We start from the raw sequence: 226,879 nt of genomic DNA, 5'->3' as shown, positions 1-226,879 counted from the left end.
CCAGTCGGCCAGCACTTCGTGCCACAGCAGCGTGGCGAACAGGAAGCCGGGCGAGATCGATTTGCCCTCGCGCACGCGCTCGTCGGTGCGCTCCAGCGACAGCATGACGAAGCGTTCGCCCATCGGCTGTTCGAGAATGACGTCGAGTAGCGGCAGCAGGCCGTGGTGCAGGCCGTCCTCGCGCAGCTGGCGCACGCAGCGCACCGCGTGGCCGCTGGTCAGCAGCTTCAGCATTTCGTCGAACAGGCGGGCCGGCGGCACGTTTTCGAGCAGGCTGGCCATCGACCGTATCGGCTCGCGCGCGTCGGGATCGATCACCAGACCGAGCTTGGCAGCCAGCCGCACCGCGCGCAGCATGCGCACCGGGTCTTCGCGGTAGCGGCGCGGCGCATCACCGATCATGCGCAAGGTCTTCTGCTTCAGGTCGGCCACGCCGTGGTGGAAGTCGACGACGGTTTCGGTCGCCGGGTCGTAGTACAGCGCATTGACCGTGAAATCGCGGCGCGCGGCATCCTCTTCCATCGTGCCGAACACATTGTCGTGCAGGATGCGGCCGTGCTCGTCGGTCACCGCCTCGGAGTCGCCGCGGAAGGTGGTGACCTCGATCACGTCGCGGCCGAACATGACATGCACGATCTTGAAGCGGCGGCCGATCATGCGTGCGCGGCGGAACACCGCGGTCACCTGTTCCGGCGTGGCACTGGTTGCGACGTCGAAATCCTTGGGTTCGATTCCGGCGATCAGGTCGCGTACCGCGCCACCGACCACATAGGCCTGGTAGCCCTCTGCCTGCAGCGAATCGCACACCTTGCGCGCCGCCGGCAGCAGCTGTTCGCGTGCGATGCCGTGCTGTGCGCGCGGAATATGAACAGGGCCGCTGCTCGCGGCCTGCGTACGGGCGTTGTCTTCGGGGCGACGGAATATCCGGCGCAGCAACTTTCGGATCATCAGTAAGGGGACTTTCTGGCGTAACTCGGACCAGGGCGCGGCAGCGCCGGACGCGACATGTTAACGCATGCAGCGTGCGCCGGCCGCCTGTGTTGCACGGCGGGGCGCTCGCGGGCTACCATCCGCGCCCATGTCGCCCGCCCGCCCCCGTTTCCGCCTCGCCCTGATGCTCGCGCTGTTCGCAGTGTGCGCGCAGGCGCTGCTGCCTACGCTGATGCGCTGGCAGCAGTCGGCCGATCCGACCGGCATCGCGCAGATCTGTACCGCTTTCGGCATCGGATCGGCATCGGCCGCGGAACAGGGTGACGACGAAGGCGGCAAAGCCGGTCATTGCCCCTGGTGCGTTGCGCAATCGCTGCCGGTGCTGCCGACGCAAGCGGCGCATGCGGTGTTCGCGCTGCATGCCGAGCGGCAGGCGCCGCCGCCGACGCTCTCGGCCGCCGTCACCGCCGCCACGCTGCTGGCGCCTTCCCCACGCGCGCCGCCAGCGCTCGCCTGATTCCCTCGCCTTCGTCCGCGTGACAGCCTGATCGCCGTCGCGCGTTCCGTGTCGCTGTCCTGCGCCTGCGCGCGGCGCGACGCACTCCATCCGAAAGTACCGTCATGTTCCTGTCGTTCCACGCGACCGCGCCTGCGCGCACGCGTCTCAAGCGTATTCCTCTCGCCCTGGCCGCGCTGGCGGCCGCACCGGCTGTTTTCGCCGACGGCACGCTGCAGTTGCCCGCCGTACGCGTCGAGGCGCGGCGCACCGACGCCGCCACCTTGCCCAGCATCGACGAGGCGCGTGCGGCGCTCGCCCTGACGCCGGGCGGCGCAGCGGTGATCGACGCCGCCAGCTTTCGCGACGCCCGTGTATCGACACTGCAGGACGCGCTGGGTTACAGCGCCGGCGTATTCGTGCAGCCGCGCTTCGGCTCGGAGGAGTCGCGCCTGTCGATCCGCGGCTCCGGATTGCAGCGCACCTTCCACCTGCGCGGCATCAAGTTGATGCAGGACGGCGTGCCGATCAATCTGGCCGACGGTGGGGGCGATTTCCAGGTGCTGGAGCCGCTGGCCACGCGCTACATCGAAGTGTGGCGCGGCGCCAATGCGCTGCAATACGGATCGAGCACGCTGGGCGGGGCGATCAACTATGTATCGCCGACCGGCCACGACGCGCCGGCACTGACGGTGCGCGCCGAGACCGGCGCCTTCGGCTATCTGCGCAGCCAGCTGGCCGGCGGTTTCGCGGCCGGCCGCGTCGATGGCTACTTCAGTGCGACCAGCTTTGCCCAGGATGGCTTCCGCGACCATGCGCGGCAGGACACGCAGCGCGTGGTCGGCAATATCGGCATGCTGCTCGCGCCGTCGCTGGAAACACGCTTCTTCGTGCAGGCCGCGCAGAGCGATTCGGAACTGCCGGGCAACCTGACGCGCGCCCAGCTGCGCGACAACCCGCGCCAGGCGGCCGCCGGCAACATCACCGGCAACCAGAAGCGCGACATCGATCTGTGGCGCGTGTCCAATCGCACCGTCTGGCAGGCGGCCGACGGTCTGCGCTTCGAGCTGTCCGCCTACTACGCCGACAAGGACCTGTTCCACCCGATCTTCCAGGTGCTCGACCAGCGCAGCAAGGACTTCGGCGCCGAACTGCGCATGGTGTCGGACGGTACGCTGGCGGGCCGGCCGAACCGGCTGGTTGCCGGCCTGGCGAGTTCGCGCGGCGACACCGACGACGACCGCTGGGTGAACATCGGCGGCACGCGCGGCGCGCGCACCAACAAGTTCGATACGTCGGCCCGCAACCTCGAAGCCTATGTCGAGGACCAGTTCACCTTCGTGCCGGGCTGGACGGCGGTGGTCGGTACGCAGTACACGAACGCGCGCCGGCGCAGCCGCGACCTGTGCTTTACCGGCGGTCCGCTGGTCTGCGGTGGTGCCGACGAGAGCTTCAGCGGTTCCTACGAGGGCTGGAGCCCGAAGTTCGGCCTTCGCCACGATCTGTCGCCGGCGGTGCAACTGTTCGGCAACGTGTCGCGCAGCTTCGAGCCGCCGTCCTTCGGCGAACTGACCGGTGGCGCCGCGGTGATCGATTCGCTGCGCGCGCAGCGTGCGACCACGTGGGAAGTGGGTGGCCGCGGCAGCTTCGGCTGGGGTGCCGTCGATCTCGCGCTCTACCGTGCCAAGGTGACCGACGAACTGCTGGCCTATTCCTTGAATCTCGGCGGTACGCCGGTCAACACCACGCTGAACGTGCCGCGCACGCTGCACCGTGGTGTCGAGTTCGCCGCCAACGGCCAGTTCGGCGGCGGTTTCGAGTGGCGTCAGGCGCTGCTCTACAACGACTTCCGTTTCGACGATGACGCGCTGTTCGGTGACAACCGCCTGCCCGGCGTGCCGCGCACGCTGTTCCGCGGCGAACTGGGCTACCGCTTCGCCGGTGCGCCGGGCGGTCCGCTGAAGGTGGCGGTGAATGCCGAGTGGTCGCCGCAGCGCTATGCGGTGGACATGGCGAATACCGAATTCGCCGACGACTACGCCATCTTCGGCCTGCGGCTGCAGCAGCAGCTCGGCCGTCAGCTGTCCTGGTTCATCGAGGGACGCAATCTCGGTGACCGCCGTTATGCCGCCACCACCAGTGTGGTGCGCGATTTCAGTGCGCTGGCCGCCGGTGCGCGCAACGTCTACCTGCCGGGTGACGGCCGCGCCGTCTATGCCGGCATCGAATGGAGGATGTAAGGATGAAGATCAGGATCTGCGCACTGGCGCTGCTTGCCGCCCCCGTCGTCGCCAATGCGCACGTCGTGCTCGAACAGCAGGTGGCGACCGCCGGCAGCTACTACAAGGGCGTGTTCCGTGTCGGCCACGGCTGCGAAGGCTCGGCCACCACCGAAGTGACGGTGACGCTGCCCGAGCCGATGGCCAGCGTGAAGCCGATGGTGAAGCCGGGCTGGACGGTCAGCACGCGCAGCGAGAAGCTGGCGCAGCCGCTGATGAACCACGGCAAGCCGGTCACTGACGCCGTGGTCGAGGTGAGCTGGCGTGGTGGCCCGCTGGCCGACGCCCACTACGACGAGTTCGTGTTGATGATGAAGTTGCCCGACGCGGCGGGACGCCGCTGGTTCAAGGTGAAGCAGCTGTGCGAGCAGGGCGTGAACGACTGGTCGCAGATTCCCGCCGAGGGGCAGACCACGCGTGACCTGAAGATGCCGGCCGCGGTGCTCGACATCCAGCCTGCTGCGGGTCACGCACACCACTGAGGGCGCGCGGCCGCGCCCGGCCCGGTCAGGCCTTGACCGGGCGCTTCATCAGCTTGCGCTGCAGCGTCCGGCGGTGCATCTTCAGCGCGCGCGCGGTGGCGGAAATGTTGCCGTCGTGCTCCTTCAGCACACGCTGGATGTGCTCCCATTCGAGGCGTCCGACCGACAGCGGCTCGGCGTCGAGCATGTCGTCGGCAGGTGAGCTCACCACGCAATCGAAGGCCGACAGGATGGCGTCGACCTCTACCGGCTTGGCCAGATACTGAAAGGCGCCCAGCTTGATCGCATCGACCGCGGTGGCGATGCTCGCGTAACCGGTCAGCACGACGATGCGCAGTTCGGGCAGTGCGTCGAGCAGCGGCCGGACGAGGGACAGGCCGGACGTGCCATTCAGGTTCAGGTCGAGCACGACGCGGGCGGGTTTCTGCCGCGCTGCCACGGCAAGCGCAGTGGCGGGGTCGGTGCACCCATGGGCGTCCAGCCCGCGCCGGCGCAGTGCATTCACCAGCACCGCGTTGAAGGTTTCGTCATCGTCGATGACCAGTATCGATTCAGACATGAAGTCCTATGCGTGCGAGAGGCAGCCGGATGGTCGCTCGTGCGCCACCGGTCCAGGGATTGTCCAGTTCGAGTCTGCCACCCATGCGTTCCAGGCTGGCGGTGGCCAGCAGCAGGCCGATGCCGCTGCCCTGGGCGTCGTCACCGAAGGTCTGGCGTCCGGCCTTGCGCAGCACGTCCTCTGAAAAGCCCGGTCCGCTGTCGCGTAACTCGATGCGCACTTCCTCGGCATTCCAGTCGAGTGCCAGGTCGACCGGCGCACCGGCACGCAACGCGTTGTCGAGCAGGCTGACCACAGCCTGGCCCAGCGTCGGCTCGATCACGATGACCGGCGGTTCGCCGCTACCGAGCAGCGTGAAGGTGGAGTCGCAGTCACCGCGCAGGCTGCGCCATGCGGCGTGCAGACCTTCCAGCCAGGCGTCGCAGCGCATCGACTCTGCGCCTTCGCTGCGCTGGTCGCCGGCCTGCTCGGTCAGGCGCGTGATGATGCGCTTGCAGTAGGCGATCTGTTCGCGCATCAGTTTCAGGTCCGCCGCCGCGGTCGTATCCGCCGGCGCCTCGCGCTCCATCTCGCCGACCAGCACGGCCAGCGTGGCCAGCGGTGAACCGAGCTCGTGTGCAGCCCCCGCCGCCAGCGCGCCGAGTGCCAGCACGCGTTCGTCGCGATAGGTCTGTTCGCGAGCGCGCGCCAGTTCGGCGTCGCGCCGGCGCAGTGCGTCGGTCGTGCGCATCACGAACCAGGCCAGCATGGCGGCCGACACGACGAAGGTGAGCCACATGCCGGACAGGTGCAGCGCGGTCGCGCGCCGGGCATCGCCCAGTTCGAGCGGAATGAACCGCACCATCAGTACCGAGTAGAGCAGGATGGCCAGTGCGGCGATCGCCAGCACCGCGCCGCGCGACAGCAGCAGCGCCGACAGCACCACCGGAAGCAGCAGCATGAACACCAGCGGATTGGTGGCGCCGCCGCTGAAATAGAGCAGCGACGCGAAGGCGAGCAGATCTACGCAGAGCTGCAGCAGACAGGCGGTGGCATCCGGCGTGCCGGCGCTCCGGTTCAGCTGCCAGTGCATGAGGCCGTTCCACAGGCCGACCGCGGCGAGAATGGCCAGCATCGGCTCCTGCGGCAGCGGCAGGTCGAGCAGTCCGGGGGCGATGACCAGCATCGACAGCAGTGCGCCCAGCGCCCACCAGCGCGCTCTGATCAGCCCCGGAAGCAGTCGGTCGTGCGGCCGCGCTGGCGATTGTGCGGGCAGCGGTGCGGATGGCAAGGCAGTGCTGTGAGGGGGCATGCGTTCAGTCTATGGATTCGCTGCGGGCGCTTCAATCGATGCACATGCCCGCGCTGACGGCGCCTGATGCACACTCACCGTTTTCGACACGCCTTGCTCCTGGATCGCGCACCGCATGAAGCCCGCCCTGATTCGACAGTCGTTGCCGCATGTGCTGATCGTGGCGCTGCTGATCGGCATCGTGATCGTCGGCAGCCGGCGCAACTTCATGGAGGACGCCGTGCCGCGCGTGCTCGCGTCGCCGCCCTGCCGGCTGGACCACGGCCCCTGCCGCGTGGCGCTCGACCGCGGAGGGTGGCTGGAGCTGACGGTGACGCCGCGTCCGGTCCCGGCCGGTACGCCCTTCGTCGCGTCGCTGGCACTGAACGATGTGGATGTCCGCCAGGTCGAGCTCGAGTTCGAGGGCACGGACATGAATATGGGGCTGTTCAGGCAGGTACTGGCGCAACGGCTGACCGGTGGCTTCGAGGCGAGCGTCACCCTGCCCATCTGCGCCACCGGCGCGATGCGCTGGCGTACCCGCCTGGTGGTGCATACAGCGGGCGAGACGCTGATCGCGCCTTTCGACCTCACCACCGGCGAGCCGTCGCGCGCCGGTGGTTGACGGGGCGTCTGGTCAGCATCCGCTGCGACGGCGGACGGCGAGGCCGAGCAGCCCGAGACCGGACAGCAGCAGCGCATAGGTTTCGGGTTCGGGTACGGCGGCGACCGCCAGCGTGGCCGTCATGCCGTAGGTCGGGCGCATCGCATCCAGTTGCGACACGTAGTTCACGCCGCCGACGAAGATGCTGTAGTCGCCGGCACCCAGTTCGAAACTACCGGTCACGAAGCCATCGAGATCGCTGTCGGCTGCATAGCCGCGGAAGGTAAACACCGACAGCGGGTCGCCGGCGTCATTGCCGATCTTCCAGTCGTTCAATGCGCGGAATGCGCCTTCCTTCGGGGCGCCATCGAGCGACGACAGATAGGCCACGGTGGCCGCCGCACCGTCGTGGTCCGCGCCGAACGGCGCCAGGTGGGCCAGTCCCTGGTAGATCGAGAAGCCGGGCAGCAGTCCGCCCACCGAGGTGGCGGTCGCGCCCGCGTTCGCGGCAACGCTGAAGGTGACGGTAGTGGTCGTGGTCAGCGAGAAGCGGAAGGCGCGCAGCCGGTGCGAGTCGCCGAAGTCGGCGTCGAGGCCGTCGGCCCAGCCGTAATTGCCGGACACGCTCTGATTGGCGATGGTGACGCTGCCTCCGGCGGCATCGAAGCTGCCGAAATCGCGGCCTCCGTAGCCGATATGCGCCTCGGCGGCGAGTGGCAGTGCGAGGGTGAACGCGACGGCGAACGTCAGGGATTGCGGGCGGACCATGTCATGTCTCCTTTTTGTCATGAGCGCGGATGCGACTCGGTGGCGCGCATTAGAGCGAACTCGACACGCCGGCGGAATGCGGCAAATCGTCGCGCCGGCGTCCGCTGCGACTAGAAACTCAGGTTGAGCGCGACATTCAGCGATCGCGCCCGGCCGGGAACCGACATGCCCCAGGGGATGCCAGCAGTGGTCATCGAATTGCCCTGGCCGAGATAGGCGCCGCCCAGCGGCAGCAGGTAGAACTTGTTCAGCGCGTTCTCCAGCGCGAGGTCGAGGCGGCCGTTCTTCCACGCGAAGCTGCTGCGCAGGTTGAGCAGCGTATAGCCCGGGGTCTGCACCTCGTTTCTGACCCGCGACACCTCATCCTTGGCTGAAACCGAGTGCACTTCGAGGGTGTTCGTCCACCGCTGCGAGCGGTGCTCCAGCGCGATCTTCGCGTTCAGCGGCATGATGTGATAGAGCTTGTCGCCGGTGCTCAGGTTACGGCCGTCGACGTAGCTCGCCATGCCGTTCAGGTAGAGCTTGCCGATGTCTGCATGCTGTGCGATCAGTGTCGAACCGGACAGGTCGACGCCCTGCAGCATCGCCCGCTGATTCACGTACTGCAGGATGACGTAGCGATCATCAGCATTGCTGTTCAGCGCGTTGCACTGGGCGCTGAGCGCGCGTGGGCAGCGCTGCGCGTCGATGTAGTCGTCGACATAGGTGGCGTGGCCGGACAGCTTGAAGTCCCAACGCTCCTTGCCTTCGTCGTGCCAGTGCGCGCTCGCACTCGCGGTGTAGGCCACTTCGGGCTTCAGGTGAGGGTTGCCGAGGTAGGCGTTGCCGTCGCCGACGAAGTTGTTCATCAGGGCGGCCATCGGAAAGGTCGACCACGGGTAGCGTTCGTACAGGCTGGGCGAGCGCGTCTTGCGCGCGATGCCGGCCTCGTAGCTCTGCCGGGCATCGGGCGTGTAGCGGACCAACGCTGTCAGGTCGAGGTGCGTGTCGTTCCGGCTGCGGTCGCGCTGGTTGAAGCGGGCGGCGTCGGCTGCATAGAAGTTGCTGTAGCCCTGCACCCTGTCCGCGTCCGAGTGCACCAGACCGCCGCGGATGCCGAACAGGGTGAGCCAGGCCGCGTTCCATCCGGTTTCCAGTTCGGTGAATACACCGATACGATCGCGCTTGCCGTTGCGGATGTTCTGGAAATCGTCGCAGCACATGGCGCCCGGCGCGAGGCCGATCGGTGGCCACCAGTCGTCGAGCCGGTACTGCTGGAAGTCGGTACCGATGCGCAGCAGATGTTCCGGGCTCAACGGAATGCTCGCCTTCAGCAGGCCGCCCAGCGTGCTCGCGTCCGACTTCATCGGCATGAACATGCCGAAGAAGCGGTCCTGGTTCAGATCCATGTGGTGCGCCACGGTCTGCCGGAACAGGCGCGCTTCGAGTTCGCCCCAGGCGTGCTGTCCGAGGTAGCGCAGGTTGATGGTCCGGTTCACGTTCGACGGTGTGTTCTCCGCAATGACGTAATTGCCCGGATTGGCGGGATCCGGCCGGCTGAAGATCATGTCCATGCGCTGATTCGGAAAGCCCTGGTAGTCGAGCTTCTGTTCGCTGTAGGTCAGGTGAAGGACGCTGTTCGACGACCACGCGAGGCCCAGACCGACCTCCCTGTTCTTCGATCCGGCATAGCCGCTCGATGCGACCTCGCGCTCCGCGACCGGGCGCTGACCGAGCTGCTTCCAGAAGCCTTCCTTCTTGAAATCACCCGCCGTCCGGTAGTTGTCGGACTCGCTGGCGGATTCGCTGTAGCGCACGCTCAGCTGTGTGCTGGCAATCGACAGGTCCACGCTGTGGCCGCGGGCGTTGCCGTTGCTGCGGAAGAAGGTGCCGACCTTCGCTTCGGTCAGCGTTTCGTTGTCGGACGCGGCGAACTTCGGGCGCGCGGATCTGATCTGTATCGCGCCGCCGATGCTGTCGCCTCCTTCGCTGACCGGCGTGATGCCGGCGTAGACAGCGACTGTCTCGACCTTGCTCGGGTCGATCAGCGAAAGCGCCGGATTCATGTGGTTGGGGCAGGCGGACATCAGGTCCATGCCATCGACGGTGATCTTCAGACGTTCGTCGGCCAGGCCGCGAATCGACGGCAGACTGGAAATGCCGCCTGCGCCGTAGGTCGACACGCCTGGAATGCCCTCGAGCAGCCGCGCCGTGTCGCTGCTGCTCGAGCGCAGCGCATCAAGCGCGGAAGAGGGCAGCGTCGTCACACCGACCGGACTTTCGTCGCGCGCACCCTCGACCCGGATGGGGGCAAGCGGAGTCGGCGCCGGCATGGGTCCGGACTGAGCGGAGACACTGATCGGAAGCAGGGCCGGGCAGGAACCCAACAGCAGGATTGCGAGGCGCGACCGCGGTCGCGAACAGGAAGAGTTCATGTGCTGAGAAATGGCAGAAAGGCGGCGAGGTGGGCGCCTCGCCGCCTTCCGGGGGCCGGATCGTCGGTCGACGACGTCGTCAGATCGCCCGGCGACGACGCGCGATCGCGCCGATCGCGGTCAGGCCGGCCAGCATCAGGCCCCAGGTTTCGGGTTCCGGCACTGCTGCGGTGATGGTTTGCGAAAGCGGGTATCCACTCATCGTGCCTTCGGCGCCGTATCCGGCCACGCTGGTGCCGGTCATGCACACGGCACCCATCATGCCGCCGGCGGCGCAGTCGGCGTAGGCCAGCTTGTTGATCTGGGCCTGAGTCAGTGCGGCGAGCGGATCGTCGGGAATGAAGATGAGTGCGTAGGCGTTGCCCGGATTGTTTCCGGCCGACGGAAAGCCGTAGTAGACACCGCCCGCAGCGACGCCCGAGGCGGGCGACCAGCCATTGCCGCCGGCGCCGGTCCAGAAGGTGTTGGTGCTGGCGTTCCTGAACGCGGCGGCGAAGGTGCCGCCGAGCGCTGCGTCATACCACGACACCAGCTGATGATCGAGCGACAGCCAGGTCATTCCGCCACCCATCATGCCGGTCATCGATTCGCTCAACTGGCCTTGCAGGTTCGTGACCGTACGCGTCGCGGCGTCGTAGTCGAAGCTGCCGGTGAAAATGGTGTTGTTCGGCTGCGTGTCGGGTTCGTACCACGTGGTGACCACGTCGTAGCTGGTTGCCGCGTGGGCGACGGTCATGCCGGCCGACAGCGCGAGCGCGACGCCGAAATTCAGAAAGCGGTTCATGCATCTCGTCCTCGTAGATGCCTGCAGTCGAGGCGAATGCAGGCGGATTTCAGGCGACGAGGGTTGCTCAGGCATCGCGACGCGGACCTTGTGAGGCCACGTGCGTCGCCTCAGCTACGCAACGTCCGGGACGGGATTGTGCTGCATCGAAACCGTGGAATTTCAGGGTGCGACACTATGCCGCAGCGCGCCCGTCGAAACGGAACGCCGATGACTTCGGCATGAAATGAGGGGTGCGGAGATGCTCGACGGGCCGAGTACGAAACTCACCGCAGCGACCATCGTCAATCTTTTGGGGAGGGCGCGAAGAGCGCTCAGCGCAGGCCTTCGAGCAGTTCGGCGACGCGTTCGAATTCGCTCGACTTGTCGAGGAAGTGATGGGCGCCCAGCGCCAGACTGCGCGCGCGCATGGCCGCGGTGTTGCTGTTGGTCAGCACGATGGCGAGCAGGTCGGGATGATTCAGCTTCAGGTGCTGCAGCACGCCGAATCCGCTGCCCTCGCGCAACTGCAGGTCCACCACCACCGCGTCGAAGCGACCGACACGCAAGGCGGTCAGCGCGTCGGCTTCGGTATCGACCTCGCCACAGACGACGACGCCCTCACTGTCCTCAAGCAGCGTCACCAGGTGCTTGCGGATCAGCAGCGAGTCCTCGACCAGCAGCACGCGCAGTGGGCGCGGGCGGGCGAGCGGAGGAGTGGCGGACGACGGATGCGGTTGCACGGCTCTGTGCGCTTCGTAGTCGGTGGAGCGATAGGGATTGGAGTGCGTACCAAGTATCTCACCGCCTTGCGGCGCCGGATGTAGGTGCGAGCCGACAGACGTACTCATTCGATCAAACCATTCTTCAGCGCGTAGTAGGTCAGTTCCGCATTGCTCTTCAGGTTCAGCTTGGTGAGCAGACGGCTGCGGTAGGTGCTGACGCTCTTCACGCTGATGAACAGTTCGTCGGCAATTTCGGTGACCGACTTGCCGGTCGCCAGCTTGTGCAGCACCTGGAACTCGCGTTCCGACAGCTGCTGGTGCGCCGGGGCGTCGGCGTCGCCGCTCAGGCGCTGCGTCAGCAGGTCGGCAACGGTGTCGCTCACGTAGCGACGGCCACGCAGCACGGTGCGGATGGCGGTCAGGATGTCGTCCACGTCGGCATCCTTGCGGATGTAGCCGTTGGCACCGGCGCGCAGCATGTTCAGCGCGTACTGTTCTTCGGCGTAGGCACTGATGATGAGCACCGGCAGATCGGCGCGGTGCGTACGCAGCAGGCGCAGCGTGTCCATGCCGTCGCGGTCGGGCATCGAAATGTCGAGCAGCAGCACGTCGAAGTCCTGCTGACGCAACAGGGTGAGCGTTTCGGCACTGGTCGACGCTTCGGCGCCGACTTCGAGGTCGGCTTCGGCATTGATCAGCTGGCGCAGGCCGTTGCGCACGATCTGGTGGTCGTCGGCGAGAAGTACGCGTTTCTTTTGCATGATGGCGTGGTCGTCGTGGAAGGCTTTGCGGATTATCCGCCTCAGCGCTTGAACAGTCCCACCACGAAGGAGGCGATTGTCAGCGCGAGGAATACGAAGAACAGGATCTTGGCGATGCCGGCCGCGCTTGCGGCGAGGCCGCCGAAGCCGAACAATGCCGCGATCAGCGCAACGATGAAGAAGATAAGGGCATAGTGAAGCATGACAGCCTCCTTGATGAACACGAACAGGGCCGACACGGGCGGCGTTGCCAGCGTGCGTGATCGAATCCTAGGCGGGGCGGCCGATACGGGCTGTCGTCCGCGCCATGGCGGGGGCGTCGGACATGTCTGACGCGGAACGCCCGGTGAAGGCGGCAGCGCGGCATCGCGCCATCGTCGAAGGGTTGTCGCGCGCGGCGCGCAAGGCCGGTTCCGCGACCGACGGTGCGGAACGTCTGACCGACAGCCTGCTGATGCGGCTGGCGCGCTTCCGCTGGGGGGCGCTGCTGGTGGTGCTGATCGGCGTGGCTTTCGCCGCGGTGTCCGAAATCACCTTCCAGGGCATGCAGCGCGAACGCGAGGAAATCGATGCTTCGCGCCTGTCGCTGGCGGCGCTGAACAATCTGGTCTACGACAATGCGCAGGGGGTGGCCACCGAGGCACGCTACACCGAGGAGCCGTCGCCCGATCATCTGGCGCAGCATCTGGCTACGGTGCAGCGGCTCGCCGAGGCGGGCACCCACGTGCTCGGCTGGGCTGCTCGCCGGGGCATAGACGAAGAGCGCATCGCCGTCGTCAAGCGCCTGACCGCAGCGGAAGCCGAGGAGCTGAAGCGGCTGCGGGCGCTGCCGCCGGAGGCGAGCCCGGTCGAGGTGATGGATGCCTTCCTGCCGCCGGTGGTGGACCAGAACGAACTGCGCGAAGCGCTCGAACCGCTGGTGCGCACCGAGCGTGCCTACCTGGAAGAGCAGATGACGCTGCTCGGTGAGGAGATCGAACGCCAGCGCGCCGCGGCCATCGTCGTCATCGCCATCGGCGTGCTGATGCTCATCCTGCTATTGCGTGCCTATGCGATGCGCAGCCAGGCGGAAGCGCAGATCGCCGACCGCCTGAGGGCGGCGCGCGACGAGCTCGACGCGCTGGTGCGGGTGCGCACCGAAGAGCTGTCGGAGCTGGCCAGCCACCTGCAGACCGAAGCCGAGCGGCAGAAATCGGCGCTGGCGCGCGAACTGCACGACGAACTGGGATCCATCCTGACCGCCAGCCGGATGGAGGCGTCGATGCTGCTGCGCCGGGCGCGCAAGCAGGACAGTCCGGACGTCGAGTCGCTGTCGCGCGTCTGCGAAATCCTGGAGCAGGGCGTGCAGATCAAGCGGCGCGTGATCGAAGGTCTGGTGCCGACCGTGCTGACCCATCTGGGCCTGTTGCCTGCGCTCGAATCGCTGGCTGAAGAGACGCGCGCTTCAGCGCCGTTCACGGTCGACCTGGAACTGCCGGAGGCGCTGGAGCTGGATCGGGACAGGGCGATCGCGATCTACCGCGTCGCGCAGGAAGCGCTGACCAACATCAGGAAGCACGCGCAGGCGACCGAGGTGCGCATCGCGTTGACGGTCGATGGGCCGACTGTCCGGCTGGAAATCCGCGACAACGGTGTCGGCATCGCTGCCACGGCGCGCGGCAAGACCGGTTCGCACGGCCTGCTCGGCATGAAATATCGCGCCGATGCGCTGGGTGGCCGCTTCGCCATCGGTCCGGCGCCGGAGCACGGCACCTTGCTCGAATTCGCGCTGCCGCTGGCGTGAAACCGACGCACCCGGCCGGGTGCGTCAGGCGAGAACCATGTTGTCGCGGTGGATCAGTTCCGGCTCGTCGACGTAACCGAGCAGTGCCTCGATATCGGTCGACGGGCGACGCGCGATGCGCCGGGTTTCCGATGCCGAGTAGTTGATCAGCCCGCGCGCCAGTTCGCGGCCCGCACTGTCGCGGCAGGCGACGACCGCACCGCGTTCGAACTGGCCCTGCACCTCGGTCACGCCGATCGGCAGCAGGCTGCGACCCTCGCCCAGCGCCTTCACCGCACCTTCGTCCAGTATCAGCGTACCCGCCAGCTGCAGATGATCCGCCAGCCATTGCTTGCGCGCAGCCAGCGGCGTGTTGCCGGCCTTCAGGAAGGAGCCGAGTGCTTCGCCGCGCACCAGACGCAGCAGCACGTCCGGCTCGCGGCCGCTGGCGATCACCGTGTCGGCACCGCTGCGCGCGGCACGGCGTGCGGCACGCACCTTGGTGATCATGCCGCCACGCGAAATGCCGGTGCCGGCACCGCCGGCCATCGACTCGAAGCGCGGGTCGTCGGCTTCGCCTTCGCTGATCAGCGTGGCGGACGGATCCTTGCGCGGGTCGGCGGTGTAGAGGCCGCTCTGGTCGGTCAGGATGACGAGGCAGTCCGCTTCGGTCAGATTGGCGACCAGCGCACCCAGCGTGTCGTTGTCGCCGAACTTGATCTCGTCGTAGACGACGGTGTCGTTCTCGTTGATCACCGGCACCACGCCGAGCTCCATCAGCGTGGACAGGGTCGAGCGGGCATTCAGGTAGCGGGTGCGATCGGCCAGGTCTTCGTGCGTCAGCAGGATCTGTGCGCTGGCCAGACCGTACTGCGAGAAGGCGCCTTCGTAGGCCTGGGCCAGACCCATCTGGCCGACGGCGGCAGCGGCCTGCAGTTCGTGCATCGCGCTCGGCCGGGTGCTCCAGCCCAGGCGTTGCATGCCGGCCGCAATGGCGCCCGACGACACCAGCAGCACTTCGCGCCCTTCGGAGCGCAATGCGGCGATCTGGCGCGCCCATTCCTGCAGCGCGCCGAGGTCCAGTCCGGCGCCGTTATTGGTGACCAGCGCGCTGCCGACCTTGACGATCAGCCGCTTCGCATTCTCAAGGCGCGTTCTCATCGCCCGCTCCATCGCCGGCCTCGCCAGCGTCCAGATTGCGCACGTCCGGCTCCGGTTCAGGCGGCGGACGGGTCGCTTCCACGTGATCCATGATGGCGTAGCACAGACCGTCACAGCCCTGACGTGTCATCGCCGAAATGCTGAACGCACGTTCGGCGCCGAAGGCCTCGACGAAATCACGTACGCGCTGTTCGCGTTCTTCCTCGGGAATCAGGTCGATCTTGTTCAGCACCAGCCAGCGCGGCTTCTGGTACAGGGACTCATCGTAGCGACGGAGCTCCTCGACGATGGCGCGCGCGTCATGCAGCGGGTCGGCTTCCGGGTCGAAGGGGGCCAGATCGACCAGGTGCAGCAGCAGGCGGGTGCGCTGCAGATGGCGCAGGAACTGGTGACCCAGACCGGCGCCTTCAGCCGCACCTTCGATCAGGCCCGGAATGTCGGCGATGACGAAGCTGCGCGAATCATCGACCCGCACGACGCCGAGGTTGGGCGCCAGTGTGGTGAAGGGATAGTCGGCGACCTTGGGTCGTGCGGCAGACACGGCCCGGATGAAGGTGGACTTGCCCGCATTCGGCATGCCGAGCAGGCCGACATCGGCCAGCACCTTCAGTTCGAGCTTCAGTTCGCGTCGCTCGCCGGCTTCGCCGGGCGTGGTCTGGCGCGGCGCGCGGTTGGTACTCGACTTGAAATGCAGGTTGCCCAGACCGCCGCGGCCGCCCTTGGCAATCAGCGCGCGGGCGCCGTCGTGGTCGAGGTCGGCGATCACTTCGCCGGTTGCCAGATCGGTGATCGTGGTGCCGACCGGCATGCGCAGTTCGCGGTCGTCGCCACCCTTGCCGTAGCAGTCGGCGCCGCGACCGTTCTCGCCGCTTGCGGCGCGGAACATGCGCGTATAGCGGAAATCGATCAGCGTATTCAGGTTGCGGTCGGCGACTGCCCAGATGCTGCCGCCGCGGCCGCCGTCGCCGCCGTCCGGACCGCCGAACGGAATGAATTTTTCGCGGCGGAACGAGGCCGAGCCATTGCCGCCATCGCCGGCGATGACCTCTATCTTCGCTTCGTCAAAGAATTTCATTTCGCTTCACGCGTGCCTGGAGTGACTGGAATATCGAATGCTTGCTTGGTGCCGTCGCTTGCGCAGGCGGCAGAAACAAAAAGCCCTGCCTCGCGGGCAGGGCTTCGGTTCAGGCGAGCCGGAATCAGGCTGCAGCCGGAACGATGGTGACCACGCGACGGCGGTTTGCACCCTTGACGACGAACTGCACAACGCCGTCAATCTTGGCGAACAGCGTGTGGTCCTTGCCCATGCCGACGTTGTCGCCGGGGTGGAACTCGGTGCCGCGCTGACGCACGATGATGCTGCCTGCCGAAATCAGCTGACCGCCATAGCTCTTGACGCCAAGGCGTTTCGATTCTGAGTCGCGGCCGTTACGCGTACTGCCGCCGCCTTTTTTGTGTGCCATTTGATGCTCTCCTGGATACGCTCAGCCACGCTCAGCGCATTTTTCAACATTCTCAGCCGTTGATGGCTTCGATGCGCAGTTCGGTGTAGTTCTGACGATGACCTTGATGCTTCTGGTAGTGCTTGCGACGGCGCATCTTGAAAATCGTCACCTTCTTGTGGCGCCCTTGAGTGAGCACCGTTGCACGAACGCTGGCACCGGCAACCAGGGGCGCACCGATCTTGACCGATTCGCCCTCACCGACCATCAGAATCTGGTCGATCACGATTTCCGAGCCCACATCCGCAGGTATCTGTTCTACCTTGATTTTTTCGCCAGCGGCAACGCGATACTGCTTGCCACCGGTTTTTATGACCGCGTACATGTGTAACCCCAGTAAGGTTTAAGGGAATCCACAACTATATCCGAGACGCTGGCTTTTTGTCAAAGGCTGCGAAACATCAACGGCTTGACGGGTTTTCGCGCGCTGCTACCATCCGCGTTTTTCCGCGTCCGGCAGCACTTCCTTGTCTTCAATGAACCGTCTTTACAGCCTGATTGCGGACGACATGCGCGCGCTGGATGGCGTCATCCGCGAGCGCCTGCACTCGGACGTCGTGCTGGTGCGCCAGGTGGCCGAGTACATCATCGGTGCCGGCGGCAAGCGGCTGCGTCCTGCACTGGTGCTGCTGACCTCCGGCGCATGCGGCTATTCCGGGCAGCATCGTACCGAACTGGCCGCCGTGGTCGAGTTCATCCACACCGCGACGCTGCTGCACGACGACGTGGTGGATGAGTCGGAACTGCGCCGTGGCGCCAAGACCGCCAATGCGCTGTTCGGCAACGCCGCCTCGGTGCTGGTCGGCGACTTCCTCTACTCGCGCGCCTTCCAGATGATGGTGTCGGTCGGCAGCATGCGCGTGCAGGCCGTGCTGGCCGAGGCGACCAACATCATTGCCGAGGGCGAGGTGCTGCAGTTGCTGAACTGCCACGATGCCGACGTAGACGAAGACCGCTATCTGCAGGTCATCCGCTACAAGACGGCCAAGCTGTTCGAGGCGGCCAGCCGCCTCGGCGCCATGCTGGCCGGCGTCGACGCCGACATCGAAGAACGTTTCGCACGTTTCGGCATGCACTTGGGAACTGCGTTCCAGCTGGTCGATGACATCCTCGATTACTCGGGCGACGAAGGTTCGATCGGCAAGAACCTCGGCGACGATCTGGCCGAGGGCAAGCCCACGCTGCCGCTGATCCACGTGATGAAGAACGGGACGCCGGAGCAGGTTGTCGTCGTCCGGCATGCCATCGAGGAGGGTGGGCGCGACGACTGGGCCGACGTGCTGAAGGCGGTGGTGGACAGCGGCGCGCTTGAGGTCGCCCGCGTCCGCGCGAGGGAGGAAGCCGAACTGGCGCGCGCGGAACTGGCCGGACTGCAGGCGAATGAATACCTGCAGAGTCTGCTCGATCTCGCAACGTTTGCAGTCGAGAGAAAGTTCTAGTAAAGTGCGCGCCTCGTTGCTTACGGCAACGGGCACGACGAGCTGCCTCGGTAGTTTGCTGTGAGGTTCGGGGAATAGCTCAGCCTGGTAGAGCACTGCGTTCGGGACGCAGGGGCCGGAGGTTCGAATCCTCTTTCCCCGACCAAGAATCCCGCAAGAAAGCCACCTTCCGAGGTGGCTTTTTTGTTTTGGAATCAAGGGTTTGTGGGCCAGTACCCTCAACTCTCTGCGTCCCAGTGGCACATCAATTCCAGGGTAAATGTGCCACTTTTGTGCCACTCGGCCACAAAACCCGCCTGCGCGTGCGGTTCGAGGCTAAACCCGGTTTCTAGACAGAGCTCCTTCCACTTTTTTGGAGCAGCTCGCATGTCCATCATCAACCGTTCTGCCTGGGTCGTTCACGTCCCCCGAAAACCCGCGCATACGCGCGAATTCTCTTTTACGAAAACGGATGCGGCGCAGGCCTACTGTCAGCAGCTTCGCGCCGCCGGCCTGGATGCGCGCCTCACTCAGCTCGAAAACTCCTGGCAACTGCGCCTGCGCTACGCGCACAACTCCTTTGTGCAAACCTTCGATTCACGCGAGGAGGCGGAAAAGACCCAGAAAAAGATCGAGGCCGACCGCGCGCTCTCGATTTTTCGTGATTACACCGCAGCGGCCCGCATCACTGTGCGCGAGCTGATGGAGCGTTACCGAGACGAGATCGTGCCTGCACACAAGGGCGCAGAGTCCGAAACTTACCGGATCAATCGGCTTCTTCGCGACGAAGAGTTCGTCGAAAAGCCCCTCTCGGCGCTCACGACCGAAGATCTTCAGGACTTCATCACCGAGCGTCTCACCGAAGTCGCGCCCAGCACCGTCGATCGCGAGATCGATGTCATTTCGCAGATCCTCAGATATGCGAGCGACGTCTGGAAGATCGCGCCCAGCGAGAGCCCGCTGCAGGGACTGCGCCGCCCCAAGTACTTCAACGAGCGTGACCGCCGTTTGTCTGCCAACGAAGAAAGGGCACTTTTCGAGGCGATTCAGGAAGTCGATCGGGAGTATCTCGAGGCGGTCCTCATCGTCGCGCTGTGCACAGCGATGCGCCGCAGCGAAATCCTTGGGCTTACGTGGTCTAACGTCGATCTGGAAAGGCGCTCAGCGCACCTCCCCGCCACAAAAAACGGACGGTCGCGTGATGTGCCTCTTTCAGCGCGTGCGGTGGCTGTCCTCGCAGCCCTGCCTCGGGTGTCCGAGAAAGTCTTTGAGATTGGCGAGTACTCCGTAAAGAAGAACTTCGTCCTTGCCTGCAAAAGGGCCGGATTGAACGACCTGCACTTTCATGACTTGCGGCACGAAGCCATCAGCCGATTCGCCGAGTCCGGCAAGTTCGGATTGCTCGATCTGCAAGCGATCAGCGGACATCGGGACACTCGGATGCTCTTGCGTTACACGCATCTGTGCGTCCAGCAACTCGCTCACAAGATGGACGAGATCCCGACGCAGGACATCGATTATGTCCACAAGGGGCGCAGACGTCGCGCGCGGCTCCGTATCGAAGGGGCGATTCAGTCTTGGCGAATGTATGCGTTCCATGACTGTGCAGCGCCGAGCGTTATCGGGGCCGCCTGCGCGTCCGCCAGGACCACGGAAAAAAGACAGAGAGAGGAAACAAAAAGCGAGCGCTTCATGGGACGAGGTCACAGTGCAAACCTGGTCTAGCCATCCGCCTTATCTCGATTGCGAAGATCTGTGTCTCTCATCCGAAAAGATGGTTGATTTCAAGGGGTGCATGTGGTGAAGTCCGCCTGCGATTCAGACCAACGAGAATACGACCGATGAATGCCACAACAGATACAGCAAAGAACCCCTCTACTTTCGAGTGGTCTTTGGCCGCTTACTGTCTGCTTCTCATTCTTTTGAGCGTGCTTTATGCCGAGCCAGGCTCTACAGATGCGGCAAGAGTTTTTGGACAATCCCTCGTTTACGGGCTGGTAGCCGCCATCCCCTTTTCATTGGCAGCAATTCCGGGCAAGACGAACAAGAAAGTGCTGCTGGCTTTTATTGCGATCGTCGCGTCCTTTCAAGTAGGCCGCATGATCGCAGCGAACACCCAGGAGGCGAACGCTAAAGAGGCGCTGGGGCAGATAATTCCGGAGTTCGAAAAGGACGTATCTCGAGTTGAGGACGCTGCGAGAACGTTTTACGGCCCCACCCCTTCCGATTCAGCCCCTGATGCCAAGACCCCGGAAGCATCGCTTTCTAAGGTGAACCCTGGGTCCAAATCGTTGAGCAGCCGGGATGAAGCCGCTGTTCAGCTGATGCAACAAATCCAGACAGGTTTCAGATGGGTGGTCGACAGACAACTTGCCATGCAACAGAGCTATCAGGCTGACTTGGCCGCCGCGGGCTTAAATTCCTTACTCGACCCTCAAAGGCTTAAAGCAGACCCTACTGGAAACCAAGGCAAGGCCATTCTTGAAAGATCAAGGGCTGCTCTGATCAAACATCGACAAATTTTCGAAAAGTATTACGGCTCTATGATCGAGGACTTCAAGCAATTTGTGCCTGAAAATGAACACTCAAAAGGGTTCTACCGGGGCATGAGAGATTCCTTTCCAAGGGGCTTGGAGAACACCACTCGGAGCTGGGATTACGAAGAGAAAATTTTGCACGAATTTACCGCGCTTGTTGCTCTTTTCAAATCTGCCCAGGGATGGGACGTGGTGGACGGCAATCTGATGTTTCCTACGGATGCGCAGGCGGAAGAGTACAATCAACGGTTGGCGAGAATCGACAGCTACTCAAGGGAACAACAGGCTCTCATAGAAGAAGGACAGAGAGGGCTTCGTAACGCTCTCAGCACAATGAAAGACATTGTGCAGTAGAAAGAAAATCGGCCTGAAAGGAAATCCTTCCAGGCCGTGAGTATGACAATTATGCTTTGAGTTGCCTTAGCGAAGCGTCACGCCATCAGCCATTTCGATCCAGGGCGCTTCGTCCCAGGATGTGAGGCCCGGGAGCTCCTCGCCGTAGTACTGGTCACGGGAGACGGCGATGCACTCCATACGCTTGTTGTGGCGAAGCCAGAACTCAACGATGGCCGTACTTGCTACCCGGCGGGGTTCATTTGGCGATTCAACCGGTTCGAGAGCTCCTGTCTTGCCTATCGCTCCTGATTAGGGTTGTGCAGCCGTGGCTCGGGAGCGCTGCGCGGTTGGCTGATCGGCCGACTGGTCTGCTATCAAAGCGGGTTCAGGGCGCTCGCTTATATCGCAGCCGCCATCAGAGTTTTGCGGACTTGCGGGGACGACCTGGCCCGCGCCTGTTCTCTGTAGGTCGTGCAATAGAAGGTGAGCTCTTTTGCGCGAAAGCTGGCTCAAGCCGGTCGTTAACGGCGGCCCAAAAGACATCACTTCTCCAATACACGCGGCGACCGCCGAGTGAATGGGGCGGCGGCAACACGCCAGCTCGGATGTGATTCGAGATCGTTCGAAGGCTTACGCCCAGCAACTCGGCGGCTTGCTGGCGTGTAATCGGGGCGGAGTTCATGTGACGACAGGGGCGGTGGTGGCTGACTGTTTCTATAGCTCCCGGACTTATCCCCCTCGTCTCCGAGGTTTCGCTTCGGGATCTCGAGCGAAATTCCTCGGGTGGCTGGCGCCTCGAAGATTTTGGAGGTTATGAAAATAGGTTTTGATATCGGCATAAAAAAATGTGCCACTTTTGTGCCACTGTGCCACTCAACGCATGCATCGACTTGCTTTTTCTTTCCCTCTGTTGCACTCTAAGTTGCTGATTTTTCAATGGTCAGCAGATTAGGCTTTGTCTGGAAAGAGGGTGTTTTGACGTTCGGGACGCAGGGGCCGGAGGTTCGAATCCTCTTTCCCCGACCAAGAATCCCGCAAAAAAGCCACCCTTCGGGGTGGCTTTTTTGTTTTCCGGTTCAGGGCCCGGAGCGAAGTCCTCGGTCGAAAGTCCGTATGCATGCCCGGGCCTCTCCCCGAACCGGACGGCCGGCCTCGTCCTGCTGCGCCCGCTGCGGGTCGAAAAAGCCTCCCGTTCAATGTAGCCTTGGCGACCCGGAACGAAACAGCACTGCTCACCGCAATGTCGCATCCCTACACCGATCTGCCGGATACCGCCTTCTGGTCGCGAACCGCTGGCGTTGCCGGATTCGACATGATGCAGGTCCCGGCGCCGAACGACGGTTTCGTGATCCATACGACGGACAGGATCGTGTCGGCGGGCAGCTGTTTTGCGCAGCATCTGGCCCGCCAGCTGCCGACGCGGGGCTTCAACTACCTGGTGACCGAAACAGGGCCGGCGGATCGCCTGTTCGGCGTCTATCCGGCGCGTTTCGGCAACATCTATACCGTTCGGCAGCTGCTTCAGCTGTTCGAACGCGCGTACGGATTGTTCGAGCCTCGCGTGCAGGCCTGGCGCTGGTCCGGGGCCTTCGTCGACCCGTTCCGGCCCAACGTCGAGCCGCAGGGCTTTGCCACGCTCGACGCTTTGCTGGCGGACCGTGTGTCGCACCTGGCGGCGGTGCGCCGGATGTTCGAGCAGTGCGACGTATTCGTGTTCACGCTGGGAATGACCGAAGCATGGGTGTCCGATGTCGATGGCGCCGTGTTTCCGCTGGCGCCCGGCGTACATGGTGAGCCGGAAGGGGAGTCGAACTGCCGCTTCCACAATTTCTCGGTACCAGAAATGGTGGATGACCTGCGGCGTCTCGTCGGCAATCTGCGCGTGCTGAATCCATCGGTGAAACTGGTACTGAGCGTTTCGCCAGTGTCCATTGCGGCCACCTATGAGCCGCGTCATGTGCTGGTCTCCAACAGCTACACCAAGGCGGCGCTGCGCGTGGTCGCGGACATGATGACGCGAGAGGATGATCTGACCACCTATTTCCCGTCCTATGAGTGCGTTGCCGGCCATCACACGATGGGGCGCTACTATCAGTCTGACATGCGGCATGTGACCCCAGAAGGTGTGCGCGACGTGGTCGATTACTTCACCCGCTTGTACCAGGCACAGGGCCCGGCGGCCGCGAAGCCGGGGCTCACGTCGTCGGCGGCGCAGACCACCCGGTCGGAGCGTGACCAGTGGTATGAAGTGTGGTGTGACGAAGAGCAGCTGACGGCACCATGAGATTCGGCATCGTCGGTAATTGCCAGTCGCGCGGCCTGCTCGACTGCCTGGAAGCGCTGGCGCCCGATCACCTGTTCGATGCGATACAGGTCGAGCAGCTGGAGGATGGTGACGAGTCGACGCTGGCGGCCGTGATGGCTCTGGCGAACGAGGTGGATGTGCTGTTTGCGCACCTGCCGGAATATGCGGTTGCCAGTGCAGGGCCCCAGCAGGCCTTGCGGAACGCCCTGTCGCGGGCGCGCCCGCGTTCGGTGATCGCCATTCCCACCGTGGTGTTCGGCGGCTTTCATCCGGACAGCTGCGTGCTCCGCTGCAACGGCACCTATGTGCAGACTGTCGCCTCCCACTATCACTCGGCCATCATTGCCGGCGCCTACCTTTGCAAGCTGCCCGCGACGCGCGTACCCGCGCTGTTCAACCGCTTCGTCTATGCCGGACTGGGTTATGTGAGCGACTTTGCGCACCACCGGCAGGCCTTGCTCGATAACTTCTCGAGTCTGGGCTTCGATGCCGGCTACATTTTTGCCGCCCGTCGCATCTTCATGCACTGTCCGAACCACCCGGCGGTGTCCGTCCTGTTCGAGCTGGCAAAGCAGATGCTGGCCCGGGTGAATGTCGAGCCCCTGGCTGTGCCTCCGCCGGAGGACTGGCTGTTGAAGAACTCACTGCTGTGGCCGGTCTATCCCGGGTTGCCGGGATCCACGCCTGGCGAGAGTGACGAGGTGGCGCCCGCCAGTTCGCTGCACCTTACCCACGGCGAGCGAGTGATTTCCTGGGCGGAACTGATTGAAAGCAGCTACGCGTGCTACACCGACAATCGTTTGGAAAGTGCCGACTGGCTGTCGCCGGCCATCGAGCGTGCGGCACGATTCCTGAATGAGCACGTCCGCCCATGAACGATGCGCCGGCCGCTGACCGATTTGCCGGTGCGCTGTCCGTGCCCGGAGAGGGCAGGACCTTGCTGCGCGCACCCTCCGAATTCTCGACGACCTACGCATGAACATCTATCACGCCGACATCCAGATCGCCGCCGCCCGGTATCTGGGATGGATGCCGGACTGCATCGCCGTCACCGACGACGACATCACGGTATCCGGATGGGCGCTGTCGATCTGGAACGCGCCGGCGCAGCTGCGCTTCCTGATCAACGGCGCCGACTTCGATCAGGTTGATCGCGCGCTTGCGTCGCCGGACCTGCTGGCGCCGTTCGCTCACATTCCGCATGCCGTGAATTCGCGCTTCTTCTGCAGGCATCGCCGGGACGGCCGGCCGGACCTGTTTGCCGACGGCTTCATCCGCCTCAACGTGACCGGCCCGTTCGGCGAACACCGGCTGTCGTACCGCACCGCGTGGTATCTGGCCGACCCCGCGCGTGAGCCCGACATGCCGTCGCCAGCGCAGATCGAGCGCGTCATCGGCACGGACAACGCGCAGATCTTCCGTCTGGGTGGCGCGACCATCGCGAGGCACGTCGAGCAACTGCTGCTGGAGCGCTTCGACCGCCCGATCGGCTCCTTCGAGGCCATTCTCGACTGGGGGTGTGGCGCGGGCCGGCTGAGCCGCTACCTGTCGCTGCTCTCACCGGCGGTGACCGGCATCGACATCGATGCCGACAACGTCGCCTGCTGCGCCCGCACGCTGCCCGGCGCCCGCTTCATTCACATCGACCTGATGCCGCCCACGCCCTTTGCCGACGGCGCCTTCGATCTGGTGATCGGGCTGTCTGTGCTTACCCACCTCGACGAGCCGGTGCAGGACGCATGGCTGGCGGAGCTGCGTCGCATCACGCGCCCCGGCGCGCTGCTGATGCTGTCGGTTCAGGGGCTCGCACAGATGGTGTTTTTCGACACGCCGCCGACGCTGAATCTCGAAGTGCATCGCAGGGGCATCCTGGATACCGGTGCCAACGACCAGCTGCAGGCGGTGATCGACCATCCTTCGTACTACCGCAACGTGATGCATTCGCCCGACTACGTGATGACCCGCTGGTCGCGCTGGTTCGATGTGCTCGACATCATCCCCGCCATGGCCGGCACGCAGGACCTCGTGCTGCTCCGGCGACGCGCGGACTGAAAGGAAGCGGCATGCATCCGAGCGCGATGGAGAACGGCCGGCTGTTCTTCGCCACCTATTTCGAAGCGGCTGCTCCGGCGCTGATACTCGACATCGGTTCGCAGGACATCAACGGCTCCCTGCGGCAGCTGGCTCCTGCGGGCGCATGCTATGTGGGCCTCGATTTCGCCGCCGGTCGCGGGGTGGACGTGGTGCTGGACGACGCTTACCGCCTTCCGTTCGAAGACGGCGCGGCAGACGTGGTCGTGAGCAGCTCTTGCTTCGAGCATGTCGACATGTTCTGGCTCACCTTCAACGAAGTGCTCAGGGTGCTCAAACCGGGCGGGCTGTTCTACCTGAACGCGCCGTCGAACGGCGAGTTCCACCGCTATCCGGTCGACTGCTGGCGCTTCTATCCGGACGCCGGCGAGGCGCTGGTGCGCTGGGGCACGCGCTCGGGTTACCGGCCCGCCCTGCTGGAATCATTCACCGCCTACCAGCGGCTCGACATCTGGAATGATTTCGTCGCGGTATTCGTCAAGGATGCAGCCTGCGCGACGCGTTACCCGGCGCGCATGCTGGATCGCATCGAACGCTACATGAATGGTCGTCGATACGGCGTCGAGGGCATCCTGAATGTCCAGGCCGCCACCGAGGACGGCGCCCGCCTGCAGGCCCTCACCGGGCACGCCAAACCGCAGCAGTAAGGTCAGCCCACCTTGCGCAGCCACAGGCTGCCACCGGTGTTGCGCAGGCACAGCGGCATCCGTGTTTCGAAGAAGTCGCGATGGAAGTGCGACATGAAGGTGTTCATCAGCAGCACCTGGAAGCGGCTGTTGTCCTGCAGGAAGGCGCGGACGAGATAGGCCTCGTTCCAGGCGATGCCCTGGTAGATCCACTCCTTCGGATATTCGAACGGATAGAAGATGTCGTGCAGATGGATCACGACACCCGGCGCCAGCGCCGGAAAGATTTCGAACAGCAGGCGGTTGACGTCGCTGCCCACCTTGCCGACGTGCGTCGAGTCGATGAACAGCACGTCGTTCTCTTCCAGCTGCCTGAATACGTCGATATCGACTTCCTGCAGCGGGCTGGCGATGAGGGTGGACCGGGCCGCGTCGTCGGCGCTGATCAGGGCCTGCAACTGCTGCGGGAAGGGGTCGATGAAGGTGGTATGCAGTGTGCGTCCCAGAAAGTACTGGTTGGTATCGAGCGTCACGCACGAGGAGTAGCCGGAGCCGACCTCGACCAGCCGTCGTGGCGCCAGCGTGCGCAACATGCAATGCAGCATGATCGCGTCGGAGTGGCCGTAGGCCGGATTCAGGTAGTGGTAGCGCAGTCCGGGACTGGGCTGGTCGGCGAACGGGAGGGTGGAGTAAAGCAGCGCGAAGCGCTCCAGCAGGGCCCGTTGCGCAGCCTCTCGCATATCGATGCCGGGCAGTTCGCGCGGGACGGTGCCGAACAGCCGCTCTTCATTGCGCCGGATGTCCTGCGGATCCGGGTAGGGCGAATAGAAGTGCCCGGCTGGAAACAGCTCGGGGACGACCTCGGGGGGCTGCTTCATCGCGTAATTTCCGACTCGAATGGACCGACTGCGCCGCGCGGCCGTGTCAAACTCGCCGCTGACCTGCAATCGTCAGCCTGCTTCGCTGCGGCATTATTGCATGCCGGTTCGCCGCGGCATCCCACGAACACCCCGCCCTGCACAACACGCCATGTCGAACAGCCCATGCGTCCCTGATATCGACCTCGACCTTGCCGGCAGACTGGATACGGCCTGGGGTGACCCTGCCGACTGGGTCGCGCATGGCCTGCACTGGACCCATCTTCCTGCGGTCAAGGCGCGCCTGCATCGGCAGGTTACCGGCGATGCATCGATCGAACCCCTGGAGTGGTTCTTCGGCGTCGTCGGCGCCCATCAACCCTTGCCGCTTCGGCGCGTGCTCTTCCTCGGCTGCGGCCAGGGCAGGGACGAACGCCTGGTCGCCCGATCGGGCTGGGCGGACGAGATCGTGGCCATCGACCTGTCCGCGAAAGCACTCGATCTCGCGCGCGACCAGGCCAAGGCCGCCGGCGCGCGCATCCACTACGTGCAGGCGGACATGAACAACCTGCCGGTGGGGCAGAGCGGTTTCGAACCCGGCAGCTTCGACGCCGTGCTGGGCATTTCCAGCGTGCACCACTGCGCAAACCTCGAAGGTCTGTATGCGAGCGTGGCACAGCTGCTGGCACCGGCGGGCTGGCTGTTTCTCAACGAGTACGTGGGGCCCGACCGCTTCCAGTGCGCAGACTCACAACTGCGTTTCATGAACCAGCTGGTCGACATGCTGCCGCATCACCTGCGCACGACGCGCGATGGACAGCTCAAAGGCAATCTGTGGCGGCCGTCGGTCGATGAGGTGGTTGCGGTGGACCCGACCGAGGCGGTGCGCTCGTCGGAAGTGCTGCCGCTGCTCGACCGTCATTTCGACGTGGTCGAACATCGACCCTATGGCGGCACGCTGATGCGCGTGGTGCTGGCCGGTATCGCGCAGAACTTCATGAACGCAGAAGCCGAGCCCTGGCTGCACGCGCTGCTGCGCGCCGAGGACGATCTTTTCCGGTCAGGGCGCGTGCACTGGGATCTCGCGTGCGTCATCGCCCGCGCGCGGAGCGCAGCCACTGCGCCACCCAATCCGTATCGTTGATGCCGAGCGAGAACATGGCGTGCGGCGCCTCCACTGCGTGCTCGGGCGGCAGCGCCGCATAGGTCTGACGGATCAAGGGCTTTCGGTCAGACAGCACGGTGTTCTGCGGGTCGAGCCCAGTGATCACCGTCAGTCCGGTTGGCGCGGTCGGGATGGTGATGATCTGCAGATCCGGCCGCAGGCTGCGCAGACAGGGCACGATCTTCCAGCCGTCGCCGGTATAGAACCCAGTCCTGCGTTCGCGCTCGGCGGTGGCGGCGGTCAGTGGCAGCGTGTCGTGCAGCAGCACGACTGCACCGGGCGCGGCGTGGCGCTCGATCGCGATGAAGTCATCCAGTACCGTTTCGAAGCGGTGGTCACCGTCGATGAAGGCGAGGTCGAAACCGTCGGGCGTCAGCCCGCTGTCCGCCGGCAACGCGGCGAAGAAGTCGGCGCTGGTCTGCCAATACAGGCGCGCGTTGCCGTGACAGCGCAGCAAGGGGTCGCCAAGCGGCGCAGGGTCTACGCCCACCGCTCGCGTCGGGGGCAGGGCCAGTGCCAGCGTATCGCCTTTCTCGACCCCGATTTCCAGATACAGCCGCGGTGTCAGGTGCGCGTGGAACCAGGCCAGCCAGAAACGGTAGTCGGGGCCGGGCCAGCGCAGCCGCGCCAGCGCGACGTGCACGCCGGGAAGGTTGGGCTCGCGGGCCAGCGCCTCCAGCAGGCAGTCGCGTGCGGCGTCGGTCCGTCCGCGGGCCATCAGGTGACGGAAGCGCCGCAGCGTGGGCTCTTCCAGCGGATGAAGGGTGTTCATCGCGACGCCTCCGACAGCGCGTCGCGCAGCATCTGGCCGAAGCGTTCAGGGCTGTAGCGGGCGTCGCACTGATCCCACGCGGCGCGCTGCTGTCGGGCCCACAGCGCGTCGCTGCGCAGCAGGCGTGCGATGCCGCGAGCAAAGGCGTCAGCGTCACGTGCGGACTGGATGTCCATGCCCGCTGTCCATTCCAGCTGCCGCACCAGCACCGCCGAGGCTACGACCGGTACACCATTGGCGGCCGCTTCGATCACCTTGGCCGGCACGCCGCCGGCGAACCGCACCGGTGCGACGAACACACGTGCGCGGTCATACAGCGGCTCCAGACTGTCCACAGGGCCGAGCAGCTGCACCTGCTCGCTGGCGAGGTCGCTCACGCGACGCGAACGGTTGATGCCGACGACGGACAGCACCGGTGGCTGCGGCAGCAGCGCGCGCAGCCTGGGCAGGACCTCGGTGATGAACCAGACGAGGCCGTCCTCGTTCGGTGTATCCGGATGCAGCGCGCCGACGAACAGCAGCCCGCTGCGATGCTGCGGCCCCGGCGCCGTCCGGCGGGCCGAGATCGCGTGGCTCAGTATCCGCACCTGGTGGCCGGCGGCACGGAACAGCCGGGCATCGCGTTCCGATACCACCCACACCTGATCGGCCCCGCGCGCCAGCGCGAGTTCGGCGGCCAGCCGGGCCTGTGCAGCGGCCCGCGTGAGCGGGCGCCCCCTGACCGCCGCCTCCGGAATCTCGCGCAGTGCGAACAGTGCTTCGGCGTCATAGATCATGCGCATGCCGGCGAACAGTTCGGGCCGGCGCCGGAGCAGCGGCGACAGCGCCTGCAGATTGGGCGGTCGGCTCACCACCATGACGTCATATACACCGCGACGCTGTTCGAGAAAGGCTTCGAGCCCGCTCATGCCGGGGCCGAGCGCCACTTCCGTGCTCGGCGGCAGCGAGGCGTACACCTCACGCCAGTCATCCTCCTGCTGCCACAGCGGAAAGAAGGTGACCGGCCAGTCGCGCAGCGCATGCAGCATCAGGCGCGCGCGTGGCAGGCCGCCGCCCTTCACCATGTGCGGCACCTCGTTGTCGAGGATGAGCACCCGCGGGCGGCGCGGGCGATCCTCAGGCGAGCGCCAGCGGTCACCCGCCAGCGGCTGCGGCGCGGGTGCTGGCTGGTCCTTCAGCCATTCGCGATGGCAGTCCACGAAGCGCTGCCTGTTGTCGCGCATCTGCCGCGGCGCTTCGTCGCCGGTGGCGCTGCCCCATTCCAGATGTTCGACCAGCACCGCCGGCTCGTACACGACGCGGAAGCCGGCGCGCCAGGCGCGCAGGCAGAAATCCGTGTCCTCGTAGTAGGCCGGCGCGAAGCGCTCGTCGAAGCCGCCCAGCATCCGCCACAGCGGCGCGCGCACGGCCATGAACACGCCGGACACATAGTCGGTCGCCCGGCTCGCCATCGCTGCCGGACAGAAGGGGTCTTCGTCGCGGCCGATGCCCAGCGTCGAGCCGTCGCGGAAAATCACGTTGCCCGCTTCCTGCAGTCCGCCCGCGGTCAGCACGATGCGCCCGCCCAGCACACCGATCGCCGGTTCGGCGTCGAGCCGGGCGAGCGCCGCCGTCAGCGCCCCCTGCTGCAGGATGGCGTCGCTGTTGAGGAACACCAGATGACGCCCGCGCGCCAGCGCGGCCGCCTGATTGGCGGCGCGCAAGAAACCGGCGTTCTCCTCGTTGCACACGATGCGCGCGCCGCGCACGCGTTGCAGCAGCAAGGCTGTTTCGTCGTCCGACGCGTTGTCCACGATGACGGTTTCGAACAGCGCACCGCGCTGGTCGGCCAACGCCTGCAAAGTCGTACGCGTCAGTCCGGCCTGCCCGTAGAGGATCACGATCACCGACAGATCAGGCGTTACGCTCGCCGGGATCTCCGGCAGTTCGAGCACTGTGGTCTTGTCCAGCCACACCTGGAGCGCGCGGCGCGCGCGGGCGCGGACCTGTGTCTTGGGGTCGTCGTCGGGGCCATGCGTTGGAAGCGAGCCGACGGCGCGCTCGCACATCTGCTCGATCTGGCGTGCAAGCCGGCGTCCATCGAGCAGCGGCGATCCGCACAGGCGCGGGCGCAGCGTGCTGCGATGCTGCCGGAGCGCGTCGACATCGGCGGCCAGCGCGGTCGCGATGTCCACATAGGCGGCCTCGCTGTCGGCCACCCAGCTCTCCAGTCCGAGCGAGGCCAGCACGGACAGCCCCTGGCGCGCGCCGGCCCGGTCGCCCGCCCGGCTGATCACCGGTACGCCCATCCAGAGCGGTTCGAGCAGGCTCAATCCGCCGTTGCCCGGAAAGCTGTCGAGCACCACATCGACCTGCTGCAGCCATTCGAACAGTCCGGCCGGGCTGCGCGGCGGGTCGAACTCCACGCGCGCGCCGCTGATGCCCTGAGCATCCAGCACGGCCAGGATGTGGGCGCGCTGCGGCCAGTCGCTCGCGACTTCACCGATGAAACGGATGCGCGACTGTGGCGTGGCGGCAAGCACGCGGGCCCACATATCGAGGCAGCCGCGGGTCATGCGCAGTCCACGCGCGGTGACGCCGAAGGTGACCACGCCATTGCGCAGCAGCGGCGGCGGCAGCGGCGCCGGTGCATGAAGCGGCGGGTCCCAGCACCACTGGCCGCCATCGAGTCGCCACAGTGCCTCTTCGTGCAAGCCCTCGTGTGCGACCGGCACGGCGTGCGCATCGGTCAGCAGTACATCGAACAGCCCGCCGGCCGTGACCGGGCAACCGAGCCAGCCCACCTGCAGTGGCGCGACACGGCGGGCGTAGGCCTCCAGCAGTTCGAACTGGCCTTCGAACGGATGCAGCCCGCCGGCATCGATCACCACGTCGATGCGGTTCGCCGCGCACGACGCGGCCAGTCCGGCGGCCACGAGCGGCTCGCGGTGGATGTGCGGCGGCAGGTCCGGCAGCGGACGGTTGCTGAACAGGAACACCTCGCACTGCTCCGCGTCGTGATTCGCCAGCACCCGGCGCAGCAGGCTCTGGTGCAACTGCCCCGCGACGTAGGCGATGCGCAGGCGTGCGCCGTGGCGGCGCAGTGCGGGCAGGCGCGGTGCACGTCCGAGGCCCGCGCGCAGCTTGAGTGCCCGGTAAAGGTCGCGCGCGGCCCGCGCGAGATCGGCCGGCGTTGACGCGTCGAACAGCGTCGCGCCATACAACGCCGCGCTGGCGATCCACGGATCGGCCGGGCCGTCCTCGACGGCGGCAGCGAGCAGGCGGGCGACGCAGTCATGACCATGGCGCGCAACAGCCACGGTCAGCGCGTCGCGCAAGGCGGCCCGCCGTTCAGGTACCGAGGCCTGGCTGAGCGCCGCGCGCGCACCCGGTGTGGCGAGACCGATGAGGCGGGCCATCACGGCGGCTGCGCCGGCCGCGTTGCGGCGCTCGCTCGACAGGCGACGACACAGGTCCAGTGCGCGCACCGCGTCGTCCGGCTGCAGGCTGCCTTCGGTCAGCAGCCGGGCCTTCATCAACAGGGCGTTGGCATGGTCTGGTTGCGGGACCAGCACCGCGTTGACGGCCTCCAGACCGCGCTGGAAATCGCCGGCACGCAGGCAGGCTTCGGCCAGTTCGAGCAGGGGCAGCACGTCGTCCGGCTGCAATGCGCGCAGGCGCAGGAAAGCCAGCTGAGCCTGGCCCGGGCGCTGGTCAGCGAGCAGTATCCAGCCCAGTTGCCGCAGGCTGTCGCTGCGATCCGGCTGCAGCAGCAGGGCGGTTTCGATGGCGGTTTCGGCTTCGCTCAGCCGGCGCTGCCGCAGCCTCACCTCGGCCAGGGCCCGCCACGCATCGACCTGCTGCGGGTCGTGCGCGACCGCCGCCTGCGCGAGCTCGGCGGCCCGTGCCAGCTCGTCGCCGGCGGCGAACACGAAGGCCGCCTGCACCCGCGTGGCCTGATCGTCCGGGGCGAGCGCGAGCGCGCGTCGCAGGGCGTCCTTCGCCACCTGCGGTTCGCCCTGCTCAAGCGCCAGCCAGCCCAGCACGCGCAGCGCGGCCACGTTGTCCGCGTCGAGGCGCAGGGCGCGCACGAGCGCGCGCCGCGCGAGGCCGCCGCGGCGGCGCTGGCAATGCACCGCAGCCAGCAGGCGCCACAGCTCGCTCTCGCCGGGCGCTGCGCGCAGCAGAGACCACAGCAGCCGGCGCGCCTCGGCGGTCCGCTTCAGGTCGAGCAGCACCTGCACCTTCAGCGCCTGTACCGGCAAGGACCGCGACGCTTGCTGCAATGCGAGTTCCAGCAGCCACAGTGCCGCTTCCGCGCGACCCCAGCCGGACTGGATCTGCGCGCGACGCAGCAGCGCGTCCGCATTCGTCGGGTCGCGCTGCTGGACTTCGGCAAAGCACTGCTCCGCCGCCTCCAGATTTCCCGAACGGTGCTGCAGCACGCCGAGCAGGTACCAGGCGTCCGCCCGTTCCGGATGGCTTTCCGTCTGTCGGCGCGCCAGTGTGATCGCGTGGTCGCGTCGGCCCTGGTCCCACTCATGACAGACCTGTTCGCTCAGCAATTCGGCGTCAAAGGGCAGATGTTCGAGTCCGCGGGCGAGCGCCCGGCCGGCCAGATCGGGGCGCCGCAGCGCCGCGTGGCACTGCGCGAGATGGCGGTGCAGCGTGCGCTGTTCCGGCGCGCCGTGAGGAAAGGCCGCAATGGCTTCCTCGTACAGGTCGATTGCCTCGCCGTGTGCGCCCTGACGCTGCAGCAGCCATGCCGACTGCAGCAAGCGCGGCGGCTGGCGGGAAGCCTGCAGCGCCTTCCCAGCCCAGCTCGCGGCCTCGGCCACCTGATCGATGTCCTGCAGCAGCCAGGCCAGCGTGAAGGCGGCTTCGTCCAGACCGGCATCGAGCAGACAGGCGCGGCGCAGCGCGTCGATCGCTGGCGCGTTGTCACCGCGTCGCTGGTGCAGCAGGCCGACATACCAGTGCAGCGGTGCATGGTGCGGAGCGCGGGCGAGTGCCGGCATCAGCACGCGCGCGGCGGCATCCGTCTGATCGGCGTCGAGCAGGAAGTAGCCCAGCGCGGCGGCGGCCGACGGTCCTCCATCGACGGCATGCGCCTGCTGCGCGCACTGCAGCGCCGCCACCTTGTCGCCGTCGGCGAAATGCCGCCACGCCTGCCGGGTCAGTTCCGTGCCGTTCACCGCGCCGGGCTGCTCAGACGAAGGAGCCGTCGCCGCGTGCCGCGGGCCGCCGGGCCACCACCGTGAACATCGCCACCTCCCTGTTCTCGGCTGGCTGCTTCTGGCTGTGGAAACTCACCGTGCATTCGGTGAAGCCGAGCACGCCAAGCGCCGACACGAAGAACTGCGGCGTAAACAGCCACCAGGTGTGCACCTGGGGCGTGGCGGTGTTCGGCAGCAGCCAGCACGAGGGCGCATCGCCCAGCGCCGGGTCGTACAGTTCGGTGACCACCATGGTGTGCCGGACCCGTTCGGCGACGCTCTGCAGCAGATCGAAGGGGCGGCGGCAGTGCAGCAGCACCGACGCCAGTATGCCGATGTCGAAAGGGCCGAAACCGGGTGGGAGTTCATAGGGATCACCTTCGAACACCCTGACCCGCGAGTCATGCTGCCGATGCAGGTACCAGAAGGAATTGCGCACCTTCTCGATCTGTTCACCGAACATCTCGCGCCAGGCCGGCGTGTCGAAACCTTCGAGCGGCACGACGTCCCACAGATGCGACATCGGGGGCTCTACGCAGGTGACGGTCGCACCGGCCGCCTCCATGCAGAAGGACAGGAATCCGCTCGCCGGACCGATCTCCAGCACCGATTGACCGGTGACGCAGACGTCGCCCAGGTAGCCGAACGGATCGGGCCGCAGATCCCATTCGCCGGTCACTTCCGTGCCGTCGGCCAGATCACAGGAATGATAGAAGCGGCAGTCTTCGAGACGCGGCGCACGAGGCGCGACTTCGCGCATGGCGGTGGGGAGTGGTCCGGGCGTCACCGGAGAGGTGGCGCTGTCGAGGGCCGTGCCTGCGCTGTCGCCGTCGTCGATAGTCGACCGGCTTGCGTGCAGGGCCAGCAGGCTCAGCAGTTCCCCGACGACGAGCGGCGTGGACACCACGTGGGCCGCTGCCTGACGCAGCGCCGCGTCTCTGTACGACGCGCTGAGCACCGGGTCGTAAAGATGCCGCAGCGCCTGCGCCCAGTCGTTGATCGACGCTTCGGGCGCGAGCACGAAACCGCCGTCGCCGACGAGGTCGGGCAGCGCGCCGCGCGTGCTGGCCAGCACCGGCAGGCCATTGATCTGGGCCTCGATCACGGTGCGGCCGAAGGACTCTTCCCATACCGAAGGCATCAGCAGTACCCGCGTGCGGGCGAGCACCTCGCGCATTTCGCGGGTCGGGCTGCACCATTCGATATTGCCCAGCCGCCCTGCGCGCTCGAGGCAGTAGGCGCGCCAGTGCGGGTCGATGTGCCAGCTTTCGACGACGAGGAAGGGTAGTTCCGGGCAGGCCGCGGCCAGCGAGAACAGGATTTCGACGCCCTTGATCGGCGTCGGATTGACGAACAGCACCTTGTCGCCAGTCTGTCCGCTGACATAGGACTCGGGCGCCACCACCGGCGGTATGACCGCGCAGTCGATGCCGTACAGCGCGCGCCAGCGCCGTGCGGTGAAGGTCGAATTGGCGAGATACAGCAGCGACGGGTGAGGCGCGAGATGGCCTGCGAGCTGGTGTGTCTCGACGTTGTGCAGGTAGATCGCGGTAGGGCGTCCGGTCGTCAGACTGGCCAGCACCATCGGTGCCAGCGCGGTGCCGTTCTGCACGACGATGACATCGGCAGCCCAGGCGGCGGCAGCCATCGGCAGCGCCTGTTCCGGCGCGTCGGTGCGCAGTACGAGGTAACCGAGGCTTTCATCGCCGCTCGCCGGCTGTTCCTCAGCGGTCGGGTCGGCCCGCAGACGACCGCACAGCACGGCCGCATCGGCGCCCATCGCCTTGATCGCCAGGCAAAGGTCGTGCGTGGAGGTCTGCAGCCCGCCGGTGAGCTCGGGCAGATGAGCATAGTTCGAAGCAAACAGGACGCGCATGGCCCACTCGTATTGTCAGGGCGGCGGGAGCATGGTCCGGTGAGACGAACCTGTCCACCCACCAGGCCCACTACCGGGGAGGGCTATCAGGAAGCGACGGGCGTCTGGCCGACCCCGAGGATGTTGCGCAAGGTCTGTGTCGGATTGGCGGTTTCCCTGGTGTCGACGACGTTCCGCAACCTGTCGTTGGCCAGCGAATTGCCCGGGTTGGTGGTCCCGCCCGGCGTATTTCCGGTGCTGAGCAACTGGCCGCTGGGGGCCGGCGACGGATTGGGATTGACCTGGTTGACGTTGTTCGGCCGGGTTTCCAGCTGGCTCAACAGCAAGTTGAGCTGTTGCGGTGATGTACGTGACGGTGTCGAAACGCCCTGGGAACCGATGCTGCTGCCAAATCCCGGACGCGTAATGGTCTGGCTGTTGCCGCTGTTGTCGGTCGCCCGCATCTGCTGGCCGAACAGGAAGGTGCCGCTCGTACTGTTCGCCTCTGAGTTCACCACGGTGATGCCGCCGCGGATCTCCACCTTGCCGTGCGCTGTGGCGATTTCGGTCGCGGTGGTCTTGCTGATGTGTCCGCCGACCACGCGCAGCAGGCCCTGGTTCAGGCGCAGCCGGATCTGGCCCTGCCTGCTGGCCGGGTCGTAGTTGAAGGTTTCGATGACCAGCTCGGAATCGGCGCCCAGCGTGACGGCCGACTGGTCGAGGAAAAGAACGTGCAGTTGCCCGTCCGGTCCGGTGCGCAGCGTTTCGCCGGGAACCACATTATCGCCGACCATCACGGTCTTCGCGTTGGTAGTGGCGGGGGCGCTGGACGTGATGGCGGACACCACGCCCGCACGGGGCGTTGATGCGGTCTGCGCAAAGGCGGTCGGCAGCGCGGCGCTGGTCAGCGCGGCGGCGATCCACCAGTCTTTCGAAATCGGCGGGGTCATTGCATGTTCCTCGTGCAATCGTAGCGGTTCATTGTCAGGTGCAGGGCTGTGCGCGCTTCAGAAGCGATAGGCCGCTGCACCGAACAAGGAAGAATTCTTGTTGCGGAAGTTGGGCAGGTTGGCGTCGGTGTCCATGTGCTCGACCTGGATCAGCAGCGACCAGGCGGCCGACAGTGCCACGGTGTTGCCGATACCGATGCGCCACTCGGTATCCCGGCGCTTCCGGGTCGGATCGACCGACGGATCGGCGGCCTGGTAGTGGCGCTGATGTACGCCGCCCCAGATCGAGGTCGTCCAGGCGCCGCCGTTGGCGACGAAGGGGTTTGCATAGCTGAACGCATAGGTCAGCCGCCCTTCGTAGCCGTCGTAGTCGTAGTAATCGCGGTCGGTGCGATGGAAGCGCGCGCGCAGTTCGCCGCTCAGTGCCGTGCCCGGGCTCAGTTCCCGGGTCAGACGTACGCGGAACAGATTGTCCGGGCCACCGAGCAGGCCGGCGTTCGGCACGTCGATGCGCGAGGCGTAATCGAAATTGCGGTACTCGTAACCGGCGTCGATCACCGTGCGCTCGTTGATCAGATAGCCCACATCGAGCCCGGCGCCGTAGCTGTCCAGATATTTGTGGCCTTGTGCGCTGAGCGTGCCGACGATGAGGTGAGGGCGCAGGGTGAGGCCCGGCGCGCCGGTGGCGGACGGCTTGAAGCGGATGCCGCTGGTCACCTCGACCAGCGCGAGGTTGTACGGATCCGCCTGACTGGGCGACAACCGGGAGCCGGACGAAGAGCTGTACTTGATCACCTGGGCCACCAGCGAACTAACGACGGCCGCCTCGTTCTGCGTGCCGAGGTCATAGCGGTGGTCCAGACGCAGGGTCGCCTGCAGATCGGTGTCCGACTTCGGCTTGAACGGCGAGGCGACCGCCAGCGGCAGGCCGCCTGAGAGCACCGTGTCGCGGTCGGAGCGCGCCGCCGGGTTGGTCTGCGCGCGCACGCCGAACACCAGAAGACCGTCGAACTGCGACACCTGGTTGCGCTTGCTGACATCGCGCAGCAGGTTCTCCGCAACGGTCCTTTGCTCACCCGTCAGGCGGCTGTCATCGAGCGCCTGCCGCAGCAGGGCTTCCGACATGCTGTAGGACGCCAGGCGGTAATACAGCACGGCCAGTTCTACGCGCACGGCCGGGTGAGCGGCCGGATCGAGCAGCAGGCGTTCCATGGCGGCGATGCCGCCCTCGTAGTTGCCGTCCTGCACGAGCAGGCGGGCATAGTTCAAGCCGGCTTCCATGTCGGCCGGCGCACGCATGACTTGCTGGAAGGCCTCATCGACCTGCCGGTCGAGCGGCCAGTTTCCCGGGGTCTGGGCATGTGCCGAGGCACACAGAAATGCCCCTGCGGCAATGATCGCGAACGGCCGCGGCCGGAAAGCTCGGTGGTCAGTCAGACGCCTCAATTAGGGTTCCTCGGCTTTGGACAGTCGTATATATACGGCCGGAATGTAACAGAACTGTACGTCCGGGGCCGCTGAGAATCGCCCGCCGTTGCGGCGTTCGCGCCCACCCTGAATGCAGCGGCCGGCGGTTCGAATCCGGGCGACTGCGCCCCCTATTACCGATCAGAGTCCTGCAACAATGCCGCCCTGCGGTGTCGCTCTCCTGTTTTCTATGCCCGCTGCCCGGCCAAGCTGGTACGCTGCTTTTCCTCCGCATTCCGCCTGCTGTCGCCCGAGATGTCCCGCATCCTGTTTTTTGCGCTCCTGGCCTTCCTGGCCTGGCTGTGGTTCTTCAAGAAACCCGCGCGCAACAAGTCTGAAAAGAGCAAGCCCGCCGAGCCGGCGGTCGAGCGCATCGTGCAGTGCGCCGAGTGCGGTCTGCGCCTGCCCGAGGGCGAAGCACTGTTTTCCGATGCGCAGTACTTCTGCTGCCCCGAGCATCGCGATGCTCACGACAGCCGGGTCTGACGGCGCCGCCGCGCTGCCGGTGGCGCGGGTGAGTTCGCTGCGCTACTTCAATCTGTATCGCCTGCTGATCGCCTCGGTGCTGGTTGCGCTGGTGTTCGGCGTGCCGGGCGAGATCAGTTTTGCCGATTACCGCGGCGCGCTGTTCGCCAGCGCCGCGCGCGGCTACTGGGTGTTCGCCGTCTGCGTCATGCTCGGCGCCGACCGCCTGCTGCCGACCGATGACGCACGGCTGACCGCAGGCGTACTCGCCGACATCTTCTTCCTCACGCTGCTGACTTACGCGGGCGGTGGGCTCAGCACCGGTCTGCCCTTCATGCACGTGGTCGTGCTGGCGTTCGCTGCACTGGTCGGGCAGGGGCGCCTGGCGGTGTTCTACGCGGCGGTGGCCAGTCTCGCCATGCTGTTCCAGCAGGCGATGCAGTGGGTCACGCTGGGCTCCGACGCCGGTGGCTTCGTGCATGTCGGCTCGATCAGCATCGGCTTCTTCGCCACCGCGATCGCGGTGCGCCTGCTGGCGCGGCGGGTCATCGCCAACGAGTCGCTGGCGCGCGAGCGGGGTCGCGACCTGGCCGAGCAGGTGCGGGTGAACGAACGAGTGATCCGCGACATGGACGACGGCGTGCTGGTGGTCGATACGCTCGGCCACGTGCGGCAGGCCAATCCGCAGGCGCGCCGCCTGCTCGATCCGCTGATGCCGCGGCCGGTCATGCTGGCCGACTATTCGCCGGCGCTTGCCGCGGCGATGGCGGCACAGGCCGACCCCGACCGCGAACGCGTGTTCGTGCTCGATCTGCCGTCGCGCCCGGCGGCGCTGCGCGTGCGCTGCGTGCCGGCCGGCGGTGCCGGTGGGCATCTGGTGTTCATCGAAGATCTGGCGCGGCTGCGCGAACAGGCGCGGCAGATCAAGCTCGCTGCGCTCGGCCGGCTGACCGCCAGCATGGCGCACGAGATCCGCAACCCGCTGGCCGCCATCAGCCAGGCGGCCGAACTGCTGCAGGAGGAGCGGCGCGCCGAGACGCAGGCACGGCTCACCCGCATCATCGGCGACAACGCGCAGCGGCTGGACCGCATGGTCAGCGACGTGCTGGAACTGGGCCGCCGCGACCGCGCCGAGCCGGAACTGCTCGAACTGAGTGCTTACGTGCGCACCTTCGTCGATGAATTCGCGATGCGCGAGCCGGGCGTGCGTGCGCGCGTGCACATCGAAACCGGCGCGCCGGCGAGCATCTGGTTCGATCGCGGCCATCTGCACCAGGTGCTGTGGAACCTGCTCGGCAATGCGCTGCGCTTCGCCGGCCCGGACGACGGCGCGGTGCGCCTGACGGTCAGCGCGACCGAGGACGCCACCCAGCTCGACATCGTCGACAACGGCCCCGGCGTCACCGACAGCGCGCGCGCCCACCTGTTCGAACCTTTCTTCACCACGCACAGCCGCGGCACCGGGCTCGGCCTCTACATCGCGCGCGAACTCAGCGACGCCAACGGGGCCACGCTCGACTTCGTGGATAATTCGCCGGGTGCGCACTTTCGCCTGCGCGGCCTGAACAGGAGCTTGGACGAATCATGGAACGGCGGCGGACTGAGCGGGAGCTGAAGGTGCTGGTCGTCGACGACGAAGACGACCTGCGCGAACTGCTCGACATGTCGCTCGCGCGCATGGGCCTGCACGCCTCGCTCGCCGGATCGGTCGGCGAGGCGCGTGAACTGCTCGGCAAGGAACGCTTCGCGCTGTGCCTGACCGACATGCGCCTGCCCGATGGCGAAGGCATGGATTTGGTGCGTCACATCGCCGAACACCACCGCGATCTGCCGGTGGCCGTCATCACCGCCTTCGGCAGCATGGACAACGCGGTCGCCGCGCTGAAGGCGGGCGCCTTCGACTATCTCGCCAAGCCGGTGTCAATCGAACAGCTGCGCGCGCTGGTGCGTTCGGCGCTCGACCTGCCGACGCGCGGCAGCGAGGTGCGACCGGCCGGCACCGACGCGCTGGTGGGCGACGCGCCGGCCATGACCCAGGTGCGCGAAACCATCGCCAAGCTCGCGCGCAGTGGCGCACCGGTGCATATCCACGGCGAATCGGGCAGCGGCAAGGAACGCGCGGCGCGGCTGATACACGAGCTGGGTGCGCGGCGCGAAGGGCCTTTCGTCGCGGTCAATTGCGGCGCCATACCCGAGAACCTGGTCGAGTCCGAGTTCTTCGGTTACGCCAAGGGCGCCTTCACCGGCGCCGACGCCGACCGCGAAGGCTATTTCCAGGCGGCCCGCGGTGGCACGCTGTTCCTCGACGAAGTGGGCGACCTGCCGCTGGCGATGCAGGTGAAGCTGCTGCGCGCGATACAGGAGAAGTCCGTACGCCGCGTCGGTGCGCGCGCCGAAGAGGCGACCGACGTGCGCCTGATCAGCGCCACCCACCGCAATCTGCGGCAGATGGTGGACGAGGGCCGTTTCCGCCAGGATCTCTTCTACCGGCTCAACGTGCTCGAACTGCGCATGCCCAGCCTGCGTGAGTGCCGCGAATCCATCCCGCAACTGGCGCAGACCCTGCTCGAACGCATCGCCGCCGCCGACGGCAAGAAGCCCGAACTGACGCGTGCGGCGGTCGATGCGCTGTGCGCCTATCCCTTCCCCGGCAATGTGCGCGAACTGGAGAATGTGCTCGAACGCGCCTACGCGCTCAGCTCCGGTGAGCGCATCGACGCCGCCGACCTCGGCCTGATGCCGGTCGACGACGAAGTGCCTGATATGCCGGCCGGCGAACTGCCGCTGCAGGACTATCTCGACCGCATGGAGCGCGCCGCCATCGAGGACGCGCTGCGCAAGACCCGCTACAACCGTACCGCGGCGGCCCGCCTGCTCGGCGTCACCTTCCGCTCGCTGCGCTACCGGCTGCAGCGGCTGGGCATCAATGACTGAGTGCAGCGGCCACCGTCGTCAGGATGTTGGGCGCCTTGTCGTGAGCAAGCGCGCTCCCGCAAGCAGCCTGCCCCGACGTGGGAGCGAGCTTGCTCGCGATCTGCCGCTGCCCGGCCACGCCCGATGACCACCGATTTCCTTATCGACGCCGATGGCTGGTGTACCGCCGCCCGCCGCATCGAATCGCCCAATTCCGACCCGCGCCCTGAGGGCGAACCGGTGTCGCTGGTGGTGATGCACTGCATCAGCCTGCCGCCGGGCGAATTCGGCGGCCCCTATATAGAAGACCTCTTCCTGAACCGGCTCGACCCGGCGGCCCACCCGTACTTCGTCGACGTCGCGCCGTTGCGCGTGTCGGCGCATTTCGTGGTGCGGCGCAACGGCGAACTGCTGCAGTTCGTGTCGAGTACGCGCCGCGCCTGGCATGCCGGCCGTTCGAGCTGGGGCGGGCGGGAGGGCTGCAACGACTTCTCGGTCGGCATCGAGCTTGAAGGTTGCAACGTGCTGCCCTTCGAGGACGCCCAATACCGGTGCGCCGCAGCGTTGATTGATGCGCTGCGCAAACGGCATCCGGTGGTCGACGTGGTAGGTCATTCGGATATCGCGCCGGGAAGAAAGATTGATCCCGGTGCCTGCTTCGACTGGAAACGCTTGCCCGGCGTCATCCGGTCGGACTGATTCCCGCCATACCGGCGTTTGCGCCGGGTTACGCCTCGCCAGCCCTTGTCCGGTGCGATTCCCCTGCACATCGAAGGGTGATTTTCAGGCCGCCGCGATGCCGCTTAGCAGAAAAATCGCGCTTGCGGGTGCCGGATTGGCTCACTAGAATTAGTAGCTCATCGAGCTTCAACCACTACCTATAGTGGTCAGTTAGCGAAATCCCATCAAAAACCGCTTCTCCGTCGCGCTCGCGACGGCCTTACAGGGAGACGTCCGCATGCAATTGACCGCCGAACACGCCAGCACCCGTCCGCAGTCCCCCAGCCCCGACCAGATCAGCATCGACGAGCTGCCGAACACGGCGGCGCTGCACGCCGATTACAAGGTGATCCGCCGCAACGGTGCGGTGGTGAATTTCGAGCCGGCCAAGATTTCGATCGCGGTGACCAAGGCTTTCCTGGCGGTGAATGGCGGGCAGGGTGCCGCGTCGGCGCGCGTGCGCGAACAGGTGGCCGGCATCACCAGCCAGGTGGTGCAGGCGCTGGTGCGTCGCCAGCCGCACGGCGGCACCTTCCACATCGAAGACATCCAGGACCAGGTCGAACTGGCGCTGATGCGTTCGGCCGAGCACGACGTGGCCCGCGCCTACGTGCTTTACCGCGAGAAGCGCGCCGCCGAGCGCGCGCAGAAGCAGCACGCGGTCGAAGCCGCGGCCGACCAGCCGGTGCTGCACGTGGTCGACGGCAACCGTCGCATGCCGCTGGACCACGCCGCGCTGCGCGGCCTGATCGAAGCCTCGTGCGAGGCGCTGGGCGACGTGGTGTCGGTCGACGCCATCCTGAACGCCACGCTGTCGAACCTGTACGACGGCGTGCCGGTCGAGGAAGTGCGCAAGTCCGCCATCATGGCCGCCCGCTCGCTGCTCGAGCAGGACCCGGCCTACGGCTACGTCACCGCCCGCCTGCTGCTGCACACGGTGCGCGCCGAAGTGCTGGGTGAGGAAACTTCGCAGGCAGAGATGGCCACTGCCTACGCCGAATACTTCCCGCGCTACATCAAGCTGGGTATCGAAGCCGAACTGCTCGATTCCAAGCTGGCCCAGTTCGACCTCGCCAAGCTCGGCGCCGCGCTGGACCACCGCAATGACCTGCGCTTCAACTACCTCGGCCTGCAGACGCTGTACGACCGCTACTTCCTGCACATCCGCGACCGCCGCATCGAACTGCCGCAGATCTTCTTCATGCGCGTCGCCATGGGTCTGGCGCTGAACGAAATCAACCGCGAAGAGCGCGCGATCGAGTTCTACAAGCTGCTGTCCAGCTTCGACTTCATGAGCTCGACGCCGACGCTGTTCAACAGCGGCACGCTACGTCCGCAGCTGTCGTCCTGCTACCTCACCACGGTGGCTGACGATCTCGACGGCATTTTCGAGGCGATCAAGGAAAACGCGCTGCTGGCCAAGTTCGCCGGCGGTCTGGGCAACGACTGGACGCCGGTGCGCGCGCTGGGTTCGCACATCAAGGGCACCAACGGCAAGTCGCAGGGTGTGGTCCCCTTCCTGAAGGTGGTCAATGACACCGCGGTCGCGGTGAACCAGGGCGGCAAGCGCAAGGGCGCGGTGTGCGCCTATCTGGAAAGCTGGCACCTCGACATCGAGGAATTCCTCGACCTGCGCAAGAACACCGGCGACGACCGCCGCCGCACGCACGACATGAACACGGCGAACTGGATTCCCGACCTGTTCATGCGCCGCGTGATGGAAAACGGCGAATGGACGCTGTTCTCGCCGGCCGACTGCCCGGACCTGCACGACCTGTACGGCAGCGCCTTCGAGCAGGCCTACACCCGCTACGAAGAGAAGGCCGCGCGCGGCGAAATCCGCCTGTTCAAGAAGACGCAGGCCGTGGCCCTGTGGCGCAAGATGCTGTCGATGCTGTTCGAAACCGGCCACCCGTGGATCACCTTCAAGGACCCGTGCAACCTGCGTTCGCCGCAGCAGCATGTCGGCGTCGTGCATAGCTCGAACCTCTGCACCGAAATCACGCTGAACACCTCGGACACCGAAATCGCCGTGTGCAACCTCGGCTCGGTGAACCTGGTCGCCCACCTGAAGGACGACGGCAAGGGCGGCAAGGCGCTCGACCACGACAAGCTGCGCAAGACCATCCGCACCGCGATGCGCATGCTCGACAACGTCATCGACATCAACTACTACTCGGTCGGCAAGGCGCGCAACGCCAACCTGAAGCACCGCCCGGTCGGCATGGGCCTGATGGGCTTCCAGGAAGCGCTGCACGAACTGCGCACGCCGTACGCCTCCGACGCGGCGGTCGAGTTCGCCGACCGCTCGATGGAAGCGGTGGCCTACTACGCCTACTGGGCCTCGACCGAACTGGCCGAAGAGCGCGGCCGCTACTCCAGCTACAAGGGCAGCTTGTGGGACCGCGGCATCCTGCCGCACGACTCGCTGGACATCCTGGCCGAGCAGCGTGGCGGCTACCTCGAAGTCGACCGCTCGGTCACGATGGACTGGGACGCGCTGCGCAACCGCATCGCCAACTACGGCATGCGCAACTCGAACTGCCTGGCGATCGCGCCGACCGCCACCATTTCGAACATCATCGGCGTCGATGCCAGCATCGAGCCGACCTACCAGAACCTGTTCGTCAAATCGAACCTGTCGGGCGAATTCACCGTGGTGAACGAGCACCTGGTGCGTGACCTGAAGAAGCTGGGTCTGTGGGACGAAGTGATGGTTGCCGACCTGAAGTATTTCGACGGCTCGCTGTCGCGCATCGACCGCATCCCGGCCGACATCCGCGCGCTCTACGCCACCGCTTTCGAAGTCGAGCCGAAGTGGCTGGTCGAAGCCGCGTCGCGCCGCCAGAAGTGGATCGATCAGGCGCAGAGCCTGAACATCTACATGGCCGGCGCCTCCGGCAAGAAGCTGGACGAAACCTACAAGCTCGCCTGGCTGCGCGGCCTGAAGACCACCTACTACCTGCGCGCCATGGGCGCCACCCACGCCGAGAAATCCACCGGCCGCGGCGGCGAACTGAACGCGGTGCCGAGCCAGTCGGAAGAGCCGGCGCCCAAGTTCTGCGCCATCGACGATCCCACCTGCGAAGCTTGCCAATAAGCACGTCCCGCCCGTGCCTGCTTCGCAGGCGCGAGCGGGGGGATGAGGGGCTAGGGGCCAGGGGCTAGCGGAGCCAGCTCCGCGCATCGCTCCACCTGACATAAAGCAATACCCGGCGCGCAGCGCGCGCCGACTGAAGGAGAAAACAACAATGCTGAGTTTCGAAGACGACCTGCCGATGACCGCACCGCAACCCGGTCTGGCGCTGCGCACGCCCGCATCGCGTCCGTTCGAACCCGACTCGCGCGAACTGCCGATGTCGCCGCCGGCCACGCCGGCCGCCCAGGGCGACGCGCGCATGCGCCGCATCCGCGCCGAAGACAAGCGCGTCATCAACGGCGGCACCGACGTGAACCAGCTCGTGCCTTTCAAGTACAAGTGGGCCTGGGAAAAGTACCTCGCCGGCTGCGCCAACCACTGGATGCCGCAGGAAGTGAACATGCAGCGCGACATCGAACTGTGGAAGTCGCCGAACGGCCTGACCGAAGACGAGCGCCGTCTGGTCAAGCGCAACCTCGGTTTCTTCGTCACCGCCGATTCGCTGGCCGCCAACAACATCGTGCTCGGCACCTACCGCCACATCACCGCGCCCGAGTGCCGCCAGTATTTGCTGCGCCAGGCCTTTGAGGAGGCCATCCACACCCACGCCTACCAGTACATCGTCGAGTCGCTCGGCCTGGACGAAGGCGAGGTGTTCAACGCCTATCACGAAGTGCAGTCCATCCGTGACAAGGACGAGTTCCTCATCCCCTTCATCGACGTGCTGACCGACCCGGCCTTCAAGACCGGCACGCCCGAAGCCGACCAGCAACTGCTGAAGAGCCTCATCGTGTTCGCCTGCCTGATGGAAGGCCTGTTCTTCTACGTGGGCTTCGTGCAGATCCTGGCGCTGGGCCGCCAGAACAAGATGACCGGCGCCGCCGAGCAGTACCAGTACATCCTGCGCGACGAGTCCATGCACTGTAATTTCGGCATCGACCTGATCAACCAGATCAAGCTCGAAAACCCGCACCTGTGGACCCCGGAATTCCGCGAAGAGCTCAAGGCCCTGTTCCGCAAGGCCGTCGAGCTGGAGTACCGCTACGCCGAAGACACCATGCCGCGCGGCGTGCTTGGCCTCAACTCGAACATGTTCAAGGAATACCTGCGCTTCATCGCCAACCGCCGCGCGCAGCAGATCGGTCTGGACGTGCTCTACCCGGGCGCGGAAAACCCCTTCCCGTGGATGAGCGAAATGATCGACCTGAAGAAGGAACGCAACTTCTTCGAAACCCGGGTGATCGAGTATCAAACGGGTGGGGCGTTGAGTTGGGATTGATGTTTGAGTAAAGAGAAAAGCCGGCGAACGCCGGCTTTTCTATTTTGCGGATTGATCGATTCGTTCGCGCTAGCGATGCATAGACTAGGGAAACCGGGACAGCCTGCATATGTTCGAGGTAACAGGTACCGATATCAGCAATCTGGATGACGCCGATTTGCGTACCCTGGTCGCCCGGCTTGCACTGGCAGAGCTACGAAAACAGGGTTGTCCTTTGTCGGCGGTCACTGCGGGCGGCGACCAGGATGCGGCGGATGGCGGAGTCGACGTGCGCGTGCAGTGTTCCGTATCGATCGCAAGCCCTGACTTCGTGCCACTGTCCAACACCGGCTTTCAGGTGAAGAAGCCGAAGATGCCGCCGAGTGCCATTAGTAACGAAATGCGGCCGAAGCCAACGGGTGGCGGTGATAGAAAACTGCGGCAGGTCATCTGTGAGCTCGCAACGGTGTCGGGCGCATACATCATCGTCAGTTCACAGGATTCGGTTGCGGACAGGCCACTTGCCGACCGGCGGTCGGCGATGCGCGAGGCACTGCACGACCTCCCCAATGCGGCCGATCTCTATACGGACTTCTACGACCGTGATCGCCTCGCTACATGGGTCAATGAGTACCCGGGCGTCGCCGCTTGGGTCCGCAATCGCACAGGTCTTGGTTTGTCGGGCTGGAGCAGCATCGGCGGATGGACCGGAACGCACGTTACTGAAGAGACTCCTTATCTTTTCAATGACAAGGCCTGTCTGACCGATGAGCGCTCGCGTGAGCGAGAGCGATTGACTATTGCCGAGGGCATCGAGCGACTCCGTGCGGCACTTCGGACGCCAAAGCAATGCATCCGCTTGATCGGTCTATCAGGCCTTGGAAAAACCCGCTTCGTTCAGGCGTTGTTCGAGAGCGGAGTCGGTGAAGAGCCGCTCGATCCGAGCGTCGCGATTTACACTGACTATTCAGCGGAAACCATCCCGACCGCACGCGACATGGCCCGACAGCTCCTGCAGAGCGGGCAGCGGGCCATCCTTGTCGTCGACAACTGCAACCCTGCGACCCATGCGGAGCTCGCCCGCATCTGCTCGAACAGCGCTAGCAAGGTCAGCCTTCTCACCGTTGAATACGATGTTCGAGACGACGAGCCTGAGCTGACCGGTGTCTTTCGACTGCAGTCCGCTTCAACCGATCTGGTCGCGGCTTGGCTCAAGCAGTCTTTCCCGGATATGTCCCAGGTTGATCAGCGAACCATCGCTGATTTCAGCGATGGCAATTTTCGCGTTGCCCGAGCGCTGGCGGAAACGCTTGGCCGGGGAGAGACATTGGGCAAACTCAAGAGCCGCGAGCTGTTCGAGAGACTCTTCCAGCAGCGTAATCATCCCGATCAAAATCTGTTGGTCGCGGCTGAGGAGCTGTCTTTGCTCTATTCGGTCAATGGCGAGGACACCTCCGGAGAGGGCGAGCTTGCACGCATCGGCACGCTGCGTTCGGTCAGTGCATCGACTCTTTACGCTGCGCTTGCCGAGCTTCGTCGGCGCGGCATTGCTCAGGTGCGAGGCCGCTGGAGGGCTATCCTTCCGCAAGCGATCGCCAACCAACTTGCGACTTACGCGCTTCAACGGATTTCGCCACCAGACTTTGACCGGTTCAGCGCCTCGCTGACTCCGCGCATGCAGAGGTCACTCTCTCGTCGATTGGGCTATCTCCACGATAGCAGTGAGGCCCAGGCAACGGTCGCACGCTGGCTACGAAGTGACGGAGCCCTTGGTGATCTCGTGGCGCGGGGACGTGAAGGCCTCTATATCTTGACCAACATCGCTCCGATTGAGCCTGAGGCGGTTCTGGCTAAGCTGACGCAAGAACTAAATGGCCCGAACGGCGCGTCATTGATTTCGCTGACCGAGGTAACTCGATGGCAACGGATCTGCCTGATCAAAGCGCTTGGCTATGAGCTGCAGATGTTTGATGCCGCGGCATCACTGCTTGCGCGCTTCCTCGCCGCTGAGCCGGATGACTATCGTCAGAATTCGGTCCGCAGTAGATTTGGGGAGCTTTTTCAACTGTATCTGTCCGGGACCCAAGCGCTGCCCGAGCAGCGTCGCGCGTTCGTGCGGCTACTGGCAAGGTCCGGCGATGCCGACAAGCGGCGTTGTGCATCCGTCGCGCTCAATGCGCTTCTGACGACGCGTGGCTTTAGCTCCTCAAGCAACTTTGATTTCGGAGCACGTTCGCGCGACTGGGGATGGCTCCCTAAAGTCGATGAGGACGTCGGAGAGTGGTTCGACGGTGCGATCGATCTCGCCGTCGAGTTGTCTCAGGTCCTGCCGGAAGCGAGAGGCATACTGGCCAAAAATGTTCGCGGCTTGTGGGGCGTCGACGCTTGCCACGACGCCCTCGACCGTGCAGCGAGCGCCCTCGTTACGGTGAAGCCATGGATCGAAGGCTGGATCTCTTTCCGCGCTGCACTTCGCTTCGAGGGCAACGTGATGCCCGAACGGGTCCGAATGCGGCTTGAGACAATCATTGAGCGGCTCAAGCCTTTAGACCTCCTAAACCGAGCGCGTGCGATCGTATTCAACCGCGCTAGCGGTGGCTGGGATATTACGGACTGCGAGTCAGATGACGGCGATGTGATGAAGCCGTGGCGCAGGGCTGCCGAGATGGCGCGGGACGTCGGACGACAATTGGCGAATGACCGCGAAACGCGCGCCAGTTTCCTGACCGAGCTAATGACCGAGCCTCGTGCCGAGCGGGTGTTCGAGTGCGGCCTCGGCCTCGCCGAAGGCGCGAGCGACCTTGCAGCGATCTGGCGCGAGTTGGCCGGTTGCTTTGAGACGGCAGAGCCGAACGGGCGCAATGCGACCGTGCTGGGAGGGTTCATCTACGAAGCGCACCGGCGTGACAGCGATTTTGGCGAAGCCTGCCTCGAAGCCGTGACAGTAAGTCCGGCCTTGAGCCGTAACCTACCTTACCTTCAGGCGCGCATTGGGATCGACGAAAATGGAATCGCCCGCTTGAGGCGGGCGATCGGAATAGGGGCGGTCCAAGCTTCCGACTTCGCAAACATTGCTTGCGGCGTCGTTGGCAATTCACCGCCCGAAGCATTGGCTAATCTGTTGGGCGACATCGCCACTCTGCCGGGTGGGGTCGAGGTCGCGCTTGATATCCTGCACATGCGCTTACATTGCGATCGTGAGGCGGACCGGCAGCACCCCCTGTCATTGATCGTGCGTGGCCGTGAGTTGCTGTGTCGAGCTGAATTCAGCAGTAATGTCGCATTGCGCGACTATGGACTGCATGTGGTCATTCAAGTTTGTTGTGCGGGCAACGATGGCGAATCAACAGTGCGCGAAGTCTGCGCGCATATCTGCAGTGAGATGGAGGTCAGACATCTCTCGCGGCACGATTTGAGCCACGTGCTGAAGGCGCTGTTTGACACGCAGCCGGTTGCTGCCCTTGACGTCTTCCTGTTACCGGCGAAGCCTAGTGGAAGCTGTAGTCTCCGCAACGAAGACTTTGGTAACCCGATCGAGAACATGGATCCTGAGGTCCTGCGTCAATGGGCGGATCGTGAACCAGCCGTGCGGTACAAGGCGTTAAGTCATGCAATCTCGATGTTCAAGGGCAAGTCGGACGATGTAAGTAATGGCATTTCGCCACTGTTTCTTGACTTGCTCGATCATGCCCCGGACAAGCAAGCCTTCCTTGGCGATCTGTGGACGCGATTTCACCCGCGTAGTTGGAGCGGCTCACTCGCCAGCATCCTTACCGGCCGTAAGTCTGCCGTGATGGTGTTACGCGAGAGTCCGCATGAAGATGTCAGGCAATGGGTAGATACCATTTTGCCCAATCTTGATCGCTGGGTTGAACAAGAGCGGCTGCGGGATCAAGAGGCGGAAGAGAGCTTCGAGTGATGAGCCGTTAGAGGATGTTTCGTTGTCTGCCGCTTGACGGCCCTGCGACATCCGAGGTGGTTCGTGTCTATAAGGTTAAAAGGGTACAGACCAAAATTTATTCACCCGGATCTGTTCATACATCCACGCCGGGTCCATGTCTGCTCCGTTGGGCCAGGTCACGGCGCCGAGATTCAGGCGGGCCTGATCGAAAAAGGTCTTGTCCTTGAGCGCTTCGAAGATGCCGCATTCCGTGGCCGTCAGAATCGCTGAAAAATCCGCGATGCCCTGCGTGTCATCCATGAAGGTGACGGCCAAGCGGTAATCGGGCAGCACCGAAAGCGCCTTGATCCGCCAGGGCGCTGCGGGGATCACTTCAGTGGTTTGATCCGCTTCGGGCGTTGTCTGGATTGACACAGCGTCCAGTCCTCCATCAGTTCGGTGCGATGTTCCATCGCCCATTCAATGGTCAGGGCAAGTGCCCGGCGCGGCAGGCTGGCGCCTGTTACGTCAAGCGTCCGGATGTCGATCAGGGCCTCGTGTTTGGCGTAAAGCGCCTGAAACCGCGGTAGGCGTGTTCACGCCAGAGCATCGGGATAACGATACCGAAGAACTGGCTGATCGTGGGCATGGGCAGGATTATGCGCCTGAGCTTTGCAAGGTGCAGGCGGCAAATCGATTGCGGAGCGACAACAAGGTGCAAGTAGCCATTCCGCGTTGCGTGCGACTCAAGTGACTGACTGCGCAGGCGCCGTCAGCGCCATGGCAGCTCAGGTCTGCGGCTACAAATTGCGCACCCGGCGGCCCTCCCGCCGTTTCACCAGATCGCCCGCACATGCGGGTAGCTCCTGATCTTTTCGTCGGCGCTGACGAGCGGTGCGGCGAACTTGCGCGCGGTGGCGACGATGATGCGGTCGGCCGGGTCCTTGTGGAAGTCGCCCGGCAGTTGCACGCTCTTCACGGCGATTTCACTGTCCACCGGCACGATCTGTACCGCGTCGATCCGGCTCAGGGTGTCGAGCCAGGATGCGACGTCCATCGACAGCGCGACGCGCCCGCGCTCGACCAGCATGGCCAACTCCCAGGCAGACATGCTTGAAACGAGGATCTGGCCGCCGTCCATTTCGGCGTCGATTGCGGACGCTGCGGCGGCGGACAATTGCGCGCGTTCGCCGTTGGCCCACCACAGCAGCGCGTGGGTATCGAGCACGATCACCGTGCGGCATCCCAGTCGTCTTCTCCCACCGGTTCGGTCGGCCGGTCATAGCGCAGCACCGAGCCGCGCAGGATGTCCAGTGGCGAGCGCTCCCGCTGTGTGAAGCGACGTACTTCCAGCCGCGGTTCGCCGCGGTCGGTCACGATGAGGGGTTCGCCGCTGCGTTCCACGTCGCGGAAGTATTCGAGCGCGCGCGCTTTGAACTGCGATTTCGATACTTCGGTACTCATATCGAGCCTCTTCTGAGCATGGTCATGGAACCATAGTCATGGTAAGTGCGGATCGGGTTTCAAACAAGGAGGCGTGTGTCTTCTGCGCCGTCACTCAGTGCACGCCAGTCCGATGTACCACGCCGAACCGCTCCGCCTGCATGGCGCGCGTGGCCACGTCCGGTACGGGTGCTTCGCGTGTATGGGCAAGCACCATCGCTGAACTGCCTTGTTCTGCGATGAGAGCGTGAGTGATGCGGGTCAGTTGTTACCCGCATTCAGGAGGCAGCGATGACCGCTACGACCAAGCTGAAACTTCCGGACGACTTGAAAGCGCGCATCGCTGCGGTAGCGCAGCGGTCCGGCAAAAGTGCGCTCGCTCTCATGAGCGGGGCGCTGGAGCTGCAGACTGAACTGGCCGAGCGTCGCACAGCCTTCGTGGCCGATGCGCTGCTGGCGCGTCCGGATTCAGAAGGCGGAGAACCGCTGTGCAAGTTTCTGTGTGCGGAAGTGCGCGACGATGAAATCGACGAACGCCCGCGTCTTGGCGGGCAACAGTTTCTGCGCCGAGAAATAGAGTGAAAGCGGCCCGGCGTCGACGTACCAGTCGGGCAGCACGCGAACGAGTCGCCCGTGTTCGAGATACGGCAACGCATTGGGCATGCTGACCACCGCGATGCCAAGGTTCTGCTCCGCCGCTTCGAGCGCGGCCGCGGGGTCGCTCATCGTCATGCGTAGCTGCATCGTGATCGGCCGCTGTTCCATACGCCGCGGATCGGTGCTGTGAATCAGCGCCCAGGGCCGGATGCGCCCGGTCTGCGGCGAGCGGATGAAGATGCCGTCATGGGCAGCGAGCTCGTCAGGGTGCGAAACAACCGGACGCCCCGCGAGATAGCCCGCCGAGGCCACCAGCACGACGTGCGCGCGCGCAAGTTCCCGCGCCACCAGCCCTGGCGGCAATTCGAAGCCTCCGCCGATGGCTGCGTCGAAGCCCTCGGCGATCAGATCCACCGCCCTGTTATCGAAATGCCAGTCAGGCACGATGGCCGGATAGCGCCTGAGGAAATCACTCAGCAAGGGCACGATGTGCTCGCGCCCGAAAGCATTGCCCATGCTGACCTTCAGCGTTCCGGCCGGTTGCCCGTGCGCATCGGCCAGGTTGGCCATGGCGCTCTGTATGGTGGCAAGACTGCCGCTGACTTCACCCAGAAAGCGCTCGCCGGCCTCGGTCAGCTTCAGGCTGCGCGTGCTGCGGTGGAACAGCCGCACGCCGAGGCGCATTTCCAGCTTTGCAACGCTCTTGCCGACGGCCGCCGATGTCAGGCCCAGCCTTCGCGCGGCTTCCGAAAAGCTGCCGGCTTCTGCGCTGCGCACGAAGCACTCGATGCTGCTTAGACTTTCCATGAGATCGAGGCGCCGGGATCTTGATGCGCGCAACCCTTACCTGAGGGCCGGGGAGCCGACATGCTCATGACCACGAACCGGGTCGCATTCTGATTTGATCCAGATGGTTTCAAATACATAAACCGATTATAGGATTATCACGCCATAGTGTTCGGTGGATAGTGCGCTCCATGGACAGCAGATCGCTGCGCCACATCGCCCAAGGAGAACACTCATGTCACACCCCGCTCAAACCGCCCAGTCCGCTTCCCAACACCTCGCCGGAAAAGTGGCCTTCATCCAGGGCGGCTCGCGGGGCATCGGCGCCGCCATCGCCCGACGCCTCGCCCGTGACGGCGCTGACGTCGCGCTCACCTATGCCAACTCGCCGGAACGTGCAGCCGAAGTGGTGCGCGACATCGAAGCTGCCGGCGGTCGGGCCATCTCCATCAAGGCGGACAGTGCGGATGCCGAGCAGATCAAGGCCGCCGTACAGCATGCCGCCGACACCTTCGGAAAGATCGACATCCTGGTGAACAATGCCGGCGTGCTCTTGCTGGGCAACGTAGCGGAGGGCGAACTGCCTCTGGCCGACATCGATCGCACGCTGGCCGTCAACGTGCGCAGCGTGATCGTCGCGTCGCAGGCCGTCGTACGTCATATGGACAAGGGCGGGCGCATCATCAGCATCGGCAGCACCAATGCGGACCGGATGCCCTTCCAGGGTGGGTCGATCTATGCGATGAGCAAGTCCGCCCTCGTCGGGCTGACCAAGGGACTCGCACGCGACCTCGGACCGCTCGGCATCACCGTCAATAACGTCCAGCCCGGGCCGATCGACACGGACATGAATCCCGCTGACAGCGCGTTTGCGGCAGACCTCCTGGGTTTGATGGCATCCGGCCGATACGGGCAAGTCGAGGAAGTCGCGGGCTTCGTGGCCTACCTCGCCGGCCCTGAAGCGGGCTACATCACCGGTGCCAGCCTCACGATCGACGGCGGCTTTGGCGCATGAAATCCGGCGGGTGCGATGCCGCGCTGAGTGGCGGTCGCACCCGTAACGGGCGCACGCATCCGGCGGTCTTCGCACAGACATCTGCGGTTCTTCGATAGTTGTGCGGTGGTCTTTGGGCGAGAGCCGGGCATGGTGGGCTCTGCGGTGCCACGTTCTTGGGCAAGCCTCAGGGTCAGCCCCCCCGAATCTCTCGCCGATGAGGTGTTCGATCACCTGAAAGCGCGCGTGGCAGGCGCGTTCGCCCGAAAGCCTGATCTGCCGTCGATCTGAATGCCGGACGTGCCGCAAGGTATTCCCATGGTTCTGGCCTCGCGCGCCGCTCACCCCAGCCGCGCAATCCGCGCGCTCGCCGTGTCGAGGTGATTCACCAGCGCCGCGATGCAGGGCGCGAATCGTGCGCTGAATCCGCCGTCGCCTGAGACGCGCGCAAGGTAGGCGCGCGCCAGCGCTTCGGCCTGGCGCCAGGTGTCGTGGGCGACGCCGGCGTGGATGACCGCCTCCGGCACGGTGTCCGGCAGGCCGCCGCCGCTGCGCGGGGCGAAGGCCATGGGCGTCATGTCGTAGGCGGGGGCGAGCGCATAGGGGCGGCCCTGTTCGGCGACGAAGGACAGGTTGCCGCCGTGCATGTCGGTGTTGCCGATCAGCGTGCCGAAGGCCCACAGCAGGCAGGCGCCAGCGGCCGCTTCGGGGGCGATGTGGCGGTCGCGCGCCAGTCGGTGCGCGATGCCGGGCCAGCCTTCCGCGGCGGCGCCCACGAACTCGGCATCGAGCGCGGTGAGCGACAGCAGTGCGCGCCGGCCGAGCGGGCCGACGCGGTCGAAGCGTTCGACCTGCAGGAAGCGTTGTCCGCCGTGCTCGATCAAGGTGGTGAGGGCGGCCGGGATGCCGGCCTCGCGCAGCACCGAGAGCGCGAGGTGTTCGGCGCGCAGCAGATCGCGCCAGCGCTCGCTCACCGGGCTGTCTTCGACTTCGCTGAACTTCACGATCACGTGCCGGGGGCCGGCCGGCGTCATCGCGCAGGCCGTAAATTTCGGCTGTTCGCCCCCTGCCGACGAACCGGGTGCGTCGCCTTGTGCTGCTTCGGCGGCCAGACGGACATAGGTTGCTGCAAGGTCGGTGTCGGCGATGGGGGCGGGCAGGGGCTGCGACAGAAAGCGGTCGCGGGCGACCTCACCCACCAGCAGATTCCCCACCATGTCGTGACCGTGTGCCAGCAGTGCGCGCAGCGCGTGTGTGTCGCTCCAGTCGGCGAGCCGCGCCGGCAGCCCGAGCGCAGCACCGTGACGCGCAGCGTGGGCGCGGCCGAGAAAGCCCTGCGGGCGCATGTCCATCAGCCACCAGGGCAGGCTCTCGCTGTGCAGCGTTGCGCCATCGGTCTGGTGCATCACGAAACCGTCGGGCCGCACCGGCACCAGCGTGCCGAGCAGCGTGATCCGGCCTTCGCTGTCGACGCGGTGGATGGGGATGTCCGGCAGCCCGCGCACCGTGTCGCGCAGCGCGTAACGAATGGATCGCGCGGCGCCGATGCGCACGATGTCGTCGCCCAGCCCGGCCAGCGCACGGGACACCGTCGGCTGGCTGATGCCCATGCTTTCAGCCAGTTGGCGCGCGGTCAGCGGCCCGCTGCTGAGGCGAAGCCGTATCGATTCGGCGTGGGGCGACATTTTTTGAATGGATCGGTGAATAGATAAATGAATATATCACCCACTCGCGTTGAGTGCGCACCTCCGGCGCTCGCCGACAGCAACTCACTCGTCGCGCGCCCTCTCGCCTGCGCCGGATCGAAGTTCGCGGCGGTCCAGCCAGACACTGACGGAGACCGCCCTCGGCCGACGTTGCGGCGATCGACCTGAACGAGACGGGCCAACTTCTTCGAGAACCGGGTGACCGAGTAACGGACGGACGGCGCGATTCACGCTTCGATGTCGATGATCGCCGCGCTCGATGAATGCCATTGCATGAAGCGCCTGGCTCGGGCCCCGCTCATTTTTTCGCACCGGCTGCGGGCGCGGTGTTGACGGGCAGGCACAGCGCGGCGGTCAGCAGTGCCAGACTCATGTGGCACAGATAGACGGCATCGAAGTCGGCACGGTGCAGACTTGCGCCGCCCAGCAACAGCACGGTGAGGGCGACCCCCATGACCGAGCCGATCTGACGTATCGCCTGGTTGACGGCGCTGCCGACGGCGTAGTGCTCCGGCGGCAGGTGGCTGGCGGCGGCGCCTGACAGCGATGGCAGCACCATGCCCACGCCGATGCCGCTCATCACCATGCCCGGCAGCCAGTGCGTCAGATAGGCGGGCTCGGTGCCCGGCACCATGAAAAACCACAGCGCGCTGGCCGCGTAGATCAGACAACCGGCGACCAGCACCGGGCGGTGACCGTGCCGGCCGGCCAGACGACCCGACAGCGCTGCCACCGGAACTACCAGCAGCGGCCCGGGCGCCATGGCCAGGCCGGCCAGTGGAAGCGGGTAGCGCCAGATCGCGTTCATGTAGAAGAAGAAGGCGAAGAACATCATCGAGAACGCGGTGCCGAAGCTCAGCGTTGCCAGATTGACGTAGCGGTAGGTAGCGTTGCGAAACAGCCCCGGATCCACCAGCGGCGCCTCGGCCAGCCGGGCCCAGACGACAAAGCCGAGGATGCTCGTCAGCCCGACGCCGGCGGTGGCGAGCAGGTCATGACGCGACCAGTCAGGCGAGTCGGCCTGCACGATGGACAGCGCCAGCGCGCCGATGCCGTGGACCAGCAGGGCGATTCCAACCAGGTCGAGCGGTCGCCCCCGCGCCGGCTGCTTTGCTTCCGTCAGCAGCGTTGCACCGCGCCAGATGGCAAGCATGCCCAGCGGCACGTTCAGATAGAACGCCCATTGCCATCCGAGCGACGCGATCACGAAGGCGCCCAGGCTGGGGCCCACCGCCGCGGCCAGACCACCCACCGCGCCCCACAGGCTGACCGCCACGGCACGCCTGTCGGCGGGGAAGGCCGCCAGCACGAGCGAGAGCGAAGCCGGCGTCAGCAGTGCGGCGCCCAGGGCCTGGAAGACTCTTGCCGCGACCAGCCACTCCACGCTGACCGCCAGACCGCAGGCAACGGACGCCGCCAGAAACAGCGCAACACCGGCGAGAAAAACCTTTTTGCGCCCATGCCTGTCTGCCAGGCCGCCCGAAGGAATCAGCATCGCGGCATAGACGACGGTGTAGGCATTCAGCACCCAGGAGAGGTCTGCCGCCGTGGCCTGCGGAAAACCTGCCCGCAGGGCGCTGAAGGCGGCGAACAGCATGGTGCCGTCCATCGACACAAGAAACACCGCCACGCTGGCGACCCAGAACACCGGCCACGGCGAGGCGGCGCCGGCAGGCAGGGCGGGTGACGCCTCTTCGATGATCGGCGGCGAGCCCGCCACGGTCTGGCTGTCGGGGACGGTCATGGCGCGCGCATAGTCGGTTGGTGATTTCTCATGGGCGGGCTCGGTCGGTGCGGATGTTCAGGCGAGCCCGAAGGTCTTCCGCAGGCCCTTCTCGACCGGGCCGGCGGGCATGAAGCGGCGCAGCTTGGCCAGCAGAGACGCTTCGCCCTTCGGCGTATGGCGCATCTTCCATGTACCCAGCGCGGCGCCGACGATCGCGGCGGCGACGCCGTCGGGCCGGGGCGCCTTCTGGACATTGTTCTGGATGGCGCGCGAAACGATGCCGAGCTCCTCGTTGTAGTCGGGAATCCTTGAAGTGGCGTGGGGCGCGTTGACATCCAGATTGGTCCGGGTGAAGGACGGTTCGACCAGCGCGACGCGGATGCCGAACTGGCGGACCTCGTGGTCCAGCGATTCGGACAGACCTTCAACCGCATGCTTGGAGGCCGCATAGAGCGCCATGTAGGGCGCCGGCAGGAAGCCCAGCACCGAACTCACATTGACGATGCGGCCGGAGCGCTGCGTGCGCATGTGCGGCAGCACTGCCTTGGTCGTGCGCAGGAGGCCGAAGAGGTTGGTGTCGAACAGCGTCTGCGCTTCGGCGATCGATGTTTCTTCGGCCGCGCCCAGGAGGGTCACGCCCGCACTGTTGACCAGCACGTCGATGCGCGCGGCCTGCGCGATGACCGCCTGGATTCCGCGCTTGACCGAGGCTTCGTCGCGCACATCCATCTCGATCAGCGCAACGCCCGGTACCGGCTCTGCCTTGGCAAGGTTGCGCACGGTGCCGAACACCTGGCAACCCTGACTGGCCAGGCTCAGGGCGGCGGCGCGTCCGATGCCCGACGACACACCGGTAACGACGACCACTTTGGAATGCGACATGACAGTTCCTTTCTATAGGTGACTGGGTTGGAGCACGGACGGGTCAGCGCTGCGCCCCGCGGGCCTGATCCTGAACCAGATGGAATACATGGCCGGCAGGAACACCAGAGTCAGAACGGTGCCGGCGAAGGTGCCGCCGATCAGGGTGTAGGCGAGCGTTCCCCAGAACACCGACTGGGTGAGCGGGATGAAGGCCAGGATGGCGGCGAGGGCGGTCAGGATGACCGGACGCGCGCGCTGCACGGTGGCTTCCACCACCGCATCAAAGGGGGCCAGGCCCGCCTTCTCGTTGTCGTGGATCTGGCCGATCAGGATGAGCGTGTTGCGCATCAGGATGCCGGCCAGCGCAATCAGGCCGACCAGCGCGTTGATGCCGAAGGGCTGGTTGAACAGTAGCAGCGTGGGCACCACCCCGATCAGGCCCAGCGGCGCGGTGGCGAACACCATCGTCATCGCCGAGATCGAGCGGACCTGGAAGATGATGGTGATCAGCGTTAGCGCGATCATGACGGGGAAGACCGGCAGCAAGGCGCTGTTGGCCTTGGCGGATTCCTCGATGGAACCGGCCAGTTCGATCCGGTAGCCCGCCGGCAACCTGGCGATGATGGGCTGAAGATCCTGCCAGACGGCGGTGGACACATCCGGCGGCTGCAGGCCCTCGGCGATGTCGCCGCGCACGGTGATGGTCGGCGTGCGGTCGCGGCGGCGCAGGATCGGGTCTTCCATCTGAACCTCCACCGAGCCCACCTGCGACAGCGGAATCCGCTGGCCGGTCGCGCCGACCAGCGTGAAATCGCCGATCCTGGCCGGATCGAGCCGGGTGTGCCCGGCCGAGCGGGCAGCGACCTGCACCGAACGGATGTCTTCGCGCACCTCGGTAATGGGGATGCCGCTCAACAGGAACTGAAGCTGCTGCGCCACGTCGCTGGAACTGAGGCCGAGGCTCTGCAGCCGGTCCTGGTCGAGCGAGAAGCGCAGGGTGGGCACGCGCTCGCCCCAGTCGGTATTGACCGTGCGCATCTGCGGCGAGGCCTGCATCACGCCGCGCACCTCTGCGGCGATCTCGCGCAGCGTGTTGGCGTCCGGCCCCATCACTCGGAAGGCCACCGGGAAGGGCGAGGGCGGGCCGAACACCAGTTGGGTGGCCCGTACGCGCGCTTCCGGCGCCAGACCGTCGGCCACCGCCTGGCGCAGCCGGAGTTTGAGCGCCTCGCGCGCGTCCTGGTCGTCGGTGAGGACGACAATCTTCGAGAAGGACGGGTCGGGCATCTCCGGCGACATGGCCAGATAGAAGCGCGGTGCCCCTTGCCCGATGTAGGCGGTCACGATCTTCGCTTCCGGCTGCTCGGCCAGCCACGCCTCGACCTTGGCGACCGCCGCACTCGTCTGCTGGATCGCGCTGCCATAGGGCATCTGCACTTCGATCAGCACCTCCGGCCGGTCCGAGGTCGGAAAGAACTGCTTGTTGACCACGCCCATGCCCAGCACCGCGACGACGAAGACACCGATCACGCTCGCCGCCACCAGCCACTTGCGCTGGATCACCGATCCGAGCAGGCGGCGGAAGCGCTGGTAGTTCGGCGTGGCGTAGATCGCCCCGTGCCCGCCCTCGCGCGGCGTGTAGTTGGGCAGCAGCTTGACCCCGAGATAGGGCGTGAACACCACGGCGACGATCCAGGACGCGATCAGCGAAATGCCGACGACCCAGAACATGTTGCTGGTGTATTCGCCGGCGGTCGATTTGGCGAAGCCGTTCGGCATGAAGCCGATCGCCGTCACCAGCGTCCCCGACAGCATGGGCGCCGCGGTGTGGCTCCACGCGTAGGCCGCCGCGCGGATGCGGTCGTAACCTTCCTCCATCTTCACCACCATCATCTCGATGGCGATGATTGCGTCATCGACCAGCAGGCCGAGGGCGAGGATCAGCGAACCGAGCGTGATGCGGTCGAAGTTCTTGCCGGTGGCGGCCATGACGACGAAGACGGCGGCCAGCGTCAGCGGCACTGCGGCCGACACCACGATGCCGGCACGCCAGCCCATGCTGAGGAAGCCCACCAGCATCACCACGCCGAGCGCGGCAACGAACTTGAGCATGAATTCATCGACGGCCGAACTGATGTTGACGGACTGGTCCGTGACCTTGGACAGGCTGATGCCCAGCGGGAGTTCGGCGTTGATCGCGGCAGCTTCGGCCTCCAGCGCGCGGCCGAGATCGAGGCCGTTCCAGCCCTCGCGCATCACGACCTCGAGCAGCAGGGCCGGTTCACCGTTGTTGCGGATGAGGAAGCTGGCCGGGTCCTCGTAGCCGCGCTTCACCTCGGCCACGTCGCCGAGCTTGAGCGTGCGTCCGCGCGCCGCGACCGGCGTGTTGCGGATCGCCTCCAGATCGTCGATCGCGCCGTCCAGCCGGATGAAGACCTGCGGTCCCCTGGCTTCGATCGAGCCCGCGGGCGTCATGACGTTGCGCCCGTTCAGCGCGGCGAAGAGGGCTTGCGGCGAGACGCCGAGGGTCGCGAGGCGGTCGTGTGAGAACTCGACGAAGATCCGCTCGGCCTGTTCGCCGATGATGTTCACCTTGTTGACGCCCGGCACGTGCAGCAGGCGCTGGCGCAGTGTCTCGGCATCGCGCACGAGCTGTCGCTGCGCGGCGCCGCGCGCCTTCAAGGCGTAGAGCGCGAAGGTCACGTCGGCGTATTCGTCGTTCACCATCGGGCCGATGACGCCACGCGGCAGCTTGAGCGCCTCGTCGCCAAGTTTCTTGCGCGCCTGATAGAACTCCTCGGGTACGTCAGCCGGCGGTGTGCTGTCGAGCAGGTTCAGCGTGGTAAAGGCGAGGCCCGGGCGCGTGTAGGTCTCGGCCCGGTCATACCAGCGCAATTCCTGCAGGCGCTTTTCCAGCGGTTCGGCGACGAGTTCTTCCATCTCCTTTGCGGTGGCGCCGGGCCAGGCGGTGACCACGGTCATCTGCTTGATCGTGAAGGCCGGGTCTTCCGCCCGGCCCAGCGTCAGGAACGCCACCGCGCCGGCGACGAAGATCACGATCATCATGAACAGGGTGACCGAGCGCTCGCGTACGGCCAGAGCCGACAGGTTGAAGGCGCTCGGCGAATCCGCCGCCGGGTGGCGGGAAGGGGCCGCGCCTTCGGTCGAATGCGTCGGAGAGCTCATTGCAGCGCTCCGCTGGACGCCGCCACACGTGCGGCGTTTTTGCTGTCTGCCACGCGGACGTGTTCGCCTTCCTGCAGCAGGTGGGCACCCAGCACGACGATGCGATCCCCGGCGGAGACGCCGCCGGTAATGGCAGCCGTTTCGGTACCGAGGCCGGCCACCTGAACGGCACGCCAGGTGACCCGCGTACCGGGTTCCGAGCCGGGCTCACCTTCGACCACCCATACACCGGGTCCCTTGCCGGGATCGAAGAGCGCACCGATCGGCACCTGCAGCGCCGGGGCGGCGCCGTCGCGCGGGATGTGGATGGATACGGTCGAGCCCAGCGGCGCTTCCGCCAGCCGGCCCTCCAGCACGTAGCGCGCTTCGAAGGTGCGTGTAAGCGGGTTGGCGGCATCCGACAGCTGGCGCAGCCGGGCTGCACCGGTCAGCCCGCTGCCGTACAGCGTGGCGACGCCTGCCGAGCCGACCGCCGGGCGCAAGGTTTCGGGGAGATCGACCACCGCTTCGCGGCGACCGACATGGGCGAGACGGACGACCACCTGCCCGGCGCCGACGACCTGGCCCGGCTCCACCAGGGTGTCCACCACCACGCCGTCGGCGTCGGCGAGCAGGACTGCGTAGCCGGTTTCGTTGCGGGCCATGTCGGCCTGCGCCTGGGCTGCGTCCAGTTCGGCCCGGGCCGCGTCGGCGGCGGCCTTGATCTGATCGTAGGCGGAAGCGGACACCGCGCCAGTCGCGACGAGATCGCGGTATCGCGCTTCGTCTTCTGCGGTCTGGCGTGCCCGCGCCGTGGCAGCGGTGACGGCCTCGTCACGGGCGCGCGTGGCAAGCCGCAGGTCGGTGGGGTCGATGCGCATGAGCGGCTGGCCGCGCTTGACGGTCTGGCCGGTGTCGACCAGGCGCTCCACGATCTTGCCTGGAACACGGAAACCCAGATCGCTCTGCACCCGCGCCGCAACGACGCCGGTGAAGGACCGCTCAGCCTGTGCGGCGGCCTCAACTGCTCCGACCCGTACCAGGGGAATCCGGGTGCGCGGGTCGATCGAAGACGTGGCCTCGCCGCACGCCGCCAGAGCCAGAGGCAGCAGGCCGACGACGGCGAAGAAGGGAAGAGTGCGGCGCTGGAACATGGTGACCTCCGGGAACGAAGGCCTCCATCCTCCATCTAGTGACCAATATTGTCAATAGTCACTTTTCACTTCTTGCTGCCCTCAGGGTGCAAGACTGCGCAGCACCAGATTGGAGAGCTGCGTCGGTGCCTCGTCGGCCACATCCAGGTTGTACTGGAGCAGCAACGGATTCACATACGGCTGCATGACCAGATCGATCGCGTGCACGGTCTCGTCCAGCGGGGTCTTGCGCTCGAACTCTCCGCTCTCCCGACCTTCGCGGACGATCTCGGTCAGGATCTGCCGTATGCGCTCGCAGTAGGCGCGAGCGGACGGCCAGCCCTCGCCGGCGGAATGCGCAGCGATGTCGTACAGCTTGCGGTCGTTGAAGAACAGGCCCACGCCTGTCGACACCAAGGTCTTGAACATTCGTCGGAATTTCTCCGTAGGCGTGGGCGCGCCGGCCACCGCTTCCTCCACCGCAAGAATGATGGCGCTCAAGGACTGGGCGCAGATGGCCTCGCCGATGGCCTGCTTCGAGTCGAAGAACTTGTAGATGTAGGCCTTGGAAAAACCGATCGCCTTGGCCAGGTCCGAAACCGTGGTCTTTTCGTAGCCGTAGTGACTGAAGTGTTCTCCGGCCGCCGCGACGATCTGCTCTCGAACGCTGTGGTCGACGGGACCGCGCGCCTGGGGTGTGCTTGTGTCAATTTCGCTCATGGAAAAACGATACCGCGTCGATGATGGCTTGACAATAAGTGACCAAGTTGGATTATAGTCACTTCACGCATTCAACTTTCCGGGAGATCTTAATGTTCGCCTATCCCCGCTCCCTCGTCCTGCTTCTGAGCGCCGCTGTCTTGACGGGCTGCGCCGTCGGTCCTGAGTATCGACAGCCCGAGATCGCGCTCTCGCCGGTCTTTATCGGGCAGGAGGCTGTTGATCGCCGGCAGGTTCTGCATCAGGCGGACCTCACGAACTGGTGGGCCGCCTTCCATGATCCTCTGCTTGATCGCTTCGTGTCCCTGGCGCAGGAACAGAACCTGGACATCGCGCAGGCGGCGGCCCGGGTCGCCCAGTCGCGTGCCGGGCTTGGCGCAGCCAACGCCGCACTGCTGCCCTCGGGCCAGATCGCCGGTGAAGCGGCCAGGGCGTATCGCTCGGTCGAAACCCCCTTGGGGCAGATCCTGAATTCGGCGCCCGGTTTCGACCGTTACGGCAGTGCCTACGAAACCAATGTTGCCGCGAGTTGGGAGCTGGACGTGTTCGGTGGTCTGCGCCGCGGCCGGGAGGCGGCATGGGCCGAGTATCAGGCTTCGGAAGCGGGCGCGGTCGCGACGCGTCTGGCAGTGACGGCACAGACAGCCGACATCTACATCACCATCCGTGGATTGCAGGCCCGGCTCGACGTCGCTCGTCGACAGGTACGGACGCAGCAGGACTTGCTCGCAACCATCAAGCTTCTGCATGGAAAAGGGCTCGCAGCCGAACTTCAAGTGAGGCAGGCGGAAGGCGCGCTGGCCCAGGTTCAGGCCTCGGTTCCGGTGCTGGAAGCGGGTCTGGACGCCGCCATGAACGCGCTGGACCTGATGCTTGGCTCTCCTCCCGGCACGCATCGGGCGGGGTTGGCTGAAACCCGAGATATTCCGGCTGCCCCGCAGATCGTCGCCACGGGGACGCCGGCCGACCTGCTTCGCCGCCGGCCCGACCTGATCGCGGCCGAGCGTCGCCTGGCCGCGTCCAGCGCACGCATCGGCGGCGCCATCGCCGAGTACTACCCGAAACTTTCTCTGAGCGGACTGATCGGCAGCGCGACATCGGTGGCGAGCGGCAATCTGTTCACCAGCGGTGCCGGTCAGGCCGCAGGCGTGCTCGGCCTGCGCTGGCGTCTGTTCGATTTCGGCCGCATCGATGCGCAGATCGATCTGGCGAAGGGGCAGGAGGCGGAACTGCTCGCTGCGTATCGACTTGCCGCCTTGCGGGCAACCGAGGACGTGGAGAACGCGCTGTCGACCTTGGTCAGGCGCGAAGAGCAGGCGGCAGTGCTGACTCGAGGTGTGGACGCCTTCGGTCGCGCACGGGACGCCTCGTTTGCCGCGTATCAGAAGGGTGTCGTCAGCCTGATCGAAGTCCTGCAAGCCGACGAAAACCTGTTACGTGCCGCCGATGCGCGCGTTCAGGCACAAACGGAATCGGTACGCGCAGCGGTCGCTGCCTTCAAGGCACTGGGGGGCGGTTGGCAAGCACGCGAATCGGACGCGCTGGTGGTCAGGTAGCCGCGGGGGCCATAGCGCAAGGGCCTCGCTCGGGGTGGCTGCTGGGGAGCACGGGCGGGTCATGAAGCACGTCGCGATCTTCTTCACCGCCTGTGATCGAGCGGTGGCGAGGCAGTGGGTGGTGCGTTTCGGTCAGCTTCCGTCGCTCGCCGCGCGTGACCGCGACCGCACGTCCCGCGCCGTAACGCCGCGCTCGCGGCGCAGCAGTTTGCGCAGCGTCGACGGGTCGGCGTAGCCGACCTGGGCGGCCACCGATTCCAGCGAGGCGTGGCCGGTTTCGAGCAGCTGGGTGGCGCGCTCGACGCGCAGTTTCTGCACGTACTGGATGGGCGACATGCCGACCGCCGACGCGAAGTGGCGGCTCAGCGTGCGCGGCGTCATGTGCAGCGCGTCGGCCAGCATGGCGAGCGTGACCGGTTCGCCGAGGCGGCTCTGCAGCCAGCGGTCGGCGCGCTGCAGCGTCGGCGTCTGCCGTGCCAGATGTGACGCGATGGCGTACTGACTTTGCGATACGCGGTGGTCCAGCATCAGGAAGCGCGCGCAGCTGCGCGCCAGTTCGTCCGAGCCGTGGCGCGCCACCAGCGCGAGCATCAGGTCGGCCTGGGCGAGCGCGGCGCCGGCGGTGCTGATCGGGCCGTCGCTGACGACCATGCGCGCCATGTCCAGATCGACCCGCGGGTAGCGCTCGCGGAACCACGGCGCCAGCCACCAGCTGGTGGTGGCCATGCGCCCGTCGAGCAGCCCCGCCTGCGCCAGCGCGAAGGTGCTGACGCAGGACGCGGCCACTTCGGCGCCGCCTTCCAGCCAGCCGCCCACTCGTTCCGTCGCCTTCACGACCTCGCGCGTCGACAGCCATTCCTCCAGCGCTTCGCGCTGGGCGCGGTTGGCGCCCGGCAGCAGCACCAGATCCGGCGGCGGCAGGTCGGCCATGCGCACAAGCGGCCCCACTTCAAGCCCCGAGCCGCTGCGCTCCCGGCGCCGTCCGGTGCCGGTCAGTGTCACCTCGAACAGCGGTGCTCGCCCGGCCTGGAGACACAGCCTGTTGGCGGTGTTCATCACGTCCAGCGTGATGCCCAGGCTGATGTCGAGCACGCCGGGCAGGATCAGTACGGCTGTTTTCATGGTGTCCATATTAGCCCGATTGATGTCGATCAAGACACTCGATCGAGACGTCCGGAAGCCGCAGCATGAGTCCTGGGCACTGAAGGCCGCATCTGCTCGGCAACGGCGGCGAGTGCCTGCCCGACGACTACCAGGAGCCTCATGTGAATATCCCTGACGAACGCTTCCTTCCTCGCGACCGTGCCCGCCCGGCGCACACGACCGGCGGACTGGACTACCTGCACGACAGCGCGGGCGTGCCGTTCAACTACATGTACCCGCCGCCCGACGGTGAGCCGTGGGAGAACTGCAGCTACCGCACGCACACGGTCGACATTGTCGATGCCCGGCCGGCCGCGCAGCACTTCCTGCTTCACCGTCACGGCTTCGAACTGCGCGAAGTGCCGACCCGCCTCGATGACTTCACCGACGACGCGCTGATCCGCGCCCGCTACTACCCGGAAGTCGAGGCCATCGCGTGCGACGCGGCCGGCGGTGTTCGCGCGCTGTGCTTCGACCACCAGATCCGCCGCCGCAGCCGCGACGAACAGCAGCTCACCTTCGGCCGGCAGAACGCCCAGGCCTCGGCGGTCGGGCGCGTGCATAACGACTACTCGGAGGCGAGCGGTCTGCGCCGCCTCGCGCTGGTGCTGCCCGACGAGGCGGTGCGCGCGCGTATCCGGCGCTATGCGGTGGTGAATGTGTGGCGCCCGTTGATCGAGCCGGTGATCGACGCGCCGCTGGCGCTGTGTGATGCGAGGTCGGTGATGGCGCAGGATCTGGTTGCGGCGGAAATCCGCTACCCAGGCCGCAGCGGCGAAATCTACGTGCTGAAGCACTCGCCGCTGCACCGCTGGCATTACTTTCCGTGCATGACGAGGCGCGAGGTGCTGGTGTTCAAGCAATACGACTCGCAGGCGAGCGGGGTGTCGCGTTTCACACCGCACGCCGCCTTCCTCGACCCGGCCGCACCGGCCGACGCGCCGCTGCGCGCCAGCATCGAGGCGCGCTGCCTCGTGCTGTTCGACTGAGGCGCGCCATGAACGACCCGGTCATTGAATACTGGTTCGACTTCGCCAGCCCCTACAGCTATCTGAGCACGGCGCACATCGACACGCTGGCGCGGCTGCGCGGCGTGCGCGTGCTGTGGCGACCGCTGCTGCTCGGCCCGATCTTTCGCGCCGCCGGCTGGCAGGCGTCGCCCTTCCTGCAGCAGCCGGCCAAGTTCGCCTGGATGTGGACCGACCTCGCGCGACAGTGCGCGCGGCACGCGCTGCCCTGGCGCAAGCCGTCGCAGTTTCCGCGCAACGGCATGGTGCCCGCGCGCATCGCGCTCGCCCACGCGGACGCGCCGTGGATCGCGGCTTTCTGCACCCGCGTGTTCGAACTGAACTTCGTCGATGACGCGAACATCGACGACGTCGATGCGATGTGTCGCCTGCTCGCCGAGCTGGGCCAGCCGGCCGACGCCGTGATCGCGCGCGCTCAGTCGCCCGAGGTGAAGCAAGCACTGCGCGCGCAGACCGAGCAGGGCGCGCAGCGCGGGCTGTTCGGCGCGCCCAGCTTCTTCGTCGGCGACGCGCTGTACTGGGGCAACGAACAGCTCGAGGACGCACTCGATGCCGCCGCCCGCCGTTGCTGAGCACAGCGGCGTGCCGGACGGTTTCACGCCGCGCGTGTTGCGCGGCCCGTTCTTCGGCGGCCGCACGGTGTTCACCGGCGGCGCGCTCACGGATCTGTTCGCGGCACGCATTACCGCCGACGACTGCAACGGGCTGGGCATCACGCACGGCGGCGTCATCGCCACGCTGGCCGACATCTTCCTGGTCGGCTTCATCGCAGCGCAACTGCCAATGCAGGCCCGGCTGGTGACCGCCAGCCTGATGGTCGACTACCTCGGCCCGAGCCGTGCGGGTGACTGGCTGCTCGGCCGCATCCATGCGCACCGCATCGGTCGGCGCCAGTGCGTCGCGGCGGGCGAGTTCCGCGTCGGCGAGCGGACGGTTGCGCTGATCAAAGCGAGCTGCGCCCTCCTTGCTGATACCCAAACGCCGCAATGACGAATCGCTGCTTTGCTGTTACCCCCGAACCGCCTTACTACGTCGTGATCTTCTCGGCGCGGTGCACGCCGGGCGACGACGGGTCAGCACCCGGTGCGGTAGGTCCGGGATGGAAGGGAATGAACGGGCCGGTATTCGCCAGCGGAGTGGACTGACGGGAGGCCACGCCGCCGCCGCGCCCGCGCCCGTTCATACGTCACGCCTGCTTCAGCCGGCGACCGCTTCCGCCGCGCGACGCAGGGCGGCCTCTTCCTGCTCGATCCACTGCTTCAGCTTCTCGACGTGTTCCGCCTCTTCGCGTACGAACTCCTTCGCCACCTTGCGGATGTTCTCGTCGCGCGTGGTGTTGGCAATCGCGTAGTAGAACTCGTAGCCACGGCGTTCGCCCTGCAGCGCGGCCTTGAGCGCACCGAGACGCGTCAGGGCCGGATCGCCGGCCCACAGTGCGGTCTTTTCCGGGGTGGTGTTGTCGGGCCATGCGGAACTGGCCGGCAGGTTTTCCACCACCTCGTACTTCGCGCACCTGGCCTTGGCTTCTTCCAGATGCAGGCGCGAATAGCTGCCGAGCTGCGCGAACAGCGCAGCCACGTCGCTGTTGCCACAGGCGTTCATGCGCTCCGCCAGTTCTTCGAAGTGCACGGCAGCGTCTTCTTCGACCTTGACCGCATAGTTCAGGAACTGGTCGAGCGTCTGGATGCCGACACCGCCCTTGTAGATCGCGGCGGCGATCGATAGCGCCGGTCCCTTCACCGGCTTGGTCACGTCGCCTTCGAACACGACGGCGATATCTTCGTCGCGAACGAAGCACTGGCAGGCGAGCCGGTGACGCGGCGGCATGTCATTCACTTCGGCGTCCATGATTTCCTGCTTGGTGATCTTGCCGAGCTGACGCAGGATTTCCTTTTCCTTTTCGGTCAGGGCGATGCCATAGCGCACGGTCGGGCTGTAGTGCACGACCTCCACCAGGCACGAGCCGCATTCACCGTCCTGACAGTCGAACGGAATCGGGATGTTGTTGGCTTTGGCGAGGGCGAGCAGCGTGCCGCGCTCACCGGCCACCGCATAGACCGTTAGGTCGCGCGGCATCAACGGAGAAGAGAAGGTTACGTTAGCCATTTCGGGGCTCCAGGTTGTGTCCGGATCGGACCCGGTCTGATTGCAAGTTGCATGCCCCTCGAATGGCGCCTCCGTGTAATCGTCATGACATGAATGCGTGCCGAGAAGTCACTGATCCACATCATGAAATGTTGGTTTATCCGGCTTTCACGAAGGTGGATGAATGACGAAGTTGATCTGCTTCAAGGCGGTTTGAAAGTGCTGTGCTAACGCCTGCGCTGCAGGGGCGTGGCGCTTTGTGGACAGACCTGTCGGCTACGCAGTGTTTGCGACACAAGGCGCATCGCCGACGACCGCGTGCAGTTCAACTTCCGTCCTGGCCGTCGTCCTTCAGGCCGGCGACGAGGGCGTCGAACACCCGACGCACGCGCGCCGGCACCGGGCCGCGCTGCGGGCGATACACCATCACGTCCCACGGCGGCGGCGCGTCCTTCTCCAGCACCTCGACCAGTCGCCCGGCGCGCACATGGGTGCGCGCCAGATAGTCGGGCAGCTGCGCGAACGCGATGCCGGCCAGCGCAGCTTCGCATTCGGCCGCCGGGTCGTCGGTGAAGAAGGCGGGCTGCTGTGGCAGCAGCGTGCGCTCGCGGCTGAAGAACCAGTGCCACGGGCGGTTGGTGTTGCGGTTGATCAGCGCGCTGGTGGGCAGCGCGTGCAGCGCATCGACCGAGGGCGGCAGGCCGACGCGTTCGATCAGTGCCGGGCTCGCATGCACACCGAACGCCACTTTGCCGACCCGACGCATCACGATGCGCGCGTGGCTCAGCACACCCATGCGCACGCCGATGTCGATCTGTTCGTCCACGGCGTCGCTCAGTTCGTCCGACAGCCGGATGTCGATGGCAATGCCGGGGTGCTCCACCGCGAGCCGGGTCAGGATGGGCAGCACGAGCAGACGACCGAGCGCGCGCGGCGCGGTGATGCGCACGCGCCCGGCCATCGCCGTGGCCGCGCGCTTCTCCGCGGGCCGCAGCACCTCGTCGAGTTGCGACAGCGTCGCTGCGGCTTCGGCCGCCTTGGCGGTGCCGAACTCGGTGATGCGGGTTTGCCGCGTCGTGCGGAGGAACAGCGTTTCGCCGAAGTGATCTTCGAGCCGGCGGATGGCCCGGGTGACCGCCTGCGGCGACAGGCTCAGCCGGGTGGCGGCATCGCGGAAGTTCTTCGCGTCGGCGGCGGCAACGAAGATGCGCAGCGCGTCCTGCAGTGAATTCATCGTGTGCCTCGAAGTGGAATACTGAAATCCAGATCATTCCATTTATTTCCACTCTTCGCATCCCGATACTGGCTACATCACCCATTCAAAAGAGGATGCAGTCATGAAAGCCCTTCACACTTCCATCGTCACTTCCTTCGCCGTGCTGGCCGGTCTGGTCGCCGCGCCGGCCTTCGCAGCGCCGCAGGGCGCGGACATCAAGGCGCTCGCCGCCGAGTGTGCGGCACTGCCCGGCCATGCTGAACTGCGCGAGGCACTCACCCGCGCCCGGCGCGCCGACAACGGCGGCTTCGATCTCGACATGTGGGGCACCGTCGTGAGCCGCAGCGGCACGGTATGCGCGGTGGCCTTCACCGGCGAAAGCAACGCCAGCCAGTGGCCGGGCAGCCGGGCCATTTCGGCGCAGAAGGCGAATACCGCCAATGCCTTCAGCCTGCCCACGCTGGCACTGGCTACCGCCAATCTGTACAGCGCCACGCAGCCGGGCGGCAGCCTGTTCGGTCTGCAGGAAAGCAATCCGGTCAATGCCGCGCTGGCATATGCCGGACCTGCAACGGCCTGGGGGCAGGCGAACGATCCGCTGGTCGGACAGCGCATGGGCGGCGTCAATGTGTTCGGCGGCGGGCTGGCGCTGTACAGCGCGCAGGGCGAACTGCTGGGCGCGCTCGGCGTGTCGGGCGACAGCTCCTGCGCCGATCACGCCATCGCCTGGCGTACCCGTAACCTGCTGCGGCTCGACTACGTGCCGGCCGGCGTCGGCCCCGATGGCGTCGATCAGATCAGCTTCGACGGCGACTGGAAGCAGCCGCACTGCGTCAATGCCGCGACCGAAGATGCGGTGGTGAAGGCCCTGCCGCCCACCCGCCGCCGCGAAGGGTTGGCTGCGACCACGCAGGAGTGAGCGGCACGGAGGGCGCCCATCGCGGCGCCCTCTGTCCGTACCGGGTCGGCAGCGGAGCGATCTAACCTCGACGGCTCATCGCCAGCAGCCCGCTGGTCTGGTCGGTGATCGCCATTACAACGTCGCGTTGCAAGTGGCTCAGCCAGCGCTGGGGCAGGGCGCGCGCACCGCAGCGGGCGCCTGCCAGCATGCCGACCAGGGCACCGGTGGTGTCGGCGTCGTCGCCCATATTGACGGTGGCGACGAGTGCCGTTTCGAAATCGGCGTGGTTCACGAAGTGGTAAAGCACGGTCTGCACCGTATCGACGACATAGGCGGTGGCGCGGCCGGGGTAGGGCTGGAAGGCGAAAGCCGGGTTATCGCGCACCCAGTCAGCGACCCATGCGCAGCAGTCGTCGTGCGATGCGCCGTCGAGGATGCGCGCCAGCAGCCGGGCCATGCCCTGTGTGGCCGCGTCGGACTGCGGGTGGTGGTGGGTGATGCGCGCCTGCGCAAGGCTCACGCGTTCCAGCGCGACGGCGTCGTGCCGCAGCGCCAGCACGGTGGGCAGGTTGCGCATCAGCGCGCCGTTGCCGCCGTCGCGTTCGTGCGGTTCGCCGCTCAGGCTGCCATCGCCCAGGTAGCGCTGCAGGCCGCGACGACAGGTGTTGCCGCAATCCACCGGCTTGCCGCGCAGCCAGCCGACGAAGGCGTCGGCGATCACGCGCGTCATGTCGGCCATTGCCGCGTCGCCGGCCCGCGCGGCGCCGGCAAGACGCGCGCCACCGATCTTCAGCAGCGCATCGCCGAGCGCAAGACTCATCGTCGTGTCGTCGGTCACCTGGCCGCGCGCGAGCTTCAGCCAGCCGCCGCCGACGATGTCGCGATGCTCGCCGTACTGCGCGCGGATTTCGCGCGGGCGCATGAATTCGACGGTGGCGCCCAGCGCGTCGCCGATGGCCAGCCCGAGGTAGGCGCCGAGGGCGCGGTCGTACAGCGTGTCGAAGTCGTCAGTCATAGGTGGTAAGAGAGCGGATTCATTGGCAGCTTGCCTGTGTGGGGTAGTCGCCGCCCAGCGCCAGCACTTCCTGTTCGCCGTGCAGCACCGGGCCGGGCAGCAGGCCGGGCCACACCAGCAGCTTGCAGCGCGGCACCTGCAGTTCGAACACCCAGTCGCCGAAGCAGCCCGCTTCGTCGCGCGACAGCGAGAACGACGCGATGCTGTTCAGGCGCACCGTGCATTGGCTGTCCTGCAGCCGGCCGGCGACCAGCTGCTCTTCGGCGCGTGTGCTGCCGCGCCACAGGCGCACATGACTGCCCGGCTGCTGCTGCGGCAGGCCGAAGCGGTCGAGCGCCCACTGGCTGAATTCGTACAGCAGGTCGAGTTGCTGGTGGATGCAGTTGCCGTGATAGCGGCTGGCCGCCTTCTCTTCGAGATAGCTCACCCAGGCGGGCGACGGGAAGCGCTCCAGCCTTGCCTTGTGGAACATGGGCACCAGGCCGAAGCGGCTTTCCACCCAGCCTTTCAGCACGGCGCCGGCCGGGCCGTTGGCGTCGCCGCCCCAGCCCTGCAGCAGACGGCGCCAGCTGCAGCGCCAGCGTCGTGCCTCGGCGCTGTCGCGCGGCGCGTCGGCCGGCTGCAGGCCGAAGGCGATGGCGACGTAGTGCTCGAACACGTCGCGCGCTTCCGGCAGATCCGCGCAGCGATCGAGCAAGGCGAACAGGCCGCGGTGCGCCTCGCGCGTGCCGGCGATGTGCAGCGGCAAAGGGTGTTCGTTGAACAGCCGGCTGGCCAGCACCGGCGCCGGCACGCCGACCAGATTGGTGCTGTACCAGCGGTGCGGCTGGGCGTCCGCGGCCCCGCCCGCGTCAGGCGAGACTGCGGACGCATCCGGCGCGCGGGCGGGCGACGACAGGGTTCCGGGTCGTGCGCGTTCCGCCCCGGCATCATGCGGAAGGGCTGAGTCGATCGGCATCCGGCCAGTATTCGAGGCCCTTTGACCGCCCGTCAAGCACGGTGGTCAAGGATGATGCAGATCGCTGCCCGGTAAGGCCGGACGTGCCTCAGGGCGCGCTTTGCTGGCTTTCCGGATGGGCGGTGGCGGTGCTGTCGTGCGTGCGCTCCCAGTCGCCGACCGGATCGGCCGGCGTCTTCTTGCGATGTGTGAACGCATATCCGAGTGCAACAGCGAGCGAGGCGGCAATCAGCTTGATCATCGATGTTTCCTCCAGGTGCGGGGTCACCGGGCGCGGCGACCTTTCCGTTGATTGTGGGTCGGTGCGGCGGCGTTCGCTGTAGGCCGGCAGTACCGCTGCCCGTAGGACGGACGCCGCGCCATTCCGGTCCGGTGGTTCGCGAGGCGCGCCCGCTGCCGGGCGGTCGGCCATCGGACCTCGTGTATCGTCTGCCCCGACCGCGCGCTGCCCGAACGTCGCGCCGCGCCAGACCTTTCCTGCGCAACCGGAGCCGATACCCTCATGCCGAAATTCGTCGATACCTCGCCGCCCGGCGTCTGCATCTTCTGTCGCATCGTCGCCGGCGAACTGCCGGCCGCGCGCGTGTTCGAGGACGATCTGACGCTGGCTTTCATGGACCTCGGCCAGGTCAATCCGGGTCACGTGCTGGTGGCGACGAAGCGGCACGCCGCGACGCTGTTCGACATCACGCCGGAGGAGGGCGCCGCGGTGATGAACACCGCGCAGCGCGTGGCCGCCGCCATCCGCGAAACCTTCGATCCGCCGGGGCTAAACCTGCTGCAGGCCAACGGCAAGGAGGGTGAGCAGACGGTGTTCCACTTCCACATGCACGTAGTGCCGCGCCACGCCAATGACGGCGTCGGCCTGATCTGGCCGCGCAAGGAGCCGGGTGCCGAGGTACTGCGCGGCTATGCGGCGCAGCTCGCCGGAGCGCTTGCGCGCGGCTGAGGCAGGCCGACCGGACAGATCGCGGCCTCGCCGCGATCACCGCATCTCGAACAGTTCCTGATGGAAACGGTCGGGCGGCAGGCCGTGGGCGACGAAGTCCGCGCGCAGCGCCTCACCGAAGCGCTGCGGGCCGCAGAACCAGATGCTGGCCGACTGCCACTCCGGCACCCGGCTTGCGCGCCGGCCTGACCAGCCAGCCCCAGCCCACCATCCACTTGGTACCGGTCGCCCACCACCAGTGCAGGATGGCCACCACCAGCGCCGCGATGCCGAGCCACTTCTGCAGCCGATACATCCTGTCCAGCCCGCCCAGCAGCGGCTCCAGCCACTTCGACCGCAGCGCCAGCAGCATCGCCACGCTCATCACGCCGATGGCGATCACCCCGCTGTACTGCATGAACACCGAGCGGAACGAGAAATAGGTGAACGGCTCGGGCAGCAGCGTATCGGCGGCGAGCCAGAGAACGGTCGGAAGCAGCAGGGTCGCGAGGAGTGCGAGATGGATGCGTTTCATTGGGTGGCGCGGGGCATTGTTTGCGTCGCCTCGACGACCGGGTTCAGGGGTGCCGACTAGCAATTCCGCGTCGCTGGTCTGCCTCTCCTGTAACCCGAAATTAGGCTTCGTTATCCTTTGTCGAGGCCTAGGCTTTTTGCAGTGAGAAATACGGTCTCATTTGAGATTAGCGCGTCGATCCGTCTGCGCAACTCCAGTACCTCATCCATATTCACGGCCTTCGCACGTAATGCCGCCACAATCTCTTCCGCAAAAAAAGATCCCTCTAGCGTCTTGAGGTTGGTGATGACGATCTCTTTAGACACACCGGCCATATCGCGGACAAGCAGAAGCGCCTTCAGGCCCAAGATTGCTTTTTCGCGTTCCGATCCTTGTGAGTGAAGACCGTGGCTAAGCAATATGTCGGCCATTCGTAGAAAGGTCAGCTGCGCGTCCGCGAGCCGCATCTCATCACTTATAGGCGTTAGCCCAAGTCGCCCCGCTATGTAGAAGAGAGCGTCTTGTTTGCTACCAGATCCAAACGGGAGCGCGCCGCCTCGAAGCCTCAACATGAATAAAAGGGACATCAAGAAGACTGACGCGGCGGCGAGCACCGCTCCCACGAGGTCGAGCTTTGTATCCCGACCCATCGGAGGGTCTGTGGCGGCGGTGCCCAAGATCTCTCTACTTCTCAGTAGGAACTTTGGTTCAACTGCCGGCTGCGGAAGAAGAACCATCGCCGCGAGGGTGAGGTTTTCTCCCGGATGAAGGACCGGAAAGCTAACGGTTACGGACTGATCTCCTGCCTCGACAGCAGGCGCCAAACCGGACGTCTCAACCACTCTGTGGCGTTCGATACGCCCCTGGGGCAAATCAAGGCTTGCCTTGATCTCCGAAAGAGGCTTCTTCCCAGTATTCGAGATTACAACGGATAGTATCTTTCGGTAGCCATCTGGTGCCCCGAGCTCAGGTCCTGCAGCAAGTCGGTATGTCAGGCTCGCCGTGGGCTCAACGACGACGTCGTACACCTTCGGCGCAATTGAGAATGCCCCAGCAATCAGTGCCGGAAGTATGGCGAACAGCAGCGCCTTTTGTAACGTTGTCAAGTCGTACCTCCCTACTTACCCCAACCCGACGAAGCCAGAAGTTTTTTCTGGCGCAGTTTTGCGCCATACGTCCCACAGCTGCTCGGCAAACAGGTTGCACGCACACGTCGGTAAAGACCGTGTCACGCCGGTTTCGCCGATCTTGACTGACGATTTTCATGCGCTAAACGGCGACAAAAAGCCTCGACCTCGCGCGACCGCTCCTGAAGCCAAGGCGCCTGCGCCATTTCCTGTGCGAACGAGTACCTGAATCGCATTACACCATACGCATCAGGACTTTCCACGCCCGACGGGTGATGATCTCGACCAGATGTGGCGGGTTTAGCGATCAGGTCGCCGCGGCGCAGCGGGCGGGCGCTGGCGGTGTCGAGCGTGGCGTTGGTTTCGTCTCCCAATCGGCTGATGAAGTGAACGGCGGTAGTTAAGGGCTGTGCACTGTCGGCGAAGACAGCCATGAACATCACGTTGGTGCGGCGGACGGTGGCGAGGGGAGTGAAGGACGCGGCGTTGAATGTCCTGTCAGGTACGCAAGAACCATCCGTAGGGGAAACCGTAACGCCATACGTTCAGCAGTTCGCCAGAGTTGTTGACTCCGACGATGGACATGATGCGATCGAGATAGACAAGGGCTTGGTCACGTTCCTCCGATTCATGCTGCTCCAACCCGATCAGGGCACGCTTGAATTTCGCAAGGACGACTGAACGTCTCGGGTGAGGAGGCAACTCTGTGACCAACGATTGAATGATTGCATCGACTGAGGCCTGCGCACTGGCGCGGACAGCTTCAGTCGGCGCGCCCGGGTAAAAAGTGTTCTCGTCTCTAACGAACTTCCGCTCGTCCTTCAGCGCTTGGAGTTCCGCAAGAACTTCGGGCGTGATTCTCAGTGATTGGTCGGGGAAGCTCGTCGGCCAGAGAGAGAACAACGCGCCTGACAGACCCAGTACCAGGACAAGCGCCGCAATGGCAATCAAAGCAGCGAGCACTTTGACGAAAGCTGTACCCATTACCCCATGCCTATGCCGTTATCGGACGCATGGTTGCGCATTAAACCAGACGCTGCCGCACGAGCCGCACCTGACACTGGGCTTTGTTTTTCTTGTGCATCTGCCGACCATCCTGAGATTTGATGCTCGACCCGAGACGTCTCACCTGTCCGGTCGGGAAGCGGCTTCTCGATCGAACTGCTAAGCGGGGAGATCAGCAAATACGCCAATCCATTCGTTGAAGGTGACGCCGAGCGGCGCAACAGTTCCGCAATCATGATCAAGGAACCACACCTCCGAATCTGCAACCCGCGAAGGAGCTGACTGGATGCAGAAGACGTTGCCCTGACAGTCGCTTGCGAACGCGATCAGATCCGAGTCAAGCCCCAGGTCACGCCATGCCATGGTCGCTTGGACGATACCTTCAGGATCGTCGAATTCACTCACATCATTGAGATCGAGGTCTCGATCCACGATCTCGGAAAGAAGGTTGGCGGTGGTTCCGACAGGGCCGAATGATTCAAGAAACTCTCGCAATGAACGTGGCAGGAACGTAGCTAGCAGCTTTTCGGCGACGTCCAACGCTTCGGGGGTGCATGGCTCAGGCCGATAGTCCGGGTGAGTCCACCTTTCAATAAAGACCTTGCAGTGATCGGTCATTCTCGGCCGCCATAAAGGTGAGGGGCTGTCGGAGGGGCGAAGCGGCGGAGGGCAGCGAGAAGCCGGGTTTATCGGCGGTCCCTCGTGACCGGCAAATCAAGCCACACTTTGCGCTGCGTCGATGCCGCCACGAACTGGCGACAGCCTATCGCTGAGCGAAGCGCTTGGCGCGGTACTGCGCACCTGCTGGTTCTCCGGCGCGACTTCTTTCGCATACGGATAGTCCGATCGCATTACACCACAAACAGCGTACCGATCCATGCCCAGACGTTGACGATGCTGATCCGGCGTTGCCGGCTGCGTCATCCGCTGGCCGTGCGCGTGACACTAACGAGCCAAAAGCAGACGCCGTCCACGTCGTTCGTGCGAGCAACGACATGGATGGCGGTCCTCCTTACGTTTGCTTCAGCTCCTGACTCAACTGATACACCGCCATCGCATAGAAGTAGGAGCGGTTGTAGCGGGTGATGGCGTAGAAGTTGCGGAAGCCGAGCCAGTATTCGGTCTGCGCGTCCGGGGTGACGAGGTCGACCAGGGTGGCCGGTTTGGCGATCAGGTCGCCGCCGCGCAGCGGGCGGGCGCCGGCAGTGTCGAGGGTGGCGGTGTCGATCGACGGTTCGACGCCGGCGGCGACCAGCGGGGCGGCGGCTTCGTCGGTGATGCGGATGCGCTGGGCCACCGGTTCGCCGGCTTCCCAGCCGTGCGCGGCGAGGTAGGCGGCGACGCTGCCGATGGCGTCCGTCGGGCTGTTCATCAGGTCGGTGTGGCCGTCGCCGTCGAAGTCGACGGCGTAGCGGCGCCAGCTGCTGGGCAGGAACTGCGGGTAGCCCAGCGCGCCGGCGTAGGAGCCGCGGAAGTCGGTGACGTCGCGGCCTTGCTCGCGCGCGAGCAGGAACAGTTCGCCCAGTTCGCGGCGGAACAGGTCGGCGCGCGGCGGGTAGGTGAAGCCCAGTGTGGACAGCGCGCTCAGCAGTTCGAAGTCGCCGGTGTGGCGGCCATAGATCGTTTCGACGCCGATGATGGCGGCCACCACTTCGCGCGGCACGCCGAATTCCTGTTCGGCGCGTTCGAAAGTGGCGGCGTGCTCGGCCAGGAATTCGCGGCCGGCGCGGATGCGCAGCGGCTCGACGAAGCGGCTGCGGTAGCGTGTCCACGATTTCACCGCCGGGCTCGACGGCGGACGGATGAGCTGGATAACCTTGGGCAGCAGGCGCGCGCTGGCGAAGCGCGACAGCAGCTGCGCTTCGTCGAAGCCGTGCGCGGCGGCCAGTTCGGCGCAGAAGGCGCGCACGTCGTCGCGCTCGGCGAAGTTGTCGGGCGTGGTGCTGATCTGTGCCGGCAGCTGAGGTGACAGCAGCAGGGCGCCGGCGCCAGTCAGGAAGTGGCGGCGGGATGTGGAGTGAGAAGTGAAGCGGGTGGTCATGTTCGGGGCGGTGTGCGGTGGCGGCGCAGCGCGCGGGCGTGCGTCCGGAGTGCGCGCACGGCCGGCGCGTGGGCGGCACGGCCGTAGCGGGCGTCTGCATAAAGTGTACACGCTGCACGCAATTCTGCTGCCAGATCGGGGCGCAGCGCGGCGACGCGCTCGGCGTAGTCGAGCGGTCCCTCCCACGCTTCGCGGCCCAGCCCGGCCGGGCGCAGCGCACGGTCGATGCCGGCCCAGGCGCGGGCCAGTGCGTCGGCGGCGATCTGGCGGCGCAGTGCCCACAGCGTCAGCGCGATGGCTATGACGGCGCAGAGCGCGGCCATCCATGCGGTCATGTTGCGCCAGTCCGGCTGCGCCATGCCGAGGCGGGACAGCAGTTCGCGCTGCTTCTGCTGGTCGTAGGAGAGCACCCACTGGTTCCACGCGTTGTTGGCCGCTTCCCAGCGGTGACGCAGGTTGCGCAGCCAGCCGAGATCGGCGCGCGCGACGAAGGGCACCGGCTCGCCGGCCGGCAGGTCGGCCAGGCCGCGCTCGACGCGCGACGGCAGGATGGCGGCGGTCGGGTCGACGCGGCGCCAGCCTTCTCCATCCAGCCACACTTCGGCCCAGGCATGGGCGTCGGACTGACGCACGACGACGAAGCCATCGACCTCGTTGCGCTCGCCGCCCTGGTAGCCGGTCACCACGCGCGCCGGCAGCCCGGCGGCGCGCATCAGGAACACGAAGGCGCCGGCGTAGTGCTCGCAGAAACCGCGCCGGCTGTCGAACAGGAACTGGTCGATGCCGTCCTCGCCGAGCAGGGGCGGCGTCAGCGTGTAGACGAAGGCTTCGCGGCGGAACAGGCGCAGCGCGGCGTCCACTGTCTCGGCGTCGCTGCCGGCGTCCAGATGCATCTGGCGGGCCAGAGCGCGGGCGCGTGGGTTGCCGGCCGCCGGCAGACGGCGCGCCGCCTCCAGATAGGCGCTCCACTCTTCGCGGCCGGGGCGCGCCGTCGGCACCGATTCGAAGCGGTCGCGCCGGCGCGCGCGCACGACTTCGCTGCCCAGTACCTGCCAGTCGTCGGACACGCGCGCGCCCAGCGGCAGGCCGGCGACCGTTTCCAGCGCGAACAGCCAGTTCTTGCCGTGCGGCTCCAGCGTCACTTCGTAGCCGATGCGCGGGCCGTCGACCGCGTGCGGCGTGCCGTCGTTGAGGCGACGCGCGGCTTCGCCCTGGCGCCAGGTGCGGCCGTCGAAGGTGGTGAGCACCGGGCCGCGCCAGTACAGATCGCGCGCTGGCGGCGGTGCGTCGTCGAAGCGGGCGCGGAAGGCGATTTCGCCGGACAGGCTCAGCTGCGATATGTCGCCCGGCGACATGCTGTCGGACAGGCCGGAGCGCGCGCCGAAGGCGTCCAGTGGCAGCCCCCATAGCGGGCCGGGCACGCGCGGGAACAGCACGAACAGCACCAGCATGAAGGGCAGCGCCTGCGCCAGCATCCACGCCGACTGGCGCAACAGCGCGCGCACCGGCGCCGGCGGGCCGGTCAGCGCGATCAGCGCGGCGGTGATCACCCCCATCGAGCCGAACAGCACGGCCGCCACGGCCGGCGTCTGCGAATAGAGAAAGGCGGCCAGCAGCATGAAGTAGCCGAGCAGCACGACGGTGTGGCCGTCGCGCACGCTTTTGAGTTCGTGCAGCTTGAGCACCAGCAGCAGCGTAAGCAGCGCGACGCCGGGTTCGCGGCCGAACAGGCGGCCGAAGGTGAGCGTCACGCCAGCGCAGCAGGCGATCACGACCAGCGCCTTGACCACCGTGCTGGCACCGGCCCAGCCCAGCTTCCACTGCGCCAGCCGCCAGATGAACAGCAGCAGCGCCACCGCGTTGAGCCAGGCCGGCAGGTGGTCGGCGTGCGGCAGCAGCGCGCAGGCGGCGACCGCCATCAGCCAGCCGATGCGGGTGTTGGTCAGCGGTTCGGCCGGCACGGCCGCTGTCGATGGCGCGCGCGCGCGACGGAAGCTCATGCGGGCAGTCCGTGCAGGGCGAGCGCGCGCAGCACGCGTTCGCGGTGGCCGGGGCCGTTGCCGGGAGCGATGCGCGCGTCGGGCAGGACCAGGCCGTAGCGCAGGCCGGCCGCGTCGGCGTCGAGCGCCCAGCCGGTCAGCCGCGCGAGTCGGGCTTCGAGCGACAGGGCGGCTGGCAGTTGCGACAGATCGAGCCACAGTTCGCCGCCGTCCTGGCCGTCGAACTGCTTGGTCAGCAGCGGCAGGTCGGGCGCCCGCGCCCAGGCTTTCCAGGCGACGTGGCGCGGCGAGTCGGCGGCGCGGTGGTCGCGCAGGCTGGCGAATTCCTCGGTGCCGTCGCCCTGTGGCCGCAGGCCGGCGCGGCCGGCGTCGCTCGCCGGCAATGGCGGTCGGCCGGCTTCCGGCTGCACGTAGACGAGGCAGCGCTGCTGCGGCTGCGCGTAGCTCCAGGCGCGGATCAGGCCCAGCGGGTAACGGGTGCTCAGCGTGACGCGGCCCGGCGTCAGCCAGCCGCGGCGGGTGGTCGGCAGCGACAGCGTCACCGCGCAGCGGCCGTTCGCTTCGACCGCGGCGTCGACCGGCGCCGCGCCCGCCATCGCCAGTTGCAGCGCCGGGCGCGAGCGCGGCGCTTCATTGTCCAGCCACAGCGTGAATTGCGCAGGCTGGCCGGCGAACACCGGTGCCGGCGGCGTTTCGCGCAGCTGCAGCGCGAGCAGGTTGCGGAAGGTGTGCAGCAGCGCGACCTGGCCCAGACCGGCGAGCATGAACACCAGCGCGAAGCCCAGGCTCAGCGTGTAGTTGATGGCGGTCAGCAGCATGGCGATCAGTGCCACGCCCCATACCAGCCCGACGCGGGTCGGCAGCACGAAGATGCGCCGGCGGTCCAGCGTCAGCGGCAGCGCGGGCGAGCCGCCGAGCGAGGCCAGCCAGCGGCGGAGTGCGTCGCGCATCAGGCCGGCAGCGCCACCGCCTGCAGCAGCGCGCGCGCCATGTCGTCCGGGCTGCCCTGTTCGAGTGCCGGCAGGCGGTGCAGCGCGACGGCGGGCAGCACCGCCTGCACGTCTTCCGGCAGTACGTGGGCGCGGTCGAACACCCGCGCGTGGGCGCGCGCGGCGGCCAGCAGCGCAAGACCGGCGCGCGGGCTCAGGCCGAGCCGCCACATACCGCTGCTGCGGGTGTGGGCGATCAGCGCCTGCACGTAGTCGATCAGCGCGTCGGCCACGTGCAGCGCCTCGGCTTCGGCGCGCCACCGCGTCAGCGTCGCGGCGTCGGCCACCGGTGCCAGATCGGCCAGCAGGCTGCGCCGGTCGCGGCCGGTCAGCAGCGCGCGCTCGGCCGCCGGGTCTGGGTAGCCCATGGTGATGCGCATCATGAAGCGGTCGAGCTGCGATTCGGGCAGCGGGTAGGTGCCGATCTGGCTGGCCGGGTTCTGCGTCGCGATGACGAAGAAGGGCTCGGGCAGGCGGCGGGTTTCGCCCTCGACGCTGACCTGGTGCTCTTCCATCGCCTCCAGCAGCGCGCTCTGCGTGCGCGGCGTGGCGCGGTTCACCTCGTCCGCCAGCAGCACCTGCGTGAACACCGGGCCCGGGTGGAAGCGGAAGGCGCCGGTTTCGCGCTCGAATACCGACACGCCGAGGATGTCCGCCGGCAGCAGGTCGCTGGTGAACTGCACGCGACGGAAATCGAGGCCGAACAGCTGGGCCATCACGTGCGCCAGCGTGGTCTTGCCGGTGCCCGGCACGTCCTCGATCAGCAGGTGGCCGCCGGCGATCAGGCAGGTCAGCGCCAGTTCGAGCCGGCTGCGCTTGCCGAGAATGAGGGTGGAAGCGGCTTCGATGACGACGCTGGGAGCGAGGGTGGGCATGGCTTGAGCTACGTTAAGTTGTGGCGGGATGATCGGCGCGATACTGTAGAAACATGACGGCAGTACATGCCCGGCCCTGAAGCCGTGCGGTCCTGCCTGTGACACAGAGCCGGAACGGCCGGTTGCATCGATAACTGCAGGAATCCGGAGGAGAGGCGGTGACGACCGCATACATTACACACCGCGACTGTGCCCTGCATGACATGGGGCCGCACCATCCCGAATGCCCCGACCGCCTGGCTGCGATACAGGACCGCCTGATCGCCAGCGGTCTTGACGCCTACCTGCAGCACCACGACGCGCCGGCGGCCGACATCGACATGCTTGCGCGCGCGCATTCGCCGGAGTACCTGCGGCAGATCTTCGACGCGGTGCCGGGCAGCGGCATCGTCCATCTCGACCCGGATACCGCGATGTGCCCGAATTCGCTGCGCGCCGCACTGCGCGCGGCCGGCGCCGGCGTGCATGCGACCGATCTGGTGATGTCGGGCGCCGCGGTGAACGCCTTCTGCGCGGTGCGCCCGCCCGGCCATCACGCCGAGTACGCCCGCGCCATGGGTTTCTGCTTCTTCAACAACGTGGTGGTCGCGGCGCGCCACGCGCTGGAAAAGCATGGCCTGGAGCGCGTGGCCATCATCGATTTCGACGTGCATCACGGCAACGGCACCGAGAACATCGTCGCCCACGACCAGCGCATCCTGATGGTGAGCATCTTCCAGCATCCCTTCTACCCGTACTCCGGGGCGGAGCCGCTGGCCGACAACCTGTGCAACGTGCCGCTGCCGGCCGGCACCCGCGGCGACGGCTTCCGCGAGGCGGTGACGACGAAGTGGCTGCCGCGGCTGGATGCCTTCGCGCCGCAGATGATTTTCATCTCGGCCGGCTTCGACGCGCACTACGAGGACGACATGGCCTCGCTCGGACTGGTCGAGGCCGACTACGCCTGGGTCAGTACCGAATTGATGAAGGTGGCGAAGAAGCATGGCAAGGGTCGCATCGTGTCGATGCTGGAGGGCGGCTACGCGCTGTCGGCGTTGGGCCGCAGCGCGGTCGAGCACATCCGGGCGCTGGCCGAGCTTTAAGTGGCCTGGGGGCTGTTACAGACTGATCCAGTTGCGCCTGTTGGGCTTGCACCCGCGCTCCGGTAGAATGGCGCGTTTCCTGCCGAAGCCACTGTTTCGCACATGATTACCGGATCGCTCGTCGCCATCGTCACCCCCATGAACGAGGATGGCAGTCTCGACTACGCCAGCCTGCGTCGCCTGATTGATTTCCACGTCGCCGAAGGCACCGACGGCATCGTCATCGTCGGCACCACCGGCGAGTCGCCCACCGTCGATTTCGACGAGCACTGCGAACTGATCCGCTTCACGGTCGAGCACACCGCCGGCCGTATCCCGGTCATCGCCGGCACCGGCGCCAACTCGACGCGCGAGGCGATCGAACTGGCGCAGCACGCGAAGTCGGTCGGCGTCGATGCCTGCCTGACCGTCGTGCCCTACTACAACAAGCCGACGCAGGAAGGCCTGTACCGCCACTTCCGCGCCCAGGCCGAAGCGGTCGACGTGCCCTTCATCCTGTACAACGTGCCCGGCCGCACGGTGGCCGATCTGGCCAACGACACCACCATCCGCCTGTCGGAAGTCCCGAACATCGTCGGCATCAAGGACGCCACCGGCAATCTCGACCGCGCCGGCGAACTGATCAACCGCGCGCCCGAGGGCTTCGCGCTGTACAGCGGCGACGACGCGTCGACCGCCGCCTTCATCCTGATGGGCGGCCATGGCTCGATTTCGGTCACCGCCAACGTGGCGCCGCGCCTGATGCACGAAATGAATGCCGCCGCGCTGGCCGGCGACGCGGTCAAGGCGCGCGCGATCAACGCGAAGCTGATCGGCCTGCACCGTCAGCTTTTCTGTGAAGCCAACCCGATTCCGGTCAAGTGGGCCGTGCAGCAGATGGGCCTGTGCGGCCCGACGCTGCGTCTGCCGCTGACCGAATTGCAGCCGCAATTCCACGAGCAGGTCCGCGCCGCGATGAAGCAGGCCGGCGTGCTTGCCTGATCGTCCTCTGGTATCCCGTTCGATGAATCTGCTGAAGTTTTCCGCGCTGTGCGTGGCACTGGTGAGCGCGCTCACCGGCTGCTCGATGTTCGACAAGGTCATGGATTCCGGCAAGGTCGATTACAAGGCCCAGGCCAAGCGCACGCCGCGCCTCGACCTGCCGCCCGACCTGACGCTGCCTCAGCAGACCGACCGCTTCGCGGTGCCGGATGCCGGCGGCAAGGGCACGGCGACCATGTCGGCCTACAACGCCGACCGCACGAACACTGGTGGCGTGGTGCAGCCGCAGGCTTCAGCCGTGCTGCCGCAGGTCGACAAGATGCGCATCGAACGTGCCGGCAGCCAGCGCTGGCTGGTGGTCAATGCCACGCCCGACCAGCTGTGGCCGCAGGTGAAGGAGTTCTGGCAGGAAACCGGTTTCCTGATCGACATCGAACAGCCGGAAGCCGGCGTGATGGAAACGGACTGGAACGAGAACCGCGCCAAGCTCCCGAACGACATCGTCCGCAACACCATCGGCCGCCTGATCGACCAGCTCTACTCGACGCCGGAGCGCGACAAGTTCCGCACCCGTCTGGAGCCGGGCGCCGAGCCGGGCACCACCGAAATCTATGTCAGCCATCGCGGCGTGGTCGAGGTCTATACCAACGAGCGCAGCGACAACACGGTGTGGCAGCCGCGACCGGCCGATCCCGAGCTGGAAGCCGAAATGCTGCGTCGCCTGATGGTGCGTCTGGGCGCCGACAACGAGCGCGCCAAGGTGCTGCTGGCCGCCCAGCCGGTGGCCGAGCGCGCGCAACTGGTGTCGGCCGACAAGGGCAGCACGCTGCAGGTGTACGAAGGTTTCGACCGCGCCTGGCGCCGCGTCGGCCTGGCGCTGGACCGCGTCGGTTTCACCGTCGAGGACCGCGACCGTTCGCAGGGTGTGTACTTCGTGCGCTACGTCGATCCGGAAGTCGACGCCACCGGCAAGAAGGACGGCGGCATCCTGTCCAAGCTGCTGTTCTTCATGCCGGACGACAAGCCGGATCCGAAGGCGGGGCAGAGCCAGTACCGCATCCTGGTCAAGGGTGAAGGCAAGCAGAGTACGGTGCAGGTGCTCACCCGCGAAGGCGGCCTCGACGACACCCGCACCGCCAAGCGCATCCTGTCGCTGCTGCACGAGCAGCTGAAGTAAGCGGCGCGGAAACGCCGCACCCTGAAAGAACAAAAGGCGCCCTCGGGCGCCTTTTGTTTTTGTGCTTCCCGCAACGGCCGCGCCGCGGCCAAGGCCGTTCCCACAGGGGTGGCGCGCGTGATCCACCATCTGAGCGTGTGCCGGGATTCTGTGAGAGGGGTCTTCTGACCCCGACAACGGCGGTGGACAGTGTTCGGCGCTGGGTCCTTCGCCCAGTCCTGTGCCGAAGACCGTGGGAGCGAGCTTGCTCGCGATGCGGCCTTGATCCGGGCCGGTAGCCCGCCGAGGCCGCATCGCGACCAGAGGTCGCTCCCACAAAAGCACTCCCGTGCCGTGACCGAAGCCGAGTTTCTGTGGGAGGGGTCTTCTGACCTCGACAGCGGCGGTGGGCTGTGCGTGGCGCCGGATCGAGGACAGGGCGGCCTTCAGGCCCTCATCGACAGCGCTTCAGCCTGTTCGGCGACCTCAGCCAGATTGACCACTTCGCCGATGACGACGATGGCCGGGCTGCCCAGCTTGGCGTCGGCGACGGCCTGCGGCAGTTCGCGCAGCGTGGACACGACGGCGCGCTGGCTGTCGCGGGTGCCGTTCTGGATCGCACAGGCCGGGGTATCGGCGGCGAGACCGCCGGCGTGCAGCGCCTCGGCGATGGCCGCGAGCTTGCGCATGCCCATGTAGATGACCAGTGTCGTGCCGCAGCGGGCCAGTGCCGCCCAGTCGGGCTCGCGGCCCGGTTGGCCGTCCTCGCGCGCGTGGCCGGTGACGAAGGTGACGCCGCAGGCCATGTCGCGGTGGGTGACCGGCACGCCCAGCGTGGCCGGTACCGCGATGCCGGCCGACAGGCCGCTCACCACCTCGCATTCGATACCGGCCCGGCGCAGCGTCTGCATTTCTTCGCCGCCGCGGCCGAACACGAAGGGGTCGCCGCCCTTGACCCGGCCGACCGTGAAGCCGGCGCGCGCGTAGCGCAGCATCAGGCGCTCGATGAAGGCCTGCGGCGTGCTGCGACAGCCGCCACGCTTGCCGACGCGCACGATGCGGGCGTCGCTGCGGGCGTGTTCGAGCACGGCGGTGTCGGCCAGGTCGTCGACCAGCAGCACGTCGCAGCGGCCGAGCGCGCGCACGGCCTTCAGCGTCAGCAGTTCGGGGTCGCCGGGGCCGGCGCCTATCAGGTAGACCTTTCCGGTCCGGGATGCGTAAGTCGTCATGACCAGCACCTTGCAAGTCCGGTGCCAGCTCCGGATACATCGCGCCGACGCCGCGATTTGACCGCTCGCAGGCGTTGCGGCGGCCTGCCATGCCCGCGACGGGTGCATACGCGCACCGTCGCTGTGCGGCCGGTGCTACAGTCAGACTGTGTCCCAGCAAATGACGCGCCGTGCCGAACGAAACCCTGAAATCCGACCGAACTGCCGAGGCGCGCACGCGCGGCGATGCGAAGGAACGCATTTTCGCGGCGGCCGAGAAGCTCTTTACCGAGCAGGGCTATGCGGCGACCTCGATGCGCATGATCGCGTCGGCGGCGGGCGTGCCGCTGGCGTCGATCAACTACCACTTCGGGTCCAAGCGCGACCTGATGGAAAGCGTGTATCAGCGCGTGCTGGGGGCCGACGGCACGCGCTCGGGCTACCTCGCCAAGCTCGAACGCGAGGCGGTCGAGGCGCCGTTGAGCGTCACCCGCATCGTCGAAACCTTCGTCGAATCGACGCTGCGCCTGTCGCGCAAGGACACGGTGTCCGGCGCCGTGTTCAAGCAGCTGATCGGCCGCGCCTATTTTGAACCGGGCGACGATTTCATCCCCGAAGAGTACGTCCGCATCATGGACTGGTACCGCAAGGCGCTGATGCGCGCGCTGCCGGCGCTGCCTGAGGACGAACTGCTGCGCCGCATGTACTTCTTCGTCGGCATCGTCGCCTACGTGATGGCCGGGCGCGACGTGATGCATTTGCTTGGCCGCTGCTCGCCGGCCTCCCGCAACGACCCCGAAAGCCTGCTGCGTGCGCTGGTGCCTTTCATCGTCGGAGGTCTCGAAGCGCCGCCTTCGGCGTGAGGCCGCCGGTGCTTGGCGCGCGAATTGCTCGTGTGGCGTCATGAGCACACTCCTGTCCGTCCTATTCACCCGGGATCGTCGGCCTTGCTGAGCGTGCCCCTCGTCATGGTGCTGCTGGCGCTGGCCATCGCGCTGGCGCTGGTGTTCATGCGCCCGGAGCGGGCGGGCGACAGCTCGCCGGGCGACGACGCGCAGCGCGCCTTCGGCGATTGCGAGCGGCTGCTGCAACTTGTCCATTCGCTGCAGCAGCACCGCGGCATGAGTACCGCCTGGCTGGCCGGCGACGCCCTGTTCGAATCGCCGATGCGCGCCCGGCGGCGTGCCGTGCAGCACGACATCGAAGCGCTGGAGGCGACCGCACGCGCCGAGATGGTGCTGGAGGGGCCGTGCATCACGCGCTACGAACTGGCGCTGCTGGACGCGCAGTGGAAGGAGTTGAGTGGCGCGCTGGACTGCAGTCCGGCGGCGATCGGCGCCGACGACAATCTGACGCGGCACAGCCTGCTGGTGTCGCACGTGCTGGGCTGGCTGGCGGCTGTCGGCAACCGCCGTATCGCGCCGGTTACGGCGTCGTCAGGCAGCGGCCTGCTGCGCACCTGGATCAGCACGCTGCCGGCGCTCGGCGAGCAGCTCGGTCAGGCGAGGGCGGTCGGCAGTGCGGCCGCGGCCCGCGGGGTCTGTACGGCGGCCGAGCGCATGCGTCTGATGTTTCTCGCGTCGCGCGCCGAGTCGCTGATGCACCAGGCGATCGCCGACACGCCCCGTCTGCCGGGCGCGCTGCCGGCCACCGAGCGTATCGTCCGTCTGCTCGGACTGCTGCGCAGCGACCTGCTCGGCGCGACCGACCGGATGACGGCGGAGCTGTATTTCGCCGAAGCCACCGCGGCGATCGACGCCATCTATGCCTGGATGACCAGCTGCGAGGACGCGCTGCGCGGCGTGCTCGCGCAGCAGGCCGTGTCAGCCGGCTGAACTTTCCGCGACGCGCCGGCTGATGTGGGCCAGCGCCTCGTCGACCTGATCGATCAGGATCAGACACAGGTCGCCGCTTTGCAGCCGTTCGAGCGCGTGGTCGATGGCGACGAATTCGCCATTGATGTCGCACACCTCGCGCGTGCGGCTCGCGCCGACAAGGCCCTCACGCAGCAGCGCGATCACCTCGCCGTCCTTGCGTCCGCGCTGGCACTGGTCCTGGTAGAGCACCACGCTGTCGAAGGCGGCGCCGAGGATCTGCGTCTGCTTGCGGATGTCCTCGTCGCGGCGGTCGCCCGCGCCGCTGATGACCACGCTGCGGCGCTTCGCCGGCAGCGCGTCGATGGCCTGCACCAGCGCACTGATGGCGTCCGGGTTGTGGCCGTAGTCGGCAATCAGCGTCGCGCCCTTGTAATCGAACACATTGAAGCGGCCCGGTGCGGTCGCGGCATCGGATACGAAGCTGGCCAGTGCGGCGCGTATCGACGACCAGTCGAAACCGAGCGCCCAAGCCGCGCCCAATGCAGCCATCGCGTTCTCGACCTGGAAACCCAGCTTGCCGCCACGGGTCAGCGGTACCTGCGACAGCGGGATGCGCACCGCGCTGCTGCCTTCGGCGGCGACCAGCGCGCCGTCGTCCACGTAGATGACGCGGCGGCCGCGGGCGCGGTGGGTGGCGATGACCGGGTGGGTGCGGTCCTGCGCAAAGAAGGTGATCGAGCCGGGGCAGTGTTCGGCCATCGCCGCCACCACCGGGTCGGCGGCGTTCAGCACCGCCATGCCCTTGGGCGCGACGTTCTGCACGATCACCCGCTTCACCACCGCCAGGTCCTCGACGGTATTGATATAGGCGAGGCCGAGGTGGTCGCCGCTGCCGATATTGGTGACCACCGCCACCTGGCAGCGGTCGAAGCCCAGACCTTCGCGCAGCACGCCGCCGCGCGCGGTTTCGAGCACCGCGCCATCGACGTCCGGGTGGGCCAGCACGTTGCGCGCGCTCTTCGGGCCGCTGCAGTCGCCGGTATCGATGCACTCGTTGCCGACGAACACGCCGTCGGTGGTGGTCATGCCGACGCGCAGGCCGGTCTGCGCCATCAGGTGGGCGATCAGCCGCACCGTCGTCGTCTTGCCGTTGGTGCCGGCGACCGCGACCAGCGGAATGCGCGCGTCGTCGCCCGGGCCAAACATGGTCGACACGATGGCTTCGCCGACTGCCCGACCCTTGCCGAAGGAGGGCGCCAGATGCATACGCAGACCGGGGGCGGCGTTCACTTCGACGATGCCGCCGCCCTGTTCTTCCAGCGGCTTGAGCACAGTACGGCAGACGATGTCGACACCGGCGATGTCCAGCCCTATCGTGCGCGCCGCCTCGACCGCGCGCGCCGCCAGTTCCGGGTGCACGTCGTCAGTCACGTCGGTCGCGCTGCCGCCGGTCGACAGATTGGCGTTGTTGCGCAGCACGACGCGTTCGCCCAGCGCCGGCACGCTGTCCGGCGTGTGGCCCTGTACGGCCAGACGGGCCAGCGCGATGTCGTCGATGCGCATCTTGGTCAGCGAGGTGGCGTGGCCGTCGCCGCGGCGCGGGTCGGCATTCACTTCGTCCACCAGTTCGCGTACCGTGCGACTGCCGTCGCCGATCACCTGCGGCGGCTCGCGGCGGGCGGCGGCGATGACGCGGTCGCCGACCACCAGGAAGCGGTAGTCGGCGCCCGGGATGAAGCGCTCGACCATCACTTCGCGGCTGATTTCGTAGGCCGCGTTGAACGCGATCTCCATGTGCTCGCGGCTGACGATGTTCACCGTCACGCCCTTGCCCTGGTTGCCGTCGCGCGGCTTCACGACCACCGGCAGACCGACTTCGAGCGCGGCGGCCCACGCCTCGTCGACGTCGCTCACCGTGCGACCGAGCGGCACCGGCACGCCCGCGGCGTGCAGCAGCGCCTTGGTCAGTTCCTTGTCCTGGGCGATCGATTCGGCGACTGCGCTGGTACGGTCGGTTTCGGCCGCCTGGATGCGACGCTGCCGGCTGCCCCAGCCAAGCTGCACCAGCGAGCCATCGGTCAGCCGGCGGAACGGGATGCCGCGTGCGACGGCGGCTTCGACGATGGCGCCGGTGCTGGGGCCAAGGCGGATGTCTTCGTCCAGTTCGCGCAGCTGGTGCAGCGCGCCGGCGAGATCGAAACTGCCGCCCTCGGCGGCGGCGCGACAGAGCTGTTCGGCCAGTTCGAAGGCGAGGCGGCCGACCGCCTCTTCGGTGTATTCGACGACGACCTGATAGACGCCGGCGTCCACCGTCTGCATCGTGCAGCTGAAGGTGACCGGACAGCCGGCGCTGGCCTGCAGGCCGAGCGCGGCCAGTTCAAGCGCGTCGGCCATGGCCAGCGGACCGCTGCGCGCGGTCGGGCGCAGCGGGCGGATGCCGGGGAAGAGGGCGCGCAGACGCTCGGCGAAGCCGGGCATCGCGTCCAGCGAACAGTGTTCGCCGGTACACGCCACGATGGCTTCGATACAGGTGCGGCGGCTCCACAGATTGGGGCCGCGGAGTGCGCGCAGGCGGGTGATGTCCATGAAAGCGTTCGGGCGGTGTTTCAGGCCGGTACCGCGACGGGTACCGGGGGATCGAAGGTTTCGGCGCCGGTGCGCAAGGCCGCCGGCGACAGGCCGAGCGACCACGCGGCGGCCAGCGCGGCGAGCAGGTTTTCGGTCGCGTGCAGCGGTTCGCCGTCGGTCAGCGGCAGGCTGGCGAGCGGGCACAGCACTTCGGTGCGTTCGGCTTCGAGCAGGCGGATCTGGCCGTCGCGCACGATGACTGCGCGGCCGCCCGACTGCACGTGGCTGGCGACGATGCCGTTGTCGGCGTGCGTGCTGTACCAGATCACCTCGCCGTCGCACAGGTCGGCCATCTCGGCCTGCAGCGGATCGTCGGCGTTCAGCACGCCGGTGCCGCGGCGTAGTACCACGTCGATCTGGCTGCGCAGCACGTTGAACACGCGGTCCGACGAATCGATGTAGTAGTCGCCGAAATGCGCTTCCGGATCGATGCGCGTGAGTACGCCGACCTGGCAGCGGTCGTAGGCCAGACCTTCCTTCAGGATGGTTTCGAAGCTGTTCTCGATCACCGCCACTTCGGCGCCCGGATTCATCAGCACGCGCTGCGACGGCTCGAAGCGGGCGGCGTCGCCGTCTTCGAGGCGGCGGCTGTCGAGGTAGAGGCCGTCGCTGCAGGCCAGACCGACGCGCTGGCCTGAGAAGCGCATCAGGTGCGCGATCAGCCGGGCGACCGTGGTCTTGCCGCGGGTGCCGCTGACGCCGATGACCGGAATGCGGCCGTCGTCGGCGGTGGCGAACAGGTGGTCGACGATGGCGCGGCCGACCGGACGCGGCGCGCCGATCGCCGGCTTCAGGTGCATCAGCAGACCGGGACCGGCGTTCACTTCGACGATGGCGCCGCCCTGTTCGCGCAGCGGGCGGCGGATGTCCTCGACCACCAGATCGATGCCGGCGATGTCGAGGCCGACCACACGGGCGGCCAGCGCCACCAGGCGGGCGGTGTCCGGATGGACCTGGTCGGTCACGTCGTAGGCGATGTTGCCGTTGCGCTGCACCAGCACGCGGGCGCCGTCGGCCGGCACCGCGTCGGCGCTGTAGCCCTGGCGCTCCAGTTCGAAGCGCAGCTTGGCGTCGCGCTCGGGAATCAGCAGGTCGAGCGGGAATTCCTGTTCCGGCCCGCGCCGCGGATCGATGTTGATCTGGCTGTCAAGCAGCTGGCGGACCGTGGATCGCCCGTCGCCGGTGATCCAGACGGTTTCGCCGGCGACCGCCGCGACCATCTGCTTGCCGACTACCAGCAGGCGGTGTTCGTTGCCGCGGATGAAGCGTTCGACCAGCACGTACTTGCTGTAGCGGCGCGCCAGTTCGTAGGCAGTGGCGACTTCGTCGCGCGTGGTCAGTTCGGCCGACACGCCGCGGCCGTGGTTGGCGTTGGCCGGTTTGACGACCACCGGCACGCCGATGTCCTCGGCGGCTTCCCAGGCGTCGTCGGCGTCGCTGACTTCGCGGCCTTCCGGCACCGGCACGCCGCAGCCGGCGAGCAGTCGCTTGGTCAGGTCCTTGTCGCGCGAAATGCCTTCGGCGATGGCCGCGGTACGGTCGGTCTCGGCGGTCCAGATGCGGCGCAGCTTGCGGCCGTAGCCCAGCTGCACCAGGTTGCCGTCGTTCAATCGGATGGACGGGATGCGGCGGTCCTGCGCCGCTTCCACGATGCAGCCGGTGCTCGGGCCGAGGCAGTGTTCGTCGACCAGGTCGCGCAGTTCCGAAACGGCGGCCTTGACGTCGAACGGGCGGTCGTCCATCGCCGACAGCACCAGTTCGCGGGCGGCGAGGATCGCCGCACGGCTGACCGTGTGATTGCCGGAAATCACCACCACCTTGTAGACGCCGCGTTCGGACGTTTCGCGCGCCTTGCCGAAATTGCCCTTCATGCCGGCCTGGTTCTGCAGTTCCAGCGTCACGTGTTCGAGGATGTGGCCGGGCCAGGTGCCTTCGCGCAGCCGGCGGACGAAACCGCCGCGCTCTTCGTAGCTGCACGTGTGTTCGTGCAGGGCTGGCAGCCAGTCGATCAGGCGATCGACAAAGCCGGGAATGGTGTTCGAGGGGGAGTCTTCGAGTTCGCCGATGTCTATCCAGACTTCGAGCGCCGGAACATAGGTCCAGATGTTGGGGCCGCGCAGTTCGAGGGTGCGCAGGATTTCGATCGAGCGTTTACTCATCGTGCGGGGTCGGTGGTGGTCCGGAGCCCCGAGGTTGTTGAAAACATCGGCTTAACGGCGTTTTTGCGCTTTGGTTGACAGCTTTTTCATCTATTTTTGAACCTGCATCGGCGACGTGTTCCGGCCCTGGCGGCGGCGCTATACTCCGCCGCCTCGCCGGGCCCCGTGTCGTCGAGCGCGTGCTCGTTGCCGGCCCCGCTTCATGCGTTCCTTTCCGCTCTCTTGCCGCCCGAAACCGCCCCGATGACCCGCGCCACCGACGACCGCCTGCTCCCCGACGACCTGCCGCAGGCGTGGCGCAGCGGACTGGCGGCGCAACTGCAGCCGGGCGAGGCGGTGCAGGTCTGGCTGCAGACCGATCTCGACGAAACGCTTCATTTCGCAACGAATCTGCTGGCGCTGACCGACCGCCGGCTGCTGGCCTGCGCCGGTGAGCAGTGGCGCAGCTGGCCGCTGGCCGTGGGCCAGCACTTCCAGCACCACGACCACGCCGGCGTCGGCACGCTGGCGCTGCACGACAGCGAACGTCGCCTCGCCGGCTGGCGCTACACGCTGGCGCTGAACACCGAAGCGCTGCGGCTGGCCGACCAGCACGCACGACAGATCGAGCGGCTGGCCCATCCCGACCACGTGGTCGAGGACGAGGACGGCCTGTGCCCGCGCTGCAAGGCGCCGCTGCCGCCGGACGACGACGAGTGCCCGCTGTGCGAACGCAGCACGACGCGGCCGCCCTCGACCTGGGCGCTGCTGCGGCTGTGGCGCTTCGCCCGGCCCTACCGCGGACGGCTGTTCGCCGGCTTCCTGCTGACGCTGGCGTCCACCGCCGCCAACCTCGTGCCGCCTTACCTGACCATCCCGCTGATGGACAAGGTGCTCATTCCGCACCAGACCGGCACGCCGATCACGGTGGCGGCGGTGTGGCCCTACCTGGCCGGGCTGCTCGGCGCGGCGCTGGTGGGCTGGGCGCTGGGCTGGGCGCGCACCTATATATTGGCGCGCGTGTCCGAGCGCATCGGTGCCGACCTGCGCACCACCACCTTCGACCACCTGATGGGCCAGTCGCTCGAGTATTTCGGCGGCAAGCGCACCGGCGACCTGATGGCGCGCATCGGCGCCGAAACCGACCGCATCAACGTGTTCCTGTCGCTGCACCTGCTCGATTTCGCGACCGACGTGCTGATGCTGTTCATGACCGCCGTCGTGCTGTTCTCGATCAACCCTTGGCTGGCGCTGGTGACGCTGCTGCCACTGCCGGTGATCGCCTGGATGATCCACACGGTGCGCGACCGGCTGCGCACCGGCTTCGAGAAGGTGGACCGCATCTGGGGCGAGGTGACCAATGTGCTGGCCGACACCATTCCGGGCATCCGCGTGGTCAAGGCCTTCGCGCAGGAGAAGCGCGAATCGGCCCGCTTCGCCGCGGCCAACCGGCGCAACCTCGAAACCAACGACCGGGTAAACCGCGTGTGGTCCCTGTTCGGTCCGACCGTCACGCTGCTGACCGAAGTCGGCCTGCTCTTCGTCTGGGGCTTCGGCATCTGGCAGGTGGGGCGCGACCACATCACGGTGGGCGTGCTGACCGCCTTCATTGCCTACATCAGCCGCTTCTACCTGCGCCTCGATTCGATGAGCCGCATCGTGTCGGTGACGCAGAAGGCGGCCGCCGGCGCCAAGCGCATCTTCGACATCCTCGATCACGGCTCCAGCGTGCCCGAGCCGGCGCGGCCGGTGCACCTCGAACGGGTGCAGGGCCGCATCGAACTGCGCGGCGTCGCTTTCCGCTACGGCAACCGCGCCGTGCTGCGCGGCGTCGATCTCGACATCGCGCCGGGCGAGTTCATCGGCCTGGTCGGCCACAGCGGCTCCGGCAAGAGCACGCTGGTGAACCTCATCAACCGCTTCTACGACGTGTCCGGCGGCAGCATACGGATAGACGGCACCGACATCCGCGCGCTGCCGGTGGCCGAGTACCGGCGTCACATCGGCCTGGTGCTGCAGGAGCCTTTCCTGTTCTTCGGCACCATTGCCGACAACATCGCCTACGGCAAACCGGAAGCGACGCGCGCCGAAATCATCGCGGCGGCGCGGGCGGCGCACGCGCACGAATTCATCCTGCGCCTGCCGCATGGCTACGACTCGATGGTGGGCGAGCGCGGACAGACCCTCTCGGGCGGCGAGCGCCAGCGCATCTCGATTGCGCGCGCGCTGCTGATCGATCCGCGCATCCTGATCCTGGACGAAGCGACCTCGTCGGTCGATACCGCGACCGAGAAAGAAATCCAGCGCGCGCTCGACAACCTGGTCGAGGGCCGCACCACGCTGGCCATCGCCCACCGCCTGAGCACCTTGCGCAAGGCCGACCGGCTGGTCGTGCTGGACCGCGGGCAGATTGTCGAAGTCGGTCCGCACGACGCACTGATGGCGCGCGAAGGACACTACTACCGGCTCTACATGGCGCAGCAGCGGCTGGCCGAAGCCGACGCCGCGGAAGGAGCGCTGGCATGACGATTTCGCTCGAACGCGACGCACACGGCCTGCTGGTTTTCGTCGATGCGACCGGCCAGCGCCACGCCGGCGTGCAGCCGGTGCGCGCCTTCCCGCTGTCGGCGCCGGGCGAGGGTGTGGCGCTGATGTCGGCCGACGGCCACGAACTGGCCTGGCTCGATGCGCCGGACGCGCTCGACGCTGCCAGCCGCGCATTGCTCGACGAGGAACTGTCGCGCCGCGAATTCATGCCGCGCATCCGCAGCATCGCCGGCGTATCGAGCTTTTCCACGCCCTGCGACTGGGACATCGTGACCGACCGCGGCGCCACCCGCTTCACGCTGCGCAGCGAGGACGACATCCGCCGCCTGGGCGGCGCACGGCTGCTGATCACCGACAGCCACGGCATCCACTACGAAGTCGCCGACATGAAGGCGCTCGACCGGCCCAGCCGCCGCATCCTCGACCGCTTCCTCTGACCGCTTTCTCCGACGGGGCCGCAGGCATCGCCGCCGCTGCCCCGCAGGCGCAGAATCGCCTTTCCTCCCGGTCGCATGTCGTGACGCGAGGCCCTCGCTCGTCGTGAGCGTAATGAAAGTTTTTTTCATTGGAGTGGTTTAAACATACACGAATGTATGTTTATAATCGGCCCCGTATCTGCGTGGTCGGTCCACGCATCGATCAGTGCCAAGCGCGGCGCCGACTGCGCGTTACTCCGGGATAAGCGATGAAAAAGGAAACGGATTTCTTTCGGGCCGCGGGCCTGCTGGGTGCAGGTTTGCTGGCGCTTGCGCTGGCCGGCTGCGGTCAGGACAAGGGCGGCGAGCACGCCAATGGCGGCATGCCGCCGGCTGCGGTGAAGGTGCTCACGGTGACGCCGCAGGAAGTGCCGGTGCATTACGACTACGTCGGCCAGGTCGCCGGTTCGCGCGAAATCGAGGTGCGGGCGCGGGTGACCGGCATCGTCGAGAAGCGCTTGTACGAAGAAGGTCAGCGCATCAAGGAAGGGCAGGTGATGTTCCGGCTCGACGCCGCGCCCTACCGTGCCCGCGTCGCCGCCGCTGACGCCCAGCTCGACCAGGCCAAGGCGCAGCTGGCGCAGGCCGAGCGCGAATACGCGCGGGTGAAGCCGCTGGCGGATGCCGAGGCGGCCAGCCGCAAGGAAGCCGACGACGCGCAATCGACGCGCGATCTGGCGCGTGCAGCGGTCAAGGCGGCCGAGGCACAGCTGCAGCAGGCACAGATCGACCTCGGTTACACCGACGTGCGCGCGCCGCTGGGCGGCGTTGCCGGCCGCGCGCTGAAGGTCGAGGGCAGTCTCGCCGTGGCCGGGGGCGACAGCCTGCTGACGACGCTGGCGCAGACCGACCCCGCCTACGTGAATTTCGGCGTCGGCGAAGTGGAATACCTGCGCACCCGCGACGAGATCGCGCGCGGCGCGCTGAAGCTCGACCCGCAAGGCTTCCTGGTCAAGCTCAAGGGCTCGGACGGCGCCGAATTCCCGCGCAGCGGCCGGCTCGGCTTCCAGGACTACAAGGCGGACACCAGCACCGGCGCCTTCGCGCTGCGTGCCACCTTCGACAACAAGGACGGCAAGCTGTCGCCCGGCCAGTTCGTGCGCGTGCTGCTGTCGGGCGCCACCCGCCCGGACGCGATTGCGGTGCCGCAGCGCGCCGTGCTCGACAGCCCGAACGGCAAGTTCGTGTACGTGATCGCCGAAGCCGAAGGCAAGACGCTGGCGCAGCCGCGCCCGGTGAAGCTCGGCGAATGGGCGCAGCTCGGCGGTGAGCTGGGCAATGCCTGGGTGATCCGCGAGGGCCTGAAGGCGGGCGAGCGCGTCATCGTCGATGGCATGGCGCGCATCTTCGTGCCCGGCTCGCCGGTGCAGATCGATGACGGCTCCGCGCCGGCACAGCCGCCGGCAGGTGCTGCGGCACCGGCCGCGCAGTAAGGAGCCGCCATGTTTTCGCGCTTCTTCATAGACAGGCCGATCTTCGCCTTCGTCATTTCGATATTGCTGGTGCTGGCCGGTCTGGCCGCCATGCGCACGCTGCCGATCGCGCAGTACCCGGAAATCGCGCCGCCCGAAGTGATGGTGCGCGCGGTCTACCCCGGTGCGTCCGCCGAAACCATCGCGCAGACCGTGGCCGCACCGCTGGAAAGCGTCATCACCGGCGTCGAGGGCATGATGTACATGCGCTCGACCTCGACCTCGAATGGCGTGGTCGAGATCTACGCCACCTTCGAAATCGGCACCGACCCCGACAAGGCGGCGGTGAACGTGAACAACCGCGTCAAGCAGGCCGACGCGCGCCTGCCGGAAGAAGTGCGCCGGCAGGGCGTGGTGGTCGAGAAGGGCTCGTCCGCCTTCCTGGCGGTGATGGCCTTCTACTCGCCGGATGGCACGCACGAACAGCTCTACACGTCGAACTACGTGACGCTGAACGTGCTGGACAACATCAAGAAGATTCCGGGCACGACCAATGTGCAGATCTTCGGCGCCAAGGACTACGCCATGCGCATCTGGGTACGCCCGGACCGCATGACGCAGCTCGGCGTCACGGTGCCCGAGATCGCCGGTGCGCTGCGCGAACAGAACGCGCAGTTCGCCGCCGGCAAGATCGGCCAGTCGCCGACCGGCGGCGGCCAGGACATGGTCTACACCATCACCACCAAGGGCCGGCTGTCCACGGTCGAGGAATTCGAGAACATCATCCTGCGCTCGAACGCCGACGGCACCAAGCTGCGCCTGCGCGACGTCGCGCGCGTCGAACTGGGTTCCAAGGACAACGACTTCAACGGCACCTACAACGGCAAGCCGGCGGTGCTGATGGGCGTGTTCCTGCAGCCCGGCGCCAACGCGCTGGACGTGGCCAAGGAAGTGAAGGGCGCGGTGGCCGAGATGGCGACCCGCTTCCCGCCGGGCATGACCTATGCCATTCCGTACGACACCACGCGCTTCGTCGAGGTGTCGATCAAGGAAGTGGTGAAGACGCTGGGCGAGGCGATGATCCTGGTGTTCATCGTCGTGTTCGTGTTCCTGCAGAACATCCGCGCCACGCTGATTCCGGTGCTGGCGGTGCCGGTGTCGCTGCTCGGCACCTTCGCCGGCCTGCATGTGCTGGGCTACTCGATCAACACGCTGACGCTGTTCGGCATGGTGCTGGCGATCGGCATCGTGGTCGATGACGCCATCGTGGTGCTGGAGAACGTCGAACGCATCATGCACGAGCAGCGGCTGTCGGCGCGCGAGGCGGCGCTGAAGGCGATGCACGAGGTGACCGGCCCGGTCATCGCCATCGTGCTGGTGCTGACCGCGGTATTCGTGCCGATCGCCTTCCTCGGTGGCCTGACCGGCGAGCTGTATCGCCAGTTCGCGGTGACCATCTCGATCGCCGTGGTGCTGTCCGGTCTGGTCGCGCTGACGATGACGCCGGCGCTGTGCGTGGCGTTGCTGAAGAACGAGCACAAGAGCACGGCGCGCATCTTCGTCTGGTTCAACGACTGGTTCGCCCGCGTCACCCATCGCTACACCGGTGCGGTGACCTGGATGATCCGCCGCTCGGCGGTCGGCGTCGTGCTGTTCATCGGCATGGTGGTCATCACCGCCGGCCTGTGGAGCAAGACGCCCGGCTCGCTGGTGCCGGACGAGGACCAGGGCTACTACATCGCGGCCATCTTCCTGCCGGACGGCGCCACGCTGGAGCGCACTGACAAGGTGGTGGCCGAGGTGATGAAGGCCATCCAGTCCAACCCGGCCAACGAGCACGTGATGGCTTTCGCCGGCATGGACTTCATCGGCGGCGGCTTCAAGAACAGCGCGGCCACCATCTTCGTCAGCCAGAAGCACTGGGACGAGCGGAACATGAGCACGCAGCAGCTGGTGGGCGAACTGTTCGGCAAGACCGCCGGCATCAAGGAGGCGCTGGTGCTGGCCTTCAACCCGCCGGCCATCTTCGGCCTCGGCAACACCGGCGGTTTCGAGTTCTACCTGCAGAACCGCGGCGACGGCGGCACCAAGCGCCTGGTCGAGAACATGGGCGCGCTGGTTGGCGCCTCGCACCAGAGCACGGTGCTGGCTGGCGGCCTGCAGACCTTGTGGCGGCCGAACGCGCCGCAGCTCTATGTCGACGTCGACCGCGAGCGCGCGAAGTCGCTGGGCATTCCGCTGGACGACGCGTTCACCACGCTGGCCGGCACGCTGGGCACCTTCTACGTGAACGACTTCAACAAGTTCGGTCGCGTCTGGCAGGTGCTGATGTCGGCGGAGAGCCAGTACCGCCGCACGCCGGAGGACATCGGTCGTCTGTACGTGAAGAACACCGCTGGCGACATGGTGCCGGTGTCGGCCTTCGCCAAGGTCGAGTACAGCTCGGGTCCTGACACGGTGGACCGCTACAACAACCTGCCGGCGGTCAAGCTGATGGGTCAGGCCGCACCGGGCTATTCGTCCGGTCAGGCCATCGCCGAAGTCGAGCGGCTGGTGAAGAACCTGCCGGGCGACATGAGCTATGAATGGACCGGCGCCGCCTTCCAGGAGAAGCGCGTGTCGAGCGCGGCCGCGCTGGCGCTGATCATGGCCGCGGTGATGGTGTTCCTCATCCTCGCTGCCCAGTACGAGAAGTGGTCGCTGCCGTTCTCGGTGCTGCTGGCTATGCCCTTCGGCATCTTCGGTGCGCTGGCGGCGGTGTGGCTGCGCGGCATGACCAATGATGTGTACTTCCAGATCGGTCTGGTGACGCTGCTCGGCCTGTCGGCCAAGAACGCCATCCTGATCGTCGAGTACGCGGTGCTGAAGCACCAGGAAGGCTACCCGGTCGCCGCCGCGGCGATCGAGGCGGCTCGCCTGCGCCTGCGTCCCATCGTGATGACTTCGCTCGCCTTCATCCTCGGCGTGCTGCCGCTGGCCATCTCGACCGGCGCCGGTGCCGGCGCCCGGGTGTCGGTCGGTACCGGCGTCATCGGCGGCATGCTGGCCGCGACCTTCCTCGCCATCTTTTTCGTGCCGCTCTTCTACAAGCTCATCGTCGATCGCCGCCTGGCGACGCCGGAAGACGAGCTGAAGGTGCACAAGCCGGAGACGCCCCATGTCCACGCACATCATTGATCCGGCGCGCCGCACGCTGCTGTCGGTCGCGCTGGCCGCGGCCCTGCTGTCGGCCTGCGCACTGAACCCGAAGCCGACGCCGGAACTCGACCTGCCGGCGGTGACGGCGACGACGCCGGCCGAGATCGACCGCTGGTGGGAAAGCTTCCGCGACCCGGTGCTGGACGGCCTGATCGCCGAGGCGCTCGAACGCAACGACGACGTCGTGATCGCCGTGCAGCGCGTGCAATCGTCGCGCGCCGCGCTCGACCTGGTGCGCATCAACCGCTTGCCGGACGCCAGCCTGTCGCTGTCCGGCTCGCGCCAGCAGTACAGCAACGAGCGACCGCTGCCGGGGCGCCCGCGCCAGTACAACACGGTGATCGGCGGCATTTCGGCGTCCTACGAACTGGATCTGTTCGGTCGCCTGTCCGGTCAGCGCGACGTCGCGCGCCAGCAGCTGGCGTCCAGCCGCTATGCGCTCGAAGGCCTGCGTGCGTCGGTGACGGCGCAGGTTGCGCGCGCCTATTTCAGCCTGCGCGCGCTCGACGCCGACGAAGCGCTGCTGTCGCAGACGCTGGCCACGCGCGAAGCCGCTCTGGCGCTGCGCGAGAAGCAGTTCGCCGGCGGCGCCATCGGCCGCTACGATCTCGAGATCTCGCGCTCGGAACGCGCCAGCGTGGCCGCCGCACTGGCGACCACGCGCAGCAGCCGCGAACAGGCCGAAACCGCACTGGCCGTGCTGCTCGGCCGTTCGCCGCGCGAGTTGGTGGAGCGGATTCCGGACCGCGGTCTGGCGCTGTCCACGCTGGCGGTGCAGCCGGAAATCCCGGCCGGTCTCAGTTCGGATCTGCTGGCGCGACGCGCCGACGTGCGCGCGGCCGAAGCCAATCTGGCGGCCGCCAGCCTGAGCGTCGAAGTGGCGCGCACGCAGTGGTTCCCGACGATCTCGCTGACCGCCGGTCTGGGCGGCGAAAGCGCGGCGCTGGGCAACCTGCTGTCGTCGTCGGCGCGCACCTGGAACATTGGTGCGGCAATCGCGCAGCCGCTGGTCGGTCTGCTCAGCACGCGCGCCATCGTCGCGCAGTCGGAAGCCGAGCGCGCGCAGATCGCCCAGACCTACCAGCAGGCTGCGCGCCAGGCCTACGCCGACGCGCTCAGCGCACTTTCTGCCGCACGCGGCGCACGCGAGGCGATGGACGAGACGGTGACGCTGTATGACGCGACGACCAAGGCACGCGACCTCGCCGAGAAGAGCTACGAGGCGGGGCGTGCCAGCCGCATCGTGCTGCTCGATGCCGAGCGCGAAAAGCTGTCGGCCGAGCGCCAGCTCATCGCTACCCGGCTCGACCGCGTGACGGCACTGGTGAACACCTACCAGGCGCTGGGCGGTGGCTGGTCCGGCCGCATCGAGACCGGCGGCGACGACGAGAAGCTGGAGAACGCGCCGACCGCGTCACGCTGAAGACTTCCTCTCCTCCTCCGAGGACTTTGAGCGCGGGCCTGTCCCGCGCTTTTTTTTGCCAAAGCGGCCAGCGCCTCCTGCCGGTCTGGCTGACTGCGCCTCAGGCCGCCATTACGGTCGGCACCGAGGGTTCGCTGGCCATCTCCACCGCCGCCAGGAACTCCGCACCCCAGCGCACGATGTCGTTGTGCTGGACGATGGCGAACAGTTCGCGCAGCCGTGACTCGGCCTCGGCGCGGTGGATGTTCAGCGCGTACAGGCATTTGTCGCGCAGGTCGTTGCGGTCGTGCGGATTGGTCAGTACCGCGCCGTGCAGTTCGGCCGCGGCGCCGGCGAATTCCGACAGCACCAGCACGCCGCCACCCTGCATCAGGCCCTGGGTGGCGACGTACTCCTTGGATACGAGATTGAGTCCGTCGCGCAGCGGCGTGATCCACATGACGTCGGCGATCGCGTAGTAGGCCACCAGTTCGGCGAAGGGGATGGGCCGGAAGAAGAACTGCACCGGTGTCCAGCCGACGCGCGAGAAGCGGCCGTTGATGCGGCCGACCGCCTGTTCGATCTGCGTCTGCAGCGTGTCGTAGATGGTCATTTCGCTCGCTGCGGGCACGCATACTGCGATCAGCGTCACCTTCTGCCGCAGTTCCTCGTTCTGCTCGAGCAGCTGCTCGAAGGCGAGCAGCTTTTCCAGCGTGCCCTTGGTGTAGTCCAGCCGCTCGACCGACAGGATGACGCGCTGCCCCGACATCTCGCGGCGCAGACGGTCCATCAGGCGCGCGCTCTGCGTGTCGGCAAGAATGCGGCCGATGCGTCCGACGTCGAGGCCCACCGGATGGGCGCCGACGCCTATGCGCCGGCCATGCACCTCGATTGCCGTCGTCATCTCGTCGAGCCCGACCGCGCAGCCGTAGGTGAGGAAGCGCGGCGCGCAGTTCTTCGTTTCGAGCACGCGCAGCGGCGCCACGCCGCGTGCGACGTCGACGAAGTTCTCCGCCTGACGCGGAATGTGGAAGCCGATGTAGTCGCACTGCAGCAGGCTGCCGACGATGTCGCGCCGCCAGGGCATCACGTTGAACACGTCGGCCGACGGGAAATAGGTGTGATGGAAGAAGGCGATCTTCAGGTCGGGCCGCAGCTCGCGCAGCGCCGCCGGCACCATCCACAGGTTGTAGTCGTGCAGCCACACCGTCGCGCCGTGGGCTGCCTCGGCCGCGGTGCGCTCGGCGAACAGCCGGTTCACCTTCAGGAACACCTGCCAGTCGTCCTCGCGGAACTGCGCGCGTTCCCAGAAGGTGTGCAGGGTCGGCCAGAAGGCCTCCTTCGAGAAGCGCTTGTAGAAGATGTCCACGTCCTGCGTCGACAGTTCGACGCGGGCGCAGCGCAGACCGGGGTACTGCGCGCGATCGACCGTGGTGTGTGTCTCGAAACGGGCCTCGCCGGCATGCGCGCTCGACCAGGCGATCCACGAGCCCTGGCGGCCGTCGGCGAAGAAGCTCAGCAGGGTGGGGATGATGCCGTTCGGCGAGCGGTGCGGCTGGCGCAGGATGGTGCCGTCGTCGTCGATCACTTCCTCGTAGGGCAGGCGGTGATAGACGATGACCAGTTCGGACTTGCCGCAGGGGGCGGTGGTGTCGCTGCCGGGCGGCAGCAGCAGCGCGCGGTCGACGAAGCGGAAGAAGTCGAGTGCTTCGAGGATGCCGGCGCAGCCGACGCGGCGCGAATGCAGCACGCGCGTGCGGTCGGCGGTGGCGGCCAGCAGCGCCGCTTCCGATTCGCCGACGCAGACGCCGCGGAAGCCCTGTTCGAACATTGACAGGTCGTTCAGCGTATCGCCCGCCACCAGCACCTGGTTCATGTCGATACCGAGGTCATGCACCAGGCGGCGCAGCGTGCTGCCCTTGTTCACGCCGCGCGGCAGGAAATCGAGGTAGCGGTCGGCGGAGTACAGCAGGTCGCAGTTCTGCTCCTTGGCGATGCGGTACAGCTCGTCGGTCACCGCGTCGCTGTCGCAGAAATAGGAGCAGCGTCGCTGCTGCGGCACTTCCTGTCGCTGCAGGCCGGGAATGCCCTGCAGCGCTTCGCTCACCGCGCGCTCGCCTGGCCACAGCGCATCGATGTCGGCCTGCAGCGGCTGCACAGCCTGTCGGGTGCGTCCATCGACCACGGTGGCGCCGACGTCGGCAATGACGTAGTGCGGCACGGGGATGGCTGCATCGGACAGGATGGGCAGCACGGCTTCGAGACCGCGGCCGGTGACGAACACCAGCGTGATGTCCGGATCGTTGCTGATCAGTTGATAGAGCTGCTGGCGCGCGTCGGTGTCGCCGGCGAGAAAGGTGCCGTCCAGATCGGTGGCAATGAGCATGTCGTACTCCCTGTTGCAAGGTTGAAGGTCGGGTGAAGGTCAGCGGGTCTCCGTGGTCGGTGTTTCGGTGTCGGGGCGGGCGGTACCCGCCAGTTCGAAGGCGGTCGATGTCGTGCGCACCATGGGCAGGAAGCGCGTCTGCAGCGCGATCTGCGCCGGCACCCGGCGCAGCAGCGACGAGGTGAGCAAGGCGAGCACGCCCTGGGTCAGCGCGAACCACATCGGCAGCGCGTCAGGACCGAGAGCGGCCATCGCCAGACCCGCGGCCAGCGGGCCGAGTGCGGCGCCTATGCCGTGCACCAGCAGCAGTCCGCTGCTGCCAGCCAGCACTTCGTGCGGATCGAGCCGGTCGATCAGGCGCGCCATCGCCATCGGGTAGAGCGCGAAGGCGAAGCCGCCGTAGAGCAGGCCGGCGGTGGCCGTCGCGTCGGCGCCGAAGGGCAGCGCGAACATCGGCAGCAGCGCCAGCAGTGCCGCGGCGAAGGCCACCAGCGTGATCACGCGGCCGCGGTCATGGCGGTCGGACAGCAGGCCCAGCGGCCACTGGAACAGCGCACCGCCGACGATGGTTGCGCTCATGAAGGCGGCCACACCGGACGTACCCAGCCCGCTGCGGTCGGCCCATACCGCGCCCAGACCCCAGAAGGCGCCCATCGCGAGACCGGAGGCGAAGGCGGCGTCGAAGGCGATCGGTGCCTTGCGGTACAGGCTACGCAGCGCCGGCGCCGCCGCATTGTCGATCTGCGGCTGGCTCAGTCGTGTCGCCGCCACCGGCATCACCGCCGCGCACACCAGCAGCGCGGCCAGCACGAACAGCGTATGCGTGGCGGCGTCGCCGACGTGCAGCAGTTGCTGGGCCAGCGCCAGCGCGCCCAGATTCACGCCCATATAGGTGGCGAACACGCGCGCCCGTTGCGCCGGCGCGGCCTGGCTGTTGAGCCAGCTTTCGACGATGGCGTACAGCCCGACCATGGCAATGCCGGTGATCAGGCGCACCGGCGCCCATACCCAGGGCGACACCCACATTTCGTGCAGCAACACGCTGCAGGCCACCGCCGAGGTGAAGAAGGCGAATGCGCGCACGTGGCCGACGCGGCGGATCAATGCGGGTGCGACGCGGGTGCCGATCAGGAAACCGGCGAAGAACAGCGATCCGAGCAGCCCCATGAAGGGACTGCCGTATCCTTCTATGCCGCCGCGCACGGCGAGCAGCGTGGTGAGCAGGCCGCTGCCGAGCAGCAGCAGGGCGACGCCGCCGAGCAGGGCGGCGAGCGGTGCAAGATGGACGAACAAGGCTTCGACTCCGCTTGTATGGAGGGGAAGCGACCGGACGCTGGGTGATGCGGGGCGGCGGGCGACGGTGCCCGCCTGTCACGAAAGGCCGCGCTGAAGAAGTACTGGCACTGGCTGCTTGGGAGCCCACGAGGATAGCCGCGGGGCGATCGCAGGTCTGTAGGAACTCGCCGACCGGTCGCACGCTCCACTCACCCGCAGTCGCAGCTTTGCCGTCGCCGTTTACACTGCATTCACCTGCCGGCGGCTCAGGCAGCGTTTCGATTAACAGGCACCCACAATAATGATCGGGTCTCGACCGTCGGTCGTACCCAACAACGCCCTTCCATCCCGATGACCACACACGGACACGATGCCGCTCCGGCCACGCGCAAGCCGCGCTGGCCCTGGATCATGATGCTGCTTCTGCTGGCCGGCCTGACCGCCGGCTGGTTCTACGCCAACGAACGCACCAAGCCGGCCGACGGCGAGGGCGGACCCCCCGGTATGCGGGCCGGTGGCCCGCCGGGCGGTCCTCCGGGTGGTGCACGCCGCTTCGGTGGTGAGACGCGGGTCGGCAGCGCCCAGGCGCAGCGCACCGATCTGCCGGTGCATCTGGCGGCGCTGGGCACGGTGACGCCGATCGAAAGCGTGGTGGTGCGCAGCCGGGTCGAGGGCGAACTGCAGTCGCTGCATTTCACCGAAGGTCAGCGGGTGAAGAAGGGTGACCTGCTGGCGCAGATCGATCCGCGCGCATTCCAGGTCGAACTGGCGCAGGGCGAAGCGGCGAAGGCGCGCAATGCGGCGCTGCTGGCCAACGCGAAGGAAGATCTGGCGCGCTACGAAACACTGCTGGCGCAGGATTCAATCGCGGCCCAGCAGGTGACCAACCAGCGCTCGCTGGTGCGCCAGTACGAAGCGGCCGTGCTGGCCGACGACGCCACCATCGCCAGCGCCCGGCTGTCGCTGCAGTACGCGCGCATCACCGCGCCGATCAGCGGCCGCGTCGGCCTGCGCCTCGCTACGCCGGGCAATATCGTGCGCAGCTCCGACGCCGATGGCCTGCTCACCATCACGCAGGACGCGCCGATCTCGGTCGTGTTCGCGCTGCCCGAGCCGCAGCTGGTCGCGGTGCGTAACGCCATCGCGCGCGGTGGCCTGCCGGTCGAGGCGCGCGACCGCGACAACCGCACCGTGCTGGCTACCGGCACGCTGCGCATCCTGGACAACCAGATCGACGTTGCCACCGGCACGGTAAAGGCCAAGGCGATGTTCGATAACCGCGACGGCGCACTGTTTCCGAACCAGTTCGTCAACGTGAAGCTGCGCGTCGACACCATCGCCGACGCCATTGTGGTGCCGGTGTCGGCGATCCAGCGCGGCGCCAGCGGTACCTTCGTCTATGTCGTCGACGCGGAGATGAAGGCGGTCATGCGGCCAGTGAAGACCGGCGTGCTCGAAGGCGAACTGCAGCAGGTGACAGAAGGCCTGCAGCCGGGTGAGCGCGTGGTGACCGACGGCGTGGACCGTCTGCGCGAGGGTGACAAGGTGAAGCTCGACGACACCCCGTCCACGCCGCGCGCCGGCAATGGCGGCGCACCGGGCCGACGCGGCCCGCCGCCAGCGCAGTGAAGCGGCATCGATGAATCCGTCCCGCCTGTTCATCCTGCGGCCGGTGGCCACCTCGCTGCTGATGGTGGCGCTGCTGGTCGCCGGCTTTCTTGCCTACCGCCTGCTGCCGGTGTCGGCGCTGCCCCAGGTCGACTATCCGACCATGCAGGTGGTCACCTTCTATCCGGGCGCCAGTCCGGAACTGACCACCTCGCTGATCACCGCGCCGCTGGAGCGCCAGTTCGGCCAGATGCCCGGCCTGGTGCAGATGAATTCGCTCAGTTCGGCCGGCGCTTCGGTGGTGACGCTGCGCTTCGGTCTCGATATCTCGCTCGACACCGCGCAGCAGGAAGTGCAGGCGGCGATCAACGCCGCGAGCACGCTGTTGCCCAACGAACTGCCGGCGCCGCCGATCTACAGCAAGGTGAATCCGGCCGACGCGCCGGTCATGACGCTGGCGGTCAGTTCGAAGGCGGTGCCGCTGCACCTGCTCGAAGAGGCGGTGAGCAACCGGCTGGCGCAGAAGATTTCGCAGCAGTCGGGCGTCGGCCTGGTCAGCATTTCCGGCGGCCAGCGGCGCGCCGTGCGGGTGCGCGTCAATCCGTCGGCGGTCGCTTCCTACGGCCTGAGCCTCGAACAGCTGCGCGCCGCGGTGGTGGCCACCAGTTCCAACCAGGCCAAGGGCAGTTTCGACGGCCCGACCCGCGCCACCACGCTGGACGCCAACGACCAGCTGCGCTCGGCCGACGAATACCGGCGCAGCGTGATCGCGTGGAAGAACGGCGCGCCGATCCGGCTGCAGGATGTGGCCGAGGTGGTCGACGGGCCGGAGAACCGGCTGCTCGCCGCCTGGGCCAACGAAACGCCGTCGCTCATCCTGAACATCCAGCGCCAGCCCGGTGCCAACGTGATCGACGTGGTCAGCCGCATCAATGCGCTGCTGCCCGAGCTGCAGGCTTCGCTGCCGGACGCGGTCGACGTGCAGGTGCTGACCGACCGCACCGAATCGATACGCACCTCGGTGCGCGACGTGCAGATCGAACTGGTGATGGCGGTGCTGCTGGTGGTCGCCGTCATCTTCGTGTTCCTGCGCAACGCGCGCGCCACCGTCATTCCGGCGATTGCGGTTCCGCTGTCGCTGATCGGCAGCTTCGCCATCATGTATCTCGCCGGCTTCTCGGTGAACAACCTGACGCTGATGGCGATGGTGATCGCCGCCGGCTTCGTCGTCGATGACGCCATCGTGATGACCGAGAACATCGCCCGTCACCTTGAGATGGGCAAGGGCGCGATGCAGGCCGCGCTCGACGGCGCGAAGGAGATCGGCTTCACCATCATTTCGCTGACCGTGTCGCTGGTGGCAGTGCTGATCCCGCTGCTGTTCATGCAGGATGTGGTCGGCCGGCTGTTCCGCGAATTCGCGCTGACGCTCACCATCGCCATCCTGCTGTCGGCCGTGGTGTCGCTGACGCTGACGCCGATGATGGCCGGGCGGCTGCTGAAGGCCGAGGGCGAACACGCGCACGAGGGCTGGTACGCCCGCCTGCTGGCCGGCTATTCACGCACGCTGCGCTGGGTGCTCGACCACCAGCCGCTCACGCTGGTCGCGGCGATCGCCACCTTCGTGCTGACTGCGCTGCTCTACCTGGCGGTGCCCAAGGGCTTCTTCCCGGTGCAGGACACCGGGCTGATACAGGGCATGTCGGAAGCCGAACCGACCATTTCCTTCGCCGCGATGAGCGCGCGCCAGCAGGCGCTGGCCGAGGTCATCCTGCGCGACCCGGATGTCGACAGCGTCAGTTCCTTCATCGGTGTTGATGGCCAGAACCCGACGCTGAACACTGGCCGCATGCAGATCAGGTTGAAGCCGCTGGCCGAGCGCAGCGACCGCGCGCCGGAGATTGCGCGCCGACTCGAAGCGGCGGCGCGCGAGGTGCCGGGCGTCGCGCTTTACCTGCAGCCGGTGCAGGACCTGACGATAGAGGACCGCGTCAGCCGTGCGCAGTATCCCTTCGTCGTGCAGGCCACCAATCACGAAGATCTGCTGGAGTGGGTGCCCAGGCTGGCGGCGGCGCTGCAGCAGTCGGACCGGCTCACCCAGGTCACCACCGATCTGGCCACCGGCGGCCTGCAGGCCTACGTCGACATCGATCGCGCCGCCGCTGCCCGTGTCGGCGTCACCGTCGCCGACATCGACGCGGCGCTGTACAACGCCTTCGGCCAGCGCCTGATCTCGACCATCTTCACTCAGTCCAGCCAGTACCGCGTGGTGCTCGACGTGCAGCCTCAGTTCCAGATCGGCCCGGAGGCCATTTCACAGCTGCACGTGATGTCGGCCGACGGACTGCAGGTGCCACTGGGCACGCTGGTGCGCGTCGAAGAGCGTCCGACGCGGCTGGCCATGGGCCGCCAGGGCCAGTTCCCCGCCGCCACGCTGTCGTTCAACCTGCCGGATGGCGTGTCGCTCGGCGAGGCGGTGGACGCGGTCGAATCGGTGCGCGCGCAGCTGGGCATGCCGGCGACGATGACGCTGAGGTGGGAAGGCGCGGCCGAGGCCTTCCGCGCCTCGCTCAGCGACACACTGTGGCTCATCCTGGCGGCGGTGGTGACCATGTACATCGTGCTCGGCGTGCTGTACGAGAGCTACGTCCATCCGCTGACCATCCTGAGCACGCTGCCGTCGGCCGCCATCGGCGCGCTGCTGGCGCTGCTGCTGGCCGGTCACGCGCTCGACATGATCGCGGTGATCGGCATCATCCTGCTGATCGGCATCGTCAAGAAGAACGCCATCATGATGATCGACTTCGCGCTCGAAGCCGAACGCAACGAAGGCATGGCGCCGCGCGATGCGATCTTCCAGGCCTGCCTGCTGCGCCTGCGCCCCATCCTGATGACCACCGCTGCGGCCTTGCTCGGCGCGCTGCCGCTGGTGTTCGGCGGCGGCATGGGTTCCGAGCTGCGCTTTCCGCTGGGCCTCACCATGGTGGGCGGCCTGCTGGTGAGCCAGGTGCTGACGCTGTACACGACGCCGGTCATCTACCTGGCTTTCGGCCGGCTGTTCAAGTTGCGCCACACGGCTATCGACGCGACGGAGGGCGGTCGCGCATGAGCGCCTGGGCACTGCCCATCCGCCGTCCGGTCGGCACCGTGCTGCTGACCGCGGCGATTGCGCTGGCTGGCGCGCTGGCCTTCCGGCTGCTGCCGGTGTCGGCGCTGCCGCAGGTCGACTTCCCGACCATATCGGTCAGCGCCGCGCTGCCCGGAGCCAGCCCCGAGGTGATGGCGGCGACCGTGGCGACGCCGCTGGAGCGCACGCTGGGCCGCATCGCTGGCGTCACCGAGATGACGTCCAGCAGTTCGCAGGGCAATACGCGGGTGACGCTGCAGTTCGACCTCGACCGCGACGTCGAGGGCGCGGCGCGCGACGTGCAGGCGGCGATCAACGCCGCGCGCGCCAGCCTGCCGACCAGCCTGCCGTCCAACCCCAGCTATCGCAAGGTGAATCCGGCCGACGCGCCCATCATGATCCTGGCGATCACGTCGGATACGGTGCCCATTCCGCGGCTGTACGACGTGGCCTCGACGGTGCTGGCGCAGAAGCTGGCGCAGATTCCGGGGGTGGGCGAAGTGACCGTCGGCGGCGGCGCGCTGCCGGCCATCCGCGTGCAGGTCAATCCGGAAGCGCTGCACCAGAGCGGCCTGACGCTGGCCGACGTGCGCAACCGCATCACCGAATCGAACGTGAACCGGCCCAAGGGCTTCGTCGAGAACGGCGAGCGCTACTGGCAGATCGAGGCGAACGACCAGGCGCGCCGCGCCGAGGACTACGTGCCGCTCATCCTGCGCCACACCTCGGGCGCGGTGCTGCGTCTGGGCGACGTGGCACGGGTCGAGGATTCGGTGCAGGACGTGCGCAACCTCGGCCTGACCAACGGCAAGCCGACGGTGCTGCTGGTGCTGACCAAGCGGCCGGGCAGCAACGTGATCGAAACGGTCGAGCGGGTGCGCGAACTGCTGCCCGAGCTGGGTGCCAGCCTGCCGGCGGCGGCGCGCATGGAAGTGGCGATGGACAGTTCCGTCACCATACGCAGCGCTTTGCACGAGGTGGAGATCGCGCTGGTCATTTCGATCGCGCTGGTCATCCTGGTGGTGTTCCTGTTCCTGCGCAACGCGCGGGCGACGCTGATTCCGGCGGTCGTGGTGCCGGTGTCGCTGGCCGGCAGTTTCGCCGTCATGTACCTGCTCGGCTTCAGCCTGAACAATCTGTCGCTGATGGCGCTGACCATCGCCACTGGTTTCGTTGTCGACGACGCGGTGGTGGTGATCGAGAACATCGCCCGCCACATCGAGCGCGGGCTCAAACCCTTCGAGGCGGCGGTGGCCGGCGTGCGCGAAGTCGGCTTCACCGTGGTGGCGATCAGCCTGTCGCTGGTCGCGGTGTTCATCCCCATCCTGCTGATGGGTGGCGTGGTCGGCCGGCTGTTCCGAGAGTTCGCGCTGACGATGTCGGTCGCGGTGCTGGTGTCCATGGTGGTTTCGCTGACCGCGGCGCCGATGCTGGCGGCGCGCCTGCTGCGGCACAGACCGGTCGAGCAGGAAGCGCGCTGGCAGCGCGCCCTCGGCCGCGTATTCGACGATCTGCAGATCGCCTACGCGCACAGCCTGGACTGGGCGCTGCGCCACACGCGCATCGTCATGCTCATCTTCCTCGGCGCCATCGCGCTTAACTTCTGGCTGTTTTCCATCGTGCCCAAGGGCTTCTTCCCGAACCAGGACACCGGCCGGCTGTTCGGCAGCCTGCGCGCCGACCAGAGCACGTCCTACCAGGCGATGACGAAAAAGATGGCGCAGGCGGTAGATGCGATCAGGAGCGACCCGGCGGTGGACAACGTGAGCGCCTTCACCGGCGGCGGCCGCGGCGGTGGCGCCAACAACGCGAGCTTCTTCGTCAATCTGAAGCCGCTGAAGGAGCGCGGTGCGTCGGCCGAGCAGGTGATCGGCCGGCTGCGTGGCAAGCTGGCGCGCATCGAAGGCGTGCAGCTCTTCCTGGTGGCGGCGCAGGACCTGCGCGTCGGCGGCCTGCGCTCGTCCTCGCAGTACCAGTTCACGCTGACCGCCGACAGCCTGCGCGCGCTGCGCGAGTGGGTGCCCAAGGTGCGTGATGCGATGCGCGATCTGCCACAGCTGGTCGATGTCGGCACCGACCAGGAAGACCGCGCCTCGCAGACGCGGTTGGTCTATGACCGCGACACGCTGGCCCGTCTCGGCCTGACGCCGGGCATCGTCAATCAGGAGCTCTACGACGGCTTCGGCCAGCGTCAGGTGAGCACGCTGTACGAACCGCTGAACCAGTACAAGGTGGTGCTCGAAGTCGCACCCGAACGCGCGCAGGATCTGTCGGCGCTGGATTCGGTGCGCGTCGCCACCGCCGACGGCGGGCTGGCGCCGCTGGACAGTTTCGCGCGGGTCGAGCAGGGCGTCATGCCGCTGTCCATCGCCCACCTCGACGGTCGCGTGTCCACCACCGTGTCCTTCGGCACCGCCGAAGGCGTCACGCTGGCGCAGGCGATGGACGCGGTGCGCGCGGCGATGGCCGACATCGGCGTGCCGGCCAGCATCAACGCCGGCTTCCAGGGCTCGGCGCGCGCCTTCCAGCAGTCGCTGGACAACCAGCCGCTGCTGATACTGGGCGCCATCGTCGCGGTCTATCTGGTGCTGGGCATCCTGTACGAAAGCCTGATCCACCCGCTCACCATCCTGTCCACGCTGCCGTCGGCCGGCATCGGCGCCATCCTCGCGCTGATGGCCTTCAACATCGAGTTCGGTCTGATCGCGGTGATCGGCGTGCTGCTACTGATTGGCATCGTCAAGAAGAACGCCATCATGATGATCGACTTCGCGCTCGACGCCGAACGCACGCGTGGCCTGGAGCCGCGGGCGGCGATCCGCGAGGCCTGCCTGCTGCGCCTGCGCCCCATCCTGATGACCACACTGGCCGCCATGGTCGGTGCGCTGCCGCTGGCCATCGGCTTCGGCGAAGGTTCGGAACTGCGCCAGCCGCTGGGCATCGCGGTGGTCGGCGGCCTGGTGGTGAGCCAGCTGCTGACGCTGTACACGACGCCGGTCACCTATCTCTATCTCGAACGCTTCAGCCGCTTCTGCGGCCGCCTCATCGCGCGCACGCCGCGCCCGGTCTCGCCATGAACAAGATACTGCCGCTTCTTCTGGCCGCGCTGTTCGCCGGCTGCACCACGATAGGCCCGGACCACCAGCGGCCGGCCTTCGACCTGCCGCAGGACTACCGCGCCGCCGACGGCTGGAAGCCGGCCGAGCCGGCCGACCACCTGCCGCGCGGCGACTGGTGGCGGGCCTATGGCGACCCGGTGCTCGATGACCTGATCGCCCGCGCCGACCGCGCCAACCAGGACCTGCGCGTGGCGCTCGGCAACTACCGTCAGGCACGCGCCGCCGCGCAGCAGGCGCGGGCCGGCTTCCTGCCGGAGGTCGGGCTCAGCGCCTCGGCGCAGCGCAGCCGCAGCGCGGCGATTCAGGGGCGCTCGGCCAACCAGTCGAACACCACTCAGCTTGGCCTCGACGCCAGCTGGGAAGCCGACCTGTGGGGCCGCATCGGCCGCGAGGTCGAAGCCGCCGGCGCCGAACTGCAGGGCAGCGCCGCCGATCTCGCGTCGGTGCGCCTGTCGCTGCAGGCCGAACTGGTGCAGAACTACTTCCAGCTGCGTGCCGCCGACAGCCAGCGCGCGCTGTATGCGCGCACCGTCGCCGCTTACGAGAAGGCGCTGGAAGTGGCGCGCAACCGTGTTGCCGCCGGTGTCGCCACGCGCGGCGACGAAGCGAGCGCGCTGGCCCAGCTGCGCGCCGCGCAGGCGCAGGCGGTCGATCTCGACCTGACGCGCACCCAGCTCGCCAACGCGATCGCGGTGCTGGTCGGCGAGGCGGCGTCCAGCTTCTCGCTGGCCGAAGCGGACTGGCAGGGCGCGCCGCCGGAAACTCCGGTCGGCCTGCCGTCGACCCTGCTCGAACGCCGGCCCGACATCGCCGCCGCCGAGCGCCGCGTCGCCGCCGCCAATGCGCGCATCGGCGTCGCGCAGGCGGCGTGGTTTCCGTCGCTGACGCTGAACGCCTCGACCGGCTACGCCGGCAACAACTTCGCGCAGTGGTTCAACGCGTCCAATCTGGTGTGGTCCTTCGGCCTGTCGCTGGCGCAGGCGGTGTACGACGGCGGCCGGCGCGACGCGCAGATCGAATCCGCCCGCGGTGCGCACGAAGTGACCGTGGCCCAGTACCGGCAGACCGTGCTTGGTGCGCTGCAGGAGGTCGAGGACAACCTGTCGGCGCTGCGCCTGCTCGCGGACGAAGCCGCACTGCGCGAACAGGCGCTCGCCGCTGCGCGCGAAGCCGAGACGCTGGCGCTGAACCGCTATCGCGCCGGCACCGCCAGCTACACCGAAGTCGTCACCGCCCAGACGGCGGCGCTGGACAACGAACGCAGCCTGATGCAGCTGCGCGGCCGGCAGTTTTCGGCCAGCGCGCTGCTGAACAAGGCGGTGGGGGGCGGGTGGGAGCCTTCAGCCGTCGTCGGCATTGCGGGCGACCAGCCGTCCGCAAACAGCCGCTGAGCCTCCGCCAGGCCCGGCTTGCGGGCGGTCGCCGGCCTGCTTTCGCCACCGACGAAACAGGTGCATGCTGAGGCGCATGTCCGGGCTGTCACCGGAACAGGTTCACGCGACGTCGCAGATGAAAGTGAAATGCATAGCGTGTGCGCATAGAATCCGGAAATTGCCTTTCGGGAGAATGCGTTGCTGTCTCACCCTCTCGCCTTTTCCTTGCGTCTTGCACTCGTTTCGGGTGGCGTACTGCTTTGCGGCGCGCCGGCGCTTGCCGCCGATTTCGCCTACGAGGTGCGCCCGGGCGACAACCCCTGGAATCTGACCCAGCGCTACCTGAAGGATATTTCCTACTGGCCGCGCATCCAGCAATACAACCGGATCAGCGAGCCGCGCCGGATGGTGCCGGGCAGCCGGCTGCTGATTCCCGAACAGTGGCTGCGCCTGCAGACGCGCGAAGTGCGCATCGATGCGGTGCGCGGCGACGTGACCATCGCCGTTGCCGACGGCCGCACCCGCCCGGCTCAGGCCGGCGACAAACTGGAGCCGGGTTCGCGGCTGGTGACCGGCGAGGCGGGCAGCGTGGCGCTGGCCTTCGCCGACGGCAGCCGCGTCCAGCTGCGTCCGCGCAGCGAACTGGGCGTGCAGCGGTCGGCCGATTTCGCCGCTGGCGCGGGGTCCTGGGTCCGGCTGGAACTGCTGCGCGGTTCGGTCGACAGTCTGGTGGCGCCGCGCAGCGGGCCGGCCGGTCGCTTCGAAATCCAGACGCCGGCGGCGGTGGCCGCGGTGCGCGGCACGCAGTTCCGCGTCCATGCCGACGCCGTCAGTGCGCGCAGCGAAGTGCTCGAAGGCCGGGTCGCTTTCGGTAACGAGGCCGGCAGCCAGGCGCTCGACGCCGGGCAGGGTGCGTCGGCGCAGGCCGGCCGGGCGGTGACGCCGCCGCGCGCGCTGCTGCCGGCGCCCGTTGGGCAGCCGCTGTTCGCCGACCGCCTGCCGATCAATCTGCCGTTCCCGCCAGTCGACGCCGCCCGTGCCTACCGTGTGCAGGTGACGGCCGACGGCCGTTTCGACACCGTCGTGTCCGACCGCACCGGCGATCGTCCGGCTGTCGTCGCGGCGGATCTTCCAGACGGTGACTACCATGTGCGCGTGCGCGGCATCGACGCCGACGGCTTCGAGGGGCGCGATGGCGAGTGGACGCTCAAAGTGGATGCACGGCCCGAGCCACCGGTGCTGGTCGAACCGGTACCCGAGGCACGGGTCAGCGACGAAAGGCCGCAGTTGCGCTGGAGTCGCGCCCGCCCCGACGAAAGCTGGCGCCTGCAGATCGCCGACAATCCGCGTTTCGACGCGCCGCGCATTGATCGCAGCGATCTGAGCGAACCGCTCTATCGCCCGGACGATGCGCTGCCGCCGGGCATCTATCACTGGCGCATCGCCAGCCGGAACCCGGACGAGGGTGTCGGTCCGTTCAGCGACGCGCAGACCTTCCGCCGGCCGCCGCCCGGCCCGGCGATGGAGCCGCCGCAGGCCGGGCCGGACGGGTTGGCCCTGCGCTGGCGCGACGCTGGCGAAGGCATGCGTTACCAGATCCAGATCGCCCGCAGCGAGGACTTCGCCGCGCCCGCCGTCGATGCGCAGACTGACAGCCCGTCCTGGCTCTTGCGTGACGCGCAGCCCGGCACCTGGTACTTGCGCGTGCGCAGCCTCGCGGCCGACGGCTTCGAGGGCGACTGGGCGCCGACACAGGCGATCACGGTGCCGGAGCCTGAGCCGGCCTTCCGCGTCTGGTGGCTGTTGCCGCTGCTGCTGCTGATCTGAGCCCACCGATCATGACCGTGCTCCGCGTACCCCGCCCCGAACCCGAAGGCGTTTTCGCATGAGCACGGTACGTCGGCTGCTCTCGGCACTGGGCGACCGCTACCGCCTGCCCTGGCTGCTCTCGCTGCTGGTGATCGCTGCGCTGTACGCGAAGACGCCGCTGTCGGTAGCCCGGCTCGACCTGCTGCTGCATGACTTGCTGAGCGTCGAGTTGCTGGCAGGGCCGCCGAGCGGCGGCAGCGTCGACACCCAGGCGCCCATCGTGATTGCGATCGACGACGCCAGCCTGGCGGCGCGCGGACCCTGGCCGTGGCCGCGCGAACGCCATGCCGAACTGGTGGACCGGCTGTCGAGCGCCGGCGTGTCCGGCATCGGCTACGCGGTCATGTTCGCCGAGCCGTCTGCCGACGATCGGGGCGATGCGGCGCTGATCGACGCGGTGCAGCGTGCCGGTAACGTCGTGCTGCCGGTGGCGCCGGTGGCGTCGGCCGGTGGCGGTGTCGGCACGCTGCAGCCCTGGCCGGCGCTGGCCGATGCGGCGGCACGGCTGGCGCACGTCGATGTCGAGGTCGACGCCGACGCGCTGTCGCGCCGGCTTTACCTCGAAGCGGGGGCGGGCAGTCCGCAATGGCCGGCGCTGGCCTGGGCGCTGATCGACGTATCGCGCAAGTCGCGGCCGCTGTCCGGCATCGGTGGTCGGCGTGGCGCGGCGGAACCGGCGGCGGGGTCGTGGGTGCGCGATCACGAGGTCATCGTGCTGCCCGGTGGCGCCTGGCCGGTTGCCCACCTGTCGGCCACCGACGTGCTGGCCGGCGCGGTATCGCCCAATCTGCTGCGCGGGCGCAGCGTGCTGGTTGGCGTCACCTATACCGGTTCGGGCAGTGCGCTGGCCACGCCGGCATCGGCACTGGCGGCGCCGATGCCGGCCGTCGACTTTCATGCGCGCGCCTACTCGGCGCTGCGCAACGACCGCTACTCGACCCAGCTCGCATCGGTATGGAGCCTGCCCGCGGCGTTGTGCGTACTCGCCATGCTGTGGCTGCGCCGCCCGCATGCACGGTTGCGCGACATGGTGCTGGTGGCTGGCGCGCTGACCGTGCCGCTGCTCATCAGCGTCGTGCTGCTCGCGGTCGCGCGGATATGGCTGGCGCCGGCCGCGGTGATGATAGGCCTGACTGCCGGCGCGCTGGTATGGGTGTCTATCCGCACCGTCGATCTGGCGCAGCGCCTGAAGCAGGCCAACGCGCGGGCACACGCGACGCTGTATGCGATTTCCGACGCCGTGCTGCAGTTCGACGGTGCGCTGCGGCTGCGCTACCTGAATCGCAAGGCGGAGGAGCTGTGCGCCTGTCGGCTGGCCGAGGTGCGCGATCGGGGCATAGAGGGGCTGCCCGCCATCGAGGGCGCGCTGCGCGACCTGCTGCAGGATCTTTTGCGCCGTTGTCGCGACGAGGCGCGGGCGCAGGTGATGCCCGGCCACGTGTTGATGCCGGCCGGGCGCTTCGGCCCGGCGCGGGCGCTGCGCCCGGGCGCCAGCCCGCTGTTCGGCATGACGGGGCGGGTCGATGGCGTGGTGCTGGTGCTGAACGACGTCAGCGATACCGTGGCAGCGGCCGACAAGCTGGCACATCAGGCGACGCACGACGCGTTGACCGGCCTGCCCAACCGCGTGCTGCTGCGCGACCGCCTGCGGCAGGCGCTGGCGCAGCGCGACGCCGGCATGGTGGCGGTGCTGTTCGTCGATCTCGACCGTTTCAAGCGCATCAACGACAGCCTTGGCCACCAGCAGGGCGACAAGGTGCTCACCACGCTGGCCAGCCGCCTGCGCACCGTCTGCCGCGTCGGCGACACGGTGGCGCGCTGGGGCGGCGACGAATTCATGATCATCCTGCAGGGGCTGGCCGACCGCGACGCGGTGGCGCGGGTGGCCGCCAAGGTGATGCAGGCGGTCGGTCAGACCATCACGCTGGACGACGTCGACTTCCGCTTCTCGTGCAGCATCGGCATCGCCATCGCGCACGAAGACAGCGACGACGCCGACGTGCTGTTCGCGATGGCCGATACCGCGATGTACCGCAGCAAGTCGCAGTCCGGTGCGGCCATCCACTTCTACGCGCACGACATGAGCGCCGGCACGCGCGACTGGATCGAACTGGAATCAGACCTGCGCCATGGCCTCGACGAGGGGCGCTTCGAAGTGCATTACCAGCCGCAGTACGAGCTGGCGAGCGGCAGGCTGGCCGCCTTCGAGGCGCTGCTGCGCTTCCGTCGCCGCGATGGACAGCTGCTGTCGCCCGGTGACTTCATCGCGGTGGCCGAGGAGTCTGGCCTGATCGAGGGCATAGGCGAGTGGGTGCTGCTGCAGGTGACGCAGCAGATCGCCGACTGGTCGAAGCAGGGGCTGGCGGTGGTGCCGGTGGCGGTCAATGTGTCGGCGCGCCAGTGCCTCGGGCGCTCGCTGGTCCGGCGGGTCGAGAATGCGTTGCGCCAGTCGCGCATCGCACCGTCGCTGCTGCGGCTGGAACTGACCGAAAGCACCGCGATGGGCGACGTCGACCACGTCGCCACCTTGCTGGCAGACATCCGCGCACTGGGCGTGCACCTGTCGGTGGACGACTTCGGCACCGGCTATTCGTCGCTGTCCTATCTGAAGCGCTTCCCGATCGACGAACTGAAGGTGGACCGTTCCTTCGTGCGCGATCTGGTGGGCGATGCCGACGACGCGGCCATCGTGCGCGCGACCATCGCGCTGGCGCACGGCTTGGGCATGCGCGTCGTGGCCGAAGGCGTCGAGAACGTCGAACAGCTGAACATGCTGGCCGCCCAGCAGTGCGATCTGGTGCAGGGCTATCTGTTCTCGCAGCCGGTACCCGCCGACCTGGTGGTCAGCGAGGGCTTGCTCGGCGCCCCCGAGGGGCAGGGGCGCACGCTGCGGCTGATCCGCTCCTGAGGCGCGGATCAGCGAGCGCCGTTCAGGCGGACGGCTTCTTGCTGCGCGAGGCCGCTGGTTTGGCAGCGCTTTTTGCGGCGGGCTTGGCGGCCGGTTTTGCTGCGGGTTTAGCCGCCGCCTTCGGTGCAGCCGTCTTCGCAGCGGTCTTCGGTGCTGCTGCCTTCGGGGCGCTTGCCGGTTTGGCGGCCGGAGCCGCAGCAGCTGCCGCTGCGGCGGCAGCGGGTGCCTTGGCGGCCTGGCTGGCAGCGGTGCCGAACTGCTGGAAGGCGGTGCGCGCGACCGTGCTGATCTGTTCGAAGGCCTGACGTGCCTTGTCCATCGCGTCCTGCATGGTGCCCATCGACTGCTGGCTGCTGATCGGCATGCCCGCCAGCATCTTGCGCAGGCTGTCCATCAGGTCGGAGCCGCCGCTGTTCAACTGTTCCCCGACCAGGCGGCCGAATTCAGCCTGGGTTTCGGCGGTGATTTCAGCGATCTGCCGCGCGCAGCCGAGCATCTTCTCGGTGGTGTTGCGCGCCAGCTTGGCGCGCAGTTCGACCTGTGCAGCCGGCTCGCGCGTTTCCGTCACGGCGCGCGCGTTGTTGACGCTTTCCTCGAACAGAGCGCGGGCGGTATCCACCTGCAACTGCATGATGCGCTGCGAATTGTCCATCGACAGCTGCGCCAGACGCATGGCCGCCTCGATGTTCTTCTTCTGCAGTTCCGACATCTGTTCAGTTTTGTTCATCGCGAGACTCCTCGGTGGGGGAAACAGGATTGTGCCGCCAGAGATCGGACAGTGCCATGACACGGTCGGCAAAAATGGCGGGATGCATGGTGCGCAGCGCCGGTGACAGGCGGGGCGTGAAGTCCATGTGGGCGAGCACGTCGCGCGCCGGGTCGACGCCGGGCGCGACCTCGATCAGTTCGATGCCCTCGTCGGCCAGCCGGAACACGGCGCGCTCGGTCACGTAGAGCACCTGCTGCCCGCGCCGGCGCGCTTCGCGGCCGCTGAAGGTACGGTGCTCCACCGCCTGCACGAACTTGCGGCTGTTGCCCTCGGCGGCGATGACGAGCGCGCCGTCGCGCACCGCGATGTCGGCAGCGCCGGCGGTGAAGCTGCCGACGAATACCAGCCGGCGCGCGTTCTGTGAAATGTTGATGAAGCCGCCGGCGCCGGCCAGCCGGTGACCGAAGCGCGATACGTTCACATTGCCTTCGGCGTCGGTCTGCGCCATGCCGAGGAAGGCGACATCCAACCCGCCGCCATCGTAGAAATCGAACTGGTAGGGCTGGTCGATCACCGCCTGGGTGTTCACCGCGGCGCCGAAGTCGAGGCCGCCGGCCGGTATGCCGCCGATCACGCCGGGCTCGGCGGTCAGCGTGACGGCGTCGATCAGGCCCTCTTCGGCCACCACCGAAGCGACGCCTTCCGGCATGCCGATGCCCAGATTGACCACATTGCCCGGCTGCAGCTCGAAGGCGGCGCGGCGGGCGATCACCTTGCGGATGTCCAGCGCCATCGCCGGCAGCGCGTCGGCCGCCAGCCGCGCCTCGCCGGAATAGGCCGGGTTGTAGGCGGTGGCGAAGGTCTGGTGGTGGTGGTCCGGCGGCGACACGACGACGCAATCGACCAGCACGCCCGGCACCTTGACCTGGCGCGGGTTCAGTTCGCCGCGTCCGACGGTGCGCTCGACCTGCACGATGACCAGACCGCCGCTGTTGTGCGCCGCCATCGCCACCGCCAGCGCCTCCTGCGTCAGCGCCTCGCGTTCCATCGTCACGTTGCCATCCGGGTCGGCGGTGGTGCCGCGCACGAGGGCGACGTGGATCGGGAAGGCCTTGTAGAAGAGGAAATCGTCGCCGTCGATCTGCATGCGCCGCACCAGATCGGTGGTGGTGGCCGCGTTGATCTTGCCGCCGCCGTGCAGCGGATCGACGAAGGTGTCCAGCCCGACTCGCGTGAGCTGGCCCGGCCGGTGCGCGGCGATGTCGCGGAACAACTGCGAGATCACGCCCTGCGGCAGGTTCCAGGCCTCGATCTGATTCGTCACCGCCAGCGCCTGCAGCCGCGGCACCAGGCCCCAATGGCCGCCGATCACGCGCTTCACCAGCCCGGCGTGACCGAAGTGGTTGAGACCGCGATGCTTGCCATCGCCCTGGCCGGCGGCGTAGACCAGGGTGAGGTCGCGCGGCGCGCCGCTGTCAATGAAGCGCTGTTCGACCGCGATGGCGAGGTGTTCGGCGAAGCCGATGCCGACGAAGCCGGTGGTGGCCAGCGTGGCGCCGTCCGGGATGCGCGCCACGGCTTCGGCTGCGCTCATGATCTTGCTGCGGGTGTGCGGCATGTGGGACGACTCGGGCATCGGAAGCTTGTGGCGTGCGATGACGTCACTTTACCGGACGTCGAGGCCGTATTTGACCCGCATCAAGCGTTTGCCGGTTGAAAAGCGGATCGTTCGCCCCAGATAGCGTCCAGACAAAGTTCACGGAGGCGTTCATGCGTTTCGACAAGCTCACCACCAAGTTCCAGCAGGCGCTGGCCGATGCCCAGAGTCTGGCGGTCGGCCGCGACCATCAGTACATCGAGCCCGCCCACCTGATGCTGGCGCTGCTCAACCAGGACGACGGCGCCACTGCGTCGCTGCTGCAACGCGCCGGCGTCAATGTCGCGCCGCTCAAGAAGGCAGTCGAGGACGCGCTGTCGCGCATCGCCACCGTCGAGGGCCACGGCGGCGAGGTGCAGATCGGTCGCGATCTGACCAATCTGCTCAATGTCGCCGACCGCGAGGCGCAGAAGCGCGGCGACCAGTTCATCGCTTCCGAGATGTTCCTGCTCGCCGCCACCGCCGACAAGGGCGACCTGGGCCGGCTGCTGAAGCAGGCCGGGCTGGAGCGCGCCGCGCTGGAAAAGGCGGTGGAACAGGTGCGCGGCGGTTCGTCGGTCGGTTCGGCCGAAGCCGAGGGCGCGCGTGAGGCGCTGAAGAAGTACTGCATCGACCTGACCGAGCGCGCCGCCGCCGGCAAGCTCGATCCGGTGATCGGTCGCGACGACGAAATCCGTCGCGCCATCCAGATCCTGCAGCGGCGCACCAAGAACAACCCGGTGCTGATCGGCGAACCGGGCGTCGGCAAGACTGCCATCGTCGAAGGGCTGGCGCAGCGCATCGTCAATGACGAGGTGCCGGAAACGCTGAAGGGCAAGCGCGTGCTTGTGCTCGACATGGCCGGCCTGCTGGCCGGTGCCAAGTACCGCGGCGAATTCGAGGAGCGGCTGAAGAGCGTGCTGAACGAGGTGGCCAAGGACGAAGGCCGCATCATCCTGTTCATCGACGAAATCCACACCATGGTCGGTGCCGGCAAGGCCGAGGGCGCGATCGACGCCGGCAATATGCTGAAGCCGGCGCTCGCCCGCGGCGAACTGCACTGCATCGGCGCCACCACGCTGGACGAATACCGCAAGTACATCGAGAAGGACGCCGCGCTGGAGCGCCGCTTCCAGAAGGTGCTGGTGGACGAGCCTTCGGTGGAGGCGACCATCGCCATCCTGCGCGGCCTGCAGGAGAAGTACGAACTGCACCACGGCGTCGACATCACCGACCCGGCCATCGTCGCCGCGGCCGAGTTGAGCCACCGCTACATCACCGATCGCTTCCTGCCGGACAAGGCGATCGACCTGATCGACGAGGCGGCCGCGCGTATCAAGATGGAAATCGACTCCAAGCCGGAGTCGATGGACAAGCTCGACCGCCGGCTCATCCAGTTGAAGATCGAGCGCGAGGCGGTGAAGAAGGAGAAGGACGAGGCGTCGATCCGCCGGCTCGGCCTGATCGAGGAAGAGATCGCCAAGCTGCAGAAGGAATACTCCGACCTCGAAGAAATCTGGAAGGCCGAGAAGGCGCAGGTTGTCGGCAGCGCGCACATCAAGGAAGAGATCGAGAAGGTGCGCGTGCAGATGGCCGACCTGCAGAGGAAGGGCCAGTTCGACAAGCTGGCCGAGCTGCAGTACGGCAAGCTGCCGCAGCTCGAAGCCCAGCTCAAGCAGGCCGAGAAAGGCAGCGGCGACGTGAAGCCGCAGAACAAGTTGCTGCGCACCGAAGTCGGCGCCGAGGAAATCGCCGAGGTGGTGTCGCGCGCGACCGGCATTCCGGTCAGCAAGATGATGCAGGGCGAGCGCGACAAGCTGCTGAAGATGGAAGACCGTCTGCACCAGCGCGTGATCGGTCAGGACGAGGCGGTGCGTCTGGTGTCCGACGCGATCCGTCGCTCGCGCGCCGGTCTCAGCGACGAGAACCGCCCCTACGGCAGCTTCCTCTTCCTCGGCCCGACCGGTGTCGGCAAGACCGAACTGTGCAAGACGCTGGCCGAATTCCTGTTCGATTCGGAAGAGCACCTGATCCGCATCGACATGAGTGAATTCATGGAGAAGCACTCGGTGAGCCGCCTGATCGGCGCCCCCCCGGGCTATGTCGGTTACGACGAAGGCGGCTATCTGACCGAGGCGGTGCGGCGCAAGCCCTACAGCGTCATCCTGTTCGACGAGGTCGAGAAGGCGCACCCGGACGTGTTCAACGTGCTGCTGCAGGTGCTGGACGACGGTCGCATGACCGACGGCCAGGGCCGCACGGTGGATTTCAAGAACACGGTCATCGTGATGACCTCCAACCTCGGCAGCCAGATGATCCAGCAGATGGCCGGCTCCGATTACGGCGTGGTGAAGCTGGCGGTGATGAGCGAGGTGAAGACCTTCTTCCGGCCGGAATTCATCAACCGGATCGACGAGGTGGTGGTGTTCCACGCGTTGGACGAACGCAATATCCAGAGCATCGCGAAGATACAGCTCGCCTATCTGGAAAAGCGTCTGGCCAAGCTGGACATGGGCCTGCAGGTGTCGGACGCGGCGCTGGCCGAACTCGGCAAGGCGGGCTTCGACCCGGTGTTCGGCGCACGGCCGCTGAAGCGCGCGATCCAGGAGCACATCGAGAACCCGCTGTCGAAGAAGATCCTCGACGGCAGCTTCGGGCCGAAGGACGTGATCGTGGTCGATGCCGACGCGGCGGGTCACTTCAGCTTCCACAAACCGAGCTGAGCGTGGGCGCTTGATGTATCCATGGGAGGGGCCTGCGGCCGCTCCCATGGAACCCAAGCGATATTCGCGGCGCAGGCGGCCGGGACAGCGGGAAGCGTATGCGGCGATAATCCGCTGTTACTTCCTGCAAGCCCTCACCCGTGACCACCGCTGTATCTCCCCGCCTGCTGCTCGCGCCGATGGAAGGCCTGCTCGACGCGCGGCTGCGCGCAGTCGTGACGCGGGCGGCGCACTACGACTGGTGCGTGACCGAGTTCGTGCGCGTCACCGACAGCGTGCTGCCGCCACGCAGTTACCAGCGGGTGGCGCCCGAACTGAAAACCGGCTCGCGCACCGCCAGCGGGGTGCCGGTGCGGGTGCAGTTGCTCGGTTCGGATCCGGCGCGGCTGGCCGACAACGCTGACCAGTTGGCGCGGCTGAATCCGGCGGGCATCGACCTCAACTTCGGCTGTCCGGCGCCCACCGTGAACCGCCATCGCGGCGGCGCGGTGCTGCTGGACGAGCCCGAACTGCTGTACGACATTGTCAGCGCGGTTGGTCGAGCCGTGGCCGGGCGCGTGCCTTTCACCGCGAAGATGCGCCTGGGCGTGCGCGACACCTCGCGCGCCATCGAGGCGGCGCAGGCGCTGGCCGAGGGCGGCGCGGAAATGATCGTCGTGCATGCGCGCACCAAGGTCGACGGCTACAAACCGCCGGCGCACTGGCCGTGGATCGCCCGCATCGCCGAGGCGGTGCGCGTGCCGGTGGTCGCCAACGGCGAAATCTGGTCGGTGGATGACTACCTGCGCTGCCGCAGCGAAAGCGGGCTGGCCGACGTGATGATGGGTCGCGGCGCGGTGGCCGATCCGCTGCTGGTCGAGCGCATCCGTGCCCGGCTGCGCGGCGACGAAGCCATCGACCCGGCGCTGGACTGGCCGCGCATCGCACCGCTGCTCGGTGACTACTGGCAGCGCGTGCTCGGCCATGTCGAGGCGCGTCACGCGGCGGGGCGGCTCAAGCAGTGGCTGAACCTGCTGCGCCGCGTCTACCCGCAGGCCGAACTGCTGTACCAGGCGATGCGCCCGGTACGCGACAACGTGCGCATCGGCGAACTGCTGGCGGCGCTGCCGCTTCAGGCCGGCACGTCGTCGGCCGGCGTGAGCGCCTCCGATGGCTGGGCCGCCGCGGCGGCCTGAACCCGCGTCAGGTACTCCGACAGCACCCGCTGTTCGATACGCAGCCGCTCTTCGACCCGGCACGGAAAGGCCGCCACCAGCTGCGCGCCCTTGTCGCTCGCCAGATCGATGAACACGCGCGGGCGCGCCGAGGGCAGGCGGCTCCAGTGCGCCGCCTCGAGGTCGAGCAGGCCGCGTTCGGCTTCATCGATCCACGGTGCGCACACTTCCAGCGCCGCCGCTTCGAGCAGCGCGCGCCTGTCCAGACAGGCGACCGGGTCGCCGACGAATACGCGCAGCGTCGTCAGCATGAAGTGTTCGTGCGGGGTGACCCGCAGCGTGCTGGTGATGACGGCACTGTGCTGCAGCAGCACGCGGCTGCCGTTGATCAAGTCGGCGTCGCCGCTGGCGTCGAGCAAGGTGCTGAGAAAGCGGATGTCGGCGACCCGGCCGCGCACGCTGCCGACTTCGACGAAATCGCCGACCTGGTAGGTGCGCGTCAGGAAAAGCACCGTACCGCCCATCGCCGAGATCAGGATGTCCTTGGATACGATGAGCGAAGCACCCGCTACAGCGGCCAGCGGCAGCGAGGACTGGTCGCCGCCCAGTGTCCAGGTCAGGCCGAGCAGCGCCAGGCAGACCAGCAGCGCGATATTGCGGATCGTGATCCACGCTTGTTTGCGCTGCGACGGGTCTTCGAAGCGCGCCGCGGCGACACGGCGGGCGGTGCGGGTGATAAGCACGGCCAGCGCGACAATGACCAGCGATACCAGCAGTTTGGTGAGCAGCGAGGGGTCGTACATCAGCGGAATCCGGACAGGCAGACCCGCCATTATCGCTGCGGCAGCAGAGCCGCAGCGTGCCGCTCACATCGAGTAACGCAGCGTGAACCAGACGCCGCGCGGCGCGCCCGGCGCGATGAAGTTTGTGCTGAGCCAGTCGCCCGAGTTGTGGTTGTAGCCATCGGGACCGATGGCTCCGAGGATGGAGGGCGAGAAGGGATTGCGGCCAAGGCGGCCGGCGGTGAAGTACTCGGTATCGAACAGGTTGTTGATCAGCAGGCCGGCGGTCAGCCCTTTGCCCAGCTTGTAGCTGGTCATGAAGTTGAACACGGCATAGCCGGGGACAGAGCCCGGGTTGCGCGTCGGTTGCCGTGTCGCACTGACGGTACCGGTCGAGGTCGTATAGAGCACCGTCCGGGCAACCCCCTGCCGGTGCTCGTTGTTCTCGTTGCCACGGACGTAACTGTCTGAGTGTGCGACGACGCTGAAGCCTATGGTCCAGTCGTCGGTCAGATCGTAGCTCACGCTCGCGTTGAGATTGTGCAGCGCGACGCCGGGCATGCGGCTGCCCGGACGCACGCGGATCACCTGGCCAATGCCATTTAGGTTGAAGGCGCTGCTGTTATCTTGGTTCATCATCAGGAAGTCGTCTTCGAAGGTCGCGTCAGTCATCGAGTAGTTGATACTGAATCCGAAGCGTTCCTTGCGCCCGGAAAGACCCGTTTCGACGCCGCGCCGCCGGGTGTTACCTATGGTGTCGAAGAAGCCCTGACCATTGCCGCGGGCGACGAAGTAGATGTCGTCCTTGAGGTCCGTCTGATAGAGCGCAACGTTCCATTGCGCGTTCTCACCCGCTGCGCCGCGCAGGCCGACCTCGTAGGACGTTGACCGGATCTGCGGGAGGAACGGGTCACCGGACAGCGTGGTGGGCAATGAGCAGGAGCGGTTCTCGAAGATGCTTTTCGGCCAGTAGTGCGCCGGATTGTTCGGGTCGCTGCCGACGAACACCGGCGTCTTGTCGAAGGCGCAGCCCAGTTCGATCACGCTGGGCGTGCGAGCGCCGCGCGACACGTTGCCATAGACGTTCAGCGTTTCGCGTGCCTGCCAGCTCATGCCGATGGACGGGTTGAACGACCGGTAGGTGAACTTTTCAGTCTCGGCCGGCTGCAGCTGTTTCGGATGCTTGATGCGCACCGGGACGTAGTTGCGCGGCGTGCTGCAGTCCTCGTCCGAGGTGCAGGTGTCGAATTCGTCCGGATTCGAACGCACGTCGCCGATCTGGAAGGCGCCGAAACCGTAGCGGGTGGCGATGACGTTCTTGCCGTCGGTATGGTTGTAGCGACCGGACGCGGTGATGTGCAGGGTATCGACCGGGCTCCAGGTTTCGCTGAAGTACAGGCTCTTTGTGGTGCTCGTGCCGCCGAAATCGTTGTTTGAAATCGGAGCGTCGGCGTCGCCGAACTGGGGGTGTGCCAGATCGGGTGCCAGGAAGGCGTGGCGGTCTGCCGTCAGGAAGCCCAGTTGTTGCGTATTGAGATAGGTGGCGCGCGCTGCGTCAATCGACGCGCCCACCATCACCTTGTGGTGATCGAGACTCCAGTTCAGCTGCATTGAACCGCCACTTACGATCTGGTCGATGCGGTTGTCGGTGATGACAGCCGTGGGCGTTCCTTCGACCCAGCCCGGCTGGCCGAGTGCAAAACCGTCGATCAGCCGCGGCCAGCGATTCGGATCGCTTTCATCGATGACGTTGTAAGGGCCAGGGAAGTCCACGGCCTGGTTCGGATCGCTGCGACAGGTGTCGTTGTTGACCGGTGCAAGGTAGAGCACGAAATTCTGGTAGATGTCGCCGTTGATTTCTTCGCTGTAGAAAGCCTCACCTCCGAGGAAAAGCAGGTTCTGGCCCGGGAAGCCATTGGACGCGCCAAGCGGGCCGTTGGGCGAAAACGTGTAGACGCCCACGTCGTAGGCACTTTCCAGGGCACCATCTCCATCGAAATCGATCAGTCCGCCGCTGGGTTCAGTCTTCGGTACATAGCCGCGATTGTAGAAAAACACCTCGAACGCGTTCTTGCTGGAGTCCATGTATTCCTTCAGCGCCGTCACGAAGAACTCGGGCAGCGGCAGGTTCTTCTGTGCCGCGTACTTTCCATCAAGATCGACCACGCCATTGTTGTTCAACCACTCATTGAAGATGTCGGAGGTGTAGATGTTCTCGCCCGCCGTACGGTTGATCGGTATGACGATGTAGTCCGGAACACCGTGCTGGTTCGTGCTCCGCATCAGGCAGGTGTGGCCTTCACCGGCGGCAGGCAGGCGTTTCGCAGCGCGCAGTTCGTCGTAGTCGGTGAATACGTCGGCGCCGATCTGATGACGGCGGCTGTTGCGGCGATAGGCCTGCCCGGTGACGGAAAAGCTGTCGCTGACCTGGAAGGCGCCGGACAGCTGGAACTGGGTCAGCGTGTTGGTCGTAGTGTCTGGCGAGCTGTAGATACTGCTGCGGTCCTGCGCATACATCTCGGTGGGCAGCAGACCGTTGCCCACCAGTTCGGTGCGTACGAGCAGGGTGCTCAGGTTCAGGTCCAGCCGCTCGCCCCGCCAGCTCGCCTTGCCGAAAGCCTGGTTTACCTTGCTCGGCGAATCGGTGCGCCAGCCATCCTCGACGAAGAAGTTGCCCGCGCCGAACAGCGCGACGCTGCCATTGTTCCAGCCGCCTTCGACCTGGAGCTGGTTGCGGCCGTAGGAGCCGGACAACAGCTCGGCGTCGAAGCCCGCGTGATTGAAGCCGTCCTTGGTTTTCACGGTGAAGGCGCCGCCCAGGGTGTTCAGTCCGAAGATCGGATTGGAGCCCGGAAAGACATCGACACCTGCGAGCGCATTCATCGGAATCATGTCCCAGTTCACGACGTCGCCGAACGGCTCGTTCACGCGTATGCCGTCGAAGAACACGGACAGTCCCTGCGGCGTGCCGATCTGCGGACCGGCGGTGAAGCCGCGGTACTGCACGTCCATCTGGAACGGATTGCCCTGATAGTCGTTAACGGTGACTGACTGCAGCTTGCGGTTGAGCAGGTCGCTCATGCTGAGCGAATGGGCCTGACGGATCTCCTCGGCGGTGATGCTCTGCACATTCCCCGGAATCTCCTCCCGCGTCAGGCCCAGCCCGGGCAGCGGGCCGATCTCGTGAAAGCGCTTGGCGCGCACCTTGATCTCTTCGAGCAGCACGGGTGCCGAATCGCTGCCCAGTGCCGGCAGCGCGTCGCTCTTCGCCGGCCTCGGTGCCGCCCGGTCGAGGAAGTAGCCGCCGCGGCCGTCACTGACGACTTCCAGGCCGCTGCCCTCGAGCAGGATGCGGAAGCCTTCCGTCAGACTGTGCTGCCCTTTGAGCGGCCGGCTGTCCAGCCCCTCCGTGAGCTTGGGGTCGAACGACAGCGTGATGCCGCTCTGACCGGCGAAGCGCGACAGCGCGCGCCCGAGCGGGCCGGCCGGCAGGTCGTAGCCGCGGATCTGCGTATTGGCGGCGGTCTGGGCGCGCGCGTCGGGTGCGGAATTTAGCGCGCTCACCATCAGGCCGAGTGCGACGGCCGTCCGCGTCCTTCTGTTCCGGGTCATGCTGCCTCTCCTCGATGACGCTCTCCTGCAGGACAGGTCAATCGAGCACAGCAAAAGGTGACAGCCCGGACGAAATCTCTCAGCCTGCCGCTTGGATGAGACCCCAATAGCGGGTGCGCCAGACGATGCGCAGCGGACGCGTGCGCTGCAGGCTGTCGAGGATGCGGTCGGGGTCGTCGAGCTGGAAGGCGCCGGAAATCGCCATGTCGGCGACGGCCGGATCGCAGCGCAGCACCCCGCTGCGGTAACGCGACAGGAGGTCGATGAATTGCCGCAGCGGCATGTGGTCGGCGTACAGAGTGCCCTCCAGCCAGGCGAGGGCGTTGTCGTCCAGCGGTCGCGGTGGCGACGCCCTGTCGTGCCCGAAGAAGGTCTCGCTGCCGCTCTCGATGATCAGTGCGTGGCCCGGCGCATCCGCCGGCCGGACCTCGACCGCACCCTCGCTGACGCCGAGATAGGTGGTCTGCGCGTCCCGTCGCACCGTAAAACGCGTGCCCAATGCGCGCATCCGCCCATGTTCGACGTCGACGACGAGGGGGCGGTGGCTGCTGTCCGGGGCGGTTTCGACATGGATCTCTCCTCTCTGCAGCAGGAGGCGTCTTTCCCGTGTGTCGAAACGGACGTCGACCGCGCTGTCGGTGTTCAGATGCAGGGTGCTGCCGTCCGCCAGTGCGACTGTGCGGCGTTCTCCGACGGCGGTGCGGTGGTCTGCCAGCCACCCTTCCCACGGCAGGAACTGCCAGGACAGCGTGGCCACCGACCCGGATGCGAGAGCGACCGAGAGCGCTTTCAGCACCATGCGGCGGTCGTCACCGAGCACATGCATGCCGAGCTTCGGTGGGATGCCGCTCAATGCGCGCTGGAGTTTTTCGGCACGCTGCCAAGCCGCCGCGTGCAGGGCGCTGCGCGCACGCCAACTGTCCAGGGCCTGCTGTTCTTCGGGGCTCAGCGGACCTTCCTGCATGCGCAGCAGCCACTCGGCGGCTTCGCGCAGCACCGCGCCATCCGGCCGCTCGATTGGAGTAGGGTAGGGCGCCATCGCATCAATCGATGTGTTCGAGGCAGTGGATCATCGCCTGGGCCATGTAGCGCTTGATGGTGCGTTCGCTGCTGCCGAAGCGGGCGGCAATGTCGGCATAGGTCAGGCCCTCGAGTTGCGACAGCAGGAAGGCCTCGCGTACGCGGCCGGGTAGACGCGCCAGCAGGTCGTCGATCTGCTGCAGCGTCTGCAGTAGCACAGTCCGTTCCTCAGGGCTGATGGCAAAGGCTTCGGGCAAGTGAGCCAGCGCTTCGACATAGGCCTTCTCGAGCGACTGACGGCGCCGGAGGTTGATGAGGATGCGACGGGCAATGGTGGCCAGGTAAGCGCGCGGCTCGACGATGCGCTCCAGCGGATGTGACGGCGTAGTTGTCCATACGCTGACGAAGGTGTCCTGGGCGAGGTCGGCGGCATCGATGCGCGAGTTCATGCGACGTGCCAGCCAGCCTATCAGCCAGGGCTGGTGATCCAGATAGAAGGACGTGAACCCGGTGTCGTCGGCAGTCTTCTGCATGGCAAGGCGGGGGGCAGTGTCGGAAAGCGCCTGACGAACCCGGTCTCACCGTGCCGTCAGGCAGTTGCTGGCGGCCAAATGTCCCGGTTGTGGGCCTGTGCGAAAAGGGACATCTTCCCGACCCTATGCCCGACCACGCCAGCCCGGCTGCGCGCCGGGCGATCCGCCCATGGTCCGCCTATTGCCGCCGACCGAGGTGATCGACCATGTTGATGAGGGTGCGCATCTGCGGCGCTTCCCGCGTCGCGTAGCCGTAGAGGTCGCCCGGCGCGGTGTAGCCCCACCAGTCCCAGCAGCCCATCGGGTTGCCGACGCTGTCCCACAGTCCGCGCTCGAACGGTTCGATCGCGCCGACGCGCGGGAACAGCAGCACCAGCTTCAACGGACCGGCCCAGCGCACGTAGCCGGCGCCCTCGGTGAAGGCGCGGTAGGACGCGTCACTCATGCCTTGCTTGCAGCCGTGCAGTGCGACGTGGATCTGGCAGCTTTCGCTGCCGCAGCGCTGGGGCACATAGACGCGTGCCTCCTCCGCGAGGCCCAGCGCGCGACGCCGGGTCTGCGCATCGCCCGGGCCGGCCGGTACGAAGTCGGCCTGCTTGAGCACGTACCAGCGGCCGTTGCCGGCATTCGGCCGCGCGTCGGGCTGACGATGCAGATGGCGCAGCAGCTCGCCGGCGGCATCGAAATCGCAGCCGCTGACAAAGTCCTCGTCACGGGTGTCGCAGCTGCCCTGGGCCGGGTCGCTGGTCGGCATGGTGTGTGGCGTCGAGCGCGGCTCGCCCCGTTTTGGCGCGGCACCGAAGGCGCGGAAGTAGGTGTGCTGGGCGGCTGATGCCTTGGCGCCGACCACCCGATCATCCTGGCCGCGGTACTCCCATATCTGCTGCGAGGCGATGCCGTCGATCGGGTCGATCCGCCGCTGTCGCGCCAGCTTGCGCGTATCGCTCACCAGATCGTCCACGTCGATGTCGCGTTCGCCGGAACTGAACAGTGACAGCCCGAACAAGGGGCCGAACAGCTCGCGCAGCCGGTCGCGGCCGAGCACCAGGCAGTCATTGGTGGCCCGCGTAACGAAGCCCTGGGCGCACAGATAGGGCGGCCCCGACACGATGCCGATGCCGCGTACCCGCGACGAATGCGCTACGCCCAGCTGGACCGCCATGGCGGCGCCGGACGACAGGCCGGACACCGTGAAGTCGGTACGTTCGATCCGCTCGAGCACCGGCGGCGCCTCGCCGAACGCGATGCGAGGAACAAGAACAGCGACGGCCAGCGTGAGGAGGACGAGGCGGCGCAGACCGGGCAGGAGCATGAGGGTCGTCCGGGAATGTCGATGACGATTCAGTATGCGCACGCGCATGCTGCAATGCAACAGCGCGGCTGCGGCCGCAGAACGAAGTCAGGACGAACGGTAACGGCGATACTGTCCGCGCCCGGCGCGCTTGGCGTCGTACATCGCCTCGTCGGCGCAGTCGATCAGGGCGGCCGAGTTGTCGGCGTCGTCCGGGTAGAGCGCGATGCCGATACTGGCCCCAATGTGCAGCGTGTGGCCACTCACCTCGAACGCGCTGCCGAGCGCACCGACAATGCGTGCAGCAAGCTGGGTGCAGGGCTGCGGCTCGTTGTCCAGCAGCGGCATCAGCACGACGAATTCGTCGCCGCCCAGACGCGCAACGGTGTCCTCGCCGCGCAGCTCATGCTGCAGCCGGTCGGCCACCTGTTTCAGCAGCAGGTCGCCGACGGCATGCCCGTGTTCGTCGTTAACCTCCTTGAAGCGATCGAGATCGACGAACAGCAGGCCGACGCGCGCCATGCGCCGCTGCGCCTGCTTGAGCGCTTGCGCCAGACGTTCGAGCAGCAGCGCGCGGTTGGGCAGACCGGTCAGCGCGTCGTGACTGGCGCGACGCATCAATGCTTCGTCGGCCAGTCGTTTCTCGGTGACATCGACGAAGAAGCCGGCCAGACAGCGGCGGTCATCGATATCGATCAGGTTGTGCGTGATGTCGGCATGGAAGAGCACGCCGTCCTTGCGGCGCATCAGCGCGCCTTCGAGACGACCGCTCTCGATGCCGGCGCAGCGCGCGAACTGCTCCACGTTGGCGGGATACAGTTCCGGAGGCTGCAGATCGCGCCACTCAAGCGTGCGCATCTCGTCTCTTGAGTAGCCCAGCATGGCGCACAGCGCTGGATTGGCGTCGACACAGCGACGGGTTGCCACGTCGACGATCAGGATGCCCTCGGCCGAGGTGGCGAACAGGATTTCCGAGCGACGCAGCGACTCGCGCAGCCGACGCGCCGCCTCCGCGGCACGCAGCACGAAACGGATGCGATGCGGCAGCAGGGTCCAGCTGATCGGCTTTGTCAGGAAGTCGCTCGCGCCGACTGCGAAGGCGCGTTGCACCGATGCGGCATCGTCACTCGCCGTCATGATGATGATGGGGCAGGTGTCCTCGCCGCCCAGTTCGCGCATGCGGGCGCAGGTTTCGTAGCCGTCGGCACCCGGCATGTGCACGTCCAGCAGTGCCAGATCGGGTGGCGCCTGGCGGAATGCCTCGATCGCGGCGAGGCCGTCGGCCACGGCGTGCATCCTCATGCCGCGCGTGGACAGCACCTTGTTCACCATCAGCGGAATGATGGGATCGTCGTCGGCAACAAGGATGAGCGGCGACTCGTCGTCCGTCCTCTCGAGGTCAATGTCGGGGTTGTGTTGCTCGCCGTGCATTCCGGGCGCTCTCCGATATCTGTTCCAGGGTCTGGAATAAGCCCGCACTCTGACCGGGCTGCACGCGCGTGCGGCGCGTCGGCGGCTGGCTTCATCGCCGCCGGCATAATCCGCTACAGGGTGGATATTCGGCCGGAAGGCCGGACGGCGCAACCGCGCGAGCGCTCCGGATGATGCGAAGTGCACATCGGAAAGGGTTCCGGGCGGCCGTCCCGGACGGGTAGCGCGAGGGAAGACGTCTGACGCCGGTCGCGGAGAAGAACCCCGTCAACGCGTCCCGATCACGCTGCGATCAGGCAGGAAAAAGGGCCCGGTGTGCCGTTACCCGAAAATTGACCGTCGGATAAGGCATAAGTTGTCCTCTTTTCAAGCAGTTACGGCCCGATCCTTACATCGAGAAAAGCATATCTTGGCCTATCGGTAGAAAATAAAGCAAAACGTGACCAAAATATTTATCATGTAAAAACAATATGTTAGGCTGATCTAGGTGCGACCACTTCTAGTAACCAAGTGGCCGCTTGGGTTCAGGTGCGTCGAGAATGGAATCGGAGACGAGCACAAGCGGGTCCAGCCAATCAGCCTTGGCGCGCACCCAAGCCAGCCAATCCTCGAGTTCTCCGGTGATCTGCCCAAATGCTCTCGCACGCTGTTCCGCGACCTCAGCATACGCACGCAACCTCGCTGCCTGCTCCCAATTCGACACCTGTGTCTCGAGTTGCTCAAAGCGCCGTATCTCATTGGCACGGCGCGTAGTCAGAAATTCGTATTGGTCTACCGCGCGACGATGCGCCGCCTTCCGGCGCTCTTCTTCCTGCTCTTTGGCGTGGGTCTCCTGTGCCAGAGTCACAATGCCGCCGGCTACTTCACCCAAACGCCGTTCGAGCTGCGTTTTTGGCGTGTCTTTCCATGACTTGGACGGCCAGCGACCAACCTGGATGGTCAAGATCCCGGTTGGTCTGAAGTCATACCGCGGGATTTGCGGATAGCTCATCGAGCTGTCTAGTCGGGAGCGATTCCAGTATCGCTTCTGCGCCCGCTCTTCGGCCGGCGTGACCACGTGCTGAGTTCTCGGCACGTGTTCAGTCAAAGAAAACTCCATCGTCGTGCCTGTTTCAAGCCACTTGATCCGGGTTACACGATTCTCCACATCGATTTCAAATGCGAATCCGTGCTTGACCAGTACTTTGACCAGCGAATCTGTAATGGCAAGTGCCCGGTCGAGCGCCCCTTTCGTCACCGACAGATTCAGCACTTCATTCGGGGCGGAACGCAGCGGAGAGCTTTCTGTCCAGCCGTGGCGTTTGCGCAGCCGCCGGGATGCGGCAAGGACGAGAGGATGTGGGGCCGACGCGGCCTCAGGTAGAGGCACGAGGGCAGTCTCTTTGCGCACCCGTGTGGCCCTTTTGCGGGTTGCCTCTCTTCCGGCCAGTTGTTCCGTCGGCAGCTTGACCAGCCTGGTTGGCACTGACCAAGGTACTTTCAGTTCGGGAAGCGGCACCCGTCGCATGATTCTTCCGGCTTTGACCTTGGCCCAATAACCCCGGCTGGGAAGCGGAATCGCGAGTGACCTGCATATTTTCGCGAGTCCGACATCAGAGAGGCCGTAGCGTGGGGCAACCACCACCACGGGCTCGGTCCATACTTCGTTGTAGAGCGTCTCCCGGTCAACCGACTTCTCGGTCTTCTGCATCACCGTTTCCAGTCATATTTGGTTGCGGCCAGCAAGGCACACCTGAATCGCTCCAGTTTTCTAGACACCCACTTGCCTCAGAATTAGGCTTCACGGAGGTGTCGATGGAAACGAAGTAGTCGGTAGGTTCCTGCAGGCAAAGGGGGCGTCGCGTTTGTCGCCGGAACTAGGCATATGCGCCCGTGACGTTGTGCGAGAGCAATTCGGACAAGAGCTGCAGTCCTGTGGAAGTACGGAGAAACTCCAATGCCAGTCTGCCGCCGAGCGCAGGCTGAGGTGCCATGAGCCAGTTGCCTGTCCAAGTTGCTGCATCAAAGTTCGAAGGATCGCCGCACTCTTCCACCATCTTTTGTACCTGGCCAACTATGCGCTGAAGGCCCAGCACACGTTCGCCCTGATCCGCGGGCAGAGCGTCCCTGTTCTTAGCTTTGCGGCGGAGCGTCGATGGAGGCACGCCCAGAGCACGTGACAGGTTAACAATAGGCAAGCCGAGCAAGGCAGCCAGTTCTTCGAGTTCCATGGCGGGAACCCCTCGGCGAATGGCGGCTTCACGCTCTCCCAAACTCGCCGAATTCAGCTCCTGAAAACGCCGGATCGCCTGCTGTCTGGTCATCGAACCTGACGTACTGCGCGCCATCATGTTTTCTCCCAACAAAACACTTCTCGCCGTACCCGGGCTGCTTCCAACCGACCTGCCGTACCTTGAGCGAAGCCCTCTTCGCGCCGTCCGCCGTTGCTCCGCATCGTCGATCTCACTGACATAGACGCGCGAGCTTATCTCGCAACTCATCTTGCGCAGATGCCGCGCCAAGCCCAAGTAGCGAGTCGGTAAGGACCAAGTTTGAGCGTTGCTCATCCGACCAGCCATGACTATCGTCATCGATTGCCAACCAACGCTCGTGCCGGTGTCGAACGACGCTCAGCTGAATCTGCTCATACCTCGTAAGCCTTTCCCATCCGCGCGGCGCGGTCTGATGCCATGTGGCGCCGACAACCCGGCGCTGTAGTGACTCTGGCAAGTACGCTCCAGCGACTTCGAATCCAAGAATCCGTACCCAACTGGTGGAAAGAACGATCTGCAGCGAGGGATAAGGCGCAATAAGCTCGTCAAGGACTTCCGACCACTCAAACAAACTGAAACCGTCCATACGCAGAACGATGCGCTCGCCGACTCGAAAGACTTCGTCGGGGTGTAGTACTCCGTCAAAGTCAAGAAACAGCGTAGGGAGCTTTGGTTCTCGCTGCCTAATACTAGTGACCACTGTTATGCACTCCCCATTCGCCATTTCGATGGAGAGTATGCGTCAGGGCCAAGGCCGCGTGGCGGACGGTGGAGGATTGCGGCTTGATGGAGTGCCGGTGCAGCGCGCGTCTGTTGGGGTCGACCAAACGGAGGCTACCGGCCGAAATCGTGGCCCGAGGGAGCAAAGCAGGTCGGCGAGCTCGTCGGCTGAATCCAATTCACCCTACAACGCCGGCGTCGAGTGACATTACATACCTGATAACGTCGTCAACACGTCCTTTCGCCACAAGACGCTCAGCAGTCTCTTGACCGAATGGCACCAAAGGCTCATTGCGGAACCAGAAGACCGTCCGCTCGATGTCGCCGTTCAGGTCGCTGGCAGCGTGCAACACACGCAGGGTGCCACGTATGAAGCACTGCGCGCCCTCCCAAGCTGACACCGGACCTGCGGCGCTGCCAGGAACTTTGGCCAAGTCGGCGAGCAACTCGGTATCAATGCCCAGGATCTCGCAGAATCGAGTCGAAGACAGCACCGCCGAGCCTGCCTCCCTGTCTCGTAGGTAGTCCAGGAGGTCTTCGAAGTCGCGGATCGATGCGAATGCGTTATTTGCCATATGGTGCATCGTAGCTCCCCTGACACGAAAAGCTTGATTGGCAGAATCCTAGCGCGCCTCCATTTCCCTCGGACGGATTTTACAGTCGGTTTGCACTGGCCGCGAATCTAGGCAAGAGTCGTGAATCAAGCCGGCTTGTCGGCCCTGGAGAGGGCGAGAGGCAGGCGTTATTCTTCGCTAAGTGAAGCAGTCTCTATACTCCGTGTTCCCGGCTGAAGAACCGGCGGGCATTGCCACTTAGAAACGCCTGCCTGGCCGCGTCGTCATCCAGGCCGTCGAGTGCCCGTTCTACCGCGCCGAGATAGTCCTTCCAGCCCGGTACCTGGCTGAGCATGAGCCAGTCAGTGCCGAACATGAGCTTGTCGGCCATGCGGCAGGGAGCGGGCGACTTCGCCGACAGCAGCGCTACCAGCCGCTCGGCGGCCGCACCACCCTGCAGCAGTCCGTCCCAGTATCCGGTGTCGCCATACAGGTCGAGCGTGCCATCGCACTGCTCGGCCAGATCGACGAAGTCGCGCGCCCATGCGATGCCCGTTTCGCCCGCAAAATGGCCGGCGTTCACGCGCAACGAAGCAGACCGCGAGGCGCCGGGTCTTGCGGCCAGCGCGTCACGCAAGCTCTTCCAGCCGTCGGGGCCGGGAAGATCGTCGTGCGCGGCGTCGCGGCCCATGGAGCGATTGGCATGCGCCATCACCGGAATGCCTTCGTCCACGCAGGTTTCGAAGAATCTCAGCAGATTCCGGTCGAGTTCCTGCAGATCGGGCCGGCGCTCGGTCGAATCGAGCGGCCCGGCGGCGTTGCCGTAAGGCAGAAAGCCCATCGGTGGGTAGAGCTTGGCGCCGACGAAGCCGTGATGCTTCACGGCGGTGCGCACCAGCGCAAGCGATGCACCGTCCTCCTTGATATCCACCCAGGGGTTGTAGGGCGCCAGCGGCTGCATGAAGCCGCCCGACAGGCGGCTCAGCTCCGCGTGCAGAATGATCTGGTCGTGCACATGCGTCGACACGTCCGGGCAGTCCAGCCAGTAATTGAAATCGACCAGCGCCGCATAGCAACCCGCAAGCTGCACCCCACCGTTGTGTGCGCCATATACCCGCATATAGGCACTCAGGTTCTGGTAACGGGGCGAGGTCATGAAGCCGGCAAACTCGATCACGCTGCGCAGTGACAAAGCGCGCATGCGTGCCCTCGCCTCCACCCGGTCGTCGAGCGCACCTGGATCTGTGGGCTCGGGCGACTCCCGGATCACCCGGGTGAGCGTTGCTTCGCTGAAGCGGTCGATACCCACGCCTGTCCTTCGCCCGCTGCGTTCCGCCTCGCGCGCCAGCGAATCGAACAGCGCGATGGCCTCCGGCGCGCGACGTCTGGTTTCGCGATAGAGTGCCTTGCCCACTTCTTCTGCGCGGTCAGATGCCTCCGCATCCAGCCGTGCGGTGGCCTCAGCGGGCGCCATGCCGGCGAAGCGCAGCCTCATTTCCTGCAGGTCGCGCCACTCCTCGGCCGCCGATGGCGCCATGTCCTGCGCGGCTGCCTCGATAGCCGGTGCCAGCACTGCCAGCAGCAACTGGATGTAGCTGGGCATGTCGTGCCCGACCGACTTCTGCAGGAATGCGCGCACCGGTACGTCCCGCGCATTGAAAAAATGCGCATGAACGTCGAGACAGGGCAGGACCGTTGTGCGGGCTCTGGCCAGCTCAGGCCGCAGCAGGAAGGGCACGTTATCCCGTGTCGAGGCGCGCCCGGTGAGGTCGGGCAAGGTCCGCGCCGCCGGCCCGCAGCAGCCGGCCAGCGCCAACGCCGTTGTGCTGCCCAGTGCTTTCAATGCTTGTCGACGCGAAGTGTTCATGCTGTCCGTCGCCTCAATTCTCGTCGTTTCGGCTGCCGTCGACCTGCATAGATCAGCCGGCCCAAACTTAATCGCAGGGCCGTGCGCGGATCAGTGATTCCCGAATTAAGCTGCGCGCAGCGTCGCGAAACGCGTGCAGCGCGTGCCATGTCACGGGGTCGTTATTGAAAGGCTGGACGATGCGCTCGACCCTGTCCACCGCATCGCGGCACGCGTCGGAGTTGCCGGATTCCTGACTCAGCGAATAGGCGAGTATCCCCCATGCGGCCGCCCACTCATAATGCAGGCTGTGCCACTTCAGCGGATCGTGGGCAAAGGGCTGGACAATCCGCTCGACCGTATTCACCGCATCGCGGCAGACGTTAAGCTTGGCGGGTCCCTGGCACAGCGCATAGGCGAGGTGTCGCCAGGCAGCGGCACGTTTCTGATGCAGTTCGTGCCACTTGAGCGGATCGTGGGCAAAGGGCTGGACAATCCGCTCGACCGTATTCACCGCATCGCGGCAGGCGTCGGATTTACCAGGTTCCTGGCCCAGCGAATGGACGAGATATCCCCAGGCGGCTGCCCAGTCAGCGTGAATGCTGTGCCACTTGAGCGGATCGTTAGTGAACGGCTGGACGATGCGCTCGACTGTATCCACCGCATCGCGGCAGGCGTCGAACTTACCGGGTTCCTGGCACAGCGCATGGGCGAGGCATCCCCAAGTGGCTGCCCGTACCTGATGCAGGCTGTGCCAATTGAGCGGGTCGTCAGTGAAGGGCTGGACGATGCGCTCCACCGTATTCACGGCATCGCGGCAGGCGTCGGACTTACCGGGTTCCTGGCACAGCGCATGGGCGAGATCTCGCCAGGCTTTGGCCCACTCCAACTGCAGGCGATTCCACTTGAGCGGATCGTGAGCGAAGGGCTGGACCATGCGCTCGACCTTATTCACCGCATTGCGGCAGGCTTCGGACTCTCCCGATTTATTGCTCAGCGCACGGGCGAGTTCTCGCCAAGCGGACGCCCATTTGTGATGCAGGCTGTGCCACTTAAGCGGATCGTGGGCAAAGGGCTGGACGATGCGCTCGACCTTATTCACAGCATCGCGGCAGGCGTCATGCCTGCCCGGTTCGCCGGCCAGCGCATGAGCGAAATATCGCCAGGCGGTCGCCCACGCCTCATGCAGGCCGTGCCACTTGAGCGGATCGTGAGCGAAGGGCTGTACGATGCGCTCGACCGTTTCTACGGCGTGGCGGCAGGCGTTGGACTGATCTGCTTCCTGTGACAGCGCATAGGCGAGCTGTCGCCAGGCTTCCGCCCACTCGTAATGCAGGCGGTGCCACTTGAGCGGATCGTGAGCGAAGGGCCGGACGATGCGCTCGACCGTTTCTACGGCGTGGCGGCAGGCGTCGGACTGACCGGGTTCGTTGCATAGCGCATAGGCGAGGTGTTGCCAGGCTCCCGCCCACTGCGCATGCAGGCGGTGCCACTTGAGCGGATCGTGAGCGAAGGGCTGGACGATGCGCTCGACCGTTTCTACGGCGTGGCGGCAGGCGTTGGACTGATCTGCTTCCTGTGACAGCGCATAGGCGAGCTGTCGCCAGGCTTCCGCCCACTCGTAATGCAGGCGGTGCCACTTGAGCGGATCGTGAGCGAAGGGCTGGACGATGCGCTCGATTTGCCGAACCTCATCCTTCAGCACATCGATCGAGCACTTCGCACCGCTATAGGAAACTTGTCGTCGGATATCCGCATTGAGCACCATGACCGACCAGAGCTCAATTTCGCTCCCGCTCCAGGCCGGTGGCGCAGGCAAGACCGGGTAGTGCACTGCGGGCGCAGTGTCTGTGATCGGCGTCGCCTCATCTTGCACCTCGAGCAGTGCTGCCCAGCAGTGCAAGGTGCCGTCGTTGCATCCTACTCCGGGTTCGCTTGCCAAAGCGCGCGCAAGGCTGCGCCGGACCTGCCGGCCACGAAAGTTGCGCAGCGAGGGGTAGAACGTCCGGAGCAGTTGATCCGAATTGTCGCGGCGCGCGAGTATCTGTGCCAGCGCATCCGCCCAACGGGTGATCCAGGCGGCAGGTGAGTCATCATTCACGTCAGGCGAGAACTCGACCCAGCGCGCCAACCACTCCACTTCGTGCTCAACTGCGTGGTCCGACGCCAGCAGCCTGCGGGTGCCGATGCCGAAGCGCAATTCGCCCAGCGACGAGGGATCAGCACCCGCGACGGAATGTTCAAGTCTTTCGAGCGTCTGCAGCGCCGTGTCCAGTTGCGCGTCGGCAAGGCCGGCAAGGGCCTGTGCGGCACGGGGCAGCATGTCCGGCATGTGATCGAGCGCGGCGCTTGCGTAGGCCTGCCAGCGGACGAACGCCCAGTCGGGATCGTCTGCGCGACGACTATCTACCCAGCTGGTGCGCTCTTCGCCCAGCCATTTGGCGCGGACGAGCCACTTCAGGGTTTGACCTGGGGCGGTCTGCAGCGCTGCCGCCACGATCGTTTCCATGAATGCGCCCGGGTTGTCGCGGAAATCCGTGTCTCGAACCAGTTGCGCGTAGTACTTGCCGAGCGGGCGCGGACTGACCGGGGCGATCCGATGATTGTCGTTCCAGTCGCCGAAGCGTGGAAGATCCCGCGAAATCTGCAGAGTGAACTTCGTGTTGGCTTCCGTCGTCGCCAGACCGCCAGCCAAGGTTGCCGCGGCCACCGCATACGGCAGCTTGTCGTGGAAGTCGTGGTGGGAGTCGTACAACTCCTTCACTCGGTGCCAGATGAGCCGAAACACGCGCGTACCGTCTGTCGATTGGGCGTCGCTGAAGTGCTCGAACAGCTTGCGCTCTGCCTCCGTAGGTTCGGTCTCCAGCAGGTCGGCGACGCTGCGCGAAGGATTGCGGTCCAACCACAACACCGCGAGGGCGAGCAGCAGAGGCGCGCCGTCGTACGCATCGATCAGGCGCTGGAGGTCTTCCCGCTTGTAGAGGGCGCGAATATCGGTACTGCGCGTTTTTTCAAGCAGCATGCGGCCAACTAGTCCACGCGAAGGCACCGGCCGCCAGAATTCGGCAGAGGCCTGGCGGAACTGCGCTTGGTCGAAACGGGCTTCGGGCAGCCTGAACAAGGTGAAGGGCTTTCGGTGCGCCACCTTCTGGCCGTAGCACCAATCCGTTACGAGCGGCGGCGCCGGCGGCGACACCGGCAGATCGGCCGGAATGAACTGATCGACAACGATCAGGCGAACCGGGAAGGCGAAGTGGTTGCGCGTGGACACAAGGGCATCGACCACCTTGCCGCACACCCCATGCCCGGGATCGTCCAGCACCAGCAGCGAGGGGGCGCGCGGCCTCCAGTTTTTCAAGGCGCTGAGGGCCGCGATGTCGCTTCGCAGCATGCCGGCGTCCCAAGGGTCGCTTGTTTCGGCTCGTCCCGGATTGACGCGATGCCACCAATAGCGCAGTGCAGCCCGCAGGCGCCGTACTCTCTCCGGAAAGCCGCATCCGTCGGGCGGATCGCCCAGCGTGCCTCGTTGCGACAGTGCACGCGCCAACTCCCGCACGAGTTGCGACTTGCCACAACCGTTTGGCCCCAGCAGCGCGGCGACGGCAAAGGGCTCGAACGGAGCATTTTCCGGATCTAGGCCATGATCGGGCTCGGACAGCAGCCAGTGCAACGGCAGCGCCTGCAAGCGACTATCGTCTCTTGTCCAGGCGAGCAGTTCGTCGTAGATGCGTTTTGCCTCGGGCGACGGCACCCATGTCAGAATTCCGGTCGCGCGGCGTATCGGCTCCATGACCTGCAGGTCAAAGGGCGCGAACAACCAGGCATCGATCCTGCGGGCAAGCTTCCGGTGGATCAGAAGCCCAAGCGGCAGGGTCGCCGCGATCAACCCGCCAGGGCTATTCAAGCGTTCCGGCAGAACTGTCTCGAAAAGCTTGATGCCACGCACGGCACCGTATGCATCGGCCAGCCAGCCACCATCGCTCTGAAACAGACCGAGCACGAGGTTCAGGTCATAAACGACGAGCGCAGCGGGAAGGAAGGCGATCAGCAGCCGTCGCACGAAAGCGAGCAGGGTGTTGTCGCCGTAGTAGCGGAAAGGCGGGCGATCGGTCATTTCGGTTATGGCTTTCGTCGCAGGTACGCCTTGGTATCGCGTTGGAATCTTACGGGATGCGCTATGCGTGATTCGGCTGGACCGAGAAATCCATTTCTTCAGTGGTCTTTTGCAGCGACTCCGCGGCGACCTTCCGTCTGTTCGCCGGCAACTCGTTCAACACGAGCAGCGTGCTGCGGCGAGAGCGCCGCTTGGCTCCGTGCTCGGTTGGAAGTTCAATCCTCTGCCTGCACCGGCGGCGCATCGCGCCGCATCTTTTCCAGCGATTCGTGCATGCCTTGCAGCTCAGCCAGAACCTCGCTTGCATCCTCGATGCCGATCAGCCGGAAGGACGGTGGAAAAGTTTGCCCTATCGAGGTCTGACGAGTGTCGTCGGCGTCGTGCAGGGCCATGACCGTACCGCTGCCCGAGAGAAGCAGGGCAATGGTCAGAAAAGGGGCCAGGTTGTGCGAGCGGCGCCAGCGGCGCAGTAGGCTGAACGAAGGCGACAGCAGCGCGAGGCCCAGGCCGAGCGACCAGAGCGAGATGGTCGCAGCGTCATTCAGGTTGAGAGGAGGAAGACCAAGAGCAAAACTGGCCATCGAATAGCCGGCTTCGCCGCCGACGATCAGCACAAAAACCGCGCTCAGGCGTATCAGGGTGGCACTTGCGTCGAAGGCGCGTCCGATGAGCTTGTCGATGCACAACGCCACAAGCAGCAGGATGCCGATCAGCGCGCCTGTCACCACCAGGTTCGACAGGATCTTGTCGAACGGACGCGGCCCGTGTGCATTCATCCAGATTTCGAGGAAGACGGCAGACAGGATCGCGAGCATGGCCAATGGCGCGCGCAGAAAGTGCCCACGTCCGATGGACGATTCCGGCCTGGCCGTCGCTGGCCCGATCGATTCAAGCAGCAGGCGGAGGCGGCCAAGCTCCAGCGCCACCCCGGGCCTGATCTCGAGCTCACTGCACATGGGTTGGTTTTCCCCCGCGCGCAGCATGGCGGTATTGCCCCTCAGCCAAAGCCGCCCGTCTTTCGCGCGCCTCAGTGTGCCAGACCAGTCGGATAGCGCCGGATCGTCCAGAGCGATGTCGCAGTCGGGGCTACCGCCCAAAGTAACTGGCAGTGTGTCGATGCCGACGCGCCGCAGCGGAGCATCCGGCCTTTGGGAGTCAGTGAGAACGAGCGACAGCATGGGTTTCCGCCTTGTTCATGCCCTTGATCAGCCGCTCGGTCATGGTCATGCCGTGCTGCCAGCTCACGCCTTCAACATCGAATGCGACGATGAGGGCTTTGTCATCGTCGTCCTGCGTGACTGCGGTAATGGTGAAGTTGTACCGGTCCGTAGTATTGCGCATCGGTGATGCACACCAGATCAGACGAAGCGGGAACGCAGACTCCGCGCCCTTGAGCGTGCGGTCTTCGCAGCGCTGTCCGACAACCTTGCGAGTGTCGTACCAGCCACGTGCCTCGCGGACTTCGGTGCGTACGATCGACGCAAGATGCATCGGATGCAGGCGTATGGCAGCCAGGTAGGTGGCGCTGATGCCAACCCGCGTGAGAGCGCGTCCGTCGAGTTCTTCGATGCCGGCCACGAAACGGCATCCAATCCCCCGCCGGTCGTAACGGCTGTCCGGCTTGATGTCCTTTGCCCGTGCGCTGCAGATCCAGTTGTCGCTGGATGGCACGTGGAAGTGATACGTACCCAGTTGCACCGGCTTCCACGGCGGGGTGATCTGCGCCGAGAAGGCGTCGAGGTGGTCCTTGACGCGGTGGGCCACGACCGCGCGCAGATCCGTCTGCCCGGCGCCGGCCGGCGCTGCGAGCGCTTCGCGGTATATGCGGTTGACCCCTTCGATGCCGCTCAGGAATCCGATCGCTTCGCTGAACAGAACCTTCGATACATTCACGCCGACCAGAGCGCCATCAGCGCTCACGGTGGGGCCACCACTCATTCCCGGATTGAGCGCGCCACCGTAACGCAGTCGGCCGCGTCCGGAACCAGCGGACGGGCCGCCGTAGGAGCCCGCGGTCATGTACATGCCGAGTCCGAGAGGGTCGCCGAAGGCGTAAAGCGTGTCGCCAGGGCGAGGCAGGCGAACGTCGCCCTCGGGCAGTCTGAGGTGTGAGCGGCCTTTGAGATCAGTCGCGATGATCGCAACGTCGTTGATCAGATCCACCGCCAGCACCGAGGCTGTGCCTTCTTCACCGTCCATGGTGCGATAGCGCAGCAGGCGCTCCGCCGGTTGTTCGACAGTGTCCTTCACGACGTGGAACGCGGTGACCGCCCGGCCATCGGCGTCAACGAGGAAGGCACTGCCCTGTGACAGGGCTTTGTCGTTTCCGGGCGCGTGTGTGCGCAAGGACAGCAGCGCCGGCGCGACCGCCTCGAATGCGCGCGTCGGCGTCGCCTCGACGACACCGGGCCTAACGACCAATACGAAGACCACCGCAACGAAAAAGTCGCGATAGCTACGAATTTGTTGAGGCCGTTTGCTCATACAGTTCACTCCCATTGCGGGGTTGAATCGTCCCAGGTTCTCTTGATGATCTCGGTGTTCAAGAATGCAACGCTGTTCGAACTCTACCCGGAATGGATGGTCGGTTGATTCGTGACGGCTCCTTGGGGTGTGGAAAATTTGGATGTAGCTGAATACGTCTTAGCCGGCGTAGGCACTCATCAGAGCACTCGACAGAGCAGTCGAGAGGACTTCTGGATACTCTCGATCTGGACATCGTTTTGCACCCTGAACGATTGGAGCCCATCACTGCCGAACTGGCGCGACGTGCTCAATCCCTGGTCCGCGGTGTCTCGGTAGAGGTCGGCATCCCATTGCCGCCAGACGACGAACAGGTCCGATCCGTTGACGAATCGTTTCGCTCGCGGGTCAAACGTCGCCTTCGCGAGAACATGAGGCGATTTGAAGACTCGACACGCGGTTCGCCCCCTTTCTGAAACCGTGTTTCTAACAGGAGGGCGTTTGTTCCTCCGCCACATCGGGGCAGATGGCTCGAGGCGCTTTCGTTGGCACTTCGGCCGAGCGATCGCCCTAAGGCGGGGGCGTGTCTCTGGAATTCGATATTTTCAGAAGTGCCGCCGGGGTGTGAAAGCTGCTCTCGAAAATCCAGGCGATTCGTTCTCCCTCCACGTTAGGGCTGCAGTAAGCAGATCTTCCATCGACTGTGGACTTCGGGGCTAGCTGCGACCATTGGCTCGACCTGCCATAGCAAATTGCGGGTTGTCAGAAACTACTTTATATTTCTGACAAAGGAGTCTTGACCATGAGTCGTCTTGCTGAGCACATCGTGTCTGCTGCCCAGGCGATGCCCGAGGGCGGTTTGCTGTCGCCCAAGGAGTTCCTGCATCTGGGGTCGCGGGCTGCAATCGACAAAACCTTGTCCCGCTTGGCTCAGGAAGGAAGATTGCTCCGCGTCAGTCGTGGCGCCTATGTCGCGCCTCATCGGGGACGATTTGGCCCCCGTCCGCCGTCTACCGAATCACTAGTGCAAGCCATTGAGGCTCGTAGCGGCGAAATTGTGGTGGCTCATGGTGCTGCTGAAGCCAATGTGCTGGGTCTGACTACGCAGGTTCCGACCCGTGAGGTTTTTCTAACATCCGGCGCATCCCGCACCCTGCATCTGGGTGGCCGGCGCGTGGAGCTAAAGCACGGTAACCGCTGGCAACTTTTGTTGGGCAAGCGCCCTGCGGGCAAAGTGATTCGTGCGCTGTCATGGCTGGGGCCGGAAGCCGCACCGGCGGCATTGAAGCAACTTCGCTCTAAATTGTCCGAGTCCGAATGGGAGGCCGTGCTTGGCGCGCGGGCCGCATTGCCGAGCTGGATGGCTAAAGTGGTCAGCGAGGCAATCGCACATGGCTGAGTCCTGGTTTTCGCTCAGTCGGGACGATCAGGTTGAAACCTTGGAGTTCGCTGCCGCCCGTACCGGGCGGCCTGCACACCTGCTCGAAAAGGACATCTGGGTGGTCTGGGTGCTTTCTGCCATCTACGAGTCCGACTTGGCCAGTAAACTCACTTTCAAGGGCGGCACCTCGCTGTCAAAGGTCTATCGCATCATTGACCGGTTCTCCGAGGACGTGGACCTTACCTATGACATCCGCGAACTGGCCGCCGACCTGTTGAAACAAGGCAACCCTATACCTGATTCGGCCAGCCAAGAGAAAAAGATCAGCAGCGCGGTTCGCCACCGCCTGCCGGACTGGATCGAAGCGACGGTCATGCCGGTCATCGCGGCGGCCTTGCAGAAATCTGGGCTGGGCGCGAGCTTGGCGCTGGCCGGCAAAGATAAGGACAAGCTGATCCTGGCCTATCCGGCGGTCAGAACGGGAACCGGATATTCAGCGCCCACGATTCTGCTGGAGTTCGGTGCCCGCGCCACGGGCGAGCCGCACCATGTGCAGTCGGTGGCTTGCGATATTGCGCCAGAAATCGAGGAGGTCGCTTTCCCTGTTGCCCAGCCCTTGGTGATGGCGGCAGAGCGCACTTTCTGGGAAAAGGCCACCGCTGCTCATGTGTATTGTCTGCAGGGGCGTTTGCGCGGTGAGCGCTATTCACGTCACTGGTACGACTTGGTGGCTATCGCAAAAACGCCATACTTTGCTGCAGCTTGCGCAGACCAGGCGCTGGCTCAGGCCGTTGCAGAACACAAATCGGTGTTCTTCATTGAGAAAGATGCGACCGGCAACAAGATCGATTACTTCGCCGCTGTCCGTGGTCAGTTGCAACTGATTCCGGCAGGTGAATCGCTCGTGGCGCTCGAAAAGGATTACGCCGCGATGCTGGAGGATGGTCTGCTGCCGCTGAATCAGCTGAGCTTTGCAGACATCATCGAACAGTGCCGCATCATCCAGGACGAGGCCAATCGGCGGGCCATGCTTGGGTGGCCCCGCAAGGAACTGGAATAGCTGGCCACACAGGCAAGAAACTCGAACAGAGCTACTGACTGCAGGAGGGAAGACGACAGACGGTGCCGTTCCAACGGGAGTCGTGCCAAGCAACGCGTGCAGTTAGATGAAACATGGGCTATTAGTACTCGCTCCGGCGCAAGACGCTGTTGCCCGGTTCGCAGCCCAGAAACTGTTTCAACAGATCGAGCAGAACGCAGGGCAACTCAACTGGCTTTGAGCCATGGCCGTTTGCCCACTTTGGTAGCTAATCCGGAATCGAACCCGCGTCCGCTTGGCGGTTCAAACGGAGGGCTCGGCGGCTGCGTCATTTTCGGCGGCGGGGTCGGTGAGCCTGCGAATCGTCACGGCGCAGCGTTGTTCAATCAAGGTATTGATTTGCTCCACCACGGCATTGCCAGCAAAACTGTGTCCGGGGTCAGACTGGAGCTTGCGCGCCGTGGCTGGCAGTAACTTTGCCAATTCCAGAATTCGCCGTTTGGCCTGAGCCTTGGTAAAGCCTATGCCTTGGGCGAACTGCTCCCAGTGACGCGCCTGGACTTCGCTGAACTTGTACTTGCTGCCGATTTTCATTGCCATCTTCTGCGTCAGTGTTGGATACACCGCCGTCGAGAGCGTGTCGTAAAGCGATGCCAGAACGGGCGCTTTGCCTGAGTAAAGCAGCGAGAAATTCTTAGCGTGCGCATCATGATTGCCAATCAGCGCATTGAAGATCACATAGTCGAGCAGTCGCAAGACCTGCGGCGCACTGGGGCGCGTGGCACTGCGCACCAGATCAAAACACTGCGCCAGATCCGGACCACCTTCATTCTGGTACTTCATTTCGGGCACCACGCCCAGTGCCTGGCAAAAGTCCTCTTGATGAAGCCGTTGCCGGTGCCCCTGGGCATCGATCAGTCGGTCGTAGCGCTCAACCAGCAGAAACGAGCGATTCAACACCCAGTGAACTTTTGATTTTGCGGGCTTGAGCTGCATGGCCTCAGCCAGTGCCATGCAAAATCCTTCGTTGATCACACTGTCTTCAACGGCGTGGATGGCCGGTTTCAGGATGTGCGAGCTAGGCGTGCCGTTGAGGGGCAGCCCGATGCGCGCACCATCGAAAACCACTGGCAACTTGTCCTGGGCGCCGGCCAAGGAAAGCCGCAAGCCGTCTTTGCCTGCGAGCATTGGACGACGCGGCAGTTCATCCAGGATGGCCACGACTTCCTCATCGCTCAGCCATTGAACGTCATCTCCGCGGCTCGGCACAGGCAAAGCCTGACCCGGCTCAAGGAACGTCACTGCTCCGGCACATTCGCCGCCGATGTGCTCCAGCAGCGCAAAGTCGTTTTGGCCAGACACCTGAAACTGCTGCGCAATCAGGCGGCGCATCTGCCCTTCGGGCAGTAGACCCGCAAAGAACGGGCGCGTTTTGCGATCGTCAAATGGCTCTGCTTGCAGAGGGAGCGAGGTGGACAAGGCAACGGTGTCTTTGTGTGACAGCCAACCGGGGGCGTAGCAAAAGTTTAGCCGCCCATCTACCAGCGCCAACGTGCCGACACGATCTGCGAAAAGCCAGACTTCCAGCTCATGTTGTGCCATGGCCGTCATCCTCTCGTTGATCGTCGGACGCAACTGACGACAATCCGCTCAAATGGATTTCACCGCCCAAGGCATCAATGACCCGCAGCACGTTTTCCAGTCGCAAGGTGGGCTTGCCTGCTTCAAGGTCGACAATGAAGCGCACACCCACCCCAGCCGCCAGTGCCAGCTGGGGCTGGGTCAGCCCGAGCTGCTTGCGAGCGGCGCGCAGTGCATCGCCGAGTTGTTGAGGTGATCGAATGGATGTCATGGCTTGCAATGTTTCCCGATCGGGAAATTATCAGCCGCAACCGGACTAAGTGCAAGCGACATTTCCCGATCGGGAATGTTCTGTGTGGTTATTGCAAGAGCCGGCCTTTTATTTCCCGATCGGGAAACAAAAATCTGCTCTCAATTTCAAATTGACACCCATTCACATCCAATGTGGATATTTTCAGAAGTGCTACCGGGGTGTGAAAGCTGCTCTCGAAAATCCAGGCGATTCGCTCTCCCTCCACGCTAGGGCTGCAGTAACCCGCGTCCGTTGTCACAAGTGGCACAAGAGGATTGGCCTCGTTCTGGACCAGTGTGACTGAACCCGGATTCACGCGCATCGCAAGATGCGCCTCTGAGCCTCTCTCTCCACAAGCTATCCCCGCCGCACCGGCGCTTGCTTGATCTGACTCTGCAGGGCTGTCCATTTGGGCAGCCCTGTTTCATTGGCCCAAGATGAATTCTTCCGCGTTGCAGAGAGCTATGCTCTGGACTGGTTGAAGACACGGACAGCTCTTTCAGCAAGGATCCGGCCATGAGCAGCCCAACACAAGAAGACCCTGATCGCGGCGCCTCCGATAGGCCAGTTCCACCGGTCAAGCCTTCTCCTGCAGAGGAGGGCGACAGATTGGTGATGGCTTGGGCTCGCGATATCCGCTCCCAAGAGTTGCGGTACATAGGCGAGCTCAGCCCGGCCCAGAACGGAAAGGGCTCAGGGTGCGAGTGCCTCAGTTGCGGACTCCCCTTGGTCGCGGTGAATGCAGGCAAGCATGTTTTCAAGCGACGGCCACATTTTCGTCATCCAGAAGGGGCGGTAAAGGACTCCTGTGAAGTGCTGGCCGCGCGTGCCCTCGTACTGGATCGGTTCAGGAATGAAGGACTGCTTACTCTGCCCGGGCGAGGCAGGGGGCAGCGGATTTCCGGCCTGAGCGGGCAGACCTACGATGCCTGGGTCGAATTTCCGCCTGAGCGAGTAAAGACACACCGGTTCGACATTGTCGATCGCGCTCACGCGATCCTCACTCTGGATGACGGCCGGAGATTGAGGGTCCGGCTGACTGGACGGGTACGGGTTTCTGAAGACGTTGGATTCAATGACCCCTCGGACATCCCAACGCTTGAGATCCTCATCGATGACCCCGAGATTGCAGCCCTTCCACCGGAAGAGTTGCGCAAGCGAATTCAACTTCTCATCGGGGCAGGTGTCTGGTGCTCGCATTGGCAAGACGCGTCTCTTCTGGAGAAAGCCACTCAAGCCGCGATTGACCAGGCGAATGCTCATGTGGACTGGGTGCCGGATGGCTTAGAGATCCCTGATGCGCTCAGCCCGCTGCTCAAGCGCGAAAGCCTTCTCCATCTCAAGGCCAAGGAGATCCTGGAGCGGGCTCGGCGTATCAATCTGCCTGAGCTCAGGGTAGATGTCGCTAAGAGAGGCAGATCGGGAAAAACGGAAAGCCGGAGCTTCTCGGTTCCCGGTCAGATACTCGAGCTCTCTTCTGTACAGCTCGAACGCCCCATGGGAAGAATTCGCCCTGATGTCGTGGCTTTCACAGTTGAAGCTCCTCTGTGGCCAGCGGGGCCCGTGCTGATTGAAATTACAGTCACACACGGCATTTCTGATGAGCGACTTGCCCGCATCCAGGCTCAAGATCTGCCTGCTCTAGAGATCGACCTGTCCGTCCTTGGCGGCGTCGTAACGCAAACCCAGTTTGAAGAGCTGCTTGTCGAAGGCTTGACCGGCAAGCGTTGGCTTCACCACCCCCAGATTGAGGTCGAACGCTCCCGTCTTGAGATTGAAGTCAATGAGGCGCTGGCCAAGGCAGACTCCGCGGCAGAATCTCGAAGCATCTCTTCGCAAGCAGGGGAGAGCCCATTCGGCGTTTCGCTTGCCGTCTGGCTTAACCGATACTTGGATGCGATCCTCGCGCATGCGGACGCATTCCTCCATTATGGTCGATCAGGTGCGCCCACCAAAGAAGCGCTGGATGATCTTGCGCGTTGTGCAGAAGGCCTTGCTTTGCACGGGCACTCCTATGCAATGGAACTGGGCAGGCCCAATTGGACACTGGTTGGCCTTGTTGAAGTCATCCTGACAATCAAGCTCGATCGAGCGATCGCCCGTGAAGACGCGTCCACTTGGGACGTGGTCCAGGATCTTCTTCAAGAGGACAGGGCTGGTGCTCGTTGGCAGACCCTGTACCTGATGGCGCTCAAGGTCTTCAGGCCCAACTTGACCCCGGAACAGCAGGCCTGGGTTGATCAACGAAGAGCCCAGGTCTGGGCCAGCATCAAAGCCGGTGAAGGACGTTTCGACAGACCTTGGAAATTTGATCCCTTGCTTGCTGAGCTTTTTCCGGAGTTGGCCCCTCTTTTGAGCCTGCGATCTGCAGGGCAAGAAGGCCCCGTACCCAGGGTGCAAGCTTCAACAACGAAGCGGCATCCTGGAGGCCAGCCAGATCTGCTGACTGACTCCTTTTCCCCACCGCCCCTTGAAAATACTTGGCTGACTGGAAAGGCTCTTGAGGAGTGGAAGCGCAAGAACCCAGATGGAGTGAAGAACTGGGAGTACGCCAAGCAGCATATCACGCCAGATATCTGAATTGCATTGCACTTTTCGTCGCGTGCTTTCCAATTGGTGTGAGAGTAAATGGTTCTTGGGTAAAGAGAAATAATGCTAATTATTCGAGCAAAAATCGCCTAAAAATTGAGAGGTTCGGATCGTCGTCCGGTTAGGAGGCAAACTTACCCCTGTCGGAATGATAAATCCATGGTTCATGGCTTTGGAGTAATGTCCTTCTCCTTTGTGTGCTCAACTGAGCCCATGCCGCAGCATTCCCTGCACTTGACTTTGTCCCGCACGCTACCTGAGCCGCGACACTCGGGGCAACATGAATTTTCTTCAAAACCGTGGGGCAAGGAATCTATCATCCCTATACCCCCACAGCGCTCACAAGTTAAATCACCGACTTGGCCGTTGCCCTTGCATGTCCAACATGTTTTTACCCCCGGATTATTGTCGTCAACTACTCCAAGGCCATCGCATCTTGCACAGATTTTGTATTTACCATCGATATTTCCTTTGCCGTTGCACGTATCGCAAATCCGGCTGGTTTTCGATATCTCAAAAATCCGAATAAGGTAGCCTTTTCCCTCGCAGTTTTTGCATAAATACTCCAGTGTGATGGGGGTCCTGCCGTCGCCATTACATTCGGGACATATTTTTTCATCTTCGAAGGTAGGGGATATCCAGCCTCTGCCCTCACAGCATGAACATGCTTTTTCGGTTTTTTGGGATAGGGTTCTACGCCCTGCACAATTTTCACAGGATAATTTTCTTATTTCGCGAAAGGTCGTCAAATTATCACCCTTATGGCATGGTATTGTGGTTTTCTTGGTTCGGCCAGCAAGGTCTCCGGAATCTAAGAGCTACATTCCGTAATGTGGATGCAAGGGCATGCTAGCGCCCCAACTTGCCCGTCACGCTTCCTCACTGGAGGGCCGACTTAACCCTCCTCGGGCCTCAGCGAAACCCTTGGAGATTTAAGGAGAGTATCGATGAAGTTTGTCAGCAACGCCGGATCTGATCGGGTTTTAGACCTGATCCGCCCGTGGCTCAAGCCTGCACATCGGATGGACATGGTGTCCCCGTCCTTTTCGCTGTATGCCTTCTCCGAGGTCTTGACCGAGCTACCTCACCTGTCCAATGCCCGACTGGTGGTGCCGCCGACCTCCACAGCCCCTACCAGGGGTACGGAGCAAGAGCAACTGGGCTTGTTGGGGACGGCTGCCGACCGGGCTTCTCGAAACAAGTTGCAAGCTCCTTGGTTGGCGAAAAAGTTGGTGGCCTGGCTTGAAAGCAAGGCTGATGTTCGCCATGCCAGCGGCCCCATTCCTCAGGGCACATTGGTTCTGAGGGATGGCAAAGGCTCAGCACAACAGGCTGCGCTCGGCTCGTTTTCCTTCAGTAGTGAAGGCTTGGGCGTCACCCCGGGCAACCCGCTCAGCCTGATTCAGGCGTCCGAAAGCCCTGCTGAGGCGCAAATGCTCAGTCAGTGGTTCGACATGCAATGGGCCACGCTGAAGGAACACCCTCAAGCCAAGGCCGACCTGATCGCAGCGGTCAAGAGCCTCTCTGTCCATCGAGACGCCACCAGCGTGTATGCGTTGATGCTGCAGCACCTGTTTGCCTCCAGTGGCGACGGTCTTGACGAGGAGCGCATCGTCAAATCGGCCACGGGTATCCGCAACACGGTGGTTTGGAAGAAGCTGTACAAGTTCCAGCGTGACGGTGTTGTGGGGGCCATCGACAAGTTGGAACGGTTTGGCGGCTGCATCATCGCCGACAGCGTGGGCTTGGGTAAGACGTTCGAGGCACTGGCGATCATCAAGTACCACGAGCTACGCAACGACCGCGTGTTGGTGCTTTGCCCGAAGCGTCTGCGTGACAACTGGACGCTCTACAAGGCCAACGACCGGCGCAATGTCTTGGCCCCGGATCGACTGAACTATGACGTGCTCAACCACACGGATCTGTCACGTGACGGCGGCCATTCCGGAGACATTGACCTGTCTCACATCAACTGGGGCAACTACGACCTGGTGGTGATCGACGAGTCGCACAACTTCCGCAACAAGAAGTCACCCCGCCAAGGCAACGAAACCCGTTACGACCGGCTGATGCGAAAGATCATCCGTGAGGGTGTGAAGACCAGGGTGCTGATGCTGTCTGCCACCCCAGTCAACAACCGTTTGGCTGACTTGCGAAACCAGATCGCTTTCGTGACTGAAGGGGACGATACCGCGCTGTTTGAACATGGTATTGCCAGCATAGACAGCACCACGCGGCGAGCGCAGAAAGCCTTCAACCGCTGGCTTGAGCTACCCAGCGAAGAAAAGACACCATCGCTGCTGGTGGAGATGCTTGGCTTTGACTACTTCGCCTTGCTCGATCACCTCACCATCGCCCGCTCACGCCGTCACATTGAAAAGTACTACGGCACGAGTGAGACAGGTCGCTTCCCTGACCGACTGCCCCCGATCAACATCAAGGCGGATGTGGACCGGGCGGGAGAGTTTCGCTCGATCCGCGAAATCAACCTGGAGATCAAACGGCTCAACCTCGCTGCCTACGCGCCACTGCGCTACGTACTGCCTCACAAACAGGCTGCATACGATGCCAAGTACAGCACTCAAATTCGTGGCGGCGAGAGCTTCTTCCGCCAGGTGGACCGCGAAGAAAGCTTGATTCATCTGCTGCGCGTCAATGTTCTCAAGCGCATGGAAAGTGCGGTGTCGTCGTTTGCATTGACTGTGCGTCGCCAGCTTAAGGACGTCGAAACGACCCTGGCACAGATCGAAGCGCACAGCGAGGAAATCGAAGAACTCGACATTGCAGACGTGGACATTGACGACCCAGCCTTTGAGACCCTGCTGGTCGGGCGCAAGGTCAAGGTGCTGCTGGGCGATGTTGATTTGCTGCGTTGGAAACAAGACCTGATCGAGGATCGCAACCGCCTTGCCACGTTGTACGCGGCAGCAGAGCAAGTCAGCATTGCGCGAGACGACAAGCTGCTGAAATTGCGCGACCAAGTCGCCAGCAAGTGCAAGAACCCGATCAACAGCGGAAACCGCAAGGTCATGGTGTTCACGGCTTTTGCCGACACCGCCACCTACCTGTACGAGCAACTGGCCGGATGGGCCAAGGCAGAGTTGGGCCTTGAAACAGCACTGGTCACCGGGTCTGGCCGTAACCAAACCACGCTTCCCAGCTTGCGGCGTGATTTGACCAGCATCCTGACTGCCTTCTCCCCCCGCTCAAAAGAACGCCCCGAGGAGTTAGCTGGCGAAGGTGAAATCGACCTGTTGATCGCCACCGACTGCATCAGCGAGGGCCAGAACCTGCAAGACTGCGACTGGCTCATCAACTACGACATCCACTGGAACCCGGTTCGCATCATTCAGCGGTTTGGCCGCATCGACCGAATCGGCTCCACCAACAGCCGCATTCAACTGGTCAACTTCTGGCCCAACATGGAGCTGGAGGAATACATCAACCTGGAACAGCGCGTCAGCGGTCGCATGGTCCTGTTGGACATATCCGCCACGGGCGAAGAAAACATCATCGAGCAGCAGTCCGGCAACCAGATGAACGATCTGGAATACCGCCGCAACCAGTTGCTAAAGCTGCAGGAAACCGTCATCGACATGGAAGACCTGTCCAGTGGCGTTGCCATCACAGACCTCACGCTGACCGACTCTCGTATTGACCTGGCCGAGTTCGTCAAAGCGCACCCAGGCAAGCTGGAATCCCTGCCGCTGGGCTGTTTCGCCGTGACGACCAGCATCAATGCCGAAGTTCCCCCAGGAATCATTTTTTGCCTTCGCGCAGAAGATGCGGCTGCTGAGAAGGCCATTGACCCCAGCTACCCCTTGGCCCCCCACTACTTGGTCCACGTGGGCGAAGATGGCTCGGTGCTGTTGCCTTACACACAAGCCAAGCGCGTCCTAGACCGACTCAAGCGCCTGAGCCTTGGCCGGGACCTGCCTGACGCATCCGCGTGCGCCCAGTTCGACCGTGCCACCAAGCAAGGCGAAGACATGCGCCACGCACAAAAGCTGTTGTCCGCGGCAGTGTCGTCCATCGTCGGCAAGTCGGAAGAACGGGCCATTGCCAGTTTGTTCTCACCAGGCGGCACCCATGCCATGAAGGGCGAGTTTGCTGGCTCGAATGACTTTGAAGTGCTGGCCTATCTGGTGGTGCTGCCCAACCACGCTGAAGGGCCTGCTGCATGAGTCAAGCCATGCTGGGCTTAACTGCCGATCAAGTCGTGTCAGCCATGGGCTTGCCAGATGCGGCCATAGTGAATCAGCGCGTTCCCAAAAAAATGCTGCTTGAAAACGGAGTGCCCACGGCAGCAGACCGCAAGTTGATTCAGGACCACATTGAACAGGTGACGTGGGTCGCCGCTCTGAAGCCAGCTAACGCTGGGGTGCCCGACTTTCAAGATGAACAGCGCACCTACCTGGAGGTGGCTGTCCTAACTGTCGCCATGCGTGACTTGGGCGGACTGACCGCAAACTCAACCAAAGTGAAGCGCATCAGCGAACTGCTCCACCGCGCCATTCCGTACCCCCTCGTGGTGGTGCTGAGCGAAGGCGAGCACCTGTTCATGTCAATGTGCCACATCCGCTGGGCGCAGAAAGAAGCAGACAAAACTGTGCTCGATGGGGAGCCCTTGTTCGCCACACTCACGGCTGATGAGTTCTGCTCCGCCTTTCTGGAGGCGTTGGCGATGAGCCAACAGCCACGCACCCATTTGTGCACGCTGTACCAGGGCTGGATGGACACGCTGTCAGCATGGCAAGCCGCCAAAGTATCTGGGCGGTTTGCGCTGAGCCAATCGACCGCCCATGCCGCTGAGCGGCGTGCTGCACTGCAGCGATGCCGGGAACTGGATGCCCGGATTGCCAGCTTGCGATCAGCCGCCAGCAAAGAGAAACAACTAGCCCGCCAAGTGGCGGCGAACCTAGAAATCAAGGCTTTGATAGCCGAACGCCAGCAAGCCGCCAACATTCTTTAAGGGAAATAGACATGAAGAATCAAAAACAAACCATTCGCAAGATTGTCGGCTTCTTGAATAACTCAGATGAAGACGGCGGCTTCTGGCTACCTAACATTCAACGTCCTTTTGTTTGGGGCGAAGAACAAATCTGTCGTCTGTTCGATTCGATTTTGCGCGAGTACCCCATCAGCACCCTGCTTGTGTGGAAGACCACCAGCGGTATTCGTCGCCGCAAGTTTATTGACAACTGGTCCAACACCCTCAAGTTGAGCAGCTTCTACGTTCCGGAAGACACCAAGAAGAAATGTTTGGTTCTTGATGGTCAGCAACGCTTGCAGAGCCTGTACATCGGCCTTTGCGGTAGCTTTTCCGGAAGAGAACTGCACTTTGATGTAATGAGCGGTACTGCGGCCTTGCCGGACGACATCAAATACCGATTCGAGTTTCGACAGAGCGCGGCCACTGGCTTTCCATGGGTCAAATTCAAAGACATGGTTTTCACGACGCGCAAGAAGCGTGAGTTGATTCAAGACATGGAAGCCAAAGCTGGCCGAGCCTTCACCAACGAAGAGAAGGACAAGATCGAAGGCAATCTTGATCTGGTGGATCGAACCTTCAAGATGGATGAATCCATCACCTATCAGGAACTCGACAGCATCGACAACCCAGACCTGTACACCGAGGACGATGTGGTGGAAGTCTTCATTCGCGCCAACTCCGGTGGCACCAAGTTGGAGAAGTCGGACCTGCTGTTCTCATTGCTCAACGCCACCTGGGATGTGGCTGACAACCGCATGGAAGAACTGTTAGATGAACTGAATCGACACGGCTTCTCATTCGACCGGGACTTCGTTCTCAAGACCTGTTTGGTTTTGCTAAACCAAGGGGCACAATACGAAGTGTCCAAGTTCCGCAAACCAGGAGTGCGTGAAGCAATCGAAGAAAAGTGGGACGAATTGAGTGCATCCATCAAGGCAGTGGCGGACTTTGTTAGAAGCAAGACGTACATCCAGTGCGACAAAGCCTTGCCTTCCTATTTGGCCTTGATCCCACTGATCTACATTCGTCACCACTACCCGATGGCCTGGACCACCGCCAAGCAAGTCGATACGTTTTTGGTGCGCTCCCTTCTAGCAGGTGCCTTCAGTGGACAGTCTGACCGGGTCATTGATGCTCTTGTCAAACGTTTCAAAGAGATCGAACGCTTTGACGCGGATGAGGGCTTTGCTGTGATTCGCTCTCAAAACCGCAGTCTTGAAATAACCAAAGATCGGTTCTTCGAGATGGGCTATGGCTCAAAGACCATCCATCTGATCCTTAACCTTTGGTATCCCGCATTCAGCCACACACCTGCCTACGACAACAACCTGCCGCAGGTGGACCATGTGTTTCCGCAGAGCCGGTTGCGGGCGGTGAAGATCAACAGCCTTGAAACTGGACGCCCGGTTATGAAGTACCGCGATGACGCCCGCAACCAGTTGGCGAATTGCATGCTACTGACCCGAGCAGAGAACGGATCTGGTGGGAAGAGCGACACCGAGCCCGCAGACTGGTTCAAAGACAAAGACGACGACTACCTGAACCTCCACCTCATCCCCAAGGACAAGAGCCTGTGGAGCATGGACCGGTTTGAAGACTTCATTGCTGAGCGTAAGAAATTGATCGCAGCCAAATTTTCCTGGTTGATCGTTTAAGCCGCACGAAGCCAGAACCCATTACGAGGCACCTCAATGACTCTCCAAAAGATCGAAGCGCATTCGCCAGAGGCACAAAGCGCAGACCTCATCGCCGACAACATTGCCAAGCTGCGTGCCATGTTTCCCGAATTGCTGACGGAAAGTGGTACCCGTGCCACCGTCAATGTGGATGTACTTAAGCAATTGGTGGGGGATGCCACCGCCTATGACGGAGATGAGAAATACGGGCTGAACTGGCACGGCAAGCGCAAAGCGCGTCAGATTGCTCTGACGCCGAGCACTGGAACTCTACGTCCCTGCCCCGAAGAAAGTGTCGATTGGGATTCCGCGAAGAACCTAATGATCGAGGGCGACAACCTGGAGGTGCTCAAACTGCTGCAGAAGAGCTACGCAGGGAAGGTGAAACTGATCTATATTGACCCGCCGTATAACACAGGCAAGGACTTTGTTTACCCTGACAACTTTCAGGACAACATCAGAAACTATCTGGAACTTACGGGCCAGACCGAAGGTGGGGCCAAGATTACCACCAATACCGATGCCAGTGGTCGTTTTCACACCGATTGGCTAAATATGATGTATCCAAGGTTGAGGTTGGCAAGGAATCTTCTGTCTGATGATGGGGTGATCTTTGTTTCTATTGACGATAGTGAATCAGCCAACCTTAAATTTCTTCTTTCTGAAATATTTGGCGAAGAGAACTATATAGACACAATAGCGGTGGAAATGTCCACCACGTCAGGCCCGAAGACTGTTAATGCACAGCAAGGAACTATTGTAAAAAACGTCGAATTCGTTCATATCTTTAGAAAATCAGCGGCGTTTGACTTGGGGCCACATACGCCATTACTCGATGGGATCGAGAACTATGATATCCATTACTCCGTATGGCTGAATGATGATGGAACACTTGGGTCGCTGGCGGATGCACTTCTCTCTAATAGAGCGGTAGCCGATGATATTCAGAAATATGGGTTTCTAGATCGGGGTAGATTCAGTGTAAATAACCTGAGTAAGCTACTTTTGTTGTCCGAGGCTGCGAAATCTTTTGTTGAGGCTAATCTTAATAGAATTGCTCGTGTAGACCGTCCTCCAGTTTCTGCTGCCGGTCGATCTACCATCGTTGGTCAATGGGAAGCTTTTGAAGTCGATCACCGAACCTATTTTTTGACAACACTCAGCAATGGGACGTTGCAGGCGTTAATGCCATTGGCACTGAACTACAGGGAATCTGATGACTATAAGCCGCGCTTCGGTCGAACCGTAATCAGGGGCGATCTTTGGAAGGGTTTTCATCAGGATATGGGAAATGTTGCCAAAGAAGGTGATGTGGCTTATTCAAACGGGAAAAAACCTGTTCGACTGATTAAACAATTAATAAAATGGGCAAATATTGCTACTGATGGTATTGTGCTGGATTTTTTTGCCGGTAGTGGGACCACCGCACATGCAGTAATGCAATTAAGTGCGGAAAATAATAAAAATCTTCGCTATGTGATGGTGCAGCTTCCCGAGCCTCTCGACCCCAACAATAGCGAGCAAAAGGTATCGTCTGATCTTTGCGATAAGTTGAATAAACCGCGGAATATCGCAGAAATAACTAAAGAGCGACTGCGCCGGGCTTCGGCAGAAGTTAAGACCGATAATCCGCTTTTTTTTACTGGAGACAATGGCTTCCGCGTTTTCAAACTAGATACCTCTAACATCCGCGCCTGGAACCCTAACGCCGCCGACCTAAAAGCATCACTGTTCGATCACCTCGACCACTTGGAAGCTGGCCGCAGCAGCGACGACATCCTCTACGAGATCCTGATCAAGCTCGGGCTCGACCTTTGCGTACCGATCGAAACACGCGAAATAGCTGGCAAGCAAGTCAACAGCGTCGGCGCTGGTGTGCTGATGGCCTGTCTGGACGAAAGTATCAAGGCCTCTGAAGCCGAGGCTCTGGCCTTGGGTATGCTCGCCTGGCGCGAGGAGCAAGGCACCGTGGGCGATACCACAGCCGTCTTCCGAGACAGCGCATTCGAGAATGACATTGCCAAGAGCAACCTGGCGGCGATCCTGAACCAGCATGGCATCAAGCAGGTACGGAGCCTGTGATGAAACTGCATTTTGAATCCGACCTGCCGTACCAGATCGAGGCCATCGAGGCGGTGTGTGACCTTTTCCGTGGTCAGGAGGTCTGCCGCTCGGTTTTCACGGTCACCGCGCAGGCATTGGCGGCTGGCGCACAGCAGAGCTTTGAGGGCAAGCACTTCACCGAAAGCGGTGGTATTGGCAATGCGCTGCAACTGGTGGTGGACGAGGAGCTGTATGCCAACTTGCAGGCGGTGCAGCTTCGCAATGGCTTGCCTCCGTCTCAGCCCTTGTCAGCTGCGCAACCGCTCGACTTTACCGTGGAGATGGAAACAGGGACGGGCAAGACCTATGTGTACTTGCGAACCGTGTTCGAGTTGAACCAGCGGTATGGCTTCACCAAGTTCGTGGTCGTGGTGCCTTCGGTTGCCATCAAAGAGGGTGTGAACAAAACGCTTCAGATCACCCGCGATCACTTTGAAACGCTGTACCCAGGCGCCAAGGGCTACGAGTTTTTCCAGTACGACTCGGACAAACTCGGCCAGGTGCGTAACTTTGCGACCAGCCCGAACATCCAAATCATGGTCATCACGGTCGGTGCTATCAACAAGTTCGGTGATGAGACTGCTGCATTGGCTGAGGAGTCTGACGAGGCCAAGCGCCGGGAGAAGTCCAAGAACAAGATGTACCGCGCCAGTGAGAAAACGGGTGGCGAGCGCCCCATCGACCTGATTCGCGGCACTCAGCCCATCTTGATCGTGGATGAGCCACAAAGTGTGGATGGTGGCATCGACGGCAAAGGCAAGAAGGCCCTGGCGCACATGTCACCACTTTGTACGCTGCGCTATTCCGCCACGCACGTTGACAAGCACAACATGGTGTACCGACTCGACGCCGTGGATGCCTATGAGCAAAGGCTGGTGAAGCAGATCGAGGTGGCAGCAGCCACGGTGAAAGGGGGTAACAACAAGCCCTACGTGAAGCTGCTTGCGGTGAGCAACAAGCGCGGTGTCATCACGGCCAGCATCGAGGTAGATCGTGAGAACGCGGCTGGTGCTGTCAGGCGGGATGTCATCTCTGTGCAAGACGGGTTCGACCTGGAGCAAGAAACCGGTCGCCCGCTGTATGCCGACATTCGTATTGGTGAGATCCGCACGGCCAAGGGCGATCAGTTCCTGGAACTGAAAGTGCCCGGCAGCGAGGTGTACCTGCGGGTGGGTGAAGCATGGGGTGACGTGGACGCCAGTGCCGTGCAACGCGAGATGATCCGCCGCACGATCAAAGAGCACCTGGACAAGGAGAAACGCCTACGCCCGCTCGGGGTCAAGGTGCTCAGCCTGTTCTTCATTGACGAGGTAGCGAAATACCGCCAGTACGACGATCAAGGCAACCCGGTGAAGGGGGAGTACGCCTTGATGTTCGAGGAAGAGTACAAACGCTGGGCGCGTCATCCGGACTACCAAAGCCTGTTTGCAGAGGTGGACCTGAGCATGGCCGCCCACGACGTGCACAACGGCTACTTCTCTATCGACAAGAAGAAGATTGGCGGCAAGACGGTTGAGGTGGTCAAAGACACCAGCGGCAGCACGGCCGCCGATGACGACACCTACAACCTGATCATGCGCGACAAAGAAAAGCTGCTGAGCTTTGAGTCGCCGCTGAAGTTCATCTTCTCCCACTCGGCCCTGAAGGAGGGTTGGGACAACCCCAACGTCTTCCAGATCTGCAACTTCTCGACCCGTGAAACCGAGCGTTGGCGTAGGCAAACCATTGGCCGAGGCTTGCGCCTGTGTGTGAACCAGAAGGGTGAGCGACTGCGCGGCTTTGAGGTCAATACGTTGACGGTGATTGCTACCGAAAGCTATGAACAGTTCGCCGAGAACCTGCAGAAGGACATTGAGAAAGACACCGGCATTCAGTTTGGCGTTGTGCAAGACCATGAATTCGCAGGCATTGCGGTCGTGCGATCTGCCGGTGACGTGCAACCGCTGGGCTTTGAGGCATCCAAGGCCCTGTGGGCTCACCTGAAGGCCGAGGGCTACATCAATGACAAGGGCAAGGTTCAGGACACCCTGAAAACGGCCCTGAAGGAGGGCACCCTGTCACTGCCAGGTGAGTTCGAGGCTCAACGTCAGCAAGTCGTCGCGGTGTTGAAGAAGCTGTCAGGCAAGCTCGAAATCAAGAACGCCGATGACCGTAAACACATTGCAGTGCGTAAGTCGGTGCTAGTCAGCCCTGAGTTCCGTGCCTTGTGGGATCGAATCAAACACAAAACCACATACCGGGTGCAGTTTGACAACGAGAAGCTGATTGAGAGTTGCATCGAAGCCTTGAACGATGCTCCCCCCGTAGCAAAAACCCGGCTGCAGTGGAAGAAGGCGGGCATAGCGATTGGCAAGGCGGGCGTTGATGCTTCCTTGATCTCCGTGTCTGATTCGATCACTTTGAACGAGGGTGACATTGAACTGCCCGACGTTCTGACGGAGCTGCAGGATCGAACGCACCTCACTCGCAAAACGATTGCTCGCATCCTGACCGAAAGCCACCGGCTGAACGAATTCAAGCGCAACCCGCAACAGTTCATCGAGTTGGCAGCCGATGCCATCAACCGCTGCAAGCGACTCGCGTTGGTTGATGGCATCAAGTACCAACGCCTAGGCGATGAGCATTTCTATGCCCAAGAGCTTTTCGAGACCGAAGAGCTGACCGGCTACCTGAAGAACCTGGTGCAAAACACCACGAAATCGGTTTACGAGCACGTGGTGTACGACTCCTCGGTTGAGCGTGACTTCGCCGAGGCGTTGGAGCGGAATGAGGCCATCAAGGTCTATGCCAAGCTACCCGGCTGGTTCAAGGTGCCTACCCCATTGGGAGCCTACAACCCTGATTGGGCCGTGCTGGTGGAGCGCGACGGTCAGGAGAGGCTGTACTTTGTAGTAGAGACCAAGAGCAGCCTGTTCGATGACGACTTGCGTGACGCCGAAAGCGCCCGGATCAAGTGCGGCGCGGCGCACTTCGAGGCGCTGGCGGTCGGTGAAAATCCGGCTATTTACGGCAAGTTCAAGGACGTTGATGGGCTGCTGAGCGTCGAGAGAATCCTAAATCCATGAACGTTTTGGACGCTGATTTTGCAGCGGAGGTATTGATCCGAGCACTTCCATTTTTTGGGCCGCCGCCCTTAACCAAGGAATAGAGTTGCCATTAGCCATGCGACTGAAGTAACTTTCTTCGTGCCTGCACCGTACGAGTGACTCGGTTGTGGGAAAGCGTAAGCACAGCTGAAGGGCTTCGCAGCCTAGATCCTGCGGCCGAGAGGTCAGGCTCTCTCCATTTTGTGAACAGACAAACTGGAGAAAGTCTTGCCAAACAAAGAGTTTGCTGCAAATTTTGCACTTCTAGCGAATAGCAATCTTCCAGAGAGTCGCTTTTCACTTCGGCTTCATGTCGGCCGCTCTTGGCAGGATCAAGACGCCTTTTTCCATCGCCACCAGACAAGCGAGCAGGAAGGCGGCCGAAAAACGCCTCCGGTTGACCTTCCGGTTGATCTGGTCGGGCAATTCATCAAGCCCGAGCGCTTCCAGCCGTCGGGACAATTCCTTGTAGTCGATCTTCTTCTCGCGCATCTCGCTCTTCAGCAGATCGAACGCGAGGTCTTCCCAGCGTGCGTGCGGGTTATCGCTCGCGGCTGCGCGGGCGGGCTTCTGCGGCATCAAAGGTTTCCCAGGCGGTTACGAAAAAGGGCGGACGCGACGACTGAGCGCTCTCAATGCGCTGAAATCGGTCGTATACGACCGAATCGCCATTTTCAGCCAAATCCGGTTCCTAGACGTGGACATCTAGAACTGATTTGACGACGCGATGCTGGATACCACACACCTCACAGAACTGTTCGACCGTCTCGGCACGCCCGATGCGGGGCGAAAACTTGTCCTCAAAGCGCGCATCGAGGCACCGGTACGACCGGTCAAATCCCGGGGCGGCAACGTCATCACCGTGCTTGCAAGCCGCAAAATGGGTTGCGAGATCAGCACGGAGAGCCGGCATATCGAGTTTGCCGCAGCCGTGGACCACGAATTCGATGCGCGCGTCCTTGAGTACTACGCTCAGCCCTGCGAACTGCGTCTTGAACTGTTCGATCCGGCCTTAGGCGACCTCCGCACTATCCGGCATTACCCGGACTTCCTTGTGCTCCGCGAAGACGGAATCACGCTTGAAGAGTGGAAGTCGGTCCAAAAACTGACCCGCCTTGCGGAAAAGCAGCCGTATCGGTACGAGCGAGACGCCGACGGACGCTGGTTAGCCCCTCAGATCGAGCGCGCATTGGCGGAGCTCGGAATCACTTACCGCATATACAGCGAAGAGGCCATTCCCCGCCGGCGTGTCGAGAATCTTCTCCATCTTGCGGATTACTGTCACCCGGCCGCAGAACCCTGTTTGCAGAGCGACGTCGAGCGGCTGACCGCCGTTCTTGCTGAACACGGCAGCTGTACCCTCGATTTCCTGATGGCGGCCCCCCAAGCGTTTTCAGCCGATGTAATGCTCAAGGCGATCCCTGATCACCTGGTTGTCGCTGATCTGGATAGGGACTTGTTGTCGGACACGCGGCGTGCGCGACTGTACCGTGACGAGACATTGCGCGATTTCATGGCGGGTGAGACGCATGTCGGTGCCGTGCCAGGACAAGAGCGTTTTGTCTTCGAGATCGCAGAGGGCGCGCGTTTCTCCTACGGGTCGCAGGAACTTACCATCTCGCTGGTGGGCGAAAAGGACGTGGTCTGCACCCGGCAAGCGGGGGCGACGGTCAATCTTAGCCGGGTCTGGATCGAGGCTGCTCTTGAGCGAGGTTCGATTACCGCTGTAGCCGGTACGAATCCGCTCGCGCTGGATCTCGCACGCCATACCAAAGAGGATCTCGATATCGCCTTGCAACGCAAAGCGATCTTGGAGTCCGAGACCTCAGTTAAGGGCGCAAGCGATCGCACTCAGAGGCGCTGGCGCGCGCGTGAGCATGCTGCTCAGGCAAACGGAGCCCATGAAGTGCTGGCGCTGGTACCCCGTACGTATGCCCGCGGTAATCGATCTCCCCGCCTGATCGAGCGGCAAGAAGAAGTCATGCAAGAGGTCATTGCGGACAAATGGCGAAGCAGTGAGGCCATCAATTTCAAAGCGTGCTATCGCTGGCTCGTCCTCGCGTGTGAAGAAGCCGGGGTTAAAACGCCTTCCTATCCAACCTTCATAGCGCGCATAAAGCAAGCGGAGACTTCGGGCGACCTGCGTATTCGCCACGGCAAGCGCATGGCCTATCAGCAGGGTGAATTTGTCGAGGTGCTTTATGCCGATACTCCCGCACATGGCAGTCGCCCCTTCCAGTACGTCCATATCGATCACACACAACTTGATATCGAACTGGTTTCGAGTAGATCGGGCAAACCGTTGGGGCGCCCGTGGCTGTCCCTGGCGGTCGATGCGTGGTCGCGTCGGATTGTTGCGCTGCATCTGACCTTTGATCCTCCGTCGTACCACTCGGTCATGATGGTGATACGCGACATGGTGCGGCGCTTCGGGCGCTTGCCCGAATTCGTCGTTGTCGACAACGGGCGAGATTTCATGTCAGCCGCGTTCGAAAGCTTTCTGCAGGTGATGGGCGTACATCTGCGCTTTCGGCCCGCCGGGCAGCCTCGACATGGGGCAGTGCTCGAGCGGCTCTTCGGGCGAGTGCACAGCGAATACGTCCACAACTTGGCGGGAAATACGAAGGCGACCAAGAACGTACGTATGGTCACCGGAAAGCACCTGCCCGTGAACTTTGCTGAATGGACTCTGGAGGCCATGTATTTCGGCCTCGAATACTGGGCGACCGAGTATTACGATCAAGAGCCACACGTTGCGCTGGACTGCAGCCCGCGCGAGGCGTTTCAGCGTGGGCTGCGGGAGAACGGCGCCCGCCCGCAACGGCTGATTCAGTTCAATCGGGATTTCTTGATTGCAACCTGCCCACCGGTCGACCGGCAGGGCGTTCGACTCGTGAATCGCCAGCGCGGCGTCAAGGTGTCTGGGTTGTTTTACTGGTGCCAAGAGTTCCGGGACCCGCGAGTTGCCGGGCGGAATCTTCCGGTGCGCTACGACCCTTGGGATGCCTCCTCCGTGTATGTCCGGCTGAAGGACCGCTGGGTGCAGGCTACCTGTCGCGTCCTCATTGGTTTGGGGCAACTGACCGACCTTGAGCGCCGGTCACTCACCGAGGAATACACCCGCAGGAGCGGCACGTCTCTTGATGATGAGGGCAGTGCGCAGCGTATTCGCGAGTTCATGCAGGTCTTAACGCCCGAAGGGGCGTTAGCCATTGCCTTGGAGCGCCAGCAAGAAAACAAGCACCTCTTCAACGCTTTGCAGCTGGGCTGCATCACCCCGGTTGCTCCTGTTCAGCAACGCCGCCTCTCTCAGGACATTCCACAGGCTGACACACCGTCGGCAGGTATCAGGTCATCTAAAGCCACACCGTCCGCTCGCCCGCCAGAGGCCGATGCGCCGGACGACCTCCCCGACTTCGATACCTTTTGAGGCGCACCATGACCAATCAACCAAACACTTCCGTCAGTACCGTACCCGTCTCCGCACAAAGCCTGCTTTCGCTGTGCATCAAGCACACCCGGATTGCGCAGGTCATGAGCGAACTTGACACACTGATCTACCCAGGCAGCCAGGACAGCATTCTTCTGGTCTGTGGCCCGACGGGCGTCGGTAAGAGCACCCTCGCGCGCCAGTTTGTTCAGGCCGCGCTGATGGACGCCTCGGCGCAGATGGAAGCCAACGCTGGCGTCATCCCCGCTGTATATGTGCAGGCACCCGCTTCAGGCGAGAGCGACTTTTCATGGACTTCGTTCTACCAGCGCATCCTCGACCAACTCGCAGGTGACCTCGACCTCCCGAAGGTCGCTTTTGGTGTGGATGCGAATAGTGGACGCGCGGTGTGGCCTAAGGGAGCCTCCCGCAACACTTTGGCGGCATTGCGTACGGCAGTGGAACGAGGTCTGCGCGAGCGAGGCACCCGCTTCCTCGTCATTGACGAAGCGGCCCATATCATTCGCCAGACCCGTCGCAACCGACTGGAAATCCAACTCGATACGCTCAAATCACTCGCCAACGAGTGTGGTACCCAGATGGTGCTGATTGGCTCTTACGATCTTTACCAACTGGTTTCGCTCTCGGGGCAGCTTGCTCGTCGCACACATGTGCTGCATTTCGAACGCTACCGTCAGGATCTGGATCCTGATCTGCGAGCATTTCGCGCCTGCGTGCTGAAGTTCCAAGCTGCTTTGCCCGAGCTGTGGGGTGACCAGTTGCTGCCGCACGCTGAGGTGCTTCAGGAAAACACTTTGGGTTGCGTGGGTACGCTGAGTGCGGTGCTGATGCGCGCAGCCATGCTGGCCCAAAAAGCCGGCGGCTGGTCGGTGGATGCATTGCAGCGAGCGCTGCTCACCGATGCCCAGCGGCAGCGGATTTTGGAGGAGATCCTGGAGGGGGAGGCTGCGATCAACGCGGGTTTGACGCGCCACACACTCAAAGTGCCGGCTTCGCGCGCCCGGGTGCAGAGACGGGGTGCAGCATGAATCGCGTCGTGCGCAATCCGCGCTCTGTCCTGCATGCGCTAGAACCGCGAGGCTGGAATACGCCTGACGTAGAGAGCCTGCTCAGCTATTTCTGCCGACTGGCGTTGTCCCACAGCGTTTCGGTGACGTCGCTCTCTCGTATCGTGGTCAAGCAAATGGGTAGCGAGTTGCGAGAGGGGTTCGACTGGCACGAGCGCAACCTCTGTGGCTTGGGCGAAGCGGCGGAGACATGGGCGGGGGCATTGGCGGCCCTCACGAGTGTCGGCCATCTTGACCGCTTGACATTGCTGCCATGGCGACAGGTCATCGCCCAGCGCGGACTGGCAGCCAAAGGCGGGCGGTGGTGTCCCGATTGCCTGGAGGAGGATAGGAGGAGCGGCGCCTCTCCGTACTTCCGTTTGGCCTGGGACATCGCAGCTGTGACGACATGTCACAAGCACCACACTTCGCTCGTGGATGTCTGTCCTGACTGCGGCCGCCCTGGCACCCGTCACCGGGCGACTTATGTGGTGCCGGGCTGGTGCACCCATTGCGGAGCTTTCCTAGGCCGCAGCGCTCTCCAGGCTCAAGCAGTCGTGTCGCCTGAGGCCATTTGGACGGCTCGCCAGGTTGGCCTGCTGCTGAGCGCTCAGTGCGACTTGTCGATGCAGCCGACGCGGGAAGGGCTGCGCGCAGTAATTGGCGAACTGGTCGCCCGTCTCGATCATGGACGGAGTGCCGCTTTCGCTCGCCGCATCGGGCTTGGGAAGGGTACGGTGCATCACTGGGTACAAGTTGGCGGTGTCCCCACGCTGGAGGCCAGTCTTCGCATCGCGCTTCACGTTGGGTTGCCGTTACCGAAACTGCTGGCAGGAGACCTCGGAGGGTGGTTGGTACCTTTCGCGATTGCTCAAAGAGAACTCGATCTGGGATCAGTCGGGATCAGAAGGGCACCCCGAGAGCTGAACTGGGAGAGCATGCGGGCAGAACTGACGCGATTTGCTGCCTTACCCGTGCCGATCAGCGTCGCACAGGCCGCGCAGCGCCTGAACGTGGATCGGCGTCATCTCTACCTGCAGGCGAACAAGGAGGCGCGGATATTGGGTGAGCGCTGGAAACGCTATGTGCGCAGCCGCGGGGAAGAGGTGCAGGCTCGGGCACGCCCATATATCGAGGCGGCGTGTCGAGCGCTGATTGAGGAGGGTAGGGCGATTACCTTGCGGGAACTGGAGGCGCGCGTACCGCACGACATCCTGTCTTCAGTCGAACATCTGTTCGATATGCTCCAGAACATCAAACAGGAACTCGACGCGAACTGACGCGCAAATTTCGAACAGAAAAAGCCGGCCATGAGCCGGCTTTTCTTCGTCCGGACATAAGCCCTCTTCCAGCCGGGCTGGTTCCAGTTCAGATGCTTAATCGCCTACCACAAAAAGCCGAAAAAGCAAAATGTGGCCTATCGAGAAATTAAGCATAAAGTGACCAAGTGGCCACTTTATGCTTAACGGCACAACCCGGAACGAGATCCGAGCCCTGATATGGTGGTGGAGGCGGCGGGAATCGAACCCGCGTCCGCAAGCCCTACACAGACAGTTCTACATACTTAGCCTGGCCATTTGATCTAACCCGTCACCCGCCGACCCGGCAGGCTGATGAAAGGCGATCCGCTTGATTTTCGTGATGCACCACGCGGCGGAGTGCACCCTTACTTTAGCTGTTAATGGCGCTGCGACCGGTTGCCCGGCCCGACCCGCTAATCAGTCGGTGCAGCGTCCGGCCTTAAGCGGCCAGAGCGTAAGATTCGTCGTTGGCGACTATCTAATTTTCGGTTGGATTTACGAGGTACTCCGACCCTCGGTATGCCCTGCGCTGCTTCGCGACCCACGTCGAGACCAGGTCGCCCCCAGTGAGCGGTAGATGGTACCACCTCGACCGATTACAAGAGGGGCAGAAGTTCGAGCGGATGATGGATGGTGTGGTCGGCACCCCACTCGCTGTGGTGGCGGGCGCAGCCCAGATAGCCGAAGGCTGCCGTCACCGAGCGCATGCCGGCGGCGCGCGCCGCCTGGATGTCGCGTTCGTCGTCACCGACATAGATGCAGTCCCCGGCCTCGACGCCCAGTTCGTTCGCTGCGAGGCGCAAACCTGCCGGATCGGGTTTGGGCACCGGCACGCTGTCGCCGCTGACAATGCTCGCGGCACGCTCGTGCAGGCCAAGTTCGCGCATCAGCGGCACGGTGAAGCGGGCAGCCTTGTTGGTCACCACGCCCCACGGGATGTCGGCCTGCTCTAACCGGGTCAGTACTTCGCCCATGCCGTCGAACAGCCGGGTATGGACGCAGATCGCGGACGCGTAGAGCGTCAGGAATCGGTCGGCCAGTTCTGCGTAGCCAGCATCATCCGGGGTCACGCCGAAACCTGCGCCGATCAGGCCGCGGGCACCCGCGGAAGTGTGCGGGCGCAGAGTGTCTGCAGGAAGCTCGGGCAGACCGCGTTCGATGCGCAGGCGGTTCAGTGCGCCGCCGAGATCGGGCGCAGTGTCGGCCAGCGTGCCGTCCAGATCGAACAGCACGCCGCGTGTGCGCGGCTCATTCATCGCGTACACACCGCATCAGGTAATTGACCGCAGTGTCCTTGCCGAGCGAGTAGACCTTGGTGAACGGGTTGTAGCTCATGCCCATCAGTTCAGCTTCGCGCAGGCCGGCGTCGCGCGCGTCGCGCGCCAGTTCCGACGGCTTGATCATCTTTTCGTACTCATGGGTGCCGCGTGGCAGCAGGCGCAGCACGTACTCGGCGCCGATCACCGCGAACAGCCACGATTTGGGATTGCGGTTCAGCGTCGAGAAGAACACCGTGCCACCCGGCCGAACGAGGCTCGCGCAGGCGCGCACGATGCTGGCAGGATCGGGCACGTGCTCCAGCATTTCCATGCAGGTCACCACGTCGTACTGCCCGGCGCGCGCGCGGGCATGGTCCTCGGCAGATTCGAGCAGGTATTCGACACGATTCCCGCTTTCCAGCAGGTGCAGGCGCGCGACTGACAGCGCCTTCTCGCCGAGATCGATCCCGGTCACGCTGGCCCCCCGCACTGCCATGCTCTCGGCGAGGATGCCGCCGCCGCAGCCGACGTCGAGTACACGCTTGCCGGTGAGGCCGACACAGCGGTCTATCCAGTCCAGCCGCAAGGGATTGATGTCGTGCAGCGGCTTGAACTCGGATTCCGGATCCCACCAACGGTGGGCGAGCTCCGAAAATTTCTCGAGTTCGAGCGGATCGGCGTTCTGATGTGTCGTCATGAGCGAAAGGACAGTCTGGCGTGCGCGAGGTTTCACCACCGGGGTAGCGATAGTAATGCCGCTATCCGGTTGGCGACGGGCGAAAAAAAGCCCTGCACGAATGCAGGGCTTTTGACGAGATCGGGAACCCGATTACTTCTGGGTACCGATGATCTCGATTTCAACGCGACGATCCGGCTGCAGGCAGTCCACCAGCTTCTTGTTGCTGCGGTGTTCCTTGCCCATCTTCATGCAGCTGTCGCCGGTCACCGGCTGGGCTTCGCCCTTGCCTTCGGTGTAGACGCGGTTGGCTTCAACGCCCTTGCTCACCAGGTAGTCCTTGACGGCAGCAGCGCGCTTTTCCGACAGGGTCTGGTTGTACTTGTCCTTGCCGATGCGGTCGGCGTGGCCAACGGCGATGATGACTTCCAGGTCGATCGAGCTCAGCTTGCTGACGGCGTCGTCGATCTTGGACTTGCCTTCCGGACGCAGCGTGGCCTTGTCGAAATCGAACAGGGCGTCAGCCGACAGGGTCACCTTCTGGGCGGCGGGCTTCGGAGCCGGAGCGGGGGCCGGAGCCGGCTCGGCAGCCTTCGGCGCCGGGGCGGCGGCAGGAGCCGGCTTCTCGCAGACGTCCTTCGGCAGCAGATCCTTGTCGCAGGCGCAACCAACTTCCGGGATCGAGGCAGCGTAGGCCGGCGTCCAGTAACCGGTTCTCCAGCACAGGCCGTTGGCGCTGCGGGCGACGACGCCACGCGAGTCGATCACGTAGGGAATGTGGGCCTTCATTGCCGGGTCGACCTTGATGTCTTCCATGGCCGACACGTTGGAGGCGAAACCGGCCGTGGCGGCCAGCAGGGCGATGAGCAGCGGTTTTTGCGTCAGTTGTTTGAGCATGATCCCCTCTTATAAAACTTGAAGCGGTTGTCAACCGGCCTGCCCGCCTGTCTTGGACCTGACAGGCAAAACTGGCGGCAAACCCACGTACCACTGTGGTATTGCCGGGCAGCGATGCATGAAAACAAGGCCGCAAGCCGTTATAGAGCCACCTGATTTTGCCACAGGCGCGCGCGTGCCTTCAAATCGTTGTTGTGCAGGTGCAACAAGCTTCCATTCTCCACGCGCGCTTCCCCTGCGACCCATACATCGGTCACGTGTTCCCGGCCGGCAGCATAGACAAGATGCGATACGGGTGAGTAGCACGGTCGCGTCGCTGCGTCGTCGAGGCTGACCGCACACAGGTCTGCACTCTTGCCGGTGGCGATGGAACCCGTTTCAGCATCAAGGCCCAGCGCGCGCGCGCCGCCCAGTGTTGCCATGTGCAACAGGTGGCCGGCTGCAAGCGCGGCGGCGTCGCCAGAGGTGAGCTTTGCCAGCAGGCCAGCGTGGCGCATCTCCTGAAACATGTCCAGCCTGTTGTTGCTGGCGGCACCGTCGGTGCCCAACCCGATATTGACGCCGGCCGCAGTCAGCGCGGCGGTCGGGCTTGCGCCGCTGGCCAGCTTCATGTTCGACGTCGGGCAATGCGCAACGCTGGCGCCCTCGCGGGCGAGCAGGGCGATGTCGTCGTCGGTCAGGTGTACTGAATGGACGGCGATCAGGTTGGGGCCGACGAGGCCGAGCCGGCGCAGCCGCTCGAGCGGACGCACGCCGTGTTGTGCGATGCCTTGTTCGATCTCGTCGGCGGTTTCGTGGATGTGCATATGGACTGGCAGATCCAGTTGCTCGGCCATTGTGCGGACGCGTTCGAAAGTGGCGTCTGAAACCGTGTAGGGCGCGTGCGGCGCCAGCGTGAAGTGAAGCAGCGCCTCGTGCTTGAAGCGATCGCGCACGGCCAGGCCCTTGCTGAGGTACTGGTCGGCATCGGCCGCCCAAGCGCTCGGGAATTCCAGTACGACGATGCCCAGTGCGGCGCGCATGCCAGCCTCGAGCGCCGCCTCGGCCGCTGCATCCGGGAAGAAGTACATGTCGCTGAAGGTGGTGACGCCGCCGCGCAGCATTTCGGCGCAGGCGAGCAGCGTGCCGTCGCGCACGAAATCGTGGCTCACGTGCTTCTGTTCGGCCGGCCAGATGTGCTCGGTCAGCCAGCGCATCAGTGGCTGGTCGTCGGCGTAGCCACGCAGCAGGTTCATCGCGGCGTGAGCGTGCAGGTTTATCAGGCCGGGGATGAGCACGTGCTCGCCGAGCGTACGCAGCGTGCGCGGCCGGTAGCGGCGGCGCGCCTCGTCCGACGGCAGCAGATCGGCGATCCGCCCGTCCTGCACGGCAACGGCGTGATGTTCGAGTACCACGCCGGCCGGCTCGACCGGGATGACCCAGCGGGCCTCGATCAGCAGGTCGATGTCGGTCTGGGCTTCGTGGCTCTGCATGGCGGACGGATTCGGCTGGTCTGATTCAGGTGGCGCAGTGTAGTCCGGCGGCTGCCCGCTGAGGGGCCCCGAGGACGATGCAAGCGCATGTTAAACTTGCGGTTTGGCTGAACAAACCGGCGGTTTTCAATGCGCCGGGTTCATTTCAACAGACAGCCGACGTCCGCCCGATCCCCCGATGACCACATCTTTTGCCAAGGAAACACTGCCCATTTCGCTCGAAGACGAAATGCGGCACTCCTATCTCGATTACGCGATGAGCGTGATCGTCGGCCGCGCGCTGCCCGATGTGCGCGACGGCCTGAAACCCGTGCATCGACGTGTGCTGTTCGCGATGCACGAAGCGAACATCACGCACAGCCGCCCTTATGTGAAGTGCGCGCGCGTGGTCGGTGACGTGATGGGTAAGTATCACCCGCACGGCGATTCGGCGATCTACGACACGCTGGTGCGGATGGCGCAGGACTTCTCGCTGCGCTACACGCTGATCGACGGTCAGGGCAACTTCGGTTCGGTCGACGGCGACAACGCCGCGGCAATGCGTTACACCGAGTGCCGTCTGGACAAGATCGCGGCCGAACTGCTGGCCGACATCGACAAGGAAACCGTCGATTTCGGACCGAACTACGACGGCAAGGAGCAGGAACCGCTGGTTCTGCCCAGTCGCATCCCCAATCTGCTGATCAACGGCAGCGCCGGCATCGCGGTCGGCATGGCGACCAACATCCCGCCGCACAATCTTGGCGAGGTGCTCGACGCCTGCCAGTTGCTGCTGAAAGAGCCGGAAACGACGATCGAACAGCTGATCGACATCGTGCAGGCGCCCGATTTCCCGACCAGCGGCCTGATTTACGGGCTGTCCGGTGTGCGCGAGGGCTATCTGACCGGCCGTGGCCGTGTCGTGATGCGTGCACGCACCCACTTCGAGGACATCGACCGCGGCAACCGTCAGGCCATCATCGTCGACGAACTGCCGTACCAGGTGAACAAGAAAACCCTGCTCGAGCGCATCGCCGAGCTGGTGAACGAGAAGAAGGTCGAGGGTATCTCCGACATCCGCGACGAGTCGGACAAATCCGGTATGCGCGTGGTGATCGAGCTGAAGCGCGGCGAGGTGCCGGAAGTCATTCTGAACAACCTGTACAAGCTGACCCAGCTTCAGGACACCTTCGGCATGAACATGGTGGCGCTGGTCGACGGCCGTCCGCGCCTGCTGAACCTGCGCGACATGCTGGACTGCTTCCTGTCGCACCGCCGCGAGGTGATCACCCGCCGCACCGTGTTCGAACTGCGCAAGGCGCGCGAACGCGGTCACGTGCTGGAAGGTCTGGCCGTTGCGCTGTCCAACATCGACGAAATCATCGCGCTGATCAAGGCCTCGGCTTCGCGTGCTGAAGCGCAGGTGGCGCTGATGGACCGCGCCTGGAAGTCGCCGCTGGTCGATGAAATGCTGGCCCGCGCTGGCGCCGAATCCTTCCGTCCGGACGGGCTGGATGCCGCATTCGGCTCCTTTGCCGACGGCTACCGCATGTCGGACGCGCAGGCCAAGGCCATTCTCGACATGCAGCTCGCGCGCCTGACCGGGCTGGAGCAGGAAAAGATCATGTCGGAGTACAAGGAGGTGATCGAACAGATCATCGACCTGCTCGACATCCTGGCTCGCCCGGAGCGGATCAACTGGATCATCTCCGACGAAATGCGCCAGATCCGCGAACAGTTCGCCGACGGCCGCAAGTCGGAAATCATCGTGCACACGCAGGATCTCGGCATCGAGGACCTGATCGCGCAGCAGGACATGGTGGTCACGCTGTCCCACGGGGGCTACTTCAAGCGCCAGCCGCTGGCCGATTACCGTTCGCAGAAGCGCGGCGGGCGCGGCAAGCAGGCGGCGGCGGTGAAGGAAGACGATTTCGTCGACCAGCTCTTCGTCGCCAACACGCACGACTACATCCTGTGTTTCTCGAACCGCGGCCGTGTCTATTGGCTGAAGGTCTATGAGGTGCCGGAGGGGTCGCGCAATTCGCGCGGCAAGCCCATCGTGAATCTGTTCCCGCTGTTCGAGGGCGAGAAGATCACCGCGGTACTTCCGGTCAAGGAGTTCGACGAAGATCACTACATCTTCATGGCGACGGGTCGTGGCACCGTGAAGAAGACGCCGTTGGCCGACTTCGGCAACCCGCGCAAGGCAGGCATCATCGCCGTCGACCTCGACGAGGGTGACGCGCTGATCGGCGTGGCGATCACCGATGGCTCGGACGACATCATGTTGTTCTCCGACGCCGGCAAGGCGGTGCGCTTCGCCGAGGCCGACGTGCGCCCGATGGGCCGTACCGCGCGCGGCGTGCGCGGCATGATGCTGGAGGACGGTCAGAGCGTGATCTGCATGCTGGTTTCGAAGAACGACGAGCTGAGTGTGCTGACTGCGACCGAGAACGGCTTTGGCAAGCGCACCCGGGTCACCGAGTACCCGAAGCACGGCCGCGGCACGAAGGGCGTCATTGCCATCCAGACCAGCGAGCGCAACGGCGGCGTGGTCGGTGCGGTGCTGGTCGAGCCGACCGACGAAATCATGCTGATCTCGACCGGTGGCGTGCTCATCCGCACCAAGGTGGTGGACATCCGTGAAATGGGACGCTCAACCCAGGGCGTCACGCTGATCAACCTCGACGACGGCACCTTGCTGGCCGGCCTGGAGAAGGTGATCGAGAGCGACAGCGAGCAGGACGCCGAAGCGGATGCCGACATCGATACCGACGCGGACGCCGCAGCCGGCGAGGGCGAGGAATAGGAAGGGCGATGCGTGCGCGCGCGTACAACTTCGGAGCCGGTCCGGCCATGATGCCGGACGCAGTGATCGAACGTATCGCGCGCGAGTGGCAGAACTTCCGCGGCGAGGGCTACTCCGCGATGGAGCTGGGTCATCGCAGCGAGCACTTCGCCGACATTCACGCCCGCGCCAAGGCTGATCTGCGTGAACTGCTGGCGGTGCCTGAAACGCACCACATCCTGTTCCTGCACGGCGGCGCCACACCGCATTTCGCGATGGTGCCGCTCAATCTCGCGCAGCCGGGGCAGAGTGCGGACTACATCCACACCGGCTACTGGTCGGACAAGGCGATGGCCGAGGCGACCTCGCTGGTGAACGTGCGCATTGCGGCGAGTGCCGCCGCCAGCGAATTCGATCGCGTACCCGAGCGCGCCGGCTGGCAGCTCGACCCGGCCGCGGCCTATGTGCACATCTGCGCCAATGAAACGATAGGCGGCGTCGAGTTTGCCGACTATCCGGACACCGGAGACGTGCCGCTGGTGGCCGACATGTCGTCCAACATCCTGTCGCAGCCGCTCGACGTCGCGCGTTTCGGCCTGATCTACGCCGGCGCGCAGAAGAACATCGGTCCCGCAGGCCTGGCCATCGTCATCATCCGTGACGACCTGCTCGGCCGCGTGCGCAGTAGCGTGCCGTCGGTGATGAACTACGCGCGTCACGTCGAATGGGATTCGATGTACAACACGCCCGCGGCCTTTGCCATCTGGGTGGCAGGCCTGGTGTTCGAGCATGTGAAGAAGGAAGGCGGCGTAATCGAGATGGCGCGCCGCAGCGCAGCGAAGGCGAAGTGCATCTACGACGTGCTGAACGCCTCGCAGTTGTACACGAACCGTATCCAGCCGGCTTCGCGCTCGCGCATGAACGTGCCCTTCTTCCTGCGCGAGCCGCGGCTGGAGACACGTTTTCTCGACGGTGCGCGTCGGCGCGGTTTGCTGAACCTGAAGGGCCACCGTGCGACCGGCGGCATCCGCGCCTCGCTTTACAACGCGATGCCGCTCGACGGCGCGCGCGAGCTGGCCGAGTACATGACTGAATTTGAACGCAGACACGGTTGAATGATGGCCTCCGATCCGAGCTCGAACGACGAACTACTGAAACTGCGCGACGCCATCGATGCGATCGACACCCAGGTGCTGCAGCTCATTTCCGAGCGGGCGCGGCACGCGCACCGCATCGGCGAAATCAAGCATGGCAACATTTACCGCCCGGAGCGCGAGGCGCAGGTGCTGCGTCGGCTGGCAGACGACAATCCGGGCCCGCTGCCGCCGCAGGCGGTGAAGACCGTGTTCCGCGAAATCATGTCGGTCTGTCTGGCGCTGGAGCAGCCGCTGACGGTCGCTTTTCTGGGACCGGTCGGCACCTTCTCGGAGAGCGCGGCGCGCCGTCATTTCGGTTCCGCCCCGACCTTCATGCCGCACGCCACGATCGATGACGTGTTCCGCGCGGTCGAGTCGGGCAATGCGTCCTACGGCGTCGTGCCGGTCGAGAATTCGACTGAGGGTGCGGTCGGTCGCACGCTGGACATGCTGCTCAGCACGACACAGATGGTGTGCGGCGAAGTGATGTTGCGTGTCGAGCAGAACCTGATGACGCGCGACACGCCGCTGAAGGACATCCGTTGCGTCTATTCGCACGCGCAGTCGCTGGCGCAGTGCCACGAGTGGCTGAACCGCAACCTGCCTGGCGTGCCGGTCATCGCGGTGGCCAGCAACGCCGAGGCGGCGATCCGCGCCTCGGAGGAAGAGCGTGCCGCGGCGATCGCCGGTGAAGCGGCTGCGGCTGCATATGGCCTGAAGATACTGGCGGCGAACATCGAGGACGATCCAGCCAATACGACGCGCTTCCTGGTGATCGGCGAACACGATGCCGGCCCGTCCGGACGCGACAAGACCTCGATGATCTTCACCGTGCAGAACAAGTCGGGCGCTGTCGTGCGTCTGCTTCAACCGCTGGCCGAGCAGGGCGTCAGCATGACCAAGCTGCAGTCGCGGCCGGTGCGCGGCTTTGGCAACGGTGGCTGGCAGTACGTGTTCTATGTCGATATCGAAGGTCACCAGAGCGAACCCGCGGTGAGCGAAGCACTCTCACGCATCCGTGCCGAGGCCGGTTCGTTGAAGGTGCTCGGTTCCTACCCCGTTTCCGTGAGCAGTTCATGAGCGTCTTCGATCGCGCTTCGGCGCACATCCGTTCGATTTCCCCTTACCAGCCGGGCAAGCCGATTTCCGAGCTGGCCCGAGAGATGGCGCTGGACGAGGCCGGCATCGTCAAGCTGGCGTCCAACGAGAATCCGCTCGGCATGAGCGACAAGGCCAGGGCGGCCGCGGTGGCGGCGATTGCCGAAGTGCCGCGCTATCCGGATGGCAACGGTTTCGACCTGAAGCAGGCCGTGTCGCGTCATCACGATGTCGCGATGAACCAGATCGTGCTCGGCAACGGTTCGAACGACATTCTCGAAATGGTCGCCCGCGCGCTGCTCGGCCCGGGCAGCAGCGCCGTCTATTCGAAGCATGCCTTCGCCGTCTATCCGCTGGCCACGCTGGCGGCCGGTGCCACCGGCATCGAAGTGCCGGCGCTCGACTATGGCTGCGATCTCGACGCGATGCGCGCGGCCATCCGCGACGACACGCGCGTGGTGTTCATCGCCAACCCGAACAATCCGACCGGTACTTTCATCGAGGCCGGCGCGCTGGAGCGTTTTGTCGCCGCCGTGCCGCGCGACGTGCTGGTGGTGCTGGACGAGGCCTACAGCGAGTACCTGCCTTCACATCTCGCCTACGACAGCGCCCGCTGGCTCGAGCGTTACCCGAACCTGCTGGTGTCGCGCACCTTCTCCAAGGCCTATGGTCTGGCCGGTCTGCGCGTTGGCTATGGCATTGGCCAGCCGGACGTGATAGACCTGCTCAATCGGGTGCGTCAGCCCTTCAACGTCACCAACGTCGGTCTGGCGGCTGCCGTCGCCGCATTGGCGGACCAGGACTTCGTGCGCCGCTCGGCCGAACTGAACGCGGCCGGCCTGAAGCAGATGGAAGCCTTCTTCGACGCGGCTGGCATCGGCTACATCCGCTCCTACGGCAACTTCATCGCCTTCCGCGCCGGTGACGGTGCAGCCGTCAACCGCCGGCTGCTGGAGCAGGGCGTCATCGTGCGGCCGATTGCCGGCTATGCGATGCCCGAGTGGCTGCGGGTGTCGATCGGCCTCGAAGCCGAGAACGCACGCTTCATCGACGCACTGAAGAAGGCGCTGGCGTGAGCGCACCGCTGATCGGACGTCTGGTCGTCGTCGGCGTCGGCCTGATCGGCGGCTCCTTTGCCGCTGCACTGCGCCGTGCCGGCCAGGTCGGGGAAATCGTCGGTGTCGGCCGCAGTGCCGAGAGCAAGCGCGAAGCGCTGGAGCTCGGCCTGATCGATCGCGCCGAATCCGACTGGGCCGCGGCGCTCGCGGGCGCCGACCTGGTGCTGCTGGCGATGCCGGTCGGCCAGATGGACGCGGTCATGTCGGCGATGCTGCCCCACCTGTCGCCGCATACCGTGGTCACCGATGCCGGCAGCACCAAGGGCGACGTCGTCGTGGCGGCCCGCCGCTGCTTCGGCGACCGTGTGGGTCAGTTCGTGCCCGGGCATCCGATCGCCGGTGCCGAGAAGAGTGGACCCCAGGCGGCGCGTGCCGATCTGTACGAACGGCGCCGCGTCGTGCTGACGCCGCTGGCCGAGAACGGCGGCGCGGCCATCGAACTGGTGCGCCAGGCCTGGCTGGCCTGCGGCGCACTGCTGACGGTCACCACGCCGGAGCACCACGACCGCTGGCTGGCGTCGGTCAGCCATCTGCCGCATCTGCTGTCCTTCGCGCTGGTGTCGGAACTGGCTGCGCGTCCGAACGCCGAGGAGATCTTCAACCTTGCGGGCGGCGGTTTTCGCGATTTCACCCGCATCGCCGCCAGTCATCCGGAAATGTGGCGCGACATCTTCTTCGCCAATCGCGAAGCGCTGCTGACAGAACTGAGTGCCTACGAAACAGAACTTGCACGCTACCGCGCACTGATTGAATCCGGTGACGCCGCCGGCCTCGAAGTGCTGATCGGCACCGCGCGCGAAGCACGTACCGCCTGGGCGCAACGCCAGGGCTGAACACAACATGAGGCGCCCCGGCGCCGTCCGAACACGATGAAGACCGAATTCCTCGACCTCCCGCCCGTATCGTCCGCCCGCGGCACGCTGCGGCTTCCCGGCTCCAAGAGCATTTCCAACCGCGCGCTGCTGCTGGCCGCACTGGCCGAGGGCGATACGCTGCTGCACGACCTGCTGTCGTCGGACGACGTCGATCGCATGCTCGACGCGCTGCGCACGCTGTCCGTGGACTGGCGCCATGCCGGTGGCGACGACTACGTCATCAGTGGCACCGGTGGTCGTTTCCCGGTCAAGAAGGCGGATCTGTTCCTCGGCAATGCCGGTACCGCCTTCCGTCCGCTCACCGCCGTGCTGGCGCTGATGGGCGGCGAGTACCGGCTGCACGGCGTGCCGCGCATGCATGAGCGGCCGATCGGCGATCTGGTCGACGCGCTGCGCCAGGTCGGTGCCCGCATCGACTACGAGGGCAATGACGGCTTTCCGCCCTTGCGCATCCATCCGGCGCAGATCAACGACGTGCCGGTGGTGCGCGTGCGCGGCGATGTGTCCAGCCAGTTCCTGACCGGGCTGCTGATGGCCTTGCCGCTGATTGGGCGCGCCGTGCGCATCGAGGTCGAGGGCGAGCTGATTTCCAAGCCCTACGTCGACATCACGCTGGCGCTGATGCGCCAGTTCGGCGTCAACGCCGAGCGTGAGGGCTGGGCGGCGATCAATCTGCCGGCCGGCGCACGTTACGTGTCGCCCGGCGAGTGCTTCGTCGAGGGCGACGCGTCGTCCGCGTCGTATTTCCTTGCCGCAGGCGCCATCGGCGGAGGCCCGATGCGTGTCGAGGGCGTCGGTCGCGACTCGGTGCAGGGCGATGTCGCCTTCGCGCAGGCACTCGAACAGCTGGGCGCCGTGGTGGCGATGGGCCCGAACTGGATCGAGGCGCGCGCGCCCGAGGGCGGTCGTCTGCGCGCCTTCGATCTCGATCTGAATCACATTCCGGATGCCGCGATGACGCTGGCCATCTGCGCGCTGTTCGCCGACGGCCCGAGCCGGCTGCGCAATATCGCCAGCTGGCGGGTCAAGGAAACCGACCGCATTTCCGCGATGGCGATCGAACTGCGCAAGCTGGGCGCCGTTGTCGAGGAGGGCGCCGATTATCTCGCCATCACCCCGCCGGCGACCCTGACGCCGGGTGCTGCCATCGACACCTACGACGATCACCGGATGGCGATGTGCTTCTCGCTCGCTACGCTGGGTGGTGTGCCGGTGCGCATCATGGACCCGGGCTGCGTGGCCAAGACCTTCCCCGATTACTTCAAGCGCTGGTCGGAGGTGGCGGCATGAACGACGTTCCGGTCATTGCAATCGACGGCCCGTCGGCCTCCGGCAAAGGTACGGTCGCCGCGCGCGTTGCGGCGGCACTGGGATTTCACCTGCTGGACAGCGGCGCGCTCTACCGCCTGACCGCGGTGGCGGCGATGCGCGCCGGCGTGGCGCTCGACGACGAGCCGGCGCTCGGAAAACTCGCCGCGGCGCTCGATGTGCGCTTCGCTGACGGCTCAACCTGGCTGGCCGGCGAAGAGGTGTCGGACGCGATGCGCAGCGAGGCGGCGTCGGTTGGCGCCTCGAAGGTGGCCGTCTATGGCGCGGTGCGAGCCGCGCTGCTCGAGCGCCAGCGCGCCTTCCGGCAGCCGCCGGGGCTGGTCGGCGACGGCCGCGACATGGGTTCGGTGGTGTTTCCGGATGCCCGCCTGAAGGTATTCCTGACCGCCAGCGTCGAGATTCGCGCCGAACGCCGCTATAAGCAGTTGATCGAAAAAGGTGTTTCTGCTAGTCTGGAAAGTCTTTCGCAAGATTTGCGGGAACGGGACGAGCGGGATCGCAACCGGACACATGCGCCACTGGTGCAATTGCCCGATGCCATTCTGCTCGATACCAGTTCGATGACCGCGGATGCCGCCGTCCAGTTCGTGCTGGACGCGTGGGAAAAAGTGAAAGCGGGCTGAATGGCGTGTTCGCTTCCGGATGGTTCCGGATGCACGTCGGCAGTCCAAGGCGCACGGGGCGAGCAAGTCGCTCCCTGCTGTGTTCATACCTAACCCGTTGCCGCGCAAGCGGCTTTTGCCAATGTCCCAAGTTGCCCAGTCGTCCGACTCCATGGAAAGTTTTGCCGCGCTGTTCGAGGAAAGCCTCACGCGCCAGGAAATGCGCGCCGGTGAAGTCATCACCGCCGAAGTCATGCGCGTGGATCAGAATTTCGTCGTCGTCAATGCCGGCCTGAAGTCGGAAAGCTACATCTCGATCGACGAATTCCGCACCGATCGCGGTGAACTGACGGTCGCCCCCGGCGATTACGTCAGCGTTGCAATCGAAATGCTCGAGGACGGCTACGGTGAAACCCGCCTGTCCCGCGACAAGGCCAAGCGCATCGCCGCATGGAACGAACTGGAAAAGGCACTGGGCGATGGCTCCATCGTCAAGGGTCTGGTGTCGGGCAAGGTCAAGGGTGGTCTGACCGTCATGACCAACGGCATCCGCGCCTTCCTGCCGGGTTCGCTGGTCGACCTGCGTCCGGTCAAGGACACCACGCCGTACGAAAACAAGGAATTCGAATTCAAGGTCATCAAGCTCGACCGCAAGCGCAACAACGTCGTTGTGTCGCGTCGCGCCGTGCTCGAACTGACCGCCGGTGAAGAGCGCGAGAAGCTGCTCGAGAACCTCAAGGAAGGCACCGTCGTCAAGGGTATCGTCAAGAACATCACCGACTACGGCGCGTTCGTCGACCTCGGTGGTATCGACGGCCTGCTGCACATCACCGATCTGGCCTGGCGCCGCGTGCGTCACCCGTCGGAAGTGCTGGCGGTCGGTGACGAAGTCGAAGCCAAGGTGCTCAAGTTCGACGCCGAGAAGAACCGCGTGTCGCTGGGCCTCAAACAGCTGGGCGAAGATCCGTGGGTCGGCATCTCGCGCCGCTACCCGCAGGGCACCCGCCTGTTCGGCAAGGTGACCAACCTGACCGATTACGGCGCATTCGTCGAAATCGAGCAGGGCATCGAAGGCCTGGTCCACGTGTCCGAAATGGACTGGACCAACAAGAACATCCACCCGACCAAGGTTGTCCAGCTGGGCGACGAGGTCGAAGTGATGATTCTGGAAATCGACGAAGACCGTCGCCGGATTTCGCTGGGCATGAAGCAGTGCATGCCGAATCCGTGGGAAGACTTCTCGATGAACCACAAGAAGGGCGACAAGGTCCGCGGTCAGATCAAGTCGATCACCGACTTCGGCGTGTTCATCGGCCTGACCGGCGCCATCGATGGCCTGGTTCACCTGTCCGACCTGTCGTGGTCGCTGCCCGGCGAAGAAGCCGTGCGCAACTACAAGAAGGGCGACGAAGTCGAGGCCGTCGTGCTGTCGATCGATGTCGAGCGCGAGCGCATCTCGCTCGGCGTCAAGCAGATGGATGGAGACCCCTTCACCAACTTCATCGCCACCCACGACAAGAACAGCGTCGTCCGCGGCACCGTGAAGACGGTGGATGCCAAGGGCGCCGTGATCGCGCTGAACGAGGATGTCGAGGGCTACCTGCGCGCCTCGGAAGCTTCGCGTGACCGCGTCGAAGACCTGACGACCATCCTCAATGTCGGCGACGAAGTCGAGGCGATGATCGTCAATCTGGACCGCAAGACCCGTTCGATCACGCTGTCGGTGCGTGCGAAGGATCAGGCTGAACAGAACGACGCCATCCAGAAGATCCAGGCTGAAGGCACCTCCGCCAGCAGCGGTACGACCAATCTGGGCGCGCTGCTGAAGGCGAAGCTGAAGAACTCCTGATCGTCTCGCACGATCGGTGTTCACGTGACAACGCCGCCTGCGGGCGGCGTTGTCTTGTCATCACCCGGCAAGGTTGAAATCGCTCATCTGATACGTCATGACCAAATCCGAACTGATCACCCGGTTGGCCACCCGCTTCCCGCAACTGGTCGCCAAGGACGCCGATTACGCCGTGAAGATGATCCTCGATGAAATGACCGCAGCGCTGGTGCGCGGCGATCGGATCGAAATCCGCGGTTTCGGCAGCTTTTCGCTGAACCATCGCCCGCCGCGCGTGGGCCGCAACCCGAAGTCGGGCGAGAAGGTCATGGTGCCCGAGAAGCGGGTACCGCATTTCAAGGCGGGCAAGGAACTGCGCGAGCGCGTCGACAACGCGCTGAACACCGCAGGCCTCGTGGCCTGACATCCGCCGCAATGGCGATACTTAACTGGCTGCTGCGCATCGTCGTCTTCCTGTTGCTGCTCGGCCTCGCGGCCCGCAACAGTGATCCGGTGACGGTGCGCTTCTTCTTCGGACACGAGTGGCGCGTGGAGTTGTCTCTCGTACTGCTCGCCCTGTTCTTCTTCGGCGCCCTGCTGGGCACACTGGCCGGGTGGTCGCTGGCGCGCAGTCGCGCCGCGCACGACGGACAATCGCCGACCGCCGACTGATCCCCTTCCCACATGGAAATAGAACTTTGGTGGCTCCTGGCCCTGCCGCTCTTCTTCGGGCTGGGCTGGCTTGCCGCGCGCATCGACATCCGGCATTTGGTGCGCGAGTCGCGCGCGCTGCCGCGCTCCTACTTCGCCGGTCTGAATTTCCTGCTGAACGAACAGCCGGACCGCGCGATCGACTCCTTCATCGAGGCGACGAGCAAGGACCCGCAGACCGTGGAGCTGCAATTTGCGCTCGGCAATCTGTTCCGCCGCCGCGGTGAAACCGATCGTGCGATCCAGATCCATCAGGCGCTCGCCGCCCGCGAGGACGCGCGGGCCGAACAGCGGCTGAATGCTCGCCTCGAACTGGGTCTCGACTTCCTCAAGGCCGGACTGCTGGACCGCGCAGAGGAGGCATTCGTCGGCCTGCGCGGCAGTGCGGTCGATATCGAGGCCCTGCATCACCTGCTGGATATCTACCAGCAGGAAAAGGAATGGCACAAGGCGATCGACGTCGCCCGCGCGCTGCCGGAGAACGAATCGCACCGCGCGCAGAAGGACATCGCGCAGTTTCTGTGCGAACTCGCCACACAGGCGCTGGCGCAGTCCCGCATGGGCGACGCGCGGACCCTGCTCGGCGAGGCGCTGGCCACGCACCGCAAGTGCGTGCGCGCATTGATGCTGCTCGGTGATGCAGCCGCCGCTGAGCAGAAGTGGGAAGAGGCGATCGAACACTGGCAGCGCATCGAGCAGCAGAATCCGGTCTATCTGGCGCTGGTGGCCTCGCGCATGGCCGACGCCTACCGCAAGCTCGGACGCGAGCGTCAGGGCATCACGCTGCTGAAGAGTTATCTGGAGCGGCACGCATCGCTCGATCTGCTCGACGTCGTGTTCAAGGAGGAACTCGACGCCGAAGGCCCGGCCGGCGCGCTGACGCTGGTGCGCGAGGAGTTGCGCCGCAATCCCACCCTGCTTGGTCTGGACAAGCTGCTGGAGGCGCAGTTGCAGACGCTGCCGCCGGAGGCGCGCACCGATTCCGATCTGATGAAGAACATCATCCACGCGCACACGCGGCGCGTGGCGCGCTACCGTTGCGACAGCTGCGGCTTCAAGGCGCGCCAGTTCCACTGGCGCTGCCCGGCCTGCGGCGGCTGGGAAACCTATCCGCCCAAGCGCACCGAAGAATTCGACCTGACGCCCTGATCAACGCACCGAGCACCGCATGAGCCTGACGCTTCCCGATACCCGCAACGCGCGCATCCTGGTCGCTGGCGACGTGATGCTGGACCGCTACTGGTTCGGCGACGTGCAGCGCATCTCTCCCGAAGCGCCGGTGCCGGTGGTGAAGATCGACCGCGTCGAGGAAAGACCGGGCGGTGCGGCCAACGTGGCACGCAACTGCGCGGCACTCGGTGCGAAGGTGAGCCTGCTGTCGGTGGTCGGCGCCGACGACGCCGGTCGCACCCTGCGCGCGCAGATGAAGGCCGCACATATCGCGGCCAGCCTGCACGAAGATCCGCAGCTCGACACCACGATCAAACTGCGGGTGATCGGCCGCCAGCAGCAGTTGCTGCGCATCGATTTCGAGAGCGCGCCGGCGCGCGAGGTGCTGTGTGCCAAGCTCGACGAGTTCGCGCGCCGCGTGAAGGACGTCGACGTGGTCATCCTGTCCGACTACGGCAAGGGCGCGCTGGCGGACATCCGCGACATGATGGACATCGCGCGTGCGGCCGGAAAGCCGGTGCTGGTCGACCCCAAGGGCGACGACTACACGCGCTACGCTGGCGCCACGCTGCTCAAGCCCAACCGCAGCGAACTGCGCGAAGTGGTCGGCAGCTGGGCCGACGACGACGATCTGGCGCGCCGCGCCACCGCGCTGCGCGATGAACTGGGGCTGGGGGCGTTGCTGCTCACGCGCTCCGACGCGGGTATGAGTCTCTACGCTGCCGAAGGTGTGACGCACGAGCGCGCGCTGGCGCGCGAGGTGTACGACGTCAGCGGTGCCGGCGACACGGTGATCGCCGCGATGGCGGTCATGATGGCCAGCGGTTGCTCGCAGGTCGATGCAATGCGACTGGCCAATCGCGCGGCTGGCATCGTGGTCGGCAAGCTGGGAACCGCCGTGTGCGGGCTCGATGAACTCGCCGCCGACCTGCGCCACGGCGCCATCTGAGCGGTATCCTTCCACGGTCATCCTTCCGGGAGTCGTCATGCGTCGCCTGTTCTGCATGCTGCTGTGCCTGCTTGCCGCGCCCGCTTTTGCGGTACTCGACCTCAACAGTGCCACGGAAGCCGAACTCGACGCATTGCCCGGCGTCGGGCCGAGTCGCGCGCAGGCCATCATCGAGCACCGCACGAAGAACGGCCCCTTCACCTCGGTGGACGAACTGCGCAACGTGAAGGGCATCGGTGACAAGACCTTTGCCGAACTGAAGCCGCTGCTGGTCGTTGGCGCGGGCACGTCGGCATCCGTCGCGCCGCGTGCCAACGTGCCCGCAGCTCCGCAAGCCGCGCCGGCCCCGTCCGGCGGTTTTCCCTGGTGGATCGTGGCAGTCATTGCCGTCGGCGCAGCGCTCGCTTTCGTACTGATGCGCCGGCGCGGCACGCCGCAGGCGCCTGCACAGGTGCCGGTATCTGTGCCCGAAGCGCCTGTGCCGCCCGCCAGACCTGCCGCCGGCAGCGCACCGAAACCCGCCTCATCCTCGCCGCCGCCGCGTCCGGCGGGTGGCGCGACGCACGCCACGTCGGGTGACGTCTCGGCACCGCCGGCGCGACCGGCCGGTGCGCCGCCCCGGCCGGCGGGCAGCAGTGCGCCCGCCCAGTCGTCTGCCGCATCGGCCGACACTGCAGCAGATGCTCCATCGTCCGCGCCGCCAAAGCCGGCGGGCGCGCCACCCAAACCGGCCGGCTCGCGCTGAGACGGCCTCACCGACTCCAAGGCAGCCATGCAATACAAGACTCTCGAAGATTTCGTCGGCAATACGCCGCTGGTGCGCCTGCAGCGCATTCCGGGCGCCGACAACGACCGTCGCGGCAACGTCATCCTGGCGAAGCTGGAAGGCAATAACCCGGCCGGTTCGGTCAAGGACAGGCCGGCGCTGTCCATGATCAAGCGCGCGGAGGAGCGCGGCGACATCAAGCCGGGCGATACGCTGATCGAGGCGACCAGTGGCAACACCGGCATCGCGCTGGCGATGGTTGCGGCCATGCGCGGCTACAGGATGATTCTGGTGATGCCGGAGAACCAGAGCATCGAGCGTCGTCAGAGCATGGCCGCCTATGGCGCAGAACTGGTGCTGACGGCGAAGGAAGGCAGCATGGAACTGGCGCGCGATACGGCCGAGAAACTGCGCGACGAAGGCCGCGGCGTCATCCTCGACCAGTTCGGCAACAGCGACAATCCGCGCGCGCACATCGAAGGAACAGGGCCGGAGATCTGGCGTGACACCGACGGGCGTGTCACCCACTTCGTCAGTTCGATGGGCACCACCGGCACCATCATGGGCACCTCGACCTATCTGAAATCGCAGAACCCGGCGATCCAGATCATCGGCTGCCAGCCGGAAGAGGGCGCGCAGATTCCGGGCATACGCAAGTGGCCCGAGGCCTATCTGCCGAAGATCTACGACCGTAGCCGTGTCGATCGGCTGGAGTACGTCGGCCAGCACGACGCCGAGGAAATGACCCGCCGCCTGGCGCGTGAAGAGGGCATCTGCGCTGGCATCAGCTCAGGCGGCGCGATGGTCGTCGCGTTGCGCATCGCGGCCGAGGTCGAGAATGCGACCATCGTCAGCATCGTGTGCGACCGCGGCGACCGCTACCTCTCCACGGGTGTCTTCCCTTCCTGATCGCCTGCGGGGCTTCCTTCTTGCGCTGACGCTGGCGGCGATGCCGCTTGCCGCCGGTGCCGCGTTCGAGCTTCGCTTCGACCGGCTGTCGGCGGCGGCCATCACGCTGGACGACGTGCACGTCGAGGCGACGGCGCTGGACGGTGGCCGTGCGCGCGTCCGTGCGGCGCGGGCGCAGATCGCCGGGCACACGCTGCAGCAGGTGCAGCTCGACTGCGCGGATTTTTCCGCCTTGCCCGAACAGCGCTGTCGCGGTGGGGTGCTGCGCGCGCGCGGCTATGGCCCGTGGCCGCTCGAGTTTTCGGTGCGTGGTGCGCAACGGGTGCTCGACGCGAATGTCCGCTTCTCGCCGGACCTGCGTGTCACGGTCGGCGGCGCGCTGGCTGGCGCGAGTCCGCATCTGGCGCTGCAGGCAAAGGCGGTTGATATCGCCCGCCTGCTCGCGCTCGAGCCCGCGCTGCAGTCCTTGCTGAAGGACTATGCGCCGGCGGGGCGCGCCGACATCGAAGCCGTGCTGAAGGATTTCGGTGCCGCCCGATCCCCGCATGTCGAGGCGAGTCTGCTGCTGACCGATGCACGATTCGCGTCGGCTGACGGCCTGCGTGCCGCCGAGGGCATGTCGCTCGCGCTCGCTCTTGACGCCACCCGGCAGGGTGAGGACTGGCTCGGTCGCGCCTCGATTGACTGGCGGGCCGGCGAACTGCTGTGGGACAGCATTTACCTTAAAGGCGGCGGAACGACGCTGGCGAGCGACTTCGCGCTGACGGCCGGCGGCCTTGAACTGCGCGCCGGCACGCTGGATCTGGCCGGCGTCGGGCGGCTGAACCTGGAGGCGCTCTTCGCGCGGTCGCCGGCAACGCTGACGCGCGCGCGCGTCGAGGGTCGTTCGTTCGATCTCGACGCGCTGAACACGCGCTTTGTCGAGCCGCTGTTCGCCGCGCGCGGCTGGTCGACCTTCGCAGCGGCCGGCCGCGCCGACCTTGTCGCCGAGTTCGACCCACAGGGAGCGACGGCTGCGACGCTGCACCTGACCAATGCGGCGGTCGCCGACAAGTCGGGGCGCTGGTCGCTCGACGGCGTGACCGCGTTTCTTCCGTGGCGGCGCGATGAGCCGACCGAGCCGCACGCAGTGGTCAAGTCGGCGCACTTCGACCGCTTGCCCTTCGGCGCCTTCGAACTGAAAGCAAGCGTGGCGGCCGACCGGGTGTCGCTTGAACCGGTGCGCATCCCGGTGCTCGATGCCGGGCTGCGACTCAATCTGCTCGATTTCCAAAGGGCCGACGGCCGCTGGCGCGGCGATCTGTCCTTTGATCTGGAACCGGTGTCGATGCCGGAACTGAGCGAAGCGCTGGGCCTGCCGCGCATGGCAGGCAGCCTGGGTGCCAGTGTGCCGCACGTGAGTTGGCGCGACGGCGTGCTCTCACTGGACGGTCAATTGCTGATCCGCGTGTTCGACGGCTATGTTGCCGCCACCGGGCTGCGCGTCATCGAACCCCTAGGGACGACGCCGCGTGTTCTTGCCGACCTCCAGATGCGTTACATCGATCTGGAGGCGCTGACCGACACGGTGAAGTTCGGCCGCGTCACCGGCCGTCTCGACGGCGACGTGAAGGGGCTGGAACTGTTGCGCTGGCGGCCCGTGGCCTTCGCTGCGCACATACGGTCGAGTGAGGGTGACTATCCGCGCGTGATCAGCCAGAGAGCGGTGCAGAACATTACCGCGCTCGGCGGGCCGGGTGCGGCGGCGGCGATACAGCGCAGCTTCCTCGGTTTCTTCGAGCGCTTCGGCTATCGCCGGATCGGCCTGTCCTGCGTGCTGCGCGACGGGGTGTGCAATATGGACGGCATCGCGCCGCGCGGCGACGGATTCATGCTGATCGAGGGCGGCGGCATCCCGGCGCTCAGCGTGGTTGGCTACAATCGGCGCGTCGACTGGCCGGAGCTGATCGAGCGACTGCGGCGGGTGACCGACGCAAAGCCGGTCGTCAAATGAATGGAGACACGATGACAAGTGCAATGACCAGGACGATCTGCCTGATGTTGATGGGCGCTGCGCTGTCGGCGGCGTGCGTCACCATCAATATCTATTTCCCCGCTGCAGCCGCAGAGAAGGCAGCCGACCGCATCATCGACGAGGTATGGCAGCTGAAGAAGGAACAGGGCAGCAAGACCCAGCCGGAAGGAAGCCAGCAATGAACACACTGAAACGCATGGTCCTGCTCGGCGCGATGTGGGCGGCGACGGCATGGGCGCAGGGCAATATCGAAATCAACACGCCGGCGATCAGCCAGATCAAGTCAAGCATGCAGGCAAGGCATACGCAGCTTGCGCCGCATTACGCGTCTGGTGCGGTCGGTCTGGGTGCCGACGGCAACGTCGTGCTGCGCGATGCCAATGCAGTGCCGCTGGCGCAACGGCAGGCGGTACAGGGCCTTGTTGCGCAGGAGAACACGGACCGCGCCGCCCTCTACCGCGAGATCGCCCGCGCCAACGGTCACCCGGAATGGGAGACGGATATCCGCTCGACCTTTGCGCAGCGCTGGATCGAGCGCGCGCAATCGGGCTGGTACATCCAGTCCGGCGGGCAGTGGTCGCGCAAGTAAGTACATTCGAACAACAACACAAAGTCATCACGGGATTTTCATGGCCGCCGTACTCGTATTCGATATCGAAAGCATTCCGGACGTCGCTGGCATCCGCGCGCTCAACAATCTGCCGGATGAGCTGTCCGACGCAGAGGTGGCGGAGTTCGCCTTCCAGCAACGTCGCGCTGCCGTCGGTCACGATTTTCTTCCCCTTCACTTGCAGCGCGTGGTGGTCATTTCGTGCGCGTTGCGCGATGCGAAGTCGCTGAAAGTATGGTCGCTGTCCGAGCCGGAGAACGGCGAGGGCCAGATCATCCAGCGCTTCTACGAGGGCATCGAGAAGCTGACGCCGCAGATCGTGTCGTGGAATGGCGCCGGCTTCGACCTGCCGGTGCTGCACTACCGTGGCCTGATCCATGGCGTGACCGCGCCGCGCTACTGGGAAATGGGCGAGGGCGATGGCCCGGATGCACGCGAATTCAAGTGGAACAACTACATCAGCCGCTACCACTCGCGTCACCTCGATCTGATGGACCTGCTCGCGCTGTATCAGGGCCGTGGCAATGCGCCGCTCGACGATCTGGCGAAGCTGATCGGTTTCCCCGGCAAGCTGGGCATGGATGGGTCGGCGGTATGGGGTGCCTGGCAGCGCGGCGAGATTGCCGGCATCCGCGATTACTGCGAAACCGACGTGCTGAACACCTTCCTCGTGTTCCAGCGCTTCCAGTTGATGCGTGGTGTGCTTGACCGCGCGCAGTACGACGCCGAGATCGCTTTCGTGCGCGAGTGGCTGGCCACCCAGCCGGGTGATCACTGGAAGGAATATCTGGCGGCGTGGAAAACAGCCTGACTCCGCTGGCGTGAAAAAATGTCTTGAACGGGGGCGAGATTTCGCTATACTTGCGCCCTCTCTTCAGGCGCGTAGCTCAGCTGGTTAGAGCACCACCTTGACATGGTGGGGGTCGTTGGTTCGAGTCCAATCGCGCCTACCAACACACACTGCAGGGCTTGAAAGGCAGCGTTATGACACCGCGAACTCGTTTCACCCCGGTATCGATCACTGCCTGAGGCCTGCAGCCAAAGACGCACGTTCTGACGTGCGCAGACAGAAAAGTGCGGCCAAGGCCGCACTTTTTTTTCGTCCATAGATTTCATTACATCCCCGTTACCGATTTCCGGAGCAAGACCATGGTCAACATCACCCTGCCTGATGGTTCGGTCCGCAGTTTCGAATCCGCCGTGACCGTACGCGACGTCGCCGCATCGATCGGCGCAGGTCTTGCGAAGGCGGCCTTGGCCGGTCGTGTGGACGGCAAGCTCGTCGATACCTCCTTCGTCATCGAGAACGACGCGCAGCTGGCCATCGTGACCGACAAGGACGCCGATGGCCTCGACATGATCCGTCACTCGACGGCTCACCTGCTGGCCTACGCGGTGAAGGAGCTGTTCCCGGATGCCCAGGTGACTATCGGCCCGGTGATCGACAACGGTTTCTATTACGACTTCTCGTACAAGCGCCCATTCACGCCGGAAGATCTGGTGGCGATCGAACAGCGCATGGCCGAACTGGCGAAGAAGGACATCCCGGTGTCGCGCGAGGTGTGGCAACGCGACAAGGCAGTCGACTTCTTCAAGTCCATCGGCGAGCACTACAAGGCGGAAATCATCGCGTCGATTCCGGCCGACCAGGACGTATCGCTGTACCGCGAAGGCGATTTCATCGACCTGTGCCGCGGCCCGCACGTGCCGTCCACCGGCAAGCTGAAGGTGTTCAAGCTGATGAAGGTGGCCGGTGCCTACTGGCGGGGTGACGCGAAGAACGAAATGCTCCAGCGCATCTATGGCACCGCTTGGGCGAAGAAGGACGAGCAGGACGCCTACCTCAACATGCTGGAAGAAGCGGAAAAGCGCGATCACCGCCGCCTGGCCAAGCAGCTCGACCTCTTTCACATGCAGGAAGAGGCGCCGGGCATGGTGTTCTGGCACCCGAAGGGCTGGGTGGTATGGCAGCAGATCGAGCAGTACATGCGCACTGCGCTCGACAAGGCCGGCTACCGCGAAGTGAAGACGCCGCTGATGATGGACCGTGTGCTGTGGGAGAAGTCCGGCCACTGGGAAAACTACCGCGAGAATATGTTCACCACCGAGTCGGAGAAGCGCGACTACGCGGTGAAGCCGATGAACTGCCCGGGCCACGTGCAGATATTCAACAACACGCTCCACTCCTACCGCGACCTGCCGCTGCGTATCGCCGAATTCGGCTCCTGCCACCGTAACGAGCCGTCCGGCGCGCTGCATGGCCTGATGCGCGTGCGCGGTTTCGTGCAGGACGACGCGCACATCTTCTGCACCGAAGGTCAGATCACGTCGGAAGTGATCGCCTTCAACGAACTGCTGCAGACCGTGTATCGCGATTTCGGCTTCACCGACGTCGCGGTCAAGCTGTCGCTGCGTCCGCCGAAGCGGGCCGGTTCCGACGACGTGTGGGATCGCGCCGAGGCGGGCTTGCGGGATGCGCTGTCGGCATCCGGCATGCAGTGGGAGGAACTGCCGGGCGAGGGGGCCTTCTATGGTCCGAAGATCGAGTACCACATCAAGGACGCGATCGGTCGCTCGTGGCAGTGCGGCACGCTGCAGCTCGACTTCGTGCTGCCTGAGCGTCTGCACGCCGAGTACGTGGCGGAGGACAACTCGCGCCAGCGACCGGTCATGCTGCACCGCGCCGTGCTCGGTTCGCTTGAGCGTTTCATCGGCATCCTGATCGAAAACCACGCTGGAAACTTCCCTTTGTGGCTCGCGCCGGTGCAGGCCGTCGTGATGAGCATCACCGAAGCCCAGGCCGATTACGCTCAAACCGTTGCAAATGCGCTACGTGACGCCGGTCTGCGCGTCGAATGCGATTTGCGCGGAGAGAAAATAAACTATAAAATCCGCGAACATAGCTTGCAAAAGCTGCCTTACCAGATTGTCGTAGGCGACAAGGAGAAGGCAGCCAACGTGGTGGCCGTGCGTGCCCGCGGAAATATCGATCTCGGGCAGATGCCTTTGAGCGACCTGATTCAGCGCTTCGCTGATGAAATCGCTTCCCGGGGCATCGATCGCACGGCTTGATTTTTTTCGTCTCGGGAGTACGAGCATCAGTCAGCAAAAATCGCAGCGCACCAATTCGGAGATCAACGCCCCTGAAATCCGCCTCGTAGGCGACGAGGGCGAACAGCTTGGAATCATGTCTTCACGCCAGGCATTGGCCATGGCGGAAGAGGCCGGGCTCGATCTGGTCGAAATTGCGCCGCTTGCCAAGCCGCCGGTCTGTCGTCTGATGGACTTCGGCAAGTTCAAGTACCAGGAAGCCAAGCGTGCTGCCGAGGCGAAGTCGAAGCAGAAGCAGATCCAGGTCAAGGAAGTCAAATTCCGTCCGGGTACGGACGAGGGTGACTACCAGATCAAGCTGCGCAACCTGACCCGCTTTCTTCAGGACGGCGACAAGGCGAAGGTGACCCTTCGTTTCCGCGGTCGTGAAATGGCGCACCAGGAGTTCGGTATCCGCTTGCTGGAACGCGTGAAGACTGATCTCGAAGCGCTGGCCGTGGTCGAGCAGTTTCCGAAGCTTGAAGGGCGACAGCTGATCATGGTGCTGGCTCCCCAGAAGAAGAAGGTTTGACCGACGCTTCTCAGGAATCTGCCGGGGTGATACCTGGCGATGCGCGAGGCAAAAGCCTCGCGTCGCCGACACATCAGTGTCGGCAAAACAAGTGTTCACGGGTCTGAAAGTGCAGCGAGGGGTTCGCGGCCACCTGTGAAGATGACATAAATGGAGTTTTTGTCATGCCCAAGATGAAGACCAAGAAGGGCGCTGCAAAGCGCTTCAAGGTCCGGGCGAGCGGCAGCATCAAGCGTTCGCAGGCGTTCAAGCGCCACATCCTCACCAAGAAGACCACCAAGTCGAAGCGTCAGCTTCGCGGTACGACGGCGGTGCACGCCACGGACGACGCACGCGTCCGCAACATGTTGCCCTACGCATAAGGAGGCCGAACCATGCCGAGAGTGAAACGTGGCGTGACGGCACGTGCCCGTCATAAGAAAGTTCTTGACCAGGCCAAGGGTTACCGCGGCCGTCGCAACAGTGTCTACCGGATCGCCAAAGAAGCGGTGATGAAGGCGGGGCAATATGCCTACCGCGACCGTCGTCAACGCAAGCGTCAGTTCCGTTCGCTGTGGATCGTGCGTATCAACGCCGCCGCACGTGAACTGGGCATGACCTACTCCACGCTGATCAACGGCCTGAACAAGGCGTCGATCCAGGTGGACCGCAAGGTGCTGGCTGACCTCGCCGTGTTCGATAAGGCTGCGTTTGCAGCCATTGCGAACCAGGCCAAGGCCAAGCTCGCCGCCTGAGCGTCCCGTACGCAAAAAAAGGAGGCCAGGCCTCCTTTTTTTGTCCCTGAAATACCTGGGTAGAAGTCGATGAGTGATCTGGAAGCCCTTGTTTCGCAAGCTGAATCCGATTTTTCTGCCGCGGCCGACGCGGTCGTGCTCGAGCAGGTCAAGGCGCGCTACCTCGGCAAGTCGGGCAGCCTGACCGAACTGCTCAAGGGGCTCGGCAAGCTCGATCCCGAAGCGCGCAAGGAAGCGGGTGCGGCGATCAACGTCGCCAAGCAGAAGGTCGAGGCAGCGCTGGAAGCCCGCCGCGAAGCACTGCGCCGTGCGGCGCTCGAAGCGCGGCTCGCGGAAGAGGCGCTGGACGTCACGCTGCCCGGCCGCGGCCGCGGTCGTGGCGGTCTGCATCCGGTATCGCGCACGCTGGAGCGCATCGAGACCTTGTTCCGCGGCATCGGCTTCGACGTCGCCGACGGTCCCGAGATCGAAACCGACTTCCATAACTTCACCGCCTTGAACACGCCGGAAAACCACCCCGCGCGTTCGATGCATGACACCTTCTATCTGGAGGGTGCCAGCGACGTCATGCTGCGCACTCATACCAGCCCGATCCAGGTTCGCTACATGCAGGCGCACGTGGCGCGCCACGCCGGTGCCGACGTGATGCCGGAAATCCGCATCATTGCACCTGGGCGCGTCTACCGGGTCGACTCCGATGCGACGCATTCGCCGATGTTCCATCAGGTCGAAGGCCTGTGGGTCGGCGAATCGGTCAGCTTCGCCGACCTGAAGGGTGTGGTGAGCGACTTCCTGCATCGTTTCTTCGAAACCGATCAGCTGGACGTGCGCTTCCGCCCGTCCTTCTTCCCCTTCACCGAGCCGTCGGCGGAAATCGATGTCGCCTTCATGAGCGGGCCGCTGGCCGGGCGCTGGCTGGAGATCGCCGGCTGCGGCATGGTGCATCCGAACGTGCTGGGTCACTGCGGCATCGACGCCGAGCGTTACACCGGCTTCGCCTTTGGCTTCGGCCCGGATCGCCTGACCATGCTGCGCTATGGCATCAATGACCTGCGCCTGTTCTATGACGGCGACGTGCGCTTCCTGAGCCAGTTCCGCTGAGGTTTCACTGACATGCAATTCTCCGAAAAGTGGTTGCGCAGCTTTGTCGATCCGGAGATCGACACCGCCGCGCTGTCTCACCTGCTGACGATGGCCGGTCTCGAAGTCGAGGAACTGGATCCGGCGGCTGCCGCCTTCACCGGCGTCGTGGTTGCGGAAGTGCTGTCGGTGGCACCGCATCCGGACGCCGATCGCCTGCGCGTCTGCCAGGTCAATGCGGGTGGCGAGCCGCTGCAGATCGTCTGTGGTGCACCGAATGTCGCCGCTGGCATGAAGGTGCCCTGCGCTACCGTGGGTGCGAAGCTGCCGGGCATCGACATCAAGCGCGCCAAGCTGCGCGGTGTCGAAAGCAGCGGCATGCTGTGTTCGGCACGCGAACTGGGTATCTCGGAAGAAGCCTCCGGTCTGCTCGCGCTGCCGGCCGACGCGCCGGTGGGTACCAGCATCCGTGAATACCTCGATCTCGATGACAACGTGTTCGTCATCAAGCTCACGCCCAACCGGGCGGACTGCTTCGGCATGACCGGTATCGCCCGCGAGGTCGCCGCGCTGACCGGTGCGCCACTGAGCCTGCCGGCGATTGCAGCCGCGCCGGTGAGCATCGCCGACGTACTGCCGGTGAAGGTCGAGCACGCAGATCTGTGCGGTCGCTTTTCAGGTCGCGTCATCCGGGGCGTCAACGCCCGTGCGGCGACACCGGACTGGATGAAGCGCCGCCTGGAGCGCGCGGGCATGCGCTCGATTTCGGTGCTGGTCGACATTTCCAATTACGTGATGCTGGAAATGAACCGCCCGAACCACGTGTTCGATCTTGATCGCGTGCAGGGCGGCCTGCATGTGCGTTGGGCGAAGGCGGGCGAAAAGCTGGTGCTACTGAACGAACAGACCATCGAACTTACCACTGATTGCGGCGTGATTGCCGACGCCGCCGGTGTCGAGAGCTTCGCCGGCATCATGGGCGGCGCGTCGACCTCATGCACCGACGACACGCGCAATGTCTATGTCGAAGCTGCCTTCTGGCTGCCCGACGCGATCCAGGGCCGTGCCCGTCGTTACGCCTTCTCCAGCGAAGCGGCGCACCGTTTCGAGCGCGGTGTCGACTTCGCCGACACGGTGGCCGGCGTCGAGCGCGTCAGTCAGCTCATCCTTGAGTTGTGTGGCGGCCAGGCCGGTCCGGTCGATGACCAGATCACCGCACTGCCGTCGCGCGATCCGGTTCGGCTGCGTCCGGCCCGCGCGGCGCGCGTGCTCGGCATCCGTTTCAGCGACGACCAGATCGCCGCGCTGCTCGGCCGCCTCGGCCTTGCATTCACGCGCGACGGCGCTGATTTCATCGTGCAGCCGCCGAGCTGGCGCTTCGATCTGCGTATCGAAGAAGACCTGATCGAGGAACTGGCGCGTCTGCACGGCTACGACAACATCCCGACCGTGCCGCCGGTGGGGCGCCTGGCGATGCCGGTGCTGCCGGAAGCGCGTCGTGGTGCCTTTGCACTGCGTCACTTGCTGGCCGACCGCGACTACCAGGAGGTGATCAATTTCGCCTTCGTCGAACGTCGCTGGGAAAGCGACTTCGCCGGCAACGATGCGCCGGTCGTGCTCGCCAATCCGATCGCCAGCCAGATGTCGGTCATGCGCTCGACGCTGATCGGCGGTCTGGTCGACAACGTCGCCACCAACCGCCGTCGCCAGACCGAGCGCGTGCGTGTGTTCGAGATCGGCCGCTGTTTCGCGAAGGATGCCGGTGCCCAGCCGGTTGCCGGCTATGCACAGACGCTGCGTATCGCGGCGCTGGCCTGGGGCGGTGACAGCGCCGAGCAGTGGGGCGTCGCTACCCGTGCGGTCGACTTCTTCGACGTGAAGGCCGACGTCGAGGCGCTGCTGTGGCCGCGTCAGGCGACCTTCGCGGTGGCGCGTCATCCCGCTCTGCATCCGGGGCGATCTGCATCGGTCAGCCTCGACGGGCAGGTCATCGGCTGCATCGGAGAGCTGCACCCGGAACTGGTCCAGCGTTACGAGCTGGGTTCGGCGCCGGTGCTGTTCGAACTCGATCTCGAACCGCTGCTCGAAGTGCCGATGCCGGCACATCGCACGTTGTCGCGTCAGCCCTCGGTGCGTCGCGACATCGCGCTGCTGCTGCCGCGGACGACCGCCGCATCGGCTGTGCTCGACGGTCTGCGCAGCGTGGCGCCGGCCATCGTGCAGGACATTGCGCTGTTCGACCTGTATCAGGGCAAAGGCATTGCGGATACGGAAAAAAGCTTTGCTTTCCGTATACTTATGCAAGATACTGAACGTACTTTGGCGGACGCGGAAGTCGACGCGGCCGTGCATGAACTGGTGAGCTATGCACAGCGTGAGTTCGGGGCAAGGCTGCGCGCCTGAGGCGGCAGGGCGACAGAAGTTGAAGGGAGCCGCATGACCACACTGACCAAGGCCGAACTGGCGGAGATGCTGTTCGAACAGGTAGGGCTGAACAAGCGCGAAGCCAAAGATATGGTCGAAGCATTTTTTGACGAGATTCGCGACGCGCTCGAAAGCGGCGACGGCGTGAAGCTGTCGGGCTTCGGTAATTTCCAGCTGCGCGACAAGCCGCAGCGGCCCGGCCGCAACCCGAAAACCGGCGAAGAGATTCCGATCACGGCGCGTCGCGTCGTTACCTTTCATGCCAGTCAGAAACTGAAGTCGGCAGTCGAGGGCATCGCCTACGATGGAAACGACGAATAAGGAATCGCAGGCGCTGCCTGCAATTCCTGCCAAGCGCTATTTCACGATCGGCGAAGTCAGCGAACTGTGCGGCGTGAAGCCGCACGTGCTGCGCTACTGGGAACAGGAATTCACCCAGCTCAAGCCGGTGAAGCGGCGCGGCAACCGGCGCTACTACCAGCACCACGAAGTGCTGCTGGTGCGTCGCATCCGCCAGTTGCTGTACGAGGAAGGCTTCACCATCAGCGGGGCGCGCAACCGGCTCGACGATTCCGATCCGCGTGCGGCGGCAGCCGAAGCGGCACCGACTGGCGGAATCGACGTCGCCGCGCTGCGCAGCGAACTCGAAGCGCTGCGCGATCTGTTGAGCTGAACGGACTTCATTTTTAGTGCATCGCGGCCCCTCAAGCGGCAGTCCGCTGTTATACTTGCAGGCTGAGTCGGGGCGTAGCGCAGCCTGGTAGCGCACTTGCATGGGGTGCAAGGGGTCGCGAGTTCGAATCCCGCCGCCCCGACCATTAAATCAAGGACTTAGGCCACTTTTCGAAGTGGCCTTTTTCTTTTCTACGCGACTTTTACGCGACTCACGCCGCGGCAGTTCGCAGGATCGTCAGCGTCGGCGTCGTCCGGTTCGCGGTCGATACCTTATTCGCCTGCGCTATCAGGCCGTCGAGTTCGGCGGCCGAGTAGTGCGTGGTCACGCTGTCGGACTTGTGGCCCAGCAGCGCCTGACGATCTTCCTTCGGCACGCCCGCTGCACGCAGCCTGCGGCCGAAGGTGTGCTTCAGGTCATGCACGCGCAGCTTCTTGAAGCCCTGCCGCGCGGGTTTGCCGAACTCGGCCTGCCAGGCTTCGGCGGCCCTGTTGCGGGCGCTTCGCCAGGCTGTGGCGTTCATGCGGTGCATCGGTCCGCCCTCGTCGCCGTATGGGAACACCCATTCGTCGTCCAGGCCGCGCTGCCCATCGATCACGCCGCGTGCCACGTCGTTCAGCACCAGCACCCGGTATTCCCGGTTCTTGACGCCGGACTGCTCCGTTCGGCCGCCGAACTCCGGCGGCACGATGAACACGCTGGTCTGCAGCTCGGGCACCTTCACTTCCCAGTCCCAGCGCAGCTTGCACACCTCCTGCTCGCGCGCCCCCGAATTGACGTTGAACAGCGCCATCCGTTCGAGGTAGTCCGGCAGCTCGGCGAACAGCAGGCGCTGTTCGTCCCAGTCCATCGGGTACGGCTCGCGCGATCGGCCGCGCTCGGTTTCCATCGTGATCGCCGGCACGACATCGATCCACGGGCGCTTGTTGTTGTCGCGCCAGGTGCGTGCGCACAGATGCAGGATGCGCACGACGCGCTGCAGGGCGATGTTGATGGTGCGCGGTGACGATGGCTTCTTCGTCTTGCCGCTGGCCATCTTGCCGCCCTCGCGCATCCACTGGCGGAACGGCTCCAGTGCGTCGTCGTCGATGTGCGTCACCGGCAGTTCGCCGATGAAGGGGTCCAGCTGCTCCAGGTACGTGGCGGTGAGCCCGATTGACGGCATGTCCTGATTCTCCAGCAGATACCGCGTCGCGGCATCGCGCCAGGTCTTCACCTGCCGGACGCCGAAAAGCTTCTGCTGCCGGCGCTGGTCCAGCAGGTGAATCAGGATCTGCTCGGCTTCTTCGAGCGAACCAGTTCCAGTGCTCTTGTAAATCCGTTCTCCGTCGATGACCTTGTTGATGTGCCAGATGCCGTCCCTTTGCGTGAGGCCCGACATCCGTTTTCCCGTTCTCGCCATGGTTTTTTTGCTCCTGCTGTTGCATGGCGGCGCTCGCTCGCGGGCTCAGGATTGCCCGGGGGCGGCGCCTTGTCAATCGCGTGCCGGGCCACGTAGGCGTCGGCGAAGGCATCCAGTTCGTGCCGGTCGACCGCCTTGCCCTGCTTGCCGATCCGCACCACGCGCACGTGCGGCCGCACAGTCGCATTGAACACGCGACGGCACATGCCCAGGTAGGTGTGCGCTCGGCTGATGCGGATCAGGCGGGGCCAGGGTTCGGCCTTCGCCCGCGGTGGTTGCGCCGGCGGGCTGTCGTCGAGGGCGGGCAGGGCGGACATCAGACTTTCTCCGCGCTGCGCGCTTTGGTGGTCGTGATCTTCGCTTCCGCGATGGCCTCACGCAGAATGTTCTCCGCCTTGGCCAGCGCGACTTTCGTGTCCGGCTCTGACAGCAGCATCCGATAGCAGCGCTCGATGTCGCTCAGCAGCTTCTCGCGCCTCCTGCGCTCCGCATGCCACTGATCGAAGTAATCACGATGCTCGCGCTCCAGCACTTCCAGCCGATTGGCGGCGGCATCGATCAGTTCGCCCAGCGCGGTCGGGTCTGGCTGCTTGAGCCGCTTGTCTCCGCGACGCCAGCGGTTGTAGCGGCGCAGCCGGTCGGCCTGGGTCATCGCGTCACACCTCGCCACACATAATCGCCCTTGTCCTCCCGGATGGCCGGCTCGTTGTCTTGGCACGGGCAGGTGTAGCCGCTCAGCCGGTCAGCGACAGGGCGCCAGAAGTTGCGCACGCGCCCGCTCGGCACATGGTTATCCTCGGTGGCATCGAGCAGATCGAACTGGGCCAGTACCCACGATGCTTCGGCGGATGTGCAGCGCTGCCCCATCTTGCTCACGCTGATGTGATATTCCGGCCCCAGCTCCTCGCTACCCGGTTCGACCTCGGTTACCTCAACGGCCGAAATTACGAAAAGGCCATTGAGGTGCACCCAGGCTTCGGCCGGAAAGCCCATCGCTGCCAGTTGTGCGACGGCTTGCACTTGCTTCACGCGACGCCAGCCTTCGCCCGTTGGGCGTTTCGGTTTGATGATGGATTCGCTCAAGATCGCGTCTCCGGAAACTCGTCGTGTGTCCGGCCGTCGAGCAGGCGGCCGGCGGCCTTCTTGCCGACGCGAAGCATCTGTTCGGCCGTGGTGTCGCTTGATGTGGCGTAGTCGTCGAAGTTGCAGTGAATCTGCCGCGACGGCATGCCGGCGAAGATGCTGCCCTCTGGGAACGCGACGCCGCCGTTACTGAGCCGCCAATCGTCCGGTGTCGGACCGAACTCGCCCCACTGCTTGAACAGGAACGGCACGCCGGCTGCCGCACACTGGTCGCGCAAGTCGCGAGCCCAGTGCGGATGCATCGGCCGCGCGTGCGGGCCGCTCTCGCCGCCGCAGATGACCCAGTCCAGCGTGGACGTACCGCCGTCGACGTCATCGTCAGGGGCGCCGTCGTAGTAGAGCGAGTCGAACACATCGACGCCGACCTTCCGCGGCACCGTAATCGCTGTCAGGTCAATCGGCCCCAGCATCGGCTCGGCGCTGATCCAGCGCACGGCGGCCGGCGTATCGAGCAGCAGCGGAATCCGCTCGTCGGCCGCGGACTGATCCTCGATACTGACGCCGAGCCAAATGCGCGGGTGCGGCCCATCGTAATTCATCGTCTGATCCCAAATGCCATCGGGGTCGATGCCGCCGCCGTGATGCACGGCTGACCGCGCCCATGCTTCGCGCCGGTCGGTCCTGAAGTAGTCGCGCATGCGGTCGGCACGCTTCGTCAGCACCTGGAAAATATGGCCATCATGTTCGTTGCGGCCGTACAGGCACGCCCACATGACGCCGAACACGCTGTCGATGAAGTCATCGGGCACCGCCGGGTGGAACAGGTCGGACATGCTATTGACGAAGATCATCCGGCGTTTCGCCCAGCGGATAGGCTGGGCGAGCCGGTCGCCGTGCGTCAGAACGTCGGTGAAGTCGCGGCCTGAATAGGCCGGCACCAGCTTGGTCATGCGCGGCCATTCACGTTCGGCGTAGCAGTGCTTGCACCCCTGGCTGACCTTCGCGCACCCGGTAACAGGGTTCCAGGTTGCGTCGGTCCATTCGATTCCGGTCTTGTCAGACATGGAACACCTCCGCCTCACACACGAGCTGGTGAAACCGTCCGCTGAACGCGGCACGCGCGTGGTCGTGGTCCCAGGCCGACAGGGCGCCCTGCGGCTCGATGCCTTCGATGCAGTACCAGGGGTCATCGTGCGGCGCCATGAAATCGCGCTGCTCGGTCGCGAGCATGATGAGGTCGGCCTGCTTCACGACCGGCGGTAGTTCGGGCGGCAGGCCGAAGCGCGCGAACACGGCGGCCTCGATGCGCTTCTCGATCTGCCGATAGTCCGGCAGCAACTGCTTGAGCGGCCGCGTGACGTCGCCGATGTAGGCCTCCGCAGCGTCGTGCAGCAGCCCCGCCAGCGCGTGCTCGGGATGGCCCAGCTCGGCGACGAGGTAGGACACGTGCACGCTGTGCTGCGCGACGCTGTAGAAGGCGCGCGACTGCCCAGCGAAGCGGCAGACCTTCGACAGACCCTGCGCAATGTCTTCAATCTCGATGGTGTCCGGGTTGGGTTCAAGGAAGTTGAAGTAGTGGCCACTGTAGGTGAGGATGTCAGGGCGGGTCTTCATGCGGCACCTCCCTTCCGCGCCTCGCGGGTCTGCACCACCACGTCGTAGTTCCCCATTGCGAGCGGCTGTCGCGGCTCCGTCTCGATGGTCAGCACCACGCCCGCCCGCCTGGCTCGCTCGATCAGCACAGCGGCCTCGGTGGCGACGGCTGCGCTGGCTTTGGCGTATCCCTCCGGAAGCGGCTCGATCGCGCTCAGTGCGGCCCGGATGCGCGGGTGCGCTTCGAGCGTGTCGGCGTCCGGGTCCAGCAGTTCGTTGCGCGGGTCGAGCACGACGGCCATGCCCATGACCACGCGGAACAGCGATGCACTGCGGCCCAGGTTGATCAGGTACTCGCACACGCGCCGGCAGTGCTCGGGGTCATCGATGCAGAACGCCGTGACGCCAAGGGCGGCCTCGGCGATCTTCTGCGGCATGGTGGCGCCCCAGCGGCTGGACAACGCTTCCAGCGCGTTGGCCAGTTCCATCGCCATTTCGATATCGGCCTGCGAGGCCTTGGCCATCTTCATTGCGTCTTCTCCCGGTGTAGTTCGGCGGCACGCTTCGCTGCCTTCCGCTCGCGCTTGCGCTGGGCCTTTGCCAGTGCTGCCCAGTCATTCACGGATAGGCCCCTGGGTTTTGGCGCCGTGGTCCGCTCCGCCGGCCCATATACCAGCGCGTGACCTGATGCGATCGCGCCGATGATGGCCGCTGCATAGAGTCCGGTTCGTTTCACGGCTTCACCTCCTCGCGCAGGGCTGCTCATCGTGCTATTTCGTCCCTGTCGCAGCCTTGAATACGCAGACACAGGTCTGGGGTTGGGCAGTTCGGACACAGCCACGAAGTCTTCCTCGATGCCGCCTCGGCGCGATCCAGCCGCTCGATTTCGGCGATGATCAGAGCGCCGGCCTTGATCAACTCGCGGCGGCGGTCACCTGTCTTCGGCTCCCAGCCTTCTGGCAGGATCGCTGCGCCGAAACTGGCACCGTAGCCGGTGCTGCTGGCGTCCCAGTCTCGGGCGCCCGGCGGCATCGCGTAGAAGCAGGCCATTGCCGCAATCTCGTCGCAGACGTGCTCGTCATCATGATCAGGCGTCCAGCCCTCGGCGCTGATCTGGCGCTGGCGCTCGGCCAGCACGTCGGTCGCTGCCTGCGTCATCGGCACCTCTGCCGGGGCGGGCGCAGCGACGGTCGGCTGTCCTTCAACAAGCAGAGTGGCGCCCTCGTCCGGGTAGTCCGTGTATTCGCAGAGCAGACCGAACTTCACCACCCCGTCATCCATGCGGACGTTGCCCACACGCAAGGTGATCGGAGGGTGCACGCGGTCATCGTCCGGGCTGGTGAGGTGGTGCAGCAGCGCCGCTTCTGACTCGTCCAGATGCCACCCCTCCGGCACCGCTCCGCGCTGGATGCGCGCGAGCACGATGCCGCGCAGTTCGTCGGACGTGACCAGCATCGCCGCAGGCCAGTCCGCGGGGCTGTCTCTGTCAGGCAATTCAGCCACCTCGCGGACGATTGCATCGGCCAGCCGCTCCGCTTCCTTCTTGTAGTCGGCCCGCGCGCTCTCCGCGGCGTGGCCCTGGCAGGGGTTCGTCATGCAGTTCTCCTCAACGGTTCGATGCGCAGGTCGCCGCAGTTGGCGGCGATCAGGGCGGCGGCCGGGTGCGGGCTGACGCTGTTGCCGACCATGCGGACCTGCGCGGATTTGGGGAATCGGCGGCCGTCGTGGCCGACCTCGATCTGGTAGTCGGGCGGGAAGCCCTGGGCGCGGTAAAGCTCGCGCGGCGTGAGCATGCGCAGGCCGATATCGACGATCAGGTAGGGCGTGCCCTTCAGCACCACGGTGACCAGCGCGAGGCGGTCGCGCGTGGTGACGGTGTTCATGGGGTCGCGCATACCTCCCCACTGTCCGCCTTCGCTGTAGTACTGCATCAGGAACGCGGCCACGCGCAGCGCGCCGGCTTCGTGCTCGGGGCTCAGCGTGCAGGTGACGGCGGCGTGATGCTCACCGCCGGCCATGATGGTGCGCAGCGGCTCGGCGGCATCGCGTCCGTCGCAGTGCTGGCTCAGCTGGGCGAGGTGGGCGGCGACCACCTGCTGCTGGCTGCCGCTGTTGGTGATGGTGCTGACCGGCCGGCGCGGGTCGTGCCCGGGCGTTTCGTTGAATCCGCCGTTGGCCTGCATCAGGTAGGCGCAGGCGGCAGCGTGCTTGCCGGTGCCGACGATGGTGCCCAGCGGTTCGGTGATGTCGAGGCTGCGCGGCGCCTGGCCCTCGCGCTCGCCGTAGCCGGTCTGCACCAGGCTGGCAGCCATGAGGGCATACCCGCCCCCGCCGGATGCGGTAGCGGTGCCCAGTGGGTCGAGTGCGCTGCGCACGCCGCTGCCCCAGCGCTGCACGCCGCCCGGCTTGCCCTCACCGTGGGCGACCTGGACCAGCGAGGGCGCGCACACCGCGAACTCGCCGCGGTGCGCCGTAGTGATCGTGCGCAGCGGGTCGTGGATGTCGTGCACGCGGTCGCTGCCGTGGTGGGTGATGGGCACGATGAAGGGGTCCGCGCTGTCCAGCACGAAGCGCTGTATGCCGCGGGCGATGCGGCGCATCGTGGCGGGCGCCAGCGGTTTGGCGCGTTCGAAGATGCTCGGGCACGGTATCGACCAGTCAATGCACTCTGCCGCCGACACCCAGCGCTTCTGCCCGCGCGCCGGCTTCTTGAAGTGCGTCGGCTCGGGCCAGACGATGGGCTTGCCGTCGCAGCGGGCGACCATGAACAGCCGCTCGCGCGTGGTGCCGGCGCCGTAGTCGGCCGCGCACAGGATGCGCCACTCCACCACGTAGCCCATGGCCTGCAGGCTGCGCACGAAGGCGCGCCATGTGGTGCCCTCGCGCTTCTGGTCCGGCACCAGAAACTGGTCGCGGCGCGCGACGTGCTCGCCGGGCTCGGCGACGGTGCCGCAGCGCTTCAGCACGCGGCCGGTGGCCTTGTCGCGCTTCGCGACCAACGGCCCCCACTTCAGGATCTGCCGCACGTTCTCCAGCGTGATGATGCGCGGGCGCTTTTGCCCGCCCCAGCGGCAGCCGATCCACGTCAGCGCGCGGATGCGTTCGTCACGCGGCTGGCCGCCGGCCGCCTGGCTGTGGTGCGTGCAGTCAGGCGAAAGGTGCAGGTAACCGACCGGCCGGCCCTGCGTGGCGCCACGCGGGCACACCTCGAACACGTCCGCGACGAAGTGCCGGGTCTGCGGATGGTTCGCGCGGTGCATGCTCAGCGCGTCGTCGTTGTGGTTGATCGCGATGTCGGGCGAGCGGCCGAGCGCCTGTTCGCAGGCGGTGCTCAGGCCGCCACCACCGGCGAACAGATCCACGATCAGTTCGTCATCGAACAGCAGGCGGTGCTGGGGGTTCATGCCGTCACCTCGATGCTAGGTTTCGGCCCGCGCAGCGATTCGATCCACGCCGGGGCGTTCGCCTCGCCGTACTGGCGCACAGTCTCCGCCCACTCGGCGGCGAATTTCTCGTCTGCAGCATTCCGGCGTTGGCGCGCGGCGTGCTCGGCCGTGCTGGCGTCGTTCGCTTCTCTTGAGAGCGCTGCCAGCCGCGTCAGCCGGCCGGCGAGGTCGTGCATCTGGCGTTCGGTCAGTTGGCTCATGCCGCACCGTCCGGCGCGCCGTCGGCGATGGTGTAGTGCCGAGGCGTCTTGCCGGCGTGCTGTTCGCGCAGCTGGGCGACGATGGGTGTCAGCTGCTCCACCAGCGCGCGATAGCCAGACCCGTTGTAGGCACGGTCGTCGTGCAGCTTCCCGGCAGCCTTGGCGTCAACGATGATCGCGATGCAGGCGAGGGCGTTGGCCAAGTGCGGCACGCCGCTGTCTGGCGCCACCTCTTCACCCTCGAACCAGGCGTCGAGGTGCCGCTTCGCCGCGTCGACGTAGATCGATGCGCGCACCCCGGCGTCGCGCCAGTTCGTGCGGCCGTACTTCAGCATGCCTTCCGCGAAGGCGACGCAGCCCAGCGCAGTGGCGGTGGTCGGCCACAGGTGCAGCGGGAGCTTGTTGGTGCCGATCGCGTCCTTGGGATTGGTCGGTTTCGTGAAACCGAGTTGGTCCAGGCGGCTCTGCAACTCTTCCGCCTGCGCCTTGATGATCGAATCTTTGCTCATGCTCCACTCCGGCTGAACAGCAGAGAGAGGATTGAGCGCGCTTCCTTCTCTTGCTTCTGCTGCGGGACATGCGGCTCGGTCACGACGGGCTGCGTGTCGGGGATTCCCAGCATGCGGCAGCAGACCTCACGCACCTGGCGCGCGAGGTCTGGGCCCATATCGGCCCAATCCATGCAGTGCACCGCGCGCAGGGCTTCGTAGTCGCGCCCTGCGAGGTGTTCCTTTCGGCCGATGGTTGCCGCGACAGCATCCAGCGTGCAGATGTTGAAGTGCTTCTCCCGGAACATGCGGAGCACGGCCGCTGAAGCGGCGAGAGCCTGGAAGTCGGTGATCGGTGGTGTGGTCATGCTGCGCATTGCTCCTCGAACAGACCGAACTGCACGGGCTCGCGCGCGGCCTCGGGTTCGGTGGTGATGGGTATGGGGTGCTCTTCATCGGGCTGATGGCGCCGGCTCAGCCGCTGCGACCAGCCGAACATCACGTGCGCCGGCGTGTACCAGCGCTCGCGCTCTTCCAGCGTCAGGGTGTTGCCGGTGACGACCACGGCAGGCACGCCCAGCAGCGACAGCTGCACGTAGGTCATGCGGGCGGCCTTGGCGTCGATGTCTTGCGCGGTGGCGTGCATGCTCAGCGGCACGGCGATGTCCTGCTGCGCGAGGTATTCGGCCGCGGCGATGAGCATGGCGCCGCCGCCGGTGGCCGGGTCGAGCACGGTGATGAAGCCGTCGCGGTCGATGCGCTGGCGCGCGTCCTGCAGCGTCATCGCGGCCATCGCCTGGCACAGGTGGTAGGGCGTGAAGAACTGGCCGGCCCACTTGTTGCCCAGCTCCAGTTCCATGAACACGCTGCCCAGCACGTCGTCGTGGCCGCCGGTGTGGAAACAGAGTTGCAGCGCGCCCAACGCGTGCGCGAAGCGCTCGACTTCGTCAGCCCGGTACCGGCCGACGATGCGCAGGTATTCCGCTTCGCGCTCGTCGCGCTGGCGCAGGTCGACCGTGTTGCTCAGGGCGATGGCTGCCATGGCGACGAAGTCGGACCAGACGGACCACAGGTCGTGCCGGTGCGCGTTGGCGCGCAGGGCCTTCATCAGGTCTTTGCGGTGGGTGGCGGCGTTCATGACTTTGCGCCCATGACCTGAGCCTGCGCCACCATCCGCCGTTGCATTGCCAGCACGGCAAGCGATGCGCGCGCGATGTCGCTGTTGCGCGCACCTTCAAGCGCACGGAACACGATGGGGCATGAGGCGCGCAGGGCTGCCTCTCTGGTGGTGTTCACCTCGACCCGGCCGGTGCGGTCGGCGATGTCCATGATTTCGTTCAGCGTGCGGATCACGGCCGCTGCGTGCCGGTGAGCGACATCCCCGATCCGGCTTCGCGGTATCTCGCGCACCATGTAGGCGGCCGCGCCGATGCTGGCGACCTGGTCGCGGCCGAAGTTGTCGGTGCCCAGAAACTGCAGTGCGATGTAGTGCTCGGTTTCAAGCGACACGCAGTCACGTGCGCGACCGGGCAAGGCCGCAACGTGTTTGATGTGGGCGCCGCGCTTTCTCATCGTGCTGCCCTCGAACCGGCCGGGAGGTCGGCCCAGGCAATCACTGTTTGACGGCAGGGCCAGCCGGTGCAGTCGAACCACACATGCCCGTCGAAGTAGCCGGTGAAGGTGTCGGTTCCGCCCGACACCTCGGTCTCGATCAGCACCGTAGTGTCGGCATCCGGCAGGCTGCCGTCAGTGATCCAGGTGATGGTCTCGGTGATCATGCTCGTGCCCCCAGTAGCGCCGCCATCAGCGGCTCAAGGCGCGGCGGGCGTGCAGCCAGCCGGCGCGCCTTCATCCGGTTCAACTGGGCGGCGAACAGGTCGGGGTGAGCCGCGCGCCAGCGGCGCGTGCATTCCGCCTTGGTGATCGGCCTCGGCCGCGGCGCGTCCTTGCCCTCTCCCCAGGCATAGACCGGCGCCGGCATGCCGTTGCTGCTGTAGCGCCGCCACTCCGCGATATGGGTGAGGCCTTGGGCGTGCCAGCGCGTCAGCGTGAGGTGCGCAGCCGATCGGCAGATGCGCGCGTCAGATTCCCACACGTCGCGGGCGGTCAGGTGCTCGCCGCTCTGCAGGCGAGCGCGCGCGGCGGTCAGGGCGGGGCTCAGTGGGTAAGCCATGATCAGGCCTCGCCCGCAGCGGTTTCGGGGCCCGGCTTCTCCGCCGCGTCGGACACGCTCTTCAGCAGCAGGAAGTGCACCAGATACAGAGCGGCACACCAGTACCAGCCTGCGGACGCCATCGCGACGATTGCCGTCATGTCGATGGCAGCGTTCATCCACTTCGGGCATGGCATCCCTCTTCCGCGGACTGCCTCCACGGATGCGGAATGAATGTCCTTGTGCAGCACAACGAGCGTCAGCAGGCTCACCGCCATGCAGTAGAAGACGCTGATGTTCTCGGCCCACTGGCTGCCGTTCGCGATGGCGTGATAGAGGGCGAGCAGGAAGCCGCCGTTGAAGAAGCCATACTTCAGGCGGCGATACGCCATGCTCTCCGGCTTGTGTTCGTTGCTCACGATGCCGTGCCTTTCTGGCGGCCGTAGAGCCGCACGATGTACGGGTGCGCGCGCATCGCGCTGACGATGCCCAGCGGGCCGCCAGCGAGGTACGCGACGATCTGGATTCCTCCGGCATCCGGCGCGAGCTTGAACAGCACCAGGTTGCTGGCGCCGATGCAGAAGGAAGTGATGGAGGCGGCGGCGTAGTGGCCGCCGTTGACGTTCAGGCTCTGCAGCCCGAGCGCGAACACCAGCGCGTAGGTGCTGGCGAAAAGCCACGCGGCCGTGGCGAGGGTGTCCGCGCTCGGCATCACGATGCGAACGGGTTGCCGTTGATGATGGGCAGGCCGGTGCCTTCGGCGATCGCCTTCCAGACTTCCTTGGTGGCGTGCTCTATCACCTTGTGCGGGCGCTCCAGCTCGTACCACATGGAAAGCTGGCCGCCGTCGTTGATGCGGTAGCGCAGGCGCGCGTCGATCCGGTACTTGTCGCCGCCCTCGAACACGGGAATGGCGATGCCGAAGCGCTCCGGAATATCGATGGTGCCCTTGCCGGCCGTGCCCTTCGTCTCTTCGTTGAAGGTGAATTGCACGTCGCCGTTGTCCAGGCGCACGCCGCTGGAGAAGCTGACCGACTTCTTCGCCTCAAGGGTGCGGCTTACCGCCAGCACTTCGGCAGCGCTCGGGTCGACGATGTCCAGCAGGTTGTCTTCGATGAAGCGGGCGAAGTCGACCTGGGTCTTGACCTTGGCGTTGTGCAGCGGGTTGGTCCAGGTGAGCCATTCCGGGCTGAGCGGGCAGGCGTAGGTCGCCTTGTGCTCACGCCATGCGGCTACCGCTGGCACGTGGTCGTCGATTACGGCGATGAAGCTGGGTTTGTCGCCCATGCTGCCGTACAGCGACGTCGCGTCGGTCTTGTGCTTGTTGATGTAGGCGATGAAGCTGTCGGCCGCGTTGATGGCAACCGTCGCGCGGGTGCGCAAGGGGTTGAGCAGCGTGTCTTCGAGATTCTTGACACTGTGGTCGTCAGGGATGACCACAAACGGGATGTCACCGGAATTGACGCGCTTCGGCTCGCTGATCGCCATGCCGACCGTAGCGGCCAAGGCGACGACGTCTGCCACGGTTCCGCTCGGTGTATCTTGAGCTTGCATGAAGTTGACTCCGTGAAGTGGATGGATGGAAGGGCTTAGCCGGCGGCACGCACGTCGCGCACGGTCTTCTCCGGCTCGGCATCCACGCTGCGGATGCCTTCCAGTTCGCCCTGGCGCGGGTCGTTCGTCTGCAGGTTTCCGTCAGGCGTGGCGAAGAAGATCGAGACGCCGCGCTCGGGCTTCGGCATGCGCACGGTCACGTCGTCGAAAACTTCGATGTGGCCGCCCTTGCCGGGCTTCAGCTTCAGTTTCATCACCAGTTCGCCGGCGCGGCCGGTTTCGGTGCAGGCCTTGGTGAGCCGGTTCAATTCCTCGCTCAATTCATCGGCGAGGCCGCCGCGCCGGATCTTGCGCAGCGCGTCGTTGAAGGGACGTACGGGCATGGGTTACTCCTGGGTGGTGCGCAGCGGGTCGCGGCTGCGTGGCGCGGTGATCAGTGGGGCCGCGGCAGGGTGACGACGCGGAAGCGGCGTCCGCCATCGGGCAGAAGGAAGTCCATCCGACATGTGCAGAAAATGAAGTTGGGTGTCGGTTTGGTGATCGGCTCGCTGCCCTTCATCCCGACCTTCAGGTGAGGGGCGGTTACGAGTTGCTTCACGCGCTCGAGTGCCCGATCGTCATCGGGAAAGCCGTCGACAATCACGGTCTGCGGGGCTGACCTGATCACCTCGTCCAGCCCCAGCGGGTCACCGAAGGCGTCCACGTCGACTTCAAGGTAGGTTCCGTGCCGCTCTGCGATCTGTCGTGCGAGGGTGGTCTTTCCACTGCCTTGCTCGCCTATCAGCACCAGCGCTTCGCCGCGCCTCAACTCAATGTCCATGGGTCTCGATTCCTTTCGTTTCCCGCAGCAGTCCGTCCTGGAAGGGCAGGCCTCGCCGCTGCGGGGTTCTCGGCGCTGTTGCACATGCCGCTTGCGCGGCGCTCGTAACGGGGGCGGTGACCAGGGCAAACGACGGTCCCTTCACCTTCTGTTGCGCGGCTCCCCCTGGCAGGTACTGCCCGCGCGTCATGCCTTCACCAGCGGCTGACTGCACCGCCTCGCCCCCTCTCATGGATTCAGTTCAGTCGGTGCGAAACCCGTGCGGGTATCGCTTCCGGGCCTCTGCAACGATCTTGTCGATGCGCGCCACGCTGGACTGCTGCTCGTCGTTCGCCGTGGGTTTCTTCCAGCTTCCGGCCGCGTCGAACCGTTTCGCGACGGCCATGCGCAATGCGATCTGGATGTCCAGCGGAAGCAGGTCGGACGGCGTGGGTAGGTGCTCGATGCTCATTGCGTCCTCAGTTCTTCAGCGCGGCGGTCACGTCGACGGCGCCCTGCGACATCACGATGTCCGCTATCGCCTGCCACGCCGACGCAGGCAGCCACACGCCGGGGCGCTCGCCGTCCAGATCCGTGCAGGGCTCGCCGCCCACGGTGGTGAGCAGCGCGGCGCGGTAGCGGTCGCGATCCATGCCGGCGTTCATCGCAGCCATTCCCGGTTCGGTTCCTGCGCCATCGACCGGCGGGCTACGTTCGTCTGCCGCGTGTGAGGCGGGCGCGGCTGCCGCCTGCGCTCGATCAGGCCGCGGCGCGCCTCGTCCTGCAGGTCGCGGCCTTGGAAGTGCAGGTTTGTTTCGTCGCGGCGGTCGCCGGCCCATGCGGCGCCGATCACCCAGCCGATCGCAGCTGCGACCAGCAGCAGCACCAGCACCTGAAAGAGGTTGAAGTTCAGCGGTTCGAAGAGCACGGCGTTCATACGGTCGCCCTCGCCAGTCGGGCCACGGTGCGGCGGCGCTCGATGCCCGCCAGTTCGCGTTCCGCGTCGTCGATCCGGCTCTGTGCGTCGGCGCGCTTGGCCTTCGCGTCGCGCTCAAGGTCGCGGTAGTGGCGGACTTCGCGTTGTGCCTGCTCGCGTCGTGCGGTCTGACGGGTGATCGTGTATCGCAGCAGCGCTGCGCGCAGTGTCTTCAGCACGGTGCGCCCTCCCTCTGGTAGTAGTCGCTGGGCGACAGGCGCCCCATGGATACGGCGGCATCGGTGCGCACGTCGGGTGCCATCCGGCCGCCAGCCCGCACCGGCACAATCGTTGCGCGCGGGTAGCTCAACGGAATGAAGGGGTAGCCGCCGCCACTGGCCGCGATGCGGCGCGCGTCGATGGCGCGCCAGCGCGTGGTGTCGTAGCCGCTGGTGCGGCGCTCGTTGCGGTCTGTCGTGCTGCACACGGCCTTCGATGCAGCGAGTTCGACACACAGTGACAGCGTCGCCTGCGGCGTGAGGTTGATGACCTTGGCCAACTGGCGGGTGGTGATGCCGGGCCGCTCGCTGATGACGCTGCGTGCCTGGCGCAGGTTGTCCGCACGGTTGCGCGGCGGGGTGCGTGTGCTGGTGCTCATGCCGTCACCTGCGCCGCCGGTTCCGGGGGCAGCAGCACGATGCTGCCGTCGGTGGTGATGCCAACGTGCGCCGGCGGGTCCATGTCGCCCTGCAGGCGATTGACGAGGTCGTGCCACATGTCGGCCCGGCTGTCGGCGTCAATCGCCTCGTTTTGCAGGCGCTCGACCTGCGCCTCCAGTTCGTCGATGCGCGCCGCCTGCTCTGCGCTGTGCGCCCGCAGGTGCTCCAGCAACTGGTCGTCGAGGCGGCGCATGATCAGCCGCAGTGCGATATCCATTCCCCAGCCTCCTAAATCAGTTCGATCTGTACGGTGACCGTCTGTCCGGAGCGCGCGGCCTGCTTGTGTCGGGCCCGCACCATCATGGTCAGGCACTGCCAGACGAGGCCGCACTGCTGCGCGCGCTCGAATGTCCAGCCCTGGCGCCACAGACCGCTGTCGCGGAATGCCTGGCGCATTTCCATGTTGGTGACGCTGCCCGTGTCCATGGCGGCGCGGTCCGGTGCGGGTCAGTGGGTGGCCCGGTCGCCGGGGCCGTCGGCCTCGGTGAGCGTGATGTCGACGGAGACGGTCGACACGGTGGGGAACGTGTCGCCGCAGCTGCAGGTGCTGCAGCGGCCCCGATGCAGTTGCGCCAGCTTGCTGCCCAGCTCGACTGTCTCGCTCTCGGTCAGCGCATTGTTCGAAGGCAGTTCCAACGACCATTCGGTATCGCTGACGCAGGTGAGCACCACCGTGCGGCCGGTGCTGAGGGTCACGTGGACCTTGCCGGGCTGGTCGGGGGGCGGTGCCTTGTTGGCGTTCGATTCGGCGATGACGGCATCGGCTTTCGACGCGATCGATTCCAGGATCTGGGAAAGCTCCAGCGCGGACACTGCTCCGCGCCGGCAGCTTTGGGCGACCTCGGCCTGGTGCTTCAGGACTTCGTCCGGCACGTTGCGGGTCATGCCGGCAAAGCGGCACGTCAGATCCAGCAACTGCTGGGCGCACTTGGCTTCTTTGACGAGTGTTTTGATCTGCTTTTCCATCGCTTGCTCCTCGTTGTCTGGTGGGTGGCCGGCCGCAGCGGGTGCTGCGTTGAAACAACGATAGCAGTGCTTTTTTGGAATAGCAATAGCAACGCTATTTTTTATGGCGAAGGCGTGTGACCGCGTCCATGCGTCGCGCTGGCGGCTAGATCAGGTGGGTCGTCGGGTGGTGTGGTGCGGCGTCAGCGTATCCGCGTGTGCGGATAGAGCGCGTGCAGCGTGGCGATATCCATGGTCGAGTGATCAGGCCCTACACGGCCCGACCCGGGGAGCACCCGGTAACGGGTGTGTCGCTCACCGTGAGCTGTGCAAAACACGCGAAACTCGCCGCGTCTGTTGAGCACAGCCTGCCAGTGGTACATACCGCACCCCCGGACATCCGCCGCAGCGAGGGCGCGGGTGATGTCGGCATTGAACGCGCTGGTGAGGGCGCCGTACCGTTCAGCGGATTCGCGGGGTGGTGGTTCCCGACGCGTGGCGTAATGCACGGCGAGGAACGCCGCGCCCACAATGACAGCGACAACGATCAGTCGCCGGTTGTAGCGCTGTTCGCGCTCCCTCTCAGCCTTGGCCCGTATGCCAGCCAGAAGCTTCGAGGCCGGGGGCGGCGCGGCGTAAGCAGGGGCGGGGGCCTTTGCTGGCGCGCCGCAGTGAGGGCAGGTAGTCGCCTCGGTGCTGATGGACTTCCTGCATTCGTGACATTTGATCAGTGCCATCCGGATGGACTATCCTTGCGGTCTATACCAAAGCACTATTCTATTTGGGAAGCGGCTTTGCTGGGAACTGATACACCCGGCACGGCTGCTTTTTCACGCCTTCATTTTTGAGGACGCCGCCCCGAATTTTTCGCGGGCCTGTCGGATTCCCTCGTCCAGCTTCGACTGCGCCCATAGCTGCCCCTCCGGAGTGAGGGCGCGGTACGCGACTTCGGCCACGTGCTCGAACGGCCATGATGCGTACGACGGATCGGGCTGACGGATGTGCACCAGTGGTGCGCCGTTTGAGATCAGCGCGGCGACTTCTAGCGCCTTCGCGGCAACGGAAGGGCTGATGTCCTCAATTCCGCAGCGGAAGGCCTTCGCGTAGGCGATAGCCGCATCAACGCTGATCGGGCGGATGCCCTTCGCGTGCTGATACATCGCCGCGACGCCACCCGGGATCGCGTGATCGCGCGCGAAAGCCGCGCGCTGCCCCCGGTCGAACCCGGCCAGGCGTTGTTCGAGCCGTTCAGCGTCGGTCTTGTCTTTGGATGTCGTGCCCATGAAAGCAACGCTATCGTGCTGAATCGAAAGCATGGCTTGCTTGCTGTGCAATAGCGATGCTATCGTTTCAGCCATGGAAACGATTTCCCCGATTCAGCGCGCCTGCGATGCGGTGGGTGGACAGGCCCGCTTGGCAGCCAGCCTGTCCGTTACGCCCGCCGCCGTCCACCAGTGGGTGCGCGGCATTCGCCGCGTGCCGACCGACCGCTGCGCCGACATCGAAAAGGCCACGGCCGGCGCGGTGACGTGCGAAGAACTGCGCCCCGACAAGCTCGATTACTGGGCTTTCCTGCGCGGTTCGCGTTCCACCAACGGCGCGAGCCAGTCCGACACCTGCACCGAAAAGGTAGCCTGAAGTGCCGCGCTGCTCCGCGTGTTGTGCGTTCCTCTTTCCCGGTACGGCGTTCGCAAACCCGTCCTCCTCGCCGCCGCCTTCGGGCGGTATTCCCCAAGCGGTCATGCGCTGCGCGGTGCCCGTCCCGGTCGTATCGGGGCGGGTGCTGCGTTCCTGTTTGATTGCGGTGATGTCCATGGCGACCAGTCTATTTTTTTGCCCGGAGCGCGTCCTTCCGACACGTTCCGACATTTTCGGAAGGCGTCGGAATGCAGACTGAAATGCCGTTCTTCGAAGGCCCGGAAGACGCCTTGCGCGAGGCTGTCCGGGCGATTGGCGGGCCGAAGAAAGTCGGTCCGATGCTCTGGCCCGACAAGACGCCCGACGCCGCAGCGCGACTGCTGCAGGACTGTCTCAACGCCGGCCGTTCGGAAAAGCTCGATCTGTCGCAGGTGCTCTTCATCCTGCGCGCTGCCCGTGATGCTGGCTTTCACGCTGCATTCCAGTTCATCGGGGCTGATGTGGGCTACGAAGTGCGCCCGGTCACTCGCGAGGAGGAAGTCGACCGCATCACATCGGTGATCGAGACGACCAGCGCGCAACTGGCGACCGCGATTGCGACGCTGCAGCGACTTCAGACCGCGAGGCGAGTGGCGTGATCCGTGGCGAAGTGTCGTTCGACCTGGGCGAACTGGACCGCTTCCTCACTCAGATGCAGCGCGATCGCGTGCCGGCAGCCGCCGCGCGCGCGCTGAACGACAACGCCTTTGGCTACCGCAAGCAGCTTCAGGCCACGATGGCCAGCAGCTTCGACCGGCCCACGCCCTACACGCTGCGCGCCTTTGTGGTCGACAAGGCGGGCGCACGTGCGGCGCTGCAGGCTGATACGTACCGCATCATGGGTCTGCCTTCCCCGGCGCCCAGCGGCCGCATCGAGGCGCACGTCTATCTGAACGAGGACCCGAACAAGCAGGGCCTCGAACCGTTCGACACCATCGGGCACCAGTTCACCGGGGGCGAGCCCGCATTCACCGGGTTCGAGCGCGCGCTGCGTCGCATCGGTGTGCTGCCGCCTGGCTGGCATGCAGTGCCCGGTGGTGGGGTGAGGCTCAACGGATACGGCAACGTGAGCCCGGGCCTGATCGTGCAGCTGATCAGCTATTTCCAGGCGTTCGGGGAGCAGGGCTATCGCGCCAATGCGTCCGAGCGCACGCGCAAGCGCAGGGCGGGGAAGGGCGTTGTCGAGTACTCCGATGTCGCTTCCCGTCAGGCGCGGAAGGTCAAGACCATTGCCGGCGTCGAGTACTTCATCAGCCGCGGGCGTGGCGAGTTCACCGGCGCACGCACATGGAAGTCCGGCCGCATGCAGCACCTGCCCCCCGGCATCTACGCCCGCACGGGCATCCATGGCAGCACCCTGCGCTGCATCTTCAAGTTCGTGCCCTCGACGCGCTATCGCCAGCGCGTGGACATCCTCGCGGTCGCCCGCGATATGGACCTGCCCACGCGCCTAGGCCGCGACTTCCTGCGCTACCTGCGATAAGGCCCTCACATGATGCACACCTCGGGCCTTCGCGCCCCTGTACACCACCCGTCCCGCCCCGCCTCCCCGAGTCATAGGACAGCGCTGCGCTGCGCGACGCATTCGATTTCAGTCACGCCCCGCGCGGGGGCATCGGGCACCGGTGACGGGTCCTTCCCCAAAGCCCCTGAACAGGGTAATGCGAACCCCTCAAGCCCTGTAGTCAGTGGGGGTGAAAGTTACTGAAATGGGGTTGTCGAATCACGATTCCGTGCTGTCACAGCTCCGCGCCGCGGGGCTGATCGTCCCGTACCTGAAGGTCACGGGGAAGCCGGTCCGCTGCAAGGTCGAAGGGGAGCGCGAGAAGCGGGGCTGGTACGTCCTGCACGAACTGATGCTGGACGGCGGCGACTTGGTCGTCGTCGGGTCGTTCGGGATCTGGCGCGGCAACGACAAGGGAGCGCAGAAGGTCACGCTCGAGCGCAACGCCCTCACCGATGAGCAGCAGGCCGCGCTGCGCCAGCGGCTGAAGGACGACCAGAAGCGCGCGGAGCAGGAACGCAGGGCGGAGGCGAACCGGGCGGCGGAGCAGGCGGACCGCGTGTGGCGCAAGCTCACCACCACGGGCGAATGCGACTACCTGGAGCGCAAGGGCGTCAAGGCGCACGGCGTGAAATTCACGCCCTCGGGCGCGATGGCCGTGCCGATGATGGACGCGAGCGGGCGCGTGTGGGGGCTGCAGTTCATCCTCACCCGCGCGAAGCACGCCAAGCGCATCGCACGGACGGAACGCGACAAGGAGTACTGGCCCTACGGCCTGGACAAGATCGGGAAGTTCCACCTGCTGGGCGGCGTGCCGACCTGGTGCGTGCTCCTCGCTGAAGGCTACGCGACGGCCGCCACCCTGCACGAAGCGACCGGCCTGCCGGTTGCAGTGACCTTCGACGCCGGCAATCTGCTTCCGGTGGCGCGTGTGCTGCGCAAGCGCTACCCCGGCATCAACATCCTGATCTGTGCGGACGACGACGCTTTCGGTAAGTGCCAGGGCTGCAAGGCGCCGGTCAAGACCGGCCGGCTGGATGACCTGTGCCCGGCCTGTGGCAAGCCGCATCGAAAGGAGAACACAGGCTGCCGCGACGCTGCCACTGCCGCGCTGACCGTCGAAGGCAAGTGGATCAAGCCCGAATTCCCCGATGACATGCCGCGCTGGGAGCAGTTCTGCGAGCGCGGCACGAAGATCACCGACTTCAACGACCTGCACGCTGCCTGCGGCCTCACCACGGTGCGTTCGCAGGTCGAGGACGCGATCAGGCGGTTCAACTGGGCCGCGCCCGCCGCCGCGCGGGACTCGGACACTCGGGGGGGCGGGGCGACGACCGCCGATCTGCGGCCGGTCGAGAGCGTCGAAACGCTGCTCGATCGCTTCTCGCTCGTCTACGGCCATGGCGGATCGGTGTTCGACCATCACGAACACATCCTGGTCACGCTGTCCGACATGCGCGATCTCTGCACGCGGCGCGAGTTCTCGCGGCGATGGCAAGAGCATCCGTCGCGCAAGATCGTGCGAGTGGAAGAGGTCGGATTTGATCCGGGCGAAGAGGACCCGGCGATCAAGTGCAACCTGTGGTCCGGCTGGCCGACCGTGCCTAAGGCCGGCAAGTGCGAAAACCTGCTCGATCTGCTGCACTACATGTGCCAGGCCGACCCGAAGGCCGAAGAGCTATACCAATGGGTGCTGCGCTGGATCGCCTACCCGATCCAGCACCCGGGTGCGAAGATGAAAACCACGGTGGTCATCCACGGGCCACAGGGCACCGGCAAGAACATGTTCTTCGAAGCCGTGATGGCCATCTACGGGCGATACGGCTGGGTGGTCGACCAGTCGGCCATTGAGGACAAGTACAACGACTGGGCCTCGCGCAAGCTCTTCCTGATCGCCGACGAAGTGGTCGCGCGGTCTGAAATGTTCCACATCAAGAACAAGCTGAAGTCGTTCATCACGAACGACCAGATCCGCATCAACCCCAAGAACGTTAAGGCGTACTGGGAGGCGAACCACGTCAACATGGTTTTCCTCTCCAACGAACGCATGCCCGTCGTGCTCGAAGAGGACGACCGGCGGCACGCGGTCATCTGGACGCCGGTGAAGCTGGGCCCCGACTTCTATTCCGCCGTGAAGGCCGAGATACAAGCGGGCGGCATTGCCGCGCTGCACGACCACCTGCTGAACCTGCCCATGGGCGATTTCGCCGCCCACACGCTGCCGCCGATGACCGAGGCGAAGGCTGAACTGATCGACCTGTCACGCGACTCGACCAGCCGCTTCCTGATGCACTGGACGGCAGGCGAGATCGGCGGCGTTGGCCTCATGCCGGCGCTGTCGGAGGACGTCTATCAGCTCTATGTCGCCTGGTGCCATCGCAACGGCATCGGCCGTGGCGCGCCGCTCAACAAGCTCATCGATGCGCTGGTGAAGAAGCACCGGTGCGGCCACAAGCGCAAGCGGCACATGGTCGGTGCAACCACGAAGCAGAGCACCTTCATCTTCCCGCCCGGTGTCGACGAGGAGCCGCCGGGCAGCAGTCAGCAGGTGTTCTTCTCCGAGTGCATCGATGCCTTCCGCAACGCCCTGAACGACTACAAGCAAGGACTGAGCCGTGCCGGATTCTGACCTTAAATGTGCAGGGTGTGCAGGGCCTGTGCAGGGCAGTGTGCAGGGTACGAATCGCCGGAAAACGGCTTGCCGGCGCCATTGTGCAGGGTGTGCAGGGACTCCGCGCGCGTGTACACGCGAGAGCGCACCGCGCCGCCGCCCTCATTCCCGAGAAAAATCGATTTCTCGTGTACACGCGACCCTGCACACCCTGCACACCCTGCACATTCCAGCATCCATGCGGGTTTCCGCCCGCCTCGTACCCTACACATCACCCTACACACCCTGCACAAAGGTGTGGGTAGTGGTGAAAGGTGAAGAGCGATGAGCCAAGCGAAGCCGGAAATGGGGTTCGCCGAGTTCGCCCGCCATCTCGGCGTCAGGCCGTCCTACATCACCGAACTGCGCAAGGCCGGCCGCCTGGTGCTCACCGACGACGCCAAGGCCGTGAAGGTCGCGGAATCGCTCGCGCTGATCGACAGCACCCGCGACCCTTCACGCGGCGGCGTAGCGGCCCGCCATGCGGCCGCGCGGGGCCAGGAAGTCGGACCGCGCACCCAGTCGGACCACGGTGATGACGATGAGCGAGCGGCGAACGTCGCGGCCGCATCGAGCGACCACGGCTTCCAGAAGGCCAAGGCCATCAACGAGCGCTACAAGGCGATGACCGCCAAGGTCGAGTACGAACGCCTCATCGGCAAGCTCGCCCCCGTGGCCGACATCGAAGCGGCTGCCGCTGACCTGGTCACCGCACTGCGCCGCCGACTCGAAGGCATGGGCACCACGCTGGCCCCGCTCGTCGCACCGGTCAGCGAGCCGAGCGCCTGCAAGGCCCTGATCGACGAATTCGTCGAAGGCGTGCTGCGCGAAACCTCTGACACCCTCAAACCGAAGAAGGGAACCCCGCAATGAACGCGCCCGAACTGCGCCCGGTGGTCGATCTGCGCCCCTACGCCGGCAACGCCAAACGCCACCCGCCGGAGCAGATCCAGCAGCTGGCCCGCACCTTCGAAGCGCTGGGCTTCGTCGGCGCGATCGTCGTGCGCAACGGCACCATCGCCAAGGGGCACGGCAGCCTGAAGGCCGTCGAATCGATCTACGCCCGCGGCGGGCTGCTCTACCCCGCGCCGGGCCGGGAGCAGGGCGCCGAGCCCTTCCCGTCCGGCACCGTGCCCGTGCTCGACGTCACCGGCTGGACCGAATCCCAGTTCCGTGCCTATGTCATCGCGGACAACCGCCTCGCCGAAGGCGGCGACTGGGACGCCGAAGTCCTGCGCAGCGAACTGGACGCATTGAGCGAGCAGAGCGACCTGGACGATTTCGACTTCGATCACCTGGGCCTCGATTTCGACGACGCCCTCAGCGCGCTGGACGAAGACGAACGCACCGTCGACGCGAACGCCGCCCACCAGCGCGACGACGACAGCGCGCCGGTCCCGACCAGCGCCGGAGCAGCCACCACGGGCGCGGCTACCGCCGCCAAGCCGCCGCAGAAGAAGCCCACCGTCTACCCGGTCATGATCAGCCTCAACCGCGCCCAGTACGACCGCCTACAGGCCTTCAAGGACGAACACGACATGTCGGACGCCGACGTGCTGATGAGGGGCATCTGATGAACGATTGCCCCAGCCGCTGCCACTTGGGCGACTGCCTCGAAGTACTCGCCACATTGCCGGATGAGAGCGTGGATGCGATCGTCACCGACCCCCCATATGGTCTGAGCTTCATGGGGAAGCGCTGGGACTACGACGTTCCGGGCTCCGACATCTGGGCTGAGTGTCTGCGCGTGCTGAAGCCGGGCGGCTATCTGCTGGCGTTCGCCGGCACACGGACGCAACACAGGATGGCGGTGCGGATTGAGGATGCCGGGTTCGAGATCCGCGACATGATCGCTTGGGTGTACGGCTCGGGGTTTCCGAAATCGCTCGACGTGAGTAAGGCGATCGACAAGGAGGCGGGGATTGAGCGTACCGAGGTTGTGTCCAGGTATAGGGCGAGAGACTTTGGCTTGTGCTCGAACAATCGGCTTGGCTCGCAAGACGTTGAGGTTGCACAGAAGACTGTCATGCAATTCGCTCCCGCCACCCAATCCGCCCGTCAGTGGCAAGGCTGGGGCACCGCGCTTAAGCCCGCGATAGAGCCGATTACCGTGGCGCGCAAGCCATTCCGCGGAACGGTAGCGGACAACGTGCTGGCGCATGGCACAGGGGCGCTGAACATTGACGCGTGCAGGGTGGCAAGCGGCTCAGATCACGCCGAGCGGTGCGCGAGCGTAGTCGGATTGTCCAGCAACAGGAACGGGGCGGTATATGGCGAATGGAGCCGTGCCCGCACCGACAGCCACCACGACTCCGGGCGCTGGCCCGCGAACCTGATCCACGACGGCAGCCCGGAAGTGGTGTGCATCTTCCCGGATGACAAAGGATTCGGGAGCACGGCACGGTTCTTCTACTGCGCCAAGGCGAGCCGGCGCGACAGAAACGATGGACTGCCATGCGGAGAAGCGCCTGCGGTCAGCACCAACTCCACGATGCGAGAGTGCGAGGAAGCAGATTGGCCGGCCCGCAATGGCAACCATCACCCGACCGTGAAGCCGACCGATCTGATGGCCTATCTGTGCAGGTTGGTGACGCCGCCAGGTGGGGTGGTGCTGGACCCGTTCATGGGATCGGGCAGCACCGGCAAAGCCGCAGTGCGCGAGGGCTATCGATTTATAGGCATTGACCGCGAGGCTGAGTACGTGGCGATCGCAGAGGCGCGCATCGAGGCCGAACTGGCGAAGAGCCACGCGAAGCGCTCATCCATTTCGCAAACGCAGAGCGCGGACGAAAGACTCAAACAGTTCGACCTTTTTGCTGAGGGTGGTGCTTAACCATGCCCAACTGTATTCAGAACTGCCGCCTTTGCGGCGTCACCGTCGGCCTGCCGCTGGAGTCCTGCACATGAGCCTTCGCATCTACACCGGCGAATACCTTATCTCCCCCGCCCTGCTGCACTTCGGCGGCAACTGGTGCACGCACGGCTGCGCCTACTGCTTCGCGAA

The 226,879-nt window shown here is 65.1% G+C and carries 194 protein-coding genes, 3 tRNA genes, 1 other RNA gene and 1 pseudogene (2 of these 199 cut by a window edge); 93 read left to right on the top strand and 106 right to left on the bottom strand.

What is annotated here, in order from left to right; genetic code table 11:
- Window positions 1-948 carry the 5' portion of a polynucleotide adenylyltransferase PcnB gene (pcnB, locus tag METFAM1_RS0108800; RefSeq protein ID WP_019919242.1) on the bottom strand. It extends 390 nt beyond the left edge of the window, so only the first 948 of its 1,338 coding nucleotides appear in the window; it begins with the start codon at window positions 946-948; its stop codon lies beyond the left edge, outside the window.
- Between the two features lie 130 nt (window positions 949-1,078).
- Between pcnB and METFAM1_RS0108795 the strand changes: the two genes are divergently transcribed.
- The 3 genes from METFAM1_RS0108795 (at window position 1,079) to METFAM1_RS0108785 (ending at window position 4,187) form a co-directional block, all read left to right on the top strand.
- Window positions 1,079-1,447, top strand: coding sequence for a DUF2946 family protein (locus METFAM1_RS0108795; RefSeq protein WP_027491043.1), 369 nt, complete (start codon window positions 1,079-1,081; stop codon window positions 1,445-1,447).
- Window positions 1,448-1,551: 104 nt separating this feature from the next.
- On the top strand, window positions 1,552-3,666 hold the full coding sequence (locus tag METFAM1_RS0108790) for a TonB-dependent receptor family protein (protein WP_019919240.1): 2,115 nt from the start codon (window positions 1,552-1,554) through the stop codon (window positions 3,664-3,666).
- Window positions 3,667-3,668: 2 nt separating this feature from the next.
- On the top strand, window positions 3,669-4,187 hold the full coding sequence (locus METFAM1_RS0108785; protein WP_019919239.1) for a YcnI family copper-binding membrane protein: 519 nt from the start codon (window positions 3,669-3,671) through the stop codon (window positions 4,185-4,187).
- A gap of 25 nt (window positions 4,188-4,212) precedes the next feature.
- Here METFAM1_RS0108785 and METFAM1_RS0108780 read toward each other — a convergent pair whose 3' ends face one another.
- The gene (locus METFAM1_RS0108780) at window positions 4,213-4,746 is read right to left on the bottom strand and encodes a response regulator transcription factor (RefSeq protein ID WP_019919238.1); all 534 of its coding nucleotides are present in this window, start codon (window positions 4,744-4,746) and stop codon (window positions 4,213-4,215) included.
- Window positions 4,739-6,037 carry a sensor histidine kinase gene (locus METFAM1_RS0108775; RefSeq protein WP_027491041.1) on the bottom strand — a complete coding sequence of 433 codons (1,299 nt, stop codon included), beginning with the start codon at window positions 6,035-6,037 and terminating at the stop codon, window positions 4,739-4,741. Before METFAM1_RS0108775 ends, METFAM1_RS0108780 begins: the two co-directional genes overlap by 8 nt.
- A 115-nt stretch (window positions 6,038-6,152) precedes the next feature.
- Between METFAM1_RS0108775 and METFAM1_RS0108770 the strand changes: the two genes are divergently transcribed.
- Window positions 6,153-6,641, top strand: coding sequence for a hypothetical protein (locus METFAM1_RS0108770; protein ID WP_019919236.1), 489 nt, complete (start codon window positions 6,153-6,155; stop codon window positions 6,639-6,641).
- Between the two features lie 12 nt (window positions 6,642-6,653).
- On the opposite strand, the gene METFAM1_RS0108765 is transcribed toward METFAM1_RS0108770, so the two are convergent.
- The 6 genes from METFAM1_RS0108765 to METFAM1_RS0108740 form a co-directional block, all read right to left on the bottom strand.
- Window positions 6,654-7,388, bottom strand: a complete 735-nt coding sequence (locus METFAM1_RS0108765; protein ID WP_019919235.1) for an FxDxF family PEP-CTERM protein — start codon at window positions 7,386-7,388, stop codon at window positions 6,654-6,656.
- A gap of 110 nt (window positions 7,389-7,498) precedes the next feature.
- On the bottom strand, window positions 7,499-9,700 hold the full coding sequence (locus METFAM1_RS0108760) for a TonB-dependent receptor (RefSeq protein WP_019919234.1): 2,202 nt from the start codon (window positions 9,698-9,700) through the stop codon (window positions 7,499-7,501).
- 181 nt (window positions 9,701-9,881) lie between these two features.
- Window positions 9,882-10,586: a PEP-CTERM sorting domain-containing protein gene (locus METFAM1_RS0108755; protein ID WP_019919233.1), complete on the bottom strand. Its 705-nt coding sequence runs from the start codon at window positions 10,584-10,586 to the stop codon at window positions 9,882-9,884.
- 314 nt (window positions 10,587-10,900) lie between these two features.
- The gene (locus METFAM1_RS0108750; protein ID WP_232419702.1) at window positions 10,901-11,416 is read right to left on the bottom strand and encodes a response regulator; all 516 of its coding nucleotides are present in this window, start codon (window positions 11,414-11,416) and stop codon (window positions 10,901-10,903) included.
- Window positions 11,413-12,051, bottom strand: coding sequence for a response regulator (locus METFAM1_RS0108745; RefSeq protein WP_019919231.1), 639 nt, complete (start codon window positions 12,049-12,051; stop codon window positions 11,413-11,415). The genes METFAM1_RS0108750 and METFAM1_RS0108745 overlap by 4 nt, the downstream gene beginning before the upstream one ends.
- 41 nt (window positions 12,052-12,092) lie before the next feature.
- The gene (locus METFAM1_RS0108740; RefSeq protein WP_024300587.1) at window positions 12,093-12,254 is read right to left on the bottom strand and encodes a DUF1328 domain-containing protein; all 162 of its coding nucleotides are present in this window, start codon (window positions 12,252-12,254) and stop codon (window positions 12,093-12,095) included.
- 122 nt (window positions 12,255-12,376) lie between these two features.
- Here METFAM1_RS0108740 and METFAM1_RS0108735 point away from each other — a divergent pair, with 122 nt between their 5' ends.
- Entirely contained in the window at window positions 12,377-13,834 is a 1,458-nt protein-coding gene (locus tag METFAM1_RS0108735; protein WP_019919229.1) for a sensor histidine kinase, read from the top strand.
- A 24-nt stretch (window positions 13,835-13,858) separates the two neighbouring features.
- Here METFAM1_RS0108735 and proB read toward each other — a convergent pair whose 3' ends face one another.
- The 4 genes from proB to rplU all read right to left on the bottom strand — a co-directional run bounded on the left by proB (window position 13,859) and on the right by rplU (window position 16,801).
- The gene (proB, locus tag METFAM1_RS0108730; RefSeq protein WP_019919228.1) at window positions 13,859-14,974 is read right to left on the bottom strand and encodes a glutamate 5-kinase; all 1,116 of its coding nucleotides are present in this window, start codon (window positions 14,972-14,974) and stop codon (window positions 13,859-13,861) included.
- Window positions 14,958-16,049 (bottom strand): Obg family GTPase CgtA, encoded by a 1,092-nt coding sequence (cgtA, locus tag METFAM1_RS0108725; protein WP_019919227.1) that lies wholly within the window; start codon window positions 16,047-16,049, stop codon window positions 14,958-14,960. The genes proB and cgtA overlap by 17 nt, the downstream gene beginning before the upstream one ends.
- 124 nt (window positions 16,050-16,173) lie before the next feature.
- The gene (gene rpmA / locus METFAM1_RS0108720; RefSeq protein WP_008057943.1) at window positions 16,174-16,437 is read right to left on the bottom strand and encodes a 50S ribosomal protein L27; all 264 of its coding nucleotides are present in this window, start codon (window positions 16,435-16,437) and stop codon (window positions 16,174-16,176) included.
- A 52-nt stretch (window positions 16,438-16,489) separates the two neighbouring features.
- Entirely contained in the window at window positions 16,490-16,801 is a 312-nt protein-coding gene (rplU, locus tag METFAM1_RS0108715; protein ID WP_019919226.1) for a 50S ribosomal protein L21, read from the bottom strand.
- Between the two features lie 151 nt (window positions 16,802-16,952).
- On the opposite strand from rplU, the gene METFAM1_RS0108710 reads away from it, so the two are divergent.
- The 4 genes from METFAM1_RS0108710 (at window position 16,953) to METFAM1_RS0108695 (ending at window position 20,785) form a co-directional block, all read left to right on the top strand.
- The gene (locus METFAM1_RS0108710) at window positions 16,953-17,915 is read left to right on the top strand and encodes a polyprenyl synthetase family protein (RefSeq protein WP_019919225.1); all 963 of its coding nucleotides are present in this window, start codon (window positions 16,953-16,955) and stop codon (window positions 17,913-17,915) included.
- Window positions 17,916-17,983: 68 nt separating this feature from the next.
- Window positions 17,984-18,060: transfer RNA gene (locus tag METFAM1_RS0108705), tRNA-Pro, on the top strand.
- A gap of 221 nt (window positions 18,061-18,281) precedes the next feature.
- Window positions 18,282-19,619 carry a site-specific integrase gene (locus METFAM1_RS0108700; RefSeq protein ID WP_019919224.1) on the top strand — a complete coding sequence of 446 codons (1,338 nt, stop codon included), beginning with the start codon at window positions 18,282-18,284 and terminating at the stop codon, window positions 19,617-19,619.
- Between the two features lie 116 nt (window positions 19,620-19,735).
- Complete coding sequence (locus tag METFAM1_RS0108695; protein ID WP_157256690.1) at window positions 19,736-20,785, top strand: hypothetical protein; 1,050 nt, start codon at window positions 19,736-19,738, stop codon at window positions 20,783-20,785.
- 397 nt (window positions 20,786-21,182) lie between these two features.
- Here METFAM1_RS0108695 and METFAM1_RS21400 read toward each other — a convergent pair whose 3' ends face one another.
- Window positions 21,183-21,449: a helix-turn-helix transcriptional regulator gene (locus METFAM1_RS21400; RefSeq protein ID WP_081627202.1), complete on the bottom strand. Its 267-nt coding sequence runs from the start codon at window positions 21,447-21,449 to the stop codon at window positions 21,183-21,185.
- A 558-nt stretch (window positions 21,450-22,007) separates the two neighbouring features.
- Between METFAM1_RS21400 and METFAM1_RS0108685 the strand changes: the two genes are divergently transcribed.
- The 4 genes from METFAM1_RS0108685 (at window position 22,008) to METFAM1_RS0108670 (ending at window position 25,810) form a co-directional block, all read left to right on the top strand.
- Complete coding sequence (locus METFAM1_RS0108685) at window positions 22,008-23,051, top strand: GSCFA domain-containing protein (protein WP_019919221.1); 1,044 nt, start codon at window positions 22,008-22,010, stop codon at window positions 23,049-23,051.
- Complete coding sequence (locus METFAM1_RS0108680; RefSeq protein WP_019919220.1) at window positions 23,048-23,947, top strand: WcbI family polysaccharide biosynthesis putative acetyltransferase; 900 nt, start codon at window positions 23,048-23,050, stop codon at window positions 23,945-23,947. The genes METFAM1_RS0108685 and METFAM1_RS0108680 overlap by 4 nt, the downstream gene beginning before the upstream one ends.
- Window positions 23,948-24,047: 100 nt before the next feature.
- Window positions 24,048-25,124, top strand: a complete 1,077-nt coding sequence (locus tag METFAM1_RS0108675; RefSeq protein WP_019919219.1) for a class I SAM-dependent methyltransferase — start codon at window positions 24,048-24,050, stop codon at window positions 25,122-25,124.
- A gap of 11 nt (window positions 25,125-25,135) precedes the next feature.
- On the top strand, window positions 25,136-25,810 hold the full coding sequence (locus tag METFAM1_RS0108670; protein ID WP_024300586.1) for a methyltransferase domain-containing protein: 675 nt from the start codon (window positions 25,136-25,138) through the stop codon (window positions 25,808-25,810).
- A gap of 2 nt (window positions 25,811-25,812) precedes the next feature.
- Here the strand turns inward: METFAM1_RS0108670 and METFAM1_RS0108665 are convergent, their stop codons facing one another.
- Entirely contained in the window at window positions 25,813-26,667 is an 855-nt protein-coding gene (locus METFAM1_RS0108665) for a class I SAM-dependent methyltransferase (RefSeq protein WP_019919217.1), read from the bottom strand.
- Window positions 26,668-26,818: 151 nt separating this feature from the next.
- On the opposite strand from METFAM1_RS0108665, the gene METFAM1_RS0108660 reads away from it, so the two are divergent.
- A complete protein-coding gene (locus tag METFAM1_RS0108660; protein ID WP_019919216.1) occupies window positions 26,819-27,790 on the top strand; it encodes a class I SAM-dependent methyltransferase in 972 nt (323 codons plus the stop codon).
- On the opposite strand, the gene METFAM1_RS0108655 is transcribed toward METFAM1_RS0108660, so the two are convergent.
- From METFAM1_RS0108655 to METFAM1_RS0108635, 5 genes are all read right to left on the bottom strand, one after another.
- A complete protein-coding gene (locus METFAM1_RS0108655) occupies window positions 27,738-28,583 on the bottom strand; it encodes a class I SAM-dependent methyltransferase (RefSeq protein WP_019919215.1) in 846 nt (281 codons plus the stop codon). The genes METFAM1_RS0108660 and METFAM1_RS0108655 overlap by 53 nt on opposite strands.
- Entirely contained in the window at window positions 28,580-33,757 is a 5,178-nt protein-coding gene (locus METFAM1_RS0108650; protein ID WP_019919214.1) for a tetratricopeptide repeat protein, read from the bottom strand. The genes METFAM1_RS0108655 and METFAM1_RS0108650 overlap by 4 nt, the downstream gene beginning before the upstream one ends.
- Before the next feature lie 13 nt (window positions 33,758-33,770).
- Complete coding sequence (locus tag METFAM1_RS0108645) at window positions 33,771-35,654, bottom strand: glycosyltransferase (RefSeq protein ID WP_019919213.1); 1,884 nt, start codon at window positions 35,652-35,654, stop codon at window positions 33,771-33,773.
- Between the two features lie 86 nt (window positions 35,655-35,740).
- Window positions 35,741-36,583: a FecR family protein gene (locus METFAM1_RS0108640; RefSeq protein ID WP_019919212.1), complete on the bottom strand. Its 843-nt coding sequence runs from the start codon at window positions 36,581-36,583 to the stop codon at window positions 35,741-35,743.
- Between the two features lie 57 nt (window positions 36,584-36,640).
- Window positions 36,641-37,882, bottom strand: a complete 1,242-nt coding sequence (locus METFAM1_RS0108635) for a tetratricopeptide repeat protein (protein ID WP_019919211.1) — start codon at window positions 37,880-37,882, stop codon at window positions 36,641-36,643.
- Between the two features lie 423 nt (window positions 37,883-38,305).
- Here METFAM1_RS0108635 and METFAM1_RS0108630 point away from each other — a divergent pair, with 423 nt between their 5' ends.
- The 7 genes from METFAM1_RS0108630 to METFAM1_RS0108600 all read left to right on the top strand — a co-directional run bounded on the left by METFAM1_RS0108630 (window position 38,306) and on the right by METFAM1_RS0108600 (window position 50,464).
- A complete protein-coding gene (locus tag METFAM1_RS0108630; RefSeq protein WP_019919210.1) occupies window positions 38,306-38,536 on the top strand; it encodes a PP0621 family protein in 231 nt (76 codons plus the stop codon).
- On the top strand, window positions 38,514-40,130 hold the full coding sequence (locus tag METFAM1_RS0108625; protein ID WP_019919209.1) for a sensor histidine kinase: 1,617 nt from the start codon (window positions 38,514-38,516) through the stop codon (window positions 40,128-40,130). The genes METFAM1_RS0108630 and METFAM1_RS0108625 overlap by 23 nt, the downstream gene beginning before the upstream one ends.
- On the top strand, window positions 40,100-41,449 hold the full coding sequence (locus tag METFAM1_RS0108620; protein WP_019919208.1) for a sigma-54-dependent transcriptional regulator: 1,350 nt from the start codon (window positions 40,100-40,102) through the stop codon (window positions 41,447-41,449). Before METFAM1_RS0108625 ends, METFAM1_RS0108620 begins: the two co-directional genes overlap by 31 nt.
- 123 nt (window positions 41,450-41,572) lie before the next feature.
- Complete coding sequence (gene ampD / locus METFAM1_RS0108615) at window positions 41,573-42,127, top strand: 1,6-anhydro-N-acetylmuramyl-L-alanine amidase AmpD (protein ID WP_019919207.1); 555 nt, start codon at window positions 41,573-41,575, stop codon at window positions 42,125-42,127.
- Window positions 42,128-42,386: 259 nt separating this feature from the next.
- Window positions 42,387-45,248 (top strand): ribonucleoside-diphosphate reductase subunit alpha, encoded by a 2,862-nt coding sequence (locus tag METFAM1_RS0108610; RefSeq protein ID WP_019919206.1) that lies wholly within the window; start codon window positions 42,387-42,389, stop codon window positions 45,246-45,248.
- A gap of 151 nt (window positions 45,249-45,399) precedes the next feature.
- Window positions 45,400-46,566: a ribonucleotide-diphosphate reductase subunit beta gene (locus METFAM1_RS0108605; RefSeq protein ID WP_019919205.1), complete on the top strand. Its 1,167-nt coding sequence runs from the start codon at window positions 45,400-45,402 to the stop codon at window positions 46,564-46,566.
- 109 nt (window positions 46,567-46,675) lie between these two features.
- Complete coding sequence (locus METFAM1_RS0108600) at window positions 46,676-50,464, top strand: hypothetical protein (RefSeq protein WP_019919204.1); 3,789 nt, start codon at window positions 46,676-46,678, stop codon at window positions 50,462-50,464.
- A gap of 75 nt (window positions 50,465-50,539) precedes the next feature.
- Here METFAM1_RS0108600 and METFAM1_RS0108595 read toward each other — a convergent pair whose 3' ends face one another.
- The 5 genes from METFAM1_RS0108595 to METFAM1_RS0108580 form a co-directional block, all read right to left on the bottom strand.
- The gene (locus METFAM1_RS0108595) at window positions 50,540-50,860 is read right to left on the bottom strand and encodes a DUF2442 domain-containing protein (protein WP_232419700.1); all 321 of its coding nucleotides are present in this window, start codon (window positions 50,858-50,860) and stop codon (window positions 50,540-50,542) included.
- On the bottom strand, window positions 50,815-50,967 hold the full coding sequence (locus METFAM1_RS21325) for a DUF4160 domain-containing protein (RefSeq protein WP_269745057.1): 153 nt from the start codon (window positions 50,965-50,967) through the stop codon (window positions 50,815-50,817). The genes METFAM1_RS0108595 and METFAM1_RS21325 overlap by 46 nt, the downstream gene beginning before the upstream one ends.
- A 293-nt stretch (window positions 50,968-51,260) precedes the next feature.
- A complete protein-coding gene (locus METFAM1_RS0108590; RefSeq protein ID WP_019919202.1) occupies window positions 51,261-51,659 on the bottom strand; it encodes a type II toxin-antitoxin system VapC family toxin in 399 nt (132 codons plus the stop codon).
- Window positions 51,656-51,889, bottom strand: coding sequence for a type II toxin-antitoxin system Phd/YefM family antitoxin (locus tag METFAM1_RS0108585; protein WP_019919201.1), 234 nt, complete (start codon window positions 51,887-51,889; stop codon window positions 51,656-51,658). The genes METFAM1_RS0108590 and METFAM1_RS0108585 overlap by 4 nt, the downstream gene beginning before the upstream one ends.
- A 447-nt stretch (window positions 51,890-52,336) precedes the next feature.
- Window positions 52,337-53,242: a LysR family transcriptional regulator gene (locus tag METFAM1_RS0108580; protein WP_232419698.1), complete on the bottom strand. Its 906-nt coding sequence runs from the start codon at window positions 53,240-53,242 to the stop codon at window positions 52,337-52,339.
- A gap of 244 nt (window positions 53,243-53,486) precedes the next feature.
- Between METFAM1_RS0108580 and METFAM1_RS0108575 the strand changes: the two genes are divergently transcribed.
- Entirely contained in the window at window positions 53,487-54,266 is a 780-nt protein-coding gene (locus METFAM1_RS0108575) for a 3-oxoacyl-ACP reductase family protein (RefSeq protein WP_024300585.1), read from the top strand.
- A 320-nt stretch (window positions 54,267-54,586) separates the two neighbouring features.
- On the opposite strand, the gene yjjJ is transcribed toward METFAM1_RS0108575, so the two are convergent.
- The 6 genes from yjjJ to METFAM1_RS0108545 form a co-directional block, all read right to left on the bottom strand.
- Window positions 54,587-55,930 (bottom strand): type II toxin-antitoxin system HipA family toxin YjjJ, encoded by a 1,344-nt coding sequence (gene yjjJ / locus METFAM1_RS0108570; protein WP_019919198.1) that lies wholly within the window; start codon window positions 55,928-55,930, stop codon window positions 54,587-54,589.
- 319 nt (window positions 55,931-56,249) lie between these two features.
- Complete coding sequence (locus tag METFAM1_RS0108565) at window positions 56,250-57,695, bottom strand: DHA2 family efflux MFS transporter permease subunit (protein ID WP_019919197.1); 1,446 nt, start codon at window positions 57,693-57,695, stop codon at window positions 56,250-56,252.
- Window positions 57,696-57,752: 57 nt separating this feature from the next.
- Complete coding sequence (locus METFAM1_RS0108560) at window positions 57,753-58,559, bottom strand: oxidoreductase (RefSeq protein WP_019919196.1); 807 nt, start codon at window positions 58,557-58,559, stop codon at window positions 57,753-57,755.
- Window positions 58,560-58,571: 12 nt separating this feature from the next.
- Entirely contained in the window at window positions 58,572-61,727 is a 3,156-nt protein-coding gene (locus METFAM1_RS0108555) for an efflux RND transporter permease subunit (RefSeq protein ID WP_019919195.1), read from the bottom strand.
- Window positions 61,724-62,860 (bottom strand): efflux RND transporter periplasmic adaptor subunit, encoded by a 1,137-nt coding sequence (locus METFAM1_RS0108550; protein ID WP_019919194.1) that lies wholly within the window; start codon window positions 62,858-62,860, stop codon window positions 61,724-61,726. The genes METFAM1_RS0108555 and METFAM1_RS0108550 overlap by 4 nt, the downstream gene beginning before the upstream one ends.
- 81 nt (window positions 62,861-62,941) lie before the next feature.
- The gene (locus METFAM1_RS0108545; RefSeq protein WP_019919193.1) at window positions 62,942-63,559 is read right to left on the bottom strand and encodes a TetR/AcrR family transcriptional regulator; all 618 of its coding nucleotides are present in this window, start codon (window positions 63,557-63,559) and stop codon (window positions 62,942-62,944) included.
- Between the two features lie 92 nt (window positions 63,560-63,651).
- Between METFAM1_RS0108545 and METFAM1_RS0108540 the strand changes: the two genes are divergently transcribed.
- Window positions 63,652-65,115, top strand: a complete 1,464-nt coding sequence (locus METFAM1_RS0108540) for an efflux transporter outer membrane subunit (RefSeq protein ID WP_019919192.1) — start codon at window positions 63,652-63,654, stop codon at window positions 65,113-65,115.
- A 132-nt stretch (window positions 65,116-65,247) separates the two neighbouring features.
- Here the strand turns inward: METFAM1_RS0108540 and METFAM1_RS0108535 are convergent, their stop codons facing one another.
- Window positions 65,248-66,237: a GlxA family transcriptional regulator gene (locus tag METFAM1_RS0108535; RefSeq protein WP_036271862.1), complete on the bottom strand. Its 990-nt coding sequence runs from the start codon at window positions 66,235-66,237 to the stop codon at window positions 65,248-65,250.
- Between the two features lie 143 nt (window positions 66,238-66,380).
- On the opposite strand from METFAM1_RS0108535, the gene METFAM1_RS0108530 reads away from it, so the two are divergent.
- The 3 genes from METFAM1_RS0108530 to METFAM1_RS0108520 are packed head-to-tail and all read left to right on the top strand — an operon-like array spanning window position 66,381 to window position 68,276.
- On the top strand, window positions 66,381-67,247 hold the full coding sequence (locus METFAM1_RS0108530) for a CmcJ/NvfI family oxidoreductase (protein WP_019919190.1): 867 nt from the start codon (window positions 66,381-66,383) through the stop codon (window positions 67,245-67,247).
- Window positions 67,248-67,255: 8 nt separating this feature from the next.
- Window positions 67,256-67,858 (top strand): 2-hydroxychromene-2-carboxylate isomerase, encoded by a 603-nt coding sequence (locus METFAM1_RS0108525; protein WP_019919189.1) that lies wholly within the window; start codon window positions 67,256-67,258, stop codon window positions 67,856-67,858.
- Window positions 67,836-68,276 carry a PaaI family thioesterase gene (locus METFAM1_RS0108520; RefSeq protein WP_019919188.1) on the top strand — a complete coding sequence of 147 codons (441 nt, stop codon included), beginning with the start codon at window positions 67,836-67,838 and terminating at the stop codon, window positions 68,274-68,276. The genes METFAM1_RS0108525 and METFAM1_RS0108520 overlap by 23 nt, the downstream gene beginning before the upstream one ends.
- A gap of 207 nt (window positions 68,277-68,483) precedes the next feature.
- Here the strand turns inward: METFAM1_RS0108520 and METFAM1_RS0108515 are convergent, their stop codons facing one another.
- Together METFAM1_RS0108515 and METFAM1_RS0108510 are read right to left on the bottom strand one after the other, a co-directional pair.
- Window positions 68,484-69,392 carry a 2Fe-2S iron-sulfur cluster-binding protein gene (locus METFAM1_RS0108515; protein WP_024300584.1) on the bottom strand — a complete coding sequence of 303 codons (909 nt, stop codon included), beginning with the start codon at window positions 69,390-69,392 and terminating at the stop codon, window positions 68,484-68,486.
- 304 nt (window positions 69,393-69,696) lie between these two features.
- Complete coding sequence (locus METFAM1_RS0108510; protein WP_019919186.1) at window positions 69,697-70,605, bottom strand: LysR family transcriptional regulator; 909 nt, start codon at window positions 70,603-70,605, stop codon at window positions 69,697-69,699.
- A 103-nt stretch (window positions 70,606-70,708) separates the two neighbouring features.
- Between METFAM1_RS0108510 and METFAM1_RS0108505 the strand changes: the two genes are divergently transcribed.
- Window positions 70,709-71,506 (top strand): GlcG/HbpS family heme-binding protein, encoded by a 798-nt coding sequence (locus tag METFAM1_RS0108505; protein ID WP_019919185.1) that lies wholly within the window; start codon window positions 70,709-70,711, stop codon window positions 71,504-71,506.
- Between the two features lie 61 nt (window positions 71,507-71,567).
- Here the strand turns inward: METFAM1_RS0108505 and draG are convergent, their stop codons facing one another.
- The 3 genes from draG to METFAM1_RS21030 form a co-directional block, all read right to left on the bottom strand.
- Complete coding sequence (gene draG / locus METFAM1_RS0108500) at window positions 71,568-72,503, bottom strand: ADP-ribosyl-[dinitrogen reductase] hydrolase (RefSeq protein ID WP_019919184.1); 936 nt, start codon at window positions 72,501-72,503, stop codon at window positions 71,568-71,570.
- A gap of 19 nt (window positions 72,504-72,522) precedes the next feature.
- Complete coding sequence (locus METFAM1_RS0108495; protein ID WP_019919183.1) at window positions 72,523-73,461, bottom strand: NAD(+)--dinitrogen-reductase ADP-D-ribosyltransferase; 939 nt, start codon at window positions 73,459-73,461, stop codon at window positions 72,523-72,525.
- Window positions 73,462-73,549: 88 nt separating this feature from the next.
- A complete protein-coding gene (locus METFAM1_RS21030) occupies window positions 73,550-73,702 on the bottom strand; it encodes a hypothetical protein (RefSeq protein WP_019919182.1) in 153 nt (50 codons plus the stop codon).
- 261 nt (window positions 73,703-73,963) lie between these two features.
- On the opposite strand from METFAM1_RS21030, the gene METFAM1_RS0108485 reads away from it, so the two are divergent.
- The gene (locus METFAM1_RS0108485) at window positions 73,964-74,410 is read left to right on the top strand and encodes an HIT family protein (protein WP_019919181.1); all 447 of its coding nucleotides are present in this window, start codon (window positions 73,964-73,966) and stop codon (window positions 74,408-74,410) included.
- Window positions 74,411-74,522: 112 nt separating this feature from the next.
- Here the strand turns inward: METFAM1_RS0108485 and METFAM1_RS0108480 are convergent, their stop codons facing one another.
- The 9 genes and pseudogenes from METFAM1_RS0108480 to METFAM1_RS0108445 form a co-directional block, all read right to left on the bottom strand.
- A complete protein-coding gene (locus METFAM1_RS0108480; RefSeq protein ID WP_019919180.1) occupies window positions 74,523-74,924 on the bottom strand; it encodes a ferric reductase-like transmembrane domain-containing protein in 402 nt (133 codons plus the stop codon).
- 110 nt (window positions 74,925-75,034) lie between these two features.
- The gene (locus tag METFAM1_RS20840; protein WP_157256687.1) at window positions 75,035-76,009 is read right to left on the bottom strand and encodes a hypothetical protein; all 975 of its coding nucleotides are present in this window, start codon (window positions 76,007-76,009) and stop codon (window positions 75,035-75,037) included.
- Between the two features lie 374 nt (window positions 76,010-76,383).
- Window positions 76,384-76,497, bottom strand: a pseudogene (locus METFAM1_RS21440) (transposase); the annotation flags it as partial.
- A gap of 31 nt (window positions 76,498-76,528) precedes the next feature.
- Window positions 76,529-77,014 (bottom strand): DUF4844 domain-containing protein, encoded by a 486-nt coding sequence (locus METFAM1_RS0108470; RefSeq protein WP_019919178.1) that lies wholly within the window; start codon window positions 77,012-77,014, stop codon window positions 76,529-76,531.
- Between the two features lie 180 nt (window positions 77,015-77,194).
- Window positions 77,195-77,653 (bottom strand): SMI1/KNR4 family protein, encoded by a 459-nt coding sequence (locus tag METFAM1_RS20175; RefSeq protein WP_019919177.1) that lies wholly within the window; start codon window positions 77,651-77,653, stop codon window positions 77,195-77,197.
- 394 nt (window positions 77,654-78,047) lie between these two features.
- A complete protein-coding gene (mltB, locus tag METFAM1_RS0108460) occupies window positions 78,048-79,076 on the bottom strand; it encodes a lytic murein transglycosylase B (RefSeq protein ID WP_019919176.1) in 1,029 nt (342 codons plus the stop codon).
- Window positions 79,073-81,076, bottom strand: a complete 2,004-nt coding sequence (locus tag METFAM1_RS0108455) for a transglutaminase TgpA family protein (protein WP_024300583.1) — start codon at window positions 81,074-81,076, stop codon at window positions 79,073-79,075. Before METFAM1_RS0108455 ends, mltB begins: the two co-directional genes overlap by 4 nt.
- A complete protein-coding gene (locus tag METFAM1_RS0108450; RefSeq protein WP_019919174.1) occupies window positions 81,073-82,026 on the bottom strand; it encodes a DUF58 domain-containing protein in 954 nt (317 codons plus the stop codon). Before METFAM1_RS0108450 ends, METFAM1_RS0108455 begins: the two co-directional genes overlap by 4 nt.
- Complete coding sequence (locus METFAM1_RS0108445; RefSeq protein WP_019919173.1) at window positions 82,026-82,940, bottom strand: AAA family ATPase; 915 nt, start codon at window positions 82,938-82,940, stop codon at window positions 82,026-82,028. Before METFAM1_RS0108445 ends, METFAM1_RS0108450 begins: the two co-directional genes overlap by 1 nt.
- 203 nt (window positions 82,941-83,143) lie before the next feature.
- Between METFAM1_RS0108445 and METFAM1_RS0108440 the strand changes: the two genes are divergently transcribed.
- The 3 genes from METFAM1_RS0108440 (at window position 83,144) to bamC (ending at window position 86,180) form a co-directional block, all read left to right on the top strand.
- Window positions 83,144-84,022 carry a histone deacetylase family protein gene (locus METFAM1_RS0108440; protein WP_019919172.1) on the top strand — a complete coding sequence of 293 codons (879 nt, stop codon included), beginning with the start codon at window positions 83,144-83,146 and terminating at the stop codon, window positions 84,020-84,022.
- A 102-nt stretch (window positions 84,023-84,124) separates the two neighbouring features.
- A complete protein-coding gene (gene dapA / locus METFAM1_RS0108435) occupies window positions 84,125-85,003 on the top strand; it encodes a 4-hydroxy-tetrahydrodipicolinate synthase (RefSeq protein ID WP_019919171.1) in 879 nt (292 codons plus the stop codon).
- A 22-nt stretch (window positions 85,004-85,025) separates the two neighbouring features.
- The gene (gene bamC, locus METFAM1_RS0108430) at window positions 85,026-86,180 is read left to right on the top strand and encodes an NlpB/DapX family lipoprotein (RefSeq protein WP_019919170.1); all 1,155 of its coding nucleotides are present in this window, start codon (window positions 85,026-85,028) and stop codon (window positions 86,178-86,180) included.
- A 425-nt stretch (window positions 86,181-86,605) separates the two neighbouring features.
- On the opposite strand, the gene cobA is transcribed toward bamC, so the two are convergent.
- A complete protein-coding gene (cobA, locus tag METFAM1_RS0108425) occupies window positions 86,606-87,388 on the bottom strand; it encodes a uroporphyrinogen-III C-methyltransferase (RefSeq protein WP_019919169.1) in 783 nt (260 codons plus the stop codon).
- A gap of 170 nt (window positions 87,389-87,558) precedes the next feature.
- On the opposite strand from cobA, the gene METFAM1_RS0108420 reads away from it, so the two are divergent.
- Both METFAM1_RS0108420 and METFAM1_RS0108415 read left to right on the top strand, forming a co-directional pair.
- Complete coding sequence (locus METFAM1_RS0108420) at window positions 87,559-88,230, top strand: TetR/AcrR family transcriptional regulator (RefSeq protein ID WP_019919168.1); 672 nt, start codon at window positions 87,559-87,561, stop codon at window positions 88,228-88,230.
- 93 nt (window positions 88,231-88,323) lie between these two features.
- Window positions 88,324-89,202 (top strand): nitrate- and nitrite sensing domain-containing protein, encoded by an 879-nt coding sequence (locus tag METFAM1_RS0108415; RefSeq protein WP_232419867.1) that lies wholly within the window; start codon window positions 88,324-88,326, stop codon window positions 89,200-89,202.
- Here METFAM1_RS0108415 and cphA read toward each other — a convergent pair.
- Window positions 89,191-91,770 carry a cyanophycin synthetase gene (cphA, locus tag METFAM1_RS0108410; RefSeq protein WP_019919166.1) on the bottom strand — a complete coding sequence of 860 codons (2,580 nt, stop codon included), beginning with the start codon at window positions 91,768-91,770 and terminating at the stop codon, window positions 89,191-89,193. The genes METFAM1_RS0108415 and cphA overlap by 12 nt on opposite strands.
- 20 nt (window positions 91,771-91,790) lie before the next feature.
- The gene (locus METFAM1_RS0108405; RefSeq protein WP_019919165.1) at window positions 91,791-93,971 is read right to left on the bottom strand and encodes a cyanophycin synthetase; all 2,181 of its coding nucleotides are present in this window, start codon (window positions 93,969-93,971) and stop codon (window positions 91,791-91,793) included.
- Window positions 93,972-94,214: 243 nt separating this feature from the next.
- Between METFAM1_RS0108405 and METFAM1_RS0108400 the strand changes: the two genes are divergently transcribed.
- From METFAM1_RS0108400 to METFAM1_RS0108380, 5 genes are all read left to right on the top strand, one after another.
- Window positions 94,215-96,476, top strand: a complete 2,262-nt coding sequence (locus tag METFAM1_RS0108400) for a cyanophycin metabolism-associated ABC transporter (RefSeq protein WP_019919164.1) — start codon at window positions 94,215-94,217, stop codon at window positions 96,474-96,476.
- On the top strand, window positions 96,473-96,934 hold the full coding sequence (locus METFAM1_RS0108395) for a cyanophycin metabolism-associated DUF1854 family protein (protein ID WP_019919163.1): 462 nt from the start codon (window positions 96,473-96,475) through the stop codon (window positions 96,932-96,934). Before METFAM1_RS0108400 ends, METFAM1_RS0108395 begins: the two co-directional genes overlap by 4 nt.
- A 248-nt stretch (window positions 96,935-97,182) precedes the next feature.
- Entirely contained in the window at window positions 97,183-98,406 is a 1,224-nt protein-coding gene (locus METFAM1_RS0108390) for an efflux RND transporter periplasmic adaptor subunit (RefSeq protein WP_019919162.1), read from the top strand.
- 9 nt (window positions 98,407-98,415) lie between these two features.
- Window positions 98,416-101,562 (top strand): efflux RND transporter permease subunit, encoded by a 3,147-nt coding sequence (locus METFAM1_RS0108385; RefSeq protein WP_019919161.1) that lies wholly within the window; start codon window positions 98,416-98,418, stop codon window positions 101,560-101,562.
- Entirely contained in the window at window positions 101,543-103,006 is a 1,464-nt protein-coding gene (locus METFAM1_RS0108380; protein WP_019919160.1) for an efflux transporter outer membrane subunit, read from the top strand. The genes METFAM1_RS0108385 and METFAM1_RS0108380 overlap by 20 nt, the downstream gene beginning before the upstream one ends.
- 100 nt (window positions 103,007-103,106) lie before the next feature.
- Here METFAM1_RS0108380 and ggpS read toward each other — a convergent pair whose 3' ends face one another.
- Window positions 103,107-105,371 carry a glucosylglycerol-phosphate synthase gene (ggpS, locus tag METFAM1_RS0108375; protein WP_019919159.1) on the bottom strand — a complete coding sequence of 755 codons (2,265 nt, stop codon included), beginning with the start codon at window positions 105,369-105,371 and terminating at the stop codon, window positions 103,107-103,109.
- 39 nt (window positions 105,372-105,410) lie between these two features.
- Window positions 105,411-106,664 (bottom strand): MFS transporter, encoded by a 1,254-nt coding sequence (locus METFAM1_RS0108370; RefSeq protein WP_019919158.1) that lies wholly within the window; start codon window positions 106,662-106,664, stop codon window positions 105,411-105,413.
- Between the two features lie 393 nt (window positions 106,665-107,057).
- Here METFAM1_RS0108370 and METFAM1_RS0108365 point away from each other — a divergent pair, with 393 nt between their 5' ends.
- The 6 genes from METFAM1_RS0108365 (at window position 107,058) to METFAM1_RS0108340 (ending at window position 120,650) form a co-directional block, all read left to right on the top strand.
- Complete coding sequence (locus METFAM1_RS0108365; RefSeq protein WP_232419696.1) at window positions 107,058-108,275, top strand: MdtA/MuxA family multidrug efflux RND transporter periplasmic adaptor subunit; 1,218 nt, start codon at window positions 107,058-107,060, stop codon at window positions 108,273-108,275.
- 10 nt (window positions 108,276-108,285) lie between these two features.
- On the top strand, window positions 108,286-111,363 hold the full coding sequence (locus tag METFAM1_RS0108360; protein WP_024300581.1) for a multidrug efflux RND transporter permease subunit: 3,078 nt from the start codon (window positions 108,286-108,288) through the stop codon (window positions 111,361-111,363).
- A complete protein-coding gene (locus METFAM1_RS0108355; protein WP_019919155.1) occupies window positions 111,360-114,458 on the top strand; it encodes a multidrug efflux RND transporter permease subunit in 3,099 nt (1,032 codons plus the stop codon). Before METFAM1_RS0108360 ends, METFAM1_RS0108355 begins: the two co-directional genes overlap by 4 nt.
- A complete protein-coding gene (locus tag METFAM1_RS0108350) occupies window positions 114,455-115,891 on the top strand; it encodes an efflux transporter outer membrane subunit (protein ID WP_019919154.1) in 1,437 nt (478 codons plus the stop codon). Before METFAM1_RS0108355 ends, METFAM1_RS0108350 begins: the two co-directional genes overlap by 4 nt.
- 180 nt (window positions 115,892-116,071) lie before the next feature.
- Window positions 116,072-117,700, top strand: a complete 1,629-nt coding sequence (locus METFAM1_RS0108345; RefSeq protein ID WP_232419694.1) for a FecR family protein — start codon at window positions 116,072-116,074, stop codon at window positions 117,698-117,700.
- A gap of 58 nt (window positions 117,701-117,758) precedes the next feature.
- Window positions 117,759-120,650 carry an EAL domain-containing protein gene (locus METFAM1_RS0108340; protein WP_019919152.1) on the top strand — a complete coding sequence of 964 codons (2,892 nt, stop codon included), beginning with the start codon at window positions 117,759-117,761 and terminating at the stop codon, window positions 120,648-120,650.
- A 22-nt stretch (window positions 120,651-120,672) separates the two neighbouring features.
- On the opposite strand, the gene METFAM1_RS0108335 is transcribed toward METFAM1_RS0108340, so the two are convergent.
- Both METFAM1_RS0108335 and METFAM1_RS0108330 read right to left on the bottom strand, forming a co-directional pair.
- Complete coding sequence (locus METFAM1_RS0108335) at window positions 120,673-121,377, bottom strand: phasin family protein (RefSeq protein ID WP_019919151.1); 705 nt, start codon at window positions 121,375-121,377, stop codon at window positions 120,673-120,675.
- Window positions 121,364-122,953 (bottom strand): acyl CoA:acetate/3-ketoacid CoA transferase, encoded by a 1,590-nt coding sequence (locus METFAM1_RS0108330; protein ID WP_232419692.1) that lies wholly within the window; start codon window positions 122,951-122,953, stop codon window positions 121,364-121,366. Before METFAM1_RS0108330 ends, METFAM1_RS0108335 begins: the two co-directional genes overlap by 14 nt.
- 176 nt (window positions 122,954-123,129) lie before the next feature.
- Here METFAM1_RS0108330 and clpB point away from each other — a divergent pair, with 176 nt between their 5' ends.
- Complete coding sequence (gene clpB, locus METFAM1_RS0108325) at window positions 123,130-125,718, top strand: ATP-dependent chaperone ClpB (protein WP_019919149.1); 2,589 nt, start codon at window positions 123,130-123,132, stop codon at window positions 125,716-125,718.
- 179 nt (window positions 125,719-125,897) lie between these two features.
- Window positions 125,898-126,893, top strand: coding sequence for a tRNA dihydrouridine synthase (locus tag METFAM1_RS0108320; RefSeq protein WP_019919148.1), 996 nt, complete (start codon window positions 125,898-125,900; stop codon window positions 126,891-126,893).
- Here the strand turns inward: METFAM1_RS0108320 and METFAM1_RS0108315 are convergent.
- From METFAM1_RS0108315 to METFAM1_RS20370, 14 genes are all read right to left on the bottom strand, one after another.
- Window positions 126,830-127,675, bottom strand: coding sequence for a mechanosensitive ion channel domain-containing protein (locus METFAM1_RS0108315; RefSeq protein WP_019919147.1), 846 nt, complete (start codon window positions 127,673-127,675; stop codon window positions 126,830-126,832). The two genes, METFAM1_RS0108320 and METFAM1_RS0108315, sit on opposite strands and share 64 nt — an antisense overlap.
- A gap of 63 nt (window positions 127,676-127,738) precedes the next feature.
- The gene (locus METFAM1_RS0108310) at window positions 127,739-131,266 is read right to left on the bottom strand and encodes a TonB-dependent receptor (RefSeq protein WP_027491036.1); all 3,528 of its coding nucleotides are present in this window, start codon (window positions 131,264-131,266) and stop codon (window positions 127,739-127,741) included.
- A 79-nt stretch (window positions 131,267-131,345) separates the two neighbouring features.
- On the bottom strand, window positions 131,346-132,263 hold the full coding sequence (locus METFAM1_RS0108305; protein WP_019919145.1) for a FecR domain-containing protein: 918 nt from the start codon (window positions 132,261-132,263) through the stop codon (window positions 131,346-131,348).
- Window positions 132,264-132,309: 46 nt separating this feature from the next.
- A complete protein-coding gene (locus METFAM1_RS0108300) occupies window positions 132,310-132,819 on the bottom strand; it encodes a sigma-70 family RNA polymerase sigma factor (protein WP_019919144.1) in 510 nt (169 codons plus the stop codon).
- Window positions 132,820-132,997: 178 nt separating this feature from the next.
- Window positions 132,998-134,131, bottom strand: a complete 1,134-nt coding sequence (locus tag METFAM1_RS0108295) for an alpha/beta hydrolase family protein (protein ID WP_019919143.1) — start codon at window positions 134,129-134,131, stop codon at window positions 132,998-133,000.
- Between the two features lie 87 nt (window positions 134,132-134,218).
- Window positions 134,219-135,541: a diguanylate cyclase domain-containing protein gene (locus METFAM1_RS0108290; RefSeq protein ID WP_019919142.1), complete on the bottom strand. Its 1,323-nt coding sequence runs from the start codon at window positions 135,539-135,541 to the stop codon at window positions 134,219-134,221.
- A gap of 499 nt (window positions 135,542-136,040) precedes the next feature.
- Window positions 136,041-137,231 carry a hypothetical protein gene (locus METFAM1_RS21175; protein WP_232419690.1) on the bottom strand — a complete coding sequence of 397 codons (1,191 nt, stop codon included), beginning with the start codon at window positions 137,229-137,231 and terminating at the stop codon, window positions 136,041-136,043.
- A 166-nt stretch (window positions 137,232-137,397) separates the two neighbouring features.
- Entirely contained in the window at window positions 137,398-137,871 is a 474-nt protein-coding gene (locus METFAM1_RS20605) for an antitoxin Xre-like helix-turn-helix domain-containing protein (protein ID WP_232419688.1), read from the bottom strand.
- A 112-nt stretch (window positions 137,872-137,983) separates the two neighbouring features.
- The gene (locus METFAM1_RS21025; RefSeq protein ID WP_051102787.1) at window positions 137,984-138,517 is read right to left on the bottom strand and encodes an HAD domain-containing protein; all 534 of its coding nucleotides are present in this window, start codon (window positions 138,515-138,517) and stop codon (window positions 137,984-137,986) included.
- 175 nt (window positions 138,518-138,692) lie between these two features.
- A complete protein-coding gene (locus METFAM1_RS0108270) occupies window positions 138,693-139,097 on the bottom strand; it encodes a hypothetical protein (RefSeq protein WP_024300578.1) in 405 nt (134 codons plus the stop codon).
- 184 nt (window positions 139,098-139,281) lie between these two features.
- On the bottom strand, window positions 139,282-140,934 hold the full coding sequence (locus tag METFAM1_RS0108265; protein ID WP_081627200.1) for an amidohydrolase family protein: 1,653 nt from the start codon (window positions 140,932-140,934) through the stop codon (window positions 139,282-139,284).
- A 67-nt stretch (window positions 140,935-141,001) separates the two neighbouring features.
- Window positions 141,002-145,027 carry a hypothetical protein gene (locus tag METFAM1_RS0108260; RefSeq protein WP_024300577.1) on the bottom strand — a complete coding sequence of 1,342 codons (4,026 nt, stop codon included), beginning with the start codon at window positions 145,025-145,027 and terminating at the stop codon, window positions 141,002-141,004.
- Between the two features lie 215 nt (window positions 145,028-145,242).
- Window positions 145,243-146,205 (bottom strand): FHA domain-containing protein, encoded by a 963-nt coding sequence (locus METFAM1_RS0108255; protein ID WP_157256684.1) that lies wholly within the window; start codon window positions 146,203-146,205, stop codon window positions 145,243-145,245.
- A complete protein-coding gene (locus METFAM1_RS20370; protein ID WP_157256683.1) occupies window positions 146,183-147,511 on the bottom strand; it encodes a S1C family serine protease in 1,329 nt (442 codons plus the stop codon). The genes METFAM1_RS0108255 and METFAM1_RS20370 overlap by 23 nt, the downstream gene beginning before the upstream one ends.
- Window positions 147,512-148,292: 781 nt before the next feature.
- Here METFAM1_RS20370 and METFAM1_RS20590 point away from each other — a divergent pair.
- Window positions 148,293-148,889 carry a DUF6088 family protein gene (locus METFAM1_RS20590; protein ID WP_081627198.1) on the top strand — a complete coding sequence of 199 codons (597 nt, stop codon included), beginning with the start codon at window positions 148,293-148,295 and terminating at the stop codon, window positions 148,887-148,889.
- Complete coding sequence (locus METFAM1_RS0108245) at window positions 148,882-149,931, top strand: nucleotidyl transferase AbiEii/AbiGii toxin family protein (RefSeq protein ID WP_019919132.1); 1,050 nt, start codon at window positions 148,882-148,884, stop codon at window positions 149,929-149,931. Before METFAM1_RS20590 ends, METFAM1_RS0108245 begins: the two co-directional genes overlap by 8 nt.
- A gap of 282 nt (window positions 149,932-150,213) precedes the next feature.
- Here the strand turns inward: METFAM1_RS0108245 and METFAM1_RS0108240 are convergent, their stop codons facing one another.
- Together METFAM1_RS0108240 and METFAM1_RS20585 are read right to left on the bottom strand one after the other, a co-directional pair.
- On the bottom strand, window positions 150,214-151,512 hold the full coding sequence (locus tag METFAM1_RS0108240; RefSeq protein ID WP_024300576.1) for a type II toxin-antitoxin system HipA family toxin: 1,299 nt from the start codon (window positions 151,510-151,512) through the stop codon (window positions 150,214-150,216).
- Window positions 151,499-151,762, bottom strand: coding sequence for a type II toxin-antitoxin system RelB family anti-toxin (locus tag METFAM1_RS20585; RefSeq protein WP_024300575.1), 264 nt, complete (start codon window positions 151,760-151,762; stop codon window positions 151,499-151,501). The genes METFAM1_RS0108240 and METFAM1_RS20585 overlap by 14 nt, the downstream gene beginning before the upstream one ends.
- 747 nt (window positions 151,763-152,509) lie before the next feature.
- Here METFAM1_RS20585 and METFAM1_RS20830 point away from each other — a divergent pair.
- The 6 genes from METFAM1_RS20830 (at window position 152,510) to METFAM1_RS0108190 (ending at window position 166,209) form a co-directional block, all read left to right on the top strand.
- Window positions 152,510-154,363, top strand: a complete 1,854-nt coding sequence (locus METFAM1_RS20830; protein ID WP_157256682.1) for a hypothetical protein — start codon at window positions 152,510-152,512, stop codon at window positions 154,361-154,363.
- 956 nt (window positions 154,364-155,319) lie between these two features.
- The gene (locus tag METFAM1_RS0108210) at window positions 155,320-158,556 is read left to right on the top strand and encodes a DEAD/DEAH box helicase family protein (protein ID WP_029644332.1); all 3,237 of its coding nucleotides are present in this window, start codon (window positions 155,320-155,322) and stop codon (window positions 158,554-158,556) included.
- Complete coding sequence (locus tag METFAM1_RS0108205) at window positions 158,553-159,344, top strand: DUF4391 domain-containing protein (RefSeq protein WP_232419686.1); 792 nt, start codon at window positions 158,553-158,555, stop codon at window positions 159,342-159,344. The genes METFAM1_RS0108210 and METFAM1_RS0108205 overlap by 4 nt, the downstream gene beginning before the upstream one ends.
- Before the next feature lie 11 nt (window positions 159,345-159,355).
- Complete coding sequence (locus METFAM1_RS0108200) at window positions 159,356-161,020, top strand: GmrSD restriction endonuclease domain-containing protein (protein WP_019919123.1); 1,665 nt, start codon at window positions 159,356-159,358, stop codon at window positions 161,018-161,020.
- A 36-nt stretch (window positions 161,021-161,056) separates the two neighbouring features.
- The gene (locus METFAM1_RS0108195) at window positions 161,057-163,123 is read left to right on the top strand and encodes a site-specific DNA-methyltransferase (RefSeq protein WP_029644331.1); all 2,067 of its coding nucleotides are present in this window, start codon (window positions 161,057-161,059) and stop codon (window positions 163,121-163,123) included.
- Window positions 163,123-166,209, top strand: coding sequence for a type III restriction-modification system endonuclease (locus METFAM1_RS0108190; protein ID WP_019919121.1), 3,087 nt, complete (start codon window positions 163,123-163,125; stop codon window positions 166,207-166,209). The genes METFAM1_RS0108195 and METFAM1_RS0108190 overlap by 1 nt, the downstream gene beginning before the upstream one ends.
- A gap of 318 nt (window positions 166,210-166,527) precedes the next feature.
- Here METFAM1_RS0108190 and METFAM1_RS0108185 read toward each other — a convergent pair whose 3' ends face one another.
- A complete protein-coding gene (locus METFAM1_RS0108185) occupies window positions 166,528-166,809 on the bottom strand; it encodes a DUF6471 domain-containing protein (protein WP_019919120.1) in 282 nt (93 codons plus the stop codon).
- Between the two features lie 148 nt (window positions 166,810-166,957).
- On the opposite strand from METFAM1_RS0108185, the gene METFAM1_RS0108180 reads away from it, so the two are divergent.
- From METFAM1_RS0108180 to METFAM1_RS0108170, 3 genes are read left to right on the top strand one after another with little or no spacing between them, the layout of a single operon-like run.
- The gene (locus tag METFAM1_RS0108180; RefSeq protein WP_024300573.1) at window positions 166,958-169,660 is read left to right on the top strand and encodes a TnsB C-terminal domain-containing protein; all 2,703 of its coding nucleotides are present in this window, start codon (window positions 166,958-166,960) and stop codon (window positions 169,658-169,660) included.
- Between the two features lie 8 nt (window positions 169,661-169,668).
- A complete protein-coding gene (locus METFAM1_RS0108175) occupies window positions 169,669-170,709 on the top strand; it encodes a TniB family NTP-binding protein (protein WP_024300572.1) in 1,041 nt (346 codons plus the stop codon).
- Window positions 170,706-172,007 carry a TniQ family protein gene (locus tag METFAM1_RS0108170; protein WP_027491034.1) on the top strand — a complete coding sequence of 434 codons (1,302 nt, stop codon included), beginning with the start codon at window positions 170,706-170,708 and terminating at the stop codon, window positions 172,005-172,007. The genes METFAM1_RS0108175 and METFAM1_RS0108170 overlap by 4 nt, the downstream gene beginning before the upstream one ends.
- A 223-nt stretch (window positions 172,008-172,230) precedes the next feature.
- On the opposite strand, the gene ssrA is transcribed toward METFAM1_RS0108170, so the two are convergent.
- The 5 genes from ssrA to METFAM1_RS0108150 all read right to left on the bottom strand — a co-directional run bounded on the left by ssrA (window position 172,231) and on the right by METFAM1_RS0108150 (window position 176,332).
- Window positions 172,231-172,593, bottom strand: a transfer-messenger RNA (tmRNA) gene (gene ssrA / locus METFAM1_RS20580).
- A 31-nt stretch (window positions 172,594-172,624) separates the two neighbouring features.
- Entirely contained in the window at window positions 172,625-173,284 is a 660-nt protein-coding gene (locus METFAM1_RS0108165; protein ID WP_019919116.1) for an HAD-IA family hydrolase, read from the bottom strand.
- Complete coding sequence (gene ubiG / locus METFAM1_RS0108160) at window positions 173,277-173,984, bottom strand: bifunctional 2-polyprenyl-6-hydroxyphenol methylase/3-demethylubiquinol 3-O-methyltransferase UbiG (RefSeq protein ID WP_019919115.1); 708 nt, start codon at window positions 173,982-173,984, stop codon at window positions 173,277-173,279. Before ubiG ends, METFAM1_RS0108165 begins: the two co-directional genes overlap by 8 nt.
- A 132-nt stretch (window positions 173,985-174,116) precedes the next feature.
- The gene (locus tag METFAM1_RS0108155; protein WP_019919114.1) at window positions 174,117-174,860 is read right to left on the bottom strand and encodes an OmpA family protein; all 744 of its coding nucleotides are present in this window, start codon (window positions 174,858-174,860) and stop codon (window positions 174,117-174,119) included.
- 140 nt (window positions 174,861-175,000) lie between these two features.
- Window positions 175,001-176,332 (bottom strand): TRZ/ATZ family hydrolase, encoded by a 1,332-nt coding sequence (locus tag METFAM1_RS0108150; protein ID WP_019919113.1) that lies wholly within the window; start codon window positions 176,330-176,332, stop codon window positions 175,001-175,003.
- A gap of 178 nt (window positions 176,333-176,510) precedes the next feature.
- Between METFAM1_RS0108150 and gyrA the strand changes: the two genes are divergently transcribed.
- The 28 genes from gyrA (at window position 176,511) to METFAM1_RS0108010 (ending at window position 202,892) form a co-directional block, all read left to right on the top strand.
- Window positions 176,511-179,120, top strand: coding sequence for a DNA gyrase subunit A (gyrA, locus tag METFAM1_RS0108145; protein WP_019919112.1), 2,610 nt, complete (start codon window positions 176,511-176,513; stop codon window positions 179,118-179,120).
- Between the two features lie 8 nt (window positions 179,121-179,128).
- Entirely contained in the window at window positions 179,129-180,214 is a 1,086-nt protein-coding gene (gene serC, locus METFAM1_RS0108140; protein WP_019919111.1) for a 3-phosphoserine/phosphohydroxythreonine transaminase, read from the top strand.
- Window positions 180,215-181,315, top strand: a complete 1,101-nt coding sequence (pheA, locus tag METFAM1_RS0108135) for a prephenate dehydratase (RefSeq protein WP_019919110.1) — start codon at window positions 180,215-180,217, stop codon at window positions 181,313-181,315. It begins immediately after the preceding gene.
- Window positions 181,312-182,409 (top strand): histidinol-phosphate transaminase, encoded by a 1,098-nt coding sequence (hisC, locus tag METFAM1_RS0108130; protein WP_019919109.1) that lies wholly within the window; start codon window positions 181,312-181,314, stop codon window positions 182,407-182,409. Before pheA ends, hisC begins: the two co-directional genes overlap by 4 nt.
- Complete coding sequence (locus METFAM1_RS0108125) at window positions 182,406-183,284, top strand: prephenate dehydrogenase (RefSeq protein WP_019919108.1); 879 nt, start codon at window positions 182,406-182,408, stop codon at window positions 183,282-183,284. Before hisC ends, METFAM1_RS0108125 begins: the two co-directional genes overlap by 4 nt.
- Window positions 183,285-183,320: 36 nt before the next feature.
- A complete protein-coding gene (gene aroA / locus METFAM1_RS0108120) occupies window positions 183,321-184,616 on the top strand; it encodes a 3-phosphoshikimate 1-carboxyvinyltransferase (RefSeq protein WP_027491033.1) in 1,296 nt (431 codons plus the stop codon).
- A complete protein-coding gene (gene cmk / locus METFAM1_RS0108115; RefSeq protein ID WP_029644330.1) occupies window positions 184,613-185,278 on the top strand; it encodes a (d)CMP kinase in 666 nt (221 codons plus the stop codon). Before aroA ends, cmk begins: the two co-directional genes overlap by 4 nt.
- Window positions 185,279-185,399: 121 nt before the next feature.
- Window positions 185,400-187,106: a 30S ribosomal protein S1 gene (rpsA, locus tag METFAM1_RS0108110; protein WP_024300568.1), complete on the top strand. Its 1,707-nt coding sequence runs from the start codon at window positions 185,400-185,402 to the stop codon at window positions 187,104-187,106.
- 97 nt (window positions 187,107-187,203) lie between these two features.
- On the top strand, window positions 187,204-187,509 hold the full coding sequence (locus tag METFAM1_RS0108105; RefSeq protein ID WP_019919106.1) for an integration host factor subunit beta: 306 nt from the start codon (window positions 187,204-187,206) through the stop codon (window positions 187,507-187,509).
- A gap of 11 nt (window positions 187,510-187,520) precedes the next feature.
- Window positions 187,521-187,757 carry a LapA family protein gene (locus METFAM1_RS0108100; protein WP_019919105.1) on the top strand — a complete coding sequence of 79 codons (237 nt, stop codon included), beginning with the start codon at window positions 187,521-187,523 and terminating at the stop codon, window positions 187,755-187,757.
- 12 nt (window positions 187,758-187,769) lie between these two features.
- A complete protein-coding gene (gene lapB, locus METFAM1_RS0108095; RefSeq protein WP_019919104.1) occupies window positions 187,770-188,945 on the top strand; it encodes a lipopolysaccharide assembly protein LapB in 1,176 nt (391 codons plus the stop codon).
- Window positions 188,946-188,964: 19 nt separating this feature from the next.
- Window positions 188,965-189,915 (top strand): D-glycero-beta-D-manno-heptose-7-phosphate kinase, encoded by a 951-nt coding sequence (gene rfaE1 / locus METFAM1_RS0108090; RefSeq protein ID WP_019919103.1) that lies wholly within the window; start codon window positions 188,965-188,967, stop codon window positions 189,913-189,915.
- A 37-nt stretch (window positions 189,916-189,952) separates the two neighbouring features.
- Window positions 189,953-190,660 (top strand): ComEA family DNA-binding protein, encoded by a 708-nt coding sequence (locus METFAM1_RS0108085; protein WP_019919102.1) that lies wholly within the window; start codon window positions 189,953-189,955, stop codon window positions 190,658-190,660.
- Between the two features lie 27 nt (window positions 190,661-190,687).
- Complete coding sequence (gene cysM / locus METFAM1_RS0108080; RefSeq protein ID WP_019919101.1) at window positions 190,688-191,590, top strand: cysteine synthase CysM; 903 nt, start codon at window positions 190,688-190,690, stop codon at window positions 191,588-191,590.
- Complete coding sequence (locus METFAM1_RS0108075; RefSeq protein ID WP_027491031.1) at window positions 191,574-193,583, top strand: hypothetical protein; 2,010 nt, start codon at window positions 191,574-191,576, stop codon at window positions 193,581-193,583. Before cysM ends, METFAM1_RS0108075 begins: the two co-directional genes overlap by 17 nt.
- 23 nt (window positions 193,584-193,606) lie before the next feature.
- Window positions 193,607-193,786: a hypothetical protein gene (locus METFAM1_RS0108070; RefSeq protein WP_020647628.1), complete on the top strand. Its 180-nt coding sequence runs from the start codon at window positions 193,607-193,609 to the stop codon at window positions 193,784-193,786.
- On the top strand, window positions 193,783-194,193 hold the full coding sequence (locus tag METFAM1_RS0108065) for a YdbL family probable chaperone protein (protein WP_019919098.1): 411 nt from the start codon (window positions 193,783-193,785) through the stop codon (window positions 194,191-194,193). The genes METFAM1_RS0108070 and METFAM1_RS0108065 overlap by 4 nt, the downstream gene beginning before the upstream one ends.
- A gap of 40 nt (window positions 194,194-194,233) precedes the next feature.
- On the top strand, window positions 194,234-195,025 hold the full coding sequence (locus tag METFAM1_RS0108060; protein WP_019919097.1) for a 3'-5' exonuclease: 792 nt from the start codon (window positions 194,234-194,236) through the stop codon (window positions 195,023-195,025).
- 65 nt (window positions 195,026-195,090) lie between these two features.
- Window positions 195,091-195,167: transfer RNA gene (locus tag METFAM1_RS0108055), tRNA-Val, on the top strand.
- Window positions 195,168-195,363: 196 nt separating this feature from the next.
- Window positions 195,364-197,286, top strand: a complete 1,923-nt coding sequence (thrS, locus tag METFAM1_RS0108050; RefSeq protein WP_019919096.1) for a threonine--tRNA ligase — start codon at window positions 195,364-195,366, stop codon at window positions 197,284-197,286.
- Window positions 197,249-197,836 carry a translation initiation factor IF-3 gene (gene infC, locus METFAM1_RS0108045; protein WP_081627197.1) on the top strand — a complete coding sequence of 196 codons (588 nt, stop codon included), beginning with the start codon at window positions 197,249-197,251 and terminating at the stop codon, window positions 197,834-197,836. The genes thrS and infC overlap by 38 nt, the downstream gene beginning before the upstream one ends.
- A 164-nt stretch (window positions 197,837-198,000) precedes the next feature.
- A complete protein-coding gene (rpmI, locus tag METFAM1_RS0108040) occupies window positions 198,001-198,198 on the top strand; it encodes a 50S ribosomal protein L35 (protein ID WP_019919094.1) in 198 nt (65 codons plus the stop codon).
- A gap of 12 nt (window positions 198,199-198,210) precedes the next feature.
- Complete coding sequence (rplT, locus tag METFAM1_RS0108035; protein ID WP_024300567.1) at window positions 198,211-198,570, top strand: 50S ribosomal protein L20; 360 nt, start codon at window positions 198,211-198,213, stop codon at window positions 198,568-198,570.
- A 69-nt stretch (window positions 198,571-198,639) separates the two neighbouring features.
- Window positions 198,640-199,671: a phenylalanine--tRNA ligase subunit alpha gene (gene pheS / locus METFAM1_RS0108030; protein WP_019919092.1), complete on the top strand. Its 1,032-nt coding sequence runs from the start codon at window positions 198,640-198,642 to the stop codon at window positions 199,669-199,671.
- 12 nt (window positions 199,672-199,683) lie between these two features.
- Window positions 199,684-202,053, top strand: coding sequence for a phenylalanine--tRNA ligase subunit beta (gene pheT, locus METFAM1_RS0108025; protein WP_019919091.1), 2,370 nt, complete (start codon window positions 199,684-199,686; stop codon window positions 202,051-202,053).
- Window positions 202,054-202,086: 33 nt separating this feature from the next.
- Window positions 202,087-202,395: an integration host factor subunit alpha gene (locus METFAM1_RS0108020; RefSeq protein WP_008062640.1), complete on the top strand. Its 309-nt coding sequence runs from the start codon at window positions 202,087-202,089 to the stop codon at window positions 202,393-202,395.
- The gene (locus METFAM1_RS0108015; protein WP_019919090.1) at window positions 202,379-202,747 is read left to right on the top strand and encodes a MerR family transcriptional regulator; all 369 of its coding nucleotides are present in this window, start codon (window positions 202,379-202,381) and stop codon (window positions 202,745-202,747) included. The genes METFAM1_RS0108020 and METFAM1_RS0108015 overlap by 17 nt, the downstream gene beginning before the upstream one ends.
- Before the next feature lie 68 nt (window positions 202,748-202,815).
- A tRNA-Pro gene (locus METFAM1_RS0108010) sits at window positions 202,816-202,892 on the top strand.
- Between the two features lie 66 nt (window positions 202,893-202,958).
- Here the strand turns inward: METFAM1_RS0108010 and METFAM1_RS0108005 are convergent.
- From METFAM1_RS0108005 to METFAM1_RS20150, 31 genes are all read right to left on the bottom strand, one after another.
- Window positions 202,959-204,128, bottom strand: coding sequence for a tyrosine-type recombinase/integrase (locus tag METFAM1_RS0108005; protein WP_019919089.1), 1,170 nt, complete (start codon window positions 204,126-204,128; stop codon window positions 202,959-202,961).
- Window positions 204,014-204,466 (bottom strand): hypothetical protein, encoded by a 453-nt coding sequence (locus METFAM1_RS20575; protein ID WP_198291421.1) that lies wholly within the window; start codon window positions 204,464-204,466, stop codon window positions 204,014-204,016. Before METFAM1_RS20575 ends, METFAM1_RS0108005 begins: the two co-directional genes overlap by 115 nt.
- Window positions 204,466-204,801, bottom strand: coding sequence for a hypothetical protein (locus tag METFAM1_RS0108000; protein ID WP_019919088.1), 336 nt, complete (start codon window positions 204,799-204,801; stop codon window positions 204,466-204,468). Before METFAM1_RS0108000 ends, METFAM1_RS20575 begins: the two co-directional genes overlap by 1 nt.
- The gene (locus METFAM1_RS0107995) at window positions 204,798-205,232 is read right to left on the bottom strand and encodes a hypothetical protein (protein ID WP_019919087.1); all 435 of its coding nucleotides are present in this window, start codon (window positions 205,230-205,232) and stop codon (window positions 204,798-204,800) included. Before METFAM1_RS0107995 ends, METFAM1_RS0108000 begins: the two co-directional genes overlap by 4 nt.
- The gene (locus tag METFAM1_RS0107990) at window positions 205,229-206,296 is read right to left on the bottom strand and encodes a DUF5131 family protein (RefSeq protein WP_019919086.1); all 1,068 of its coding nucleotides are present in this window, start codon (window positions 206,294-206,296) and stop codon (window positions 205,229-205,231) included. Before METFAM1_RS0107990 ends, METFAM1_RS0107995 begins: the two co-directional genes overlap by 4 nt.
- A complete protein-coding gene (locus METFAM1_RS0107985) occupies window positions 206,289-206,846 on the bottom strand; it encodes a hypothetical protein (RefSeq protein WP_019919085.1) in 558 nt (185 codons plus the stop codon). Before METFAM1_RS0107985 ends, METFAM1_RS0107990 begins: the two co-directional genes overlap by 8 nt.
- On the bottom strand, window positions 206,843-207,355 hold the full coding sequence (locus tag METFAM1_RS20160) for a hypothetical protein (protein WP_019919084.1): 513 nt from the start codon (window positions 207,353-207,355) through the stop codon (window positions 206,843-206,845). The genes METFAM1_RS0107985 and METFAM1_RS20160 overlap by 4 nt, the downstream gene beginning before the upstream one ends.
- A gap of 232 nt (window positions 207,356-207,587) precedes the next feature.
- Entirely contained in the window at window positions 207,588-208,421 is an 834-nt protein-coding gene (locus METFAM1_RS20355) for a hypothetical protein (protein WP_019919083.1), read from the bottom strand.
- Complete coding sequence (locus METFAM1_RS0107970) at window positions 208,418-210,229, bottom strand: DNA cytosine methyltransferase (protein WP_019919082.1); 1,812 nt, start codon at window positions 210,227-210,229, stop codon at window positions 208,418-208,420. Before METFAM1_RS0107970 ends, METFAM1_RS20355 begins: the two co-directional genes overlap by 4 nt.
- The gene (locus METFAM1_RS0107965; protein ID WP_019919081.1) at window positions 210,226-210,471 is read right to left on the bottom strand and encodes a hypothetical protein; all 246 of its coding nucleotides are present in this window, start codon (window positions 210,469-210,471) and stop codon (window positions 210,226-210,228) included. Before METFAM1_RS0107965 ends, METFAM1_RS0107970 begins: the two co-directional genes overlap by 4 nt.
- Window positions 210,468-210,980 (bottom strand): dATP/dGTP diphosphohydrolase domain-containing protein, encoded by a 513-nt coding sequence (locus tag METFAM1_RS20155; RefSeq protein ID WP_019919080.1) that lies wholly within the window; start codon window positions 210,978-210,980, stop codon window positions 210,468-210,470. The genes METFAM1_RS0107965 and METFAM1_RS20155 overlap by 4 nt, the downstream gene beginning before the upstream one ends.
- Window positions 210,977-211,327, bottom strand: coding sequence for a hypothetical protein (locus METFAM1_RS21020; protein WP_029644327.1), 351 nt, complete (start codon window positions 211,325-211,327; stop codon window positions 210,977-210,979). The genes METFAM1_RS20155 and METFAM1_RS21020 overlap by 4 nt, the downstream gene beginning before the upstream one ends.
- Complete coding sequence (locus METFAM1_RS0107950) at window positions 211,324-212,097, bottom strand: N-6 DNA methylase (RefSeq protein WP_019919078.1); 774 nt, start codon at window positions 212,095-212,097, stop codon at window positions 211,324-211,326. Before METFAM1_RS0107950 ends, METFAM1_RS21020 begins: the two co-directional genes overlap by 4 nt.
- Window positions 212,094-212,531 carry a hypothetical protein gene (locus METFAM1_RS0107945; RefSeq protein ID WP_019919077.1) on the bottom strand — a complete coding sequence of 146 codons (438 nt, stop codon included), beginning with the start codon at window positions 212,529-212,531 and terminating at the stop codon, window positions 212,094-212,096. The genes METFAM1_RS0107950 and METFAM1_RS0107945 overlap by 4 nt, the downstream gene beginning before the upstream one ends.
- On the bottom strand, window positions 212,528-212,737 hold the full coding sequence (locus tag METFAM1_RS0107940) for a hypothetical protein (protein WP_019919076.1): 210 nt from the start codon (window positions 212,735-212,737) through the stop codon (window positions 212,528-212,530). The genes METFAM1_RS0107945 and METFAM1_RS0107940 overlap by 4 nt, the downstream gene beginning before the upstream one ends.
- The gene (locus METFAM1_RS0107935) at window positions 212,734-213,132 is read right to left on the bottom strand and encodes a hypothetical protein (protein WP_019919075.1); all 399 of its coding nucleotides are present in this window, start codon (window positions 213,130-213,132) and stop codon (window positions 212,734-212,736) included. The genes METFAM1_RS0107940 and METFAM1_RS0107935 overlap by 4 nt, the downstream gene beginning before the upstream one ends.
- A gap of 2 nt (window positions 213,133-213,134) precedes the next feature.
- A complete protein-coding gene (locus tag METFAM1_RS0107930) occupies window positions 213,135-213,530 on the bottom strand; it encodes a hypothetical protein (RefSeq protein ID WP_019919074.1) in 396 nt (131 codons plus the stop codon).
- Window positions 213,527-213,823, bottom strand: coding sequence for a hypothetical protein (locus tag METFAM1_RS0107925; protein ID WP_019919073.1), 297 nt, complete (start codon window positions 213,821-213,823; stop codon window positions 213,527-213,529). The genes METFAM1_RS0107930 and METFAM1_RS0107925 overlap by 4 nt, the downstream gene beginning before the upstream one ends.
- Window positions 213,823-214,665: a DUF2303 family protein gene (locus METFAM1_RS0107920; protein ID WP_029644324.1), complete on the bottom strand. Its 843-nt coding sequence runs from the start codon at window positions 214,663-214,665 to the stop codon at window positions 213,823-213,825. The genes METFAM1_RS0107925 and METFAM1_RS0107920 overlap by 1 nt, the downstream gene beginning before the upstream one ends.
- Before the next feature lie 35 nt (window positions 214,666-214,700).
- Window positions 214,701-215,048 carry a YfdP family phage-associated protein gene (locus METFAM1_RS0107915; protein WP_019919071.1) on the bottom strand — a complete coding sequence of 116 codons (348 nt, stop codon included), beginning with the start codon at window positions 215,046-215,048 and terminating at the stop codon, window positions 214,701-214,703.
- A 50-nt stretch (window positions 215,049-215,098) separates the two neighbouring features.
- Window positions 215,099-215,485, bottom strand: a complete 387-nt coding sequence (locus METFAM1_RS0107910; protein ID WP_019919070.1) for a primase-helicase family protein — start codon at window positions 215,483-215,485, stop codon at window positions 215,099-215,101.
- A gap of 241 nt (window positions 215,486-215,726) precedes the next feature.
- Window positions 215,727-215,936 (bottom strand): hypothetical protein, encoded by a 210-nt coding sequence (locus tag METFAM1_RS0107905; RefSeq protein WP_019919069.1) that lies wholly within the window; start codon window positions 215,934-215,936, stop codon window positions 215,727-215,729.
- 7 nt (window positions 215,937-215,943) lie between these two features.
- Window positions 215,944-216,138 carry a hypothetical protein gene (locus METFAM1_RS0107900; RefSeq protein WP_019919068.1) on the bottom strand — a complete coding sequence of 65 codons (195 nt, stop codon included), beginning with the start codon at window positions 216,136-216,138 and terminating at the stop codon, window positions 215,944-215,946.
- The gene (locus tag METFAM1_RS0107895) at window positions 216,126-216,401 is read right to left on the bottom strand and encodes a hypothetical protein (protein ID WP_019919067.1); all 276 of its coding nucleotides are present in this window, start codon (window positions 216,399-216,401) and stop codon (window positions 216,126-216,128) included. Before METFAM1_RS0107895 ends, METFAM1_RS0107900 begins: the two co-directional genes overlap by 13 nt.
- Window positions 216,398-216,619 (bottom strand): hypothetical protein, encoded by a 222-nt coding sequence (locus METFAM1_RS0107890; RefSeq protein ID WP_019919066.1) that lies wholly within the window; start codon window positions 216,617-216,619, stop codon window positions 216,398-216,400. Before METFAM1_RS0107890 ends, METFAM1_RS0107895 begins: the two co-directional genes overlap by 4 nt.
- On the bottom strand, window positions 216,613-217,038 hold the full coding sequence (locus METFAM1_RS0107885) for a hypothetical protein (RefSeq protein WP_019919065.1): 426 nt from the start codon (window positions 217,036-217,038) through the stop codon (window positions 216,613-216,615). The genes METFAM1_RS0107890 and METFAM1_RS0107885 overlap by 7 nt, the downstream gene beginning before the upstream one ends.
- Window positions 217,035-217,316 carry a hypothetical protein gene (locus tag METFAM1_RS0107880; RefSeq protein ID WP_019919064.1) on the bottom strand — a complete coding sequence of 94 codons (282 nt, stop codon included), beginning with the start codon at window positions 217,314-217,316 and terminating at the stop codon, window positions 217,035-217,037. Before METFAM1_RS0107880 ends, METFAM1_RS0107885 begins: the two co-directional genes overlap by 4 nt.
- An 11-nt stretch (window positions 217,317-217,327) precedes the next feature.
- The gene (locus tag METFAM1_RS0107875) at window positions 217,328-217,525 is read right to left on the bottom strand and encodes a hypothetical protein (protein WP_019919063.1); all 198 of its coding nucleotides are present in this window, start codon (window positions 217,523-217,525) and stop codon (window positions 217,328-217,330) included.
- 21 nt (window positions 217,526-217,546) lie between these two features.
- Window positions 217,547-218,065, bottom strand: a complete 519-nt coding sequence (locus METFAM1_RS0107870; RefSeq protein WP_019919062.1) for a hypothetical protein — start codon at window positions 218,063-218,065, stop codon at window positions 217,547-217,549.
- Between the two features lie 182 nt (window positions 218,066-218,247).
- The gene (locus tag METFAM1_RS21015) at window positions 218,248-218,781 is read right to left on the bottom strand and encodes a zinc ribbon domain-containing protein (protein ID WP_019919061.1); all 534 of its coding nucleotides are present in this window, start codon (window positions 218,779-218,781) and stop codon (window positions 218,248-218,250) included.
- Between the two features lie 93 nt (window positions 218,782-218,874).
- Window positions 218,875-219,402, bottom strand: coding sequence for a hypothetical protein (locus tag METFAM1_RS20150; RefSeq protein ID WP_019919060.1), 528 nt, complete (start codon window positions 219,400-219,402; stop codon window positions 218,875-218,877).
- On the opposite strand from METFAM1_RS20150, the gene METFAM1_RS0107855 reads away from it, so the two are divergent.
- From METFAM1_RS0107855 to METFAM1_RS0107820, 8 genes are all read left to right on the top strand, one after another.
- Window positions 219,401-219,682 (top strand): helix-turn-helix domain-containing protein, encoded by a 282-nt coding sequence (locus METFAM1_RS0107855; RefSeq protein ID WP_019919059.1) that lies wholly within the window; start codon window positions 219,401-219,403, stop codon window positions 219,680-219,682. The two genes, METFAM1_RS20150 and METFAM1_RS0107855, sit on opposite strands and share 2 nt — an antisense overlap.
- 260 nt (window positions 219,683-219,942) lie before the next feature.
- Window positions 219,943-220,320: a hypothetical protein gene (locus METFAM1_RS0107850; RefSeq protein ID WP_198291418.1), complete on the top strand. Its 378-nt coding sequence runs from the start codon at window positions 219,943-219,945 to the stop codon at window positions 220,318-220,320.
- Complete coding sequence (locus METFAM1_RS0107845; RefSeq protein ID WP_019919057.1) at window positions 220,317-221,204, top strand: hypothetical protein; 888 nt, start codon at window positions 220,317-220,319, stop codon at window positions 221,202-221,204. The genes METFAM1_RS0107850 and METFAM1_RS0107845 overlap by 4 nt, the downstream gene beginning before the upstream one ends.
- A gap of 250 nt (window positions 221,205-221,454) precedes the next feature.
- Window positions 221,455-223,854, top strand: a complete 2,400-nt coding sequence (locus METFAM1_RS0107840; RefSeq protein WP_019919056.1) for a DUF5906 domain-containing protein — start codon at window positions 221,455-221,457, stop codon at window positions 223,852-223,854.
- Window positions 223,855-224,160: 306 nt separating this feature from the next.
- Window positions 224,161-224,748 (top strand): hypothetical protein, encoded by a 588-nt coding sequence (locus METFAM1_RS0107835; RefSeq protein WP_037249095.1) that lies wholly within the window; start codon window positions 224,161-224,163, stop codon window positions 224,746-224,748.
- Window positions 224,745-225,449 (top strand): ParB/Srx family N-terminal domain-containing protein, encoded by a 705-nt coding sequence (locus METFAM1_RS0107830; RefSeq protein ID WP_019919054.1) that lies wholly within the window; start codon window positions 224,745-224,747, stop codon window positions 225,447-225,449. The genes METFAM1_RS0107835 and METFAM1_RS0107830 overlap by 4 nt, the downstream gene beginning before the upstream one ends.
- Complete coding sequence (locus tag METFAM1_RS0107825) at window positions 225,449-226,708, top strand: DNA-methyltransferase (protein ID WP_019919053.1); 1,260 nt, start codon at window positions 225,449-225,451, stop codon at window positions 226,706-226,708. Before METFAM1_RS0107830 ends, METFAM1_RS0107825 begins: the two co-directional genes overlap by 1 nt.
- Window positions 226,709-226,778: 70 nt before the next feature.
- Window positions 226,779-226,879, top strand: the 5' portion of a protein-coding gene (locus tag METFAM1_RS0107820; protein ID WP_024300562.1) for a radical SAM protein. 1,276 nt of this gene lie beyond the right edge of the window; the window shows 101 of its 1,377 coding nt (coding positions 1-101); the start codon lies at window positions 226,779-226,781; its stop codon lies off the right edge, out of view.

The sequence above is a fragment of the Methyloversatilis discipulorum genome (assembly GCF_000527135.1).
GTDB classification, from domain to species: Bacteria; Pseudomonadota; Gammaproteobacteria; order Burkholderiales; family Rhodocyclaceae; genus Methyloversatilis; species Methyloversatilis discipulorum.
This window is presented reverse-complemented; position numbering and strand designations above follow the sequence as displayed.

What these genes read in the sequence shown, in the direction of transcription:
- METFAM1_RS0108710 (WP_019919225.1), top strand. Translation starts at nt 16,953, where the DNA reads ATGAACCGTCTTTACAGCCTGATTGCGGACGACATGCGCGCGCTGGAT.
- METFAM1_RS0108300 (WP_019919144.1), bottom strand. Translation starts at nt 132,819, where the DNA reads ATGCAGAAGACTGCCGACGACACCGGGTTCACGTCCTTCTATCTGGAT.
- METFAM1_RS0108660 (WP_019919216.1), top strand. Translation starts at nt 26,819, where the DNA reads ATGTCGAACAGCCCATGCGTCCCTGATATCGACCTCGACCTTGCCGGC.
- METFAM1_RS0108180 (WP_024300573.1), top strand. Translation starts at nt 166,958, where the DNA reads ATGCTGGATACCACACACCTCACAGAACTGTTCGACCGTCTCGGCACG.
- METFAM1_RS0108765 (WP_019919235.1), bottom strand. Translation starts at nt 7,388, where the DNA reads ATGGTCCGCCCGCAATCCCTGACGTTCGCCGTCGCGTTCACCCTCGCA.
- METFAM1_RS0107940 (WP_019919076.1), bottom strand. Translation starts at nt 212,737, where the DNA reads ATGATCACCGAGACCATCACCTGGATCACTGACGGCAGCCTGCCGGAT.
- METFAM1_RS0108395 (WP_019919163.1), top strand. Translation starts at nt 96,473, where the DNA reads ATGACGATTTCGCTCGAACGCGACGCACACGGCCTGCTGGTTTTCGTC.
- METFAM1_RS0108440 (WP_019919172.1), top strand. Translation starts at nt 83,144, where the DNA reads ATGGGGCCGCACCATCCCGAATGCCCCGACCGCCTGGCTGCGATACAG.
- METFAM1_RS21015 (WP_019919061.1), bottom strand. Translation starts at nt 218,781, where the DNA reads ATGGCACTGATCAAATGTCACGAATGCAGGAAGTCCATCAGCACCGAG.
- METFAM1_RS0108205 (WP_232419686.1), top strand. Translation starts at nt 158,553, where the DNA reads ATGAGTCAAGCCATGCTGGGCTTAACTGCCGATCAAGTCGTGTCAGCC.
- METFAM1_RS0108510 (WP_019919186.1), bottom strand. Translation starts at nt 70,605, where the DNA reads ATGAATTCACTGCAGGACGCGCTGCGCATCTTCGTTGCCGCCGCCGAC.
- METFAM1_RS0108195 (WP_029644331.1), top strand. Translation starts at nt 161,057, where the DNA reads ATGACTCTCCAAAAGATCGAAGCGCATTCGCCAGAGGCACAAAGCGCA.
- METFAM1_RS0107880 (WP_019919064.1), bottom strand. Translation starts at nt 217,316, where the DNA reads ATGGATATCGCACTGCGGCTGATCATGCGCCGCCTCGACGACCAGTTG.
- METFAM1_RS0108495 (WP_019919183.1), bottom strand. Translation starts at nt 73,461, where the DNA reads ATGCCGATCGACTCAGCCCTTCCGCATGATGCCGGGGCGGAACGCGCA.
- METFAM1_RS0108165 (WP_019919116.1), bottom strand. Translation starts at nt 173,284, where the DNA reads ATGAATGAGCCGCGCACACGCGGCGTGCTGTTCGATCTGGACGGCACG.
- METFAM1_RS0108000 (WP_019919088.1), bottom strand. Translation starts at nt 204,801, where the DNA reads ATGACCCAGGCCGACCGGCTGCGCCGCTACAACCGCTGGCGTCGCGGA.
- METFAM1_RS0108330 (WP_232419692.1), bottom strand. Translation starts at nt 122,953, where the DNA reads ATGAGCGCAGCCGAAGCCGTGGCGCGCATCCCGGACGGCGCCACGCTG.
- METFAM1_RS0108620 (WP_019919208.1), top strand. Translation starts at nt 40,100, where the DNA reads ATGGAACGGCGGCGGACTGAGCGGGAGCTGAAGGTGCTGGTCGTCGAC.
- METFAM1_RS0107910 (WP_019919070.1), bottom strand. Translation starts at nt 215,485, where the DNA reads ATGGACATTGAGTTGAGGCGCGGCGAAGCGCTGGTGCTGATAGGCGAG.
- METFAM1_RS0108245 (WP_019919132.1), top strand. Translation starts at nt 148,882, where the DNA reads ATGGCTGAGTCCTGGTTTTCGCTCAGTCGGGACGATCAGGTTGAAACC.
- mltB (WP_019919176.1), bottom strand. Translation starts at nt 79,076, where the DNA reads ATGACCACCCGCTTCACTTCTCACTCCACATCCCGCCGCCACTTCCTG.
- METFAM1_RS0107925 (WP_019919073.1), bottom strand. Translation starts at nt 213,823, where the DNA reads ATGCCGAGCGCGGACACCCTCGCCACGGCCGCGTGGCTTTTCGCCAGC.
- METFAM1_RS0108105 (WP_019919106.1), top strand. Translation starts at nt 187,204, where the DNA reads ATGACCAAATCCGAACTGATCACCCGGTTGGCCACCCGCTTCCCGCAA.
- pheS (WP_019919092.1), top strand. Translation starts at nt 198,640, where the DNA reads ATGAGTGATCTGGAAGCCCTTGTTTCGCAAGCTGAATCCGATTTTTCT.
- serC (WP_019919111.1), top strand. Translation starts at nt 179,129, where the DNA reads ATGCGTGCGCGCGCGTACAACTTCGGAGCCGGTCCGGCCATGATGCCG.
- METFAM1_RS0108735 (WP_019919229.1), top strand. Translation starts at nt 12,377, where the DNA reads ATGTCTGACGCGGAACGCCCGGTGAAGGCGGCAGCGCGGCATCGCGCC.
- METFAM1_RS0107935 (WP_019919075.1), bottom strand. Translation starts at nt 213,132, where the DNA reads ATGGCTTACCCACTGAGCCCCGCCCTGACCGCCGCGCGCGCTCGCCTG.
- METFAM1_RS0108455 (WP_024300583.1), bottom strand. Translation starts at nt 81,076, where the DNA reads ATGAGCTTCCGTCGCGCGCGCGCGCCATCGACAGCGGCCGTGCCGGCC.
- cphA (WP_019919166.1), bottom strand. Translation starts at nt 91,770, where the DNA reads ATGGACATCACCCGCCTGCGCGCACTCCGCGGCCCCAATCTGTGGAGC.
- METFAM1_RS0108695 (WP_157256690.1), top strand. Translation starts at nt 19,736, where the DNA reads ATGAATGCCACAACAGATACAGCAAAGAACCCCTCTACTTTCGAGTGG.
- METFAM1_RS0108155 (WP_019919114.1), bottom strand. Translation starts at nt 174,860, where the DNA reads ATGCTCAAACAACTGACGCAAAAACCGCTGCTCATCGCCCTGCTGGCC.
- METFAM1_RS0108560 (WP_019919196.1), bottom strand. Translation starts at nt 58,559, where the DNA reads ATGTCGCATTCCAAAGTGGTCGTCGTTACCGGTGTGTCGTCGGGCATC.
- METFAM1_RS0108405 (WP_019919165.1), bottom strand. Translation starts at nt 93,971, where the DNA reads ATGAGTAAACGCTCGATCGAAATCCTGCGCACCCTCGAACTGCGCGGC.
- dapA (WP_019919171.1), top strand. Translation starts at nt 84,125, where the DNA reads ATGATTACCGGATCGCTCGTCGCCATCGTCACCCCCATGAACGAGGAT.
- METFAM1_RS20575 (WP_198291421.1), bottom strand. Translation starts at nt 204,466, where the DNA reads ATGTCCGCCCTGCCCGCCCTCGACGACAGCCCGCCGGCGCAACCACCG.
- METFAM1_RS0108750 (WP_232419702.1), bottom strand. Translation starts at nt 11,416, where the DNA reads ATGAGTACGTCTGTCGGCTCGCACCTACATCCGGCGCCGCAAGGCGGT.
- METFAM1_RS0108210 (WP_029644332.1), top strand. Translation starts at nt 155,320, where the DNA reads ATGAAGTTTGTCAGCAACGCCGGATCTGATCGGGTTTTAGACCTGATC.
- METFAM1_RS0108085 (WP_019919102.1), top strand. Translation starts at nt 189,953, where the DNA reads ATGCGTCGCCTGTTCTGCATGCTGCTGTGCCTGCTTGCCGCGCCCGCT.
- METFAM1_RS0108795 (WP_027491043.1), top strand. Translation starts at nt 1,079, where the DNA reads ATGTCGCCCGCCCGCCCCCGTTTCCGCCTCGCCCTGATGCTCGCGCTG.
- METFAM1_RS0108520 (WP_019919188.1), top strand. Translation starts at nt 67,836, where the DNA reads ATGCCGCCGCCCGCCGTTGCTGAGCACAGCGGCGTGCCGGACGGTTTC.
- METFAM1_RS0108585 (WP_019919201.1), bottom strand. Translation starts at nt 51,889, where the DNA reads ATGAGTACCGAAGTATCGAAATCGCAGTTCAAAGCGCGCGCGCTCGAA.
- METFAM1_RS20370 (WP_157256683.1), bottom strand. Translation starts at nt 147,511, where the DNA reads ATGAGCAAACGGCCTCAACAAATTCGTAGCTATCGCGACTTTTTCGTT.
- METFAM1_RS0108065 (WP_019919098.1), top strand. Translation starts at nt 193,783, where the DNA reads ATGAACACACTGAAACGCATGGTCCTGCTCGGCGCGATGTGGGCGGCG.
- METFAM1_RS0108485 (WP_019919181.1), top strand. Translation starts at nt 73,964, where the DNA reads ATGCCGAAATTCGTCGATACCTCGCCGCCCGGCGTCTGCATCTTCTGT.
- METFAM1_RS0107870 (WP_019919062.1), bottom strand. Translation starts at nt 218,065, where the DNA reads ATGGAAAAGCAGATCAAAACACTCGTCAAAGAAGCCAAGTGCGCCCAG.
- METFAM1_RS0108605 (WP_019919205.1), top strand. Translation starts at nt 45,400, where the DNA reads ATGCTGAGTTTCGAAGACGACCTGCCGATGACCGCACCGCAACCCGGT.
- METFAM1_RS0108645 (WP_019919213.1), bottom strand. Translation starts at nt 35,654, where the DNA reads ATGCGCGTCCTGTTTGCTTCGAACTATGCTCATCTGCCCGAGCTCACC.
- METFAM1_RS20155 (WP_019919080.1), bottom strand. Translation starts at nt 210,980, where the DNA reads ATGAGCAAAGATTCGATCATCAAGGCGCAGGCGGAAGAGTTGCAGAGC.
- hisC (WP_019919109.1), top strand. Translation starts at nt 181,312, where the DNA reads ATGAGCGTCTTCGATCGCGCTTCGGCGCACATCCGTTCGATTTCCCCT.
- draG (WP_019919184.1), bottom strand. Translation starts at nt 72,503, where the DNA reads ATGACTGACGACTTCGACACGCTGTACGACCGCGCCCTCGGCGCCTAC.
- METFAM1_RS0108685 (WP_019919221.1), top strand. Translation starts at nt 22,008, where the DNA reads ATGTCGCATCCCTACACCGATCTGCCGGATACCGCCTTCTGGTCGCGA.
- cgtA (WP_019919227.1), bottom strand. Translation starts at nt 16,049, where the DNA reads ATGAAATTCTTTGACGAAGCGAAGATAGAGGTCATCGCCGGCGATGGC.
- METFAM1_RS0108540 (WP_019919192.1), top strand. Translation starts at nt 63,652, where the DNA reads ATGTTCGCCTATCCCCGCTCCCTCGTCCTGCTTCTGAGCGCCGCTGTC.
- METFAM1_RS0108575 (WP_024300585.1), top strand. Translation starts at nt 53,487, where the DNA reads ATGTCACACCCCGCTCAAACCGCCCAGTCCGCTTCCCAACACCTCGCC.
- ggpS (WP_019919159.1), bottom strand. Translation starts at nt 105,371, where the DNA reads ATGCTCATTGCCACCGATCTGGACGGCACCTTTCTCGCCGGCGACACC.
- METFAM1_RS0107885 (WP_019919065.1), bottom strand. Translation starts at nt 217,038, where the DNA reads ATGAGCACCAGCACACGCACCCCGCCGCGCAACCGTGCGGACAACCTG.
- cysM (WP_019919101.1), top strand. Translation starts at nt 190,688, where the DNA reads ATGCAATACAAGACTCTCGAAGATTTCGTCGGCAATACGCCGCTGGTG.
- METFAM1_RS0108060 (WP_019919097.1), top strand. Translation starts at nt 194,234, where the DNA reads ATGGCCGCCGTACTCGTATTCGATATCGAAAGCATTCCGGACGTCGCT.
- METFAM1_RS0108625 (WP_019919209.1), top strand. Translation starts at nt 38,514, where the DNA reads ATGCTCACGACAGCCGGGTCTGACGGCGCCGCCGCGCTGCCGGTGGCG.
- METFAM1_RS0108315 (WP_019919147.1), bottom strand. Translation starts at nt 127,675, where the DNA reads ATGTACGACCCCTCGCTGCTCACCAAACTGCTGGTATCGCTGGTCATT.
- METFAM1_RS0108400 (WP_019919164.1), top strand. Translation starts at nt 94,215, where the DNA reads ATGACCCGCGCCACCGACGACCGCCTGCTCCCCGACGACCTGCCGCAG.
- METFAM1_RS0108515 (WP_024300584.1), bottom strand. Translation starts at nt 69,392, where the DNA reads ATGGCTAACGTAACCTTCTCTTCTCCGTTGATGCCGCGCGACCTAACG.
- METFAM1_RS0107970 (WP_019919082.1), bottom strand. Translation starts at nt 210,229, where the DNA reads ATGAACCCCCAGCACCGCCTGCTGTTCGATGACGAACTGATCGTGGAT.
- METFAM1_RS0108775 (WP_027491041.1), bottom strand. Translation starts at nt 6,037, where the DNA reads ATGCCCCCTCACAGCACTGCCTTGCCATCCGCACCGCTGCCCGCACAA.
- METFAM1_RS0108555 (WP_019919195.1), bottom strand. Translation starts at nt 61,727, where the DNA reads ATGAGCTCTCCGACGCATTCGACCGAAGGCGCGGCCCCTTCCCGCCAC.
- METFAM1_RS0108240 (WP_024300576.1), bottom strand. Translation starts at nt 151,512, where the DNA reads ATGGCACAACATGAGCTGGAAGTCTGGCTTTTCGCAGATCGTGTCGGC.
- cobA (WP_019919169.1), bottom strand. Translation starts at nt 87,388, where the DNA reads ATGACGACTTACGCATCCCGGACCGGAAAGGTCTACCTGATAGGCGCC.
- METFAM1_RS0108670 (WP_024300586.1), top strand. Translation starts at nt 25,136, where the DNA reads ATGCATCCGAGCGCGATGGAGAACGGCCGGCTGTTCTTCGCCACCTAT.
- pheA (WP_019919110.1), top strand. Translation starts at nt 180,215, where the DNA reads ATGATGGCCTCCGATCCGAGCTCGAACGACGAACTACTGAAACTGCGC.
- METFAM1_RS0108740 (WP_024300587.1), bottom strand. Translation starts at nt 12,254, where the DNA reads ATGCTTCACTATGCCCTTATCTTCTTCATCGTTGCGCTGATCGCGGCA.
- METFAM1_RS20150 (WP_019919060.1), bottom strand. Translation starts at nt 219,402, where the DNA reads ATGGCTGAAACGATAGCATCGCTATTGCACAGCAAGCAAGCCATGCTT.
- METFAM1_RS0107825 (WP_019919053.1), top strand. Translation starts at nt 225,449, where the DNA reads ATGAACGATTGCCCCAGCCGCTGCCACTTGGGCGACTGCCTCGAAGTA.
- METFAM1_RS0108265 (WP_081627200.1), bottom strand. Translation starts at nt 140,934, where the DNA reads ATGAACACTTCGCGTCGACAAGCATTGAAAGCACTGGGCAGCACAACG.
- METFAM1_RS0108480 (WP_019919180.1), bottom strand. Translation starts at nt 74,924, where the DNA reads ATGAAACGCATCCATCTCGCACTCCTCGCGACCCTGCTGCTTCCGACC.
- METFAM1_RS0107905 (WP_019919069.1), bottom strand. Translation starts at nt 215,936, where the DNA reads ATGAGCATCGAGCACCTACCCACGCCGTCCGACCTGCTTCCGCTGGAC.
- METFAM1_RS0108640 (WP_019919212.1), bottom strand. Translation starts at nt 36,583, where the DNA reads ATGACCCCGCCGATTTCGAAAGACTGGTGGATCGCCGCCGCGCTGACC.
- METFAM1_RS0108770 (WP_019919236.1), top strand. Translation starts at nt 6,153, where the DNA reads ATGAAGCCCGCCCTGATTCGACAGTCGTTGCCGCATGTGCTGATCGTG.
- rpmA (WP_008057943.1), bottom strand. Translation starts at nt 16,437, where the DNA reads ATGGCACACAAAAAAGGCGGCGGCAGTACGCGTAACGGCCGCGACTCA.
- METFAM1_RS20605 (WP_232419688.1), bottom strand. Translation starts at nt 137,871, where the DNA reads ATGATGGCGCGCAGTACGTCAGGTTCGATGACCAGACAGCAGGCGATC.
- METFAM1_RS0108260 (WP_024300577.1), bottom strand. Translation starts at nt 145,027, where the DNA reads ATGACCGATCGCCCGCCTTTCCGCTACTACGGCGACAACACCCTGCTC.
- METFAM1_RS0107965 (WP_019919081.1), bottom strand. Translation starts at nt 210,471, where the DNA reads ATGAGCCAACTGACCGAACGCCAGATGCACGACCTCGCCGGCCGGCTG.
- aroA (WP_027491033.1), top strand. Translation starts at nt 183,321, where the DNA reads ATGAAGACCGAATTCCTCGACCTCCCGCCCGTATCGTCCGCCCGCGGC.
- METFAM1_RS20590 (WP_081627198.1), top strand. Translation starts at nt 148,293, where the DNA reads ATGAGTCGTCTTGCTGAGCACATCGTGTCTGCTGCCCAGGCGATGCCC.
- infC (WP_081627197.1), top strand. Translation starts at nt 197,249, where the DNA reads ATGAAATCGCTTCCCGGGGCATCGATCGCACGGCTTGATTTTTTTCGT.
- METFAM1_RS0108015 (WP_019919090.1), top strand. Translation starts at nt 202,379, where the DNA reads ATGGAAACGACGAATAAGGAATCGCAGGCGCTGCCTGCAATTCCTGCC.
- METFAM1_RS0107990 (WP_019919086.1), bottom strand. Translation starts at nt 206,296, where the DNA reads ATGTCTGACAAGACCGGAATCGAATGGACCGACGCAACCTGGAACCCT.
- ubiG (WP_019919115.1), bottom strand. Translation starts at nt 173,984, where the DNA reads ATGACGACACATCAGAACGCCGATCCGCTCGAACTCGAGAAATTTTCG.
- METFAM1_RS0108535 (WP_036271862.1), bottom strand. Translation starts at nt 66,237, where the DNA reads ATGAAAACAGCCGTACTGATCCTGCCCGGCGTGCTCGACATCAGCCTG.
- METFAM1_RS0108070 (WP_020647628.1), top strand. Translation starts at nt 193,607, where the DNA reads ATGACCAGGACGATCTGCCTGATGTTGATGGGCGCTGCGCTGTCGGCG.
- METFAM1_RS0108635 (WP_019919211.1), bottom strand. Translation starts at nt 37,882, where the DNA reads ATGCGTGCGCCGGCCGACATGGAAGCCGGCTTGAACTATGCCCGCCTG.
- METFAM1_RS0108020 (WP_008062640.1), top strand. Translation starts at nt 202,087, where the DNA reads ATGACCACACTGACCAAGGCCGAACTGGCGGAGATGCTGTTCGAACAG.
- ampD (WP_019919207.1), top strand. Translation starts at nt 41,573, where the DNA reads ATGACCACCGATTTCCTTATCGACGCCGATGGCTGGTGTACCGCCGCC.
- clpB (WP_019919149.1), top strand. Translation starts at nt 123,130, where the DNA reads ATGCGTTTCGACAAGCTCACCACCAAGTTCCAGCAGGCGCTGGCCGAT.
- METFAM1_RS0108760 (WP_019919234.1), bottom strand. Translation starts at nt 9,700, where the DNA reads ATGCCGGCGCCGACTCCGCTTGCCCCCATCCGGGTCGAGGGTGCGCGC.
- METFAM1_RS21020 (WP_029644327.1), bottom strand. Translation starts at nt 211,327, where the DNA reads ATGACCACACCACCGATCACCGACTTCCAGGCTCTCGCCGCTTCAGCG.
- METFAM1_RS0108310 (WP_027491036.1), bottom strand. Translation starts at nt 131,266, where the DNA reads ATGACCCGGAACAGAAGGACGCGGACGGCCGTCGCACTCGGCCTGATG.
- METFAM1_RS0108450 (WP_019919174.1), bottom strand. Translation starts at nt 82,026, where the DNA reads ATGCGCGACGCACTCCGCCGCTGGCTGGCCTCGCTCGGCGGCTCGCCC.
- METFAM1_RS0108320 (WP_019919148.1), top strand. Translation starts at nt 125,898, where the DNA reads ATGGAAGGCCTGCTCGACGCGCGGCTGCGCGCAGTCGTGACGCGGGCG.
- METFAM1_RS20355 (WP_019919083.1), bottom strand. Translation starts at nt 208,421, where the DNA reads ATGACGAACCCCTGCCAGGGCCACGCCGCGGAGAGCGCGCGGGCCGAC.
- METFAM1_RS0108270 (WP_024300578.1), bottom strand. Translation starts at nt 139,097, where the DNA reads ATGCACCATATGGCAAATAACGCATTCGCATCGATCCGCGACTTCGAA.
- METFAM1_RS0107835 (WP_037249095.1), top strand. Translation starts at nt 224,161, where the DNA reads ATGAGCCAAGCGAAGCCGGAAATGGGGTTCGCCGAGTTCGCCCGCCAT.
- METFAM1_RS0108175 (WP_024300572.1), top strand. Translation starts at nt 169,669, where the DNA reads ATGACCAATCAACCAAACACTTCCGTCAGTACCGTACCCGTCTCCGCA.
- METFAM1_RS0108365 (WP_232419696.1), top strand. Translation starts at nt 107,058, where the DNA reads ATGATGCTGCTTCTGCTGGCCGGCCTGACCGCCGGCTGGTTCTACGCC.
- METFAM1_RS0108790 (WP_019919240.1), top strand. Translation starts at nt 1,552, where the DNA reads ATGTTCCTGTCGTTCCACGCGACCGCGCCTGCGCGCACGCGTCTCAAG.
- METFAM1_RS0108505 (WP_019919185.1), top strand. Translation starts at nt 70,709, where the DNA reads ATGAAAGCCCTTCACACTTCCATCGTCACTTCCTTCGCCGTGCTGGCC.
- METFAM1_RS0107985 (WP_019919085.1), bottom strand. Translation starts at nt 206,846, where the DNA reads ATGAAGACCCGCCCTGACATCCTCACCTACAGTGGCCACTACTTCAAC.
- METFAM1_RS0108355 (WP_019919155.1), top strand. Translation starts at nt 111,360, where the DNA reads ATGAGCGCCTGGGCACTGCCCATCCGCCGTCCGGTCGGCACCGTGCTG.
- METFAM1_RS0108390 (WP_019919162.1), top strand. Translation starts at nt 97,183, where the DNA reads ATGAAAAAGGAAACGGATTTCTTTCGGGCCGCGGGCCTGCTGGGTGCA.
- METFAM1_RS0108295 (WP_019919143.1), bottom strand. Translation starts at nt 134,131, where the DNA reads ATGCTCCTGCCCGGTCTGCGCCGCCTCGTCCTCCTCACGCTGGCCGTC.
- METFAM1_RS21030 (WP_019919182.1), bottom strand. Translation starts at nt 73,702, where the DNA reads ATGATCAAGCTGATTGCCGCCTCGCTCGCTGTTGCACTCGGATATGCG.
- gyrA (WP_019919112.1), top strand. Translation starts at nt 176,511, where the DNA reads ATGACCACATCTTTTGCCAAGGAAACACTGCCCATTTCGCTCGAAGAC.
- METFAM1_RS0107915 (WP_019919071.1), bottom strand. Translation starts at nt 215,048, where the DNA reads ATGCCCGTACGTCCCTTCAACGACGCGCTGCGCAAGATCCGGCGCGGC.
- METFAM1_RS0108150 (WP_019919113.1), bottom strand. Translation starts at nt 176,332, where the DNA reads ATGCAGAGCCACGAAGCCCAGACCGACATCGACCTGCTGATCGAGGCC.
- METFAM1_RS21025 (WP_051102787.1), bottom strand. Translation starts at nt 138,517, where the DNA reads ATGGCGAATGGGGAGTGCATAACAGTGGTCACTAGTATTAGGCAGCGA.
- METFAM1_RS0107875 (WP_019919063.1), bottom strand. Translation starts at nt 217,525, where the DNA reads ATGGACACGGGCAGCGTCACCAACATGGAAATGCGCCAGGCATTCCGC.
- METFAM1_RS0108630 (WP_019919210.1), top strand. Translation starts at nt 38,306, where the DNA reads ATGTCCCGCATCCTGTTTTTTGCGCTCCTGGCCTTCCTGGCCTGGCTG.
- METFAM1_RS0108470 (WP_019919178.1), bottom strand. Translation starts at nt 77,014, where the DNA reads ATGGGTACAGCTTTCGTCAAAGTGCTCGCTGCTTTGATTGCCATTGCG.
- METFAM1_RS0107855 (WP_019919059.1), top strand. Translation starts at nt 219,401, where the DNA reads ATGGAAACGATTTCCCCGATTCAGCGCGCCTGCGATGCGGTGGGTGGA.
- METFAM1_RS0107900 (WP_019919068.1), bottom strand. Translation starts at nt 216,138, where the DNA reads ATGGCTGCGATGAACGCCGGCATGGATCGCGACCGCTACCGCGCCGCG.
- METFAM1_RS0108170 (WP_027491034.1), top strand. Translation starts at nt 170,706, where the DNA reads ATGAATCGCGTCGTGCGCAATCCGCGCTCTGTCCTGCATGCGCTAGAA.
- METFAM1_RS0108005 (WP_019919089.1), bottom strand. Translation starts at nt 204,128, where the DNA reads ATGTCGGGCCTCACGCAAAGGGACGGCATCTGGCACATCAACAAGGTC.
- METFAM1_RS0107920 (WP_029644324.1), bottom strand. Translation starts at nt 214,665, where the DNA reads ATGCAAGCTCAAGATACACCGAGCGGAACCGTGGCAGACGTCGTCGCC.
- METFAM1_RS0108610 (WP_019919206.1), top strand. Translation starts at nt 42,387, where the DNA reads ATGCAATTGACCGCCGAACACGCCAGCACCCGTCCGCAGTCCCCCAGC.
- METFAM1_RS0107895 (WP_019919067.1), bottom strand. Translation starts at nt 216,401, where the DNA reads ATGAACGCCGTGCTCTTCGAACCGCTGAACTTCAACCTCTTTCAGGTG.
- METFAM1_RS0108655 (WP_019919215.1), bottom strand. Translation starts at nt 28,583, where the DNA reads ATGAACACCCTTCATCCGCTGGAAGAGCCCACGCTGCGGCGCTTCCGT.
- lapB (WP_019919104.1), top strand. Translation starts at nt 187,770, where the DNA reads ATGGAAATAGAACTTTGGTGGCTCCTGGCCCTGCCGCTCTTCTTCGGG.
- METFAM1_RS0108200 (WP_019919123.1), top strand. Translation starts at nt 159,356, where the DNA reads ATGAAGAATCAAAAACAAACCATTCGCAAGATTGTCGGCTTCTTGAAT.
- METFAM1_RS0108675 (WP_019919219.1), top strand. Translation starts at nt 24,048, where the DNA reads ATGAACATCTATCACGCCGACATCCAGATCGCCGCCGCCCGGTATCTG.
- METFAM1_RS0108525 (WP_019919189.1), top strand. Translation starts at nt 67,256, where the DNA reads ATGAACGACCCGGTCATTGAATACTGGTTCGACTTCGCCAGCCCCTAC.
- METFAM1_RS0108360 (WP_024300581.1), top strand. Translation starts at nt 108,286, where the DNA reads ATGAATCCGTCCCGCCTGTTCATCCTGCGGCCGGTGGCCACCTCGCTG.
- METFAM1_RS0108550 (WP_019919194.1), bottom strand. Translation starts at nt 62,860, where the DNA reads ATGTTCCAGCGCCGCACTCTTCCCTTCTTCGCCGTCGTCGGCCTGCTG.
- METFAM1_RS21400 (WP_081627202.1), bottom strand. Translation starts at nt 21,449, where the DNA reads ATGAACTCCGCCCCGATTACACGCCAGCAAGCCGCCGAGTTGCTGGGC.
- METFAM1_RS0108335 (WP_019919151.1), bottom strand. Translation starts at nt 121,377, where the DNA reads ATGAACAAAACTGAACAGATGTCGGAACTGCAGAAGAAGAACATCGAG.
- METFAM1_RS0108755 (WP_019919233.1), bottom strand. Translation starts at nt 10,586, where the DNA reads ATGAACCGCTTTCTGAATTTCGGCGTCGCGCTCGCGCTGTCGGCCGGC.
- rplU (WP_019919226.1), bottom strand. Translation starts at nt 16,801, where the DNA reads ATGTACGCGGTCATAAAAACCGGTGGCAAGCAGTATCGCGTTGCCGCT.
- METFAM1_RS0107950 (WP_019919078.1), bottom strand. Translation starts at nt 212,097, where the DNA reads ATGAACGCCGCCACCCACCGCAAAGACCTGATGAAGGCCCTGCGCGCC.
- METFAM1_RS0108350 (WP_019919154.1), top strand. Translation starts at nt 114,455, where the DNA reads ATGAACAAGATACTGCCGCTTCTTCTGGCCGCGCTGTTCGCCGGCTGC.
- METFAM1_RS0108100 (WP_019919105.1), top strand. Translation starts at nt 187,521, where the DNA reads ATGGCGATACTTAACTGGCTGCTGCGCATCGTCGTCTTCCTGTTGCTG.
- cmk (WP_029644330.1), top strand. Translation starts at nt 184,613, where the DNA reads ATGAACGACGTTCCGGTCATTGCAATCGACGGCCCGTCGGCCTCCGGC.
- yjjJ (WP_019919198.1), bottom strand. Translation starts at nt 55,930, where the DNA reads ATGTCGCCCCACGCCGAATCGATACGGCTTCGCCTCAGCAGCGGGCCG.
- METFAM1_RS20585 (WP_024300575.1), bottom strand. Translation starts at nt 151,762, where the DNA reads ATGACATCCATTCGATCACCTCAACAACTCGGCGATGCACTGCGCGCC.
- thrS (WP_019919096.1), top strand. Translation starts at nt 195,364, where the DNA reads ATGGTCAACATCACCCTGCCTGATGGTTCGGTCCGCAGTTTCGAATCC.
- METFAM1_RS0107850 (WP_198291418.1), top strand. Translation starts at nt 219,943, where the DNA reads ATGCCGTTCTTCGAAGGCCCGGAAGACGCCTTGCGCGAGGCTGTCCGG.
- METFAM1_RS0107830 (WP_019919054.1), top strand. Translation starts at nt 224,745, where the DNA reads ATGAACGCGCCCGAACTGCGCCCGGTGGTCGATCTGCGCCCCTACGCC.
- METFAM1_RS0108445 (WP_019919173.1), bottom strand. Translation starts at nt 82,940, where the DNA reads ATGCCCACCCTCGCTCCCAGCGTCGTCATCGAAGCCGCTTCCACCCTC.
- METFAM1_RS0107945 (WP_019919077.1), bottom strand. Translation starts at nt 212,531, where the DNA reads ATGAGAAAGCGCGGCGCCCACATCAAACACGTTGCGGCCTTGCCCGGT.
- rpsA (WP_024300568.1), top strand. Translation starts at nt 185,400, where the DNA reads ATGTCCCAAGTTGCCCAGTCGTCCGACTCCATGGAAAGTTTTGCCGCG.
- METFAM1_RS20175 (WP_019919177.1), bottom strand. Translation starts at nt 77,653, where the DNA reads ATGACCGATCACTGCAAGGTCTTTATTGAAAGGTGGACTCACCCGGAC.
- METFAM1_RS0108185 (WP_019919120.1), bottom strand. Translation starts at nt 166,809, where the DNA reads ATGCCGCAGAAGCCCGCCCGCGCAGCCGCGAGCGATAACCCGCACGCA.
- METFAM1_RS21175 (WP_232419690.1), bottom strand. Translation starts at nt 137,231, where the DNA reads ATGCAGAAGACCGAGAAGTCGGTTGACCGGGAGACGCTCTACAACGAA.
- METFAM1_RS0108290 (WP_019919142.1), bottom strand. Translation starts at nt 135,541, where the DNA reads ATGCACGGCGAGCAACACAACCCCGACATTGACCTCGAGAGGACGGAC.
- METFAM1_RS0108190 (WP_019919121.1), top strand. Translation starts at nt 163,123, where the DNA reads ATGAAACTGCATTTTGAATCCGACCTGCCGTACCAGATCGAGGCCATC.
- METFAM1_RS0108780 (WP_019919238.1), bottom strand. Translation starts at nt 4,746, where the DNA reads ATGTCTGAATCGATACTGGTCATCGACGATGACGAAACCTTCAACGCG.
- METFAM1_RS0108545 (WP_019919193.1), bottom strand. Translation starts at nt 63,559, where the DNA reads ATGAGCGAAATTGACACAAGCACACCCCAGGCGCGCGGTCCCGTCGAC.
- METFAM1_RS0108255 (WP_157256684.1), bottom strand. Translation starts at nt 146,205, where the DNA reads ATGCTGTCGCTCGTTCTCACTGACTCCCAAAGGCCGGATGCTCCGCTG.
- rpmI (WP_019919094.1), top strand. Translation starts at nt 198,001, where the DNA reads ATGCCCAAGATGAAGACCAAGAAGGGCGCTGCAAAGCGCTTCAAGGTC.
- rfaE1 (WP_019919103.1), top strand. Translation starts at nt 188,965, where the DNA reads ATGAGCCTGACGCTTCCCGATACCCGCAACGCGCGCATCCTGGTCGCT.
- METFAM1_RS0108340 (WP_019919152.1), top strand. Translation starts at nt 117,759, where the DNA reads ATGAGCACGGTACGTCGGCTGCTCTCGGCACTGGGCGACCGCTACCGC.
- bamC (WP_019919170.1), top strand. Translation starts at nt 85,026, where the DNA reads ATGAATCTGCTGAAGTTTTCCGCGCTGTGCGTGGCACTGGTGAGCGCG.
- METFAM1_RS0108385 (WP_019919161.1), top strand. Translation starts at nt 98,416, where the DNA reads ATGTTTTCGCGCTTCTTCATAGACAGGCCGATCTTCGCCTTCGTCATT.
- rplT (WP_024300567.1), top strand. Translation starts at nt 198,211, where the DNA reads ATGCCGAGAGTGAAACGTGGCGTGACGGCACGTGCCCGTCATAAGAAA.
- METFAM1_RS0108680 (WP_019919220.1), top strand. Translation starts at nt 23,048, where the DNA reads ATGAGATTCGGCATCGTCGGTAATTGCCAGTCGCGCGGCCTGCTCGAC.
- METFAM1_RS0108785 (WP_019919239.1), top strand. Translation starts at nt 3,669, where the DNA reads ATGAAGATCAGGATCTGCGCACTGGCGCTGCTTGCCGCCCCCGTCGTC.
- METFAM1_RS0108565 (WP_019919197.1), bottom strand. Translation starts at nt 57,695, where the DNA reads ATGACCGTCCCCGACAGCCAGACCGTGGCGGGCTCGCCGCCGATCATC.
- METFAM1_RS0108745 (WP_019919231.1), bottom strand. Translation starts at nt 12,051, where the DNA reads ATGCAAAAGAAACGCGTACTTCTCGCCGACGACCACCAGATCGTGCGC.
- METFAM1_RS20160 (WP_019919084.1), bottom strand. Translation starts at nt 207,355, where the DNA reads ATGAAGATGGCCAAGGCCTCGCAGGCCGATATCGAAATGGCGATGGAA.
- proB (WP_019919228.1), bottom strand. Translation starts at nt 14,974, where the DNA reads ATGAGAACGCGCCTTGAGAATGCGAAGCGGCTGATCGTCAAGGTCGGC.
- METFAM1_RS0108600 (WP_019919204.1), top strand. Translation starts at nt 46,676, where the DNA reads ATGTTCGAGGTAACAGGTACCGATATCAGCAATCTGGATGACGCCGAT.
- METFAM1_RS0108665 (WP_019919217.1), bottom strand. Translation starts at nt 26,667, where the DNA reads ATGAAGCAGCCCCCCGAGGTCGTCCCCGAGCTGTTTCCAGCCGGGCAC.
- pheT (WP_019919091.1), top strand. Translation starts at nt 199,684, where the DNA reads ATGCAATTCTCCGAAAAGTGGTTGCGCAGCTTTGTCGATCCGGAGATC.
- METFAM1_RS0108700 (WP_019919224.1), top strand. Translation starts at nt 18,282, where the DNA reads ATGTCCATCATCAACCGTTCTGCCTGGGTCGTTCACGTCCCCCGAAAA.
- METFAM1_RS0108380 (WP_019919160.1), top strand. Translation starts at nt 101,543, where the DNA reads ATGTCCACGCACATCATTGATCCGGCGCGCCGCACGCTGCTGTCGGTC.